Origin of the sequence: Massilia luteola (assembly GCF_034420155.1) — a bacterium.
Classification (GTDB): Bacteria; Pseudomonadota; Gammaproteobacteria; order Burkholderiales; family Burkholderiaceae_D; genus Telluria; species Telluria luteola.
Genome location: NZ_JAXOFN010000007.1, coordinates 1 through 220,181, shown reverse-complemented (window position 1 = coordinate 220,181; position 220,181 = coordinate 1). Strand labels below are relative to the sequence as shown.

Below are 220,181 nucleotides of genomic sequence, written 5' to 3'. Positions count from 1 at the left end.
GCGATCAGCTTGACGGTGATCGACACGTTGTCGCCAGGCATGACCATTTCCTTGTCGGCCGGCAGCTCGATCGAACCGGTCACGTCAGTCGTACGGAAGTAGAACTGCGGACGGTAGTTGTTGAAGAACGGGGTGTGACGGCCGCCCTCATCCTTCGACAGCACGTAGATCTCGCCGGTGAAGTGGTTGTGCGGCTTGATCGAACCCGGCTTGGCCAGGACCTGACCACGCTGGACATCTTCACGCTTGGTGCCGCGCAGCAGCAGACCGACGTTGTCGCCGGCTTGACCCTGGTCCAGCAGCTTGCGGAACATTTCCACGCCGGTGCAGGTGGTCTTGACAGTGTCGGTGATGCCGACGATTTCGATCTCTTCGCCGACCTTGATGATGCCGCGCTCGACACGACCGGTCACCACGGTACCGCGACCCGAGATCGAGAACACGTCTTCAACCGGCATCAGGAAGGCGCCGTCGACGGCACGTTCCGGGGTCGGGATGTAGGTGTCCAGGGCTTCAGCCAGGCGGGCGATGCACTCTTCGCCCATCTCGCCCGGCTGGCCTTCCAGCGCCATACGAGCCGAACCCTTGATGATCGGCAGGTCGTCGCCCGGGAACTCGTACTTCGACAGGAGCTCGCGCACTTCCATTTCGACCAGTTCCAGCAGTTCCGCGTCGTCGACCAGGTCGCACTTGTTCAGGAACACGATGATGTACGGCACACCCACCTGGCGAGCCAGCAGGATGTGTTCGCGCGTCTGCGGCATCGGACCGTCAGCGGCCGAGCACACCAGGATCGCGCCGTCCATCTGGGCAGCACCGGTGATCATGTTCTTGATGTAGTCGGCGTGGCCCGGGCAGTCGACGTGAGCGTAGTGGCGGTTGGCCGTTTCGTACTCGACGTGCGCGGTGTTGATCGTGATGCCGCGCGCTTTTTCTTCCGGCGCCGCGTCGATCTGATCGTAGGCCTTGGCTTCGCCGCCGAATTTCTTCGACAGAACGGTTGCGATTGCAGCCGTCAGGGTGGTTTTGCCGTGGTCAACGTGGCCAATGGTGCCGACGTTCACGTGCGGCTTGGTCCGTTCGAATTTACCTTTTGCCATTCTAGACTCCTAAGATCCTAACGATATTGAAAATTACCAGGCACACCTGACAGTCGAGACAGCCGACAGCCGTTTAAATTCTGGTGCCCTTGACGTGGATTGAACACGTGGCCTCTCCCTTACCAAGGGAGTGCTCTACCACTGAGCTACAAGGGCTTATTTGAAACTGGAGCGGGTGAAGGGAATCGAACCCTCGTCATAAGCTTGGAAGGCTTCAGCTCTACCATTGAGCTACACCCGCGCGAGGTTACTTCTTAGCTTCAACATTCGATTCACAACACGATCAACGCATTTGGTGGTGGGGGCTGGATTCGAACCAGCGTACTCAGAGAGGGCAGATTTACAGTCTGCTGCCTTTAACCACTCGGCCACCCCACCGCGAAGAACCGCAGAGTATGAAGCAACATATAAACTTCGTCAACTGTTTTTGCCTGAACTGATCAAACTCAAACAGTGTCGCTGCTTCGGGGCGTGATTGTAACGGCCGAAGTTCAAGTCCGCAAGGGCTGTTTGCAATAAACAATCTGGACCAATCCATGCAGACGTTTGGCGTACACTGTATTTACGCCAGGGAGCCTCCCCATGGACCTGAATCGCAGCGGCAATCACGAACGGCACGGGCTCCGCCTGTGGCTGGCCAACCTGACGACCATTGCCGTCTACCTCGGCACCGGCCTGCTCAGTCACGCGCTGGCCCTGCCGGCCGGCTATGCCACCCCCGTCTACCTGCCGGCCGGCGTCGGCTTCGCACTGACGGTCGTGTTCGGCTGGCGCGCCCTCCCCGGCATCGCCGTCGGCGCGGTCCTGATGCACCTGCCCGACGGCTGGATGGCGCCCGACACCGCGCCGTGGATCGCCGCGGCCGCGACGGCGGTCACCGCACTCGGCGCGCTGGCCCAGGCCTGGCTCGGCGCGCAATGGTTCGGCCGCCTCGTCGATCCCGCGCTCGGCACGTCGCGCGACGTCGCCCGCTTCCTGGCGCTCGCACCGGTGTTCTGCCTGATCAACGCGACGGCCAGCGTGGCCGTCCTGTACCGGCTGGGCGTGGTGACGGCGGCCGAACGGGCGCCGATCTGGATCAACTGGTGGGCCGGCGACACCGTCGGCGTCCTGCTCGCCGCACCGCTCGTGTGGATCGTGTGCGGCCGGCCGCGCCGGCTGTGGCGCAGGCGCGCCCGCATCGTCGCCCTGCCGCTGCTGCTGGCGGCCGGCGTCGTCATCGTCGCCTACGAACAGACCGTGCACTGGGAACACCAGCAATACCTGCAGGCCTACCGCCTCAAGGCGCAGCAGGTGGCCGACGAGCTGCAGGCCGAGCTGCGCGAGCACGAGCGCTTCGTCGACACGTTCGCGCGCGCGCTCGGCGCGGAAGACCGGTACATGGAACGCGACCGCTTCCTGCGCACGGCCAGCGGCTACGTCGGCGGCAGGCCGGAAATCACCGGCGTCGACTGGCTGGTGCCGGTCACGAACGACGAGCGTGCCGCCTTCGAGGCCTGGGTTCGCATCAACGTCGACGCCGATTTCGCCGGCCTGCGCGACCTGACCCCGGGACAGCAACTCCAGCCGGCCGGCACGCGCGAGCACTACCTGCCCCTGCTGTACACATGGCCCCCGGCCAATACGCTGGTACGCGGCATGGACTTCCTGACGGCGCCCGGGCGCGCCGAGGCGGCCGCGCGGGCCCAGGCGGCGGCCGTCCCCGTGGCCAGCGGCCCGATCAGGCTGGTGGCCAGGGCCTCCGACGGCATCGTCCTGTTCCGCGCGGTCAGGGAACCCGGCCGGCCCCTGCTGGGCATGCTGGCCCTGATCCTCGACACGCACACCTTCGTCGCGCAGGCGGTGCGGCACGCCGGCTTTCCCGGCTTCGACGTCAGCCTGGCCGATACGACCGCGGGCGCCGCGCCGCGCACGCTGGCGGGCGATCCCGGACGGCGCGCGGTGAGCGGCGACTATACCGTCCTGCTGGGGTTCGGCGGCCGCACGCTGCAGCTGCGCTTTTCGCCGACGGCGGCGTACATGGAAGGCGAGCGCGGGCTGGCCAGCTGGATCGTGATCACGACGGGGCTGCTGCTGGCCGCGCTGCTGGGCGCACTGATGCTGATCGTCAGCGGCGAGCGCGCCCAGATCGAGGCGCAGGTGGCGGACCGGGCGGCGCGCCTGCAGGCCATCCTCGACAATGCCGCCGACGCCATCATCACCGTCGACGCGCATGGCCAGGTGCTGTCCGCCAACCGCGCCACGGCGGCACTGTTCGGCTACCCGCCCGCCCACCTGCCCGGTCTCGCGTTCACGGCGCTGGTGCCGGGCCACGACGACGAGAACGGCCCCGACCTGCTGGCGCGCCTGGCCGGCAACAGCCCCGACGACCGCCAGCTGGACGGCCTGGACGCGCGCGGCGAGCCGCTGCCGCTGGCCGTGTCCGTGTCCCTCGTCGACCTCGCCGGCGAGCGCCTGTTCGTGTGCATCCTGCGCGACCTGACCGAGCAGCAGCGCGCCCAGGCGCGCATCCACCGCCTGGCCCACCACGATCCGCTGACGGGCCTGGAGAACCGCCATGCGCTCGGCATGCGCCTCGAGCGGCAACTGGCGCAGGCACGCCGCACCGGGCAGCCGCTGGCCGTGCTGTTCATCGACCTCGACCACTTCAAGAAGATCAACGATTCGCTCGGCCACCAGGCCGGCGACGAGCTGTTGACGGGCGCCGCGGCGCGCATGAAGGACCTGCTGCGCGACGTCGACACCCTCGCCCGGCTCGGCGGCGACGAATTCATCATCGTGCTGGGCGGCCCCCTGTCTCCGGACAGCGTGAGCGCGGTGGCGGTGCGCCTCGTGGAGTCGCTGCAGCAGCCCTACCGCTTGGCCGGCACCACGGCGCACAGCGGCGCCAGCGTGGGCGTGGCCCTGTTCCCGGACGACGGCGCCGACCCGGACACGCTGCTGCGCCACGCCGACATGGCGATGTACGCCGCCAAGCGCGAGGGCCGCGGCAATTTCCAGTTCTTCTCGTCCGCCATGAACGCGGCCACGCACGAGCACCTGGTGCTGGAGAACCGCATGTGGGCGACGCTGGAAAGCGGCGGCTTCGACGTGCACCTGCAGGCCCAGGTCGAACTCGCGACGGGGCGCGTGATCGGCGCCGAGGTGCTGCTGCGCTGGGACGATTCGGAACTGGGCAGCATCGATCCCGGCCGCTTCATTCCCATCGCCGAGGAATCGGGCCTGATCCTGCCGCTGGGCGACTGGGTGCTGGCGCGCGCCATGGCCTTGCTGGCCGAGTGGCAGGAAGACGGCATGGGCCAGCTGCGCCTGGCCGTGAACCTGTCGGCGCGCCAGTTCAACGGCGGGGCGCTGCTGTCACGCCTGGACCAGCTGCTCGACGAGCACGCGATCGATCCGGCGCGGCTGGAACTGGAGATCACGGAAACGGCCGCGATGCGCGACCCGGAGAACACGCGCAAGGTGCTGCTGCAACTGCGCGCGCGCGGCTTCAAGCTGGCGATCGACGACTTCGGCACGGGCTACTCGTCGCTGGCCTACCTGAAGCTGTTCGCGATCGACCGCATCAAGATCGACCGCGGCTTCGTGCGCGATATCGAGACGAATCCGAACGACGCCGCCATCGTCGGCGCGACCATCGGCCTCGCCCACGCGCTCGGGCTGGGCGTGATCGCGGAAGGTGTCGAAACCCAGGCGCAGCGGGGGTTCCTGCGCGACCGGCACAGCGACGAGGCGCAGGGTTTCCTGTTCGGGCGGCCGATGCCGGTGCGCGAATTCCGCGACTTCGTCAGGGCGCAAGCGCAGCCAGTACCTGGCCCTTGAGCGCCTTGATGAGGGCCGTCTCGTCGGGCGGCACGCCTTCCGGCGCCGTCGCCGTGCGGTCGGCGTAGAACAGGCCCAGCTGGGCCTTGCCGACCACCAGCGGGAGCACGATGAAGCTCTGCGCATCCGGCAGCAGCGCCTTGTGCCAGGCCGGCAGCAGGTCGCGGATCTTGGCGCCGCGCGCGTCCGAGATCATCAGGTCGGCATCGTTTTCCATCGCCAGGTAAAACAGGTCGCGCGCGCCCTTTTCGCCGCTCGCCGCCAGCGGAAACGTGAAGCCTTGCTGCACGCCCGCCTGCGTGAGCCCGAACGAGACGCGGGCCCGGTACTGCCCGGCGCGCACGTCCTTGAGCACGACCGTCGCGAAACGGAAGCCCAGCGCGGTGTACAGCGTCTCCAGCACCGCGAGCACCACGTCGTTGACCTTGTGCTGGCCCGAGGCGCGCATCTGGGTCACGTCCTGCACGCCGGCCAGCAGCAGGTCGCGCGCGTTTTTCGGCTTGCCGCTCGGGTAGGTGCCCTGCTCTTCCTTCTCGCCCGCGCCCAGGGTCGCCAGCACCAGCACGTTGGGCAGGCCGCCCACGTCTTCCGGCGCACGGCGCGGCACCGGCTGCAGGTTCATGCTCTCCAGGAGGCTCTTCATCTCGAACGCCACCGCCTCGAACAACTCGTCCAGTTCGGCCGCGCCGATGTTCAGCGCGGTGCCGTAGCGCGCCAGCATGGCTTGCGCTTCCGGTGCGTCGGACGGCGTCGCGGTTTTTCCCATCAGGCGCGCGACGTCCAGGCTGAACGACGCCACCTGGCGCATCCACTCGCCGCGGTTCACGGCCAGCTTGAGCGTGCCGGGCTCCAGCGGGCGCTGGGCGCGCATGATCACGTCCGGAATCTTCCACTCGCCCAGCACGGCCTCGGACAGCGCATCGAAGCTGCAGCCGAGGATCATCTGCGCGGCCTGCGCAAGCGCGTGCTTGCCGGTCCCGATGAGGGCCTGGATCTCGAGGTAGCGGTCGTGCTCGTGCGACGCCACCAGCAGCGCGCCGAGATTCTTGAACAACGCGCCGATCGACGCTTCCTCCGCGCCCTGGTAAAAGCTGTGGCGCGCCATCTCGCGTCCGACGAGGCTCGCGCACAGCGACGCTTCCAGTTCCACGCGCACGCTGTACGCATGGTCGCTGCTGGCCAGCGCGTCGACGAGCAGCATCGCCAGCGCGACCGTGCGCACGTTGTCGAAGCCCAGCAGGGAGATCGCGCGCGAGACCGTCGTGACGGCCGTGCCGGCCGCGGTGCGGTAGCGGACCGTGTTCGCCAGGCGCAGGATGCGCTGGGTGAGCGCGACGTCGGACAACACGAAGTGCGCGAGGTCGTGCGTGCCCTTGTCGTCCGAGGTGGCCATCTGCACGACGCGCGCGATGGCGCTGCCGAGCGCGAACATGTCCTCGTCGCCGCCGACTTTCTGCAGCAGCGCGGCGCGCACGCGGCGGCCGTCCGGCGGCGGACCGGGGTTCGGGTTCGGATTCGTCATGTTGCTCAGCCGGCCTTCTTCAGGCGCGGGCCCTTGTCGTATTTCGTGAGGATCTGCTGGTGCATCCCGGCCAGCGCGGGCAGCTTGGGGTTGACCGGATCGAGGCGGCGCACGCCGGCGATGTAGCCGAGGGCCTGCTGGCCGAGGCGCTCGTCCCAGCCGTCGTGGTCCAGGCATTTCAGGGTTGCCAGCGCGGCGTTGAACACGACCTGCGGATTGGTTGGCAGCTTGGTCGCCGCTTCCTGCATCAGCACGAGGGCGCCCTTATAGTCGCCGCCCTTGGCCTTGGCGGCGCCGGTGGCGACGAGGTCGACGACCTGCTGGCGGCTTTCCAGCGCCAGCTTCTGCGCCGTCTCGGCCTGGCCCGCGTTCTCGAACACGGCCATCGCGCGCGCCACCGCGGCGCCGTTCTGGGCATTGCGCATCACCTCGCGCACGACGTCGGCGGCGCCTTCTTCCATGCCGTTCTCGATGCAGGTGCGGGCCAGTTCCAGCTTGAGCTCGGGACGCAGGTCGGGCGCCTCCTTGTTGGCCGCGAGGGCGGCCGCCAGCGCTTCCGCCAGGCGCGCCTCGTTGCCCGTGTATTCGTGCACGAGGCTCGATGCGATGGCGCTGCACAGCGGCGTGTGCTTCTGGAAGGCCATCGATTTATCCAGGTCGCGGACGACGGCCGCGGCCTGCACGGGGTCGCCCTTGCGCACGAGCGTCTGCACGAGGAGCACGTGGTCCTGCGGGTCCTTGAACTCGGAATACTTGGCCTTGCTGACGACCTGCTTCAAGGTCTTCTCGGCCGTATCGTGGTCGCCCGCCTCGAGCGCGGTCTCGCCCAGCTTGCGCAGCCGGCGCACGGCGTGCGGCGACACGGCCACCGCTTCCATCAGCACGGCCTGGGCGTCGTCCAGCGCGCCGCTCGCCTCGTGGGTGCGCGCCAGCCAGTCGTAGGCGTCGACGAAGTTCTTGTTGCTGTCGACGAGGTCCTCGAGCATCTCGCGGGCCTCGTCGTAGCGCTCGCGCAGGAACAGGGTCTTGGCCAGGCCCAGGCGCGCCCAGGCGATGGCCTTGGTCTCGACGAGCTGGCGATAGACCGGTTCGGCCTCGTGCGGCTCGCCGAGGAACATGTGCAGTTCGGCGCGCAGGCGCAGGAAATCGACGAGGTAGCGCGGATGGCGGGTCTCGCCGTCGACGCAGGCGGCGATTGCTTCGCGCTGGTTGCCCGCCTCCATCAACTCGTACACCGGCAGCAGCGCGTTGCGCCGCTCCAGGCCGCGCGCGATGCGCTCGAGCAGGCGGTCGGCCGTGAACGGCTTCAGCACGTAATCGGTGGGCCCGAGTTCGGCGGCGCTGACGACCTTGCCGTAATCGCCTTCGGCCGTGACCATGAAGAACATGGTCGACAGGGGCATGAGCTTGTGGTGGCGCACGTCCTCGAGCAGTTGCTGGCCGTCCTGCCCCCCTTCCAGCGCGTATTCGCACAGGATCAGGTCGTAATGCTTCAGGCCGAGGTGCTTGACGGCCTGGTTCGAGCCGCCGACGTGGTCGATCTTGCTCAGGCCGCACATGTTCAGCATGTTGTGGATCGTCGACCGCATGCCGGCATGCGGCTCGATGATCAGGGCGGTGAGGCCGTCAAGTTCGTTCATATCCCGGTTTTCCGTGTGTGCCTGCGCTGGGCAGTGGGCTGCAAGGGCCTCTTGGTCTACCGAGTATATTACGTCCGGGGAATAGAATTCTTGAATTTCACCCTCGCCCGACCGGGCAAAATGTCGCAAAAAACCACACTCAGGCGCCGGGCTGGCGCGCGGCGGCCTGGCGCAGCGGCGCGCGGTGGCCGTTGACGCATTCCGGACGGGCCCCGCCGATCATGATGTTCTGGTAACGGACTTCGTACTTGCCGGCCGACAGTTTCTCGATCAAGAACTTGGCCCGGCCCAGCACATACGCGTGGCGCACGTTCGAGCGGCGGTCCAGGTCGTAGATCTTGACCAGCACGGGCGATGGATTATTGCTGTTGTCGACCAGCACCTGCATCTCGTCACCCTGGTTGCCGAGCGGATAACCGTCGACGTAACCGGACTGCGCGGGCCACGGATCGCCCGTCGGTGCCACCTGGGCCTGCAGGTCGGTATCGCAATCGGGGGCGCGGGCCGGCACGACGAGCTGGGTCACGGCGAGCGCCTTGATGTCGGGCGGCGCATCGGCCTGCCCGGCCGGACGTGCCCAGCCGTCGGCGCTGGCGTCGGTGCCGAGCGGGTCGGGCGGCGTGTTCGGCACCGGCGCGGACGCGGTGGCGGATGCCGCTGCGGACGCCGCCGCGGATGCCGGTGCCGCGGCCACCGCGGCAGGCTGGGCCTTGCCAGGCCAGGTCAGCGCGCTCGGCAGATATCGGGGCGGATCGAGCAGCACGAGGGTCAATGCGCCGCCGCCCGCGAAGGCGGCCAGCATCACACCCCACCAGCGCGGGTCGCGCAGCACGCGCCAGCGCGACGGCGCCGCCACCTGGCGCGGTTCCCAGTGCGGGTCGCCCCTGGGCCGCTCGCGCCCGTCGTCGCCGTGGGAGCTTTCCAGCCACTCCACTTCCCACTCTTCGGACGCGATCCATTCGTCGTGCTCCTTGCGGCGCCCGGGATCGGACAGGATGTTGTAGGCCGTATTGACGATCGCCATGATGCGGGCGGCGCGCTCGTCGCCCGGATTCTTGTCGGGATGGTATTTCTGACTCAGCGCCTTGTAGGCCGCGCGAATGACTTCCTGCGGTGCGTGGCGCGACACCTTGAGGTTGTCATAATGGGTGTGGATCTTGGCCATGGTCGGGAGTCAGGTTGCACGGGCGCCACGCATGACGCCCGCGCTTGCCGGTGCGGGCATCGTGCTGCATCAATATTAGCCGATTCGTTCAGTAACGGCAGAGGCAAGGGGCGGCCTGCCGTACGGGCGGAAGTACAGGATAGCCGGGTTTGTATCCGCGACGCAAGATGTCAGTATCACAACTTATGGCTGCGGTCGGCGCGTTCGATGGCCGGATCGGCGTCCACGCCGCTGCCGACGATGAGTACCTTGAACAATTCCCCCATCTCGGCCGGCGACACGAGCTTTTGCACGGCCTTCGACTGCGGCAGGTAGCGCAGCGCATCTTCCGGATCCGTCCGCAGCAACAGTTCGCCGATGCCCGCCGCCAGCAGGAACGCGGCCTGGCTCATGTAGCCAAGCACGTCGAGCCCGGCGCCGTGGGCCGCCAGCGCCATCGCCGTGAAGTCGACGTGCGCCGTGATGTCCTGCAGGCCCGGCAAATAAAACGGGTCGGGGTGCGCGTGGTGGCGGTAATGGCACATCAGCGTGCCGCTCGTGCGCTCGTCGAAATAATATTCGTGGGCGGGAAAACCGTAGTCGATCAGGATCGCGGCGCCCTTGCCCCCCTTGAACATCTGCGCCAGCGAGCGCATGAAACCGCAGCCGATAGGGTGGATTTCGGTCAGATAACCGTCTTGCAGCGTGTCGGCGTCCGGGATCTGGCGCGCGACCTGATCCAGCAGCGCCGCATCGGGCGCGCCCGGCGCGAAGGCGAAGCGGCCGGCGTCGACCGTCACCATCTGGCGCTGCCAGCTGCCGCCGTCGCGCTGGACGAGCTCGACCGGCATCGCATCCAGCACCTCGTTGGCGAGGACCACGCCGCGGAACGCGTCCGGGAAATCGTGCGTCCAGCGCACCTGCGGAAAATCCTTCAGCGCCTCCTGCTGGCGCGCGCGCAATTCTCCCGACAGTTCGATGATCGTATAGCTGTCGATGCGCACGCCCAGTTCGCCCAGCGTCGTCAGGACGTCATGGGCCAGTTTGCCCGTGCCGGCGCCGAATTCGATGATGTTGGGGCCACTTTGGGCCATAATAGCGGCGGCCGCGCGCGCCAGCGTGGCGCCGAACAGCGGGCTGATCTCGGGCGAGGTGGTGAAATCGCCGTCGCGGCCCAGCTTGGCCGCCCCGCCGCTGTAATAGCCGAGATTCGGCGCGTACAGCGCCAGCTCCATGAAGCGCGAGAACGGGATGGCGCCGCCCTGGTCGGCGATCTCGGCAGCGATCATGCGCTGCAGGGCTTGGGACGCGGCCAGCGCGTCGCTGGAGGGGAGAGGTAAGGACATCCGGCCATTGTAGCGAGAATCGGCAGGGACCAACAAACGGCCGCCATCACGATGACACAGACATATACGAACGACGAGCAGGCCCATACCGATCCCGGCCCCGAGACCCAGGCCGCCAACGACGACGCCGCGCCGCACGCCCGGCGCGCCCGGGTGGCGCTCGTCACGGGCGCCGGCCGGCGCATCGGGCGCGCCATCGCGCTCGGCATGGCCGAGGCCGGCTGGGACATCGCCGTGCACTACCGCCAGTCCGCCGCCGACGCCGACGACGTCGTGACGGCGATCCGCGCGCTGGGCCGGCGCGCCGTCGCGCTGCACGCCGACCTGGCGCTCGACGCCGCCGTGCGCGCCCTGCCGCGCCAGGTCGTGCATTTGCTGGGTGGACTGGATTGCATCGTCAACAACGCTTCGTTGTTCGAATACGACAAGCCGGACGCGTTTTCTCCAGCCCTGCTGGCCACCCACATGCAGTGCAATGTGGCGGCCCCGCTGCTGCTCGCGCAGGAACTCCACGCGCTGGTGCCGGACGGTGGCCAGGCCGTCGTGATCAACTTGCTCGACCAGAAACTGTACAATCTCAACCCGGATTTTTTGTCGTACACGTTGTCAAAGGCCGCATTGCAGACGGCCACCACCGTGCTGGCCCAGGCGCTGGCGCCGAAACTGCGCGTCGTCGGCGTCGCGCCCGGCATCACGCTCGTGTCCGGCGACCAGAGCGCGGACGGCTTCGGGCGCGCACACCGGGTCACGCCGCTGGGGCGCTCGTCGACGCCGCAGGACATCGTCGACGCCGTGTGCTACGCGGCGCACGCGAAGGCACTGACCGGCACCACCCTGCTCGTCGACGGCGGCCAGCATCTGATGCCGCTGGCGCGCGACGTGATGTTTTTGACTGAATAATTTTTACATTGCCCCTTACCTCGAAGGTTTCCTATGTTGTCCGCCCTGTTCTACCCGCAGCTGCGCGATTGCCGCAGGCTGTTCCTGCGCAATTACGAAGTCATGATCAACATCGGTGTCCATGAGTTCGAAAAGAAGGGCGAGCAACGCGTCCTGATCAATGTCGACCTGTACATTCCGCTCGGCCTGTCGACACCGAAGGACGACCAGCTGCACGAAGTGGTCGACTACGACTTCATGCGCGAGACCATCGCCAGGCGCATGGCGCAAGGCCACGTGCAGTTGCAGGAAACCCTGTGCGACGACGTCGTGAAGGCGATGCTGGCCCACCCCAACGTGCGCGCGGCCCGCGTCTCGACGATGAAGCCCGACGTGTATCCCGACTGCGAAGGCGTCGGCGTCGAAGTGTTCCAGATCAAGGATGAAGCATGAATGAAGTGACGATGGCGCGTCCGGCGGACGTGTCCGCCCCTGCCGTGCCCGACGCCGCCGACAAGAAGGTGGACAAACAGGCCTACGAGAACAACAAGCTGCACAAGCGCCTGTGCCGCCTCGTCGGCCAGGCGATCGGCGACTTCAACATGATCGAGGACGGCGACAAGATCATGGTCTGCCTGTCCGGCGGCAAGGACAGCTATGCCCTGCTGGACATTCTGATGACCCTGCGCGAGCGCGCGCCGATCCACTTCGACATCGTCGCCGTCAACCTCGACCAGAAACAGCCGAATTTCCCGCCCGAGGTGCTGCCGGCCTACCTGACGAAGCTCAATATTCCGTTCCACATCGAGAACCAGGACACCTACAGCATCGTCAAGCGCCTGATCCCGGAAGGCAAGACCACGTGCTCGCTGTGCTCGCGCCTGCGCCGCGGCATCCTGTACCGCGTCGCGGACGAGCTGGGCTGCACGAAGATCGCCCTGGGTCACCATCGCGACGACATCCTCGAAACCTTCTTCCTGAACATGTTCTTTGGCGCGAAGATCAAGGGCATGCCGGCCAAGCTCGTGTCGGACGACGGCAAGCACGTCGTGATCCGCCCGCTCGCGTACGTGAAGGAAGCGGACACCGAGCGCTACGCGGAAGTGAAACAGTTCCCGATCATCCCGTGCGACCTGTGCGGCTCGCAGGAAAACCTGCAGAGAAAACAGATCAAGGCCATGCTGCGCGACTGGGAAAAGAAACACCCGGGCCGCGTGGAAAACATCTTCTCGTCGCTGTCGACCGTCGTGCCGTCGCACCTGATGGACCGCGACATGTTCGGCTTCGCGGACCTGAAGGCCGACGGCGTGGCGAATCCGGCCGGCGACATCGCCTTCGACGCAGAGCCGTGCGGGGTGCCGGCGACGGGCACCATTCCGTTGCAGCCGCTCTGAGCCGTTTTGCGCCGCGCTGCCGGCGCCGCCCTGTCCGACCAGGCATGGCGGCGCCGGCATGCACGCTGCGTTTTTAACGTTGTCTATGTAATACAGTTTCGTCGCGATGACCGACCCGGCCTTCGTGAGATCGATTTCACTCTGAGGATAGCCCGGCAAGGACCACAACAGGCCGGCAAGGCGATGTAATATTCCTACCTCGCCTGCGACGTCGTTTGGCGTCCGCATCGTCCAACCCACCTGGATTCCTCATGCAAATCGGCCAACCCGCCAGCGCCGCCCAGACGAGCGGCGCTTCTGCCAACGCCAACACCCAAGTCGCGAGCCTGCGCATCTTCGTGTTCGCCCTGTTCTTCACGTTCGGCGGCATCACGAGCCTGAACGACGTCATCATTCCGAAACTGAAAGACCTGTTCACGCTGTCGTACGCGCAGGCGATGCTCGTGCAATCGGCCTTCTTTGCCGCCTATTTCATCGTGTCGCTGCCGGCCGCCGCGATCGTGCAGCGCATCGGCTACATGCGGACCGCCGTCGTCGGCCTGCTCACGATGACGGCCGGCTGCCTGCTGTTCATCCCCGCGTCCTCATCCGGCATGTTCATCACCTTCCTGCTGGCGCTGTTCGTCCTGGCGGCCGGCATCACCATCGTGCAGGTCGTGGCGAATCCGCTGATCTCGATGCTGGGCGCCCCCGCCACGGCATCCAGCCGCCTGACCTTCGCGCAGGCCTTCAATTCGCTCGGCACGACCGTCTTTCCCTACGTCGGCGCGATCCTGATCCTCGGCTCGCTGGCCCGCGTCGACCAGGCCACGCTGTCGGCCGACGCCCTCGCCGCCTACCGCGCCGCCGAAAGCCAGGTCGTGGTGCACACCTACCTCGGCCTGGCCGTCGCACTGGCCATCGTCGCCTTCCTCGTCTGGACCAACCGCGGGAAGCTCGTCGAACATCCCCATCCCGACAGCAGCATGTGGGGCGCCTTCGACCTGCTGAAACAGCCGCGCTTCGCGTTCGGCGCCTTATGCATCTTCCTGTACGTCGGCGCCGAGGTGGCGGTCGGTTCGCTGATCGTGAACTACCTGATGCAAAACGACGTGCTGGGCCTGGGCGCGGAAGCGGCCGGCAAGCACGTGCCGCTGTACTGGGGCGGCGCCATGGTCGGCCGTTTCCTCGGCGCTTACGTCCTGCGCATCTGCTCTCCCGGCAAGGTGCTGGCCGGCGCCGGCGCCATCGCCGCGCTGCTGCTGCTCGTCTCCGCCGCCACGCATGGCGCGGCGTCCGGCTGGGCGCTGCTGGCGATCGGCCTCGTCAACTCGATCATGTTCCCCACCATCTTCACCCTGGCGTCCGAAGGCCTGGGCGAGCGCGCGGCCGAAGGCTCGGGCCTGATCTGCGTGGCCATCGTCGGCGGCGCCGTCGTGCCCCTGATCACCGGTTACGCGGCCGACGCCGCCGGTCTGCGCCTCGCACTGGCCGTGCCCGCGCTGTGCTACCTGCTGATCCTCGCCTTCGGCTGGTACGCGCGCCGGCCGCTGGCGCGCGGTTGACCCGTCATCGTTCGCCTCGCTCACCCGGCCACGTCGGTCCCGGCCGGGCTCACGCCGTCCAGCCGCCGGCGCGCCGGCCCGAGCTGGCGCAGGACGCGGCCATTGATGCGGTCGCGCTCGGCATCGCGCAGCCAGCCCCATTTGTTGAAGTAGCGGCAGGCCGACACGCACCGCCGCCAGCACCACGCCACCCGCATGCACCCGCCGCGCGCACCGGCGCGGGCGGGATCGCGCACGGCATCACGCACGACATCGCGCACGACCGTCACGTGCGGCAGGAATACGGTGCGCGCGATGCGTGACGTGCGGCGCGCCAGGTCGACCGTGTCGAAGCGCAGCAGGAAGCGCTCGTCGAACATGCCGACGCGCAGCACGGTCTCGACCCGCATCAGCAGGCAGCACGCGGGCGGCACCGGCACGTCCATCACCCGGCTGTAGCCGCTCGCATGCAGCTGGTAGCGCGCCAGCCTGCCGCTGGACCGGTGCAGCAGCGGAAAGCAGCGCCCCAGCACCAGTTCCACCGGCCCCGGCAGCAGGCTGCACAACGGTTGCAGACGTCCGTCCGGGCCCTGCACCCGTGGCGTCAGCAGGCCCACGTCGGGATGCTGCTCCATGTAGGCGATCATCCGGGCCACCGCGTCGAGCGGCAAGCCGATGTCCGGGCCAAGCAGCAGGTGATAGGCGCTTCCTGCGCCGGCCGCCTCGCTCAGGACCCGGTTATGGACGCGCGCGTGGCCCGGCGAGTCGGACTGCGGGCGGTAGTGCGCGCCGTAGCGCCCCGCCAGCGCGGCCAGGCCGGGCTGCCGCGCATCGTCGGCCAGGTACACCAGCAGGTGCGGGCACGCGGTCGTGAGACTCAGCAGCAGGCGCGCGATCCGGTCCTGCGGCGCGGCGCCGCAGACGATGCAGCAGCTGGCCCGCGCGGCCGTGGCGCCCATGTCAGCCTCCGCCGCGCGTGCGTGTTCGCCGGTGTCCGCGCGCAAAATAAAAAGCCTTGTCCATGACGTACGCCTCCAATCGAATCCACATGGAGTGAGAGTGGGGCCGTGCGCGGCGGTTGCAGCGGAATCGACGGCGATTGCGCGGGATCAGGCTGCGTGCATGTGCTACCGTCGAATGGATACGGACGAGGTCCAACGATGCAGGGCCCGCATGCGCATGCGGACCTTATAAACGGCCGCGGTGTTACAGCGCCACGTCGGTGCGCAACACCGGGTACAGGTTCAGCCGCTCATCCCAGGACGGGTGGCGGCGCGTGAAAAATTCGAGGCGTGCATGGGGGTTCTGCGCGAACGCGGGGGCGGTAACGCCCGCGTTACCGTGACCGTGGCGGATAAATCGCGATCTCTTTCATCTGCGACCGCGCCAGGTGCATCGGCACCGCGCGCGCACGGGCCGTCGATGCCGCCGGACAGGCATTGGTGGCGCGGTACGACAGCGCCGCAGCCAGCATGCCCTCGGCCGGGTCGCCCAGCGCGTGCGCCATGTCGTCGGAGACGGTGCAGGTCGGTGCGAAGCCGTCCGCGAAATCGCCGAAGCCTTTCGCGTTCACACCCTGGAACTGGATCGTGAAGTACGTCGTGCCGCAGTTGTCCGTCGGGAAAAAGCCGTAGGGCTTGCCGCAGGTCGTGCCGCCGATGAGGTCGACCTGGACGTCCACGCCGCGCAGGCCGTTGATCACCGCTTCGCTGGCCGAGCACGTGTCGGGCGTCGTCAGCACGGTCACGCGCCTGAGGCCCAGGGACGGCAAGGTGCTGCCGGCCGGGGCGGAGAAGCCGTAGGCCGTGCCGCGGAACGGGATCGGCGCGTCGGACGCCGTCTTGTCGTTGTACACGGCGCGTTCGAACGTCTTGCCGGCCGCGACCGGTCCCGCAACCATATAGGCCAGCTCGCTGGCGATGTACAGCAGGCCGCCGCCGTTGTAGCGCATGTCGAGCACGAGGTCCGTCGCGCCCTGGTTCTTGAGGGTCGTGAACGCGTTGACCAGCTGCAGTTCGGAGACGGCGTTATGGTCCTCGAAGCTCAGATAACCCACCTTGCCGGTCGGGGTGTCGATCACCTTGACGTTTTTCACGGGCGTCGTGGTGACGACGGCCGACGTCAGCGCAATGTCGAACGTCTTGTCGCCGCGCCGCATCGTGAGCGTGTGGTGTTCGCCCGCGGTGTCCGGCGACAGGCCGGCATTCAGCTTGGCGATTTGATCCTTGTCGGTGGTGTCGATGAAGTCGATGCCGTCGACGGCCGCCAGCAGGTCGCCGCGCTGGATGCCGGCCGTCGCGGCGGGCGAACCCGGCTCGACGATCGCGGCCAGCCAGGTGCGCGGCGCCGTCGTGGAATTGATCGACCAGGTCAGGCCGTAGCCGGTGTCCTGGCTCGCATTGCTGAGTGCGGCCCATTCCGCCGTCGTGTAGGTGAAATGGAAACGGTCCTTGAGCCGGCCCGAGGCGGTGAGCGCGGGGGTCTTCAGGGCGTCGAAATAGTCGAGCGCATTCGTGTAGTCCGCCATGTGGACGGTGCTCGGGATTTCCTTGTACCAGAGATAAGTCGCGTCGGTCCAGCCGCGCAGGAACTTCATTTCGTCCTGCAGCGTGCCCTGGCGGTCCGGGAAGGAAAGGCCCACGGCATCGAGGCCCGTGCGCGGTGCGGCGCACAGGTTCTGGTAACTCATGTAGTCGGCCAGGATCGGGTCCGGGGCGTCGGCGGGCGTCGGCGTCGGGGGCGGCGTCGTCGGAGGTGTCGGCACGGTGGACGTGCCGGGATCGCTGGCGACCGGCGTCGAGGCGCCGATGGACGGATTCCCGCCGCCGCCACCGCAGCCGGCCAGGGCGACGAGCGCCGCGCAAGCGCAGGCAAACAGGCGGGAAAAGGCGGCGGCGGCGGAATGCGAATTCATGCGTCCGATTATAGACGCGGCCATCTCGCAGATTGCATCCAACTGTAACAGTCGGCAGAAAAAGACGATGCCGCCTGCCGGGTGTGAATCCGGCAGGCGGCATCGTGCGGGAATGCCGTCGTTCAGGCGGCGCGCGTGGTGGTGCCGCCCGCGTGGAAGGCGGACACCAGGTCCGCTTCCTTGCGCCTGGCCGCCGCGAGGTGGCGCTCCTTGACGTGGCCGAAACCGCGGATGTCTTCCGGAATGCTCGCGATCGCGACCGCCTGCGCCAGGTTCTCGGCCGTCAGCCTGGGCAACACGCCTTCGACGGTCGCACGGTACGCCTGGATCAGGGCGCGCTCCATCTTGCGCTCGGCCGTGTGGCCGAACGGATCGAGCGCGGTGCCGCGCAAGCCTTTCAGCTTCGCCAGCACGCCGAACGCTGTCATCATCCACGGGCCGAATTCCTGTTTCACGAGGTGGCCGTCCTTGTCCTTCTTCGCGAACAGCGGCGGCGCCAGGTGGAACTTCAGTTTGACGTCGCCCTCGAACATGCCGTCGATCTTGGCCATGAACGCCGGATCCGTGTACAGGCGCGCCACTTCGTACTCGTCCTTGTACGCCATCAGCTTGTACAGGTAGCGCGCCACGGCTTCCGTCAGGCGCGTGCCCTTGCCCAACTTGTCTTCGGCCGCGCGGACCCGGTCCACGAATGCCTTGTACGCCGCGGCATAGTCGGCGTTCTGGTACGCGGTCAGCAACTCGACGCGGCGCTTGACCAAATCGTCGAGCGATTGCGTACGCTTGAATTCGATCACCTTCGCGGGCGTCACGAGCTTTTGCACCGACGGCAGGTCGTGGGCGGCCGTGCGGCCCCAGTTGAACGCGGCCTTGTTGAAGGCGACGGACACGCCGTTCAATTCGATCGCCTTCATGATCGACGCTTCCTGCAGCGGCACGTGGCCCTTCTGGAACGCATAGCCCAGCATGAACATATTGGTGGCGATGGCGTCGCCCATCAAGGTCGTCGCGATGTGGCCGGCGTCGATGAAGTCGACGTTGCCTTCGCCGCAAGCCTGCACGATGGCGCCGCGCGAGCCCTCGGCCGGGAATTGCCAGTCCGGGTTCTTGATGAACGCCGCCGTGGTGGCGCCGCTGCCGTTCACGGCGGCCCACGTGCGGCCCTCGCCCATGCGCGACAGGGCGTCGCGGCTGGCGGTGACGATCTGGTCGCAGCCGATCACGAGATCCGCGTTACCCGTGCCGACGCGCGTCGAATGCAGGTCGGCCTGGCGGTCGGCGAGGCGCACGTGCGACATCACCGGACCGCCCTTCTGCGCGAGGCCGCTCATGTCCAGCACCAGCGCGCCCTTGCCTTCCACGTGCGCGGCCACCGCGAGGATCTGGCCGACCGTCACGACGCCCGTGCCGCCGATGCCGGTGACGAGGATGCCGAACGGGTTCGTCGTCGCCGGGATGCGCGGCAGCGGCAAGGCCGGCGGCGCGGCCTCGCTGGAAGCCGCCTTCTTCGGCTTTTTCAGGGCGCCGCCTTCGACCGTGACGAAGCTCGGGCAGAAGCCGGTGACGCACGAAAAATCCTTGTTGCACGAGGACTGGTTGATCTGGCGCTTGCGGCCCAGCTCCGTCTCCAGCGGTTCGACGGACAGGCAGTTCGACTGCTTCGAGCAATCGCCGCAGCCTTCGCACACGGCCTCGTTGATCACGGCGCGCTTGGCCGGGTCCGGATACGCACCCTTCTTGCGGCGGCGGCGCTTTTCCGACGCACAGGTCTGGTCGTAGATCATGGCCGACACGCCCGGCATCTCGCGCAGTTCGCGCTGCACGTCCATCAGTTCCGCGCGGTGGCGCACGGTGACGCCTTCGGCCCACGGATAATCGTCCGGATATTTTTCCGGTTCGTCGGTGACGACGATGATGGGCGTGACACCCTCGGCCGCGAGCTGGCGGCTGATCCTGGCCGGATCGAGCGGACCGTCGACGACCTGGCCGCCCGTCATCGCGACGGCGTCGTTGTACAGTATTTTATAGGTGACGTTGACCTTGGCCGCGACCGACGCGCGGATCGCCAGCACGCCCGAGTGGTAATAGGTGCCGTCGCCGAGGTTCGCGAACACGTGTTTTTCGCCCGTGAACGGCGCCTGGCCGATCCACGTGGCGCCTTCTCCGCCCATCTGCGTGAACGTGGACGTCTCGCGGTCCATCCACAGCACCATGTAGTGGCAGCCGATGCCGGCCATCGCGCGCGAGCCTTCCGGCACCTTCGTCGAGCTGTTGTGCGGGCAGCCGGAGCAGAAATAGGGGATACGGTCCGTTTCCGGATTCGCCTTCGGGATGTTCTTGAGGATCAGCTCTTTCGCTTCGAGGAAGGCGATGCGCTCCTTCACGCGCTGCTCGACCGGATGGCCGGCGCAGTAGTGCGAGATGCGCGACGCGATCGCGCGCGCGATCTGGGCCGGATTCAGCTCGTAGTTCGCCGACAGCAGCCAGTCGCCCTGGCCGGAGCGGCTCTTGACGCTCCACTCGCCCGTGTCGTCGAACTTGCCGACGACGCGCGGCCGGTCGCCGTCCGGCAGGTTGTACAGCTCTTCCTTCAACGCGTATTCCAGCACCTGCCGCTTTTCCTCGACGACGAGGATCTCGTCCAGGCCGCGCGCGAATTCGTTCACGCCGATGGAATCCAGCGGCCACGTCATGCCGACTTTATACACGCGCAGGCCGATGTCGCGCGCCGCCTGCTCGTCGATGCCGAGGTCGGCCAGCGCCTGGCGGGTGTCGAGGTAGGATTTGCCGGCCGTGATGATGCCGATCTTCGGGGTCGGGCTGTCCCACACGATCTGGTTGAGCTTATTGGCGCGCGCGTAGGCCAGCGCGGCATACCACTTGTAGTGGTTCATGCGCACTTCCTGGTCCAGCACGGCGTCCGGCCAGCGGATGTTCAGGCCACCCGCCGGCATCTCGAAGTCGGTCGGCAGGACGGTCTGCACGCGGTCCGGATCGAGGTCGACGACGGCGCCCGATTCGATGATGTCGGTCACGCATTTCATCGATACCCACAGGCCGCTGTAGCGGCTCATCGCCCACGCGTGCAGGCCGTAGTCGATGTATTCCTGCACGGACGACGGGTACAGCACCGGGATGCCGCAGTGGTGCAGGATGTGGTCGGACTGGTGCGCCGTCGACGACGATTTCGCCGCGTGATCGTCGCCGGCCAGCACGAGCACGCCGCCGTTTTTCGCGCTGCCCGCGTTGTTACCGTGTTTAAAAACGTCGCCGCAGCGGTCGACGCCCGGCCCCTTGCCGTACCACATGGCGAACACGCCGTCGTACTTCGCATCCTTGAACAGATTGGTCTGCTGCGTGCCCCAGACGGCCGTCGCGGCCAAGTCTTCGTTTATGCCGGGGTGGAAGTGGACCTGGTGCGCTTCCAGGTGTTTTTGCGCCTTCCACGCGGTCTGGTCGACCTGGGTGACGGGCGAGCCGCGGTAGCCGGTGATGTAGCCGGCCGTGTTCAGGCCGGCGGCGAGATCGCGTTCGCGCTGCAGCATCGGCAGGCGGATCAGGGCCTGGGTGCCGGTCATGAAGGCGCGGCCGCGTTCCAGCGTCCATTTGTCGTCGAGCGTGATCTCGTGGGGCGGTAGCGGTTCCAGCTGGCTGCGGTCCAGGGGAGCGTTCATGCGGGTCTCCGATTATGTTTGTCGTGTTTCGGTTGGGGCCAGTATAGACCTGCACCCCCAGCATTAAATTTCAATGAATTCCCCCCGTTAAACGATTTGCGCAATAAAATTGCGACGTACGCGACCGCCGTGGAGAATTCATGTCAAAAATAGAGCTGGATAAAACCGACCGTAAAATCCTCGCCATCCTCCAGTCGGATGGCCGCCTGTCCAACCAGGACGTGGCCGAGCGCGTCAGCCTGTCGCCGTCGCCCTGTTTACGGCGCATCAAACGCCTGGAAGAGGCCGGTGTCATTCGGCAATATGTCGCCCTGCTCGATCCCGACAAGCTGGGCCTGGGCCTGCTGGCCTATGTGAACGTCCGCCTGGAAAAGCACAGCGAAGGCGCGGCGAATGCGCGCGTGCCGGCCACGTCGCCGCGCTTCGACTTCGCCCAGGCCGTGTCGACCTGGCCGGAAGTGGTGGCCTGCTATGCGATGACGGGGGAGATGGATTTCCTGCTGCGCGTGCACGTGGAAGACATGGACCACTTCTCGCGCTTCATGATGGGCACCCTGCTGCGCCACCCGGCCGTGCTGGACGTGAAATCGAGCTTCGCCCTCCAGCGCATCAAGGAAACGACGGCGCTTCCCATCGTTTGACGGCAATTCTATCCCGATAGGGTGGACACCCCGTGTCCACGCGCGACGCCGGCACCACGCCGGCCTTCTGTTTAGTAACAAGCACGAAACACGCGGGCCGGCGCGCGCGCGCGTTTGACCCGTCGCATCGGTCCCGCTAATCTCGGTCTGTCTCGGCCCGGCCACCGCCACTCAGGGAGCGGCGGCCGGTTCGTCTCCAGCCGGGGTGGTCCGGCTCTTCTTTCCGATGCACCAGGCGCAGCCCGGTCCGTCGGTTTTTTTTGCCCCTACCAGCCGGCGATGCGCCGCAGTTGCGGCAGCAGTTCGGCCGCCATGGCCGCATGCTGGGCCGTCGTCGGGTGAGCGTTGACGGCGTCGCCGGTCTGGTACGCCACCGGTGCGAGCAGGTGCACGCGCCTGTCGCCGACCCGAGTCACCGCTTCCTTGAGATAGCCGATCAACGCCGTCTTCTTGTCGCCATTCAGCAGCACGCCTTCCGTCAGCGCGATCTGCGCGTGCGGATGGTCGCGCAGCACACGGCGCAGCAAGGCCGTGTACGCGTCGACATAGGGCGCGCGCTCCGGAGTGCCGGGGTTGAAGTCATTGGTGCCGATCGCGATGACAATCAGATCGGCATCGTAGCCGGCCTGGTTCCATTTGACCGGATGCGCGGCATCGGCGATGGCGAGATCGTAGAACGCAGGCAGCTGAAATTCGTCGGTACGGCCGTTCCAGCTGCGCACCAGGCCCCGGCCGCCGTAGCAGACCAGCTGCACCTGAGCATCCAGCGCGCGCGCCGCCACCATGCCGTACGACAGGCGCGGGTTCCACCAGTCCGGCGTGTCCTTGTTGCCGGCGCCCCGCTCCATGTCGGCACCGCACGTGACGGAGTCGCCCAGCACGAGCATGCGCCGCGTCGGCAGCGCGGGCGCGGCGAGGAATGCGCCATCGGCCGTGAAGCGGGCGATGGACGCCACGCCCAACCAGGTCTCGCTGCGGTGCACGAGTTCCACGCGGTGCGGGCCGGGCGCCGCATCCGTGAACACGTCGTAGCGTTTCGTTTGCGGCGCGAGATGCAGCGTGGTGGCGGGCTTGCCGTCCACGATGACGTCGACGAGGCTGCTGGCACTGCCGGCCGCATCGACGGCAAGGCGGGTGCCGTCGACGGCCAGCAGCAACGTGACGCCGGGATAGCCGAAGCGCACCGACCCATCGGCTTGCACGACCGTGCGGCCCATGCGGGCCACGTGGGCATCGCTGGCGGCGATCGTCTGTTCGGCGGCCGCCGGCGCCGCCGCGCACAAGGCCAGCAACGCAGCGACGAGCGGCCTGACCATCACGCGCCCTTCTTCAAACGCAGCAGCACGACGCCGTGCGCGGGCACGGTCGCATCGAGGCGGCGACTCGTGTCGCCCGTCTTGCCGGTCCACGCATCCGTCCAGTGCCACGTCGCCTGCTTAAAATCGGCTTCGCGCTTGCTCATGTCGTCGACGATGACGTTCTGTTTCCAGTCGTAGTGCAGCGGCAGCGCTGCTTCGCCGCGGTTCAGCACCATGAAGGCCCACTCGTCGTTGGCGAGCGGCTTGGCCCACAGTTCGACCTGGCCCTGCTTCCAGAAGCGCAGCGCCGGGACGCCGAGCGGGTCCTGGTTGAGCGCGATGACCTGCTTGTTCCCGATGATCTTCTTCACCGAATCCGGCATCGAACGCAGGTCGTTGCCGAGGATGAGCGGCGAATCCAGCATAGCCCAGATGGAGAAGTGGGCGCGGTCCTCGTCTTCCGTCATGCCCATGCCGACTTCCAGCATGTCCATGTCGTTCCAGTGACCGGGACCGGCGTACTTGCGCAGGCCGGCCTGCATGTCGAGGATGCGCATCACGCCCCACCCGGACCAGGAGCCGGCGCTCTTTTCGCAATCCCAGCACGGGTAGATGTCGCCCGTCGTGCGCCACGAGTGGCCGACGTCGGCCGCCCATTCCCACGGCTTGTTGTCGCCCCATTCGCATATGCTGAACAGGATCGGGCGGTTGGCCGCGCGGATCGCGTCGCGCATCGTCGTGTAGGCGCCGACGGCGTTCAGCCCCTTGCTCTCGCACCAGTCGTATTTCAGGTAGTCGATGCCCCAGGCGGCGTACGTCTTGGCATCCTGGTATTCGTGGCCGCGGCTGCCGGGACGGCCGCCGCAGGTCTTGTCGCCCACGTCCGAATAAATGCCCAGCTTGAGGCCGCGCGCATGCACGTAGTCGGCCAGCGCCTTCATCCCGGCCGGGAAGCGCTGCGGATCCGGCCGGATGTCGCCGTGTTCGTCGCGCGTGCCGTGCCAGCAATCGTCGATGTTGATGTACCGGTAGCCGGCATCCTTCAGGCCCAGCTTGACCATCGCATCGGCCGTCTCGCGGATCAGCTTTTCGTCGATGTTGCAGGCGAATTTGTTCCAGCTGTTCCAGCCCATCTGCGGCGTCGCCGCGAGGCCGTCGAATTTTTGTGCCCAGGCGGCCGCCGGCGCCGCTGCGATGGCCGCGGCCAGGATCAGGTTCGCGCTACGCTTCATTGCTTCGCTCCGATCGCCTTCAGGCGTCGATCGTGCTCGGCGATCAGCTCGAGCGAGCTGGCGTCGCTGTCGAACACGGAATACAGGCCCTGCTCTTCCTGCGGTGGATCGCCGACGAAATCGTTCCCCGGCTTCCACCAGTAATCCGCATTGGCCGCGCGGCCCGCGCCGCCCCACGCCCAGAAATTCCAGCCGGCGACCGGATCGCCGGCCGCGGCGCGCTTCTCCAGCGTCGTGAAGACCGCGTCATAAAAACGGTCGCGCACCTTGGTCGAGGCCTTGATGTCGAACGAGCCGCCGTCGCGATTCAGGCCGAACTCCTCCAGCACGATCGGCTTGCCCAGCTGCTTCGCGTAGTCGACGTGCACGTTCAGGTAGTGGCTGGCCTTCTCCATCATGCCGTCCCACGTGGCGTCCGGCTTCTTCGGATCGAACCAGCCCCAGTTCGTCGGCCACAAGTGGTACGTGAGGTAGGCGATGTCCGGCGTGCGGTGCGCGTCCAGGTACAGCTGCGCGTCCTGCGCGGAACCGGCCAGGCCTTCACTGCCCGTGCTGACCATATGGTTGCCGTCGAGCGAGCGGATGTAGTGGGCCGTGTCCGCGACCCATTTTATGTAGGTCGCCTTTTCCTGCGGCGTCGATTTGCTGTTGCCGGGACGCGGTTCGTTCGCCAGCTGCCACGACAGGATGGTCGGGTCGGCGCGGTACGGCTTCTTCGTCACCGTGTTCGTGCGCTGGACGATCTTTGCGATGACGTTGCGGTATTCGTCCTGGGCGCGCGCGTTCGTGTAGAACGTCGCGTTCTCCGCCATGTAGCGCTCGTAATCCTTGCTCACGTTCGGATCGTGCGCGGGCGAACCCGTGAACCAGTTCAGGTACTGCGTCATCCCGCCGGACCACTGCCAGAAATTATTCAGGTAGAGCACGGCCGTCATGTCGCGCTTCGCCAGTTCGGCCATCAGGAAGTCGAGGCCCTGCAGCAGCTGTTCGTCGTAGTGGCCGGGCGCGCTCGTCGTGGCGGGGCTGACGGCGCTCTTCATCGCCGTCTTTTCCGACACCGCCAGCACGCGCACGTTGTTGACGCCGAGCGCCTTCAGGCGGTCGAGTTCCTTCACGAGCCTGGCGCGCTGCCCGACGCCCGACGGCGCGCCGAGATAGCCGCCGTACCAGAAATTGGCGCCGGCGATCATGTAGCGCTGGCCGTTGCGTTCGAAATGGCTGTCCTTCACGGCCACGAAGCCATTCTTGTTCGCGTTCGCCGCGTGGGCGATGCCGACGGCACCCGCCGCCAACAGGGCGGCGGCCAAAGCGATCTTGCCTAACTTGCGTTGCATGTAGTCTCCTCGCGCCCCTCAAGAAGCGTCGTTGTGGTTGGTCATGCGCCGCCCGCCGGCCGGCGGGCGGCAAAGGTAAAACTCAGCGCTGCGGGCGGCCGCGCACGTCGAGCAGGGACGCCGGCAGGTCGACCGTCACGCTGGTCGCGTTCATGCCGGCGGCGTCGTCGGCCAGCACCAGCTTGTACTTGCCCTTGGCGATGCGCCAGGTCTTGCTCTTCTCGTCGAACATGCCGAGGATGCGCGGCTCGACGACGACGTCGACCTCTTTCGATTCGCCCGGCTGCAGCGCGACCTTGTCCCAGCCGGCCAGGCGTTTCGGCGCTTCCCACTTCGCGGCGAGCGGCGCCACGTACACCTGCGGCACATCCTTGCCGGCGACGTTGCCGGTGTTCGTGACCTTGAAGCGCACGTGCACGCGGCCATCCTTGACCTGGCTGGCCAGGCCCGAATAGCTGAACGTCGTGTACGACAGGCCGTGGCCGAACGGGAACAGCGGCGTCATGCCCTTCTGGTCGAACCATTTATAGCCGACCGCGGCGCCTTCCTTGTAGTCGACCGTGAAGCGCTGCTCCGGCCGTTTCGGATCGCCGTCCAGTTTCGGGCGCGGCAGTTGCTGCTCGGAGACCGGGAACGTGGCCGGCAGGTGGCCGGACGGATTGACGGCGCCGAACAGCACGCGCGCGATCGCTTCGCCGCCGCTGGTGCCCGGGTACCATGCTTCCAGCACGGCCGGCGCCTTGGCGACCCACGGCATGGCGACGGGACCGCCCGTCTCCAGCACGACGACGGTACGGGGATTGGAACCGGCGACGCTGTCGATCAGCGTGTCCTGGTTGTCCGGCAGGGACAACGACGCCGCATCGTTCGCCTCGCCGATCCACTGCGTCGCGAACACGAGCGCGACGTCCGCCTGCGCGGCCACGCGCGCGGCGCGCGCGGGGTCAAGGCCGTCGTCGTACACGACCTTCGCATTCGGCGCCAGCGCCTGGATGGCGCGCATTGGCGACGACGGGTGGTACACGACCGGTCCCGGCCAGACCTTCGGCTCCAGGCCCGGCACGGCATTGCCGCCGACCGGATACACCTGCGACGAACCGCCGCCCGACAGCACGCCGACGTCGGCATGGCCGCCGATGATGGCGATGGTCTTCACGTCCTTCGACAAAGGCAGGAGCTTGTTGTCGTTCTTCAGCAGGACGATGCCCTCTTCCGCCGTCGCGCGGCTGACGGCGCCGTTCTTCGCGAAGTCGATGGTGCCGCCCTGCGCCACCGGATTGTCGACGACGCCCTTGGCGAACATGGCGCGCACGATGCGCGTGGCCATGTCGGTAAGGCGCGCTTCCGACACGTGGCCGTTCTCGACGGCTTCCGCCAGCGCGCCGCCGAAGTACGGCGACTTGTCGAATTCCTGGCCCGACTGGCGATCCAGGCCGTGATTGGCCGCCTCCACGGTGCTGTGCGTCGCGCCCCAGTCGGACATCACATAACCTTTAAAGCCCCAGTCCTTCTTGAGGACCTCGTTCAGCAGGTAGTCGTTCTCGCACGCATAGGTGCCGTACACGCGGTTGTACGAGCACATGACGGAGCCGGCGCCGGACTGCTCCAGCGCGATCTGCATCGCGAGCAGGTCGGACATGCGCGACGCGGCCTTGTCGATGTGGACGTCCAGTTCGTTGCGGCCCGTTTCCTGGTCGTTCAGCGCGTAGTGCTTGACGGTCGAGATCACGTGGTTCGACTCGATGCCTTTCACCGCATGGCCGACCATCGTGCCGGCCAGCAGCGGGTCCTCGCCCGCGTATTCGAAGTTGCGGCCGTTGCGCGGATCGCGCATCAGGTTCACGCCGCCGGCCAGCATCACGTTGAAGCCGGATGCGCGCGCCTCGGAACCGATCATCGCGCCGCCGGCATAGGCCACCTGCGGGTCCCACGTCGACGCGGTGGCGAGGCCCGACGGCAGCTGCGTGCGCTCGCGCGGGGTCGGCGTGGCCTGGGTGGCGACGCCGAGGCCGGCGTCGGTTTCCAGCAGGTCCGGCAGGCCGAGGCGCGGGTTGCCCGGCACGAAACCGGCCGAGAACGGGATCGCGGCCTTGGGAGGCGTGGTGCCCTTGGGGGCGAACGAGGTGCCGAAATAGCCGAATACCCAGCGCAGTTTTTCTTCGCGGGTCATGGCCTTGACGGCCAGTTCGGCGCGCTGGTCGGCGCTCAGGGAACGGTTCATCCACGGCTGCTGCGCCGGCGTGTCGGCGGCGGTTGCGAACAGCGGGAAGGCGGCGGCGAGGGCCGCGACGAGGGTCAGGTGATTCAGGCGCATGGGACGAAACTCTCTTTGGGGTGAAGCGTTATAGGTATGCACTGCCGCCGCGGCGGAAACGCGCGGCGGCATCGGGTTCGGCGGTCAGACGGCCTTGACGTCCACGTACATGCGGGCGTATTTCGCGCCGAAGTACAGGATGAACGCATAGCACGCGGCCGGGATCAGGAACGACGTCTGCAGGCCGATGGCGTCCGCGGCCTGGGCCTGGATGACCGGCACGACGGCGCCGCCGGCGATCGCCATCACGAGCAGGCCGGAGCCCTGGCTCGTCAACGGGCCCAGTTCATGCACCGCCATGCTGAAGATGGTCGGGAACATGATCGAGTTGAACAGGCCGACGGCCAGCACGGCGAACAGCGCGACGTGGCCATGACCGAGGACGGTCGCCACCAGCAGGGCGATGCACGCGGCGGCGTTGAACGCGAGGACCTTGCCCGGGCTGATCGAGCGCATCACGGCCGAGCCGATGAAGCGGCCGACCATCGCGCCGCCCCAGTAGTAGGCCACGTATTTGGCGCCCGTTTCGGCCGTGAAGCCGGCGATGCTCGGGTCGCCCATGTAGTTGATCAGGAAGCTGCCGATGCTCACTTCGGCGCCGACATACAGGAAGATCGCCGTCACGCCCAGCATCAGGCGTTTCTGGCTGAAGATCGAACCGTGGGCGGGGCCGGCGTCCTCGTCGCGGATGATCGGCAGGCGGATCACGGCGAACAGGATGGCCAGGATCGCCAAGGTGGCGGCCAGGCCCAGGTACGGTCCCTGCACCGCCTGCGCCTGCGCGATGCGCTCCGCGGCCGACATGTGGGCCGGATCGGCCGCTTCCGTCATATGCGACAGGATCAGGATGCCGCCGATCGGCGGCCCGACGACGGTGCCCAGCGAGTTGAAGGCCTGGGTCAGGTTCAGGCGGCTCGACGCGGTGGCGGGCGCGCCCAGCACGGTGACGTACGGGTTCGCGGCGACCTGCAGGATCGTGATGCCGGCGGCCAGCACGAACAGCGCGAACAGGAACAGCGCGTACACGCTGGTGGCGGCCGGATAGAACAGCGCGGCGCCGACGGCGCACACGGCCAGGCCGACCACGGCGCCGGCCTTGTAGCCGATGCGGCGGATCAGCGCGCCGGCCGGGATCGACAGCAGGAAGTAACCGCTGAAGAAGGCCAGGTTCACCATCATCGCCTGCACGTACGTCAGGTTGTAGACCGACTTCAGGTGCGGGATCAGGATGTCGTTCAGCGACGTCAGGAGGCCCCACATGAAGAACAGTGCGGTGACGACCGTGAGGGGAAAGGTGTAGCTCGTGGGCTGGGCCCGATTGGCAGGCTCGAGTGCGGCCTGTGATGCGCGTTCCATGCAAGTCTCCTTGAGATGTTACCGCTAACTTATAAATCAGTAACTTTTTTGTAAAAAATATTCTGCATAAGCAGAACGGAAGGGTCAAACGCGACGACCGATTCGCGGCCGAGTTTAGTCAGTCGTCACTAAACAACTCCCTCCCTCTTATGAAATCGGTTTCTTAGATTGAGAATATACCGGGCAAACAGCTGTTTAGTAAAGCCGACTAAACTTGACTTGAAGTGAAGCTTCGTGTTTGACCAAGGCGAATTCGATATGCAAGACTCCATCCAGAAGAGCGACGCCCCAGGCGACCGCAGCAACGATTTCGGAGACAGTGTGAACCCCCTCACCTCACGCACCCCAGCGGGCGGCAGCCCGGCGCCGGTCACGATCCGCGACCTGGCCAAGTACGCCGGCGTCTCGGCCGGCACGATCTCGCGCGCCCTCAAGAACGAGCCCGGACTCACGGAGAGCACGCGCCAGATGGTGTTGTCGGCAGCCCACGAATTGGGTTATGACTTTTGCAAGCTGCGCCGCAAGCGCATCCGCCGCCTCACGTTCCTGCTGCACCGCCAGCACAACACGGCCGCCAGCAGCCCGTTCTATTCGCCCGTGCTGCACGGCGCCGAGGAAGCCTGCCGCAAGCAGGGCATCGTGCTGTCGTTCATGGCGGTCGGCCCGGCCGACGGCGTGACGGAACAGCTGCGCATGCACGCGCCGGACGCCATCGTGTGCGCGGGCTTCTTCGAGCCCGAGCTGCTGAACGCCCTGCGCGCCAGCGGCAAGCCCCTCGTCCTCATCGACATGAAGCTGCGCGGCTACAGCTCCGTCAATCCGGACAACCACATGGGCGGCTACCTCGCCACCAGGCACCTGATCTCGCTGGGCCGCGAACGCATCGGCATGATCTCCGGCTCGCTGGGCCACTACAGCATCCGCGAACGCAACCGCGGCTACCGCCAGGCCCTGTTCGAGGCGGGCATGCTGGCCGACCCGCGCCTCGAAACCTGCCTGCCCGACGGCGTCGACCTCGAGACCGGCGCCTACGAGGCGATGCAATCCCTGCTCGACCAGCCGCACCCGCCCGACGCGGTCTTCTGCTACAACGACGCCGCCGCCCTCGTCGCGATGCGCGCCTGCCTCGCGGCCGGGAAGACGGTGCCGCACGATATCTCGATCGTCGGCTTCGACGACATCCCCGGCGCCGTGCTGGGCCACCGTCCGCTGACGACGCTGCGCATCAACAAGAAGGAGCTGGGCGCACTCGGCGTCGAGCTGCTGCTGCGCGGCCCGCAGGACCCGCCGCTGGAACAGGTGGCGGCCGTGGAGCTGGTCGTGCGCGCCAGCACCGTGTGCGAGGACTTCCGCATGCGCAAATAATCCTCTCCGTTCCCCCAGGCGCCCGCGTTCGCACGACGCGGCGCGATTCACCGATTCACTCACCACGACCGACCCATGCTTCCCGATTTCCAATCCCGCGCGACGCTGCTGCAGCACATCCGCCACACCCGCCAGTTCTACGATCCCCGCTGCACCGACCCGAGCGGCGGCTTCTATCATTTCTACAAGGACGACGGCACGGTCTACGACGCGCACACGCGCCACCTGGTGAGCAGCACCCGCTTCGTCTTCAATTTCGCGATGGCGTTCCGCCAGTTCCAGGAACCGGCCGACCGCGAACGCGTGCTGCACGGCCTGCGCTTCCTGCGCGACGCGCACCGCAACCCGGCGACCGGCGGCTACGCCTGGCAGCTGGACTGGAACGATGGACAGAAGCGCGTCACCGACGACACCAATCACTGCTACGGCCTCGCCTTCGTGCTGCTGGCCTACGCCCACGCCGTGATGGCCGGCGTCGCCGAAGCGCGCCCCTGGCTGGACGAGACGTACGACCTGATGGAACGCCGCTTCTGGGAACCGGCGCATGGCCTGTATGCCGACGAGGCGAGCGGCGACTGGTCCACGCTGTTCCCGTACCGCGGCCAGAACGCCAACATGCACACGTGCGAAGCCATGCTGGCCGCGTTCGAGGCGACGGGCGACGCCAAATTCCTTCAGCGCGCCGAGACGCTCGCCCACAACATCACCGTGCGCCAGGCCGCCCTGTACGGCAACCTGGTGTGGGAACACTACAACAGCGACTGGTCGGTCGACCCGGACTACAACCGCGACGACAAGACGAACATCTTCCGCCCGTGGGGCTACCAGCCGGGCCACCTGACGGAATGGGCCAAGCTGCTGCTCATCATGGAACGCCACAAGGACCACATGGCCGGCCCGTCCGGCTGGCTGCTGCCGCGCGCGAAAGAACTGTTCGACGCGGCGCTGTCGAAGGCATGGGACCACGAGCACGGCGGCATCCATTACGGCTTCGGACCGGAGAACGAAATCTGCGACGCCGACAAATACTTCTGGGTGCAGGCCGAGAGCCTGGCCGCCGCCGCGCTGCTCGGCGCGCGCACCGGAGACGGCGCGTACTGGACCTGGTACGACCGCATCTGGGCCTACAGCTGGGAACATTTCGTCGACCACGAACACGGCGCCTGGTACCGCATCCTCGGCCCGGCCAACGAGAAGGTCACCGACGAAAAGAGCCCGGCCGGCAAGGTCGACTACCACACGATGGGTGCCTGCTACGAAGTGCTGACCGTTCTCGCGAAAGACTGACATGGCCGACTTTCCCGTATTCGTCGCGGCAGGCGAAGCCCTGACGGACATGATCGTCAGTGACGCCGGCGCCACGCGCTGGCACAGCGTGACGGGCGGCTCGACGTGGAACGTGGCGCGCGCGATGGCGAAGCTGGGCGCGCCCAGCGCCTTCGCCGGCGCCGTCAGCCGCGACGTGTTCGGCGACCAGCTGTGGCGCGCCACCTTGGACGCGGGCCTGGACGAGCGCTTCCTGCAGCGCCTGGACAAATCGCCGCTGCTCGCCATCGTGCACCGGCTCGACCCGCCCAGCTATTTCTTCGTCGGCGACGACAGCGCCGACCTGCACTTCGACGCCGCGCAGCTGCCGCAGGGCTGGACCGGCGGCTGCCGCTGGGCGCACTTCGGCGGCATCAGCCTCGCGCGCCAGCCGCTGGCCGGCAAGCTGGTCGCATTGGCGGAGAGCCTGAAGGCGCAGGGCGTACGCATCAGCTACGACCCGAACTTCCGCGCCCTGATGGACGAGGACTACGACCCGACCCTGCGCCGCATGACCGCGCTGGCCGACGTCGTCAAGGTGTCGGAAGAAGACCTCGTCGGCCTGCTGCGCACGAGCGACGCGGACGCCGCCTTCGCCACCTTGCGCGGCTGGAACCCGGACGCCAGCTACCTGTACACGAAGGGCGCCGCCGGTGCCTCGCTGCATACGCCGGACGGGTCCTGGGAAGTCGCGGCGCCGCGCATCACGCCCGTGGACACGGTCGGCGCGGGCGACGCCAGCATCGCGGCGCTGGCCTGGAGCATGCTGAACGCGCCCGGGCGCGACGGCCTCGCTCATGCGCGCTTCGCCGTCGCGGCGGGTGCCGCGGCCTGCCTGGCGGCCGGCGCCACGCCGCCCACGCTGGCCGCGATCGATACGCTGCTGGCGACGATGACCGCCTGAACATCCGTCACCAGCAGTTCTCGAACGTGAGGCCGACGGTATAGCCGGACAGCGTCGAGCCGAACATGCCGTTCGCGGCCAGCGGATCATTCGTCCGCGCGGCCGCGCGCGCCGCCTCGTTCCAGTGCGCGTGCGTAAAGAACAGGCGCAGTTCGGGACGGTCGAAGTAGCCCGGCGCGGACGTCAGCGCGACGGCGCCCGTGACCTTGGTCAGCCGGCGCACGTCGCCGTTCCGCGGCGCGACGCGGTCGTGCCCCACGTCCGCCAGCAGCTTCACGCGGTCCGTGAGCCCGTACGACATGCGCCCGCCCGCCGAGGCCCACGTCTTCGCCTTGGCGGCGTCGTGGGCCGTATCCCGCTGCCAGACGGCGACGAGCTCTCCGCCGAAGCGCCGCGTGACTTGCGCGGTCCAGCTGTCGACGACGCGCAGCCGGTGCACGTCGCTGCCGTTGCCGATGTCGCCCGTCGCGCCGTTGTCCGTGCCGGCGCCCGTCCCCCATTGCAGCGCGAGGCGGTTGGCGCCGGCGCCGGACAGGATGTGCTGGCGGTGCTGCACGGTGAGCATCGAACCGCCGTGGTGGCCGGGTTCGCCGTCGCTGCGGATCAGGGCCAGGCCCAGCTCCAGCGTGCCGCCCGGGTTCACGGGCACGCCACGCAGTTGAAAATCGTGGCGGTTCGCCGTGTCGCCGACGCGCATGATCGGCATCGTCTGCTGGTCGTCGTGCAAGTAGGCATAGCTGAACCGCATGGGGCCCAGCGGCACGTTCTCGATGCCGACGCCCATGCCGGACGGATTCCAGTACAGGAAGTCGTTGGCGTTCACGCCTTCGCGCTTGTAGTAGCGCCGCCCGATCCACAGCGCGGCGTCGCCCAGGCCGCTCACGCGTTCGATGGCGAGATAGGCCTGCGGCAGGCCGACGTTCCAGCCGCCCTCCGGCCGTTTCGCGTTGCTGGACGCGGCCTCGTTGGCCAGGTTGAGCATCGCGTAGGCTTTGACCTGTTCGCCGGCGTCGCCCTCCACCAGGCGTTGGCCCAGCATCATCTCGCCATACACGCCGCATTCATTGCCCAACCGGTATTTGGCCCCGGCGCCGGCCACGCCGAAGCAGGTCTGGCCGCCGCCTTCGCTGTTGACGGCCGCGTTGGCGCGCAGGTAGTTCTGGACGTCCACGGCGGACGCGGGCAAGCAATACGCGAGCGCGAGCAGCGCCGGCGCGATGACAGGCATGCGCATGTTGTCTCCTGAAATTTAGGCAAAACGGATCCCGTCCGGCCGCGGCGCGATGCCGCGGCAGGTCAATGGAACAGGATCGGATTACGGGTAGGGTGGTCACCCCGTGCCCACGCGCGCCGTTTGCGTATCGCCGGCGTTACGCGTGGGCGGGGCCGCCCACCCTACATCAAGGCGTCGACTTCTTGCGCAGTCGGCGCATACGGCCCGGCGTGCATGGCGGCCGTGGCGGCCACCGCCGCGATGCGCGCGAGCTGGCGCGCGGCCGGCATCTCCGGATGGAGCAGCATGCCGCTGATCCAACCCGCCATCGATGCGTCGCCGCAGCCGACGGTATCGGCCACGTCCACGCGGCGCGCCGGCGCGTGCAGGACGTGATCGCCGCGGATCAGCGACAGCCCGTCGGCCCCGCGCGTCAACAGGATCTCGGCGTCGGGGGCGAGTGCGCGCAGCGCGGCCAGGGCGTCGTGCGGCGCCAGGCCCGGAAAGAGGCTTTCCAGGTCTTCATCGGACACCTTGATGTGGCTGGCGAGGCCCGCGATCAGCTCGAACGTGGGCCGGTACGACGCGTCGCGCATCGCGTTGCGGAAGTTCGGATCGAAGGCGATGCGCTTGCCGGCCTGGCGCGCCATCAGCGCCTGCTCCACGAGCCGCCGTGCCAGCGGCCGGCGCGCCAGCGCCAGGCTGCCCACGTGGATCACGTCGGCCGCGTCGAGCCAGCCGGCGGGCAGCAGCTCGGGCCGGAAGTGCAGGTCCGCGCTGTTCTCGCCGAGGAAGACGTAACGGGGCGGATGGCGCGACGTGACCATCGCGATGAACGGCGGCGCCTCGACGCGCTGCAAAAAGCGCGCGTCCAGGCCGGCCGCGCCGCTGGCGTCCGCGATCTCGTCGCCGAAGGCATCCATGCTCACGGCGCCGGCATAGCCCGTGTGCAGGCCCAGGCGCGCGCCGACGCGCGCCACGTTCCAGCACGAGCCGCCGGGGAGCGAGCGCCAGGTGCCGTCGTCCTGGCGGATCATGTCGGTCAGCGCTTCGCCGAAGACGACGTAACGGGGGAGTCGTTGTTCTTGCATGGTATTAGTTCGCCTGTTGTTGATAACGCCATTTATCGAGCATCACGGCCAGCACGATGACCGTGCCCTTCGCCACGTACTGCCAGAACGACGACAGGCCGAGGATCGTGAGGCCGTTGTTCAGGAGGCCGATGATCAGCGCGCCGGTGACGGTGCCCCAGATCGTGCCCACGCCGCCCATCAGGCTCGTGCCGCCGAGGACCACCGCGGCGATCGCATCGAGTTCATAACCCGAACCCCAGTTGCCGTTCGCGCCGTACAGCCGGCTGGCCGACATCGCACCCGCCGTGCCCGCGCACAGGCCGGAGAACGCATACACGAAGACGAGGACGAGGCCGACCTTGATGCCCGTGAGCCGCGCCGCCTGCGGATTGCCGCCGACCGCGTACACGTGCATGCCGAGCACCGTGCGGCGCAGGATGAACCAGGCGGCCAGCACGAGCGCCGCGGCGACCCACACGAGCCACGGCAGGCCCGCGAACGCATCGTTGCCGATCCACTCGAAGGTCGGAATCTCGCGGTTCAGGATCGTGGTGCCGTCGGCCAGCAGGTAAGCCGTGCCGCGCAATGCGGTCATCGTGCCGAGCGTGACGACGAACGGATTGATCTTGAAGACGGCGACGAGCAGGCCGTTCAGCAGGCCCATGCCCAGGCCCGCCAGCAGGAAGACGGGCAGCGCCAGCGCCGGCGCGTGGCCGGGCAGCGACGCGATCATGCCGAGCACCGCCGACACCGCCAGCACCGAGCCGACCGACAGGTCGATGCCGCCGGTGAGGATCACGAACGTCATGCCCGTCGCGAGCACGAGATTGATCGAGCTTTGGCGCAGCACGTTCATCGTGTTGGCCAGCGTCGCGAAATTCGACACGCCGTCTTCGGCGAAATACCCGGTCAAACAATAGAACACGATGTACAGCGCGACGAGCACGGGCAGCATGCCCATCGTCGCGAACATGCGCGACAAGGCCTGCCTGGCGCCGCCGTGCGTGGCCGCGGGCCGCGCCGTGGGGAGGGAGGATTTCAGAGTTTGCATGATGGAGTCTCCTATGCGGCCTGGGCCTGGGTGGCCAGCGCCATGATGTTTTCCTGGGTGATGTGTGCGCCGGAGAGCTCTCCGGACAGACAGCCTTCGCGCATGACGAGCACGCGGTCGCACACGCCGATGATTTCCGCCAGCTCGCTCGAGATGCACAGCACGGCCACGCCGGCATCGGCCAGCTCGTGGATGATCCGGTAGATCTCGTGCTTGGCGCCGATGTCCACGCCGCGCGTCGGCTCGTCGAGGATCAGCACGCGCGGGCCGATCTCGAGCCAGCGCGCCAGCAGGAGCTTCTGCTGGTTGCCGCCCGAGAGGCCGCCGATGATCCCGTCCGGCCCCGCGCCGCGCGCGGACAGTTTTACGATCGCATCCCGCGTCACCTGCAGCAGCTCGCCGCGGCGCAGCACCCCGCAGCGCGCATGCTTGCCCAGCACGTTCATCGTCACGTTGGCGAGCAGCGACTGCTGCAGGAACAGGCCCTGTCCCTTGCGGTCTTCCGGCACGTAGGCGATGCCGAGGCGGATCGCGTCGCCCGGCGTACGGATGGCCGCCGCGCGGCCGTCGACTTCGACCGTGCCCCCGGCCATCCGGTCGGCGCCGAAGATCAGGCGCGCCAGCTCCGTGCGGCCCGCGCCGACGAGGCCCGCGAGTCCGACGATCTCGCCGGCGCGCACAGCCAGCGATGCCGGATGCACCCTGGCGCCGCACACGTCCGTGAGCTTGAGCCGCACGGGGCCGGGCGCGGTTCGCCGCGTGTGCTCATAAAAGCCGCCGAGTTCGCGGCCGACCATCATGCGCACGACCGTGTCCGGCGTCGCTTCGTCGCGCGCCAGCTCGCCGATCCACGTGCCGTCGCGCAGGACGGTCACGCGGTCGGCCAGCATGCGCACCTCGGCCATGCGGTGGCTGATGTAGATGATCGCGATGCCGCGCTCGCGCAAGGCCCGCATCACGTCGAACAGGCGCGCCGTCTCGCGCTCGGACAGCGCGGCCGTCGGCTCGTCCATGATCAGCACGCGGCTGTCGTGCACGAGGGCGCGGGCGATTTCGACCTGCTGCTGGTCGGCGATCGACAGGCCGCTCGCGATCCGCGTCGGTGCGAACGTCGCGCCGAGGCTGCGCAGCACGTCGGCCGCGCGCCGGTTCATCTGCGCCGTGTCGACGATGCCGAGGCGCCCGCGCGGCTCCGCGCCCATGAAGATGTTCTGCGCGACGGTCAGGTTGGCCGCGACGGACAGCTCCTGGTAGATCAGGTTGATGCCGCAGGCGCGCGCGTCGGCCGGACAGGTGATGCGCACCGGCTTGCCGCCCACGCGGATCTCGCCCGCATCCGGCTGGTACACGCCGGCCAGGATCTTCATCAGCGTGCTCTTGCCGGCGCCGTTTTCTCCCATCAGCGCGTGGATTTCGCCGGGGCGGACGGTGAGTCGAACCCCGTCGAGCACCGTGACGGCGCCGAACCGCTTGCGGATGCCGGATACCTCCAGCACGGGTGGTGGATTGATTGTTGCCATGTCTCCTCCTGTGAGGTTTAGTGGCTGGCCCAGCCCTTGTAGGCCGCCACGTTGTCTTTCGTGATCGCCGGCGTGGGAATCAGCACGACCGGATCGGCCGGCCGCTTGCCGTTCATGATTCCGTAGCCGATCTCGACGGCCAGCGTGGCCATCTTGTAGGGGTCTTGCGCGGTGGTGACGGCGAAGACGCTGTTCTTCGACCTGAGTGCCGCTTCCGCATCGGGCGCGCCGTCGACGGACGCGACCAACCGCACGTCGGCACGCCCCGCCTGCTTGACCGCGAGTTCGGCGCCGATCGCGGACGGATCGTTGATGGCGAACACGGCGTCGATGCGGCGGTGTGCGATCAACAGGTTCGTCATGACTTCCATGCCGCCGTCGAGGCTGCCCTTCGCGTCCTGGTTGTCCGAGACGATCCGGATGCCGGTGCCGGCGAACGCCCGCTTGCAGCCGGCCACGCGCGCGGTCACGGCGGTGACGGGCGGACCGTTGACGATCACCACATTGCCCTTGCCGTGCAACCGATCCACGATGCGTTTGCACGATTCGGTGCCGGCCATCGTGTTGTCGGACATGATCGTCGCATCCGCATTGTCGGCGCCGACGTCGACGGCCATCACGACGATGCCGGCGTCGCGCGCCTTTTGCAGCACGGGCGCGATGCCCTTGGGATCGGACGCGTTGACGATGAGGATGTCGACCTTGTTGGCGATGAAGTTTTCGATCTGGCCGACCTGGGTGTTGAGGTCGTATTTGCTGGAGACCGTCGTGACCCGGACCTTGTCCCCGCCGACCTTTTTGGCCGCGTCGGCGGCGCCCTTGCCGATGGCGACAAAATAGGGATTGGCGAGGTCGCTGACGGCGACGCCGACGGACCTCAAAGGGCGCGCTGCCTGGGCCTGGCCGGCCAGCGCGAGGGCGATCGCCGCGATGCAGGCGAACATGGCTTGTCGTTTCATGACGATGTCTCCGAGCTGTCTTATGTGTCTTGAGGCTGCGTTATGAAACAACTTTACACGTGTCGACTTTTTGTCGTCAACAGATTTTTTTAAAGATTTTTTAATAGTTGAGTGATCACAACGACATGTACGCCGCAGGGCCGGAACGGCGCCCGCACCGGGCGAATGCGCGCTCTTATTGCATGCAAGTATTTTTGCTATGATGGTGACGTGCCTGCCGGTGGCGAGCGAACTTTACACGAGTCAACAAACTGATGAAAACTGCGCAGAATGCCCATGTCTCCCGTGGCGGCCCGGTCACGATGCACGACGTCGCCGCGCGTGCCGGCGTATCGCGCGCGACGGTGTCGAAGTATTTCAACGACCGCGAAGGTTTGAAGGCCGACACGCTGGCCCGCATCGAACAGGCATGCCGCGAACTCGAATACGTGCCCGATCCGCACGCCGTCACACTCGTGCGCGGGCGCTCGCGCATGGTCGGCGTCATCCTGCCGGTCGTGAACGAGCCGTTCTTCGCCGAGGCCCTGCGCGCGATCGAGGAGAAGGCCAAGTCGCTCGGCATGGACGTGATCATCCAGTGCTCGTACAACGACCCGGCCGAGGAAGCGGCGGCGCTGATGACGATGCGCTCGATGAAGGTGGCGGGCGTGATCCTGACCGCCGTCGCGTCGAAGGCCAATCTCGGCCTGCTGCTGCGGCTGGAGCAGGAAATGCGCATCGTCTACATGGACAGCTATGTGCACGAAGACTGCAACTACGTGATGAACGACAACCGGCAAAGCATGGCGATGCTGACCCGCTACCTGCTCGGCCGCGGCCACCGCCCGGCCTATCTGGGAGCGCCGCCCGTCGCGCATCCGTCGCCGGAAGAACGGCTCGCCGGCTATCTGGAGGCGATGGCGGAAGCGGGCATGGCGCCGCACGTCGTGCCCGCCAGCACGCAGCCATCGTGGGATTTCGAAGCGTATGCGTTCCGCCACGTGCTCGACTGGCTGGCGAGCGGCGCCTGGAAACGCGCCGGCGTCACGGCCCTCGCCTGCGGCACCGACAGGCTCGCGATCGGCGCGATGTCCGCGTGCCGGCGGTTCGGCCTCGCGCCGGGCCAGGACCTGGCCATCGTCGGCCACGACGACCTGCCCATTTCCGCCTACCTGCATCCCCCGCTGACCACGTTCCGGCAGGACGTCGCCGCCATCGGCGTCGCCGCGATGGAATGTCTGCAGGCGCAGCTCGACGGCACCGGCGCGGCGCCGTACCGCAAGCGTTTTACGGGCGGGCTGGTGCCGCGCGAGTCGGCCTAGCGCGCGGCGGTGGCGGACGCGATGCCCGCCTCCTCCATGGCCGCGCGCACGGCCGCCTGGCCCGCCGGCGACAGGGTCGTCAGCGGCAGGCGGATGCCCTGGCCGATCGCCCCCATCTGCGCCAGCGCCCATTTGACGGGAATCGGATTCGACTCGACGAACAATTGCTGATGCAGGGGAAACAGGCGACGGTTGATCGCATTGGCATACGCGACGTCGCCGTCCAGTGCCGCCTGGTTCATCTCGCGCATCAACCGCGGCGCCACGTTGGCCGTCACGGAGAAAATGCCGTGGGCGCCCAGGAACATCAGGGCCAGGGCACTCGGGTCATCGGCGCCGTAGACGGCAAAGTCGGCGGGCGCCCGGCGCAGCAGGTCCGCGCCGTTGGGGATGTCGCCGCTGGCGTCCTTGATGCCGACGATGTTCGGGATGTCGGCGAGGCGCAGGATGGTGTCGTTCGACATGCCGGCGACCGTGCGGCCGGGCACGTTGTACAGGATGTGCGGCATGTCGACCGCCTCGGCGATCGCGCGGAAATGCCGGTACATGCCTTCCTGGGTCGGCTTGTTGTAGTAGGGGACCACCGTCAGGCTGTAATCGGCGCCCAGTTGCCGCGCGCGGCGCGCCAGTTCGATCGCTTCGGCGGTCGAATTGGCGCCGGTGCCGGCGATCACCGGCGCCCGGCCGGCGCAGCACCGTACGGCCGCGCCGATCAGGTCGCAATGCTCGGCCAGGTCGACGGTCGACGCCTCGCCCGTGGTGCCCACGATGCCGATGGCGTCGCTGCCCTCTTCCAGATGCCAATCGATCAAGCGCTCCAGCGATGCAAAATCGAGCGTGCCGTCGTCATGCATGGGTGTCACCAGCGCGACCAGACTGCCTGTTAACATGGGATGTCTCCAAAAAAAATATTCATGACTGCGTGGTGCACGAATAATCGCGCACCACCCGTGCCGGCACGCCCGCCACGGTGCAGCACGGCGGCACGGCCTGCAGCACCACGCTGCCGGCGGCCACCTGGCTCAGGGCGCCGATTTCGATGTTGCCGAGGATGATGGCGCCCGCGCCGACCTTGACGCCGCGCCGCAGCTTGGGATGGCGGTCGCCGCTCTGCTTGCCGGTGCCGCCCAATGTCACGCCTTGCAGGATCGACACGTGATCGTCGACCACCGCGGTTTCGCCGATCACGATGCCGCTGCCATGGTCCAGCATGACCCCGGCACCGATGCGGGCCGCCGGATGGATGTCGATGCCGAACACGGCAGCGGCCTGGTTGGCCAGCGCCAGCGCCAGCGGCTCGCGGCCGGCGCACCACAGCGCATGCGCGGCGCGATAGGTCTGCAAGGCATGGAATCCCTTCAAATGGAGAAACACGTGCAGGCTGCCGCGGCAGGCGGGATCGCCGCGCCGGACCGCCCGCAAGTCGGCGCCGATGCGCCGCATCACGGGCTCGCCGTCCAGCGCCGCGTTCAGCAGGTCGCACAGGCCGGCTTCGCTCAGCCCGCGGAACTGCAGCCGCTCCGCCAGCAGCGCCGCCAGCGCGCTGCGCAAGTCGGGCTGCGCCAGGACCAACCGCTCGATCCAGCCCTGCAGCAAGGGTTCCCGTGCCGCCACCCCGGCAGCCGCCTGCAGCAGGGCCGGCCAGTCATCCTCGCCGGTGCCGGCCGGCGCATCGGGCAGGTGCGCGGTGTCGGCCAGGCAAAGTGCGGGCGGCGTCACGGACCACCCAGCAACTCGTCCAGCAACGCGCGGCCCTGCGGCCACGCGCCATGCCCGCTGGCGGTGTTGATGTGGCCGGCGTTGCCCAGTTCGACCAGCCGGCCGCCCCAGGCCTCGGCGCAGCGGCGCGCGAAACCCGGCGCGGCATACGGATCGTCGCCGCTCGCCACCACCAGCGTCGCGAACGGCAGGCGCCGCAGCGGCAGTTCGGCGAAGCCGCTCACCTGCGGCGGAAAACCCGGCCGATGCGGGTCCGGCGGCGCCACCAGCAGCGCACCGCGTATCGTGAGCCCGGTCTGCGCCGCCCAGCGGTTCACCAGCAGGCAGCCGAGGCTGTGGGCTACCAGCACCGTGTCCGGGCCGCTGGCCGCCACCGCCGTCTCCAGCGCGGCGCGCCAGTCGTCGTACACGGGGCGCTCCCAGTCGCGCTGCACCACCCTGCGCCAGCGGGGGTTGGCGCGCTCCCACCGGCTTTGCCAATGCCCGGGATCGGAATCGCCCAGGCCCGGCAGGAGCAATATCTTGGTCGCGTCCATGGCGCTCCCGTTCAGGCCTGGCGCAGGCGGCTGGCGGCGGCGGCCAACGCCGTGATCGCATCCCAGTCGCCCGCCTCGATCGCGTCGCGCGGGGTCAGCCAGGAGCCGCCCACGCAAGCGACGTTGCGGCAGGCCAGGAAGCTGGCCGCGCTGTCCGGCGTGATGCCGCCGGTGGGGCAAAAGGTCACGTCCGGCAGCGGGCCGGCCAGCGCATTGAGCATCGCGACGCCGCCGGCTTGCATGGCGGGGAACAGTTTCAGCGTGCGCAAGCCGGCGGCGCGCGCGGCCATCACTTCGGAAGGCGTCATCACGCCGGCCAGCAGCGGCAAGCCGCTCTCTTTGGCGCCCTGGACCAGCGCCGCGGTCGTGCCGGGCGACGCGCCGAACACGGCACCGGCGTCGCGCGCCTCGAAGCACTCCGCGGCAGTGTTCAGCGTGCCGACCCCGACGATCGCGTCGGGCACCTGTTCGGCGATCGCCCGGATCGCCGCCATGCCGTGCTCCGAACGCAAGGTCACTTCCAGCACCCGCAAGCCGCCGGCCACCAGGGCGCGCGCCAGCGGGACGGCATCCTCGAGACGTTGGATGACGATCACCGGGATCACCGGCGCCACGTGCAGAATGTCGAGTAGTTGATTGCTCATGATTTTCTATCCTTAGTTGAACACCACGTCCGCGCCGTGCACCAGCTGCGCGAGCGCATCCGGCCCGATGGCCCGGACGTGGGGTTTGATGGCGCCCGTCACGCCATGCAGCGCCAGGTCTTCCTCGACGGCGTAGAACGGCACCTCCATCTCGACCAGGAAGCGTTCCTGGTCGGCGTATTTGATGTGCTTGTTGGTGTCGCGATAGTCCGCCGCCGCCAGCATCACGGCGCGCGCCGCCAGCACCACGACCGGCTTGGCATCGGCGGAAATGGCAAGCGCCATGCGCGCATATTGATAGTTCAGGTCGCTCGCCCCGGGCGATTGCGAGAGCACGAACAGCACGGTCTTCATGCCTGTCCTCCATGCTGGCCGCCGAACACCAGCACTTTTTCGCAACCCGTGATCAGCTCGCTGAACTCCAGCAGGCTGCCGAACCTGACGCCGGTGCGCGCCGCTTCCGGCGTCACGCCCTGGGCGCGCGCCATGTTGCTACAGACCGTCACTTGTGCCCCGTCCTGCATCAATTGCTGGAAGCCGAAGAAGTTACTCTTCACGGTGTCGCTGGGCAGCGCGTGATAGATGCCGTTCCCAAACAAAAATACGTGGACCTGGTAACCCAGTTCGATCGCCGACCTGGCCTGGCGCACGGCCAGAACCGCATCCGCTTCGGTCGGCCCTGAGCCGATGCACATGCCCAGCCGGCCGCTGGCCGCGGGCGCGCGTAACTCGCAAATCATGTGTGTCCTTCTCTTCTCGTCATGAAAAATTATCGTGCGCGGCCACGTGGGTGCGCGCCTGCACATGGCGCAGCAGCGCCTCCATGCCGCCGGTGAAGGCGACGGGTGTCGCCTGCCGCTCCAGCGCTTCCATGGCGCCGACGCCGAAGCTGACGCGATTCGGCCACGGCACCATCCGCAGCATGTCGCGGTCGCCGCTGGCGTCGCCGATCGCCCAGCACTGCGCGGCGTCCAGGCCATGGTGGGCCATCCAGCCGGCCACGTGCTCGCGCTTGCGCGACGGGGTGCACACCGTCTCCACGCCGGCGATGCGGCCGTCGGCGATGCGCAGCTCCGATCCCGCGACGCGCACGTGGGTCCAGCGATAGCGACGCAGCAGCAGTTCGGTGAACTGGCGCGGCACCGGTCCGCACAGCAGCACCGGCATATGCTCCCGGCCGCACCAATCGACGAGATCGGCGAAACCGGGCGTCAGTGCCAGTCCCCGCAGGATCGTGTCCGCCGCGTCCAGCGGGCAGCCGGCCATGGCGTCGATCTTGTCGAGCACGCCGGCCTCGACCCAGGCGTCGGCGTCGTCGCCGGCGCGCGCCGCCAGGCCGTCATAGATCACCTGCCGCGCCTGCGGCTGCCCCAGGTTGCGCAATACGAAATTCAGGATGCTTTCGCCGGTGATGACACGGCCGACGCCGCACACCAGCGCCCGCATCGGCGGATGCGGCGCCATTTATTGTTGCTGGCGGCCGGCAGCCAGCTTGCGCTCGGTGACGGTCACGCCGCCCAGGCCCCAGTTGTCGTCGTCGGTCTCGTCGATGACCACGACGATGTTGGCGCGGTTCTTGTTCAGCTCCGTTTCCAGCAGCGTGGTGACGCTGCGGATCAGCGTCGCCTTCTTTTCCTGGGTCAGTCCATCACGGATCAGTTTGATGTTCACGTACGGCATAGCGGTTCCTTGATTGAGTCGATGAGTGAAGCGAAATGAAATGACATCAGGCCGCCAGCGCCGCCGGTGCGATGCCCAGCAGCTGCGTCAGTTCCCGTTCGGGCGCGAAGCCGTTTTCCTGGGCGGCCATGAACGCCTTGTGCACGTACGTGCCGTCCGGCGCCACCGTGTAGCGGGCGCGGTAATGCGCGGCGTTCGTGGCCAGGTCGGTCAAGGCCTGCGCCAGGCGGTCGATGTCGGCGCGGCGCGTGTACAGGCCGAAGCTGGCGCGCACCATGCCGCGCTTGAGCCGGACCGACTGTTCGAGTTCCTCGTCGCTCAAGTCGCCCGCATCGAGGTTCCAGAGCGAATCGAGCAGCATTTCGCGCACGTACATGTGGGCGCAGAAGCATTCGTTGCGCACGGCGATGGCGAAGTAGTCGCTCAACACGGCGGCCACGAGGCCATGGTCGATGCCCTCCAGGTTGAAGGCGATCGAGCCCACGCGCGGCGCCGCGACCTGGTCCGTGTCGCCGTAGAGGGCGATCGTCGGCACGTCGCCCAGCACCTTCAAGGCGTGCGCCATCAGGTCGCGCTCCTTGTCGAACACCCGCGCCATGCCGACCCGCATCAGCGCATTCAGCACCCCGCCCAGCGCCACGGCGCCGCTCACGTCCGGCGTGCCGGCATGTTCGCGGTCCGCCAGGGCCGGCGCGACTTCATAGTCGTCCGGGTAGACATGGCTGACCATGCCCCCGCCCAGCTCCACCGGCGCGGCGCCGTCCAGGAGGCGCTTGCTGACCACGGCCACGCCGGGCGAGCCGGGCGCGTAGATCTTGTGGCCGGAAAACATGAACACGTCCAGCGCGCGCCCGCCCGGCTGGCTCATCCCGACCGGCACGTGGGCCGCCATCTGGGCGCCGTCGACCACCACGCAGGCGCCGTGGCGATGGGCCAGCTCGGCGATCCGGTGGATGGGATTGATGATGCCGGTGACGTTGCTCACGCCGGTCACGGTGACGTAATTGACGCGCTCGCCGTGTTCTTCCAGCAGGCGCTCCAGGTGCGCCAGCGACACCGTCCCGTGGCGGCCATCCTCGCACTCCAGGTCGACGTGCAGGAAGCGGGTGGATTCCCGGTGCGGCAAATCGTTGGAATGGTGCTCCATCGCGGAAATCAGCACGACGTCGCGCTCCGGACGGCTCTGGCGCAGCAGGCGCGCCAGGCGGTTCGACAGCGCGGTGACGCCGGCGCCGAAGAACAGCACCTCATACTCGGCCGGGTCGGCGCCCACGAACGCCAGCACCTGCTCGCGCGCCCATGCCAGCGCCGCGGTGGCGATCCGCGCCGGGTTGTGACTGCTGCTGTGCACGTTCGCGTAATGGCCCAGGAAGCGCCGGCGCAGCTCGAACGCGGGCGCGAACATCAGGGCGCTGGCGGCGGAATCGAGATAGACCTGCTGCACCTGGCGGCCATCGGCCAGGCGATAGTGCGTGTGCAGGCCCAGGAACTGGTCGCGGATGGCGGCGATCGTCGCGGCGCTCGGCCCCTGGCCGGCGTCGTTGGTTGGCATGGATGGCATCATGGTTTCAGCGGGCCGTTCGGGATACGCGGGATCAACGTCGCATGGCGGATGTCCTGCACGCCCATCAGCATCGCCACGAGCCGGTCGAACCCGACCGAGAAGCCGGCATGCGGCACGCAGCCGTAGCGGCGGATGTCGACGAACCAGTCGAATTCGTCGAGGTCGTGCTCGTAGTAATGCAGATTGGCGATCAGCTCCTCGAGGTCGTGCACGCGCTCGCCGCCGCCGATGATCTCGCCCTGGCCCGTGTGCGCGAACAGGTCGTTCGACGGCGTCAGGTCGGTGTCCTTGCCCAGTTGCGGGAACCAGAAATTCTTCAGTTGCTTGGGGAACTGGGTGATGAAGTAGGGACGATCGAAGCTGCGGCTCAAGGCGTCCGACTGCTGCTGCGTGTAATCCGAGCCGTACGGCAGGTCATGGCCCAACGCTTTCAGGCGCTGGAGCGATTCGTCGTAGCTGATGCGGATGAAGTCGCGGGTGAACGCGTCCAGGTGGCCGCTGGACAGTCCGGCCAGCTCGTACAGGTCCTGGTGCTGCGCGCGCAGGCGCGTCGCGATGTGCTGGACCAGGCCTTGCTCGAGCTCCATGATGTCGTCGTTGCTGGCCCAGGCGAGGTCGACCTGCAGCTGCCAGATCTCGACCAGGTGGATATTGGTTTCGTTGCGCTCGCGCCGGAACGACGGGTTCAGCGCGTACACCCGTTCCATGCCCGAGGTCAGCGCGTCGGCGTACATCCACGGGCTCTGGATCAGGGTCGCGATGCGCTTGCCGTAGTACGGAAAGGTGAACACGTCGCCGCTGCACACGCACGACGCTTCGGTCAGGATCGGCGTCTGCACGCTGTAGCAGCCGTGGCCGTCCAGGTAGTCGCGCGCGTATTTCTGGATGAAGTGGCGGAACTGGGCGACGGCGCGCAACGGCGCGCTGCGCAGATGCAGGTGGCGGTGCTTGAGGTCGAACAGGTCCGGCTCGGCGATGCTGGTCGGCAGCGGCAGGGCGCGGTTGATCAGCTCGAGGCCGGTGGCGACCGGGCGGCCGATGGCGGGATCGATCACGGCATCGAAGCGCACCACGCTCTGCGGCGTGAGGTCGAGCTCGCGCACCAGCGCGTCCGGCACCAGGCAATCGCGCGTGCGGCCGCCGCCGCGCACGGTCAGGCATTGCCATCCAGCCAGGTCGCTGGCGACAATCCGCTCCACCCAGCCTTGATAACGACCGGTCGCGGCCGGCTCCAGCTGCTCTTTCGACATCTTTGCATTCATAAACTGCTTCCTGTTTGGTTCGGTTAAAGGTTGAATCGGATCGGACGTCCGGCCGTCACGGCGCCAGGCGTGCCAGCACCTGCTCGCATTCCCGGCTCAGCAGCGCCACCAGCTCGGCGGCCGGCACGGCGCGCGACATCGCCGCGCCCTGCCCGGCCCAGAGCGACATGCAGTCGGCCCGGTCCTGGCGCGCCGCCGCCTGGCGCAGTGCCGCCGTCAGCGCGTTCTGGACCGGATAGGCCGGCACCAGCGCTTCGTACTCCGCCATGCGGTCCATGAAACCGTTGACCAGCCCGCGCGCGGGACGTCCGGAAAACAGCCGGGTGACGCGGGTGGCGTCGTCGCGTGCCGCCGCCAGCGCCTGCTTCCAGAGCGCATGGATCGGCGCTTCCGGACAGGACAGGAACGCCGTTCCCAGCTGCGCCGCGCCGGCGCCCAGCGCCAGGACGGCGGCCACGCCGCGTCCATCCATGATGCCGCCGGCCGCGATGACGGGCAGGTCGATGGCGTCGGCCACCTGCGGCACCAGGGCCAGCGTGCCGATCATCGACTGCTCGGCGCTGCCCAGGAACGTGCCGCGGTGGCCGCCGGCCTCGGCGCCCTGCACGCAGACCGCGTCGGCGCCGGCGTCGCGCCAGGCCTGCGCCTCGGCGACCGTGGTCGCGGTGCCGATCACCTGGGTTCCGGCGCGGTGGAAGCGTTCGATGCAAGCGTGGTCGACCATGCCGAAGGTAAAGCTGACGACCTGCGGACGCAGCGCCAGCACCGTCTCCAGCTGGGCAGCGCCGTCTTCGCACCAGCGCACGGGAGGCGCGGGCGGCACGCCCAATTCCTCGTACAGCGGCGCCAGCCATCCGAGCGCCTGCGCCACCACGTCCGGCGTGGGGTCGGCCGGCGGCAGCACGAACAGGTTGACGGCAAAGGCGCGGTCGGTGCGGGCACGGATCGCGGTCACGCCGGCCTCGATGTGTTGCGGGGCCAGCATGGCCGCGGCGAAGCAGCCCAGGCCGCCGGCGTTGGACACCGCGGCCACCAGGTCCGGCGACGTCGGGCCGCCGGCCATCGGCGCCTGGATGATCGGGCAGCGCATGCCCAGGGTCGTAGCGAAATAAGGGTGGAGCATCATGATGCGGCCATGTCGAACAGGTTGTCGTAGGCCGGCCGGGCCGCGAGGGCCGCCGGCGTCGTGAGGACGAGCGCGGGCCTTGGACTCCAGGACTCCAGCCACGCGGCGAGCGCGGCACCGACCTCGGCGCCGTACAGCGCGCCGTGGCGGAAGCGCACGTATTCCAGGGCGACGGCCAGCGTCAGGTCCGCCATGTCGGCGCGGCCGCCGGCCAGCGGTTCCGCCGCCACGCCGGGCTCGACCTGGCGCAACGCGCGCGCGAGTGCATCGGTCGCACGGCCGATCAGTAATCCGGCGGCCTGGTCGGACGGGCCGCGATGGCGCTCGAGTACGGTCTTCCTGACCGCGACATCCATCAGCATCCTGGCCGCCGCATACCGCCGCAGCCGTGCGGCGTCGGCCGCGGCGGTGCGCAGCGGTGCGGACGGCGCGCCCTGGCTCAGCAGGTAATCGCAAATCACACCGCTGTCCCACACCGCGCCGTCCTGGCGCGTCACCAGGGTCGGGACGGTGCAGAACGGATTGGCACGCACCAGCTCGGCGGGCGAGCGCCAGGGATCGGTCCAGCACAGGCGCAGGTCGGCCAGCCGGCATTCCAGCGCCGTGACCAGGACGATGCGCGCGAACGGCGACGTTGGAGTAAGGAAAAGCTGCATTCTTGAACAGGTTGGAAGTGAGGGGAGGCACCGGGGGGACGCCGCCATCGTGTCGACGGCGCCCGCCATGACGTCAGGCTTTCAGTTTTGCCGTGGCCGGCGTCAGGGTGGCGACCGGCGTGGCGCGCTTGCCGTGGGTCACCAGGAAAATGCCGAGGATGGACAGGCTGCCGCCCACGATCGATGCCGCGCCGCGCACTTCATGGAACAGCAGGAAGCCGAACAACATCGTGAACACCGGCACCAGGTAAAAGTAGGAAGCGACCAGCGTGGCCGACTGGCGGCGGATCAGCAGGAACAGCAGGGCCACCGCGCCCACCGACAGCACGATGGACAGCCAGGCCAGGCTGGCGATGAAACCGGTGCTCCATTGCACAGTGAGTCTTTCCGTCGCCAGGGCCGCCGTGCCGGTCACCACGAAGCACGTCAGGTACTGGATCAGCGCCGACGGCAGGATCGCGGCCTGGGAGCTGTAGCGCTTTTGATAGAGCGTGCCCAGCGTCAGCCCCAGCAGGCCGATCACGGCCGGCACCACCTGGCGTCCCACCGACTGCACGCCGGCGATCAGGTTCAGGCCGTTGGACAGCACGGCGATCGTGCCGGCCAGGCCGAGTCCAATGCCCAGCCATTGGCGGGACGACAGCGACTCGCGGCCCGTGGCGACGGAGATGACCGCGGTCAACACCGGCTGCAGGCCGATCACGAGCGCGGTCAAGCCGGCGGGCAGGCCGTTATGGATCGCGTAGAAGATACCGCCCTGGAAACACACGTGCAGCAGCAGGCCGCTGATACAGATATGCGCGTATTCGCTCGCCTTCCTGGGCATGCGCTGGCGAAATACCGGTATCAGGCAAGCCACCACGACCGCCGCGATCGCCATCCGGATCGCGATCAGCACGAAGGGATCAGCGTAGGGCAACGCCCCTTTCCCGGCGATGAACCCGGTACTCCACAACAGAACAAATAATAGGGCGGTAAAGGACATCGTTATTCTCCAAAGGATATGCAAATCGCATCGGCGCCAGCGGGCGCCAGAAAGCAGGGGACGACAAAACGGAAAAGCGCAAGAAAAGATCGATTGCTCGCGATGCCACATTGATGTACATCAAACATACTTGGCACAACAGGAACCAGCCTTAACGTCAAAAGTAAATATATCTATAATGACAACGCATTCGATAAAAACAAGAAAATGCCGCGCCCCCACTTGGGGCAGGCCAATTCGACTATCGTTCACGAGGCCTTTCTGTGTTTCCGCCGTTCGCCCTCTGAATCATTTCGAATATTTTAAACCCGGGGTTTCATCAAGGATAATGACAAGTTATGAACGATACATTCACTTTTAGAGAGGCGATCAAGCGTGGATTTACACATGCTCAGGATATTCAAGGCGGTAGCAGATGAAGGCGGAGTGGCGCGCGCGGCGGAACGCCTGCATTGCGTTCAATCGAATGTTTCGACCCGGTTGACGCAATTCGAAAAAAAGCTCGACATCAAGCTGTTTCACCGCGTGGGCAATCGCCTGGTCATTACGCAGGATGGGCTACGGCTCCTGGATTACGCGGAGCGCCTGCTGCAGCTGGCGGAAGAGGCCAAGGCGGCCGTGACCGGCAAAGGCGTGCCCAGCGGCCCGCTCCGGATCGGATCGATGGAAACGGCCGCAGCCTTGCGCCTGCCCCCGATCTTGACCAAGTTCCATGAGCAATATCCGCAGGTGGATTTGCAGATACAAACTGGGCCGACCAATCTCATGCTGGAGCAAGTTCTCAGCCACATGGCCGATATCGGCGTGGTGGCCGGTCCGATCAATTGCAACGAGGTGCACCAGCAGGACGTGTTCGAGGAAGAATTGGTGCTGGTGACCGAGGTGGGGCACGGACCGGTCACCACGGCTGCCGATGTCGGGGCGTCCACGATCCTGTCGTTCCGGGCTGGCTGCGCTTACCGCTATCGTCTGGAACAATGGTTTGCGGAAAGCGGTATGCAACCGAAAGTCGTCGAATTCGGCGCCTTCGAAACCATCCTGGCTTGCGTCGGCGCGGGCATGGGCGTGTCGTTGATGCCGGCCGCGCTGCTCATCAAACGCAATCTGCTGTCATCGGTGCGTATCCACACGCTGCCGCGCCGGCTGGCGCGGGTCAACACCACCCTGATCTGGCGCAAGGATATCTCCCGGCACGCCGCGCGCGATGCGTTCATCGCGCATTTCGCCGACGAGCCCGCCGTCCTGGAAAGCGTGAATTGAGCGGACCGGCGGACGTCAGGCGGCGATGAGGTTGGGCTGGCTCTGGTTGGACGCGGTCGGGTCGAGGCTGTGTCCCGGCGTCCCGATCTTGTCCAGCATCGCCAGCGCCACCTTGCCCGCGTCCTGGATGGCGCGCGAATTGACCTGCGGACGCGGCAGCACGTAGGTATAAAAGGTCGGTCCTTCTGCGATATTTCCCAACGCCCAGACGTTGTCGACCACGCATCCGGTGGCGTCGATCAGGTTGGCGGCAGGGCTGACCGCCAGTCCGCTGGGCTTGAAGGCGCCGTTCCGGAATGGCGCGGCCAGGCCGCTGGCCAGCAGGTCCTCGATCAGCGCCGATGTAGTCTGTTCGGGCTCGAAGACATCGATCTTGGCGCGCACGAAGACGTCGAACGCGGCGGCGTGCGCCTGCGCGAAGGCGGTCGACGACAGCGTGTAGCGGTGCGCCGCGCCGTCGTAGCCGATCGCCGGGTTCGGGCCCATGCCGAACTCGAGCAAGCCCGCTTCGCACAAGGCCAGCAGCTCCATATTGCGCTCCTTGGGCGGACCGACCGCAATCCGGTTCATGACTGCGCACCAGTGCGACAGGAAGCGCCGGTGCGACTCCGGCGTCAGGCCGCAGTGATCGACGGCGTAGCGGATGTTGTCGCGCACGTCCCGTATCACGTCGGCGGCCGCCTTGCGCGGATTCTCGACGTTGCCCTCGAGGGCGTCGGCGATGTCCTGCCGCAGATACGCCTGGACAAATTGCTGGTAGTCGGCGTACGTGGCAAACCGGATACCGTCCAGTGGAGCGACCAGCGTATCGATCGCCTGCAGGCTCGCCGGTGCCGGCCGGTAGTCGCGCGGGTCGAGCCATTGCTTGTCCTGCGTGCATTCATGCACATAGGCCATTTCCAACTTGAGGACCGGCCACACATCGCGATCGAAATCGAGCTGGGACGATCCGCTGTGCAGGCGCGTGCGGTGGCGTGCGGCGTCGATCGCTTCGCGCGTGAAGAAGCGGGTCTTGTACTGCCCGCCCACGCCCTTTTGATTGACGGCGCGGCCGCCGAATGGCACGCCCTGGCGCGAAAACATGTGCATGGCGGGTTCGCGGCCGCACGACAGATAGCGCAAGTGCCCGGGCGCGGCCGCTTCGAACCGCCCGCCCATGCCCGAGGTCAATGCCGACACCACATCGGTGGCGCTGAGACCGGCGCCGCAGATGGCGACCCGGTCCGCCGGCGATATCCGGCTGAGCGCGGCGATCGGATAGGGATTCCGGAAAAAGCGCAAGCGGCTGTTCTTCGACTCGCCCTGGTTCGTCATCGCCTCCAGCATGCGGTCGAATTCGTCCTGGCGCCCCTTGCAATGGCCCAGCGCGAGGCAGCAGAAGTCGGCTGCGATCAGGTAGTCGCCGTCGAGCCGCAGCGCCAGCTTGCCGTCGTCGAGGCGCGTCATCTGCTTCACTTCACGCCTGTGGTTGTGCAATGTGACGTTGGCGGGGAAGCCGGCGATCAGCCGGTCGTACACGGCCGTCAGGTACTCGCCCAGCAGGGAACGGGGCAGATAGTCGTTCTCGCCGATTTCCAGTCCGGCCGACGACACGATGTACTTGCCGTCGACGCAGCGATAGCCCCGGGCGCGGACCCAGTCCAGGAAGGACGGGCCGGGCGCGACGGGGCCGGCGCCCTCCACCGTGTCATCGCTGTACATCGTGATTTGCCCGGCGACCGTGTTGACCAGCAGATGTTGCGGCTGCGACCACTCATGCACGCCCTGGCCCGGAATGGCCGGATCGATCAGGTGCAGGGTCAAGGCGGGCGTGGCGTAGCCGGCGTTCAGCAGGGCGGACAGGCGCTCCAGAATATTCAGTCCCCGCGGCCCGAGGCCCACTATCGCAATGCTTGCTGATTTCATGCATTCCTCATTTGAATTACCGGATTGGTCACCCGTGGCGTGCGCCGGCTGCCGGCACCGCAGCATGTTTTCCATGCACGCTCAAGCGAGCGCTATGGTATGCAATTCAATTCGGAAAAGATAATTACTAATTTTGAACCGGCAATCTCTGGCAAAGAATATCGGCAATTCGCGGACATGCCTGCAAGCGGCAAAAAAAAGCCGGTGACGAATCACCGGCTTTTATGAAAATCTATTCTGCGATATGAAATTTCACCGAATATCACGCGACGCGCATCGGAATGACGGAGTATTTAAAGGAAAATAAATGTCCGTCTCGCGAACCAATGGGTTATTGCCGGATTGCGCCGCCGATTCCAGGCGGTGTTTATCACACATATACACATTAACGCCGCCACATCAGCCATTTGGCAGCGGCGCGCGCATTCGCCTTGACCGTGTAATCGATCTTGGCGATCTGCTCTTCCAGCGCCTCGGCCAGCACGCTGCCCGGGCTGGGCGGCGGCACGTGCAGGTGGGCGTCCGCCTCGCCGTACTCGCGGCGGATCTCCATGCCGGCCTTCTTTGCGATGTGCATCATCGTGCGGTTCGACGACAGGCATTGCATGTACAAGGTGTCGACGTCGGAATTGCGGCAATGGATGGCCGCCCGTTCGAACAGGCGCGTGCCGATGCCCTGCCCGCGCGCCGATGTCGACACGGAGACGCCGAACTCGGCCACTTTTTCCTTGTCCGTGTCATGGATGCTGTCCGGATGCGCCTCGCGCGACGTGAACGCGAGGTGGCCGACGCCGACCAGCTGGAACACGCGGCTGTAGACGCCGAACACGATGTCGTTCGTAAAATCGAGTGTCGCGACGTACGCCTCGACCTGCGCATCCGGCAACACGCTGCCGAAGCGCAGCAGGCGGTCGTCCCGGTCGAGGGCCATGAAGTGGCGCAGCACGCGCCGCCGGTCGCGCTCGCGCAGCGCCTTCACGAGCACGGCCTGGCCGTCCTTCTTGCCAAAGAAGGTTTTCAGCCAGTGGCGGAGGGGATGGTCCTGCATGATGATCGATTGTGCGCCGCAACAAAAACTCACCCATTGTAACGGATGAGCGCCGTATTCAACGCCCGCCGACGCCGTTCCAGTCCACCATGGTGTCGTCCGGCGCCAACAGGCGGCCGTCCTGGGCGTGCACCTCCAGGGGCCTTACTGGCTGCCCGCGTTCGCGGTCGACCAGCCGGACATGCGCCTCGCCGGGCGTGAAAAAATAATCTTCGCCCCACTGGCGCAGCGCGACGAGCAACGGGAACAAGGCCCTGCCCTTGTCGGTCAGCCGGTATTCCAGGTGGGCGCCGCCATCGGCGGCCGGCACGGTATCGAGAATCCCGTGATCGAGCAGGTTGCGCAGCCGTGCCGCCAGGATGTTCTTGGCCAGCCCCAGGCTGCGCTGGAATTCGCCGAACCGCGTCAAGCCGCCGAAGCAGTCGCGCACGATCAACAGCGACCAGCCGTCGCCGATCGCATCCAGCGGACGCGCCACGCCGCACGGCACGTCATGGTGACTGGTGCGCTTGACCATCGTCCCTCCTTGCTGTCTTGATGGTTGCATATTAAAACCACATGGCGTATAAAGCAAGTGGTTTCATTTTAAAACCAATTAACCTTGAACTGCGAGACAGCCATGATCCGATCAGACGACACCTTCGACGGCACGTTTTCCTACCGCCCCCATTTCATCGATACGCCGGGTTTCCGGATGCACTACGTCGACGAGGGGCCGCGCGACGGGGACATCATCCTGTGCCTGCACGGCGAACCGACCTGGAGCTATATGTTCCGCCACCTGATCGCCAGCCTGTCCGCGACGTACCGCGTCATCGCGCCGGACCACATGGGGTTCGGCAAGAGCGATACGCCACCGGATCGCAGCTACTGGCTGCAAGACCATATCGACAATCTCGAACGATTCGTGCTGGCGCTGGACCTGCGCGGCATCACGCTGCTCATGCACGATTTCGGCGGGCCGGTGGGCATGGGTCTGGCGGCACGGCATCCGGAACGGATCGCACGCATCGTGTCGGCCAACGGCCCCACGCCGTTCGGCCAGGAAAGCCTGGCGGCGAGGCTGGCGGCGAATGCCCGGGAATCCCCGTGGTTCCGATGGATCCTGAAAGCGCATGAAGAAAAGCGGCTGGAGACGGTGCTCGGCGAACTCGGCTTCAATATCCTCAGCACGCTCAAGCTCAACGGTTTCGAGAACCACGCCTTGATCGACGACACCTGGCTGCGCGCGTACGCGGCGCATTACGCCACGCCGGCCGACTGCGCCGGCGCGATCGGCTGGGCCAAGGGATTCGCCACCGGCGCACACCGGTTCGAGACGCCCGACACGGCGGCCAGCCAGGCGATCCGGTCCAGGCCCGCTCTCGCGATCTGGGGACTGGCCGACCGCACGCTGCATGCGCAGCACTTCCTGCCGCTGTTCGGCGAACTGTTTCCGCAGGCGGAAGTACACACGCTGCCGGGTGTCGGACATTACTGCATCGAAGACGCACCCGATACGATCGGAACGCTCGTCGCACAATTCCTGCGCAACACCTGAGCGGCGGTATCGGTCCGGGGATCAGTCGCGCGCGTCGCGCAACGCTGCCTTGACGGCACTCACCCGCGCCGCGTGCACGGCTTCCGGAATCCTCGCGCGATTTTCCGCATGGCGCGCCGCCACCTCGCCCGCGTTCACGGCACGCGCCGCGTCCAGCGCACGCAGCAGATACGGCGCCTGCGGATAGTCGCGGCTGCGCATCTCGTGGTGTTCGTCCCCGCGCCCGCGCGCGTCGCATTCGGACGCCAGCAGCATCTGCGCGAAGCGGTCCGGCTTGCGGAAGGCGTCGCAACGTTCGAACAAGGTGACGATCGTGTTCGGGCGCAGGTCGAGTGCGCGGCTGACGTTGCCGTGCTCGCGCGCCGTCATGACGGCCAGGTCGCGGCATTCCGTCGGCACGCGCAGACGCCTGGACAGTTCGGTGATCAGCTGCGGCCCCATGCCTTCGTGGCCATGGTGCTTGGGCCGGTGTTCGGACGGCGTCGCGCCCTTGCCCAGGTCGTGCATCAACGCGGCGAAGCGCACGGGCAGGTCGTGGCCCCGTTCGGCCGCGACATCGATCACGAGCATCATGTGCACGCCCGTGTCGACTTCGGGATGATGCAGCGGCGGTTGCGGCACACCCCACAGCGCGTCCAGTTCGGGCAGGATGCGCGCCAGCGCGCCGCAATCGCGCAGCACGGCCAGCATGCGCGACGGCTTTTGCTCCATCAGCCCGCGCGACAATTCCTGCCACACGCGCTCCGGCACGAGGGCGTCCACTTCGCCCGCGTCGACCATCTGCCGCATCAGCGCGAGCGTCGTGTCGGCCACGGTGAAATCGGGGAAGCGCGCGGCGAAGCGCGCCAGGCGCAGGATGCGCACCGGGTCTTCGGCGAACGCCGCCGACACGTGGCGGAACACGCGGTCGCGCACGTCCTGCAAGCCGCCGTACGGATCGACGATGGTGCCGTCCTCGGCGCGGGCCATCGCGTTGATGGTGAGGTCGCGGCGGATCAGGTCATCTTCCAGCTTCACGTCGGGGGACGTATGGAACACGAAGCCGTGGTAGCCCGGCGCCGTCTTGCGCTCGGTGCGCGCGAGCGCGTACTCCTCGTGCGTCCGCGGGTGCAGGAATACGGGAAAATCCTTGCCGACCGGGCGGAAGCCCTTGGCGATCATGTCCTCGGGCGTGGCGCCGACGACGACCCAGTCGTGGTCCTGGACGGGCAGTCCCAGCAACGCATCGCGGACGGCGCCGCCGACCACATAGGCCCGCATCGTCAGTCCGGCAGTTCGTCTTCGTGGGCGCCGGCGATCTCGGTTTCCGCCATCGCTTCCTCGATCCAGCGCGCCACGGCCGGGTGCGCCAGCACGCGCTCGCAATACGCCTGCAGCGCCGGTGCGAGCGCCACGCCGTACGTCCGGAAGCGGGACACGACCGGCGCATAAAAGGCGTCGGCGATGGAAAAGTCGCCGAACAGGAACTGATGGTGGCCGAAGCGCGACAGGCACTCTTCCCAGATCTCGCAGATGCGGCCGATGTCGGCCTGGGCGCCCGGTGTGCGGCCGCGGCCCGGCAGGCGCGCCTTGATGTTCATCGTCATCGCGGTGCGCAGGTCGGCAAAGCCGGCGTGCATCTCGGCGACGACGGAACGCGCGAGCGCGCGCGCCGCCACGTCCTGCGGCCACAGATGCTTGTCGGGGAATTGCTCGGCCAGGTATTCGCAGATCGCCAGGCTGTCCCAGATCATCATCTCGCCGGCCATCAGCACGGGCACGCGGCCGGATGCCGAGTAGCGGGCGATGTTCGTGGCCGTGTCCGGCTGGTCGAGCAGGACGCGCACTTCGGTGAACGGGATGCCGGCGGCCGTGGCGGCCACCCAGGGGCGCATGGACCACGAGGAATAATTCTTGTTGCCGATGACCAGGGTCAGGCCGGCCTTGCGTGCGTTGTCGAGGGTCTGCGTCAAAGTCGGATCGAGTTCGATAGTCTGCATGGTGTGGCGTGATCGTTGAGGTCAGCGCCCGGCACGGGCGCGCAGGACGTCGAGTCCGCCAGTTGGCACCAGGTACTGCGGCGCGACGGCCTCGAGCGCCGTGAGCTTGATTCCCAGCGCCGCTGTTGTCAAGACTTTATTGTCCGCGGACGGGTGGAGGACGTTGTCGACCTTCATCGAATCGAGGTTGTCGCGCGTGATGACGGGCTCGCCGGGCAGCAATTCGAAGAACATCGCCTGCAGCCGCGCCAGCGCATCCGGCAAGGCGACGATCTTGCGCTCGTGGCCGGCAGAGCGGCCCGCCAGCCGCACCAGTTCGCCCAGTTCGTACACCTGCGGGCCGCCCAGTTCATACGTGAGGCCGGCCGTATGCGGGTCGAGCAGCGCGCGCACGAACGCTTCGGCCACGTCGCCCACGTACACGGGCTGGAAGCGCGCATGGCAGCCCGCGAGCGGGACGATGGGCAGGTGGCGCTGCAGCCGCGCGAACATATTGAGGAAGCGGTCTTCGGGACCGAACACGACGGACGGCCGGAAGATCGTCGCCGCGACGGCCGGCTGGCTCGCCGCGGCCGCTTCGCCATCGGCCTTCGATCGCTGGTACATCGACGGCCCCTGACGGTCGGCGCCCAGCGCGCTCATGTGCAGGTAGCGCGGCACGCCTTCGGCCGCGCAGGCGCAGGCGATACGATGCGGCAGATCGACGTGGACGCGGCGGAAGTCCGGGCCGTACGGATCGCCGCGGCGCGAATGCAGGATCCCGACCAGGTTGATGACGGCATCGCGCCCGGCCACCAGCCGGCGCAATGCCGCGTCGTCGTGGAGATCGGTCTGGACGATGTCGACGCCCAGCGGCATCAGGTGCATCGCGCGGCTTTCGTGCCGCGTGGGCACGACGATGGACACGGCGTGCTCGGCCAGCCTGGCCGCCAGGTGGCTGCCGATGAATCCGGTCCCGCCGAATACCACTACCGACTGCTCGTGCATGATGTCTCTCCGATGCGTGCCCGGCATGCCGCGGTCACGGCAGGCCGATGCCGCTGGTGCGCGGCGTGATCGTCCCCAGGCGCGCCTTGAGCGACTGCGGACGCTTCTCGAACAAGGCGGCGTAGTTCGTCGCGTTCGACATCACGTTGCGCACGTAGTTGCGCGTTTCGTCGAACGGGATGGTCTCGACGAACACGGCCCCCTCCATCGGCGCCGTCAGCAGGCCGCGCCACGTGCGCGCCCGTCCCGGACCGGCGTTGTAGGCGGCCGTCGCCAGCACCTGCGACCCGTCTGCATTGTTCAGCACCATGTTCAGGTAATTGGTGCCGAGTATGATATTCGTCCGGATATCGTTGAGCATGCCGTGGCCGTAGTCCGTCAGGCCGATCTTTTCCGCCACCCACTTGCCGGTCGACGGCATCACCTGCATCAGGCCGGCCGCGCCGACGCCGGACTGGGCGTCGCTGACGAAGCGCGATTCCTGGCGGATGAGTCCGTAGACCCAGGCCTGGTCCAGGCCGAGGCCCTGCGCCGTCGGATGCAGGATGTCGTTGTGCGGCGCCGGAAAGCGCTGGGTGTAGTCGAACTCGGTGCGCGTGCGCTCGGAGGTCGACAGCATGCGGTCGAGGATGTCGTTCTGGCGCGCGAACTCGGCGGCGGCCAGCAACTGGCGCTCCGTAAAGCCGTTCAGCGCCCAGTTCCATTCGCGCGTGCCCTCGAAGCGCATGCGCATCGAAAAGAATTTCAAGGCGCGCCTGAACCCGGGGTTGGCGGCCACCTGCGCCAGCTCGGCCGGCGTGGGCGGTACGGCACTCGGAGGGATGCTGATCTGCATGCCCAGCTCTTCCATCGCCAGCTGGCCATAAAAACTGTTCTGGTCGGCGATACGGCTGAACAGCGCCTGCGCATCCTCGCGCCGGCCTTCGGCCAGCAGCGCGCGGCCCAGCCAATAGGTCCAGACGGGCTCGTCGTGCTGCTGCGTGGGCATCGCCTCGATCGTCGTGCGCACGGTCTTCCAGTCGCCGCGGCGCAGCGCGATGCGGGTCTTCCACTCCAGCTGGTTCCACGTCAGCGGCGCCCGGGCCGCCCGCTTCCAATCGTCGTATGCCTCGGGCGCCAGGGCGAGCGAGGCGGCCAGCGCGATGTTCGCCCAGCCGATCGCGCTTTCCTCGGCCGACAGCCTGGACGCGTTCCTGTTCAGCGCCACCGTCGCCAGTTTCAGGCTCGTGCGCGCCATGCGGCCGATGGCGACGAGGTAGATCTCGTGCTCGGCGCGCGTCTTGCCGACGCCGCGCGCCATCGCCACGGCCGGCAGGTCGACGGCCTGGGCGGCGCGGGTGTCGGACGCGCCCAGCAACAAGGCCGTGCGGCGCGACGGTCCGGTCGCGTGCATTTCCCCGGCGAGGCGCAGCTGGGCCAGCAGGTCGTTGTTGGTAAACTGCCCGGACTGGACGAGCTGGTTGACGAGCGCGGCGCAGGCTTCGCCGTACATGGGCGGATTGTCGAGCAGCAGACGGGCCTCGGCCGCGACGTTCTGGTCCTTCGCGGCGCGCGACAGCAGCGCGTAGCATTTCACCTGGTAATCGTCGTTCTTGACGAACAGCGGCAGCTCGCGGTCGAAGTTGGTCCAGTCGCGCTTGCGGCCGAGCTCCAGCAGCCAGTCGTTGCGCAGGCGGTCGGCGATGGCGCTGCCGTCATAGCGCTTCAGGAAATCCTGGATTTCCTCGTTGGCAGCGTCGCGCAGGCGCGGTTTGAGCCGATAATAGTCGACGTAAGACGGAATCGCGTAGTTCGGCAGGCGCGCCGCCAGCGCCGCGGCCTTGTCGGCATCGTTCTTGCGGGCGGCGTCGCGCAGCTGCATGAAGATCTCGTCCTGCTCGCGACTTGCGTCCGACTGCGGTGCGGAAACGGGTGCGATGACGGGCGGGGTGGGCGCAGCTACGCCGGGCGCGGCGGCCACGGCGGGTGTGGGCTGTGTCGTGCCGGGCGAGGCGGCCTGGGCCGCGACGTCGGGCGACGCGAGGAAGAGCAGGCTGGAAGCGGCACATACGGCGCCGGCAAACAGTTTCTGCGACATCAACAATTCGATGTTCAATGTAGGCTTCATTTCATCCATGACCGGCGAATCAAGAATACCATGCCCCTCGAGCCCAAGCGTGGCGGACGAGAAACAGGCGGCGAAGACGGCATTGCGCAAGGCGCTCAGAACTACACGTGGGGCGCTTGACTCCGCAATCAAGGTCCAATGGGATGCGCATATCGGCGCCCAGGTCGTCGCGTGGTGGCGCCTGCGCCAGGTCGACACGATCGGCGTGTACTGGCCGCTGGTAGGCGAGCCCGACCTGCGGGCGGCCTATTCCGAGCTGCACCAGGCCGGCGTGCGCCTCGCCCTGCCCGTCGTGATGGAGCGCGACGCCCCGCTGACGTTCACCGAATGGACGCCCGGCGAACCCATGCTGCCGGACGAAGCGGGTGTGCAGGTGCCGGCCCAGCTGCGCTTCATCGAGCGTCCGCCGGCCCTGCTGATCCCCTGCCTCGGTTTCAATGCCGACGGATATCGCCTCGGCTATGGCGGCGGCTATTACGACCGCACCCTCGAACTGCCGCCGCGCCCGCACACCCTGGGCATTGCCTACAGTAACCAGGAAGCCGTGTTCTCGCACGCGCCGCACGACGTGCCGCTGGACGTGATCGTGACGGAAACCAGCAACGTCACCTGAGATCGACAATGCAGGCGTAGGACGGGCTCCCGAGCCCGCGCATGACGTTCGCGTAGCGCCGGCGTTGGCGTAACGCCGGCGTTCGCGTGGGCGGAGGCCGCCCACCCTACGGCAAAAACAAAATGCCCCGGACGAGCGCCGGATCAGGAAGCGGTGATACGCTGCCAGATCGCGGTCGTGGCCGCCGCCTGGTTCATGCTGTAGAAATGCAGGCCGGGCGCGCCGCCGGCGAGCAGGCGCTCGCACAGGCCGCTCACCACGTCCAGGCCGAACGCCTTGATCGACGCGGAATCGTCGCCGAAGCTGGCCAGCTTCAAACGGATCCAGCGCGGAATCTCGGCGCCGCACATGTCCGAAAAGCGCATCAACTGGGTGTAATTCGTGATCGGCATGATGCCGGCCACGATGGGCACGTCCACGCCCAGCTTGCGTGCATTGTCCACGAACTGGAAATACGCGTCCGGATTGTAGAAATACTGCGTGATCGCGGCATTCGCACCGGCCTGCACCTTGCGGGCGAACGCCTGCAGGTCGTCCTGCGGCGACCTGGCCTGCGGGTGCATTTCCGGATACGCGGCCACTTCGATGTGGAACCAGTCGCCCGTTTCCTGGCGGATGAACTCGACGAGATCGCTGGCATAGCGCAGTTCACCCGCGCCGCCATAGCCACTCGGCAAGTCACCGCGCAGGGCCACGAGGCGGCGGATGCCCTTGTCCTTGAATTCCCGCAGGATCGCGCGGATCGATTCGCGCGTGCCGCCCACGCACGACAGGTGCGGTGCGGCATCGTGACCCTCGGCCAGGATCTCGAGCACCGTGGACAGCGTGCCGTGCTGGGTGCTGCCGCCGGCGCCGAACGTCACGGAAAAATATTTCGGATTCAGCTCGGCCAGCTTCTGGCGAGCCACGCGCAGTTTATCCGCGCCCTCGGACGTCTTGGGCGGGAAAAACTCGATACTGATGTTAGGGGTTTCCATCTTTATTGAGAAGTAAGGTAGAAAGCGCCCACGAAATGACACTGTACAGGATCGCCGCCAGGAAGGCCGACCAGAACCCGGCTACATGGAAGCCCCCGACGAGGTGCGCGACCAGCCAGAACAACAGCGCATTGATCACCAGGATGAACAGGCCGAGCGACACGAACGTCACGGGCAAGGTGAGCACGACGAGCACGGGACGGATCACCGTGTTCACGAGTCCCAGGACGAGCGCGGCCACGAGGGCGGCGCCGAGATTGTCGACCGATACCGAATGCATCAGGTAAGGCAAGGCCATCAGGGCTGCCGCATTGATCAGCCAGGTCAGGAGCAAACGCATGTCTGTGTCTTTCGTGAGAGGTTGTCCGGCATGCCGGCGCCCTCGACGATGGAATCCGAGGGTGCGCGGCGTCAATTCACGGAAGAGCTTACCAGATCAATAACGGTAGTGTTCCGGCTTGTACGGGCCTTCCTTGCTCACCGTGATATAGGCGGCCTGCTCGTCCGTCAGCTCGGTCAGCTGGGCGTTGAGCTTCCTGAGCTGCAGGCGGGCGACTTTCTCGTCCAGCTTCTTCGGCAGCGTGTACACGCCGACCGGGTAGGCGGCGGTGTTGGAGAACAGTTCGATCTGGGCGATGGTCTGGTTCGCGAACGACGAGCTCATCACGTACGACGGGTGGCCGGTGCCGCAGCCCAGGTTCACGAGGCGGCCTTCGGCCAGCAGGATGATGCGCTTGCCATCCGGGAAGATGATGTGGTCGACCTGCGGCTTGATGTTTTCCCACTGATACTTGCGCAGCGCGGCGACTTCGATCTCGTTGTCGAAGTGGCCGATGTTGCAGACGATCGCCTGGTCCTTCATGCGCGCCATGTGCTGCTCGGTGATCACGTGGTAGTTGCCGGTGCAGGTGACGAAGATGTCGCCGTGCTCGGCGGCCATGTCCATCGTCACGACGCGATAGCCTTCCATCGCGGCCTGCAGGGCGCAGATCGGGTCGATCTCGGTGACCCAGACCTGGGCCGACAGCGCGCGCATGGCCTGGGCCGAGCCCTTGCCCACGTCGCCATAGCCGGCGATGACGGCGATCTTGCCGGCGATCATGACGTCGGTCGCGCGCTTGATGCCGTCGACCAGCGATTCGCGGCAGCCGTACAGGTTGTCGAACTTCGACTTGGTCACGGAGTCGTTGACGTTGATCGCCGGGAACGCCAGCTTGCCTTCCGCATGCATCTGGTACAGGCGGTGCACGCCGGTCGTGGTTTCTTCCGTCACGCCCTTGATTTCCGGCAGGCGCTTCGAGTACCACTGCGGATCGACGGCCAGGCGGCCCTTGATCGCGTTGAACAGGCAGATCTCTTCTTCCGAACCCGGCTTGTCCAGCACCGAGATGTCCTTCTCGGCGCGCACGCCCAGGTGCAGCAGCAGCGTGGCGTCGCCGCCGTCGTCGAGGATCATGTTGGCGTGGTTGTCACCCGGCCATTCGAAGATGCGATGGGTGTATTCCCAGTACTCGTCCAGGGTTTCGCCCTTGACGGCGAACACCGGCGTGCCGACCGAGGCGATGGCGGCGGCGGCGTGGTCCTGCGTCGAGTAGATGTTGCACGACGCCCAGCGCACTTGCGCGCCGAGGGCTTCCAGCGTGCGGATCAGCACGGCGGTCTGGATGGTCATGTGCAGCGAACCGGCGATGCGCGCGCCCTTCAGGGGCTGGCTGGCCGCGTATTCCTCGCGGATGGCCATCAGGCCCGGCATTTCGGTTTCGGCGATGCGGATTTCCTTTTCGCCCCACGAGGCGAGGCCGATGTCGGCCACGAGGAAATCTTGGGAAGTGTTTTTGAGTACGGCGCTCATCACGCCCTCCTTTCAAGTTAAGAAAAAAGTAACGTGAGCGCGGTGTTGATGTCCGAGCCTGGCGAGATGGGAATCTCGTCGCAACGCTCCTCGGAATTCATAAGTCTATCACGGTACGGCGGGCTTGGGGGATGGTGCCGGGGGCGCCATCCCCCCTCCGCGGGGACGCCGTGCATAAAGCAACAGTGATGGAGCCATCACCCGCGATGCGGGCTGCCGCACGCGCGAATCCACCCGCCGCATGCGCGAATGCCGCCGCCGCCCCCGCGCAGGCGGGGGCCCAAGCTGACTACGAGTTACGCCAGGCCGGCTTCGGCGCGCAGCAGCGCGGCCATGTCGGTGCGCTCCCAGCTGAATTCCGGCTCTTCGCGGCCGAAGTGGCCGTAGGCGGCCGACTTGGTGTAGATCGGGCGCAGCAGGTCGAGCATCTGCACGATGCCTTTCGGGCGCAGGTCGAAGTGTTCCATCACCAGTTCGGCGATCTTGTCGTCCGAAATCACGCCGGTGCCTTCCGTGTAGACCGTGATGTTGATCGGACGGGCGACGCCGATCGCGTAGCTGACCTGCACCTGGCACTGGCGCGCCAGGCCGGCGGCGACGACGTTCTTGGCGACGTAGCGCGCGGCGTAGGCGGCCGAGCGGTCGACCTTGGACGGGTCCTTGCCGGAGAACGCGCCGCCGCCGTGCGGTGCCGCGCCGCCGTACGTGTCGACGATGATCTTGCGGCCGGTCAGGCCGCAGTCGCCCTGCGGCCCGCCGATGACGAAGCGGCCGGTCGGGTTGACCAGGTAGCGGGTATCCTGCAGCCACTCGCGCGGCAGCACCGGCTTGATGATCTCCTCGATCACCGCTTCCTCGATCTGGCTGTGGCTGACTTCCGGCGCGTGCTGGGTCGACAGCACGACGGTGTTCACGGACACGGGACGGCCGTTGACGTAACGCAGCGTGACCTGGGACTTGGCGTCCGGACGCAGCCACGGCAGGCGGCCATCCTTGCGCAGCTGCGACTGGCGCTCGACGAGGCGGTGTGCGTAATAAATCGCGGCCGGCATCAGTTCCGGCGTTTCGTCGCAGGCGTAGCCGAACATCAGGCCCTGGTCGCCGGCGCCCTGGTCGAGGTCGATGCCCGCGCCTTCATCGACGCCCTGCGCGATGTCCGGCGACTGCTTGTCGTAGGCGACCAGCACGGCGCAACCCTTGTAGTCGATGCCGAAATCGGTGTTGTCGTAACCGATGCGTTTGATGGTGTTGCGCGCAACTTGAATATAATCGACGTTTGCGTGCGTCGTGATTTCCCCGGCCAGGACCACCAGACCCGTATTGCACAGGGTTTCCGCGGCAACGCGCGCGCGCGGGTCCTGCTCCAGGATGGCGTCGAGGATGGCGTCGGAAATCTGGTCGGCGACTTTGTCCGGATGGCCCTCCGAAACGGATTCGGAAGTGAAGAGGTAGTCGTTGGAAGACATTGAGGCTCCTGATACTGTTATGAAAATTGCCGCAGCACCAAGGCCTGCGACGCTTTAGCGATATTTATATTCCGCTTCGCAAGTTGTCATTAACTCCGCGGATGCTACAAATGGTATTTTACGCTCCTCCAAAAATTCTGGCACAGCAACTCGTCGGTTCTCTACCCTAAATCAATAAATGCTTGTTCTTTTGTTTCGGATCCTGTCGTTTTTGCCGCTCCGTGCCCTCCACGCTCTCGGTGCGGCGCTCGGCTGGATCGTCTATCTCCTATCGCCGTCGCACCGCCGGCGCCTGCGCGACAACCTCGGGCAGGCCGGCTATGGCGGCCACTTGCACGCGGCGATCGCCGAATCCGGCAAGGCCATCGCCGAGCTGCCCTTCGTCTGGTGCGCACCGCAGGAACGCGTCACCCGTCACGTCACGATGGAAAACTGGGAACTGGTCCAGCGCCAGCTCGACGCCGGCCGCGGCATCGTTTTCCTCACGCCGCACCTGGGCTGCTTCGAGCTGACCGCCCAGCAGGTCTCGCTGCGCGTCGAACTCACGGTCATGTACCGCCCGCCGCGCCAGAGCGCCCTGAAACCCCTCGTCGAGGGCGCGCGCGCGCGCCAGCACATGCACCTGGCGCCGGCCAACCTGTCCGGCGTGCGCATGCTCGTCAAGGCCCTGCGCGGCGGCCAGCCGGTGGGCGTCCTGCCGGACCAGGTGCCGCAGGAAGGCGAAGGCGTGTGGGCCCCCTTCTTCGGGCGTGACGCCTATACGATGACGCTGCCCGCCAAGCTGGCCCAGCTGGGCAAGGCCGACATCCTGACCGTGTACGCGGAACGCCTGCCGCGCGGCCGCGGTTTCGCGATCCGCTTCGTGCCGTTCGACGGGTCGCTGGAGAGCGACGCCGCCCAGCAGGCCGCCGGCATCAACCGCCAGATGGAAAAACTCATCGCCTTCTGCCCCGCCCAGTATTTCTGGAGTTACAACCGCTACAAGAAGCCGCAAGGCGTTGCAGCACCGCAAGCCGAGACCGTCGCATGAGGTTCCTGATTTTCCTGTTGTGGCTGCTGCACTTCCTGCCGCTGCCTGTCCTCGGCCGCATCGGCAACACCATCGGCTGGCTGATGTATTACGCGATCCCCAAGCGCCGCAAGATCGCCCTGATCAACCTGCGCCTGTGCATGCCGGAACGGAGCGAGGCGGAGCGGGTCGACATCGCCAAGCGCCACTTCATGGCGTATTCGCGCAGCATCCTGGAGCGCTCGCTGATCTGGTGGGCGCCGCTCGAGCGCGTCCATGGCCTGATCGACATCGTCCCGGCCGTGCCGAAAGCCCGGCTGGAGACCGAACCGGTGATCCTGTTCTGCCCCCATTTCGTCTGCCTGGACGTGGCCGGCGTGGCGTCGCGCGTCGTGCCGCTGTCGAGCATGTACGCGCCGCAAAAGAACAAGGCGTTCGACGATCTGTTGCGCTACGGCCGTGAACGCTACGGCCCGGTGCGCTTGTTTACCCGCACCGACGGCATCAAGCCGATCATCCGCGCACTGCGCGAAAATATGCCGTATTTCATGCTGCCGGACATGGATTTCGGCGAGAAGGACGCCGCCTTCGTCCCCTTCTTCGGCGTTCCGGCCGCGACCTTGACGGCACTCGGCCGACTGGCGGGCGCGACCGGCGCAAAGGTCATCCCGGTCGTGGCCACATTCTTGCCCAACTATAAAGGCTATCGGGTAGAGTTCTATCCAGCATGGGACGATTTCCCGGGCGACGACATCATCGCCGCCACCCGCCGCATGAACGCCTTCATCGAGGACCGCGTGCGCGAACATCCGGCCGAGTATTTCTGGACGCACAAACGCTTCAAGACCCGGCCGCCCGGCGAGCCTTCGTTCTACGATTAATACCGCTTGCAACATCAGGAATACCATGAAACTCAAGTTCACCAAGATGCACGGCGCCGGCAACGATTTCGTCGTGATCGATGCGATCAACCAGCAACTCGACCTCGGCCCTGAACAATGGCGCCGCCTGGCCGACCGCCGCTTCGGCATCGGCGCCGACCAGATCCTGATCGTCGAGCGCCCGGCCGCGGCGGACAGCGATTTCCGCTACCGCATCTACAACAACGACGGCGGCGAGGTCGAGCAGTGCGGCAACGGTTCGCGTGCCTTCGTGCGCTTCGTCAGGGACAAGGGGCTGACGAATAAACGCAGCATCCGCGTCGAAACGATGAGCGGCATCATCACCCCGCGCCTGGAAGACGACGGCAGCATCACGGTGGACATGGGCGCCCCGATCCTGGAACCGGCCCGCGTGCCGTTCGATGCCGCCGGCCTGGAAGGCGTCGCCGAAGGACGCGACACGCTGTGGCCGATCACCGTCTCGCACAAGGGACAGGACCAGACCGTGCTCGTGTCGACGGTGTCGATGGGCAATCCGCACGCGGTGCAAGTCGTCGACGACGTCGACGCGGTGCCCGTCCTCGAGACCGGCCCGCAGATCGAGCACCACCCGCGCTTTCCGCGGCGCGTGAATGCCGGCTTCCTGCAGATCGTGGACCGCGGCCACGTCAAGCTGCGTGTCTACGAACGCGGCGCCGGCGAAACGCTGGCCTGCGGCACCGGCGCCTGCGCCGCCGTCGTGGCCGGCATCCGGCGTGGCCTGCTGGATTCGCCCGTGCAGGTGCAGGCGCGGGGCGGCCGGCTGACCATCCGCTGGGCCGGCGAAGGCCAGCCCGTCTATATGAGTGGTCCGGCCGAGACCGTGTTCGAAGGCGAGATCGACATCTGACGCAGGGCTGGCCGCTTGCCCTCAGGCGGCCAGTGAGTAATTTCCATCGTCGGCGCCCGGGCCGACGCCATCCGTGTCGGGCAACAGGCTGCGCAGCCGGTACAGGCGCTGGCGATAATTCCCTTCCGGGCCGCCCGGGCCGCAATCAATGCTTTCGAACACGAGCGCCACGCGGTCGAGCAGTTGGCGCTCCGGCGCGGTTTCCACCGAGATCAAACGACGCCGGCTGCGCCCGTAGCTGGCGCGGATGTCGATCACCAGGCAGTGGCCGCGGTCGGCATTGCGGATATCCAGCAGCAGCGCCTCGGCCCGACTGAGGCCGAAGGCCACGGCCAGCTCCAGCCGCGCGGCCAGCAGCGGATGGGGCGCAAGGTCCCGTCCCGCCATCAGCGCGTCGAGGTCCGCCCAGGCGCCGGGCTGGCGCGGCGCCAGCTTGCGCAAGGCGGCCGCGGCCTTGGGGCAACCCTGTGCCGCCGCCTTTTGCAGCCAGAACAGGGCACGCACATCATTGTTCTCGTTCTCGCGCCGCGCGCGCCACGCCGCGTTCCCGCATTCGAGCTGGGCATCGCGATAGCCCATTTCCGCCGCACGCTCCAGGTATTTCTGCGCTTCCAGGACATTACGCTGCGAAAATTCCGGTTTTATATAGATGCGAGACAAGGCGTACCAGGCCTCGGCCAGGCCCTGCTCGCCGGCCTGCGTCAGCCAGCGCACGGCCTTCTTGAAATTGGCCGCGCCGTGGCTGCCGGGAATGCGCTTGCCGTCGACCCGCATCCGGGCGCACCACAAGCCGAGCGCGAACTGGGCATGGCGGTCCTGCTCGGCGGCAGCGATTTCCCAAAACCTGAGCAATTCGTCCTGGCTGACGTCGTGCGGCGCCTCGTTCGCTTCGGCCAGCTGGGCGCAACGCGACAGCAGCAGCACCTCGTCCGGCGCCAGCCGGGCCGCCGCGTGGTCCTGGGCGGCGTCGGAACCGGCCAGGGCACGCGCCAGCGGGAGCGCACGCGCCAGCCACGCGGACCAGCGGCATGCGGTCCAGTCCTGCTCCAGCAGCGCGAACTGCGCGGCGCCGACGCCGCTGTCGGCCGCCTGGCGCAGCCAGCGCTGGCCCACGGGGCTGGCCGCGGGCGCGCGGACCGCCGGCTCGTCGGTCTCGGGCGGCGCGGCGCCATGTTCGCGCGCGAGCAGCCACTGCGCTTCCGGGAAGCCGGCACGGGCGGCGTCTTCCAGGGCCCGCAGGGCCTTGGTGCGCTCGGCCGGCGCGCACCGGCCGGCGCGCGCCGCGCCCAGCACCAGTTGGGCATAGGCGAGCCCGGCGCGCACGAGCCCGCCGTCGTACGCCCGTTCATACCAGCCGGCGACCGGCTGTGAATTGTTACGCGCGAGATCGACCGGAATATGGTTCCCGATCAAATTCCACGCTTCTGCACAACCTTGCTGCGCGGCACGGTCGAGCCAATGGAGGGCTGTGGGCAGGCTCCTGGGCAGGCCGGCGCTGCCGAACAGATAGAGCCGGCCCAGGGCCAGTTGGGCTTCGGCGCGTCCGGCGCGTGCGCCGCGGATGACCGCCAGTTCTTCACGATTTGCCATCGTTCTCTTCTGATATTTGAGACGCCTAGGAAATGTACGCAACATAATGCACGCAGATACGCGCAAGATAGCTTACGATACGCCACCGATGAGCTCATGTGGCACGCACTGCGGTAGCACTGGGCGTCGGATGGGCCAGAGTCTAAAGCCGCGTCGGCACGATTCGTCTGCGATTCCAAAGGCCTTTGAGCCCGCACAAACCCTGCCGTGGTACGGGGACCGAATGATGGTGTTTGGAAACTTAAACGAGGCTTAAGGTGCGCCCCTCCCGCCGTCACGGCCGTTTCGAAAATACAACAGCACGATTGGATTTATTGGCTTTCGACCAAGTGCAACAGTCATAATTGACAAATCAAACAATCTTGACGCATTAAGCATTTAAGGTTCACACATCCGAGTGTTCAGCAACTAATAAAAATCTCAATGCTCTCTGGATTCCTTCGATTCACTTTTTAGGACAAAAATAGATGAAAAAAACCCTCGTCGCAGCCGCTCTGCTGGGCGCATTCGCTAGCGTGGCGCAAGCTCAAACCGCTGTGCAAATCTACGGCACCATCGACGTCGGCATGGTCAAGCGCACCGACCAGACCCTGAACATCGGCAAGCGCGCCTCCAACACCCTGGGCTTCAAAGGCACCGAAGACCTGGGCAACGGCCTGAAAGCGCTGTTCCAGGTCGAAATGCGTTACGACCCGGACACCGGCACCAACGAAAACAACGGCCGTCCGCTGTTCCAGGGCCAGACCCGCGTCGGCCTGCAGGGCGACTTCGGTATGGTCCGCCTGGGCCGTGGCCTGACCCCGTTCCAGGAAATCGTCGGTTCGTTCGAACCGTGGCACGGTCTGGCAAGCCCGGCCGGCTTCTACACCGACATCAGCGTCGCCGGCTTCAACTCGGCTCCGCTGGACGTCAACTCCGGCGGCGGCTCGCCGAACAGCAACCGTATCTCGAACGCGATCTTCTATAACTCGCCGGTCTCGAACGGCTTCCAGGTGAACGCTTCGTGGGCCTCGAAAGAAGCCAACGGCGGCAGCCTGACCGGCGTCGGCGCCGGTGCTACCAGCTACGCTACGGGCGCACAGGCTTCGGCCAACCCGTTCTCGATCGCTGGCACCTACAACAACGGTCCGGCCGCCGCGATGCTGGCTTACGAGCGCAACGCCGTCGAATCGAAAGTCTGGTCGATCGCAGGTTCGTTCTCGGTGACCCCGGAACTGAAACTGATGGGTACCTACTCCCACCAGAACATGGAACACACCAACACCCAGCGTCCGACCATCAAGGGCGCCGAGATCGGTGCAACCTACGCTGTGGGCCCGGGCAAATTGCTGGCCGGCTTCGGTCTCAAGAAGCAGGACGAGAACTTCCGCCTGCACGACCTGATCACCCGCCAGTACTCGCTGGGCTATGAATACAGCCTGTCGAAGCGTACGTACCTGTACGTCGATGCTTCGCGCAAGACGAACATCTTCAGCCAGTCGACCGGCGCGGCTTCGGCCACCCCGACCGTCAACCACTACGACGTCGGCCTGAACCACTCGTTCTAAGCTGACGACGCGGGGGCAACCCCGCTGCTTCGCACCGCAAGGGCGGACCCGGGCAACCTGGTCCGCCCTTGTTACATCCGGCATCCGTTTCGATGATGCGGCAGCGGTACAGTGCCAACAGGAAATCTGTGCCGACCCATTGCTGTCGGTTAAAATGAATGGTCTACCCATCTCGCAAGCCGCACATGACCGCATCACTGGATTCCACCGCCATCGCCCAATACCTGGTCGACCATCCGCAGTTTTTCGTCGAGCACGCCGCCCTGCTGGGCGAAGTAAAACTGTCGAGCCCGCTTACGGGCCGTGCGGTATCGCTGCAGGAGCGCCAGATGGAAGTCATGCGCGACAAGTACCGGGTTCTGGAACTGCGCATGTCCGAGCTGGCGCGCCACGCCGAGGAAAACGTAGCCATCGCCAACCGTTTTCATGGCTGGACCCAGCAATTGCTGCGCACCCGCGCACACGATGCGATCCCGAGCGCCGTGGCCGACGGCCTGGTCAAGCATTTCATCGTGCCGCAAGCCACCCTGCGCCTGTGGAAACTGACGCCCGAACACGCCGACACCTGGTATACGAACGGCGTGTCCGAGGACGTGCGCCTGTTCGCCAGCAGCCTGCGCGCGCCCTACTGCGGTCCGAACAAGGAATTCGAAGCGGTGGGCTGGCTGGCCGGCGCCGAACCGGCCGAGGCGGACACGGTGCGCTCGACCGTGCTGCTGCCGCTGCGCACCGGCGGCAACGCCTTCGGCCTGCTCGTGCTCGGCTCTCCGGATCCGGAGCGCTTCAGCGCCTCGATGGCGACGGATTTCCTCGTCCACATCGGCGAGACGGCCAGCACCGCCCTCGCCCCACTGCTCGCCTGACATGGACGCGCCGGCCGACGACTGGACCGGCCGCTACCTGGCGGAGCTGAAAACGCAGCGCCAGTTGTCCGGGCACACGATCGCCGCCTACGGCCGCGACCTGGCCGAACTGGCCCGCCTCGCCAACCTGCCAAGCCAGGCCGGGTGGCCGACATTGACCCATTTCGACATCCGCCGCTTCGCCGCGAAACTGCATGCCGAGGGACAGAGCGCCGCGTCGATCGCGCGCAAGCTGTCCGGCTGGCGCGGCTTCTTCGACTGGCTGTCGCGCCAGCTGCCGTTGGCGGCCAACCCGGCCGACGGCGTGCGCGCGCCGCGCCGCCCCAAGCGGCTTCCCAAGGCACTGGCCGTCGACGATGCCGTACAACTCATGGAAAAGACGACGCCTGGCCATGCGGAACCGGCGCAGCTGTGCGACCGCGCCATGTTCGAGCTGCTGTACTCGAGCGGCCTGCGGGTGTCCGAACTGACTGGACTCGACGTCCACCACGTCCCCGCCAGGGATGGCCAGCCCGCCTCGCTCGGCTGGCTGGAACTCGACGCGCAGGAAGTGGTCGTGACCGGCAAGGGCAACAAGATGCGCCGCGTGCCCGTCGGCGGTCCGGCCCGCGCGGCGCTGGCAGCGTGGCTGGCCGTGCGCCCACCGGCACGCGACGGCAGCGCCGCCCTGTTCCTGTCGACGCGCGATACCCGCGTCAGCCCGCGCGTCGTGCAAAACCGCCTGAAGATCCATGCGCAAAAGGCCGGCATGCCCGTCCACGTGCACCCGCACGTGCTGCGCCATTCGTTCGCCTCGCACCTGCTGCAATCCTCGGGCGACCTGCGCGCCGTGCAGGAATTGCTGGGCCACGCCAGCATCACCTCGACCCAGATCTACACGTCGCTCGACTTCCAGCACCTGGCCGCCGTCTACGACAAGGCCCATCCGCGCGCCAAGCGCAAGTAAGCCGTACCCCGCCAGGCAGGCGCGGCATGGCGGGTGGTGACGATTCGCAAATTCCGGCATAATCTTCCGATTCTCCGCAGCCGGAACGGCTCACACCATTGGACAGCGACATATGGAATTGATCCCCAGCACCATCCTGACCGGCTTCCTCGGCGCCGGCAAAACCACGTTGCTCAATCGTATCCTGCAGGAAGAGCACGGCCTGCGCATCGCCGTCATCGAAAACGAATTTGGCCAGGAAAACATCGACAACGAAATCCTCGTGCAGGATTCGAGCGAGCAGATCGTCGAGATGAACAACGGCTGCATCTGCTGCACCGTGCGCGGCGACCTGATCGTGGCGCTGACCAATCTGGCGCGCAAGCGCGACGCCGGCGAGATCAGCTTCGACCGCATCGTCATCGAAACCACGGGCCTCGCCAATCCGGGCCCGGTGGCGCAGACGTTCTTCGTCGACGAGGAAGTGGGCGCCTACTATCTGCTCGACGCCGTCGTGACCGTCGTCGACGCGCGCCACGCCATGGACCAGCTGGACCGCCACGAGGAAGCGCAGCGCCAGGTCGGGTTCGCCGACAAGATCCTGCTGTCCAAGACCGACCTCGTGGATGCCGCCGCCGTCGACGCGCTCAAGGCGCGCATCCGCCGCATCAATCCGCGTGCACCGATCAGCACGTCGGATTTCGGCCGCGCCCCGATCGGCGACGTGCTCGACCTGCGCGGTTTCAACCTGAACGACAAGCTCGAACTGGACCCGGCCTTCCTCACGTCGGACGAAGCGCACGACCACGGCCACGATCACGATCACGATCATGACCACGTGCACACGGAAGCCTGCGACCACAGCCACGACCACAGCCACGACCACCATCACGGCCACCACAGCGACGACATCGCGGCCTTCGTATTCAAGAGCGAACGCGCCTTCGACCCCGAGCGGCTGGATCAATTCCTCGGCAGCATGGTCCAAGTGTTCGGCCCCAATATGCTGCGTTATAAAGGCGTGCTGTCGATGGCCGGCGCGGACCGCAAGGTCGTCTTCCAAGGCGTGCATCAAATCATGGGCAGCGACCTCGGTGCAAAGTGGGCGGATGGCGAAGCGCGCGGGAGTAAGATGGTCTTTATTGGTAAAAATTTACCGAAAGATGTCTTTATTCGCGGATTGGAACAGTGTTTGGTATAAACTACTCCGGTTCTATGGTGCTCTTTGCGCGGTCCGCCCTTCGCTCGGTATAGTTGACCTGCATGCACCCTGTGGTGAACGACTGGACAGCCCCTCCCGCACGGCCAGGCATGGGGCAGGCCCGGGAAACCGGGCCGTTACGGCAGCCGGCCGGCGCGCACCGTAACAACGGTAAGCGCTGAGTTAGCTGATAAAATGGAAACTCTGTCGTATCAAAGGTAAGTGAAGTCATGACTAAAACAACGAAACCGAATACCGTTGCGCAGCCCGAAGAACGCCTCCTGACGGAAGAAGAAATTCGGGCCATGAGCGACGACGACTACATGAACCCGGCCCAGCTGGCGTTCTTCAAGAACCGCCTGCAGGAACTCGAAAAGGAACTCCTGAAAAACGCAGGCGAAACGACGGAACACCTGCGCGAAACGGTGCTCGTTCCCGACCCGGCCGACCGCGCCACCATCGAGGAAGAGCATGCGCTGGAACTGCGCACCCGCGACCGCGAGCGCAAGCTGCTCAAGAAGGTCCAGCAATCGCTGGCATCGATCGACTCCGGTGAATACGGCTGGTGCGAAGAAACCGGTGAACCGATCGGTATCCCGCGCCTGATCGCCCGCCCGACGGCGACGCTGTCGCTGGAAGCCCAGCAGCGCCGCGAGCTGAAGCAGAAACTGTACGGTGACTGATCGCCGTGCACGCCAATGAAAAAGCATGCGCTCGCCGCATGCTTTTTTGTTTTTGGGGCCCGTGCCGGGCACGGGTTTGTGCGCACGAGTTATTTCCTATCAGATACACTGGCAAGATCGCCGACGACTTGACACAGCTCAGGCGTGCGCACGGTGTCATCCGCGCCGCCATGCTAATGTCTCGACCGGCAAATGACCGGGCGCCGCTGCGCGGCAGACAAGGACGTGATGGGGCTCTTCGATTTCCTGAAGAAAAAAGGCGACGCGCCGCTCGCGGGCGCGGGTGCGCGTCCGCGCCAGGACAATCCGCTCGCGGCCGGTCCCGTCACCCGGCTGGCGCTCGACACGGAAGCGGAACGCGAACGCCAGCGTGAAATCGCCCGCGCGACCGCCGCCAAGATCGACGAGATCGAACTGGAGATGACCTCCGCCATCTTCGACGACGACGCCTGGAGCGGCAACCGGCGTCCCCCGGCCGCCGCCGTATCGAGTACCGTCGGCGCCGCCGGCATGCCCCAGACCGACCAGAACACGGACATGCTGCTGGGCCCCGACGATTTACCGGACGCGGCCGCCGCGCCGTCCAGCGCCCACGTCGTCGAGGAAGCCGCGATCCTGTACGCCAACGACCAGCTCGACGCCGCCGCCCTGCTCCTGCGCACGAGTGTCCACGACAGCAACGGCGGCGCGGGCGAACGCCTGCCATGGTGGATGCTGTTCGACCTGTACCAGATCATGGGCCTGGACAGCGAGTTCGAAAGCATCGCGATCGACTACGCCAGCCATTTCGAGACGTCGCCGCCCACGTATCACCCGTTCGCGGAAACGTCGCGTGCGCTCGCCGGCCCCGCGCTGGACGGCCAGTTTTCCGGCGCGATTCCGACCGCGAGCCTGTCCGGCCGCCTGGACGACGGCGATGACGCCCGCGCACAGCTCGCGCGCGCGCAGGCGGCCTCGCCCAGTCCGCTGGTCCGGTTCGAATTCCAGGCGATTACCCAGGTGACGCCGCCGGGCTGCGCCCTGCTGCTGGAGGCGCTGCAGGCCCTGCGCAAGGCGGGACGCGAGCTGGTGCTGGCGGGCGCCGACCACCTCGTCGCCGTGCTGCGCCCGATGCTGGCCATCGGCGACCGCGGCGCCGGCGAAGCGCCCTGGTTGCTGCTGCTGGAATTGCTGCTGCTGACGAACCGCGAAAAGGATTTCGAGGAGACCGCAATGGATTACTGCGTCACCTTCGAAGTGTCGCCGCCCTCGTTCGAGGCGCCACCGCACCTGGCCGTCAGCCTGGCGGCCGCGAGTCTACCCCGGCACGTCGCGCAAGGCCCGGCGGCGGCAAGCGACCGCTTCCTGCTGCCGGCCGTGATCCGGGGCTCCAGCGCCGCGCTGCTGGCCGCCATCGCCGACCACGTGGCGGACCGCCCGGCCCTCGTGCTGGACGGCTCCCGGCTGGCCCGCATCGATTACGCGGCCGCGAACGCCCTCGCCGTGCATTTGCGCGCCCTGGCCCAGGATGGGCGCGACATCGTGCTGCGCGACCTGAACCACCTCGCCGCCGCCTTGCTGCGCTTGCTCGGCGTCGGCGAGCAGGTGCGCCTGTACGCGCACAAGTACTGACACCACCGGCGCGTATGCCGGATGTCAATTGATCGTTGGATATGATCCAGTCTTGCAATTTGATCTGACATCCCCACTTGCGGTGAGCAGATCAACCACGAGGCAAATATGGAACAATTTCACGGCACGACGATCGTCAGCGTACGGCGCGGCAATCAGGTCGCGCTCGGCGGCGATGGACAAGTCACCCTGGGCAACGTCGTCATGAAGGGCTCCGCGCGCAAGGTGCGCAAGCTCTACCAGAACAAGGTGCTGTGCGGCTTTGCCGGCGGCACGGCCGACGCCTTTACGCTGCTCGACCGCTTCGAAGCGAAACTGGAAAAACACCAAGGCAATCTGCTGCGCGCCTCGGTCGAACTGGCCAAGGACTGGCGCACCGACCGCGTGCTGCGCCGCCTGGAGGCGATGCTGCTCGTGGCCGACCGCGAAAAAACCCTGATTATCACCGGCAATGGCGACGTGCTCGAACCCGAGGATGGCATCGGCGCGATCGGCTCGGGCGGCGTCTACGCCCAATCGGCCGCCAAGGCCCTGCAGGAAAACACGGATTTCGCGCCGGCGGACGTGGTCAAGAAAGCGCTGACCATCGCAGGCGAACTGTGCATCTATACGAACATGTCGCACATCATCGAGACGCTGGACTGACCGGTCTCTCCCGCAAGCAAGCATTCATGAGCACACATATGAACATGACTCCGTCCGAAATCGTCTCGGAACTCGACAAGCACGTCGTCGGCCAGGCCAAGGCCAAGCGCGCGGTATCGATCGCGCTGCGCAATCGCTGGCGCCGCCAGCAGGTCGAGGAACCGCTGCGCCACGAGATCACCCCGAAAAACATCCTCATGATCGGCCCGACCGGCGTCGGCAAGACCGAGATCGCACGCCGCCTGGCCAAGCTGGCCGATGCGCCGTTCATCAAGGTCGAAGCGACCAAGTTCACCGAAGTCGGCTATGTCGGCCGCGACGTCGACACCATCATCCGCGACCTGATCGACATCGGCATCAAGCAGACCCGCGCCAGCGAAATGAAGAAGGTACGCCAGCGCGCCGAGGACGCGGCCGAAGACCGCATCATCGACATCCTCGTGCCGCCGGCGCGCGACTTCGGTTTCAACGTCAGCGGCGACAACAAGGAAGGCGGCGACGTCACGCGCCAGACCTTCCGCAAGCGCCTGCGCGAAGGCGCCCTGGACGACAAGGAAGTCGAGATCGACGTCACGGATGCCGCGCCGCAGATGGAAATCATGGCGCCGCCGGGCATGGAGGAAATGACGGAGCAGATCAAGTCGATGTTCGCCGGCGTCGGGGCGGGACGCAAGAAGCCCCGCAAGATGAAGGTGCAGGAGGCCATGAAACTGCTCGTCGACGAGGAAGCCGCCAAGCTCATCAACGAAGACGAGATGAAGCAGAAGGCGATCACCAACGTCGAGCAGAACGGCATCGTGTTCCTGGACGAGGTCGACAAGATCGCGTCGCGCTCGGAACACGGCGGCGCCGACGTCTCGCGCGCGGGCGTGCAGCGCGACCTGCTGCCGCTCGTCGAAGGCACGACGGTGAACACGAAGTACGGCATGATCAAGACGGACCACATCCTGTTCATCGCCTCGGGCGCGTTCCACCTGTCCAAGCCGTCGGACCTGATCCCCGAGCTGCAGGGCCGCTTCCCGATCCGCGTCGAACTGGAATCGCTGTCGATCGAGGATTTCAAGAGCATCCTGACCTCGACGGACGCCAGCCTGACCAAGCAGTACGAAGCCCTGCTGGCGACGGAAGGCGTCACGCTGGAATTCGCCGACGAAGGCATCCTGCGGCTGGCGGAGATCGCCTATTCCGTTAACGAGCGCACCGAGAACATCGGCGCGCGCCGCCTGTACACGGTGATGGAAAAGCTGCTGGAAGAGATCTCGTACTCGGCCACCGACAAGTCGGGCCAGGCGCTCGTCATCGATGCGGCCTATGTCAACGAACGGCTCGATGCGCTGGCGGTCAACGAAGACCTGTCGCGCTACGTGCTGTAAGGTCGGCACGGACCGGAAAGGAGGCGGCGATGGCAAACAAGGCATTGGCAACCCGGCAGAAGATGCGGCTGCGCATCGAGCCGACGCCGCCGATCAAACCCCGCAACCCGTTCGCCGGCTTCGCCAAGGCGCGCGCGGCCGGGTCGCACGACAAGCCCACGGCCAGCGAACGGCTGGCCGCCAAGCGTGCGCTCAAGAAGGCCAGGCTGGAGCCGGACGAGGATTGACCGGCTCCAGCGCCGGCGGTTCAGCGGTTCAGCGGTTCAGCGGTTCAGCGGTTCAGCGGTTCAGCGGTTCAGCGGCCGCTATTTTGCCGGCGCGATCAGCGGCTTGCCTTTTTCGACGAGATAGGTGGCGATGCCCGCCCAGCAGCGCCAGCGCAAAGACCGGCGTCGTTGTCATGCTCATTCCCGCCTCCCGCGTCACGCATCGGTGTCTGTCGATTAGACAGTGGCGTGGCGACGGCGCTGCATGGATTCCGGCATGTGTTGATGCGCATCAGGACGCTAAGCGGCCCCATCAAGCGGTCCCGCTCCGCGCGGGCGATGGTTGCCGCCTGGACTCGACATTTCTTGAACTGGCCTGCCTTCTTCTGTACATTCGTTAGCGCCGAGTTGACGAACAAAAGAGAGAAACGACAAACCCCATGAGCTCCCCCGACATGCTGCTGGACGTCCTGCGCGCCGAACTGCGCGCAGCCGGAATCACGTACAAGATGCTGGCCGACCGCATCGCGATGAGCGAATCGAGTATCAAGCGCATGTTCGGCCAGAAGGATATGACCCTGTCGCGCCTTGCCCAGATCTGCCAGGCGGCCGGCATTGCGATGGAGGATGTGCTGCGGCGCGCGGCCGATGCCAGGCCGCAGGCCGACACGCTGACCCTCGTCCAGGAAAACGCGCTGGTGGCCAATCCGCGCCTGCTGCTCGTCGCGATCTGTTGCCTGGGGCACTGGAGCCTGGAGCAAGTGGTCGAAACCTATCGTTTGACCGAACCCGAATGCATCGGCTTACTGGTGGAACTCGACCGGCTCGGCGTGATCGAACTCAAGCCGCTGAACCGCTACACGCTGCGGGTCTCGAACGCCTTCCGCTGGCTGCCGGACGGGCCGGTGCAGCGCTTCTTCCGCACGCACGTCGTCGAGGATTATTTCGCCGGCCGCTTCGACGGCGCCGGAGAAACCCTGATGTGCCTGCCGGCACGCCTGTCGCTGGCGAGCGCTGCCGAGCTGGCGGAAAAAATCCATCAGCTGGCCGGCGAGCTGGCGCGCATGCACCGCAACGACCGCCGCCTGTCGCCGCAGGAACGCGACGGTTTTACGTTACTGGTGGGATTTCGTTCGTGGGAATTTTCCGCGTTCACTGCACTCAGGCGTTGAACGCGGGCGCCGCTCACTGCGTGTTCGTCTGGCCGGCCGGATTGCCGGTCGCGCGGGTCTGCGGCGGCATCTGGACCGGGTTCGGCGGCGGATTGATCGGATTCGGATTCGCGGGCGGCGGATTGTCGTGCGCGCCGACGTCGCCCGGATTCGTCATCGACGGCTGAGCCTGATTCTGGGGCTGCACGGCGCCCGGCGCCATCGGCGGTTCGGGCACGGCCGGTTCAGGCACGGCCGCGCCGTTGCCCTGCGTCGGCTGCTCGGCCGGTGCGACCGTGATCTGCTGGGGCTGCGGGAAATTCGGCTGGGCATTCGCCTGCGGTGCGCCGGCCCCCGGCCCGCCCATCGACGCCGCGGGCTTCGTATCCGTGGCGAGGTCGACGCGCTTCATCACGCCGCCATCGGACAGCATCACGTAGCGCGGATGGACTTCCGCCAAGATGATGCCCGGCGCCACTTCCTTGCCCACCTTCAGCGCCTTCGGCGGCGAACCCTCGGCCACGATGATCGCCACGCTGCTGCGCCCGTCCGCCACGACACCCGTCAGCTGGTAATTGGTCGCGCTGGCCACGGCGACCTGGCCGCCGAACAGCGTGGCGGCCGCATCGATCGTCGGGTCCGGCAGCCCAGCCTGCGGCACCGCCGCGAGCGGGCGCTGGGGCGGCTGGTACAGCTGCAGGATCCAGTACGCGAGCGACGCCGCCAGCAGGATCATGCCCAACAGGCTCAGGAGTAAGGGCAAGCGCTTGTTCATCAGTTTCCTTGTCACTGCACCAACTGGTTGATTTCGATAATCGGCATCAGCACGGCCAGCACGATCAACAGCACGACGAGGCCCATGGCCAGGATCAGCACCGGTTCCAGCAAGCCGGCGATGGTCAGCGCGCGCCGCTCGAGGTCGGCCTGCTGCGAATTCGATGCCCGTTCGAGCATGGCCGGCAGCTCGCCCGTGATCTCGCCCGCGCGGATCATGTGCACCAGCATGGGCGGAAACAGCTTTTGCGCCGACAGCGCGCGCGCCAGGCCGACACCTTCGCGCACGCTGGCCGTCGCCTGCTCCACCAGTTCCTTCATCGCCACGTTCGACAACGTGTCGCGGCTCGTTTCGAGCGCGCGCAGGATGGGCACGCCCGATCCGGTCGTGATCGCCAGCGTACTGGCGAAACGGGTCGTGTTCAGGCTGCGCTCGAACTTGCCGTACACGGGCGCGTTCAGCAGCCACGTATGCCAGCGACGCTTGAGCACCGGGTTCTGCAGCGCGCGGCGCCACGCGAACCAGGCGGCGATGACGATCAATGCGACATAGATCCCGTAAGCGCGCGTAAAGTTCGACACGCCGAGCATGAGGATGGTCAGGAACGGCAGCTTCTGCTTGGTGTTGGCGAACACCGAGACGATCTGCGGCACGACATACGTCAGCAGGAAGATGACGATCGCGAACGCGACGACGGTGACGATGGCCGGATAGGTGAAGGCCAGGCGCACCCGCTGCACGAGGGCGTTGCGGCGTTCGATGTAGTCGGCCAGGCGCGACAGCACGCGCGACAACTGGCCGATCTGTTCGCCCGACGCGACGAGCGCGCGGTAGATCTCGGCGAAGTCGCGCGGATGGCGCGTCAGCGCGCTGGAGAACGATGCGCCGCCCATCACTTCCGAGCGGATCGACGCGATCAGGTCGCGCACGTAGGCACGCTCGGCCTGTTCCAGCAACGCCGTGAACGCCTGTTCGAGCGGCAGGCCGGCTTCCAGCAAGCTGGCGAGCTGGCGCGTAAACAGCGCGAGCTCGATCTGGGACAGGCGCTCGCCGAAGCCGCGCGCGCGCGCCGTCCCGCTCTCGTCGAGCTGAGACGCGATGGCCTCGACGGTGAGCGGCGTCAATCCCTGCAGGCGCAGGTCGGCGCGCGCGGCACGGGGGCTGTCGGCGTTCAGGACGCCCTTGCGGGTGACGCCGCCGGCGTCGACGGCTTCATAGCGAAATGCTGGCATCGATCAACCCGCCTTGGTCACGCGGACCAGTTCAGCTTCGGTCGTGATGCCTTCGTGCACCCAGCGCTCGCCGTCCTCGCGCATCGTCTTCATGCCGACTTTCAGCGCGGTGTCGCGGATCTCGGCCTCGGCGGCCTGGTTGTGGATCTGCGAACGGATGTGTTCGTTGGTCTCGAGCAGCTCGTACACGCCCACGCGGCCGTGGAAGCCCGTATGGCCGCAGCGATCGCAGCCGACCGCCACCCACTGCCCGCCTTCCTGGCGCTTGCAGTGGGAGCACAGCTTGCGCACCAGGCGCTGCGCCATTACACCCAGCAGCGACGACGACAGCAGGAACGGCTCGATGCCCATGTCCAGCAGGCGGGTCACGGCCGAGGCGGCGTCGTTCGTGTGCAGGGTCGCCAGCACCAGGTGGCCGGTCAGCGAGGCCTGCACGGCGATCTGGGCCGTTTCGAGGTCGCGGATCTCGCCGATCATGATGACGTCCGGGTCCTGGCGCAGGATCGCGCGCAAGGCTTTACCGAAGGTCATGTCGATGCGGGCATTGACCTGCGTCTGGCCGATGCCGGGCAGGTCGTATTCGATCGGGTCCTCCACCGTCATGATGTTGGTGGTCGTCGAGTTCAGGCGCGACAGCGACGCGTACAGGGTCGTCGTTTTACCGGAACCGGTCGGGCCCGTGACGAGCACGATGCCGTGCGGCTGGTTGATCAGCTTGTCGAACTGCGGCAGCATCTGCTCGCTCATGCCCAGGTGGCTCAGGTCGAGGCGGCCCGCTTCCTTGTCGAGCAGACGCAGCACGGCGCGCTCGCCGTGACCGGTGGGCAGGGTCGAGACGCGCACGTCGACGGGCTTGCCGCCGATGCGCAGCGTGATGCGGCCGTCCTGCGGCAGGCGCTTTTCGGCGATGTCGAGCTGCGACATGATCTTGATACGCGAGATCAGCGAGGCGTGGATGGCCTTGCGCGGCCGCACGATGTCGCGCAGCGCGCCGTCGATGCGGAAGCGCACGACGGACGTCTGCTCGAACGGTTCGATGTGGATGTCCGACGCGCCTTCGCGCAGCGCTTGCGTGAGCAGCGCGTTGATCATGCGGATGACCGGTGCGTCGTCGGACGATTCCAGCAGGTCCTCGATCGCGGGCACGTCCTGCAGCAGCTTGGTCAAGTCGAGGTCGGCGTCGAACTCGTCCGCGACCTGCGAGGCGTCGCCGCCGGCCGACTGGTACGCGGCGGCGATCGCCGATTCCAGTTCGGCGCGTTCCATCCGCCGCAACGTGACGCGCCCGAAGCGGCGCGAGATCTCGGCGATCGCCGCCGGCTTGGTCGCGTTCGAGACCAGCACTTCGACGGCTTGCGCCGGGTCGCCGTTGGAACGCGCCAGCACGCCGTAATCTCGTGCGAATGCGAAGGGCAGCAAGTTGTTCATCGTCTATCAGTTCGTTGGGGTCGGTGTCACCGGCCGATACTCGGGTTGCGCTGGCTGCACCGGACGGAATTCCGGTACGGCCGGCTGGACGCCCGGCTGGGCCGGAGCCTTGGGCTGGAGCGTGTCCGGTCCCGTGGCGGCGCCCGGACGCGCGGCGACGGGCGCCGGCGGCGGCATCGCGGCCATCGCGCCGCCCCTCGGCGGCTGGCCATTGGTCAGCTTGGGCAGCATCGGTGCGCCGAGGTTCTTCAGCAGCACGGTGTCATCGGCCGGTTGCAACATCTCGCCGGCGGCGTGCATGTATTCGTAGCGGTCCATCGAGATGCTGTCGTTCTGCTCCTTGCTGCGCACCACGACCGGGCGCAGGAACACCATCAGGTTGCGCTTGGCGCGGGTCCGCGTGCGGTACTTGAACAGGTTGCCGATGATCGGAATATCGCCCAGTCCACGCGTCTTTTCGTTGTTCTCGGATTCGTCGTCCGAGATCAGGCCGCCCAGCACGATGATCTGGCCATTGTCTGCCAGCACATTGCTTTCGATCGCGCGAACGGTGGTCACGATGCCCGACGCCGAGCTGACGGAATTGTCGATCCCCGAATTCTCATGGTAGATCGACAGCTTGATGGTACCGCCTTCGGAAATCTGCGGGCGCACCTTCAGCAGCAGGCCCACGTCCTTGCGGTCGACCGTCTGGAACGGATTGCTTGCCCCGCTCGCGCCCGTCGTGAAGGAACCGGTGATGATCGGTATGTTCTGCCCGACCTTGATCGTTGCCAGCTCGTTGTCCAGGGTGATCATGTTCGGTGTGGACAAGATGTTGGCGTGTCCCGTGCTTTCGAGGGCATGCGCGATCGCGCCCAGGCCCAGCTCGCCGTTCACCTGCTTGAAGAGGCCGATCGACAGGCCGGTCGGCGTCGGGATCGAACTGCCGGTCGTGCTGCCGGACGAGCCGCTGATGCCCGTCGCCGCGGCCAGCGCCAGGTTGACGATGTTGTTGCTGCTGCCGCCGAGGCTGAACGACTGCAGGCCGCCCACGCGGTAGCTGCTGTTGTTGTTGCCGGTCAGGCCTACCCACTGCACGCCGAACTCGGACGCATCGGTCGACGTGACCTCGACCACCAGCGCCTCGATGTAGACCTGGGCGCGGCGCACGTCGAGCTGGTCGATGACGGCGCGCAGGTTGCGGTACACGGCGTCCGACGCTGTGATGATGAGGCTGTTGGTCGACGCATCGGCCTGGATGAAGCCGGAACCCTGGCCGCCGCCGGCACCGCCGGCCGTCGCCTGGCCCTGCTGGGCGAAGCTGCCGCCCGTGCCGCCCATACCGGTGCTGCTTTGCTGCCCTTGCTGGCCGCCGAGCGCACCGGCGCCGGTGCCCGTGCCGCCCGTGGTGCTGGACTGGATCGAGCCGCCCGACGTGCCCTGCTGCTGCACCGGCACGGCCGACGCATCCTGCGACACGACGGCGCGCAGCGTCTGCGCGACCTTGCTGGCATCGGCGTTCTTGAGGTAGACCACGTGGATGTTGCCGAGTTCGGCCGTCGGCTGGTCGAGCTTGGCGATCAGGTTCTTGGCCATGTTCGCGCGGGCCGGGGACGGCGCGCGCACGATGACGGAATTGGTGCGCGGATCGGCCAGTACGGTGACGCGGCCCGCATCGCCGCCGGCGGCCGGCTCCATCAGGCGCGTGACGAGCGTGGCGACGTCGCTGGCGATGCCGTTGCGGATCGGGATCACGTCGAGGTCGCCGGTGGCCGGGCCATCGAGCGCGGCGATGATCTTCGACAGGCGGCGCAGGTTGTCGGCGTAATCCGTGATCACGAGGCTGTTGTTGCCCGGATCGGCCATGATCGAGTTGTTCGGCGAGATCAGCGGGCGCAGCACGGCCGTCAGGTTCGCGGCCGATTCGTGCTGCAGGCGGTAGACCTGCGTGGCGATCTGGTCGCCCTTGGCCTTCGAGCCGCCGATGCCGACCTGCGTGGGCGACGATTGCAGCTTCGCTTCCGCTTCCGGCACCACCTTGGCATAGCCGTCGCCGGTGACGACCGCATAGCCCTGCAGGCGCAGCGCCGAGGTCAGCAGGCCAAAGGCCTGGGCCTTGGTCAATGTTTTTTCCGACACCAGGGTCAACGTGCCCTTGACGCGGGGGTCGATGATGAAGGTCGTTCCCGTGTAATGGCCGACCGCCTTGATGACGGATTCCATGTCGGCGTTGACGAAGTTGAGCGCGGCGCCGCCGCCGTCCTGGGCGAAAGCGGGCACGACAGTGACGCTTGTTCCGACGAGGCAGCACACCATGGCGGCGGCCACGATGCGGCGCAGGGCTGGAGGTTGCTTGGTGCTACGGAGGTTTGTTTTCATCATCTGAACTCTAACGCGATTATGTTCTTGCCGTTCACCATACGCCGTTGACCCAGCAGGTTGAGCAGGTTGCCCAGCGTGTCTTCGTATTTGTCGGCCGCCGCTGCCTGTCCCGAGAAGTGCAGGCGACCATTTTCTAATGCTCCACTACCAGACAGCAAAAGTGCCCCGCTCACGGTACGCAGTATCACGTCGGCCCGCTGGCCGTGCCAGTCCATGGCCATCTCGTAGGTGCCGAGCGGTTTGATCGGACTCATGCGCGATCCCATGTCGGTCATCGCGAGCACCGTGCGTCCGCTCACCGCGACCGTATTGCCCTGGCGCGCAATGTCCAGCAGGTTCCACGACAGCCTGATCGTGCCCGACAGCGCGAGCGTGTTCAGGGGCGCGCCCAGGCCGGCCAATCCCGCGGCCGGCAACAGCAGCTGGCCCGCGCTGACCTGCCATTGCGACCAGCTGCCGCTGACGTGCACCGGCTGCGCCAGCGCCTGGCCGTTGGCCAGGTCCATGCTGACATCCCCGAACAGCACGAGCGGCGACAGGCGCCACGTAAAGCGTCCGGGCAGCAGCGGCGTGACGGATCCGCCCTCGCCCGGCGCGCCGCCCACAAAGGCTGAGCCGCGCCAAAGCGTACCCTGCGCATCCCCCAGAGTCAAACGGCCGCCGGTCTGGCGTTCGACCATCGGACCGAGCCAGGCCGCCGGCAGGAACGCCAGCACGGTGACGAGCACCGTCAACACCGTCAGCGCGATCCAGACGAGCGCGCGCCTCATTGACCGCTGCCGGTGTTCTGGCGCAGCGTCAGGCTGGCGTCGACCTGGCCGGCGGCGGGCAATGCGGTAACGGTGGCGTCCTGCACCAGCAAGCGGTTGGCACGGCGCTGCTCGTCCAGCCAGGTGACCAGGTTGGCGAACGCCACGTTGTTCAGCTGCAGCTTGATGTATTCGCCGTTCATCGACAGCGATTGCGGCGTCAGGCCGCGGCCCGACAGGCCGCTGTTGACGGCTTCGCGCGTGAGCGGCACGACGTGCGTTTCGGGCGCCTGCGCGAGTGCGGTCGCTTCCTGGGCCATGGCCTGCAGTTCGGCGGCCTGCTGGCGCAGTTGCGGCAGCGCGCGGCGCAGCTGGGCGCGGCCTTCGATGGCCGGATCGACCAGCAGCAGATACAGCAGCGCGGCCAGCACGACGGCGCCGCCGACCGCCAGGAAACGGCGTTCCTGCTCGGTGCGCGCGAGCCAGAGCGCCGTGGCGCGCTCGCGGTACTGGGCGATGGTGGTGGCGATGCTCATGGTTTGGCTCCCGTGCTGCGGATGACCCAGTTGCCCGGCGTGCCTTCTTCCAGCGTGAGCCGGCGCGTGGCCAGGGCCGTGCGCAACTGCCCGGTCAAACCGGGGTCGACCGTTTCCGGTTTGACTTTGACGATCAACGCGCGTTCGCGGTACTCCATTGATGTAATTCCAACCGGGCGGCCGAGCGAGCGCGTCGCTTCGCCCAGCGCCGACGCCAGGTAAGTGAATTCGTCGGGCGCGACGTCGCCCGTGTTGGCGCGCGCCCGCGCGACGTTCTGGCGCATCTGCAGCACCGGATCGAGGATCGTCGTCTCGCGCGGATAGGCGTTGCGGAAGGTCAGCGTCATCGACTGGCGGATCGTGTTGGCTTCGCGGCGCAGGCGCAGCCAGTCGACGTTCAGGCCGATCAGGTTGACGGCAATGGCCAGCGCCGCCAGGGCGATCGGCCAGCGCCAGCGGCGCCAGTCGCGTGTCGGGCTGCCTGCCGCACCGAGGCCGCTCACGAGGTCCAGCGCGGTGGTCTTGGAGCCGGCGATCCAGTGCGTCCAGTCGTCGGTTTCCAGCGTGATGCCGGGACCGGCGTCCTGCGCCAAGGCCTGGTATTCGCCGAGCTGGGCGAGCGGCACGTACAGCACGAGCGGGGCGTCGCCGCTGAAGGCGCGCGCCGTCTGCAGCACGACGGCCGGGGTGGCGTCGAGCGCGAGGCCGAAGCCGTGGAACAGGCTCTGGCGCAATGTGAGTTCGACACCGGAAATCGCGGCCGCGACACTGCCCGGCTGCAAAGGCAGGCACAGTTGCGCGGGCACGGCGGTGACTGAACGCGCGCCCTGGGCCAGCAGGCTCTTGACGATGGCTTCCAGCCAGTCGCGCTCGACGACGGCGATCGAGCGCGTGCCGTCGGGCTGCTCGGGCGCGGCCACGAGCACGGCATCGAGCGGATCGCCCAGGATGTGTTCCTCGACGAGGCCAGGCAGCGCGGCTTTCAGGCGCGCGCCGGACAGCGGCGGCGCCTGCACCGACAGCAGGCTGACGTCGGCGGCGGCCAGCAGCAGCACGATGCGGCGGCTCGTGCCGACCAGGTCGCCCAGGTTGCGCAACGCTCCTTCGCCGTGCTGGTCGATCGCGCCGCCATCGGTGATGAGGGCGAAGCGGCACAACGCATGTTCACCTTCGGCACGCGCGGGATGCCGGATATAAAGTGTGCTCAAACTGTCTCGCTTTCTCGATCTCTTGTTGGTCTTTTTAACATGCCCTGCGCTGTCCCTCGAGACTTCCTTAACCTTTTTTAATACTGGCGAATCCACACCACCTTCGGCCCGCCACCCGCCACCAGCGCCGGCGACCGGTGGATCAGCGCCTGCGCGTCCAGTGCGGCCCGGTCCAGGCGGATGCGCGTGTCGACCAGGAACCAGTCGCTTTTCACGGCATACGAACCTTCCGTCAGCGGGCGGCTTTCGCTATTGACCTGCGACGCAAAATACGTCGTCTCACGCCACGCCGCCTGCTTGCGCCGCACGATCAGCGTGTTCGCCTCCGACACCGACATGTTCGGCACGAGGGCCGCCAGCACTTCCGCGGGCGCCGTGTTCACGTTGACCGGCGTGGTCTCCGGCAGCACGGTCACGAACGGCCGCAGGCGTTCGACGACCGCGAGGGTCACGCCCTTTACGGTCAGCAAATCCTCCACCTCCAGGATCTTCACCGGCGCCCCGATCACCGGGGTGGCCTGCACCTGCTTCGCCGGATCGTCATTGTCCTCGCCGGCCGTGACCGGCAACCCGGCCGCCACGAACGTCGCGATGCGCCGCGCCAATCCCGTATCCAGCTGCAGATTGCGCAGCAGGCGCTCGAAAATGTCGATCTGCGAATCGCTCAGCTGCCCCTTGCCCAATCCGAGGTTGCGCAAATTGTAACGCGAGCATGCGTCGGTAATGCTACCGGACAGGCTAGCATCGAAAGTTTCTCCTTCGACCCGCTCGCGCTCGACGTACTGGTCGAGGCGGGTGTCCGCCAGCGGCGTCGCCCACACCTGGTCGAGCGACGTGTACTGGCGGTGGTCGACGCCGTCCTGGAACAGGACGAGCGTCGCCCAGTCGAGTGCGCCGCGCAGGATCCACTTGGTCTGCAGGTGCAATCTCTGGTTTTCCATCGAGCGCACCTGCACCTGCTGCTGCCAGAACAGGCTGGCGACGATGGAAATGGCCAGCGTGGTCAGGAGCAGCGCGGTGATCACGGCCACGCCGCGTTCGCGCCCGGGACGTTGCCGCCGCAATCTCATGGCTCCCCCAGCAGGAAGGATTTGACCAGCGGCGCCTGCAGGCCCTGGGCCAGCAAGGCCACCTGCATGCCGGTCGGTTCGTTGGTCGGCTGCTGCGGCGCCACCTGGCCGGGCTGTTGCGGCGGCGCGGCCGGGGCCTGCGCCGTGCCCGCCGCATTCGCGCCGGGATCGACGCCGCCCTGGCGCCACGAATTATTCAGCCAGGTCGCGACCTGCATCCCCGTCACGCCGGCCTGCAAGGCCACGGCCGCGTTGCTGTCGGTATCGCTGGTGACGGCCTGCCACAGGGCGTCGAGCTGGATCAGGTCGCGCGTCGGCGGCGATTCGCGCCGGATCAGCGTGCCGTTGACGATGCGGTAGGCCACCACCTGCAGGCGCGACGGCTGGTTTTCCGTGAACACTTCGCGCACGAGCGTAAAACGGTCGGCGCCGATGAGGAGATAGGGCCGCTGGTCGACGACGTCGCGCTGGGCGATGTGCTCGCAGTCGCTCTGCATCTGCGCGAACGCCAATTGCATGCCGCGCGTCGTTTCCATCTGCTGGGTGAGGGCCACGCGCGCACGCACGATGCTGTCCAGGCCGCGCCAGCCGAGCACGGCCACGATGGCCAGGATGCTGATCGCCACCAGCAGCTCCACGAGGGTGAAGCCGCGCGCACGGTTGACACGTCGCGTCAAGGTCATCATCGCCACGGTTTCAATACGAGTTGCACCAGCTTGACGATACGCCGGTTGGGGTTTTCGATGTCGAACACGGAGACCTCGACCCGGCGCAGGCGCGGGTTCGGGCTGGCGATGACTTCTTCCTGGCACACGAGGTGCAGGTCGCCCTGCGGGCAATCGAAGCCGTGCTTGCCGATGTCCGGGAATTCCTTGCCGAGGCGGATCTGCACGAGGCGGTTCTCGGCCGACCACGTCGCCATCATCGAGGCGCGCAGGCCGCTGCTGTTCGCGGTCAGGCTGCCGACGGCGCGCAGGCCCGCGCCCAGCGCCGTGCCGACGATGACGAGGGCCACGAGCACTTCCAGCAGCGTGAAGCCGCGTTGCCGGTCCGGGAATCGCATGCGCATCCTGTCGCTCATCGGCTGGCTCATTCCACGGTGAAGTGTCCGACCCCGTCGGCGCGGATGGCGACGCGGTCGTTGCCGCTGGCGAGGGTAAGCACGAACGGCTTGTCGACCGGTTCGTTGCCGAACGTGATGCGCAGCGGATTGAGGGTCCCGGCACTGGTGGGATCCAGCAGCAGGGTCAGCGGGGCATTCTTGAAGTCGCGCTCGCGCAGCAGGTCGTCTTTCACGATCGGTTCCCAGCGCGTTTCGGTGCGCACGAGGAAGTGGTAGCGCTCGGGCGTGGCCTCGAAGGCGACGAGGCGGTTGCGCACGATGGCCTCGTCGCGCGCCAGCTGGAGCAACAGTGCGAGGCGCTGCGCCTCCTTCTGCAGGTCCTGGTGCGGACTCGGAATGGCGTTGAGGCTGGCCAGCCCGAGCGTGATGCCGATGATGACCATCACGACCATGATCTCCACCAGGGTGAAGCCGCGGTGGTCCGGCAATCCGGGCCGGCGCGGCAGGCTGCGCGCGCGCTTGGTCATCGACGTATCGGGATTATTTGTTGTCCCACGAGCCGATGTCGGCATCCTCGCCGGTGCCGCCCGGCTGGCCGTCCGCGCCCAGCGAGAATATGTCGACCTCGCCATGCAGGCCAGGCGACAGGTACTGGTAAGGCGTACCCCACGGATCCTTGGGCAGCTTGTCGAGGTAGCCGCCTTCCTTCCAGCCGTTGGCGGCCGGGCCGCTGGTCGGCTTCTGGACGAGCGCCTGCAGGCCCTGCTCGGTGGTCGGATAGCGCTGGTTGTCGAGCTTGTACAGCTTGAGCGCCGACATCAGCGTGGCGATGTCGACCCGGGCCGCGGCCACGCGCGATTCGCCGGTGCGCCCCAGCAGCTTGGGCACGACGAGCGCACCCAGGATGCCGATGATGACCACGACGACCATGATTTCGACGAGGGTGAAACCACCCTGGCGGCGCTGCCGTGCGAAACGATGCTTTAAGTTCTGCATAGATGTGAAGGTTGTGGTCGAAAAAGCAGTATAAGGCCGAACAAGGCCGAATGCCGTCAAAACAATCTTGGAAAATTTTCCAACTCGTTCGGAAAATTGTCCAATTGTAAGATACCCGACACGGAATGGACACCTTCGACGCGTGCACGACCGGGCGGGGGCGGTCTATTCTACGCCAGGGCGTCCCGCGCATACGGGGCAGCACGGGTTGCGCGCCACGCCGATCTCGGTCCATTCCATGGCGCGCGCGTCCAGCATCTGCAACCGGCCCGCCAGCGAACGGCCGCTCCCGGCCAGCACCTTGAGCGCTTCGGCCGCCTGCATGGCGCCGATGATGCCCACCAGCGGCGCGAACACGCCCATGGTGCTGCACGCGATTTCCTCGAACTTGCCGTCCTCCGGGAACAGGCAGGCATAGCAGGGCGACGCCGGGTCGCGCACGTCGTACACCGAGATCTGCCCGTCGAAACGGATCGCCGCGCCCGCGACGAGCGGGACGCCGGCGGCAACGCAGGCACGGTTGACGGCATGGCGGGTGGCGAAGTTGTCGCTGCAGTCGAGTACGACATCGGCAGCGCGCACGAGTTCCCCTAAACGCGCGGCATCGGCGCGCTCGCGCAAGGCGACGACCTCGACGTCGGGATTGATCTGATGCAGGGCTTCACGGCCGGACTCGACCTTGGGCTGGCCCACGCGCGCCGTCGTGTGCATCACCTGGCGCTGCAGGTTCGTCAGGTCGACGGTGTCGTCGTCGACGAGGGTCAGGCGCCCGACGCCGCTCGCGGCAAGGTATAGCGCGGCCGGCGAACCGAGGCCGCCGGCGCCGATCACGAGCGCGCGCGCGCGCAGCAGGCGGTCCTGGCCTTCGATGCCGATCTCGTCGAGCAGGATATGGCGCGAATAGCGCAGCAGCTGCTGGTCGTTCATCGCCAGCCTCTTTCCATCGTCGCGGCGCGCATCATTTCTTCGGCACGGGCGTCTTGAGCTCCAGGGCCGGCGGCTTCGCGCCGTCCTTGATGTCGGCCGGCTTCGGTTCCTGCCCCGGCAGCCTGGCCGGCGCCGGCTTGTCCTCGTCCGGATCGGCCTTGGCCAGTTCCACCTTCAGGCCCTTGAAGTGATTGAGGGCCTGCGCCAGCTGGAAATCGTCCTTGGCGCCGAATTCGAGCGGCTTGGCGTTCTTCATCGCGGCCACGGTGAACTGCTCTTCCTCGAGCTCGTCGCGGCGCGACTTGGCGCTGGCGCTCTTGCTGCCGGCCGCCTCGTTGGTCAGGTGGTGATCCAGGTCGGCCTCGCGCACGCGCACGGCGTTCAGGCCGTCGCCGTCCGGCGTCTCGTCGACCTTGAGGTCGGGCACGATGCCCAGCGCCTGGATCGAGCGGCCCTTGGGCGTGTAGTAGCGCGCCGTCGTCAGCTTGACGGCCGTGTCGGGTGTCAGCTGGCGCAAGGTCTGCACGGACCCCTTGCCGAAAGTCTGGCTGCCCATCACGATGGCGCGCTTGTAATCCTGCAGGGCGCCGGCGACGATTTCCGAGGCCGACGCCGAGCCCGTGTTGACCAGCACCACCATCGGCACGGTTTTCAGTGCGGCCGGCAGCTTGGCGAGCGGATCGGCGCCCGGCTTGACGGCATAGAATTCGCGCCGCCCGTAAAACGTGGCGTTCGAATCGGACAGCTGGCCCTTCGTCGAGACGATCACGTCGTTCGCCGGCAGGAACGCGGCCGAGACGCCGATCGCACTCGGCAGCAGGCCGCCCGGATCGTTGCGCAGATCGAGCACGAGTCCCTTGATGTTCGGGTTGCGCGCGTATAAATCCTTCAGCTTGTCGGCGACCTCGTCGAGGGTCTCTTCCTGGAACTGGTTGATGCGCAGCCAGGCATAGCCCGGCTCGATCATCTTCGCCTTGACGCTGGCCACGTGGATTTCCTCGCGCACGATGGGCACGACCCAGGGCGCGTCGGCGCCGCGGCGGGCGATGGTCAGCATCACCTTGCTGTGCGGCTCGCCGCGCATGCGCTTGATGGCGTCGTCCAGCGACAGGCCTTTCACCGGCACGTTGTCGATGCGGGTGATCAGGTCGCCGGCCTTGATGCCGGCGCGGTAGGCGGGCGAATCGTCGATGGGCGATACGATCTTGACGTAGCCGTCCTCCATCGCGATCTCGATGCCGAGGCCGACGAAGCGGCCCTGCACCTCTTCGCGCATCTCGGCGAAGTCCTTCTGGTCGAGGTAGACGGAGTGCGGATCGAGCGAGTTCACCATGCCGGCGATGGCGTCGGACAGCAGCTTCTTGTCGTCGACCTTCTCGACATAATCGCTCTTGATCAGGGCATACACGTCGGCCAGCTGGCGCAGCTGGTCCAGGGGCAGCGGGGCGTCGCCGCCCTTTTGCGCCAGCGCCGAGTACTGGACCGAGGCGGCCACCCCGGCCACCATGCCGAGGCCGATCAGACCGAGGTTCTTGAGTTTCTTGCCCATGCTTGTTCCTGGATTATGCTTCCGGAAATTAGAACCTGACCCAGCTCGACGGATCGAACGCTTTTCCGAGATGCCTGAGCTCAAAGTATAGCCCCGATTCCTCGTTGCCGCCGGTATTGCCCGCACTGGCGATGACGTCGCCCGGCTTGACCGCGTCGCCGGCCTGTTTCATCAGCGTCTGGTTGTTTCCATAGATCGACAGGTACTCGCCGCCATGGTTGATGATGATCAAATTACCGTAGCCGCGCATCCAGTTGGCGAACACGACACGCCCGGCCGCGATGGCGCGCACGTCGGTGCCTTCCGGCGCCTTGATGAACATGCCGCGCCACGTCGGCCCGTCGCCGCGCTTGGCGCCGAAGCGGGCGGCGATCTTGCCGGAGATCGGGGCCGGCAGGCGGCCGCGCAGGCTCTCGAACGCGCCGCTCGGCAAGTCGGCGGCGAGCGCGGTGTCGGCGCTGCGCTGCGGCGCTTCCTGTTTCGGCGGCTCCTCGGCCACCCGCGTCTCGTCGGGTTCCGGTTTCGGTGGCGGCAACGGCTTGACGGGCCTGCCGGTCTTGGCCGCTTCCCTGGCCGCTTCACGCGCCAGGCGTTCGCGCTCTTCACGCTGCGCCCTGGCCCGCGCCAGCGCGCGTGCCTTCGCTTCGGCGGCCGCTTTCGCGCGCGCGGCGGCGAGCGCCTGCTGGCGCTTGCGCTCGGCCGCGGCCGCGATTTCCTGTTCACGGATCAGGCGCGTCAGGCGATCGACGAGGCCGCTCATGCGCTGCTCGTCCTGCGCGAGGCGGCTCGCCTGCTTGCGCTGGTCCGTCAGCTTGCTCGACAAATTCGCCAGCAGGGTGGCGCGCTTGCCCTTTTCTTTTTCGAGCAGCGCCTTCTGCGCCTTCTGCTCTTGTGCAATTTCTTCCAGCTCGTCCTGGGCGTTCTGCGCCTGGGCGTGATTCGCCTCGACGGCCGCCAGGTTGGCACGCAGGGAATTCAATAATCTGGCTTGCGCCTGCGACACATAGGCCATCATCTGCAGGTCGCGGTTGATACGGTTCGGGTTATCGCCCGACAGCAGCAGCTTGATGCGGTCCTCGTTGCCGGCGACATAGTGCTCACGCAACAGCTTAGCCAGTTGGCGCTTCTGGGCCGCGATGGTATTGCCGAGACGCTCCTCTTCCGTCGCGAGATCCTTGAGCTTGGCATTGGTGGCCGCCTGCTCGTCGGCCAGTTCGTGCAGCGAGCGGTTGGCGTCGGAAATCGCTCCTTCCGACTCGGCCAGCTCGTCGGCCGCGTCTTCCTTTGCGCTCTCGGTGCGGGTGATGTCCTTCTTGAGGGCACTGAGCTTTTGCTGGATACCGGCGCGCGCCGCCTCGGCGGCGGCTTTCTGCTTGCTGCGCTCGGTCTGGCGCGGCGCCGCCTGCGCGCTGCCAAAGGCGAACGCGCATGCGAGCAGGCCACACAACAGCTTGCCGCGGACGGACAGGCCCGCGGACGTCGACTTCACGAAGGAAAGCAAGACTTACTTCGCCTTCCCTTGGTTGGCCACGGCGGCCATGGCGGCCGCGATCGCGTCCTGGTCGCCCAGGTAGTAATGGCGGATCGGCTTCAGGTCCGCGTCCAGCTCATACACGAGCGGGGTGCCGTTCGGGATGTTCAGGCCGACGATGTCGCTGTCGCTGATGTTGTCCAGCATCTTGATCACGGCGCGCAGGCTGTTGCCGTGGGCCGAGATCAGGATCTGCTTGCCGGCGCGGATGGCCGGGGCGATTTCCTCGTCCCAGGCCGGCATCACGCGGGCGACCGTGTCTTTCAGGCATTCGGTCAGCGGGATCTGCGCCTTGTCCAGGCCGGCGTAGCGCGGGTCGTTGAACGACGTGCGCGGATCATTGGCTTCCAGCGCGGGCGGCGGCGTGTCGTAGCTGCGGCGCCACACCAGCACCTGCTCGTCGCCGAACTTGGCGGCGGTCTCGCCCTTGTCCAGGCCCTGCAGGGCGCCGTAGTGGCGCTCGTTCAGGCGCCAGTCGTTCTTGACCGGCAGCCACATCATGTCCATCTCGTCCATCGCCAGCCACAGCGTGCGGATCGCACGTTTCAGGACCGAGGTATAGGCCAGGTCGAAGGTGAAGCCGGCTTCCTTCAGCAGGCGGCCGGCGGTCTTGGCTTCGTTGACGCCTTTTTCGGTCAGGTCGACATCGGTCCAGCCGGTGAAACGGTTCTCGAGGTTCCAGGTGGACTCGCCGTGGCGCATGAATACGATTTTGTACATAGGTGCTTTATAGAAAAAAGTGAGCAGGAAATACCGATCCGACTTCTATTTTATAATGCGATGATTCAGTTCAACCAACGGAACCTTCGTGAAATTCATCATCGACCATTTCATCACTGTTGCGATCGCCGTCCTGTCGGGTGGCGCGCTGCTGTGGTTATCGCTGGCGCCCCGCGGCCGCCAGGCCTCGCCGCTGCAGGCCACCCAGATGATCAACCGCGGCAAATCCACCGCCGTGATCGATGTGCGCAGCGCCGACGAGTTTGCCGCAGGGCACCTGCGCGACGCCAAACACATTCCGCTGTCAGACTTGGGCAATCGTACCGGCGAGCTGGACAAATCGAAAGTCAAGACCATCATTGTCGTCGATCAAGACGGCAAACACGCCAATAAAGCGGCGCGCCTGTTGAAAGCGGCAGGGTTCGAAGATATCTATGGTCTGGAAGGCGGCACTGCGGCCTGGACGGCTGCCGGCCTGCCCCTGATCAAATAATTGGAAAGGATACTGCCATGACAGCCCATGTCGTTCTCTATCACACTGCCAGCTGCCCCTACTGCGTACGCGCCGAGCGCCTGCTGGAAGCCAAGGGCGTGACCGACATCGAACGCATTCGCGTCGACCTTGATCCGGAACAACGTGCGATCATGATGCAGCGCACCGGCCGTCGCACCGTGCCCCAGATTTACGTGGGCAATACCCATGTGGGCGGCTTCGACGATCTGTACGCCCTCGACCAGGCGGGCCGGCTGGACCCACTGCTCAACGGCGCTGCCGCCTGAGAATGCGCAGGGGCGCCAGCCCCGCTTCTATTGAAACCGAATTGGTTTTGATACAATTGCCGGCGCCTTGACAAGTCAAAGCACCTCGAATGGCAGGATGATGCCGTTCTTCTTAAAAATTACACGAAAGCGTTCCATGGCTGACGAAAACCTGCAACCCGTATTCCAAATCCAGCGTATCTACCTGAAAGACCTGTCGCTGGAACAACCGAATTCCCCGGCAATCTTCCTGGAGCAGGAAGCCCCGACCATCGAGGTCTCGCTGGACGTCGGCGCCGAAGGCATCGCCGATGGCATCTACGAATCGACCGTCACCATCACCGTGACCGCCAAGGTCAAGGACAAAGTTGCTTTCCTGGCCGAAGGCAAGCAGGCAGGCATCTTCGAAGCCCGCAACATCCCGGCCGACCAGATGGATCCGCTGCTCGGCATCGGTTGCCCGAACATCATCTATCCTTACCTGCGCGCCAACATCGCCGACGTGATCACCCGTGCCGGTTTCCCGCCGGTCCACCTGGCCGAGATCAACTTCGAAGTGTTCTACCAGCAGCGTCGCCAGGCGCTGGCCGAGCAGGCTGCCGCAGCAGGCACGCCGGCTGGCAACCAGTAATATCCCGGGCGTCCCGCGCCGCCCCTTCCGGGCGGGGCCGGACGCCTCGTTTCATTGACGCGCTTTTGCCGACACGCTTCGTGCCGGTCGATCCAGCCCGGCCTCAGCGTGCATCGTCTTCAAAGGCCCACATGCGCCCCATCCGTTTCCGCCATCGACTCATCGCAGGCAGCCTGCTGCTGCTGATATCGTGCGCGGCCGCCGCGTTCGATTTCAAGACAGTCGGCGCGCATTCCGTGATCCTGTACGAGGCGCCGTCCACCCGCAGCGGCAAGTTGTTCATCGCTCCCAGCGGCATGCCGGTCGAGGTCGTCCTCAGCTATGGCGACTGGGTCAAGGTACGTGACGCCACCGGCGACATGGCCTGGACCGAAGCGAGAAACCTGTCGGCCAGGCGCAACGTCATCGTGCGCGTGGCCTCCGCCAAGGTGCGCGCCGCGCCCGAAGACAATGCGCCCGTCGTGATGACGGCCGAAAAGAACGTCCTGCTCGAGCTCGTCGATCCGGAAGCCGGCAACTGGGTGCGCGTGCGCCACCGCGACGGCATCAGCGGCTACGTCAAGGCATCCGACATCTGGGGCATCTAGCCCGTCCTCCCATGCACGAACCGAAATCACCCCAAAAGATCACCGTCCTCGGTGCCGGCGCCTGGGGCACGGCGGTGGCGATCGCGCTCGCCGCGCGCCACGACGTCCTGCTGTGGGGACGCAACCCCGCGCAGATGGCGCAGGCTGCCGGCGCGCGCGAAAACACCCATTACCTGCCCGGCTTTCCGCTGCCGGCCGGCCTGGACGTCACGGCCGACTTCGGCGCGGCCGTCGCGCACGTTGTCGACACCGTGGCCCAGCCCGGCGCCGAGCCGCTGCTGATCGCGGCCTGCCCGGTGGCCGGCCTGCGTCCGCTGCTCCAGCAGCTCAAGGGCCGCGCCATTCCCAACATCGTCTGGCTGTGCAAGGGGTTCGAGTACGAGACCGGCCTGCTGCCGCACCAGGTCGTGCGCGACGTGCTGGGCGCTTCCGTGCCGGGCGCCGCGCTGTCCGGCCCGTCGTTCGCCCAGGAAGTGGCGCGCGGCCTGCCCTGCGCGCTGACGGTCGCTTCGACCGACAAGACGCTGCGCGAGCGCGTCGTCGCGCTCGTACATGGCGGCAATATCCGCGTGTATTCCTGCGATGACATGGTCGGCGTGGAAGTGGGCGGCGCCGTCAAGAACATCCTCGCCATCGCCACCGGCACGGCCGACGGCCTGGGACTCGGATTGAATGCGCGCGCCGCGCTGATCACGCGCGGCCTCGCGGAAATCACCCGCCTCGGCACGGCGCTGGGCGGCCATACCGCGACCTTCATGGGCCTGACGGGGATGGGCGACCTGATCCTGACGTGCACGGGCGACCTGTCGCGCAACCGCCGTGTCGGCCTGGCACTGGCCCAGGGCAAGCCGCTCGACACCATCGTCCGTGAACTCGGCCACGTGGCCGAAGGCGTGCCCTGCGCCAAGGCCGTGCGTGAGCTGGCGGCCAGGGTGGGCGTCGACATGCCGATCACCAATGCGGTGGCCGGGGTGTTGTTCGATGGCGATTCCGCCAGCGACATGGTGGCGAGATTATTGGCGCGGGATCCGCGCGACGAGCTGGCCTGATTACAGGACGCGATTACGCAACGTGATGGCGGGCTCGGGGAGCCCAACCTACAGTACGATGCGCTTGGATGCGTATCCCGGACCACGATACGATACGATGCGGTTGGGTGAGCATCCCGTTCAACGATACGATGCCGTAGGGTGGGCGTTTGAGGCCGGGGGCCTCAAATGAAACGTGCCCACCAATCCGTTGCCGGGATCAGGCGCTCGGCGCGTTCCGCGTCGGCCCACCCGAGTTATCGCCCGGATGCAGCAAAATGGTCAGCAACGCGACCGCGTCCTGGTTGGCATGGATCGCATGCGGCTCGCCGCCGGCCAGGTACACCATCTCGTTCGGCTGCAGGATGGTCGTGCGGCCGTGGGCCTGGAACGCGATCTCGCCCTCCAGGCACAGCAAGGTCATCTCGCCTTCGACCCAATGTTCCGGCAGCGGCTTTTCCTTGGGTATCACGAGCCTGATCAATTCCATGTGATCCGTCTTGATCAATGCGATCGACGTGAAATTCGCGATGTCGTCTTCGCCCCGCTGGAGTGCGATCCGCTCACCCGATACTGCGTGGTGCAACGCCATGTGTGACTCCCTTTACTCTTCGAATGTCTGCGGCACCGCGCGCAACCAGTTGACGAGCGCGGTGGCGTCCTTGAATCCCTGCGCAAGCTGCGGCACGAGCTTGTCCGGGGCGTTGATGTCCAGCTTCTTTTCGTTCCAGACAAAATAACTCTTGAGCTTCAGGTATTCGACCAGCGGATGGTTCGGATCGAATCCCTTCGGCGGGCGCTGCAACTTGTCTTCCGGCTGCAGGTCGCCATATGCCTCGCGCAGATGTTTATTCTTCAACATTTTGGCGAACCCTGTCGCATCGTTGACGACATGCTCGCGGATCGCCTTCAGGCGCGCCGCCGGCGGCAGGTATTCGCCGGCGCCGTACAGCAACGTACCGTCGGCTTCGATGTGGAAGTAATACGTCGGTCCGCCGCCTTCGCTGGGTCGGCGCTTGTTGCCGGGCGCGATGCCGCCCGAGAAATGCGTTTTATAGGGCGTCTTGTCGTGCGAAAAGCGGGTATCGCGCTGGAACCGGAACATCGCCTTCTTCGGATCGCAGGCGATGATCTGCTTGTCGAACCGGCCGATCTCCCTGATGAGTTCCGTCAGCACCTCCAGAAATTCGACCCGCAGGATGTCGTAGCGGGGCTTGTTCATGATGAACCAGGGCCGGGTGTTGTTCTCTTTGAGCTCGGAAAGGAATTGCGTAAGGTCGCGCAGGTGCATGGAAGGTCCGGATAATCAGGGGGTCTGGCGCGGACGGCGGCCGACGGTGACGTCGATGGTCGTCTCGCGGTTCTTGCGCATCACCGTCATCGCCGCCCTGCCACCGGGCGGCAGCGCGGCGATGAGGTTCATCATGTCGTTGGTGCTGCTGACTTTTTTGCCTTGCACGGCCAGCAGGATGTCGCCCGGGCGCATGCCGGCGCGGTCCGCCGGGCCGCCGCGCACGACCCCGGCGATGATGGCGCCGCGGTCGCGCGCGAGGCCGAAGCTGTCGGCGATTTCGGGCGTGATGTCCTGCGATTCGACGCCGATCCAGCCGCGCACAACCTGACCGTGCTTGATGATGGAATCGAGCACGGTCTTCGCAGTCGACACGGGAATCGCGAAGCCGATGCCGACCGAACCGCCCGTCTGCGAATAAATGGCCGAATTGATGCCCAGCAGATTACCGCGCGTATCGACGAGCGCGCCGCCCGAGTTGCCGAAGTTGATGGCGGCGTCCGTCTGGATGAAATTTTCGAAATGGTTGATGTGCAGGTTGTTGCGGCCCAGCGCGGAGATGATGCCGAGCGTGACCGTCTGGCCAACGCCGAACGGATTTCCGATCGCCAGCACGACGTCGCCCACACGCGCCTGCTCCGGGTCGCCCAGCACGATCACGGGCAATTTGTCTGCCTTGATGCGGATCACAGCCAGGTCCGTTTCCGGATCGGTGCCGACGATGCTGGCGGCGGCCTTGCGTCCGTCGGCCAGGCCGACCTCGATCTCGTCGGCGCCTTCGACGACGTGGTAATTGGTCAGGATGTAGCCGTCGCCGCTGACGATCACGCCCGAGCCCAGGCTGGCCATCTGTTCCTGCGGCGGCGTCTTGTCGCCGAAGAAGCGGCGAAAGAACGGGTCCTTCAGCAGCGGATGGGTTTCGCGCAACGCCTTGCTGGTGAGAATGTTGACGACGGCGGGCATGGCGCGGCCGGCGGCATCACGGTAGCTGGCCGGGGCGGGACCGCCGCCCGGCGCCTGCAGCACCGGCACCGCCCGCCCCGGCCCGCCGATGCCCATCTGCGTGGGCGCGCGTCCGATCCACGCCGGCTGCAGCGCCGCGATCACGACATAGATGCCGAGGGCGATCGTGACGGTTTGTGCGAACAGCAGCCAGTAGCGGCGCATCGGGCGGCTCCGCGGCTATCGCTTCAGCGTCAGCGCGTCGCGGATTTCACGCAGCAGAACGACTTCCTCGGACGTTGCCACCGCAGCGGCCGCCTGCTGCTCTTCCTCGGCCTTGGCAAACGGCGCGCGCATGCGATTCATCAGCCTGACCATTTGAAAAATGACGAACGCCAGGATCAGGAAGTTCAGCAGGATCGTGAAGAAATTCCCGTAAGCCAGCACGGCGCCGGCCTTCTTGGCTTCCGCCAGCGGCAGGCCGTATGGCTGGCCGTTGAGCGGGAGGTAGTAACTGGCGAAATCGAGGCCGCCGAACAGCTTGCCGATCGGCGGCATGATGACGTCCTGCACGAGAGAATCCACGATCCGCCCGAACGCGCCGCCGATGATCACGCCGACCGCCAGGTCGACGACATTGCCCTTCAGCGCGAATTTTTTGAACTCTTCCATCATAGCCATCCCAGGACCTCCTTTGTGTTTTTAAAAACCTTGCCAGGTTCACAGCGATGATACAGGAAACGTGCAGTGCAGCCGGTGGCCGAGATGAGTGTGTGGTCGAGGACGCGAACACAAAAATGCGCATTTGGAAAGGGGCGCGACAACGCAAACGTTTTTTCTTTAATTTGCAAAACTGTTCACATATAATCGACCGTTGCATAAAAGGTTAATACCGTATTGCAACGTATTGCATTGCAACATTTCGCATTTGACGAATGGAGTTGGTATGAGTAATGAGAAGCAGGTCGATTCAGGCCGGCGAGGCTTGCTCGTGGCTACATGCGCGGCGGGTGGCGTTGTCGGTGTTTCAACGGCCGGGGTGCTGGTCAGTACGTTGCAGCCCTCCGAACGAGCGAAGGCGGCCGGTGCACCGGTCGAGGCGGATATTTCCGACATCAAACCGGGCGACTTGAAAGTCGTGGAGTGGCGCGGCAAGCCCGTGTGGCTCCTCCGCCGCACTCCCGAAATGCTGGCCAGCCTGCCGAAGAACGACAGCCTGGTCGCCGATCCGAATTCCGATAAATCGTATCAAATGCCGGTGCCGGTCTATGCGAAGAACGAGTTCCGCGCATACGAGAAACACAAGGAACTCCTTGTCGTCGTCGGCATCTGCTCCCACCTGGGCTGTTCTCCATCCGCCCGCTTCACCGAAGGACCCCAGCCGAACCTGCCGGACGACTGGCACGGCGGCTTCCTTTGTCCCTGCCATGGATCGACGTTCGACCTGTCGGGCCGCGTCTTCAAGAACAAGCCGGCTCCGGCCAACCTTGACGTGCCTCCGTACATGTACCTGTCCGACAACAGGATCCTGATCGGCAAAGACGAGAAAGGCGAGGCATAAGATGGGCGCAGCGTTCAAGGAAACCAAACTCCCGGCCGACGCGCCGAAAAGCCACCGGGCCCTGGCCTGGGTCGACGACCGCTTCCCGCTGTCGAAGCTGTGGAACGACCAGTGGGGCCGCTACTACGCCCCGAAGAACTTCAATATCTGGTATCTGTTCGGCTCGCTGGCCATGCTGATCCTGGTGATGCAGATCGTCACCGGCATCTTCCTGACCATGCACTACAAGCCGGACGCCGGCCTCGCATTCGGCTCCGTCGAATACATCATGCGCGAAGTCCCGTGGGGCTGGCTCGTGCGCTACCTGCACTCGACGGGCGCCTCGGCGTTCTTCATCGTCGTGTACCTGCACATGACCCGTGGCCTGCTGTACGGCTCGTACCGCAAGCCGCGCGAGCTGATCTGGCTGTTCGGCTTCGCGATCTTCCTGTGCCTGATGGCCGAGGCGTTCTTCGGCTACCTGCTGCCGTGGGGCCAGATGTCGTACTGGGGCGCCCAGGTGATCGTCAACCTGTTCAGCGCCATCCCGCTCATCGGCCAGGACCTGTCGCTGTGGATCCGCGGCGACTATGTCGTGTCGGACGCTACGCTGAACCGCTTCTTCGCCTTCCACGTGATCGCGATCCCACTGGTGCTGCTGGGCCTCGTCGCGGCGCACCTGATCGCCCTGCACGAAGTAGGTTCGAACAACCCGGACGGCATCGAGGTCAAGGAAAACCTCGGCCCGGACGGCCACGGCGTCGACGCCATCCCTTCGCACCCGTACTACACGACCAAGGACTTGTTCGGCGTATCGATGTTCCTGCTGATCTTCAGCAGCGTCGTGTTCTTTGCGCCGGAAATGGGCGGCTACTTCCTGGAATACAACAACTTCCTGCCGGCCGACTCGCTCAAGACCCCGCCGCACATCGCCCCGACCTGGTACTTCACGCCGTTCTACTCGGTGCTGCGCGCCACGACGTCGGACTTCATGTGGGTCGTGATGGCCGGCCTGGCCGCCTACGTCGTGTTCATCTGGCTCCGTTCGCGCCTGTCGTACAAGACGAAGATCGCGGTGACCGCGGTCGCCATCCTGGCCGAGATCGGCATGCTGCCGCAGGTGCTGGACGCGAAATTCTGGGGCGTCGTGCTGTTCGGCTCGGCCGTCGTGATCCTGGCGCTGCTGCCGTGGCTGGATCATTCGCCGGTGAAATCGATCCGCTACCGTCCAAGCTGGCACAAATACGTGTATGCCGTGTTCTTCCTGGCGTTCCTGGTACTCGGCTACCTGGGCACCCAGCTGCCGACCCCGGCCTACACGCTGGTCGCCCAGGCCTGCACCCTGCTGTACTTTAGCTTCTTCCTGCTGATGCCGTGGTGGAGCTCGATGGGACGGTTCAAGCCGGTGCCCAATCGCGTCACGTTCACCCCGCATTGATCTTCGGAACACTGCCCCCCGGCAGTGTTCCGCCCAAGCCAAAGGACACCAAGATGCTATTTTCAAAAAAACTGCTCGCGGTCCTGGCGCTGCTGCCGGGATTCGTGTTCGCGAACGAAGGGACGTTCCCGCTCGACCGGGCGCCCGAACGCACCGATATGGCCTCGCTGCAAAACGGCGCCAAGCTGTTCGTCAACTACTGCCTGAACTGTCATTCCGCATCGTCGATGCGCTACAATCGCCTGCGTGACCTGGGCTTGACCGAAGACCAGATCAAGAACAACCTGCTGTTCTCGGGTGAGAAGGTGGGCGACATGATGACGATCGCGATGCGTCCCGCGGATGCGAAAGCCTGGTTCGGCGCCGTGCCGCCGGACCTGTCGGTGATCACGCGCGCGCGCGCCTCGGGCGCCGGCTCCGGCCCCGACTACATCTACACCTACCTGCGCACTTTCTACAAGGACGACACCCGTCCGACCGGCTGGAACAACATGGTCGTGCCGAACGTCGCCATGCCGCACGTGTTGTGGCAGTTGCAGGGCGTGCGTACGGCCAAGATGGTCGAGGAAGAGGATCCCCACGAGCACGGAAAAACCGTGCACCGCTTCGCCGGCTTCGAGCAAGTGACGCCGGGCACGCTGAGCCAGCAGGAGTTCGATTCCCAGGTGGCCGACCTGGTCGCGTACATGGACTGGATGGCCGAACCGGCGCGCGACTTTCGCAAACGTCTGGGTGCGATCGTCGTGATTTTCCTCGCTTTCTTCGCCTTCCTCGCCTGGTCTTTGAATGCTTCTTATTGGAAAGACGTAAAGTGAGTTGATTGCCCGGTTATAATGCGGGCAATGTCTATTCGGGGTGAGCCGCCTGGCGCTTCACCCCTTTGTTTCTTGAAGGAACTATAAACCATGATGGTTCTCTACTCCGGCACCACGTGCCCGTTCTCCCAGCGCTGCCGTCTGGTCCTGTTCGAAAAGGGCATGGACTTCGAAGTGCGCGACGTGGACCTGTTTAACAAGCCCGAGGACATCTCGACGATGAATCCGTACGGCCAGGTGCCGATCCTGGTCGAGCGCGAACTGATTCTGTACGAATCGAACATCATCAACGAATACATCGACGAGCGTTTCCCGCATCCGCAGCTGATGCCGGCGGACCCGCTCATGCGCGCCCGTGCCCGCCTGATGCTGTTCAATTTCGAGAAGGAACTGTTCGTCCACGTCAACACGCTCGAAAACGAGCGCAACAAGGTGGGCGACAAGAGCCACGACAAGGCCCGCGCCGAAATCCGCGACCGCCTGACGACGCTGGCCCCGCTGTTCCTGAAGAACAAGTACATGCTGGGCGACGAGTTCTCGATGCTCGACGTGGCCATCGCCCCGCTGCTGTGGCGTCTGGATCACTACGGCATCGAACTGTCGAAGACGGCGGCGCCGCTGATGAAGTATGCCGAGCGCATCTTCTCGCGTCCGGCCTACATCGAAGCCCTGACCCCGTCCGAAAAGGTGATGCGCCGCTAAAGCGCCACCTCCGTTGCACGCCAGTTTACGACGCCACAGGCGAATCGAAGTACACTGGCGTGTAACATCTCGCATCATTTCGATCACACCATGCCAGACATCTCCACCAAGCCGTACCTGTTGCGCGCCATTTACGAATGGTGCACGGACAGCGGCTATACGCCTTACCTGGCCGTCAAGGTCGACGCCGCCACCACGGTTCCGATGGAATACGTGAAAAAGGGCGAAATCATCCTCAACATCAGCTACGGCGCAACCTCCGGGCTGAAAATGGACAACGACGCGATCACGTTCCGGGCGCGTTTCAACGGCGTCTCGCGCGAGCTGTACATCCCGGTGCACAATGTGCTGGCGATCTACGCCAACGAAAACGGCCAGGGCATGGCCTTCGACGTCACGACGATGGCCGCCGATCTGCCCCCGCCGTCACCGGAGCCGGCCGCAAGCCCGGCCCCCGGCTTGGCCGCGGTCCCGGCCAAGACCGCATCCGAAGTGTCGCATGTACCCGACGACGACAACGAACCACCCAAAAAAGGTGGCCGCCCGACGTTGACCCGGATCAAATAAGGGTATAATTCTGGCCACATTGCCGGCTTAGCTCATCAGGTAGAGCAGTTGATTTGTAATCATCAGGTGGCGGGTTCGAGTCCTGCAGCCGGCACCAAAATTTAGCTTTGAAAACAGTGCCTTAGGTTTAATCGACCTAAGGCATTTGTCTTTGTGGAACGCAAAAAGTACACTTTCAGTACACTCAGCAGTCACAGAGGCTCATGGCAACCATCGTTCTTACCCCTTCCGGCCAAAGCACTCGTCCGTATACGAGGCTGGCCCACTACCTCCAACTCCTTCATACGGGCCATCAGGGACGCGTCCATGCCGCCGAACTTGGTGCGCCACTTGTAGAACGTGGCGTTGCTGATGCCGTGTTCGCGGCACAGCTCCGGGACCGGGCTGCCGGCTTCGGCTTGCTTGAGAATGGCGATGATCTGGCTGTCGGTAAAGCGGGATGTCTTCATGTAGAGTTTTCTTCAGTCTTAAGTAGAAAATTCTACTTCTAAACGCGCTCTTTTTGCGGGGGGATTACCGACGTGTGGCGTTGTCTCGATCTAGCGAATCTTCGGTGAAGCCAAGCAATTTTTCCGCGTCTGGACAGCGCGGGACGCGAACGACACTTCGACCGTTTTGCTTCAGAAAACACAAGGAAGAACGATTGCGTTAGACTGTAGAGAGTCAACACCATGCTATAATGAAAGGTTAACTGCCTTCTCAGCTTCAAGAGTGCCGAGAAGACAACCACAGCATCCCTCGGCACGACCAATCTCGATTTTTTCAAAATGGCAACTATGAGAACGACTGAAAGCCCGCAACTTGCGGCTGCCGCAAGGATGTTCTCGTCCGTAGTTGTCCAAGAGTTAGCTAAGCTAGGAAAGTCGCGGACCTTCGCGAGGCTACTCGCCGAATCATTGTTATACAAAGCCTTTGATGAGACCGACCCAATAAGCGAACTATTTGAGTCCGCTTTTTCTATGTTGGCGAGGAAGGATTTTCGTTACGAGTATGCTTATCGAGCAGCGGTCACGCATAAAATCTTGCTAGGGAAGCATTCTCTCAACACTGCATCGATGTTGTCGGAATTTCGAATTGGCACATCCAAGGCTGACCTAGTCATACTGAATGGCCGATCTACCGTGTACGAAATCAAATCCGAGCGTGATAACCTCGATAGGCTTGCCACACAACTCGAGTCATACTTCAAGGTGTTTTCCCGCGTAAATATAATTACGAGTGAAAATCATGTAGATGCAGTTCTTAGTAAAGTTCCGACTTATGTCGGTGTAATGTTGCTTAATAATAGACTTCAGATATCAACTATTCGCGAAGCGCAAGACTACCTGAATGACTTATGTCCCTTGACCGTTCTTGACTCGCTTCACCGTGCAGAGGCCTTCGAGGTCTTGCGCGCGTTTGGAATCCCGATACCCGAGGTACCGAATACTCGCCTCCACGCTGAGCTGCAGAAAATATTTGCAAAATTATCACCACTCGAACTACATGAGTGTATGATATGTGTTCTAAAAGAAACTCGCAGTTTGCTTCCAGTGTCGGAGTTGGCAGGGGCGTTGCCCAAGTCTTTGAAGCCATTAGTGTTCTCAACTTCTGTTCACCAAAGAGATCACGGTAGACTTATTGCATCGCTTGCAACCCCGGTATCGGAAGCCCTTACTTGGGCCTAATTGAATGTATTACCCATACTTCCGTGGTAAACAATTTGATCTGCTAACTATCCGCGAGTGCGCTGGCCTGATGGCCAATGCTGGCTTTACACCGATTGTCGAACCCGTTAAAGAAGGGTTAAATGGCCTTAAGCGGGCAATTGAGGCAGTAAACTTGGCCGGCGGGGAGCTTGTTCTCATAATCAATCCCGCCAATGGGGAGCATACCGACGACCCTGCAGCCTTAGCAGCGTTTATGCAAAATGAGCTCAACGGCCATCGAAACATTCACCCCGGCATCCTCTTAAGAGAAGGCATGGAGGTGGCCGACATCATAGCTTTTTGTAACAATTATGCCGACCGCCCTATCACCCTTATTCACAGCGGCTTCACTGAAGCCCGAGCGTTGGCAGATCAGCTAGAACGATTGGAACTGCAGGTCCGTCATGTTTTTGTTGGCGATAATCGTTTATACAGAAGGCATTTCAAAGGCGAACAACGCGTTCTCATTCGAGACGGATTCGAAAAGCGAGCCAACCGGAAACACCCAGAATATGAACGCTTTTCCGATCTGCACGTGACTTTCGAAGAAGAAGGCATGACGGGATTTGGCGACTTCTTAATTGTGGGCGACGATTATAGCGAAACAGGGGGCCCAGCTTACTCCGTCGCGATACACTTGACGTGCATCGATCCGTCAAAAGACGACGAGATGTTTATTCATCACTTTAAGTCGATTCGCTACGATACTCCAGCTGACCCAGCGGGTAAGTTCGCTGAAGCACTTGAGAAGCTTTCTGTCGAAGTTAATTCACAGCACACAAATATCCGTCGTACACGAGCTGTGGAAGAGTTCTTAGACTTACGTGCTAATGGACACTTTCCTGGTTTAGGATACGCCAAGAAGCTTTCAATGAACCATCACATTGAAACTCTCGCAGCATTTTTCCAAGAAAAAGCATGACCGCATCGCGTTATTGCTGCCCCGAATGCTTCGATGACCGGCACCTACGACGAGAGTTAATACCTACGTTATCTCATGCCACCGGAGCCTGCTCTTATTGCGGTGCTTCCGCTCAACCGTTAGTTGATCCCATTGAGTTGCGCGAACAGTTTGAGCTAATTGTCGGAGCGTACAAACGAGATCCTGCCGGAAAGACACTTATAGAATTTTTAAAGGCGGATTGGATGCTCTTCGAGCGCCTAGATTCAGCTCATGCAAAGGAACTCCTGAGCGACATCTTAGATGATGGCGAAATCGTACGCGCTAAATTCAAGGCCGTAGAAGACAGAAAGGCGGAGGGTCTAACAGACTGGCAAAATCTCCGCGTCGAGCTGATGCACTCGAATCGCTTTTTCCCAAACACAAGCGTAGACCTTGAAGTTCTGCGTGAGTTGTTGCCGTATCTTCTTATTGATCAGGCCGATGTCCCTGAGCGATGGTATCGGGCAAGAATTCAGGCCTCTGAAGTAGCATTTGGAACGGCAGAGATGGGGGCACCACCACCGAAACTGGCATCTCATGGGCGCGCAAATCCTGCAGGAATACCTTATCTTTACATCGCCTCTAGTCCGAACACTGCAATTTCTGAAGTCAGACCTCACGGAGGAGATTTTATTTCGGTTGCAGAAGTTACCTTGGCTCCCGGGCTTAAAATCGCAGACCTTCGACATCCAAGAAAAACCGTTTCCCCATTTATTTTACCGGATAGTCAAGCTGTTGCGAAAATGTGTGAAGACGTTCAATTCTTGGAACGACTGGGCGAAGAACTGACACGTCCAATTCTTCCGAAATCGGCAGCCTACGACTATATCCCAAGCCAATATCTTTGTGAATTTGCGAAGAAATGCGGCTTTGACGGAGTTATGTATCGAAGCTCGGTTGATGGAGGCGTAAACCTAGCTTTATTTGATCCATCAAAAGGAAAAATAGAGAATGTTTCCGTTCATTCTGTTTCCCGAGTCACGGTCCAGTTCCAAGCTGCTTAGCGCGGCAAAACACCGCGCTAAGTTTTGCAGCTAAAGTTCCATCAGCCGGCCCATATTCAATATATGGTATTAGCCGTCATATTGCCCCAGAGTATTTTCCGGTCGAGCTTTTTTCCTTTGTAAATCACCTCGCCGAACGTTTCATCGACGACACGACGAACCCCTTCCCCTTCATAGATGTGAACATGAATACCGAGGGCTTGTGGCCTATCGGCAGTCCACAATACAGCCGGCGTTGACGACCAAATATCGAAATGATGATTAGGATAATCGTCAAGATTTAGCTGAGTATCAGGCTTAATGTAAGTGTTGCTGTTATTAAACTGATCGTGCAGTGGCTTTAGAGGAGTTGATACGATTTTCTCTTCACTCCAAACACTATCGTTTCCGCAATTTCCGCAAAAATGCTTTGCATGAGGTATCCTGGCGAAGCTACCAAGATCAAGATGCGGATATTTGCACTTTTTACAGGTTACACAATGCATTAGGTTTTCCTGCTCCAAGGATCGAACAAACTCGAACGCAGCAGGGGGAGTAACCTGAATTTGAGTAATCTCCGTACTGTCGAATAACCCCGCCGCTTGGTTATAAGAGCATACGATGGCATCAAAGTCGCGGTCGAGAGTTTTTCTTTCACTTCCCGAAAACCTTTTATGAACATGTATTTTCGGAGCTCTTTTTAAAATTGGGCGACTGGATAAGGCCGGTGGCAACGAACACCAAATCCCAATTTCTTCGTAATCATTGAAGCTCACTTCAAGAGGATTCACCACGTAGCTCATCTGCATTGCGTGGTTACTACACCTCACCTCGCCAGATTCCGGCAGCGCCGCTATATCAGCGTTGGTTCCCCAATGCATCTGGTGCGTTTTACAATACCAACGGGCAGCGCCATTCCTGAATTTTCCGCAAGGAACGATATGGCAGGGCAGGATGGCGTCAGTACCGGAATTTCCTTCAAAATGACCGAATACTTCCTCGGAACTAACTGCAATGTTCCCGATTGTTCTTCCTGGAGCCCAACACACAGCTGAGGCAGCGGAATACTCGTCATGCTCAAACTGAACATTTTCTTCATCGCCGAATTTACGGATGAATTCTTTCCGGGCCATGCCAGTGCCGAGATTGGACCATTCGCATTCCCATACCTCTACACGGCCAGTTTCCCTATTAAGTCTACGAGAATAAAACATTTTCTAACATCCAAAAATAGTGATGAAACGGCTCAAACGTTTTCCCATCAATTTGTTCGTGGGCTCCCGTCAATGGCTGACTTTAAATACCGAAATTGCTTTTAAACCATCAGGTATTTTCTGCGCGAAACGTTTCCATTGCGGCAGCCAAAAATTTCGCCTGATCAGGCCGCAAGACACAACGGTTTAGATCGACTACAACATTGAAGGAATTGAAATTCCCGTCGTACTGGGCCGCTACATTATGATTTGCAAAAAATTGTGTGTACTCGCCGATAACAGAATCATGCAACCGTTGACGGCCGGTTCCTGCTTTCACCTCGCCCGCTGTAATGCGATAGGAATAAACCATGTCTCCTGAATGAGCGACACGGTGGATAGATGACTCGATAAACGCCGAGAAGGCGTTCTCTAAATAGTTAAGATCTTGGATCTGCACTTTGATGGCTCTCTGATTGGTCTCGCCCATGTAAGGACAACGCAAGACCATTATATCTTGTTCGCAAGAACGTTGCAACGAACTCACAAGGATCGCACAAGAATTCCGCAAGCTAGCTGCAGGAGAGATGCAATAGGAACAAGGTCTGAAAGGGTGGACAGCTGCTAGAGTAGTGCGATGATCGGTTAGCGGTACATAAACGGCACATCGATCAGTTCTTGCCGATTTCGCAAAATTACGGTAAATTACTGATTCTAAAATACTTTTAAGTTCGCTAAATTACGGTACAATTCCATTAATAATCAAAGACATACTGTTTTCTTTGCTAATTTGTAATTATCAGGTGGCGGGTTCGAGTCCTGCAGCCGGCACCAAAGAATCAAGCACTTAGCCCAGCCTTTATGGTTGGGCTTTTTGTTTTCTGAGTCTCGTGTAACCGCTGTGTAACCCGTGCGTAGGCGGAACTGTGCAAGCTTGACTTAACAAAGCCACTCCGGCGGTCCGCTATCGACGGTAGATTCAACTGATGAACGCGACACTCTAAGACGTATAGAGGAGTGTTCCGTATTTGTGCAGGGCAGATGCTGGAACTAACGAGCGCACCAAACACCGTCAGTCCGACCATTCTCTGTCCTACGTTCTCAGTCGATCTAAGAGAGCGATATAGAGGGTGCGAAACTGACGTAGCAACATAGCACGTGTGGCAGCAATCGGCGATAAGGAAAAGGAGGCGCTGCCTCCCTTTTGTTCGTGCGCAGACACGACGGTCAAATCGACGGGCTGTCCTCGGGCGGGGGTGGCGCTGGCAATGCAGGAATCTTGGGTTCCTTCAGCAGCTTTGCCTTATAGGCCATCAGCTGCTCGGGCGCTACGTCGAAACGTCTCAGCCACTTCTCGGCCGCCAGGCCTATCAGCCGCGGCTCACTCTCGGACGAAGCATAGTGCAATCGAACGGCGAGCGCACGCACGGGCTGCAGAAGCATATCGGGAAGCACCAGTCGTGCCGGAAGGTCTTCATCGTCGGGCGCGGGCTCCGGCCGCGGGCCGGCTTGGATGACGAGCCCTCCGCTGTAGTCGAAGAGACCGAACCAGTCCATCGGCAACTCCGACCGAACCGCTGGCTCACCACCGATTTTCTCCAGGTACGCGCTGTCGATGGCCGTGAGCCAGCTCACGGTCTTGATACCCAGGTGCGCGGTGGCGGCGCCGGCGACCAGATTGCCGGCGTCGAAGCCCCGCAGCTTGGTCGCCAAGAACGTCTCGAACGCTTGGTTCTCGTCATAGCGCAGGGCGGACAACACCAAGCTATGCCCCGCGTAGCCATGCGCCACGCACAGGCGCCGTGCACAGTTGATGAACAGGTCCCGGAACGTGTCCGGGTACTCTTCGACGAACAACAACGGAACGCTGAACCGCATGGCGCAAAGTCCCCAGCCGCCCATGTTCGCACGCCAGGCCGGCAGGCCGACTACGTGAAACTCCCATGGGCCGGCGTCGTGCGCTAGCTTGCCGCTGGTGTAATGGAAGCTCACTGCGTCGTTCGCATCCATCTTGTCCAGCATCGTCTTGAGCGGCTTCGCCTTGTCGATAGCCATCTTGCTTGGCCCCTCTGGCGGTTCCTCACGGAAAAGCCAAGTCAGTTGGGGATTCGCGGTCGTCTGGTAGTCGTCAAAGCACTCGACGATGGCGGCGCGCACGTCCGGCAGGTGTGCATCCACGAAGAAAAGCGTGCCCGCGATAGCCGGCACGCAGCCAACGTACTTCTGCGGCCCTTGCTTGGTGAGCACGCCGCCGGGCACGTTCATGGCCTCGGGGTTGGTACGCATCAGCTCGAGCGGGTCGAAGGGTAATTCCGTCATGTCCTGTCCTTAATACGCGGGCACTGGTGGCGGCCGCTTCGTCACTACCATGTAGATTATGCCAAGAATCGCGGCGGCCGGGCCCAACTGCTCAACCGGTACCTTGGACTTATCGGGCTCGCGCTGGTTGCAGTCGCAGTCCTTGAGTTCAAGAGGCACCATCTTCGATTCGTCGCCAGCGATGACGATGTAGTCCTCGCGCTGGCGCGGGCGGTATTCGTCGTCCGGGAACTTCATCTCGACCACCTGCTTGATGTTGTCCTGGGTGGGCGGCTTCATCGGGTCCTTGACGATGACCACATCCGGCCGGCGCGTATAGCCGCGGCCGGCTTTGTACGGCGGCCGGGACGGGTCCTTCGGCCAGAGCGTATTCGTCCAGCCGGGCCAGAGCGTGCGCGCCTTCGTGTCGACTTCCTTGTCGAGGAAGGGCTCTGGCGGGCGCTTCGTCATGTCATAGGTGAACTCGGCCTTGTACGGACTCGTGTGCTGGAGCGTCGCATCGAGTGCCTTGAGCCGGCCTGAAACACACTCCTGCTTGAGCCGGCGCCCGTCCACGCCAATGTTCGGCTGAGTCTGACACTGGCACATCGCGGAGCACAGGACTTTCTTGTCGGAGTAGTCGAGCTTCGGCTTGTTGATGGGCACGACAGTGGTCGAGCCTTCCGGAGACATATCGCCGGTGGCCAGCGGCGGTTTTCCGTCTGGTGGAGTGTTCGCTGGTCCAGTCATGCCTTACCGTCCTCGATAAGGTCGAACGCCAACGCTTCGCGCGCATCGCGCTCCACCCATGTCGTGAAGCCATTTCCGTCCGTGCGGCCGGTGAGATAGTGGCCTCCCGTGGAGCGCACGCGTACGGCCTGGTCGCGAACCGGTTCGCCTGTGGTTGCGTCGACCAGTTGGAACCGACCGCGGAACTGCGCGCCACTCGCTACGGCCGACTCCTCTTCGTACGCGCTGGCGAATCCCGCGCCAACATGACCAAATCCATGCATCAACGAATCGTTCACTGTGGCGGGAATAGCGCCCTGCCCTGCCCCACTCGAGGGCTCGGTGAACGAAAACATCTGGCTGGCGATGAGTGTGGCGCCGCAGGCAGTTTTGCAGCCGGCGTACGCGACGGCCTTTCCGTCGTCGACCAAGCTCTGGTCCCCCTCGGCAATAGGAAAGACGCCGCGACAACGGGGGCAGGACACCATGTCGCCGACCCGGGCCCACCCTTTACCGTGTGTATTGGAAAACGGCGAACATGTGATGACGGTGCCGCCATGGCTCGTTTTGTCCCCGATGACTATGAGCGGTTTCAAGGAGGCCTCCCAAAAATAATTATAAATAAGTTAATTTTATCATTTGATTGAGTATGGAATCCTGCGGAAAATCTTGTGTCTGGGCATCCAGGGCAATGCCCTCGCGGTGACGCAAAATGGATTTTGTTAGGGACGCCGTGGCCGTACTTATGTGACTCGTGTCGGGCCGTCTGTACCGCGAAGTGGTCCGGAAGAAACCCATAACTGAAGCAAAGTAGCGCGGGCAGCTGCCGACGGCCTTGCCGTTTGCGGTTAGCAAGGCTCTGCCGCAGCGCCCGACAAGCTGAAGACCAGTAGCCCTATTTTTACCGCTACTCAAGTTTCAGCTTCGACTATCGTAGCAGCCGCAGCGGTTTGGGTAGACTTGACTTCATCAAGTTCGCTGAGGCCCCTTGCTGCAAATCGGCTGCACTGACAGCGGTAAGGCGTGGTAAGATGCGGTACAGCCGGGTAAGCTAAGCTTTTGATTTTATTTAAAAATCCTGTTGATTACGGGAGTTTGTAGTTGATTTATGATCATCAGGTGGCGGGTTCGAGTCCTGCAGCCGGCACCAAGAATATGCAGCAAGAACAAAGGGTTACGAGCCCACGCTCGTAACCCTTTTGTTTTATCTACTCAGCTCTGTTTACGGACGCTTGCGACGCCCCGCCACCGCCAGCGCGCCAATGCCCAGCAGCATCAGCGACGCAGGCTCCGGCACATCCGCCGGCGGCGTCACGACCGCCGTGTCGACGTTCAGAATATCGAATGCCCAGTGCGCATCGCGTTTGTCGCTGGCCGCATCCACGAAGCCGTTGCGGAAGTTCTGGTTGGCCACGCCGTCGAAATCGAAGCCGTCGGACAGGTTGGCGCCGTGGGCGAAGTTGTCGAATTGCTGGATCGTTACCGTATACGTGCCTGCCGCCAGAGCGTTCGTGTAGTTGACGTCATAGCAGCGCCCCGTCACCGCATCACTCGCGACGTCCGGGCAGTGGGCGTCGTCCTGCTCGTCCAGCTTGGCGCCCGTCGAGTCGAACAACGCCAGGATCGGATCGAAGCCGCCACGCGCGATCGTGTCGCCATGGGCATTGACGCCGCCGGCATACGACCAGCTGCGCAACCTCACCGTCGACGCGCCGCTCACCGTGAAGATGAAGCTTTGCACGTCATTGTCATGATTGAAGTGACCCGTAAACGACAGGTCGGTCGCTTGTGCGCCCGTTGCAAAAACAGCCAGTGCCAGCATGGCGGCAGTGGTTTTGAATTTCATTCTCGGTTCCTGGTTAATCTGAAACGTTTATCAAAAGTACCCGAGGCCGATAAAAGCAAAACCTATGCCAGTAACAAAATGCATTTGATTTATATAGAGAATTTCGCCTATGCAATATAAATGTAAAATTATTCGACGCTAATGTGCATATCTGCAAATTACCTGGACCAATATAATTGTTTGAGAAGAAATAAATACGGCATCAGCGCAACGTCACCGTGCAGCGATCCACACCATCGTGCCGTTCGACACCGAAACGTACGGAGAGGAGGTCTCGATCACCTGTGCATTGGTGCGCGCACGCATCGACACCTCGTCCAGCGTGAAGCCGCCACAGCCCGCGAGCGCGACCATCATCTTGACCAATGTACAACTGCCGGCCGTGCCGATGGCGAAGGCGTAGTCGCCGCCCTCGCCGGCCGCGCCGTCCAGTTCGATCATCCCCGCTCCCTCACCCTTTCACACAGACGATCTGCTTCAGGGTGTGCACGACTTCGACGAGGTCGCTCTGCGCCCGCATCACCGCGTCGATGTCCTTGTAGGCCATCGGGATCTCGTCGATGACGGCGGCATCCTTGCGGCATTCGACGCCCTCGGTGGCGCGCACCTGGTCCTCGACCGAGTAGCGGCGCTTGGCCTCGGTGCGGCTCATCGTGCGGCCGGCGCCGTGGCTGCAGCTGTGGAAGCTCTCCGGATTGCCCTTGCCGCGCACGATGTAGCTCTTCGCCCCCATCGACCCCGGAATGATGCCCAGTTCGCCCTCGCGCGCCGACACGGCGCCTTTGCGCGTGACCAGCACGTCCCTGCCGAAGTGGTGTTCCTTCTGCACGTAGTTGTGATGGCAGTTCACGGCTTCCACATGCGTTTCGAACGGTTTTTTGATGACCGTGCGCACGGCCGCGATCAGGTTTTGCATCATCACTTCGCGGTTCACCCGTGCGAATTTCTGGGCCCAGCCGACGGCCTCGACGTAATCGTCGTAGTGTTGCGTGCCTTCCTTGAGATAGGCCAGATCCTGGTCCGGTAAATTGGCGAGGTGCGTGCGCATGTCCTGCTTGGCCAGTTCGATGAAGTGCGTGCCGATCGCATTGCCGACGCCGCGCGAGCCGGAGTGCAGCATGAACCAGACGAAACCCTGTTCGTCGAGGCAGATCTCGATGAAGTGGTTGCCGCTGCCCAGCGTGCCCAGGTGCTTGTAATTGTTCGTGTGCTTCAGCCTGGGCGTCTTTTGGCAGATGACGTCGAACTCGTCCTTCAGCGCCATCCAGGCCTGGTCGACGGCTTGCGGCGGCGTATCCCACGATCCCTGGTCGCGTCCTTTGACACCGCGCGTCCTGGGCGAGATCCCGTGCGGCACCGAGCGCTCGATGGCGCTGCGGAGCAGGCCCAGATTGTCGGGCAGGTCGTTCGCGCTCAGGGTCGTCTTGGCCGCCATCATGCCGCAGCCGATATCGACGCCGACCGCGGCCGGGATCACCGCACCCAACGTGGGAATCACGCTGCCGATCGTCGAGCCCTTGCCCAGGTGGACGTCGGGCATTGCCGCCATGTGTTTATAAATGAACGGCATGCGCGCCGTGTTGGCCAGCTGGCGTTTCGCTTCCTCTTCCACCGGGACGCCGCGCGTCCACATCTTGACGGGACGGCCGCCGTTCACGTCCAGCACATCGTAGTGTTCGTCTTTCATCATTGCGCTCTCATCGTCCGGCATGCGCCTCGCTGTCGACAGAACATGGCGGCGGGATGGGAGAATCCAAGTGCGATCGGATGATTTGCGGGGAAATGCGGCGATTTCGCGGCCTGTACCGCCAATGCTGCCATCCGTCGCAATCGCCGGGTTCCAGCCAGCGCGATTGCCTATAGTGCTTTCAACAGCAAACCAACGGAGACCCGACATGAACAAACTGATCAAGAGCGCCATCCTCGCCACCACCCTGGCAATCGGCGCGCATGCCGCCGTGGCCGACGACCTCGTCCGCGAAAACCGTAATGTCGATGCCAGCGTGTCAAAAGTGCACCTGGGCGGCGTGATCCGCCTGAACCTGCACCAGGGACCGACGCCGTCGCTCGTGGTGTCCGGCGACCGCCGGTACGTGGCGAAGGTGACGACCACGCAGCGCGGCGATACGCTCGTGATCGACATGGAAAACAATACCCGTTTCGACGGCAACAGCAAGAACGAGTTGCGCGCCGACCTGACCGTGCCGAACCTGCAGGAATTCGTGTCGCAGGGCGTCGGCTCGAGCGATGTCTCCGGCTTCAGCGGCGACAAGCTGAAACTCGCGCTGGACGGCGCCGGCGCCGTGCGGTTCACGGGACAATATCGCGACGTCGACGCGCGCCTCGGCGGCGTCGGCGGTCTGACGCTGAATCCCGGCCGGGCCGAGCGCATCGAACTGCACCTGGGCGGTGCCGGACATATCACCGTGGCCGGCCAGACGAAATTACTCCGCGCGCAACTGGGCGGCGTCGGTGGCCTGGACGCTCAACAACTGCGCGCCGAAACGGTCGACCTGGACATGACCGGTCTCGGCGGGGCCAGCGTGTACGCGAAAACGGCAGCCAACGTCAATCTGAGCGGCATGGGTTCGGCCACCGTCTACGGCAAGCCGGCCACGCGCAATGCCACGACGAACGGCTTCGGCAAAGTCAGCTGGCAATAAGCGTGCGCATACGGCACGCAACGTCCCGCATGCCGGTGCGGCGTAACGTCACTCAGCGGATGACGGTGTCGTTCTTGACGGACTTCACGCCTTTTACGCTACGCGCGAGTTCGACCGCCTTCGCGGCGGATTCGCGTGAATCGACAAAGCCGCTCAGCTGCACCGTCCCCTTGAATGTTTCCACGTTGACCTGGGTTGCCTTGACCATCGGATCGGCGGCAAAGGCAGCCTTCACCTTGCTGGTAATCAAGGAGTCGTCGACGTATTCGCCCGTGCCTTCGCGGGTCGGCGTCGGGGCACAGGCCGCGAGCGAGACCAGCAGCGACGTCGCAAGCACAGACTGAGCAATAGCGGACTGGAAACGAGTGAGCTTCATGGCGGTTCTCCCGAATGGTCAAGTCGCCATTATTCCGAATTTCGGGACAGCCTGTCGCCCGCTACTGTTGTGGAATCGACACTGGCCGCTCAGGGTGCGTCGGTCCGGCCCGCCTGCGCCACAAACGGACCCGACGGCGACCGTGCGGTGATGCGTTGCAGCGGCAGGTCGTGACCGATGACGAGGCGCACGTCAGCATGCCCGGCCATGCCGACCTCGACCGGTTCGCCGCTGCCGACATGCCGGGCCAGGCGTTCCGCCGTCGTCCGGAAGGCCGCCTGGTACTCGACACGCGTCTGCCGCACACCGAACCCTTTTTCATTGGTCAAACGCACGACCTTGAGCCCGGGATCGCGCAACTGGTGCGACACGAAGCGTGCCAGGCCCTCGCGGCCGTCGCCATTGGTGATCTCCAGCCGGGCGACCACGTCCGGCACGAGCGGCTGCCAGGACGTGATGTCGACGGGTTCGCCGCGCAGCGCCGCGGCCTTTGCCGGCATACGCCGCAACTCGAGCAGGCCGTCATCCCTGTGGATCACTTCGACGGACGCCCATTCCTCGTCGTCGGGGTGCTGGTCGGTCTTGATCGCCTGCTCGATGGCCGGCAGCCGCGTGCCGCCGTTCGCCGTCGCATAGTCGGCGCGGAAATCGTGTTCGCGCAAGGCCTCGGCCTGGCGCAGCATCTGCCGGCCGCGCGCTTCCTGGCCCAGCTTGAGCAGCGTCTCGCCCAGGTATTGCCAGGCGCGCTGGCTGAGTGGATCGAGCAGGCAGGCTTTTTCCAGTGCGACCTGAGCCGCATCAAAATCACCGCTGAGCAGATAGGCATAGCCCAGGTTGGCAAACAGGAAGCCGGACGCCGGGCCGGACGCCATGGTGACGTTGCGGGTCAGCTCGCGCCAGATCGGGATCGCGCGGGCGAAATCGCGCTGCTCGGCGTAGGCGATCGCCAGCCCGTTGCGCGCATTGACGTGCGTGGCGTCGATGCGCAGCGCGGCCTGGTAGGCTGCGATCGCTTCGTCGTAGCGGCGCGCGAGGTACAGGTTGCGGCCGCGCAGATAGCTGTCGTCCGCCGTCGACGACACGGTCGTGCCGACTTCCGGCAGCGGCGACGGCGTGCTGCAGGCCAACAGCAGCACGCCGCTGCACAACAAAGGCATGGTATAGAGCCGGATACGCGTGCGCATGACAATCTCCGTCGAATCAATTGGAACTGCCCAGGGCAGTTCCGAAGAGCTTGGTGATCTGGATGCCGGCAGGGCCGAGCAACACCATCAACAAGGTCGGGAAGATGCAGAAGATCAGGGGGAACAACAGTTTCAGGCCGATCTTGGCGGCAGCCTCTTCCGCCACGATGCGGCGCTTGCAGCGCAGCGTTTCCGAATACACGCGCAAGGCGTCGCCGATGCTGGTGCCGAAGCGCTCGGACTGGATCAGCATCGCAACGAGCGAATCGATGTCTTCCAGCCCGATGCGCAGCGCGAAATTGCGCAGCGCCTTTTCCTTGCTGAAGCCGGCGCGCATCTCCATCAGCACCAGCTGCAATTCCTGGCCCAGCGTCACGCTCTTGATGTGGATCTCGGCGGCGACCTTGACCAGCGCGCGCTCGAGGCTCAGGCCGGCCTCCACGCATACCGTGAGCAGGTCGAGCGCATCCGGAATGTTTTCGAAGATGTCGCGCTTGCGGCGCCTGATCACGCGCTCGAGAATCACGTTCGGACAATAGTAGCCGCACGTCGCCGCGAACAGCAGCAAGAACACCGTCCCGAAACCGGCGATGGTGGCGGGCACGAAGGCCAGCACGAGGCCGACGAGCGCGGGCAGGCCCAGCGCCAGAGATGTTTTGGAGGCGAAGTACAGCGTCGGCGCCGCCGGATTGCGCCAGCCGGCGTTCATGAAACGGGTACGCAGCGCCGACTTTTCCCAGCCCTCGTCCGGCACCGACAGCCTGGTCAGCGGCTTGGCGGCGCGCGCGACGCGTTCGACCCACCCGTTGCGCTCCACCGGACCATCGTCCCTGCGGCCCATGAAGCTCGCCAGCCGGGCGCGCAGCGCGGGGGGCGCGAACAGCACCGCCGCGATCCACGCGAGGCAGCAGACGATCGCAAAGACGATCAACAGGAACAGCAGCTGTGCGCTAGACATCGACGTCTCCTCAGATGCGGATGCGGATCACCTTCTTCAGCCAGATCACGCCGATGATGATCATCACCAGCGCGGTCCAGAGCAGCTTGACGCCGAACGGATCGGTCCACAGAACCATGACGTAAGTGGGGTTCACCAGCACCAGCATCGTGCCCACGGCGAACGGCAGCAGGCCGAGGATCCAGGCCGACATGCGTCCTTCGGCCGACAGCACGCGAACCTGCGCCGCCAGCCGCAGCCGGCCGCGGATGATGTGGCCGATGTTGCCGAGGATCTCGGCCAGGTTGCCGCCGGTCTCGCGCTGGATCAGGATCGCGATCACGAGGTAGCGCAGGTCGGTCAGCGGAACGCGCGACGCCATGTTGTGCAGCGCTTCGCCCAGCGGCACGCCATAATTGATTTCCTCGCGCGCGATGCGGAATTCGCCGCTGAGCGGTTCCGGCAGTTCGTTGCCGACGATTTGCAGCACGTTCGAAAACGAGTGGCCGGCGCGCAGCGCGCGCGCGATGAAGTCGGCCGCGTCGGGCAGCTGCTCCTCGATGTGCACGAGGCGGCGCACGCGCGCGCGCCGCACCAGCAGCAACGGCACGTGGGCACACAGCACGACGATCCCGACGCGCACCGGCAGCGGCATCGGCCACTGCATCACGGCATACACGGCCACCAGCAAGACCGCGCCGGAGCACAGCAGGAAGCGCTCGACCGACCACGCCATCCCGGACTGCACGAGCAGCCGGTCGATGCGGTGCGCGAAGCGCCAGCGCTGCAGCAACCGGTCGGTCAGTTCGTGCCGGCCGAAGCGGCGCAGCTTGAGGATCGAGATGCGTTCGGCATTCCGGCCCTGGTTCCCCGACATCAGCTGCAGCCGGCGCGCGATCCGTTGGGCGCTGGCGCCGTGCGTGCCCACCCACCATAGATAAGCGCCCTCGATGCCGAGGATGACGGCGGCGAACAGAAAGACGATGAATCCGTAGAACAGGATGTCCATGCGAAGCTCCGCGGCTGTGCGGTTCAGGTGAACACGCGGTCGGGATCGAACGTGTCCTCGGGTACCGCCGTGCCGAACATCCGCAGGCGGTCGGAGAAGCGCGGCCGCACGCCGGTGGCGCAGAAATGTCCCTGCACCTTGCCGTCGGCGTCGATCCCGGTCTGCTCGAAGCGGAAGATTTCCTGCATCGATATGATCTCGCCTTCCATGCCCGTGATCTCCTGCATGCTGACGACCTTGCGCGTGCCGTCGGCCAGGCGCGACGCCTGCAGGACGACGGTGATCGCGGCGGCGATCTGCTGGCGGATGGCGCGCGGCGTCAGGCTTACGCCGGCCATGCCGACCATGTTCTCCAGGCGCGCGAGCGCGTCGCGCGGCGTGTTCGCGTGGATGGTCGCGAGCGAACCTTCGTGACCCGTGTTCATGGCCTGCAGCATGTCCAGCGCTTCCGGTCCGCGCACCTCGCCCAGGATGATGCGGTCCGGGCGCATGCGCAGCGAGTTGCGCACGAGCGCGCGCTGCGTCACTTCGCCCTTGCCTTCGATGTTCGGCGGGCGCGTCTCGAGGCGCACGACGTGCGGCTGGCGCAGCTGCAGTTCAGCCGCGTCCTCGATCGTCACGATGCGCTCGTTGCCGGGGATGAAGCCGGAGATCAGGTTCAGCATCGTCGTCTTGCCGCTGCCGGTGCCGCCCGAGATCAGGATGTTCACCTTGGCGAGACCGAGGCTCTCGAGCACCTTGATCATCGGCGGCGTGACGCTTTTGTAGTCGAGCAGGTTCTGCACCGTGAGCGGCGTCGCGCCGAAGCGCCGGATCGACACCAGCGGTCCGTCGACCGCGAGCGGTGGGATGATCGCGTTGACGCGCGAACCGTCCGGCAGGCGCGCGTCGACCATCGGGCTCGACTCGTCCACGCGGCGGCCGACGCGCGAGACGATCTTCTCGATGATCTTCATGAGGTGCGCGTTGTCGTGGAAGCTGACGTCGGTCAGTTCCAGGCGGCCGCGCCGTTCGACGTAGATCTTGTCGTAGGTGTTGACCAGGATGTCCGAGATGGTCGGATCGTTCAACAGCGGCTCGAGCGGGCCGAAGCCGAGCATTTCGTGCTGGATGTCGAGCACCAGGTGATGGCGCTCCTGCTGGTTCAGCACGATCCGCTCTTCTTCGATGATGCGCTGGACCAGCAGTGCCAGCTCGTGTTTGAACTGTTCGCTCGTCAGGCGTTTCAGGCGCTCCAGGTCGATCCGGTCGAGGATCATCTGGTGCATCGTCTTCTTCAACTCCTGATAGGCTTGTTGCGCCGCTGCCGGTACCGGCTGGGATTGGCGCTCCTCGTCCGTCACGGACAGGCGTTCGCGCAGGGACATGGGACGGCTCCTCGAAAAAATCAATCGTCTTCGTTGCGCCCGAACAGGCGGTCGAACAGGCCCTTGGCCTCGGGAATGCGGCGCGCGGTCACCATTTCGACCAGGTCGGCCAGGCTGCGCGCGGCGGCGCTGCCGCGCGCGAGCTGCAGCACCGGAATGCCCTGGTTGACGGAATCGGTGACGGCGATGTAATCGTTGGGGACGGTGTGCAGCACTTCCGCGCCCAGCGCCGCGTGCAAATCCGAAAGACGCAGCTTGCCGCCCTTTTCGTAGCGGTTGACGATCAGGCGGATGTGGTCGGTGACATAACCGAGCGAGCGGAAGATGTCGAGCAGGCGGCGCGCGTCGCGGATGTCCGGCAGCGCCAGCTGCAGGACCGGATAAATCGCATCGGTGCTGTCGAGCGCGCGCAGCGACACCGCGTCGATCTGGCGCCCGACGTCGAGCAGGATGTAATCGTAGTGCTGGCGCGCGACGCGCAGGATCGTGTCGATGTGTTCGGGCTTGGCCTCGGTGGTCTGGCCCGGATCGTCGGCCGCCGCCAGCACGCCGAATCCGGGCGCCACGTGCACGAGGCACGATTCCAGGAACGGTCCGTCGATGCGGGCGATCTGCTGGCACACGTCCGACAGCGTCATGGCCGGCTTCTGGTCCGACACGTATAGCGTGGCGTCGCCGAACTGGCGATGCAGATCGATCAACAGCACCTTCTTGTCCGCCAGCGTGGCCAGCGCGTAGCCGAAATTGGTGGAGATGAAGGTCGCGCCGCTGCCGCCCTTGCAGGCGATGAACGCGAGTATCTTCCCGTCGCGCATCGCGGCCACGCCGGCACTGGCCGCGATGCGGTCGATCGCCTCGTGCAGCGCGCGGTGCACCAGCGGCAGTTGCAGGACTTCGCGCACGCCGGCGCGCATGGCGCGGATCAGGAGATCGGGATGATGATTGTCGGTCAACAGCATGAAATGCGCAGCCGAGTAGTGGCGGGTCAGGCGCTCCAGCAGGTCACCGTCGGCGGCATCGGCGTCGCTGATGTCGACGATGATCAGGCTCGGACTATCGGACAGCGGACGATCGAGCGCATCGCGAAGGCTGGCGCGGCTGGCGGCGACGTTCAATGGCGGCACGCGCGCCGCGCCTTGTGAGGCGATCTCCGCGTAAAGCTGGGTGTCGCGGCTGATCAGCAGGGCTTTCATCGGGCTCCTCGGAACGGCTTCTGGTCATCGGGATTAGTGGGCGCAAATTGTTCAGTTCAAACCCGGGCGTCGCATCATTTGCCGCCCGCCCCGTTGATGATCAACGGCCTGATGGGGGGCTCCGTCGCCTTGAACGAATCCTGGTAGCGTCCCTGCGCGATGATGGCGGTGGAGCCCTCCATGCCGGCAGCGGGATTCGTGTTGGCCACGGCGGCCGGATCGAGCACCTGCGCCGCCACGTTGGCACGCACGGAAGTGCCGAAGTTTTCATTGAAGCGCGGGGTCGTGCCGCATCCGTACAGCAGCATGCCTGACAACGCCGCGCACGCCATGCGCTTGTATCCGATGACCATCGCTCTCTCCTATTTCAGTTCGAAGCCGCCCGCGCTTTGCGCCGGCGGTGCCGTCGGCGCCGGGGTCGACATGGCCGCCGTCGTCGCCGGCGGCGGCCCTTCCAGGCGCCCACCCAACATCAGTCCGGCACGCGACGGCTCGCCCACCTTGTCGGTCGGGAGCGTGTAGGCATTGCCGGACAAGGGCTTGACGAGGTGGGCGGTGATCACGAATACCAGTTCCGTGCGGTCCTGTTGATAGTCCGTGCTGCGGAACAGGGCGCCCAGCACGGGCAATTCGCCCAGCACGGGCAACCCTTTCAGGTTCGCGACCAGATTGCTCTTGATCAGGCCGCCGATCGCGAAGCTCTGGCCGTCGTACAGCTGGACCGTGGTGGTGGCGCGGCGCGTCGTCACGACCGGCATGATGGCGGTCCCGGAAAAACCGGTGGCCGACACGCCGATGCCTTCGCGCGACAATTCCGAAACTTCGGGCGCGACGCGCAGGTTGATGCGTCCGCCACTCAGCACCGTCGGCGTGAAGCGCAGGCCGACGCCGAACTCCTTCTCTTCCAGCGTGACCCGATTGTTGTCCTGCGCGACCGGGATATAAAACTTGCCGCCGACGAGGAACGTGCCTTCCTGGCCGCTGATCGCCATCACGTTCGGTTCGGCCAGCACGCGCACGAAGCCGTCCTGCTTCTCGGCCGCGCCTGTCAGGCTGCGGCCGGTGCCCTTGCTCGCCTGGAGCGACGCGTTGGCCGTGCCGCTGATGAAGTTCGACAGCAGCGTGGCGCCCCAGCTGCCGGAACCGAAGCGCCAGGTGACGCCGGCTTCCAGGCGGTCGAGCAGGGTTTTCGACACTTCGGCGATCTTGACTTCGAGCTGGACCTGCTGGGGCGCGCGGACCGACAGCATGTTGACCACCCGCGCCGCGGCAACCGCCGCGCCGCCCTGGTTCTGGTTTTCTCTCTGGCTCTGGCTGGCGGCGTCTTCCTTGTCGGGCACCGTCAGCCCGCGCAACGGTCGCCGGACATAAGCGGCCGCCAGTTCGACGGCGCGCGCCGCCGCGGTGGCATCGCTCACGGTGCCCGTCAGCACGAGCGCATCGGCCGCGGCCAGCACCTTGATGTCGTGCTCGTCCGGCAAGGCGGCGGCCAGCGTGGCCTGTACGGCCGACGGGTCCATGGCGACGGTGATGTCGAGCACGCTGCACAGGCCGCTTTTACCCTGAATGATCATATTGGTCGTACCGACGTCGACGCCCGCGATATACAGCGTATCGGGCGCCACCATCAGGGCCTGCACGACGAGCGGATTGCCGACGCTGCGATGCTGGACCGGCTCCGGCAGGCGCATCAGGCTGGACTTGCCGATCTGCAGCGCCAGCTGGGCCGGCCGCGCGGCCTCGCCCTTGCAGTTGGGGCCGATTTCAGCGCGCGGCGGTGCGGCCCCGGCCGGGCTCTCCGCGGACTGGGCTTTCGATCGGGCGGCCGCGCCTGCGGATCCGGTGGCGGCCAGCGCCAGGCCGGCGGCGAACAGGCAGCGAAGCATCGGTGATGGCGTCAAGCATCCGTTCATGGCTTTACCCTGAATGAAGTTCAGAAGCACTCCTGCGACGCGCGCAGGCCGTTGAGCACGCTGACGCAATCGCGTCGCACCGGGGCCGCCACCTTGACCACCACCGGCGCGGGACGCACCACCGGTGCCGGCCTGGGCGCGGGCTTGCGCGGTGCCGGCGGCGGCGCCTCGGGCAGCAGGGTCAGCTTGGTCGCACCTTCGGTGCTGGCCGACTGCGGATCGACCTGGTTGCGCAGGGCCAGCGACAGCGTGCCGACGCTGCGCGCCAGGTCGAGCTTTTCGGCCTGCTCCGGCGTCACTTCCAGCGTGACCGCATTGACGACCTTGGGCTTAGTCTCGTCGCGGTTGACTTCTTGGGCGACGGCCAGCACGAGGATCCTTTCCAGCACGATCTTCGAGATGTTCTGCTGGCGGGCGCCGGTGCCGGCCGGCACGTCCTTCTGGGTACTGACGATGATGTCGACGTAGTTGCCGGGCAGCGCGAAGCCCGCCACGCCGATCACGTCGTTCACGCGCACCGTGATCGCGCGCTTGCCTTCCGTGATCAGGGCCGACAATCCGCCGAGCGTACCGGCCGGCGCCAGCTTGGCTTCGCTGACCGGCTCGCCCATCAGCAGATTGGTCCTGAGGACGCGGCCACCCAGTTTCTGCGGATCCGTGAAAGCGCCTTTCGGCACGCTGTCGGCCGGCCAGTCGGCCAGCTTGAACATCTCGGGAGTCAGGCGCTGGCCGAGGTTGACGTCGGTCGCCGCCACGACGATGCGGCCGCTGCTCGGCTGCTTCAGCAACCAGCGCGACGCGAACACGACGGCCGCGAATCCGAACAGGATCGCGACAGCCATGACGACGATGGCACGCTTGTTCTTCATGTCAGGCCTCCGTCGCACAAGCGATGAACATGCTGCGCCAGGCCTGCTCGACCGCCGCGACGGTGAGGCGCGGTTCGGTCCCGGCAAACCCGGCGAAATCGGTGACCCGGTCGAGCAACTCGCCCGGATAGCAGGCCAGCAGCGCGCGTCCGGATTGCGGGTGCAGCCGGTCGACCAGGTGATCGACCGCGGCATCGTCGTAATCGATGCGGCGCAGCCGGCACTGGCGGCGCAGCAGGGCGCGGTATGCATTCGGCGGCCACGCGCCGATGTCGGCCTTGTAGCCGATGCGGCGCAGCGCGGCATCGTCGAACACGCCGCCCGGAACCAGGTTGGTCGCAAACACCACGGCGGCGTCGAACGGCACCAGTTCGGCCTGGCCGCCCTGCAGCGACAGCTGGTCGCACCCGGCATCCAGCGGACCGATGAAGCGGTTCAGCAGCTCGGCGGCGGCGATGCGCTGGCGGCCGACGTCGTCGAGCACCAGCATGCCGTTGTTCGCCTGCAGGTGCGGCGGCGCGTGGTACACGCCTTCTTCCGCGTCGAAGCGCAGATCGAGCATGTCGCGTCCCAGTTCGGCGCCGACGTGGACGAGCGGGCGCTGGCACACGGTCCAGCGCGCATCGCAGCTGCGCCGTTCTTCCTGCTGGCGCGCAGTCGGAGGCGGTGCCACGTGTACGGCCGGATCGTGCAGGCGGATCACCTGGCGCCCGGCCATCAGCGCATACGGCACGGCGATGGGACCGGGCAACAGCCGTCCGAGCTTGCGCGCCAGCGTCGTCTTGCCGCCGCCGGAGGGTCCGTACAGCAGCAGCGAACGGCGCGCGTACAATGCCGCGCCCAGCACGTCGCGCGCGCCTGGCGTCAGGCCGTCCTCGCCGAGCGCGCCGGCCAGCTGCGCGGGTGTGATGCGTTCGGCGTCCGCGTGGCGCAGCGCCTGGCGTTCGACCACGGCGCGATACGACGCGAGCGTGACGGGCGCCGGGCCGACGTAGCGGCAACGCGCCAGGGCGTCGGCGGCGCCGCGCTGGCCGAGCGCCGTCAGCTGGTATTGCATGTCGATGTCGGACTCGCCGCACCAGGCCACTTCCACCTGCTGTTCCGCGATCAGCGGATTGAGGACGTCGCGCAGCACGCTGATCGACAGCCGCAGCTTGCCGGCCAGATGCGTCAACGGCGTCTTGCCGCCGGTCTGGATCGCCTTGAGCACCAGGTCCGTCAGGAAGCGCGGTTCGAGACCGGTGTCGCGCACGGTCTTCGCCTGGCGCGGCAGCACCGGCGCGATCTCCGGACCACCCGCTGGCGCCGCCTGCGCGGCGCGCGGCGGCGTCGCGGTACTGCCTGTCGATAGCGTGTCAAACATCGGAACCCCCTTGCCTTGCATGTTTTCCGAAACAGGTCAGAATCATTCTAACGACCGGTCTTTTGGCCACCCTTGAGCTTCGCCAAGAGCGGGCTCATCCATAATGAGTGACCAAAACGACGATCGTGCCAAACGCAATCGCCAGTCCGTAAGGCATGGAACCGACACTCTGCGCGGGCGCCGTGTCGGATAATTTCGTGCCAGGAACGAAAAGTCCGAACAACACGTGACCGATGTTGACGAGAGCCGCCCGCACCCGGCTCCGCAGCACCACGAGCAGCAACGCCATCACGCCGCCGGCGCACCACGTGAGGACGACGATCTGGAACGCATCGGCGGGACCGGTGAAGAAGCCGACGACGGCCATCATCTTGACGTCGCCCGCGGCCATGCCGCGCACCAGGTAAAACGGCAGGAAGATAGCCAGGCCCAGCAGCATGCCGCCAAGCGCGGACAACAACGCGGCGCCCGGATCGACGGACAGCCCGTGCAGGGTCAATGCGCCGGCCAGGCCGGCGCACAGAAGACGGTTCGGGATACGCCGCGTCGCCAGGTCGTTGACGGCGGCAATGCTCACCATGAGCAGCAGCAGCGAATCGCGGTATTGTTCGATTTGCATCACAGCCCCCAAAAAAAAGCCCTCCGGGCCCTGGGGGGCCCGGAGGGCTGCTCCGCTACATTACGACGTTGCGGCGGTCAACTTGCCAGAGATGGACGTGAATACGCCTGACAGGTCGGTACCGAGCGTTTTCGCCGTGGCAGCCACCGCCACGCCGATCAAGGCAGCGATCAAGCCATACTCGATGGCTGTCACACCGTTCTCGTCGGCAGCGAAGGTTTTGACTGCGGAGATGAAGTTGCTCATGACTAACTCCCATATGGTGGGTTAATAAGAACTGCTACTAGCCGGAGGGCGCTGTCAAGTCACTTTCTAGCTGGCTTGCTGCGTTCCGTGCCAGTAATTTCACTATAAGACTTGATGCCGCATGGCAACTTGACGACACACAACTTTGCTACGTGGAATTATTTTTTGTTTCGAGGAATCGAAATGCCCTTCTTCCGAGCGAACACGGTGCCATATGAGTTTGAGAAAATTCACTCAGGCTAAAAAAATTGCATTTGCATAATTGCTTAGAATACAAAAACGCTATATCCTGTTTCGCTTGCTCTTTGTGAAACACCTGATACCTGCGAACGCGACGGCGGCTGTGCCCAGCCTGCAGGTCGGTTGATTACATTGCTGAGAACGACATGGACTCGCTTCTGAAACACATGGTGGACATGACCGGCCATCGCGATCACGCGATGCTGGATATCTCCGTCATCTCGGCAGTGCAGGAGCTGGCTGGTGCGGCGCAGACGCGCATATTGGCCATCACGACCGTCTCGGGACAGCAATATCTGCGCGCACGCGCCAGCGTCGCGAAAGGTGGCGCGGCACAGTTGGAAGAAGGGACCGACGGCGCGCTGGGCGATCCCGTGGCCGCCCTCCCCGAACTGAAACGCTGCCTGGCCGAACACCAGGCCAGCGCGGAAGCCATCGCCGCCGACGGCATGCGCGTGCTGTGGCTGCCGATCTGGTTCGGCGACAAGGCCACGACCTGCCTGGAAATCCGCGACGACAAGGCGTTTTCGCACGACACCGTCTATGTGATCGGCGGCATCGTCGGCGTGTATCGGAATTTCCAGAATCTGCTCGACTACAGCGAGCGCGATTCCCTCACCGGCCTGCTCAACCGCAAGACCTTCGACGACCAGCTCGCGCGCATGCTGCAGCATTCCCACGACCAGGACCTGCGCCTGCCGGGCATACCCGAGCGGCGCCAGCACCAGGGAGAAGAAAAGCAGTGGCTGGCCGTCGTCGACGTCGACCACTTCAAGGCCGTGAACGACAAGTTCGGCCACCTGTACGGCGACGAAGTGCTGATCCTGATCGCGAACCTGCTGCAATCGTCGTTCCGCGCCCAGGACCGCGTGTTCCGCTTCGGCGGCGAGGAATTCGTCGTGCTGTTGCGCTCGACCACGCTGGACAATGCCTGGAAGATCATCGAACGCTTCCGTACCAATGTCGAAAGCCATGACTTCCCGCAGGTGGGACGCGTTACGGTCAGCGTCGGTTTCGTCAGCATCAGCGCCTACGAATCGCCGGTGGTCACGCTGGGCCACGCCGACCAGGCGCTGTATTACGCGAAAAGCAACGGGCGCAACCGCGCCTGCCACTACGACGACCTCGTCGCACACGGCCTGTTGCAGACCGTCGCCTCCAACGACACCGCCGAATTCTTTTGAACGCCGCCGGACGGCTCAGGCCAACTGCATGAAACGCAGCGGGTCGACCTGCCATTTCTCGGGCGATTCGTGGCGCACGATCTTGTCGCCGCCGCCGAAGCCCACGCCGCGCGCCAGATCCACCGTCTGCGGCTTGATATAGGTCTGGCTCCTCGTGCTGTAGAACACGTTGACCTTGGGCGTGAGCAAACTCGTTTCGTGCGGCTCGACGACCACGGCCAGCCGGCCCGATTCCAGCAGGACGAGGGTCCCGACCGGGTAGATGCCGACGCAACGCATGAACTCCTGGGTCAACGCCGGATTGAAATGGAATTTGCTCCACTCATACATCTTGCGCAGGGCCTCGGCCGCCGGCATGCCCTTGTGGTAGCAGCGGTCGGCCGTGATGGCGTCGTAAACGTCCACGATCGCAGCCATCTGCGCCAGCTCGCTGATGTCCCGTTCGCCCTGGCGGTCCGGATACCCCGTGCCGTCGCGGCGTTCGTGGTGGTGCAGCGTGATGTCGAGCGGAATGGCGCCGATCTCGGGCGAGCGGCGCAGGATGTCGTAGCCGTCTTTCGGGTGGCGGCGGACGATCTCGAATTCCGCGTCGGTCAGGCGTCCCGGCTTGTTCAGGATCTCGTCCGGGACCAGGGCCTTGCCGGTGTCGTGCAGCAGGCCGCCGATGCCCGCCTGGTAAATGGTCTCCGCATCCATCTGACGCGAACGGCAGAAGGCGACCAGCAGGGTGCAGACGCTGACCGAATGCAGGAACGTGTAGTCGTCCTTGTTCTTGATGACGGACAGGCCGAGCAACGCGGACGCATTGCGCAGGATCGACGCCGTGATGTTCTCGACCACCGGCGACACCTTGTCCATTTCCACCGCCTTGCCCAGGCGCGCATCCTGCATCACGGTCTTGACGAGGCCGGCGGCCTGGCGCCGGATCGCCATGGCACGGTCGAATTCCTCGGCCAGCGTCGTGCGCAGCGGCGCCACCGGCCGGGAAGCGATCGCAGCGACCTCGGCCTCCGTCGCGGCCTCGGCTTCGGCGATCGTGGGGGCATCGGTCACGTCCAGCCCGCGTGCGCAGTCGATCGTCACGCCGCGGATACCGGCCGTCAGGATCTTGTGGATCTCGTCCTCGCTCGCGATGACGAAGCGGTTGCGGACGAACGGATGTTCCATCCAGCCGCAATCGAGGTCGTGGATGAACATCCCTACGCGCAACTGCGAAGAATCGACTTTCTTGAGCATGAACGGGTCTTGGGGTGTGTTAATCTCGCCGCACTTTGACGGTCCTCAGGCGACTTCGAGTATAACAACTTGATGACAAGATAGTTTCCATAAATAAACTTCTGGTTTATTTTTTGTAGCCATAAAGATACAAGTATTTACAAAATGGAACTCCGCCAGCTGCGCTACTTCGTCGCCATCGTGGACCACGGCTCGCTGTCGCGCGCGGCCCTGGTCCTGCATGTGGCGCAACCCGCGCTGACCCAGCAACTGCGCCAGCTGGAAGAAGAGCTGGGCGTGCAATTGCTGCACCGCTCGGCCCAGGGCGTGCTGAGCACCGACGCCGGCAAGCTGTTCTACGAACATGCCCTGGCCATCCTCAAGCAGGTCGCGGATGCGCAGGCGGCCGTCGTGCAATCGGCCGAGCGGCCGTCGGGCAGCGTCACGCTCGGCCTGCCGCACAGTATTTCGGACGCCCTCGCGCTGCCGTTGCTGACCGCCATCCGCCAGCGTTATCCGGAAATCACGCTGCAGCTGACCGAGGAAATCACCGGCAGCCTGGCTGAACAATTGCGCGCCGGCCGCATCAACCTGGCCGTGCTGTTCGACGACGGCCAGCTCGGCGCCTTCGTCGCCACCCCGCTCGTCGAGGAAGAACTGCGCTTCATCTGCCGCGCCGACGCCCCCGCCGCCGCCGGCCGCGACAGCCTGACCTTGCGCGCCGCCCTGGACACGATCCTGATCCTGCCGGGCCTGCAGCACGGCGTGCGGCCACGCATCGAAAGCACGGCACGGGCCGCGGGCCTGGCCACGCACGATGTCATCGAGATCAATTCGATCGCGATCCTGAAGTCGGCCATCCTCGCCGGCATGGGCGCCACCATCCTGCCGGTGGCGCCGGTCCAGGCCGAGCTCGAACGCGGCGCCATGCGCGCCCTCGCCATCCGCGATCCGGCCATCGCGCGCACCGTTGTCCTCTGCACCTCGCGCAATATCCCGCTCACCAATGCGGCGGCCGCCGTCAGCCGCCTCGTCGTCCAGGTGGCGCACGGGCTGTGCGCCGAGGGTCTCTGGGTCGGCGCGCGTTCCCTCGACGGCTGATCCGGGCGCGGCCGGGCTGGGCCATCATTTTTTCTTATGGCGCTATCCCCAATCCGTATTTCCGTATACGTCAACTTGTCACTACACTTGCTGTAACAGCCGCCAAAGCGGCATCCGGGCCCGATCCGGCCAGCGCCTACCCGGCGCACCACCGGCACGGGTCCATCTGAAAACACAAAGTTTGGAGACTCCATGCCTGACACCGTCCTGGGCCAGGGCGCATCCGCGTCCATGCCTGCCGCGCCCGCCGTTCCCGTTCCCCTCAAAGACGTCAGCCTCGACGACAAGTACACCGCCACCTCCGGCAAGATCTTCCTGTCCGGCATCCAGGCCCTCGTGCGCCTGCCGATGATCCAGAAGCTGCGCGATGAACAGGCGGGCCTGAACACGGCCGGCTTCGTGTCGGGCTACCGCGGTTCGCCGCTGGGCGGCCTGGACGAGAACCTGTGGAAGGCCAAGGGCCACCTGGAAGCGAAGCGCATCCAGTTCGTGCCGGGTGTGAACGAGGATCTCGCGGCGACCGCCGTCTGGGGCACGCAGACCGTGGACCTGATCGGCCCCGCCAAATACGACGGCGTGTTCGCGATGTGGTACGCGAAGGGTCCGGGCGTGGACCGCTGCGGCGACGTCTTCAAGCACATGAACCACGCCGGCACGGCGAAGAACGGCGGCGTGCTCCTCATCGCCGGCGACGACCATGGCGCCTATTCGTCGACCCTGCCGCACCAGTCCGACCACATCTTCGCCGCCTGCATGATCCCCGTGCTGTACCCGTCGAGCGTGCAGGAATACCTGGACCTGGGCGTGCACGGCTGGGCGATGTCGCGCTTTTCCGGCCTGGCCGTCGCGTTCAAGGCGCTGGCCGACACGGTGGAGTCGAGCGCGTCGGTCGACGCCGATCCGTTCCGCGTGGAGGTGAAGATTCCGCAGGACTTCGCGATGCCGGAAGGCGGCCTGAATACACGGCTCTCGTCCATCCCGCTGGGCCAGCAGGCGCGCAATCAGGAAGCTCTGATGCAGGACTACAAGATCTACGCGGCGCTCGCGTATGCGCGCGAGAACAAGCTGAATCGCACGACGATCGACAGCGCGGATGCGAAGCTCGGCATCATCGCGTCGGGCAAATCGTACGTGGACGTGCTGGAAGCGCTGGAGGAACTGGGCATCGACGAAGCGATGGCTGCAAGAGTCGGCCTGCGCCTGTTCAAGGTGACGATGATCTGGCCGCTGGAGCCGGAAGGCGTGCGCGAATTCGCCCAGGGCCTGGACGAGATCCTGGTGGTCGAAGAGAAGCGCCAGGTCGTCGAATACCAGCTCAAGGAACAGCTGTACAACTGGCGCGACGACGTGCGCCCGCGCGTGATCGGCAAGTTCGACGAAAAGGGAGAATGGGTCGCGCCGCGCGGCGAATGGCTGCTGCCGCCGAAGGCCGACTTCTCCGTCGCCCAGGTGGCGCGCGTGATCGCCGGCCGCATCACCCGCCTGAATCTCGATGACCGCACGCGCGACCTGATCAAGGCGAGACTGGCCTTCCTGGAAGCGAAGGATGCGGTGCTCATGAAAGCCGTGACGACGCCGTTCCGTCCCGCGTTCTACTGCTCCGGCTGCCCGCACAACACGTCGACCAAGGTCCCCGACGGCTCGTTCGCGCTGGCCGGCATCGGCTGCCACGTGATGGCCACGTCGATCTACCCGGAGATGAACAAGCTGACGACACATATGGGCGGCGAAGGCGCGCCGTGGATCGGCCAGGCCGCGTTCTCCGACGTGCCGCACGTGTTCCAGAACCTGGGCGACGGCACCTATTTCCACTCCGGCTACCTGGCCGTGCGCGCCGCCATCGCGGCCAAGGTCAACATCACCTATAAAATCCTGTACAACGACGCGGTCGCGATGACGGGCGGCCAGCCGGTCGACGGCACGACGTCCGTGCCGCTGATCGCGCGCCAGATGGCGGCCGAGGGCGTAACACGCATCGCACTCGTCACCGAAGACCTGTCGCGTTATGAAGACCGCTCGGCATTGCCGGCCGAAGTCACGCTGTACGACCGCAGCAAGATGGACGACGTGCAGCGCGAACTGCGCGACATCGCCGGCGTCACGGTCCTGATCTACGACCAGACCTGCGCGGCCGAGAAGCGCCGCCGCCGCAAGAAGGGCGAGTTCCCGGACGTGGCGAAGCGCATGGTGATCAACGAAGCCGTGTGCGAAGGCTGCGGCGATTGCGGCGTGCAGTCGAACTGCGTGGCTATCCTGCCGAAGGAAACGGAATTCGGCCGCAAACGCGCCATCGACCAGTCGGCGTGCAACAAGGATTATTCGTGCGCGAAGGGCTTCTGCCCGAGCTTCGCCACCGTCGAAGGCGGCACGCTCAAGAAGAACAAGGCCGGCGCCAGCAAGAAGGACGGCGACGACGGCTGGGGCGCGCTGCCGGCGCCATCGCTACCGTCGATCGCGGCGCCATACAACATCCTGATCAACGGTATCGGCGGCACGGGCGTCATCACCGTCGGCGCGCTGATGGGCATGGCGGCCCACCTCGAAGGCAAGGGCGCGTCCGTGCTGGACATGACGGGCATGAGCCAGAAGAACGGCTCCGTCACGTCGCACGTGAAGATCGCCGCAACGCCGGAACGCCTGCGCGCCCAGCGCATCGCCACCGGCGAGGCGGACCTCGTGCTGGGCTGCGACATGCTGACGGCCGGCGCGGCCGACGCCATCTCGAAGATGCGTCCGGGCCGCTCGATGGTCATCGTGAACCTGCACGAGCAGCCGACCGGCACCTTCGCGCAACAGAGAGACTGGGAATTCCCGGCCGACCAGGTCCGTTCGCTGATCGTGGAAGCCGTCGGCGGCGAGGCCGGCGCCGACTTCCTCGACGCGACCAGGCTGGCCACGGCGCTGATGGGCGATTCGATCGCCGCCAACCTGTTCATGCTGGGCTACGCATGGCAGAAGGGCCTCGTGCCGCTGTCGGAAGCGTCGCTGCTGCGCGCCATCGAATTGAATGGCGTGGCCGTCGCGTCGAACCAGCGCAGCTTCCTGTGGGGCCGCCGCGCCGCCGTCGACTTCAAGCGCGTCGAACGCACGGCGATGCCGGCGCAGCCCGTTCTGATCCAGATGCCGCAAAGCCTCGACTCGGTCGTCACGAAGCGCATCGAGTTCCTGACCGGTTATCAGGACGCGGCTTACGCGGCGCAGTACGAAACGCTGGTCGCGCGCGTGCGCGAACGCGAGGCGACGCTCAAGCTGGGCAGCAAGCTCTCGATGGCCGTGGCGAAGTCGTATGCCAAGCTGCTGGCCTACAAGGACGAGTACGAAGTCGCACGGCTGTACACGGACGGCCGCTTCGTCGAGCAGTTGCAAAGCCAGTTCGACGGCAAGTTCAGCGTGAAATTCAACCTGGCGCCGCCGCTGTTCGCGAAGAAGGACGCCAAGGGCCACCTGGTGAAAGCAGAATTCGGGTCGTGGATGTGGCGTGCGTTCAAGCTGCTGGCCAAGCTGAAAGGCCTGCGCGGCACGGCGCTCGACGTGTTCGGCTACACGGCCGAGCGCAAGATGGAGCGCGCCCTCATCACCGAATACCGTGACATGATCGAAGCGCTGCTGCCGTCGCTGGATGCGGCAAACCATGCCGTCGCCGTCGAGCTGGCGGCGCTGCCGGAGCAGATCCGCGGCTTCGGGCACGTCAAGGAGAAGGCCGTGGCCGAGTATCGCGTGCGCAGGCAGGAGCTGCTGTCCGGCGCCGTGAAGAAACGCGCGGCCTGACGATGTGCTGCCCGCCTTTGCCGTAGGGTGGGCTCCCGAGCCCACCATGCGTTTCGATGCGCCGGCATTTGGTGGGTGTTTGATGCCGGGGGCATCAAACACGGGTGCCCACCCTACGGCTTCGACACGATCCCGATCCCATTCTTGACGTTTACGTTAACGTCATATACCGTACAAAGAACCAAAAGTTCGCTTCCGTTTTCCAGGGAACACCATGAACGACATCACGCCCGCCGCCAAGCTCGACCTGCCGGAACACGCCAAACTGTCCAACAAAGTCCGCTTCGTCACCGCCGCCTCGCTGTTCGACGGCCACGACGCCTCGATCAACATCATGCGCCGCATCCTGCAGACGAATGGCGCCGAAGTCGTGCACCTGGGCCATAACCGCTCGGTCGACGACGTCGTCACCGCGGCGCTCGCCGAGGACGTGCAGGGCATCGCCATCTCCAGCTACCAGGGCGGCCACGTCGAATATTTCAAGTACATGATCGACCTGCTGCGCCAGCGCGGCGGCGCCCACATCAAGGTGTTCGGCGGCGGCGGGGGCGTCATCGTCCCGCACGAGATCGAAGAGCTGCATGCCTATGGCGTCACGCGCATCTTTTCGCCGGAAGACGGCCAGCGCATGGGCCTCGTCGGCATGATCCGGGCTATGCTGGAAGCGTGCGACGTCGACCTGTCGACCTATGCCCCGACCACCCTCGAACCGTTGCAGACGGGATCGATCGAGCAGCGCCACCGCCCGCTCGCGCAGCTGATCACGGCGCTGGAAAACGGTAAAGCAAGCACCGAGCTGCGCAAGCGCATCATGGATACGGCCGAAGGCCTGCAAGTGCCCGTGCTGGGCATCACGGGAACGGGCGGCGCCGGTAAATCGTCGCTGACGGATGAGCTCATCCGCCGCATCCGCCTCGACCAGGGCGACCGCCTGAACATCGCCGTGATCTCGATCGACCCGTCGCGCCGCAAATCCGGCGGCGCCTTGCTGGGCGACCGCATCCGCATGAACGCGATCAACCCGTGGAACAAGGATGGGGAACTGCGGGCGCGCGTGTTCATGCGCTCGCTCGCCACGCGCGAAGCGGGTTCGGAGATTTCGCAGGCGCTGCCTGGCGTGATCGCCGCGTGCAAGGTCGCGGGCTTCGATCTCGTCATCGTCGAGACGTCGGGCATCGGCCAGGGCGACGCCGCCATCGTGCCGCACGTCGACGTGTCGATGTACGTGATGACGCCGGAATTCGGCGCCGCATCGCAGCTCGAAAAGATCGACATGCTGGACTTCGCCGACTTCATCGCCATCAACAAGTTCGACCGCAAGGGCGCCCAGGACGCGCTGCGCGACGTGGCCAAGCAGGTCCAGCGCAACAAGGAAGCGTGGAGCAAGTCGCCGGACGAGATGCCGGTCTACGGCACGCAGGCGTCGCGCTTCAACGACGACGGCGTGACGGCCTTGTACCTCGGCCTGCTGCCGGCGCTGGCCGGCTTCGGCCTGAAAACCGAAGCATCCAGGCTGCCCCGCCCCGCCGCCAAATACTCGAGCGGCAAGAACGTGATCGTGCCGCCCGCGCGCACGCGCTACCTGGCCGAAATCGCGGACACCGTGCGCGGCTACCACCGCAACGTCGGCAAGCAAGTCAAACTCGCGCGCGAGCGCCAGCAGCTGACGGAAACGAAGCGCATGCTGGCCGCCGCCAACCGCGAAGTGGTCCTCGACGACCTGATCACGGAACGCGACAACGCGATGGAAGGCGACGCGAAAAAACTGCTCGCGTCCTGGCCGCAGCTGCAGGCGACGTATGCCGGCGACGAGCACGTCGTCAAAATCCGCGACAAGGAAATCCGCACGAATCTCACCTACACCACGCTGTCCGGCAACAAGGTGCGCAAGGTCGCCCTGCCCCGCTTCGAGGACCACGGCGAGATCCTGCGCTTCCTGATGCTGGAAAACGTGCCGGGCGCGTTCCCGTACACGGCGGGCGTGTTCCCATTCAAGCGCGAGGGCGAGGACCCGACCCGCATGTTCGCCGGCGAAGGCGACGCGTTCCGCACCAACCGCCGTTTCAAACTGGTCTCGCAAGGAATGGACGCGAAGCGCCTGTCGACAGCGTTCGACTCCGTCACCCTGTATGGCGCCGACCCGGCACTGCGGCCGGACATCTATGGCAAGGTCGGCAACTCCGGCGTGTCGATCGCGACCTTGGACGACATGAAAGTGCTGTACGACGGTTTTGATTTGTGCAGTCCGAATACGTCCGTCTCGATGACGATCAACGGCCCGGCGCCGACCATCCTCGCGATGTTCATGAACACCGCGATCGACCAGCAGTTGGACAGGTTCGAGCGCGACAACGGCCGCAAGCCGGATGCGGACGAAGCGGCCAGGATCCGTGCGTGGGTGCTGGCGAACGTGCGCGGCACGGTGCAAGCCGACATCCTGAAGGAAGACCAGGGCCAGAACACCTGTATCTTCTCGACGGAGTTCTCGCTGAAAGTGATGGGCGACATCCAGGAATACTTCGTCCAGAACCAGGTGCGCAATTTTTATTCCGTGTCGATCTCGGGCTACCACATCGCGGAAGCGGGCGCGAACCCGATCTCGCAGCTGGCCTTCACGCTGTCGAACGGTTTTACCTTTGTCGAAGCCTATCTCGCACGCGGCATGCACATCGACGACTTCGCGCCGAACCTGTCGTTCTTCTTCTCGAACGGGATGGACCCGGAATACACGGTGCTGGGCCGCGTGGCGCGCCGCATCTGGGCCGTCGCCATGCGCGACAAATACGGCGCCAACGACCGCTCGCAAAAACTGAAATACCACATCCAGACATCGGGCCGTTCGCTGCACGCGCAGGAGATCGACTTCAACGACATCCGCACGACCTTGCAGGCACTCATCGCGATCTACGACAATTGCAACTCGCTGCACACGAATGCGTACGACGAGGCGATCACGACGCCGACCGACGAATCCGTGCGCCGCGCGTTGGCCATTCAATTGATCATCAACCGAGAATGGGGCCTGGCCAAGAACGAGAATCCGAACCAGGGCTCGTTCATCCTCGAGGAATTGACGGACCTCGTCGAGGAGACCGTGCTGCAGGAATTCGAGCGCATCGCCGAGCGCGGCGGCGTGCTGGGCGCGATGGAGACGGGCTATCAGCGCGGCAAGATCCAGGAAGAGTCGATGCTGTACGAGCACCGCAAGCACGATGGCTCGCTGCCCATCGTCGGCGTCAACACCTTCCGCAATCCCAAGGGCGCCCAGGCACCGGCGACGATCGAACTGGCGCGCTCCACGGACGACGAAAAGCAGTCGCAGCTCACGCGTTTGGAAGACTTCCACCAGCGCCACGCGGACGCGGCACCGGCCGCCCTTGCCGCACTGCAGCAAGCCGCCATCGACAACGAGAACGTGTTTGCGCGCCTGATGGACGCCGTGCGCGTGTGTTCCTTGGGCCAGATCACGACGGCGCTGTTCGAGGTCGGCGGACAATATCGTCGCAATATGTGAGCCCCCCGGTAGAATGGTTCCGGGACCACCACGGAGCCATTCATGCCGATCCAGCCGGAACAACTCGCCGCCCTCATGCGCGAAGTCGAACAGGAAGATCCGATCGACTTCGCGGACCTGCCCTTCCCCGACGACGACCTGCGCCAGCTGGTCGCCAGCCACCTGTGCGAGATGGCTGCCTCCATGGAAAATTTCAGTACCGAAGATCGCCTGATGACCCTGCTGGCCGTGTCGGCCAAGCTCGTGCTCGAGAATCTGGTATTGCACGTGCAATTGTTACGTCGCCATGGCTTGCCCGTCGGGGACAATGTCGAAGCCCTGCTGAGCCGCCTGCGCAAGGGCGGCAGCGGCCCGGAAAAGTAAGATGAGCGTCATATCCACGAGATATCGCGTCAAAAGGGGGCGACTTCTACCACTTTGATGGGGGGATTTGCAACAAGACGTCCAACTTGTACGGCTTTGTTACTATTCCTTCAGGTATTATTGTTGAAGAGGAATCCGCACACCAATGCGGACATGATCCATATCTCGAGGAATCCAGATGCCGCGTCACCCGAACAAGCTCAAACTCACTGCTGCCATCCTGTCCGGCGCTTTCATAGTAGCAGGGCTGTCCGCCTGCGGTCGCTCCACGCAGTCGACCGAACAGCTGCTGACAGATGCCAAACAGTACCAGCAGAAGGGCGACCTGAAGTCGGCAATGATTCAGCTCAAGAATGCCGTCGAAAAGAGCCCGGAAAACGGCGAAGCGCGCATCGAGCTGGGCACCCTGGAACTCGGCATGGGCGATTTCCCCTCGGCCGAAAAGGAATTCCGTAAAGCCCGCTCGGTCGGTATCGCGGCCGACCGCGTGCTGCCCCTGCTGAGCAAGGCGATGTCGCAGCAAGGCAAATTCAAGGAAATCCTCGACGACGTCACGCCAGAGGCGGCCGCCAAGTCGGCGCCGCTGCTGGCGCTGCGCGGCGAAGCCCTGCTGGCAACCGGCAAGCTCGACGAGGCAAAACAGGCGTTCGACCAGGCCCTGGCGCTGAACGCCAATTCGGGCGATGCGTTGCTCGGCCTGGCGCGCTATGCCGTCGCCAAGCACGACAGGGATGCCGCCACCCACTATATCGATGAGGCGGTGGCCAAGGATCCGAAGAATCCGGATGTCTTCATGGCGCGCGGCACCATGCTGCGCACGCAGGGCAAGGCCGACGAGGCGATCGCCGCCTTCGATCAGGCGCTGGCGTTGAATCCGCACCATCGTACCGCGCATATCGAAAAAGCGTACATCGACATCACCCGCGGCAAGTTCCCGGATGCAAAGAAGGAAATCGATGCCGCTGAGAAGAATGCTCCGGGCAATCTACTCGTCACTTATACCCGTGCGCTGTACGAATTCTCGCAAGGTAAATACCAGGCGGCCCAGGACGCCCTGCAACGCGTACTGAAAGTCGCACCCGACCACATGCCCAGCATCCTGCTGACCGGCGCATCCGAACTGAATCTCGGCTCCCTGCAACAGGCCGACCAGCACCTGCGTAAATATCTGGAAAGCAATCCGGACGACGTCTATGCCCGCAAGCTGCTGGCACAAGTCCAGCTCAGGAGCGCCCAGCCGGCCGATGCGGCCGTCACGCTGGCACCGGCCCTCAAGAGCGCGGCGGACGATCCGCAGGTCCTGGCGCTGGCCGGCGAAACCTATATGCAGGTACATGACTTCAACAAAGCCAGTGCCTACCTGGAAAAAGCCGCCGTGCTGGCGCCCAAGGCGGCCGGCCTGCGCACCTCGCTCGGCCTGTCCAAGCTGGCCCAGGGCGACCAGGCACGCGGCCTGTCCGAACTGGAAATGGCCACGGAGCTCGATCCGAAGTCGGCGCACGCCACAATGGCCCTGGTCCAGACGGAAGTCAGCCTCAAGCATTACGACAAGGCCCTGGCCGCCATCGATGCCCTCGAGAAGCAGCAGCCCGACAATCCCCAGGTGCTGACGCTGAAAGGTGCGGTCAACATGGTGAGGGGCGATATTCCCGCCGCCCGCGCCGCGCTGGACAAGGCCGTGGCCATTCAGCCGACCTTCATTCCGGCCGTGCAGAACCTGGCACGCCTGGACCTCGTCGAAAAGAAACCCGACGCCGCCAAGCAGCGCTACGAAAAAGTCCTGCAGAAGGAACCGAACAACGCCGATGCGATGCGCGCCCTGGGTGAACTGGCAATGATGCAGAATCATGCCGACGAGGCGACGACGTGGTTCGAGAAAGCCAGCAATTCGAATCCGAATTCGGTGGTCCCCGCGATCACGCTCGGCCGGCACTACCTGCGTACGGGACAGCCACAGAAAGCCCTGACCCTGGCACGCAAGTTCCAGACCGCCAACCCGACCAATCCCGAACTGGTCGAACTGCTGGGCCAGGCCCAGATCGCCAACAAGGACACGTCCGGCGCGCTGGAAACCTACAGCAAGCTGGTGAACCTGGTGCCGAAATCGGCCGCGCCGCACCTGCGCCTGGCCGGTGTGCACATGCTGATGCAGAACAATAATGCCGCCGCCGATGACCTCAAGCGCGCCATCGAGCTGCAGCCGGACCTGATCGCCGCCCGCCTCGCCCAGGTCGAGCTGTCCATGCGCATGGGCCACGCGGACGAGGCGCTTGCCATGGCCCGCGAGATCCAGAAGACCAACGCCAAGTCGCCCGTCGGCTATGCGACGGAAGGCGACGTGCTGATGGCGCAGAAGAAGCCGGCGCAAGCGTTGCCGGCCTACGACAAGGCCCTGGCGCTCGACAAGGCACCGCAAATCTTCGTGAAATCCCTGCAAGCCATGACGCTGGCCGGCAAAGGCAAGGAAGCGCAGGCACGCGCGGCGCAGTGGCTCAAGGACCACCCGGATGACGTCCTGACCGGCATGTACGTGTCCGAGAACAGCCTGGCCGCCAAGGATTACAAGGCGGCGATCGCGCGCCTGGAAGACATCGTCAAGCGCCTCCCGAACAACGCCGCCGCGCTGAACAACCTGGCCTACGCTTACCAACAAGAAAAAGATCCGCGTGCCCTCGCGACTGCCGAGCAGGCATTCAAGCTGGCGGACAACAACCCCGGCATCATGGACACGCTGGGCTGGCTGCTGGTCGAGCAGGGCAATACGGCCCGCGGCGTACCGTTGCTGCAGAAGGCCAGCGGCATGGCGCCGAACTCGTCGGAAGTGCGCTACCACCTGGCGGTGGGCCTGAGCAAATCCGGGGACAAGGCGGGCGCGCGCAAGGAGCTCGACAAGCTTCTGGCGACCGATAAATCGTTCGCCCAGGCGGATGACGCGCGCGCATTGCTAAAGGCTTTGTAAGAAGCTAATATACATTAATAATTAAATAATAATCCGTGCCCGGCAGCGCCAGGGCCGGGGTCCGGAACTTCCGTCCGCCGTACGCGGGCGTTTTTAAACAATTGGGGAATCCTGCGATGACGACTTTCGACGATTTCAAGGATCCAGAGGGTAGTTCTGCCGCATCCCTATCGGACGCTCATGATTTCAGCGATCGCGATAATATGACGCCCTCGCAATATGAGGATGTCATCGTGAACCACGATTCGTATGGAATCCGGCTTACCGATACTGCGGACGGGCGAAATTCGGCAAGTATGCTGATCAACAAGATGTATGCCTGGCGTGGTTACTCCGGGACGCACCAATTCAGCGACGACCCGAATCGCATTACCCTCACCGCCACCGACAAGGGCGACGTGGTCGGTACGCTCACGATCGGTATCGACTCGCCGATCGGCCTGATGGCAGACCAGATCTTCAAGGAGGAGCTGGACGCACACCGCAACTATGGCGCGCGCCTGTGCGAGTTCACGAAGCTGGCGTTCGACCCGTCGGTACGTTCGAAGACTTCGCTGGCCAACCTGTTTCACCTGGCCGTGATCTACGCCCGCGACATCCACCAATGTACGGATATCGTCATCGAAGTGAATCCGCGCCATCGCCGTTTTTACGAACGCATGCTCGGTTTCCAGCAGGAGGGCGAACTGAAAATCAACCCGCGCGTCGAGGCACCGGCCTACCTGTTGCGGGTAAATCTGGAATTTGTAACGGAACAGATCCAGAAATTCGGCGGCACTTTCAGCGCCGATAACAACGTGTCCGAACGTTCGTTTTATCCCTATTTCTTCTCGCCGCGCGAAGAACGAGGCATCATCAATCGCCTCCTGCGCATGGACGAACAGCACGCATAAAAAGGGCTGTGCGTTGCAGATCTCGTCGCTGCGGCCCTTTTATCGATAAAACCGTTTTTCCTCATCAATGACAAATCCGTTCCGCTATGAACAGGCGTTTTCGCGCAATATCGGCTGGGTGACGCCGGCAGAACAGCAGACCCTGCGCGGCAAGCGTGTCGCCATCGCCGGCGGCGGCGGGGTCGGCGGCGTACACCTGCTGACCCTCGCGCGCCTGGGCGTGACAAAATTTCATATCGCCGATTTCGATACCTTCGACATCGTCAACTTCAACCGCCAGGTCGGCGCCATGATGTCGACGGTCGGCCAGCCCAAGGCCGAGGTCCTGGCCCGCATGGCCAAGGACATCAATCCCGAAATCGACATCAAGATCTTTCCTGACGGCGTCAACCAGGGCAATCTCGATCAATTCCTGGACGGCGTCGACCTGTACGTCGACGCGCTCGACTTCTTTGCGTTCGACGCCCGCCAGCAGACGTTCGCCGCCTGCGCCCGCCTCGGCATCCCGGCCACGACGGCCGCGCCGCTGGGCATGGGAGCCGCCCTGCTGAACTTCATGCCGGGGCAGATGACGTTCGAAGAATATTTCCAGTGGGGCGACCTGCCGGAACTGGACAAGGCGATCCGCTTCGTCGTCGGCCTCGCGCCGGCCGGCCTGCATCGTCCCTATCTCGTGGTGCCGGAGGCCGTCAACTTCGTGGAACGCCGCGGTCCGTCGACCTTCATGGCCTGCCAGTTGTGCGCCGGCATCGTCGCCACCGAGGCGCTCAAGATCCTGCTCGGACGCGGCAAGGTATTGGCGGCACCGCACGGCGTGCAGTTCGACGCCTATCGCAACAAGCTGGCCCATACCTGGCGCCCGGGCGGCAACGGCAATCCGCTGCACCGCCTGATGATCGCCGTGGGCAAGCGCCAGATGACGCGCCAGCTGGCAGGGAAAGCGGTACAGGCATGAACCTCCCGCAGACGATCCACGACATCCTCGACCTGGCGCGCTGGGCGCCGAGCGGCGACAACACCCAGGTCTGGCGTTTCGAAGTGCTCGGCCCCGACCACGTCGCCGTGCACTTTTACGACACGCGTGAGGATACCGTGTACGACTTCCGCGGCCGCCCGAGCCAGCTGTCGCACGGCACCTTGCTGGAAACGATGGCGATCGCCGCCACCGCCCACGGCCTGCGGACCGAGATCACCCGGCGTCCCGACGACCAGGATCACCTGCCCGTGTTCGACGTGCGCTTCGTGCAGGATCCGACGGTGACGCCGAGTCCGCTCATCGGCGCGATCACGACCCGCAGCGTGCAGCGCCGCGCGATGAGCACGCGCGCCCTGCTGCCCGAGGAAAAACGCGCCCTCGAGGATGCCGTCGGCGACGGCTACGACGTGCGCTGGATCGAAGGCTTCGGCGGCAAGATGGCCGCCGCGCGCCTGATGTTTTCGAACGCCAAGCTGCGCCTGACGATGCCGGAAGCCTACGAGGTGCACCGCCGCATCATCCACTGGAACGCGCGCCACAGCCCCGACCGCGTGCCCGACCAGGCCCTGGGCGTCGACGCCGCCACCCTGCGCCTGATGAAATGGGCGATGGTCAGCTGGGGTCGCCTGTCCATGATGAACCGCCTGATGGGCACCTGGGCGCCGCGCCTGCAGATGGACCTCGTGCCGGGTCTGCGCTGCGCCGCGCACTTCGTCATCATGGCCAGACACGCGCCGGAAACCGTCGAGGATCATGTCGCCGCCGGCCGCGCCGTGCAGCGCTTCTGGCTCACGCTCACCCACCTGGGCCTGGCCATGCAGCCCGAGATGACGCCCCTGATCTTTTCGGCCTACGTGCAGCACGGCGAATCGTTCTCGACCGTCGAGAAACTGCATGGCGCGGCGCGGCAATTGCAGCAGCGCCTGCACAAGCTGATCGGCACCGGCAACGGGCATCCGGTCTTCATGGGCCGCCTCGGCGCCGGTCCCGCACCCCAGGCCCGTTCGCTGCGCAAGCCGCTCGAAGAACTGATGAAGTAACCGGTGGCGCGGGCATCCCGCGCCGCCGGCGTCGTTTGCCTGGCACGTTCCCGCAACCCTTTCACGATCAACGCCCCTATGGAACGTATCAAAATCCTGTTCTTTGCGGAAGCCGTGACGCTGGCCCACGTCGGACGTCCCATCGCGCTCGCGCAATCCCTCGATCCCGCGCGCTTCGACGTGCATTTCGCCTGCGCCGAAGGCTATGACTTCTGTTTCAACGGGACGCAGTTCACCCGCTGGACCATCCACAGCATTCCCAGCCAGCAATTCCTCGATGCGCTCGCGGGCGGCAAGCCGGTGTACAACACGGCGACCCTCACCGGCTACGTGGAAGACGACCTGCGCGTCCTGGACGCCGTCCGTCCCGACATCGTCGTCGGCGACTTCCGCCTGTCGCTGTCCGTCAGCGCGCGGCTGCGCCGGATTCCCTACGTGTCGCTGATGAATGCGTACTGGAGCCCGTACGTCGTGCAGCATTACGCGGTGCCGCACATCCCGCTGACGCGCCTGCTGCCGATCCGCATCGCGAATGCGATCTTCCGCATGGCGCGTCCGGTCGCATTCGCCTCGCATTCCGTCCCGCTCAACCGCGTGCGCCGCAACTACGGCCTGCCCTCGCTGGGCACCGACCTGCGCAAGGTCTATACGGATGCGGACTACAGCATGTACGCCGACGTTCCCGACCTGTTCCCGCCGAAAAGCCTGCCGCAGCAGCATGCGTATATCGGTCCCATCATCTGGGCACCGCCGCTGGCCAAGCCCGAGTGGTGGGACCGAGTGCCGCAAGACAAACCCATCGTCTACGTCACGCTCGGCAGTTCCGGCCAGGGCCGCCTGCTGCCGCTCGTGCTGGAAGCACTGGCGCCGCTGCCGGTGACCGTCATCGCGGCCACCGCCGGGACGATCGACGTGGCCAGTGCGCCGGCGAACGCCTTCGTCGCGCCCTACCTGCCGGGCGACCTGGCGGCGCAGCGCGCCAGCTTGGTCGTGTGCAACGGCGGCAGTCCGACCAGCCAGCAGGCCCTGGCCGCCGGCGTGCCGGTGCTGGGCGTCGCCAGCAATCTCGACCAGTTCCTGAACATGAGCGGCGTCATCAAGGCGGGCGCCGGTGCGCTGCTGCGCGCCGATCGCTTCCGCGCGAAGAAACTGGCACGCCAGGTGCGCGCGATGCTCGACGATCCGGCCTTGACGGCCGCGGCGCGGCGGGTGGCCGATGCGTTCGCCAGTTATCCGGCGCCGCAACGCATGGCCGCCTTTTTGGAAGGGGTGCGTGCTTTCCACCGCTTTGCGCCGGCGCACAGGGTGGACGACGACGACACCGTGCTTTCCGACGTCGATTAATTGACTGTCGGAATTTTTTACATCACGCATCCGGCAGTTTACGATTTCTCTTGTTTTATTGTTTAAGTCCTTGATTCTAAACAGGGTAGCACAGGCTGGCATGGGGCTTGCTTTAGCTTGGGTATAAGCCCGCGATCAAAACGGGCTACTCCCCCGACAAATTTAACCAGCAGATTACTTGGAGCCAATATGAAGAAGTCGTTTCGCAAGCTGATCCCGGTCGCAGCCGCCCTTGGTTTCGCACTCGCCGCATCGTCGGCACAAGCTTTCACCCTGAAGGATGGCACCAACGTCCTGGCATCGGATGCCACGACCCTGGACTGGAACACGACCGGTAGCGGTGTTGCGAAAGGCGTCGGCCCGTTCGGCTCGCCGCTGAGCGTCGGCCAGAACTTCCAATTCCTGTACCAGTCGAACCTGGCCAGCATCGACGGCAACACGACGAACGCGTTCGACTCGGGCCTGGACTTCAACGCCAACGGCACCAAAGGCGCCGGCAAGGCTTTCGAATTCACGATCGTCGCCAAGCTGACCGAAAAAGTCACGAGCCTGGCAGGCACGACCGCAACGTTCGGTCTGGCCGGCACGGCTGCCGACAACAAAGTCGCGATCTACTACGACACCGCCGCCAACGCCTCGACCACCGGCGGCACCGGTTTCGACGACGGCCAGCTGATCGCCCTGCTGACCATCGTGCCGAACAACACCCAGTCGACCTTCACGATCGCTGGCGCCGGCGGCCAGGGTTCGACCAAGCTGAACGCAGACATCGTCGAGACTGGCGACTTCATCGACCCGGCCTACCTGCAAGGCGTGACCCACCTGCTGTTCGGCGTGAACTTCGAATCGAACCTGAACTTCCCGGCTGGCAACTCGGCTACGCTGAACTTCCAGAAAGGCGGCAGCGCCCTGTTCCCGGATTACACCGTGGACACCGCGCACGACATCGTCTTCAAGGTCGACGGCTCGAACACCTTCGCCCTGCCGGAACCGGGCACCATGATGCTGCTGGGCATGGGCATGCTGGGTCTGGTCGGCGCACAGCGTCGTCGTCGCGCTCCGAAGGCCTAATCCGCCTGCCGGACCGGCTTCATGAAAAAACCGCGGTTTCGACCGCGGTTTTTTTATTGCCGTTTCACTTGCCTTCGGGCGGCTTGAACATCTTGCCGACTTCGCGGATGACCATCGCGTGCGGCGCCAGCCCGGCAAACACGCGCTGCTTGTAGGTTCCCCTGGCCGCGTTCACGACCGGCACGTCGCGCTCCAGTCCCGCCAGCGATGCCCGCACGACGTCGGCCGGCGCATCGCGCTCGACGAGGGCACTCTCGTAGGCGCCGGCCTTGGCGTCGAACTCCGTGGCCGTCGGGCCCGGAACGAGGGTCTGCACGAGGATCCCGCGCGCCTTCCACTCGCCATGCAGCGCCTGGCTGAAGCTCTGCACGAAGGCTTTGCTCGCCGCGTACACGGCCATATACGGCACCGGCTGGTAGGCCGCGGCCGACGATACATTGATCACGGCACTGCTCGGGAACGAGGCCAGATGGTCGAAGAAGCGGCGGCACGTCGCGACGAGCGCGGTCGTGTTGAGCGTGTTGAGTTCGTCGTAGACGCTCGCATCGGTCGCCTCGAACCGCCCCCAGCGCCCTGCCCCCGCGTTATTGCACAGCAGGCGCACGCGGATGCCCGCGCCGTCGAGTTCCGCGCGGATGCGCGCCACGGCGGCGAGATCGGCCAGGTCGGCCACGATGGCCCGCGCCTCGACGCCGTACTCCGTGCGCAACGCCTGGACGACGGCCAGCAGCCGCTCTTCACGCCGCGCCACGAGCACCAGCCGCATGCCGGCCTGCGCCAGCTGGCGGGCGAATTCCTCGCCGATGCCGGACGACGCGCCGGTGACCAGCGCCCAATGGCCTTTTAAGTCGGAAAGCCGCATGGGCGATCTCCTTGTCGATGGATGATGAATAAATAAAGCCGCGTCAGGCCTGCGCCAGCAGATAATCCGCCACGCGCAGGGCGTTCGCCGCGATCGTCAGGCTCGGGTTGGTGCCGCCGGACGACGGGAAGAACGAACTGTCGACGACGTACAGGTTGGCGAGCCCGTGCGCGCGGTTATTGCGGTCGAGCACGCTCTGTGCGGGATCGTCGCCGAACCGGCATGTGCCGCACACGTGGGCGATGCGCTGGTTGTTCTCGGCCTGCTTGATCAGTTTCACGCTGTAGCCCGCGAGCACCGCGCGCATCCGCGCGCGAAACGCCGCGATGCGCGCGCGGTCGGCGTCGCGCACGCGGTATTCGATGGCCAGGCGGGCGTTCTCCGCGTCGTCGCGCGCCGGTTCGACGCGGTTGTCGGCATACGGGAAATCCTCGAGCGTCGCCGCGAGGATCATGCGCCGATGCACGAACCCGTCGAGCACCGGCGTGACGAACGGCTTGGCCAGCTTGAACAACGGCGCCACCCACGGCAGCGGTCCCTGGCGCAGGTCGTCGGCCACCGAGGCCGCCAGGGTGGCCGGCGGCGGCAGGCGGCCGAAGGATTGCACGGAGCCGAGTTTCTGTCCGTCCAACAAATAAAAATCGTTGAAGGCGAGCTCTTTTTGACGATTGTCGAACTCACCCTTGAGCTTCGGCGCGATCAGGTACAGGTCGATGTGGTGGCGCATCAGGTATTTGCCGACGAGGCCGGACGCGTTCGCGACGCCTTGTGGCCACGTGCCGGATGCCGAGCCGAGCAGGATGCGCGGCGTCTCGAGGGCGCCGGCGGCCAGCACCACGATGGGAGCGCGCACGGTGAAGCGGGCGCCGCGTCGTTCGCACACGACGCCCGTCACGCGGCTGCGGTCGGCTTCCAGCGCCACGACCTCGCAATCGTCGAGCAGGCGGGCGCCGTGGTCGCGCAAGGCCGGTTCCAGGCAGATCCGGCCGGCGTCGTTCTTGCAGGCGCGGCCGCACAGATAACCCTGGCAACCGCTGCAGCCGGCCACGAACTCGCAGGCCAGCGGCAACCGGTACGGATGCAGGCCGCGGCCTTCGAAAAAGCCGAACAGTTCCGCGGACGCCGGCGTCAACGGCGGAGACTGCAGCAAGTGCTCGCGCTGCCCGTCCGCACGCAACGGGTCCGCCGTGCCGCGCACGCGGAACAATTGCTCGGCCTTGTCGTAGTACGGTGCCAGCTCGTCGTAGGCGACGGGCCAGCGCGGCGGCAGATCGGCCCCGGGCGGTGCCTGGTAGTGGTCGGCCGCGGCGAAATCGGAGGGAAAGAAACGCTCCAGCGCCATGCCGTACAGCGCGCTCGAACCGCCCGCCCCGGAACCGATGAAGGGCACGAAGCGCTGGGTACGCGGACCGGAGCGGTCGACGATCTGGTCCGGATAGCGGCCGGCGCGCGCGAGGATGTCGCGGTGCGCCGGCTGCGGCGCTTCCGGCCGCGGGAAGTCGTCTTCGGCGTAGCGGCCGACGAGGTCCGGGTGGGCGGCGCCCTTTTCGAGGAACAGCACGCGGCGGCCGGCGCGCGCCAGCGCGTAACCGAGCGTGGCGCCACCCATGCCGGTGCCGACGACGACGGCGTCCCAGTCCTGGTCGATATCAAACGGTTCCGACATATTCCCCCGGCAGTGGCCGCTCCTGTTGGGGTCGCCGGGCGCGCCTAAAAGGTTCAGGCCGCCTGCGACTCGTCATGCTTCGTGATAAACGCTTTATGAAACAGATGCCGCGCCAGCAGCAGCGGCGGCATGCGCAGCCAGTTCCCGCGCACGTACAGCGCAAAGCGCGCCAGGCTGCTGGATATACCCTCGCAGCTCACATGCAGCGGCAGCAGCGCGCGTCCGAACAACCGGTCCATCAGCCACAACAGGACCGGATTCGGCCCTGCCGGGGCCACGGCCGCCTGCACCGCCGGCGGGACGACCGTGCCGAGCAGGCGCGGGCAATAGCGTAACGCATAGTACAGCGGCCGTCCCAGCTCGAGTTCGCGCGCGCGCGCCGGCAGCGCGTCCCAGAACCCGGGTTGCGCGCCGAATTCGCCCAGCAGCCGGTGCATGTCGACGAGGTCGCGCAAGCCCTTGTCGAATTCGCCGTCGAAGAACAGGTGCACGGCGCTGTGCAGCACCATGTCGGCCGGGGCCAGCGTGGCCAGGCCGGGCGCGCCGGCGATCGGGATGGCCGCGGCGCGCAGCTTGTCCGGGTCGGGGCGCACCGGCGCCGTCTCCGGCAGGATCGCGTGGTGCACGTCGATCGAGTTGCCGCGCCGGGCGTGCTGCATCGGCGGCAGCTCGTGCATCCATTCCCGGTAGTAACGCTGGTCGTAGGTATCGTGGTGGGTGGTGATCCAGCCGTGCATCATGAGGGCCGCCTCGACCTCGGGCAGGCGCGTCTTGGGCACGAGGATGTCGATGTCGGAAAACAGCCGTCCGCGGCCGGCATCCAGGCCGGCCATCGCATACGCGGCACCCTTGAGCAGGATCAGCGGCAATCCCAGACCCGCCAGCGCCCGGCCGATCTGGCGGACTTCGTAGCGCGCGGCGCGGGCATGGCCGGCCGCGCCCGCGCGCGTCCACTCCAGGTGCGCGCGCGGCGCGGCGGGGACCGTGTCCAGCAGGCCGGCATCTTCCAGCAGCACGAGCAGGAACGCATCGAGGTTGGCGGCGTCGGCCTGGCGCAGCAGCAAGTCCCAGCCCGCGGCGTCCAGGCCGTGCGCGACGGCCGGATCGCGCAGCACGCGCACCAGTACGGGCAGGCGCATCATGCCTCTCCCTGCGCCAGGCGGTCGAACAGTGTCATCGCGTCAGGCAGGCTGCTGTAGCGGAACGTGTACGCATCGCTGGCGTCGATCAGCCGGCCGAGCGCCATGAAACCGCGTGCGCCCAGCACCTGGTAATTGAAGCTGTTGTCGGCCACCTGCATGAAGGCGCGCGCTTTCGGCAACGGTTCCAATGCGATGGCGGCGCCGGCCTCCCAGCGCGGGAACACGATGCAGGCCGGCCGGGCCGGCTCAAGGGCGCGGGCGATGCTGTCCGGCGGCGCCTTCAGATGGGCGATCGTCCCCTTGGTGGTTTCTTCCACGGGGCGGCTCAGCACGGCGTCGGGACGGAAGGTGCGGATGATGTCGATCGAGGCATTCTTGAGGCTGACGGGGCGCGGCAGCGGCACGAGCACGCCGTCGTCGAGGTGCACGAGGGTCATCTCGTCCGAAAGCAGGCGCCAGCCGTGTCCCAGCAGGGCGGCCGTCAGGGTGCTCTTGCCGGAACCGGGCGGCGCCGGCAGGATGATCGCGCGGCCATGTTTTTCGAGCACGGCCGCGTGGATGATCAGATAGCCGTGGGCGCGGTGCGAGACGCACCAGTTCATCGTCCATTCCAGCATCGGATACGCTTGCCCCAGCGGCAGCGGCTGGAACGGCGTCGTGCCGTCGTACGCAAAATGAACCTGGGAACGGTACCAGCGGCGCAGGCCGCCCGAGCGCCGCAAATCGAGGTGGAAGTCGACGAAGCCGCCGTCCGGCTCGACCGGATAATCGGCATACATCAGCGCAAGGCTGTCGATCAATGGCGGGACGTCGCTGCGGATGCGGTTGGCGAAGGGCCCCGTGCGCAACACGAGGCCGGCGCCGGACAGGCGCGCCCGCAGTTCGGCGCGCGACAGCGAACCGACCGTCAGCATGGTTCGATCAGGTCCAGCCCGGCCAGCGCGGCCAGCATCTCGTCGATCAGGGAAACGAGGTCATCGTCGCCGGCATCGAAGCGTTCGGCCAGGCGGCCGGCCAGCGTGGCGGCATCGGCGGGTTCGTCGCGCAGGGCGAGCAACAGGTCGAGCGCGGCGCCATCCAGCAGGTGGGTACTGCCCGACAAGTCGTTGTACAGCACGGCTTCCCCATCCCATTCCCGGCAGGCCAGCGCCTGGCCAGGCGTCAAACGCCACATGCGTGTCGCCGCCCGTCAGTCGTGAATCGAGCTGAGGTAGTTAGCGACCTGGGCATTATCCCAGTACACGCCGGCGGTCGGGCTGTAGCGGCCCGTGGTCTGCAACTCGCTCCACATGGTCTGCAGGTCGGTGAGTTCGATGAAGTCGATGTACTTCGCCTGCAGGTTGAGGTAAGCCGCCACCAGGTGCATGCCGACATTGTTGTTGTCGAAGTCCTGCGGGTTCAGCATGTCATCCAGCTTGGCGCAGAAGTACGACCCCGGCTTGTAGTAGTCGCCGTTGCTGTACGACGCAGCCCGGACCGGGCAGGCCGAGCCGTTGCCGACCGCGTAGAACACGCTCGTGAACATCAGGTCGCGCGACACCGGCCATGCATGTTGCGGCTGCTTCCAGTAGCCCGGCGATAATCCGTTACAGGCAGGCGCCTTCCCGTTCGCGTAATGGCTGGCGGCCAGGCCGTTCGACAGCGAACCCGACGGCGCTCGGCAGACCATCGATGCCATCGCCGACTTGCTTTCCAGCGTCGCCAGAACCCCGGCGCCCATGCCGATTTTGGCCAGGCGACGGCGGGCCGCGCCCCGTTGAGTCAAGGACGGCGCCGTTTCAATCTTGTCGTTATTTTGATTTTCGGTAGCCACGTGCGTTCCCCAAAATGTTGTCGCTCTCACTGAGGGCGACCAGTACCTGAACAAGCAAGTTCTGCGCCAGCATGCTGCCAGCAAGAAAAACTTACATTAAAATCAGGCGCTTATTTTGGTGCCGTACCACCCAGCAACTACTATTGTATGTTGGAACCCTGGGTGATGTAAAAAATATCGACGGACGTTGTTGTCAGAAGAAACTTTCTGGAATGACCAGAACGTCACCCGGACGCATCGGCACGTTGGCCGAAATGTCACCCTCTTTGATCAGGTCGTCGAGGCGAACGTTGAACCGTTGTTGTTTGCCGTCCACGTTCCGGATCAGGCTGGCGCGATTACCCGCCGCGAATTCCGTGGTGCCGCCGACGGCGATCATCACGTCCATCAAACTCATGTTCCGGCGGTAAGGCAGCGCCTGCGGCTTCGTGGCCTGGCCGATCACGCGGATCTGCTCGTCGTAATTGCCGACGAAGGTCGTCACGACGACGGTGACGACGGGCTGCTGGATGTACTTGGACAGGGCTTTTTCGATGTCGCGCGCGAGCGCGGTCGAGGTTTTGCCCGCGGCCGGCAGGTCTTCGACGAGCGGCGTCGTGATCTTGCCGTCCGGACGCACCGGCACCGACATCGACACTTCCGGATTACGCCAGACGATGATGTTGACGGCATCTCCCGGCCCGATCAGGTATTGGCTGTCGGTCACCTGCGTCTCGATCGGCTGTTGGCCGCGCGTTGCGCAACCACCCAGCGCCAGCGCGCATGCGGCGGCGAACAAGATCGCCGAATGTTTCACCAGGTTCGCCTTGTACTTGCCCACGTCAGATCCCTTTCGGTAAAGCCGTTGTTATAAAGCCATTAACAGCTTCGTATTGTATAACATAGTGCCCAACGAAAAGACTGCGCACAATAGAAATTGTGTTTGATCATGACGCGCGCGCCGCTTTTCTGCCTACTTCTTCTGCAGCAGCGCCCGCACATAGTTGGCGGGGATGGCATACGTGATCCCGCTCGGCGCCGTGATCGCCGTCTCCTTGAGCCCTTTCACGAACACGGCATTGATCACGCCCAGCACCTTGCCGGTGGCGGGATCGTACACCGGGCTGCCGCTGTTGCCGGGATAGGCCGTCCCGTCGAGCTGGAAGATATTGAAGGGCGCGCGTTGCAGGGCCGCGATCTGGCGCGGATCGAGGCTGCGTGCGCCGAGCGAAGGCCGGACGATGGGCGTGATGGCCGCCAGCAGGGCCCGGTGCGTGGCCGCGTGCAGCCCGAGCGCCATCGCGAGCGGGAAACCCGTCAACGCCAGTTCCTGCCCCTCCTGGGCCGTGTCCGAATCGCCCAGTTCGAGCGCGGGCAGGGGCGTGCCGCTGAGGCGCAGGTGGGCCAGGTCGTGTTCGTTGTCGCGCGCCACCAGCTCGGCCGGCCGGAAGCGCACGCCTTCGCCATCCGGCAGCACGATGCCGAGCTGTTCGACGTTGCCGTCGGCCGGCCTGACCGGGACGACGTGGGCGTTGGTGATGACGTCCAGGCCGTCGCCGACGACGAAACCGGTACCGACGAAGACCGTCGACGGGCTGCGGGTCCGCTCGAACGTGCCGACACCCACGACGGAACGTTTGATGGTCGGGACGATCGCCCGCAGGTCGGTTGCCGCGGCCAGCCCCGGCAGGACGCAGGCGGACAGCGCGAGTACGCCCAGCACGGCCGCTATCCGGCGCCGCCGGGGATGGAAAGACGGGTTGACGGGAGCACGCTCCCTATTTCGAAGCGGCATCAACCGTGCACCCCTTTTTGCATTTTAGACATTACAATAAAGCGCTTGAACTTGAGCAATTGCTGCGCCGCTAGTCTACGCGATGAGATCGCTCAACGCACTGCGCTGGCGTTGAAGGCATACAACGGTTTAACGGATTTTTATTAAATCCGTGCTAATAATTCATGGATGTTAAGCAAAAACCCGCTTGGTCCTCAGATTGCTTGGTGGCATTAGTGTTGCAGATGAGGCACTTCCGAATGAGCTCACCATATTTTTCTCGCGTGTAATTGCAATTGCTCGGGGTACAAGCGATCATGCGAGGTATTTGATTATTTTTTTGGCCCCTCCCGAAAAGGTAGCGGGCCGTTCATGGCGAGACTGACGAGATGGCAGAGATCACAGCCGTACTTCTTAACTTCCTCAAGGCGATTGGCAAATACCGTTGGCATGCCGTCGTCATTACCTGGGTTGTCGCACTGATCGGCTGGGCGGTGGTGTTGCGCCTGCCCAATCAGTACGAAGCATCGGCACGCGTCTATGTCGACACGCAGAGCATCCTGAAACCATTGCTGTCGAGCATGACGACCGTGCCCAACCTGGAGCAGCAAGTCATGTTCATGCGCCGTACGCTGATCAGTCGTCCGAACGTCGAACGCCTGATGCGCATGGTCGACCTCGACGTCAAGGCCAAGGACACCAAGGAACACGACAAGATCGTCGATGAACTGATGTCGCAGATCAAGGTCACCGGCACGGAGCGCGACGACATCTACACGTTGACCTATGTCGCCGACAATCCCAAGCTGGGCAAGGACGTCGTCCAGTCCCTGCTGACGATCTTCGTCGAAGGCAGCTTCAGCGGCAAGAAGCAGGATTCGGAAAAGGCGGTCCAGTTCATCGACGACCAGATCAAGACCTATGAAGAAAAACTGGCCGCGGCCGAGAATTCGCTGAAGGAATTCAAGCTCAAGAACCTGGGCATGCTCCCGCGCGAAGGCGGCGGCAGCGGCGACTTCGGCGGCCAGTTGCTGCAGGCGAACGACCAGCTGAGCCAGGCCAAGCTCGAACTGGCCGAAGCGGAACAGGCACGCAACGCGATCCGCCACCAGATCGACGGCGAACCGGCCAAGCCGGGCACCGTGACGGTCGACCCGGCCCTCGTGGACCCGGAACTGGAAGCCCGCATCGCGACCGCGCAAAAGAACCTGGACATGCTGCGCCTGCAGTACACGGAACAGCATCCGGACGTGATCGCCAACCGCCGCCTGCTCGACCAGTTGCTGGCGCAGAAGGCCGACCTGGCCAAGAACAAGAAGCGCAGCCTCGACCCGGGCGCCAGCTACAGCCCGATGCTGCAGCAGCTGAACGTGGCGCTGTCGCAGGCCGAGGCGCGCGTGGCGTCGATGCGGGCCCGCGTCGCCGAATACGAGAACCGCGCGGCACGCCTGCGCAGCCAGAGCACGACGGCGCCGGAAATCGAGGCCCAGTTCGCCCAGCTGAACCGCGACTATACGGTCAACCGCGAAAACTATCAGAAGCTGGTCGAACGCCGCGAATCGGCGCGCCTGTCGGGTGACCTGTCGTCCGCCACCGACATGCTGACGTTCCGCGTGATCGATCCGCCGACCGTGCCGAACCATCCGAGCGGCCCGAACCGCCTGCGCCTGTTCTCGCTGGTGTTCGCCGGCGCCCTCATCGCCGGCCTGGCCGTCGCGTTCCTGATGAGCCAACTGCGTCCGACGTTCCTGAGCCAGAGCACGCTGCGCGAAGTGACCGGCCTGCCGGTGCTCGGCTCGATCGGCATGAACTGGACGCCGGAGCAGACCGTCAAGCGCAAGCGCCGCCTGGTCGCGCTCGGGGGATCCGTGCTGCTGCTGTTCAGTGCCTATGGCATCGGGATGGCCGCAATCCTGGTCCGCCCCACGCTTTAAGATTAAGGAGTACACCGTGAGCATCATCGAAAAAGCGGCAAGCCGGATCGACCTGCAGCGCAACGCGCCCGCCGTCGCCAAGTCGGCGGAAACGGCCGCGGTCGACGCCATCGAAGCGGCCGGCGCAGCCGCGCCGAACGCCCCCGTGGCCCTGGCGCCTGTCGCGCCGCCGGAATCGGCCAAACCCGCGGCCGCGCCCGCAGCGGCGCCCGCAGCGGCCGATGCCGATCCGCGCCCCGCGCAGAAATTTTCGACCCGCCGCGTCGAGCTGGACCTGAACCGCATGCGCGACCTGGGCATGGTCACGGCGGCCGGCGGCCGCACGCGCCTGCTGGAAGACTTCCGCGTCATCAAGCGCCCGCTGCTGCAGCGCGCGTTCGCCGAACGCGCCACCGGCGAAAAGCCGGGCAACCTGATCATGGTGACCAGCTCGCTGCCGGGCGAAGGCAAGACCTATTGCGCGATCAACCTGGCGATGAGCATCGCGATGGAACTCGACCACACCGTGCTGCTCGTCGACGCCGACGTCGCGCGCCCGTCGGTGCTGCGTTCGCTCGGCCTGCCCGCGCACCGCGGCCTGATGGACATCCTGCTGGACGACAAGATCGACATGGCCGACGTCATGCTGCGCACGAACGTCGATACGCTGTCGATCCTGCCGGCCGGCACCAGCACGCCGCGCGCGACCGAACTGCTGGCCAGCTCGGCCATGAGCACGCTGGTGAACGAGATCGCCAACCGTTATCCGGACCGCATCGTGATCTTCGATTCGCCGCCGCTGCTGCTGACGAGCGAATCGCGCGTGCTGGCCTCGCACATGGGACAGATCGTGATGGTGGTCGAAGCCCAGACGACGACCCAGCACGCGGTCAAGGAAGCCCTGCACCAGCTGGAAGGCTACCCGAACGTCAATCTCATCTATAACAAGACCAGGGACTTCCCCGGCATCGAAGAAACGTATGACTATCACTACGGCTAATTTGTCCGCTCACCGGTTGGTCAAATGGCCTGGCAGTGCCGCGCTCCGGCTCACGCCGCTTGCGCTGGCGGCGCTGCTGCTGTCGAACGACTGCCGGGCGGAATGGACAGTCACGCCCGTCGTCCAGCTGCGTGAATCGTATTCCGACAACATCGGCAACCTGGCCGACGAACAGGCGCACGGCAGCTTCGTCAGCGAAGCGGCGCCCAGCCTGAGCGTCGCAAGCATCGGCCCTCGCCTCAAGTTCAACGCCAGCGCGGAATGGCGCAAATACGCGTACAGCAACACCGATACGCCCAATGTGCGCAACAGCGACCGCCGCTACCAGATGACGGCCGAGGCCATCGCCGTCAAGGAACTGCTGTACGTGGACGCCAGCGCCAGCGGGTCGCGCCAGGCGGTGTCGGCGTTCGGCCCGGTGCCGAACAATTCGTACACGGCCAACAACGGCGCGGACATCCGCACCTGGAGCATCAGCCCCTACCTGCGCCACCGGTTCGGCGCGACGGCCACGATGACGGCGCGCCTGGCGCGCGATTCGGTCGAGGGAGGCGGCAGCGCCGGCTTCGGCAACAGCCTGGCCAGCACGCGCGCGATCGACCTGGTCAGCGGCCCCGCATTCACCGATCTCGGCTGGAACGTGCACTATTCGCACCAGGACATGAGCGCCCAGCGCACCGGCGATACGACGACCGAGAACAGCCTGGCGGGCCTGCAGTACCTCGTCGCGTCGCACCTGAGCCTGACCTCCACCGTCGGCTACGACAAGTACGAATACCGCGCGCTGTCCGAAAACACGAGCGGCCCCAGCTGGTCGGGCGGCTTCATCTGGCAACCGTCGACGCGCACCAAGGTCCAGGCCTCGTTCGGCCACCGCTACTTCGGCAAGACCGGATCGTTCGACGCCAGCTACCGCACCCAGCGCAGCATCTGGGCGCTGACCTATGCCGACATCGTCACCACGACGCGCTCGCAATTCCTGCTGCCGGCCGCGCTCGACACGGCCGCGATGCTGAGCCGCCTGTTCGCCGGGGCGTATCCCGACCCGGTCGTGCGCGCGCAGGTCGTGCAGGCCTATATGGCGCAGACGGGCCTGCCGCCCACGCTGGTCGACAGCATCAACTACCTGAGCAACCGCTACATGCGCAACAAGCGCTTGCAGGGCTCGGTCACGTTCAAGGGCGCGCGCAGCAGCCTGCTGCTGTCCGTGTTCAAGGAACGGACCGCCGCCCTGTCGCTGCAGCAGGAAGACAGCACGCTGTTGCCGACGCAGCTGAGCTCCCTGAACGAAGACACGGACCAGCGCGGCGCCAACGTGAATGCCGACTACAAGCTGTCCACGCGGACCTCGGCGCACGCCAGCCTGTACGGCGCGAAGGTGAAATCGCTGCGGACCGGCATCACCAACGACATCCGCCAGCTGAACGTGGGCCTGAGCAACCGCTTCAACACCAAGATCAACGGATCGCTCGACCTGCGCCACTCCAAGGGCCGCATCGGCGTGTTCGACAACCGCGACTACCACGAGAATGCCATCGTGGCGACGCTTTCCGTCCAGTATTGAGCCCGCGGAGGCATACGATGTACGAGTCTTTCTACGGATTTTCCGCCAAACCTTTCCAGCTGCGTCCGGACCCGCATTTCTTCTTCGGCAGCAAAGGCCACAAGCGCGCCATGGCCTACCTCGAGTACGGCCTGTCGCAGGGCGAGGGCTTCATCGTCATCACCGGCGAAGTCGGTGCGGGCAAGACCACGCTCGTGCGCAACCTGTTCAACCGGCTGCCGTCCGACCAGATCGTGGCCGCCCACATCGTCAACACGCACCTCGACCCGGACGACACGCTGCGCATGGTCGTGTCGGCGTTCGGCCTGCCGTACGAAGGCGCCAGCAAGACGGACCTGCTCACGCGCCTGGAAAAATTCCTGTGCGACGTCGACCACCAGGGCAGGCGCGCGCTGCTCGTGATCGACGAAGCGCAGAACCTGTCCGCGCGCACGGTCGAAGAACTGCGCATGCTGTCGAACTTCCAGACCGACGACAAATCGCTGCTGCAGACCTTCTTGCTCGGCCAGCCGGAATTCCGCGCCACCCTGCACAGCCCGGGCATGCAGCAGCTGCGCCAGCGCGTGATCGCCAGCTACCACCTGGGCCCGATGGATGCGCAGGAAACCCGCGCCTACGTCGAACACCGCCTGGCGACGGTCGGCTGGAAGGGTGACCCGTCCTTCGACGAGGGCGCCCACGCCGCGATCTACGCCTACAGCGGCGGCATCCCGCGCAAGGTCAACACGCTGATGGACCGCGTGCTGCTGATGGGCTATCTGGAAGAGATGCACGCGTTCGGCGAGCAGGACATCAACACCGTCGTGAAGGACATCAGCGAGGAATTCGACGTCCCCGATCCGATCGGCACGCCGGCGCCGGACACGCTGCCCGACGCGGCGCCCGGCACCGACCTGGACGCGGGCTACCGGACCGACCTGCATCCGGCCGGCCTGCGCACCATCGACCAGCGCAACGGCGAACGCCGCGCCAGCAGCGTCGAAGTGCTCGACGAACGCATGATGCGCCTGGAGAAGTCGATCGTATCCGTACTGTCGATCCTGAAGAAGATCGTCGCCACGCCCCAGGGGGCGGTAACCCAGCCTATGGACAACCAAGAATGAACATGGTCGAACTCGCCCCGCGGCCCGTGCCGGGCCCGGGACAACGCATCCGCAATGCGATGACCTGCGACGTCGAGGATTACTTCCAGGTCTCCGCGTTCGCGCCCTACATCGATCGCGCCAGCTGGCCGAGCCGCGAATGCCGCGTCGAAGCCAACATGGAGCGCATCCTCGCGCTGTTCGAGCGCCACGACGTACGCGCTACCTTTTTCACGCTGGGCTGGATCGCCGAGCGCTATCCGCAACTCGTGAAGCGCATCGTCGCTTGCGGCCACGAACTGGCCAGCCACGGCTACGGCCACCTGCGCGCGTCGGACCAGACCCGCACCGAATTCGCCAACGACATCCGCTCCGCGAAAGCGCTGCTGGAAGACATCGGCGGCCGGGCCGTGCTGGGCTACCGCGCGCCGAGCTTCTCGATCGGACGCGACAACCTGTGGGCGCTCGACGAACTCCTGGACGCCGGCTACCGCTACAGCTCGAGCATCTACCCGGTCGTGCACGACCACTACGGCATGCCGGAAGCGCCGCGCTTCGCGTTCTACCCGAACGGCACGGACGGCCTGCTGGAAATCCCGATCACGACCGTGCAGATGATGGGCCGTAACCTGCCGGCCGGCGGCGGCGGCTATTTCCGCCTGCTGCCGTATGCGCTGTCGCGCTGGATGATGGCCAAGGTCAACCGCGAAGACGGCCAGCCCGCCCTGTTCTACTTCCACCCGTGGGAAGTCGACCCAGGCCAGCCGCGGCCCGAAGGCCTCGGCGCCAAGGCGCGCTTCCGCCACTACATCAACATCGACCGGATGGAACGCCGCATCGAATCCCTCGCGCGCGACTTCGCGTGGGATCGCATGGACAACATCTTCCTGAACCGCCCATGAACTCGATCATCGAAGCCGCCGCCGCCAAACGGGCCGCGCCCGTCCTGGCCACCTCTCCCATGACGCTGCACGCGCTGCAGCCGCATGAATACGGCCGCTGGGACGCCTTCGTGCGCGCCTGCCCGGACGCCACCTTCTTCCACCTGTCCGGCTGGCAGAAGGTGATCGAAGGCTCGTTCGGCATCAAGACCTGGTTTTATTACGTGCAGCAGGACGGCCAGATCCTCGGCGTCCTCCCCCTCGCGGAAATCAGGAGCCGCCTGTTCGGCCACTCGCTCGGCGCGATGCCGTTCTGCGTGTACGGCGGCCCGGCCGCGACGAACGACGCGGCGCGCAGGATGCTCGACGACGCCGCGCACGAACTCGCGCAACGGCTCGGCGTCGGCCACCTCGAATACCGCGGCATGCAGCGCTTCCACCCGGACGACCCGGGCTGGCACACGAAGGAACTGTACGTCACCTTCAGAAAAGAGATCTCGGGCGACGACGAAGCCAATATGAACGCCATCCCGCGCAAGCAGCGCGCGATGGTCCGCAAGGGCATCAAGCTGGGCCTGCGCGGCGAGGTCGATACGAACGTCGACCGCATGTTCGAAGCGTACGCGCGCAGCGTGCATCGCCTGGGCACGCCCGTGTTCCCGAAAAAATACTTCGCCATGCTGCAGGAAGTCTTCGGCAACGAATGCGAAGTGCGGTCCATCGTCACGGAAGACAACCGCCTCGTGGCCGCCGTGCTGTCGTTCTACTGGCGCGACGAAGTCGTGCCCTACTACGGCGGCGGCACCGACCTCGCGCGCGAAGTGGCCGGCAACGACTTCATGTACTGGAATTTGATGCAGGCGGCGGCCGCGCGCGGCTGCCGGCTGTTCGACTTCGGCCGCAGCAAGCTGGGCACCGGCGCCTACGACTTCAAGAAGAACTGGGGCTTCACGGCGCAGCACCTGCCCTACGAGTACAAGCTGTATGGCGCGAGCGCGCTGCCGGACAACAATCCGCTGAACCCGAAATACCAGCTGTTCATCAAGATGTGGAAGAAGCTGCCGCTGCCGGTGGCGAACTTCATGGGCCCCTACATCGTCCGTAATCTGGGGTGATAAGGAAGACATCGTGCAAGACCTGCTGCTGCTGATCCACCGGATCCCGTACCCGCCCAACAAGGGCGACAAGATCCGCTCGTACCACCTGCTCAAGCACCTGGCGCGGCACTATCGCGTGCACCTGGGCACCTTCGTGGACGATCCCGACGACTGGCAACACGTGCCGCACGTCGAGGCCTTGTGCGCCAGCAGCCATTTCGCCGGCATGAAGCCCCTGCTGGCGCGCGTGCGCAGCCTGCAGGCGCTGGTGAAGAACCGCTCGCTCTCGCTCGAATACTACCGCGACGCCTCGCTCGCGCGCTGGGTCGACGAGACCGTGGCGAAACATAAGATCGAGCGCGTGCTCGTGTTCTCGTCGGCGATGGCGCAATACGCCGACCCGTACCGCTCGGCGCGCCGCGTCGTCGACTTCTGCGACGTCGACTCGGACAAGTGGCGACAGTACGCCGACCAGAAATCGTGGCCGATGAACTGGCTGTACCGCTACGAGGCGCGCCAGCTGCTCGCGTACGAACGCCGCGTGGCGCGCGACTACGACGCGTCGCTGTTCGTCTCCGCGCCCGAGGCGGAACTGTTCCGCCAGCTGGCGCCGGAAAGCACGGCCAAGATCGGCCACTTCAACAACGGCGTCGACACCGATTACTTCTCGCCCGACCAGCCGCATGCGAATCCGTACGCGGCCGGCGAGCGCGCCCTCGTGTTCACGGGCGCGATGGATTACTGGCCCAACGTGGATGCCGTGCAGTGGTTCGCGGCCGACATCTTCCCGACGCTGCGCGAACGCTGCGCCGACGTGACGTTCTACATCGTGGGCGCCCGACCGGCCCAGGCCGTGCAGGAACTCGCCAAGCTGCCGGGCGTCGTCGTGACGGGCACCGTGCCCGACGTGCGGCCGTACATCGCGCACGCCGCCGTCTCCGTCGCGCCGCTGCGCATCGCGCGCGGCATCCAGAACAAGGTGCTGGAAGCGATGGCGATGGCGACGCCGGTCGTCGTGTCGCCGCAGGCGCTGGAAGGCATCGATGCCATTCCGGGCAGCGAACTGGTACTGGCCGAGGATGCCGCGGCCTTCGTCGACGTCGTAACCGCGCTGCTGGCCGGCCAGGACAGCGCCGCGGCCGCGATCGGCGCGGCCGCCCGCGCCAAGGTCCAGCGCCGCTACAGCTGGTCCAGCAACCTGGCCTGCATAGGGGAGAGTCTCGAATGTTCCTGAAACCGCCGCCCGGTGTGATGAACGCCACCGCCACCCCAATCTCGCGCCAGGGCACCGTGCTGATCGTGCTCGCGCTGCTCGCACCGTTCCTGCTGTACCTCGGCACGGTGCGCTCGATCATCTCGGTGTGGAACAGTTCCGAAACGTTCGCGCACGGCTACGTGATCCTGCCGATCAGCCTCTGGCTCGTGTGGCGCCGGCGCGAGAATTTCAGCCTGTATCCGCCCAGGCCGTGGCCGCCCGCGCTGCTGCTGCTGGCGGTGCTCGGCGCCGGCTGGCTGGCCGCGCAGCTGGGCGAGGTGCAGGTCGTGTCGCAATACACGTTCGTCGCGATGTTTCCCGTCGCCGCGCTGGCCCTGTTCGGCCCGCGCCTGGCCGGCTCGCTCGCCTTCCCCCTGCTGTTCCTGCTGTTCGCGGTGCCGTTCGGCGAGATCTTCGTCGCCCCGCTGATCCAGTTCACCGCCGACTTCACCGTGTGGGCGGTGCGCGCCACCGGCATCCCCGTGCTGCGCAGCGGCACCCGCTTCGAACTGCCGACCGGGAGCTGGTCCGTCGTCGAGGCCTGCAGCGGCGTGCGCTACCTGATTTCCTCGATCACGCTGGGCAGCCTGTACGCCTACCTCACCTATCGCTCCACGATGCGGCGCGTGCTGTTCGTCGCCCTGTCGATGGTCGTCCCGGTCATCGCCAACGGCCTGCGCGCGTACATGATCGTGATGATCGGCCACCTGTCCGGCATGGCGCTGGCGACGGGCGTCGACCACATCATCTACGGCTGGCTGTTCTTCGGCCTCGTCATGTTCATCATGTTCTGGATCGGCAGCTTCTGGCGCGAGGACGTCGCCGAGCCATCCACCTCCGTGCCCGCGCCGACGACCATGCCCGCATCGGTCGCGCAAGGCGCCGGCACGCCGTTCCGCGTGCCGGCGATGGTGGTCGGCGTCGTGCTCGTGTGCGCGTTCTGGCCGGCGCTCGCGCTGCTGGGCGAGCGCGCCAACCACAACCCGGCGCCGGTGCGCCTGGCCGATGTCGCCGTCACCGCACCGCGGACCGCCGACTTCGCGGACTGGAAGCCCTTCTACATGGCACCGGACGCGCGCTTCCACCAGGCCTACCAGGCAGGCAGCCTGCCCGTCAGCCTGACCGTCCTGTACTACCGCAACCAGGACCCGGAAAAGAACCTGATCAGTTCCATGAACCGCCTGAGCGGCTACGAAGATGTCTGGCACGAAGTCGAAAGCGCGGCGCGCAGCGAGACCGTGGCCGGCACGCCGCTCACGCTGCACGAGGGCATCCTGCGCACGCCGCAGGGCGCGATCATGGTCTGGGCCTTCAAATGGGTCGGCGGGCACTACACGGGCAGCGATTACGTCGGCAAGTTGTGGCAGGCCGCGAACAAGGCCATGCTGCGCGGCGACGACGGCGCCGCCGTGATGCTCGCGGTCCCGTACGACAACGACAAGGAACGCGCGCGCGCCGCACTGCACCGCTTCCTGGCCGATCAGGGCTCCGCGCTGGACCAGGCGCTGAACGCGACCCGAACTCACCAATAACGCGACAACAAAAACGGAAATCCAGACCATGCGAGTCCTGCACGTCCTCGACCATTCGATCCCGCTGCACAGCGGTTACACCTTCCGCACCCGTTCGATCCTGCGCGAGCAACGCGCGCTCGGCTGGGACACCTTCCACGTCACCGGCGCCAAGCAGAACGCCGGCGACATGCTGGAAGAAACCGTCGACGGCCTGCACTTCTACCGCACGCCGGAATCGAAGGGCGCGCTGGCGAAGATGCCGGTGCTGAACCAGGTGAACGTGATCGATGGCCTGGCCAAGCGCCTGGCCGAGATCATCCCGCTCGTGAAACCGGACGTCCTGCACGCGCACTCGCCATCGCTGAACGCGATCGCCGCGCTGCGCGCCGGCAAGCGCTTCAACATCCCAGTCGTGTACGAAGTGCGCGCGTTCTGGGAAGACGCCGCCGTCGACCACGGCACGAGCACGGAGAATGGCCTGCGCTACCGCCTCACGCGCGCGCTCGAGACCTATGCGCTGAAGCAGGCCGACGCCGTCACGACGATCTGCGAAGGCCTGCGCAAGGATATCGTCGCGCGCGGCGTCCCGGCCGACAAGGTCACGGTGATCCCGAACGCGGTCGACATCGAAAAATTCTCGATGGGCGGCACGCCCGACCTCGCACTGAAACAACAACTGGGCCTGGGCGACGCGCGCCTGGTCGGCTTCATCGGTTCGTTTTATGCCTACGAAGGCCTGGACGTGCTGCTGCGCGCCGTGCCCAAGCTCATCGCGCGCATGCCGGACCTGCGCGTGCTGCTCGTCGGCGGCGGCCCGCAGGACGCGCCATTGCGCCAGCTGGCAAAAGACCTAAACATCGCCGACAAGGTCGTGTTCACCGGCCGCGTGCCGCACGACCAGGTCAACAAGTACTACGACCTGCTCGACGTGCTCGTGTACCCGCGGCTGTCGATGCGCCTGACCGACCTCGTCACCCCGCTCAAGCCGCTGGAAGCGATGGCGCAGGGCCGCATCCTCGCCGCCTCCAACGTCGGCGGCCACCTCGAACTGATCGAGGACGGCAAGACCGGCGTGCTGTTCGGCGCCGACGATCCGGATTCGCTGGCCGACAAGGTCGGCGCCCTGCTGGCCGCGCACGAGACCTGGCCGCAGCTGCGCCAGGCCGGCCGCCGCTACGTCGAGACGGAGCGCAACTGGAAGGTCAGCGTCGGACGCTATCCGGCCATCTACGGCCGCCTGACGCAAAAGGCCCTGGCGGCATGATGGACCGTCGACGATGAACGCGCCCGCACCTGCGCTCACGCCCGCCGGCGTCGACACGCGGCCGCTGGTCGTGCACCTCGTGTATTCGCTCGGCGTGGGCGGCCTGGAGACGCTGCTCGTCGACTGCATCAACCGCATGCCGGCCTGGCGCCACGCCGTCGTCTGCCTGACGGCCTACACGTCGTTCGCCGACCGCATCGCCCGGCACGACGTCGAGCTGCATGCACTCGGCAAGCCGCCCGGCCTCGGCCTCGGCACGCACCTGACGTTCTGGCGCCTGATGCGGCGCCTGCGCCCGACCGTGCTGCACACGTATAACCTGGCCGCGCTGGAATATGCCTTCACCGCCACGCTGGCGGGCGTTCCCGTGCGCGTCCACGCGGAGCACGGCCGCGACGCCAGCGATCCGCACGGCCTGAACCCGAAACACAACTTCCTGCGCCGCCGCCTGGTCCCGTTCGTCGACCGCTTCATTCCCGTGTCCGAAGACCTGAACCGCTGGCTCGGCGACGTCGTGCGCATCCCGGCCGACAAGACCCTGTTCATCAAGAACGGCGTCGACACGGACAATTACGCGCCCGGCGGCACGCCCGCCGCGGACGCGCCGTTTCAAACGGACGACATCGTGATCGGCACCGTCGCGCGCATCCAGGACGTCAAGAACCACCGCGCCCTTATCGACGCGTTCGCGCAGCTGCGCGCCCGCCTGCCGGCGCTGGCGCCGCGCCTGAAACTCGCCATCGTCGGCGACGGCCCGCTGCTGCCGGCGGTGCGCGAACAGGTGGCGAGCCTCGGCCTCCTTGATGCCGTGTGGCTGCCAGGCAGCCGCGCCGACATCGCCGCCATCCTGCACACGTTCTCGGTCTTTGCGCTGCCCTCGCTGGCCGAAGGCACGCCCGTCTCGATGCTGGAAGCGATGGCGTGCGGCCTGCCCGTCGTCGCCTCGCGCGTCGGCGGCATCCCGGAGGTCGTGGACGAGGGCGTCCAGGGCCTGCTGGTCCCGGTCGGCGACGTCGGCGCGCTGACCGACGCGCTGGCCCGCTACGCGCAGGACGCGGCGCTGGCAAGCGCGCACGGCAGCGCGGCGCGCGCGCGCGTGCTGGACCGTTTCAGCCTGCGCGCCATGGTGGCCGCGTACGGCGTCCTGTACGACGGACTGTGCCGAAACAAGGCACACTGACGCGTTACCGTTTCACCCAATCGACAAGCAAGAAAGCAAATCATGTGCGGAATAGTCGGAATCTTTGACACCCAGGGCAACCGGGAGATCGACCGCGAAGCGCTGCGGCGCATGAACGAAAGCCAGCACCACCGCGGTCCCGACGAAGGCGAGCTGTATCTGGAAAAAGCGCTGGGCATGGGCCACCGCCGCCTGTCCGTGATCGACGTGGCCACCGGCCAGCAGCCGTTCCTGAACGCCGCGCGCGACGTGGCCCTCGTGTTCAACGGCGAGATCTACAACTACCGCATCCTGCGCGACGAGTTGATCGCGCTGGGCCACGTGTTCCGCACCAGATCCGACACGGAAGTCGTCATGAATGCCTGGATCGCGTGGGGCGAGGACTGCGTGCGCCGGCTGCGCGGCATGTTCGCGTTCGGCGTGTGGGACCGCAAGAAGCAGACGCTGTTCCTCGCGCGCGACCACGTGGGCGTGAAGCCGATGTTCTATTCGCTGCTGCCCAGCGGCCTGTTCGTGTTCGGCTCGGAACTCAAGTCGATCATGACCTTCCCCGAACTGTCGCGCAAGCTGAACCCGCGCGCCGTCGAGGATTACTTCGCCTACGGCTACGTACCGGAGCCGAACACGATCTTCCACAACGCCTATAAACTCAGCCCCGGCCATTCGATCCTGCTGAAAGTCGGCGACCGCGCGGTACAGCCGAAACGCTGGTGGGACCTCGCCTTCAACGTCGCGCCGGCACGGCCGGAAGCGGACGTCGAGGCCGAGCTGATCGACCGCGTGCGCGAAGCGGTGAAGAGCCAGATGGAAGCCGAGGTGCCGCTGGGCGCCTTCCTGTCCGGCGGCGTCGATTCCAGCGCCGTCGTCGCGATGATGGCCGGTGCCGGGGACGGCACGGTCAGCGAAGGCGTCACCACGTGCTCGATCGGCTTCGACGATCCCGAGTTCGACGAGACGCAATACGCCATGCAGGTGGCGCAGCGCTACCGCACGCACCACCACGCCCAGATCGTCGACAAGGACGACTATGGCCTGATCGACACGCTCGCGCACCTGTACGACGAACCCTTTGCCGACAGCTCCGCGATCCCGACCTACCGCGTGTGCCAGCTGGCGCGCCGCCACGTGACGGTGGCGCTGTCGGGCGACGGCGGCGACGAGAACTTCGCCGGCTACCGCCGCTACCGTTTTTCGATGGCCGAGCACAGCGTGCGCTCGAAGGTGCCGGAAGCGATCCGCAAACCGCTGTTCGGCACCCTGGGCAGCCTGTATCCGAAGGCCGACTGGGCGCCGCGCGTGTTCCGCGCCAAGACGACGTTCGAGGCCATCGCGCGCGACCTCGTCGAGGGCTACTTCCACGGCGTGTCGCGCCTGACCGACCGCCAGCGCAACCTGCTGTTCTCGGATACGTTCAAGAGCGACCTGCAGGGCTACCGCGCGATCGACGTGATGCGCGCGCACGCCGCACAGGCGCCGACGGACGATCCGCTGTCGCTGATCCAGTACCTCGATTTCAAGACCTGGCTGCCGGGCGACATCCTGACGAAGGTCGACCGCGCCAGCATGGCCCACTCGCTGGAAGTGCGCGTGCCGCTGCTGGATCACGAATTCTGCGAATACGCCGCCACCCTGCCCCCGAGCCTGAAACTGCGCGGCGGCGAAGGCAAGTACATCCTCAAGAAGTCGCTGGAGCCGCATCTGCCGCACGACATCATGTACCGGTCCAAGAAGGGCTTTTCGATCCCGCTGGCGGCGTGGCTGCGCGGCCCGCTGCGCACGGCCGTGCGCGAGGCCGTGCTGGGCGCGCGCCTGGTCGATACCGGCATCTTCAACCGCCGCTACCTGGAACAGCTGGTGTCCCAGCACCACGCGGGCACGGCCGACCACAGCGTCGCACTGTGGTCGCTGATGATGTTCGACGCGTTCCTGCGCGTCAGCGCCGGCGCTTAGAACCTGCCCAGGTGGGGTGGGCTCATCGAGCCCACGCGTGACGCCAACACACCGCATGCGTTGCGCGTGGGCTCAGGGGTGCCCACCCTACACCAGCACTTCGAGCGCCGCCGGGTGCCCCAGGAAGGCGCCCGGGCTGGCGGACGGGCCGTAGGCGCCCGACTGGAACACGACGATCAGGTCGCCGACCTGCGCATGCGCCAGCTCCATCCGGTCGGCCAGGATGTCGAGCGGGGTGCACAACGGACCCGTCACGCTGGCCGGGCCACTGTCGACCGGCGCCACGCGGTTGCCCACGGCGACCGGATAATTCTTGCGGATGACCTGCCCCAGATTGCCCGACGCGGCCAGGTGGTGGTGCATGCCGCCGTCCGTCACGAGGAAGACTTCGCCGCGCGAGACCTTGCGGTCGACGACGCGCGTCACGTAGATGCCGCATTCGCCCACGAGGTAGCGGCCCAGCTCCAGCGCCAGTCGCGCCTGCGGCAGCGCCGCGGTCAACTTCTCCAGTTCGGGCGCCAGGCGCGCGGCGATCGGTGCCACGGCTAGGCGTTCTTCGCCCGGAAAATACGGAATGCCGAAGCCGCCGCCGATGTTCACCTGGCGCACCGCGACGGGCGCCGCGTCGGCCAGGCGCAGCGCGAGCCCGATGCTGCGGGCCTGCGCATCGATGATGGCGTCCGCGCGCAGGCTCTGCGAACCGGCGAAGATGTGGAAGCCCTGGAAGTCGACGGCCAGCCCGGCCGCGACGCGCAGCAGGCGCGGCACCTCCTCGGCGTCGATGCCGAAGGGCTTGGCGCCGCCGCCCATCTTCATGCCGGACGATTTCAGTTCGAAGTCCGGATTCACGCGCAAGGCGATGCGCGGCGCGATGCCGAGCAGATCGCCGATGCGCGCGAGGGACACGAGCTCGCGCTCCGATTCGACGTTCACGCACACGCCGGCGGCCACCGCCTGCGTCAGTTCGGCGTCCTGCTTGGCCGGGCCGGCGAAGCTGATGCGCTCGGGCGCCATGCCGGCATCGAGCGCCGTTTTCAGTTCGCCGCCGGACGCGACGTCCAGGCCGTCGACGAGGCCGGCCATGTGCTGCACGAGCGCCGGCATCGGATTCGCCTTGATCGAGTAATGCAGCAGCACGCCTTGCGGCAGCTGGGCGCGCAGGTTGCGCACGCGCTGCGTGCACAGGGCGCGGTCGACCGCGAAGAACGGCGTGCGGCCCACGCGCTGCGCGAGCCGGGTCAGCGGGATGCCGCCGACCTGCAACACGTCGTCGACGACGGAAAAAAGGATCTGCGGCGCGTGGCGCGCGCGGTTACTTGCTGTCATGATGCGTCGTTCGTTTGCAGGGTAAGCCGCAACAGGTTGCGGTCGATCTTGCCGTTCGGGTTGCGCGGCAGCGGGCCGGCGCGCAGATCGATGTGGGCCGGCACCATATAGGCCGGCAGGCGGCGCTTGCATTCGGCCAGCAGCGCGGCGCCGTCGATGACGCCGTCCTCGACGGGCACGGCGATCACGGCGATCGCCTGGCCCAGTTGCGGATGATCGATGCCGAAGGCGGCCACCTCGGCGACGAGACCGGTCGCGTGCAGCACGGATTCGATCTCGGTGGGACTGATGCGGTAGCCGGACACCTTGATCATGTCGTCGCTGCGGCCGATGAAGTACAAATAGCCGTCGGCGTCGCGGCGCACCGTATCGCCCGACCACACCGCCAGTTCCGGCGTGGGCAGGCCGGGGTCCCGGCCGGGCGCGGGACGGAACCGCTGCGCCGTGCGCGCCGGGTCGTTCCAGTAGCCGAGCGCCACGAGCGCGCCGCGGTGCACGAGCTCTCCCGGTTCGTCGGCATCGCACGGGGTACCGTCCGGACGTACGACCAGGATCTCGGCGTTCGGGATCGCGCGGCCGATCGAATCGGGACGGCGCGCCACTTCCGCCGGCGGCAGGTACGTGGAACGGAACGCTTCCGTCAGGCCGTACATCAGGAAGATCCGCGTGTCCGGCAAGACCTCGCGCAGCGCCTGCACCGTCGGCACCGGCATCGCGCCGCCGGAATTCGTGATGAAGCGCAGCGTGCAACCGGCCGGCCACGCCAGGCGCGCCAGCGCGGTCCACAGCGGCGGCACGGCGGCCAGGCCCGTGATGCGCTCGCGCGCGACCATCGCCACGATATCCTTCGGGAACAGGTAGTTCATCAGCACGACGCTGGCGCCGCGCATAAAGGCCGTCGTCAGCTGGGACAGGCCGTAGTCGAAGCTGAGCGGCAGCACGGCGAGCAGGCGGTCGTCGGCGCGCAGGTCCAGGTAGCTCGCGACGCTCTGCGCACCCGCGACCATGTTCCGGTGCGACAGGACGACGCCCTTCGGCTGCCCCGTGCTGCCCGACGTGTACAGGATCGCGGCGACGTCGGTGTCGATGCGGCGGTGCGGCGCCACGTCCACGTCCACGTCCACGCGCGCGGGCCAGGCCAGCACCGGCGGCGTGGCGGATGCGGGCGATACATCGCCGTCGGCCAGCAGCACGGCGCGCACATCGGGGCAGCGTTCGAGCACGGGTGCCAGCTGCGCGAGGCGCTCGGCCGTCGTGGCCAGCAGGCGCACATTGCAGTCGGCGAGAATGTAGGCGACCTGCTCGGGCTTGAGCAGCGGATTGACGGGCACGAACACGCAGCCGGCGGCGGCCGCGCCGAACATGGCGGCCACGTTCTCGATGCGTTTTTCCATGTACACGGCCACGCGCGCGCCGGGCTCCAGTTTCGCATCCAGCAGCAGCGCGGCGACGGCGCGCACCTGCGCGGCGAGCTGCGCATAGCTGCAGCGCTTGTCGCCATAGGCGAGGGCTTCGGCGGCGGGCGTGCGCGCCGCGCTGTCGAACAGGGAGTCGTGGATCAGGTGGTTCATCAATGCCATGGGTTCTGCCGGCGGGCGTGGTCGGGCAAACGCCAATCTTACCAGTTCGTATCCGTCAAGTTGTAGAGGAAGCGCTCGCGTCGTCCCGCTGCGGGCGACAGTGGCCGCGCATCGGACGTAATCGCAACGGATGGCGCCGACGACACGGCGGCTCGTGTTGACTTGGCATGGGAAAGATGCTCTCATTCGTCGTTCAGCTCATCGAGCCATCGACCAAAGAACGACAGCATGAACAAACCCCGCGCGAACGAAATCGATCTGCTGCGTTTCCTGGCGGCGCTTGCGGTCGTCATTTTTCACTATGCGTTTCGCGGTTATGCCGCGCACAGTTCCAGCATGCCCTATCCTCTGCTGGCACCGGTCGCCAAATACGGGTGCTACGGGGTCGAACTGTTTTTCCTGATCAGCGGATTCGTGATCCTGATGAGCGCCTCGAGCGGAAGCCTGAAGCATTTCGTCATCTCGCGCATCGTGCGCCTGTATCCCGCCTTCTGGGTCTGCTGCACCCTGACTTTCCTGATCCTGCTGTTCTTTGGCAGGAACGCGCCCACGCTGGTCCAGTATGCCTCCAACATGACGATGCTGAGCGGTTTCGGCGTCATGCAGAAGATCGCCCCGGTCACGCCGATCGACGGCTCGTATTGGTCGCTGGTCGTCGAGATGCGCTTCTATGCCCTCGTGGCGGTGCTGCTCCTGCTGCGCCAGATCCATCGTGCGGAACTCTTCCTCACCGGCTGGCTGGTCGCGGTCGTCCTGTTCGAGCTGACCGGGATGGACCACCTGCGCGACATCCTGATCGTCGACTATGCCGCTTATTTCATCGCCGGCGCGATGATGTATCAGGTCTGGTCGCATGGAATGTCGTGGTTGCGCCTGGGTGTGATCCTCGGGAGCTGGGCACTGGCCCTGTATGAAAGCTGGATCGGCGTGCCGAAAATCGAAGCGGGCTCGCACACGACGATCGACCGCGGCCTCGTCCTGTTGCTGATCACCCTGTTCTTCGTACTGATGCTGGTGGTGGCGCTCAAGAAGTCCGGCTGGTTCGGCCGCCGCAACTGGATGGTGGTCGGCGCTCTCACCTATCCCCTCTATCTGGTGCACCAGGCCATCGGCTACGTCGTCTTCAACCACTTCTATCCGGGATTAAATCCGCATGGGCTGCTCTGGGGGACGGTGGCCTTGATGATCGCCGTCGCCTACGTGATCAACGTCCACGTCGAGCAGCCCGTCGCGGGCGCATTCAAGTGGCGGTTGAACCGCTGGTGGGATGCCTCGCGCGCCTTGTTCGTGTCGGTCGCCCGTCCCTCACTGGATTGACACCGGCGTTCGCATGCCGCCAAACAGCGGAGCAAGCAACGCCCGGTACCACTTCGTGCGCCGCTCCGTCAGCTCGCCCATGCCCACGACGCCGAGCAACAGCAGGCCAAGGAACGGTAACGCCGCATGCACGCCCAGGCCATTCCAGATCAGGACCGCCAGCGGCACGTGGAACACGTACATCGAGAACGTGAAACTGGACAGGTAGCGTATCGCCGCTTCGCATTTCAGCAGCAGGCCCATGCCGAGCGAACCGGCCGCCAGGAAGTTCAACGCGACGATCAGGCCGAGCAGGAAATCGCCGACGAACTGGTTCGATCCACGCGTGAGGTCCATCGCCTCGGGCCAGATGCCGCGCATGACTTCGCGGATGCGGGCACCCGCGTCGATCCAGAAGAACGCGAGCCCGGCGACGAGCGTGAGCAGGAAAATCCGCAGGGCCGTCTTGCGATCGAGGACCGTCATCTTGCGGTGCAGGTAAACGCCGAGGAGCCAGACCGGCATCATCAAGAGGATCTTGGGGCCCGCGATCACGCCGGCGACCAGCAGCAGCAGGCGGCTGGGGTGATAGCACCAGATGCCAAACAGGATGTAGTACCAGACTTCGTAGTTCAGCGACCAGAACGGACCGTTGTACGGCAGCGCGACATTGGCCCACGTCTGCGCGAGGAAGGTCACGTTCAGGCCGACGTCGAGCAGGTCCGACCCGCGCGTGCCCGCGTACTGCATCGTGTGCACGCCGAATGCGGCCAACGCGATCGAAAGCACGGCCGCACCCAGTACGACGGGATAGATGCGCGCGGTGCGATGGTGCAGGTAGCCGCGCAGTCCGAGCTCGGGACGAGACGCATGCGAAATGACGAAGCCGGACAGCACGAAGAAGATGACGACGGCGGAATGACCGGGCCACGGTAAAGGATACCTGGGGAATACGAGTACCCACAGGTGCGACAGCACGACGATGGAGGCGGCCCCGAAGCGGACCAGATCCAGGTAGACCGACAGGCCGTGGGGGATTTCGCGTTTCATAACAGACATTGCCTCGGACGTGGTTTGACGGCATTGCTACGTGGTAGCCAATCGGGTCAATCATATGTGAAGGACTGGGCCGACGTAAATCATCTATGCATACCAACAAGTTTCGTTGTTTATATGTCACAATCCTATTATCAACACTTATAGGATTTCGACTTAGCGAACTGTAGGAATAGACTTACAGAAATTAAAATTTTTGTAGGCAAATATGCGTACCCAAGTGTGCATCACCGTCGATACCGAATTCAGCATTGCTGGCGCTTTTCGTGATCATGAGGCATTTCCAGTTGCCGAACAGCGAGTCTGGTGCGTAACCGACGGTCAATCGCACGGCCTTGGCTTCATGCTCAACTGCTTTAAGCAATATGGGATCACGGCGACGTTTTTCGTCGAAGTGCTGAATAAGCATTATTTCAAGCACGATCCTATGCGGAAAATTGCCGAGCGACTGCATACTGCGGGGCATGATGTGCAATTGCACCTACACCCGTGCTGGGCCATATTCGGGCACGACGACTGGCGCACGCGTGCGCGCGTGCGCACGACACCGGGACTCGACGCGTTTTTTGGACGCTCGGAAAGCGATTCCCTCCACCTGATCGAGTACGGACTGGAGGCTTTCCATACGTGGCAGCTTCCGGCGCCGACCGTGTTCCGCAGCGGTGGCCTGCAGCATGATGATGTCTTGTACCGGGCACAAGCGCGCGCCGGCATTCCTTACAGTTCTCATGTCGGCGTGGCCGTGTTCGACAGCGGCGATGCGAACTATCGTCTTTACAGCGGTCGGCACGAGCGCCATGGCGTGATCGAGTGCCCGACCCTGTCCTTCCGTGACTGGAAAATTCCCGGAAAAGCGCACCTCAAAACCCTGACCATCACCGGCAGCAGTTTTGCCGAGACACGGATGTTGCTGGAGCAGGCGCATCGCGAAGGCATGGAGCAGGTGGTGATACTGACCCATCCATTCGAGTACGTCCATTCGGTCGACCGGCCCGTGCCCAAGATGCGCCGCCATCATGTGAACCAGCGGCGTCTTGCGAAACTCTGCAAATTCCTGAACGAGAACAGCGATCGGTTTTCGACTTGCGGCATGGCGGCGGCCGCTGCCATGCCGATGCGGACCGAGTCTTCGCGCAACGTGTTACTCGAGGGGAGTTTGCTGAAGGCCCTGCCGCGAATGGTCGAGCAGACCGTCTACGACAAATACGGTACCTGGCGCCTCGACAACCAGGACGGCAACGTTGAAATCGATCCAGGCGTCGAATCCGAGGAACCGTGGATCACCGAGAAATGAACTTCGGATTTTCGCAGGGCGCCCGCTTATGCTTTGGTCTGAAGCAGATACGCGGAGTTGCCGATCACGTCGGTAAGCCGGAAGACCTCGTCGCGATGCAGCAAAAACGCCTTTGCGAGTCCGCCGAATGCCTTGCCATCGCGCTTGCCGGGATAATCCAGCCTGGATGGCTTCTGCCGCAATAAGGACAAGCCATAACGAACCGCCGCGATGCGGCTGATCGACGGCTTGCGTGGACCGCCGAGCTCGACGCGATGCGAGCCGGTGTCCAGGTAAGCGGCAGCAAGCATCGCAGGCTCATCGTACCCAGCTGCATATACCTTGCCTGTCGTACCTCCCAGGCGCGGGTTAACTTCCAGGAAAAACGCGTCACCACTTATTTCGTCAAGGATGAAGTCGTAGTGGAATACGCCGCGCAGACCGATCTCCTGCTCGAATCGCCGGCAGGCTTCGAGCAGGCCTGCCGGCAGCGGGTAAGGACGCAACGCGACGGCCAGCCCGCCCGACTTGATGTCGGTATAAAACGCCTCATGATGGTCCCATGACCCATCCTTGGCCCTGGCCGCATGGACGACCAGGTTGGGACCGGCTACGAAGGATTGGGCAACGATCCTTCCTTCGGGCGATGTCATCCCATGGGCAACCGACAATGCCTGTCCGGCATTGTCGACGAGTTTGGCCTTGAAGGCCGGACGCACCGTACGTGCGATGTCGGGCCGGAGTACGAGCGGTCCCGCTGCGTCGAGCTGTTCGCTGTGCGCGTCGAGCACATGGGTCGGCATCAAAGGCAGGCCTGCCCGGGTTGCGAGCTCCACCTGGCGCACTTTCGATTCGAGTATGCCGTAGACCTCGGGGCTATTGAGCAATAACTCAGTCGCTGCGAAGCTGCCGGCCCGGTGCCGCTCATGCAGTTTCAATGCCAGCGCCTCCGACAGCGTCGTCAAGGCAGTGAGCTTGATCTGCGCGCATTCCTCGGATACCTGACGCAGGACCTCTTCCAGCGGCATGGTCGCCGGATAGAAATAGTATTCGTCAACCAATGCTCTCAGGCTGGGTGGAACGCGCCGTCCGCCCAACTGGAAGAAGACGGTCCGGTAACCAGCCCGCCGCCAGCTGCGCAGACATGCGAGTTGTGCGGGACCGAAAGAACCGAGGACGCCAAACATGCGGGACGATGACATAGCACGACAAGTCGAAGAGGTAAGCAGGAGGGGGCGCCAGTTACTCAGGCAAAAAGATTTTATCACCCATCAATATTAGTGTATATTTTTTTAATGATGGGCCAAGAAAAATAACGGTATCGGACGAACGCCCTGCCCGCCAATGTGACTTGGGTTACACAGCAGGAACTGGAAACCAGAGCGCATGTTATATTAAATGCATGCCGTCAACAACCGCTCCACCATCCGCCCGCCGCGCCATTCCTCCCGTGCCCGTGCTGTCGCTTGCCGCATTCATGGGCGGACGGCGTGCCGCGCTGCCGTCGCTGCTGGACGGCGCGGACGTGCGCCTGGTCACGAGCGGCCGGATCGCGATCGGCCTCGCGCTGCGCGCGCTCGGCGTGGGCGCGGGTGACGTCGTGCTGGTGCCGGCTTACCACAGCCCGTCGATGGTCCCGCCCGCGCACTGGTGCGGCGCCGACGTCGCGTTTTACCGCATCCTTCCGGACACGGCGCCCGACCTGGCCGACATCCAAGCGCACCTTGCCAAAGGCCGCGTCAAGGCGATCCTCGCCACCCACTTCTTCGGCATTCCGCACGACCTCGCGCCGCTGCGTGCACTGTGCGACCGCCACGGCGTCGGCCTCATCGAGGATTGCGCGCACGCCTTCTTCGGTGCGCGCGACGGCGCCGCGGTCGGCAGCGTGGGCGATTATGCGATCGGCAGCACGATGAAATTCTTCCCGATCTATGAAGGCGGCTGCCTGGTGTCGCACCGGCACCGGCTGGACGTCACGTTGCACGGCGCCGGTGCCGGCTTCGAGATGAAAGCGGCGTTGAACGCGCTCGAAGCGGCGTTCGCCTACGGCCGCCTGCCCGTGCTGCGGCTGCTGCTCGCGCTGCCGCTGCGCCTGAAAAGCGCGCTGTGGAACGCGCGCAAATCGCGCGCCGCGAACGGCACTGCCGCGGCATCGCCGGCGCCCGCGCTGGCGCCGTCGTCATCGGACAGCAGCTTCGAGTTCGATGCGCGCTGGACCGACAAGCGTTCCTCATGGTTGTCGCGCGCGGTACTGCGCTGCGTGTCGCCCGCGCGCATCGTCGCGCGGCGCCGGCGCAACTACCAGGAGCTGCAGCGCGCGCTGGACGGCGCGCCCGGCTGCCGCCCCCTGATTGCTCGCCTGCCCGACGGCGCCTGTCCGTGGATGTTCCCGCTGCTCGTCGACCGCCCGCAACCCGTCTTCGAGGCGCTGCAGCGCGCCGGCGTGCCGATGACGCGCTTCGGCGCGAGCTTGTGGCCCGGCGTGGACGCAAGCGTGTGCGCCAACAGCGTGGACCTCGGCCGGCGCCTGATCGCCTTTCCCTGCCACCAGGCGCTGGACGACGCGGAACGGGCCTGGCTGCACGCGCAGGTGCGGCAGGCGCTCGACGCCTGCGCGGCGGTGCCGGCATGAGCGCGACCGGCGCGCGTTGGACCGTCGTCCCTGCGCGCGACTTCGCGCAGCACGCCGCACGCTGGCAGCGCCTGCACGCGGCCGGTCCGGCATCGCCGCTGCTGGCCGTCGACTTCGTGCAGGCGCTGCTCGACGTGTTCGGCACGGGCCGCGAATTGCTGGCCTGGCACGGCGACGACCCGGACGCGATGACGATCGTGACGCCCGGCCGCTGCGGCGTCTGGAACACGTTCCAGCCGGCCCAGGCACCCATCGGCCTGTGGCTGCAGGTCGACACCCGTCCCGCCGACGGGCTGCTGGCGGGTCTGCTGCAAGCCCTGCCCGGTCCCGCGCTGATGGTCGGCCTCACGCAGTGCGACCCGGTACTCATGACGCGTCCCGGCGGCGCGCGCAGCTTCGATTACATCGAGACGGCGCGCATCACGGTGCAGGGCAGCTTCGACGACTACTGGCATGCGCGCGGCAAGAACCTGCGCAGCAACCTGAAAAAGCAGCGCAACCGCCTGCGCCAGGACGGCATCGCCACGCGCCTGGAAATCGTGCGCTCGCCGGAAGACATGGCGGGCGCCGTGGCTGACTACGGCAAGCTGGAGACGAGCGGCTGGAAGGCCACCGAAGGCACGGCCGTCGATGCGGCCAACGCCCAGGGCCGCTTTTATCGCACGATGCTGGAAGCGTTGGCGCGCCGCGGCGCGGCCAGCGTCTATCGCTACTGGTTCGACGGCCCCGCCGGTCCGCACCTGGCCGCGATGGATTTATGCGTCGAAGGCGGCGGCTGCATCGTGATCCTCAAGACGGCCTACGATGAAGCGCTCGGGCCGCAGCTGTCGCCGGCCCTGTTGATGCGCGAGGAAGCGACGCGCGGCCTGTTCGACGAAGGGCGTTTCGGGCGCATCGAATTCTATGGACGGGTGATGGAGTGGCACACCCGCTGGACCGACGAGATCCGCACGATGTACCACCTGAACGGCTACCGCTGGCCGCTGCTGGGCCGCTTGCACGCGCTGGTCGCGCGCACGAAGGGAGCCAGCGCGAGCGTCAGCGCTGCGCCGCCAGCGCCTGCCGCAGCTGCGACAGGCTCATGAATTCTCCGCCGATCTCTTCGCGGAACCACGCGCAGTAATCGTGCACGGTGGCGACCAGGCGTTCCAGGTCCGCCTCGCTGCGCACGTACGGCGTATGGCCCGGCATCAGCGACGGGCTGTGATACGTCAGCGAAAACACCTGGCAGCCGCCGGCGAGCAAGGCATCCGTCAGGCGGCGCATCTCGGCGCCGCTCGCCACTTCGGGGCTCAGGCGCACGCGCTCGAGCGCGCGCGCGCGCGCCAGCACGCCGCCGAGACGCGCGCGCCGCGCCCAGGGGCGCTGGACGACGTCGTATAAACGCTGCCCGAAACGGCGCAGCCAGCCGCAATACCCCGTCGTCACGGGCAGTTCGAGCAGTTCGCGCTTCCCCGCCTGGAACCAGTACGGATGTTCGTCGAAGGCGCGGAAATCCGGCCCGCCGTCGGCGGTGAAGGCGCTGTACGGGACGACGCTCGCATCGACGTCGTAGCCGAGCGAGGCGATCGACTCCGCGGTGTGCGGACCGAGGCCGTAGCGGCCCGCCTTGAACGCGAGCGGCTGCTTGCCGAACGCGTCGACGATGGTCTCGGTGAGGAGGCGCAGCTTGTCGTATTCGAGCTGGCGCGGCAGGTTGCCGCCATACGAATTGAAGTCCGACAGCGTCTCTTCGTAAGGGGGCGATACCCACGGATGCAGGTGGGCGCCGATCTCGCAGCGGCCCGCATCGAGCAGGCGGCGCAAGGTGGCCACGGCGGCCGGCGTCGTCGCGACGGGCCAGTCGACCATGTAGGTGGGGATGATGCCGAATTCGTCGAACACGCGCGCATGCATCAGCGGCTGGCTGGCGATGGACGTGGTCCCGATGGCGCTGCGATTGAACGGCTGATCCCAGGCGAATTCGCCCTCGGTGTCGACGATTACGAGCAGGACCGGACGCTGTCCGGGTGCCAGTTGCGCCGGCACGTGCTGAGCTTTTTTCAACATTACTTGGATCATGCAGCCCGTATCGATGGCACCGTGCGCGCATGGTCGATAACGTTCCACATGAGGCTGCTGCGCACTGAGTTGTTGCCGTTAAAAGTATTGCAATACTAGCACAATGTGTTTGTCGCTCGGAAATCAATCGTGTGGCAAACCGGCCCGTCTTTTCCCGACGGCAGGTTGTGCCGATCCGACAAACGGCGGCAGCGGGCGCGCACGATCACGCTGCACTGCAACATGCGGAATTAATTGATGAGCTATAATTTTGTGCTAAATATTGCAACTTCGCACCAAAACCGGAGTACAGGGTGACAACAGCGGAAAAGCCAGGAGTCGTGTTCACCATGCGCTATCCCGACGATACGGGTTACGTATGGAATTTCACCGCCGCCGTGCGCGATCGGGCAAGTGCCGACCTGCTCGACCGGGCGAACGTATACATGGCGTTTCCCAAGCTGACGGGCAATCCCAGCTACCCGCCGAAAAACCTGCAGCCCGTGCAGCTGGACTGCTACGACACCACGCCGGCCGGCCGGGACGCGATCGAACAATTCGTGCGGGCCCATAACGTGAAAGTCATGGTGTTCATGAGCGCCCTGTCGAACACCGTGTGCCTGGATCTGCTGCGCCGCCTGGGCGTGCGCACGATCAATACGGAAAACGACAGCTTCGACCCGCGCCAGCGCGACGGTGCGGCCAAAAAGATCGCGAAATACCTCATGCGGCGCGTACTGCGCATGCAGCAGCACGACCTGCACCTGGCCAATTCCGTCGCCCAGGAACAGTTCCTGCTGAATTACCAGAAGCTGCCGCGCGACAAGGTGATCCTGATGCGCAATTCGGTCGATTCCGTCAAGTTCCACCCCGGCGACCGGGCTGCGGCGCGCGCCCGGCTGGGCCTCGACCCGGACCGCTTCTGGATCCTGGCGGTCTCGCAGGCGCGCCCGGAAAAGCGCGTCGACCGGCTGCTGCAGGTCGTACGCGACGTGGTCGCCGCGCGTCCAGACCGGCGCGTCGGTTTTATCTACGTGGGCGACGGCCCGCCGGCCGTGGAATGGAAACGGCTGGCGACGGAACTCGGCCTCGGGGATATCTGCGTGTTCGCCGGCCGCCAGGACGACCTCGTGCCGTACTACCGCGCCGCCGACCTGCTCGTGCACGCGGCCGAGCGCGAAAGCTTCGGCAATGCCATCGTCGAGGCCATGGCCTGCGGCATTCCGGTCGTCGCCAGCGCAGCGCTGGGACCGCAGGAAACCATCCTCGACGGCAAGACCGGCGCGGTCATCGGCCTGGACGACTTCGCCGGCTTCACGCAGGCAGTTCTGCGCTATATCGACAGTCCGGAAATAGCAAAAATGCATGGAAACAACGCGCGTGCGCACGTCGATACCGCATATAATGTTGTGCGTCAAAGCAAGGAATTCGCCGCACACATCGCGCGGTTTCTGTGAACGATGCTTTGAATTTGAACAGCGGAAAAGGGAGTCCTGAGGAATGTCTTTAGTCGAGAGGGTGGTCCAGCGCGCAAGGCGAGACTATTTCCGATGGCAGTACCAGAAAGTCGCACGCCAGATCCTGGACACCCGTCCCGTGCAGCGCGGCGAACTGCCCTTCACGCTGCTGTCGATGGTGCACCAGCGCGACGTCCATTCCTACCTGGTCGCGGTCAAGTCGTTTACGCATTTCCTGAATCCGTCCCGCATCGTCGTCGTGTGCGATCCGTCGATCGACGAGAACGACCGCGCCGTACTGAAACATCACCTGCCGCACGTGATCCTGCGCGAGGCGCACGAATTCACCCATGCGGACATCCCGCGCGGCGGCACCTGGGAGCGCCTGTTCGCGATCTCCGGCTATGCGCTGGACAGCTACGTCATCCAGCTGGATGCCGACACGCTGACCGTACAGCCGATCCCGGAAGTGCTGCAAGCCGTCCAGGCCGGGGCCGGCTTCGTGCTGGGCGAAATCCCGGACACGCCGATCCGCCCGCTGGACGCCGTGCGCGCCCACGCGCTGCCGAAAATGAAACCGGGCGCGCACATCCAGACGCTGTCGGAAGCCGAGATGGCCAACGTCGGCCTGCCGGGCGACGCCCGCTACGTGCGCGGCTGCTCCGGCTTCACGGGTTTTCCGCCGTCGACGACGATGCGCGACAACCTGCTCGACTTCTCGCGCCGCATGACCGGCAAACTGGGCGAGGACTGGAAACGCTGGGGCACCGAACAGGTGACGTCGAACTACCTGGTGGCGAACGCGTTCGCCACGAAATCGCTGCCGTTCCCGAAATACGGCACGCCCGACTGCGCCACGGCGGAGACGGCGTTCTTCCACTTCATCGGGCCGATGCGCTTCATCAACAACAAGTACAAGACGACGTCGCGCCAGGCCATCCACCTGATCTCCAACGCGCCGGCCTGATTCTCGGCGCGTTTTTCTCCCCGGTTGCCCTGTCATGGCAGATTTGCGTCGTTCGCTCGTCATCAACTTCTTCGCGACTTCGGGCACCAAGGTCCTGCAGTTCATCGTCAGCATCCTGCTGGCGCGGATCCTGAGCGCGAGCGAGATCGGCATCTATTCGATGACCGTCGTGTTCGTGAACTTCGCGCAGGTGTTCCGCGACTTCGGCGTCAGCTATTACCTGCAGCGCGAACCGGACCTCGACAACGACAAGATCCGCTCGGCCACCGGCGTCGTGTTCACGACGTCGTGGATCATCGCGGCCGCCCTGTTCGCGGCCAGCGGCTGGCTCGGCATGTGGTTCAAGGAACCAGGCATCGTGCCGGTGATGCGCGTGCTGGCCATCGGCTTCGTCTTCATCCCGTTTGGCACCGTCACGGGCGCCCTGCTGGCGCGCGGCTACGAGGCCGAGAAGCAGGCCGTCGTCCACGTCGTCGGCACCGTGTGCTTCTGCGCCAGCACGCTGATCCTCGGCGAGATGGGCTACGGCGCGATGTCCATGGCGTGGGGTAACCTGATCAACATCCTCGCCTGCGGCATCGCCTACATCCCCCTGCGTCCGAAGGGCATGCCGTGGCTGCCGGGCTTCCGCCACTGGAAGAGCGTCGCCCACTTCGGCGTCGGCTCCCTCGTGACGAACTGCGCGACCACGTTGAACAACTCGATCCCCGACATCCTGCTGGGCAAGCTGGGGTCCGCGCGCCATGTCGGCCTGTTGAGCCGCGCGAATTCCACCGTGTCGATCTTCAGCTACGTGGCCGGTTCGACGATGAACTACGGCGCCGTCCCCTACATGGCGCAGACGTACCACCGCGGCGAATCGCTGGCGCCGATCCTGGCCCGCTCCACGCTGCTGCTGACCGGCGTCGGCTGGACCGCGCTGGCGCTGACGGCCGTGCTGGGCCAGGACGTCGTCGTCGCGCTATACGGCGCCAAATGGCTCGAATGCGTGCCCGCGATCCTGCCGCTCGTGCTGGCGGCCTTCGTGACCCTGGCCTTCAACTACATCCCGATGGCGGTGACGGCGATCGGCCGTCCCTACCTGAGCGCCGTCCCGGTCGTCGTTACGCTGGCGACCCGCATCCTGTTCGGCGTGCTGCTGTACGACGGCAGCCTGAATGGATTTGCCTGGGCGCTGTTCTTCGCGACCGTCGCCAGCGCGCCCGTCACCGCGATCCAGCAGAGCCGCTATTTCGGCTTCACGACCGCGATGATGATCCGCGCCCTGCTGCCCAGCGCCGTCGTGGCGGTGGGCACCGGCGCCGTCGCGTGGCTGCTGGCGATGCTGCTGCCGGCCTCCCTCCCGGCGATGGCGCGCCTGCTCGTGATGCTGCTGCCGCTGGCCGCCGCCTGGTATGTGCTGCTGCGCGCCACGCGCCACGAACTCGTGGGCGAAGTGCACCGCCTGGCCGCACCGTTGAAGGCCCGCCTGGCGCTGCTGCTCCCGAATGTATAATCGACCGCTCGCTTGCCAAGCGGGCGCTCACCGAACCGAATGACCATCATGACGTATCTCGACGAAGTCAAAGCGACCCTGATCGACGTGCTGAGCCTGGGCGACGCCGGCCAGCGCCTGAATGCCGATTCCCCCCTGCTGGGCAGCCTGCCCGAACTCGACTCGATGGCCGTCGTCAGCCTGATCGGCGCGCTCGAAGAACGGTTCGGCATCGCCATCGACGACGACGACATCAGCGCCAGCACCTTCGAAACCCTGGGCAGCCTGGCCGATTTCGTGGCCGCGAAACGCGCCGAATGACACCACAGCGGGCCGAGGTGGACACGGAACCGTTCTTCCTCGGCAGCGGCGCCGACCAGCGCTTCTGCCTGTTCCACCGGCCCGCGGGCACCTGCCGCGGCGCCGTCCTGTACGTGCCGCCGTTCGCCGAAGAACTCAACCGCACCCGCCGCATGGCCGCCCTCGGCGCGCGCCGCCTGGCCGCGCACGGCTATGGCGTGCTGCAGATCGACCTGCTCGGCACCGGCGACAGCGCCGGCGACTTCGCCGATGCCCGCTGGGATGCATGGAAGCAGGACCTCGACCTGGGCGCCGCCTGGCTGCGCGCCCGCATCGACGCGCCGCTGACGCTGTGGGGCCTGCGCCTGGGCGCTTTGCTCGCGCTCGACTACGCGCGCACAGCAGGAAACACCTCGTACCGGCTCGCGCCGCTGCTGCTGTGGCAACCGGTCGCCAGCGGCGCCACGTATCTGACCCAGTTCCTGCGCCTGCGCACGGCGGGCGCGATGCTGGGCGACGACGCCGCTGCGCAGACGGGAACGAAAGCCTTGCGCGCCGCGTTGCAGGCCGGAGAGACGCTGGAAATCGCCGGCTACGATTTATCTCCCGAACTGGCGCGCGCGATCGACGCCCTGCCCGCGCCCGATGCCATGATGCCGCCCGCCCCGGCGCACTGGTTCGAGGTGCTCGGCGCGCCCGGGCAAGCGCCGGGACCGGCCGCCGCGCGCGTCAAGGCGGCGTGGGAAAGCCAGGGCACGCCGCTCCACCTGCACACGGTGACGGGGTCGCCTTTCTGGGCCACGACGGCGGTGTCGACCTGCCCCGCGCTGCTCGACGCCACCGCCCGCGTCGTCGGGGAGCGCGCTCATGTCGTATGAAGAACGCGCCCTTGCTTTCCGCTGCGACGGCGATACGCTGGTCGGCATCGCGAGCGTGCCGGCGGCGCCGTGCGCGCGCGGCGTGCTGATCGTCGTCGGCGGTCCGCAATACCGTGTCGGCAGCCATCGCCAGTTCGCCCTGCTGGCGCGCCACCTGGCCGCGCACGGCATCGCCGCCATGCGCTTCGATTACCGCGGCATGGGCGACAGCGCCGGCGAGGAACGCGATTTTGAAATCGTCCAGGACGACATCCGCGCCGCGCTCGATGCCTTCGTCGACGCCGTCCCGGGCCTCACCGACGTCGTGCTGTGGGGCCTGTGCGACGGCGCCTCGGCGGCCGCGATGTATGCGCCGGGCGACGCGCGCGTGCGCGGCCTCGTGCTGCTCAATCCCTGGGTGCGCACGGACGACGGCGTCGCCCGCACGACCTTGAAACACCACTACCGCGACCGCCTGCGCGACCCCGCGTTCTGGCGCAAGCTGGCACGCGGAAAATTCGACTACGCGGGCTCGCTGGCATCGATGCTGAAACTCGTGCGCACCGCGTTCGCGGGCCGCGCATCGTCGTCGGAAGACGCCCCCGCTGCGCTGCCCGAGCGCATGCGCCAGGGCCTGCACGCATTCGGCGGCCACACGCTGCTCGTGATCGGCGGCGCCGACCTGACGGGGCGCGAATTCTGCGACGTGGCCGGATCGACGCCGGCCTGGAAACGCCTCGCGAGCGCGCCGCGCGTTACCTGGCGCCGTCTCGACGGCGCCGACCACACGTTCTCGCGCCGCGCCTGGCGCGACCAGGTCGCCGAATGGACCCGCGAGTGGGTCGTGTCGTGGTGACGTTCAGGAAGCCGGCCGGCAATCCGTAAAGCGCGCAAACGCGCCATACGCGACGGGCGCGGCGCGCCGTTTGCCGCACAGGTCGAGCGCGTCCGCCGGCCGCCCGTCGCTATCCGTCCCGTCGCGCAACGGCGGCTCGCCGCGCCAGGAAAAATCACCGGTCTCCGGTGCCCGGAACAGGCTGCGCACGGGATGGCTGCCGACGTACGCGCGCCACAGCGGCGTCGCGCGATTGTCGCCCAGGTGCACGATGCCGCCGTCGCGGGCGCGGATCGGGCCGTCGACGAGATTCCCGTCCACCACCGCGCTGCTCGTCGGATAACGCACGTCGATGCCGCTCGTGTCGACGAGCGTGTTGTCGACGATCTTGCTGGCCGCCGCGCCGTTCAGGTAGATGCCCACGTCCGAACAGCCGACGATCAGGTTGGCGCGCACGACACTCCCTTCCTGCTCGGTGATGCAGCGGCCGTCGCGGCAGAATTCCCGGCCCGTGCCGCCGCCGCCCAGCGACAGCCCGATGCGCTGTCCCGGCTGGTCGCGCAAGGTCTGCTCGCACCAGACGACGTTGCGTTCGAAGACGTTGTCCTTGCCGCCGCCCTTGGCGAACGCGCCGTAGCTGACCTCGTTGCCGTCGCGCTTGACGAAGTCGGTGATGAGGTTCGCGCGCACGGTCCAGCCGCTGGCGGTGACGAGATCGATGGGCGTCACCGGCTTTGTCGTCGCGCGCACGTGCGTGGCGGCCAGGGTCGTGTGGTCGATCAGGCCGTCGTCGGGGTAGCGGCCGTTTTGGCCATTGATCTTGATGTGCGCGTTGAAGTCGCGGATCGTGTTGTTGACGCTCGCGAAGTGATGGCCGTCGCCGATGACGTGGAAGGCGTGCTCGCAGTCGCCGTCCGCCCGGCACACGCCGCGGATATCGAGGTTCTCGAAGCGCCAGTACGGCGCACCGACGACGAAGCCCTCGAGCGTCTCGAGTTCGATGTGCACGGTACCCGGCTGCGCCGCGCGCACGACGATGCGCGCGTCGGCCCGGCCCGCGCGCGCGATGCCGATGCCCTTGCCCTGGAAGCGGTAGGTGCCCGGCGCCAGCGTGATGACGTCGCCCGGTGCCGCCTCCTTGAGCGCGGCGCGCAGGGCGTCGGGCGTCGCGACCTGGACGCCGCCCGCATCCTGTCCGGCGGCCCGCGGCTGCGCGCCGACGTTCAGGGCCAGCCGGGGCGGCGCCGCGCCGGCGGGGCCGCGGTCGAGCGTCGTCAGGATGGCGGCGACGCGGCGGCCGCTGCCGACGATGAACGGGTTATGGCCGCTGGTGCGCTTTTCGATGTACGGCGCGAGCGTGCGCGGCGCGACGCCCACGCGGTCGACGATGGCCGGCAGCGCGGCGGCAAGCAGCAAGGCCACGACGCCCGCCGCCAGCAGGCCGCGGCGCGCCAGCCGGCGCATCGTCACGCGCTGGCCTTGATGCCGTGGCGTCCCATCAGGTCATACAATGTGGGACGGCTGACGCCCAGCATCTCGGACGCCTTGACGATGTTGCCGTCGGTGCGCGCCAGCGCGCGGGCGATGGCTTTATATTCGGCCTCGTCGCGCACCTGGCGCAGGTTCAGCGGTTCCTCTTCGGCGCCCGTGTCGGGCAGGCCCAGGTCGTCGGCGACGATGGTGTTCGCGTCAGCCATGATGACGGCGCGCTTGATGCAGTTTTCCATCTCGCGCACGTTGCCGGGCCATTGATACGCTTCGATCGCGGCCAGCGCGTCCGGCGCGAAGTGCAGCGACGCGCGCGACTCCTGCGCGCAGAACTTGTTCTTGAAGTGATGGGCCAGCAGCGCGGCGTCGCCTTCGCGCTGGCGCAGCGGCGGGATCGTCACGACGATTTCCGACAGGCGGTAATACAAGTCTTCGCGGAAGCGGCCCTGCGCGCACAAGTCCTTCAGCTTCTGGTGCGTCGCGCAGACGATGCGCACGTCGACCGGGATCTCCTCGTGGCCGCCGATGCGTTCGATCACGCGCTCCTGCAAAAAGCGCAGCAGCTTGGCCTGCAGCGCCATCGGCAGGTCCCCGACCTCGTCGAGGAAGAACGTGCCGCCGTGGGCGAGTTCCACTTTGCCCTTGGTCTGCTTGGCCGCGCCCGTGAAGGCGCCCTTTTCGTAGCCGAACAATTCGCTTTCCAGCAGGTTTTCCGGAATCGCCGCGCAGTTGATCGCCATGAAGCGCTCTTTCGCACGCGGCGACAGCGCGTGGATGGCGCGCGCCAGCACCTCCTTGCCGGTGCCCGATTCGCCCAGCAGCATGACGGAGGCGGACGTCGGCGCCACCTTCTCGATGGTGCGGCAGACCTTGAGCATGCCCGGGTCGCGCGAGATCACGCCGGCCAGCGGCGAGTCGGCCTGCGACTGCTGCATGCGACGGTTTTCCTGCTGCAGGTTGTGCAGGAAGAAGGCGCGCTGGATCACGAGGTTCAGCACTTCCGGGTCGACCGGCTTCTGGTGAAAATCGTAGGCGCCCATGGCGATCGCCTTGACGGCGTTGGCATGGTCCTGGTTGCCCGTCAGGACGATCACGCGCGTATCCGGCGCCAGCGCCAGGATCTGCTGCAGGGTCGCCAGGCCCTCGGTGGGGCCGTCCGGATCGGGTGGCAGGCCCAGGTCCATCGTGCACACGGGCGGTTCGTGGCGGCGGATCTGCGCCAGCGCCGCCTCGCGGTCGCCGGCCACCACGACGTCATACGCGTCCAGGCTCCAGCGCAGCTGCTTTTGCAGGCCCGGGTCGTCTTCGATGATCAACAGCTTGGGTTTTGCTTGGGTCATGGTGTCTTCTTTCAGGCGATCGTCGCGGCCGCGGCGACGCGATGCAGCGGCAGGACGACCTTGAACGTTGTGCCGAGCGCGGGTTGGCTGGTCACTTCCAGCGCCCCGCCCAGTTCAGTGATGTATTCCCGGCTCTCGAACACGCCGATACCCATGCCGGCCGACTTGGTCGAATCGAACGGCTTGAACAGGCGCTCGCGGATGAATTCCTCCGTCATGCCTTCGCCGGTATCCGTGATCTCGACCTCGACGGCTTCGCCGCGCCCGCCGGCCGCCGGGCCCACGCGGACCATCACGTGGCCGTCGCGCGGCGTCGCCTCGATCGCGTTCTGGATCAGGTGGCCGATCACGCGTTCGAGGCGCTCGCGGTCGGCCAGAACCAGCAGGCCGGCCTGCTCGACGAGCAGCTGCGGATGCGGCTCGAACGCGCTTTTCAGGGCCAGCGCCTGGCGCGCGACCTCATCGACGGCCAGCGGCTGCGGCTTCTCGGCATTCTCGCTGCGCGACAGCTTTTGCAGCAGCAGCTTCATCTTCTGCACGGAGTGGTTCAGCGTCTCCAGCATATCGCGCTGGAATTCCGGATTGTCCTTGTGCTTTTCCGCGTTGGCGTTCATCAGCGACAGCTGGGCGACGAGATTCTTGAGGTCGTGCACGACGAACGTCGACATGCGGTTGAACGACTCGAACTGGCGCGCCACCATCAGCGCATTGGCCGCGTCTTCCTGCGCGAGGTAGCTGGCGGCCTGGCTGCCGGCGATTTCGAGCAGGTCGATGATTTCCCAGTTCAGTTTCAACGCGCTGCGCGCGCGCTGCAGCACGACGAAGCCGAACAGTTTTTCCTGCAGCATCAGCGGCACGACGAGCCAGCGGCGCGGCATGTCCAGCAGCCACTCGGGCAGCGCCAGGCCTTCGTACTTGTCGGGGCGCTCGACGTATTCGTCGACGTCGATCACCCACTGCGTGCTTTCCAGGAAGCGGCAGAACGGCGCGTTGGCCGGCTCCGCCACGTGCATGTCGGGCGCCTGCCAGCCCGCCATCACCGTGAAGCGGCCGCCGGTATCGCGCTGCCACAACGTGCCGCCGGGACTTTCGACGAGCGTTGCCAGCGCCTGGATCGCGCGCTCGCCCAGGTTCGGGCCGCGCTCGGACAAGGTGCGCGTAAATCGCATCCACTCTTCGCGGTAATCGTAGTTGTAGCGATAAAAATGCTTGCTGATCGAAACCTTCAGCCAGGAGCGCGCGGTGCCGGAAAACAGGATCACGCCCAGCAGCGAGATGGCGCCGAACAGGAAGCCGGTCTGCATCACCGTGCCCCAGCTGCCGCCGACATAACGCAGGTAGTAGCCGACCGATCCCATGGCCAGCAGATAGATCGCGGAACCGACCAGCGCGGCCGAATGGAACACGACGCGGCGCGACACGGCGAACGACGTCGTCCACGATTTACGGCGCGTCATCGACACCGCCACCAGCGGCATGGTCAGCGCGTTGACGAAGCCGCGCGCCGTCCACAGGTCCGGGCTCAGTTTACGGAACAGCAGCGCATTGCTGTACATGTAGAAATCGTAGGCGAACATGCCGCCGATGCCGAGGCAGGCGAACTTGATCGCCCAGCGCTCCTCGATGGTCTTGTTGCGGTAGACCTGCTCGACGAGCAGCATCCCGTACACCGACAGGCCGACGTAACCGATCAGGAGGGGCAGGCCGAGTTCGGGCAACAGCTCGTTGTGCCAATGAGCGACGCCGACGCCGGCCAGCAACAGCAGATAGACGCATCCGGCCGCCAGCAACGACGGGCGCGGCGCGTGGAAGCGGCCGAGGATCAGGCGCGCAGGCAGGTCGTCCGATTCCTGTTGCCAGTGGCCGAGCAGGGCCACGAGAAACAGCGACCAGGCGCCGTCGCGCAGCAGTTCGAGCGCGGCGGTCGAGGTATTCCACAGGATTTCCTGCGCCGCGTCCCAGCCGAGCGCCGCGGCCCATGCGGCCGTGGCCAGGCACGCGGTACTGAGCGTGCCGCGCTGGACACGGCCGCGCCAGCCCGACAGGACCGACAGGCCCAGTGCGAGGAAGCCGATGGCGGCCAGTGCGTAGCTGGAAGCAGCGATATTGATCACATTACTGGGCAGGATTCGGTGGTCATCCGCGGCCGCCCGCCGGCCTTGTCGGCAGCCGCGGGCAGCATCAGCGTCCGCTGCGGAACAGGACGACCTTCAGGGTATCGATCAGGATCAGCACGTCCAGGAACAGGCTGTTGTTCTTGACGTAGTACAGATCGTACTGCAGCTTCTGCAGCGCGTCCTCGGCCGACGAGCCGTAGCCGTAGCGCACCTGGGCCCAGCCGGTGATGCCCGGCTTGACGCTGTGGCGCACGTTGTAATACGGGACCACTTCGATCAGCTGGTCGACGAAATACTGGCGCTCGGGACGCGGGCCGACGAACGACATGTCGCCCTTGAGCACATTGAGCACCTGCGGCAGCTCGTCGATACGCGTCTTGCGCATGAAATTGCCGGCGCGCGTGATGCGCGGATCGTTCTGCTGCGCCCATTGCGGCTTGCCGCCCTTTTCCGCGTCCGTGCGCATGCTGCGGAATTTGTGGACGAAGAACGTCGCGCCGTCCTTGCCGACCCGCTCCTGCGAATAGAACACGGGGCCGCCGTCTTCCACCTTGACGGCCAGCGCCGCCAGCAGCATCAGCGGGAGCGTCAGCACCATGATGATCAGGCTGCAGACGATGTCGAAGCTGCGCTTCATGAACGTGCGCGCGAAGCTCTGGTCGAAACCGCCGCCGAACACGAGCCAAGACGGCTGCAGCGAATCGACGCGGATCTGGCAGGTCTCGCGCTCGAAGAAGGTGGCGGCGTCCGTGACCTTGAACCCCTGCAGCTTGCACTCGAGGAGGTCCTTGATGGGGAAGCCACCGCGGCGGTTCTGCACGGAGACGACGATTTCCTCGACGTTGTACTGGCGTGCCAGCGCGACGAGCGATTCACCCTCGCGCGAATTCAGCAGGTTCGTCGACGGCACGCACAATTCTTCGGTCGGCGTCGGCACGAAGCCGGCGATGTTGTAGCGGTGATAGCTGGCGCTCTGCACGGCCAGGTCGCTGCATTCCTTGGCCAGCGGACCGCTGCCCAGGAACAGGATGCGGGTTTCCAGGAAGCGCAGTTCGGACGACTTGAAGAACACCATGCGCGCCAGGAAGATGCCGCTGGCGGCGATCCCGAACACGAGCGCCATGATGCCGCGTCCGAAGTACAGGTCCGGTGCGACATAGAACACCAGCGTCAGGATCAGGAAGCCCATCAGGAACGAGGGCATCAGCTTCATGAAGAACGGATGGCGCAGGCCTTCGTTGAAGTCGAGCTGGTACATCCCCATCGCGCTCATGCTGAAAATGATCGCTGCGGTAAAGGCGATGGCGGACGTGAAGAAATGATCGAGATGGCCGATGTTGGGCAGGCCGGCATTCTGGCCCACTTCCATGAATCGCACCGCTGCGCCGATGTAGACTGCGCCGAGCAGTACCAGCACTTCGACGAACAGCAGGACGAACACGATCTTCGACACATAGTGATTAGAAATCCTAAGCACAGTTGCCTCCGGAGTAGCTGTTATTGCTGACTTGCACAACCAATGGTCTAAGCGGGAGACGCACGGGCGTTCCCGAAAGCTTTTGACTCGAGGAAAGAAAATAAGGCCAAGAATAGCCAGGAACTGTCATTGTCATCATTACATGCGAAACGGCAAGGCTCGGGGACCAAGCGGCCTGCCCTCGGCACGACCTGTTGAATAGTCATGGCAGCCGCGACCGGAATCGCGGCTGCCCGCATTACATTACAAACGCCAGACGCAGTAGCCGGCCTCGCGGATCCCGTTCGGATCGAACTGGGCCTTCACGTCGACGAAACAGCCGCCGTCGTTCAGCTTGGCCTGGATGTCCGTCAGCGAACGCGCCAGCACTTCCTTGTGCGGGACCGCGACGATGAGGGCATCGGCCTTGGGCAGGTCTTCCCAGCTCTCCAGCTTGATGCCGTATTCGTGCTGCGCTTCGTCCGCCTCCGCCACCGGGTCGTACACGTGCACGTCGACACCGTAGGACTGTAGCTCGTACACGATGTCGGCGACCTTGGAATTGCGCAGATCGGGGCAATTTTCCTTGAACGTCAGGCCGATCACGTTGACTTTCGACCCCTTGACGTGGAAACCGGCCGAAATCATCGACTTGACGGTTTTCTCGGCAACGAACTTGGCCATGCCGTCGTTGATGCGGCGGCCTGCCAGGATCACTTGCGGGTGGTAGCCGATCATCTCGGCCTTGTGCGTCAGGTAGTACGGGTCGACGCCGATGCAGTGGCCGCCCACCAGGCCCGGGCGGAACGGCAGGAAGTTCCATTTCGTGCCGGCGGCCTTCAGCACTTCCAGCGTGTCGATGCCGATCTTGTCGAAGATGATCGCCAGTTCGTTCATCAGGGCGATGTTCAGGTCGCGCTGCGTGTTCTCGATGACCTTGGCCGCTTCCGCGACCTTGAGGCTGGACGCGCGGTGCACGCCGGCCTTGACGACGGTCTCGTACATGGACGCGACGCGGTCCAGGGTTTCCTGGTCGTCGCCGGAGACCACTTTCATCACATTGGTCAGCGTGTGTTCCTTGTCGCCCGGGTTGATGCGCTCGGGCGAGAAGCCGACGTGGAAGTCTTCCTTCCACTTCATGCCGGAGAATTTTTCCAGGACGGGGATGCAGACTTCCTCGGTGGCGCCCGGATAGACGGTCGATTCGAAGATGACGATCGCGCCGCGCTTCATGTGCTTGCCGACGGTCTCGCTGGCGCCGATCAGCGGCGCGAAGTCGGGAACGTGGGCGATGTCGACGGGCGTCGGGACGCCGATCAGGATGTAATCGGCCTGCGCCAGCGCGGCCGGGTCGGTCGTGACACTCAGGTGCCGTGCTGCACGCAATTGTTCAGTCGAAACCTCACCGGCGGGATCGACAAATTTCTTGTAGCTTTCGACCTTTGCCACCGATAAATCGAACCCGATCGTCGGGCCGAGCTTGCCGAACTCGACAGCCAGCGGCAAACCTACATAACCCAATCCAACTACTGCGATGACCTCGTCTGGCTTCATATTGATTCCGTTCCGCAAATTTGCTATTACGATAACTTTTGTTTAGCACGGAAACATCTGCATGCTCGACAAGTCGCCCCATCCTGCGGACGACGGCGACCCATGTCATCGACAGTGACAGAGCATCGCTCATGCCGCGGTAGCCAACCCAATGTTCACGAATCCTCACCGCCGTGCTGATGAGATAATAACATTTTATCGATTACAAGTTAGCAACAAGACATACCGTGCGCATGAAACGAACGCTCCAAGAACAGCAGAATAAGTGGGTGCAGTCAAAAGAGGCAAGCACTACCTTATACCGATGTCACGGAGTGTTGTAAGCATGGTTATTGAACGCTCGTAACTTGTCGTAATGTTATGCTTTCCGGGTAAATTGCCCATTACCCCATGCGTACCGCATAACCCGGACGACCACGGCGTTTGTCAGCCTGGCTGGTGTTCGACCGCCAGGCCGGACGCCGCGCTCGGGGTCGGGGCGCCGCCGCCGGCATCCAGGTCCAGGAATGCGCCGCGGCCCGCCTTGCTGCGCTCGCGGTTGGCGGCGATCGTCGCCTTGTCGATGCCGGCCAGCAGGCGGACCTTGGCCAGTTGCAGCTTGACGTCCTGTGTATTCAGGCGTGCCAGCGCATAGCCGAGGTGGGCGAACACGGACACCCATTCGCGGCCGAAGGAAAAATGCGTGTTCGGGTTCGAGCTGCGTGCGATGACTTCGCGCCGGAAGGTTTCGCCGGACTCGAAGAACTTGCTGGGCGGGCGCTGCTCGCGGTCATGATAGATGCGCGACGTGGGCAGGACGCCCAGCTTGAGCTTGTGGAATTGCAGGCGCTGCGTGTAATTGTCGTCTTCGCCGTAGTGGAAGAACGACGGGCTGAAGCCGCCCACGCGTTCCACGCATTCGCGCGTCATCGACCAGGCGGCGGCATTCACGAAGCCGACATCGTACACGTCCTTCACGCGGCCGAGGTAGATGTCCGAATACAGGCCCCGGCACTTGTTCGGTCCGATGTAATTGGAAAACCCGTAATCGAGACCGTCACCGGCGCCGTTCAGGTGCATCGGGCTGATGACGCCATAGCCCGGATGGCGCTGGTGCGCATCGACGAGCTTTTCGACGGCGTCCGGATCGATCCAGGCGTCCTGGTTGAGCAGGAAGACATAGTCCGCGCCGCGCTGGTACGCCAGTTCCATGCCGATGTTGTTGGCCTTGCCGAAACCGAGGTTCCGGCCCGTATTCACGATTTCGACCTCAGGATAGTCGGCGGCGATACGCGCCAGCGTGTCGTCCTGCGAACCGTTGTCGATCACGATCGTCTGCAGCGGCACGGTCGACTTGCGCAGGCTGGAAAAGCATGGCGTCACCCACTTGGATCCGTTGTAGGTCACTATGACCACAAAAACCTTGGCGCTCATCATCGTCCTCTGTGAAATGAAAATCGGCGCCGGACAGCGGTCGCGGCGCAGTGTCGAATGTTGACACATGTGCAGCCAATCCGAAAGGCAACGGACACTATCATATGCACCGGCGTTGCAGCGCACAAACTGTGGGGATGGCGACGGGATGGAAAGACATGCCGGGATCGGCGAAGGGGTGCTGGCGCGGCTGGCGGGGATCGAACCCACGACCCTTGGCTTCGGAGGCCAATACTCTATCCACTGAGCTACAGCCGCGCTGGTCGGAGTGATGCGAAGGATACAGACTTTCCCGACCGTCGTCTATGGGGAACCGGCCCTCATGGCCGGAAATTGCGTTTCCATTAAAAGTCTTTGCGTCTATAATCGGCCGGCGGCATTGCATTTAGATAAGCATTCCGTAGGGCAGAAGCAGGTTTTTTTAATTTGTATTAAGGAAATCATGAGCGACGCACATACCGAACACACATCTTTCATTCGGACCCCCAAGCAACTGATCATCGCAGTGGCTGGTTTTTTCCTGGTCATCGTCATCGGCATCATCCTGCTGGTGATCTTCGCCACCAACAAGCCCCTCGGTGGTGCCGGGTCCGAAGGCCAGAGCGCGCAGGCCATCGCCGCGCGCGTGCGCCCGGTGGCCGAGGAAGGGTTTGCGCTCAAGGATGCGAACGCGCCGAAGATTCTGCAATCGGGCCAGGCCGTGTATAACGCCGTGTGCATCGCCTGCCATGGCACGGGTGCGGCCGGCGCACCGAAAGCCGGCGACGCCGGCGCCTGGAGCGCCCGCATCGCCCAGGGCTACGACACCCTCGTCCAGCACGCCGTGCACGGCATCCGCGCCATGCCGGCCAAGGGCGGCAATGCCGATCTCGACAATATCGAAGTCGCCCGCGCGGTAGCCTTTATGGCGAACCAGGCGGGCGCCAAGTTCAAGGAACCGGAAGCGCCCGCGGCAAGCGCCGCACCGGCCCAGGCCAACGCGGCAGCCCCGGCGGCGAACACCGCACCGGCACCGGCGACGCCGGCAGCAACGCCCGGCACGCCACCCACCGCGGGCGCACTGGCAACCCCGGCCGTGGCCGGTAACAACGAAGCCGGCAAGGCCCTGTTCAATGCGACCTGCACGGCTTGCCACGGCGCCGGCATCGCCGGTGCGCCGAAATTCGGCGACAAGGAAGCGTGGGCGCCCCGTATCGCCCAAGGCACGAGCATGCTGTACCAGCATGCCATCAAGGGTTTCCAGGGCGAGGCCGGCATGATGCCGCCGCGAGGCGGCTCGACGGCATCCGATGCCGATGTGAAAGCAGCTGTGGACTACATGGTCGCGGCAGCGAAGTAAGCCGAAAAAGCCGTCCTGCGGGACGGTTTTTTTATGCTGATGAATCAAATGAGGAATTGACGTGTCACCGTTGTACATCCCCGTAACGCGCACACCGGTCCGCTTGCTGGCCGGCCTGTCGGTCGCATCCCTCCTGCTGGCCGTGGCCGGCACCGCGACCGGCGCCACGCTGTCGGTCGGCCCGGGCAAGACTTATGTTGCCCCCTGCGCCGCCATTACCGCCGCCAAGGATGGCGATACCATCGAGATCGTCGGCGACTGGACATACAGCGGCGACGTCTGTGCCATCGCCCGCAGCAACCTGACCATCCGCGGCGTGCAGGGCCGGCCCACCATCGACGCCGCCGGGCACCACCACGGCGGCAAGGGCATCTGGGTCGTCACCGGCAACAACATCACGGTCGAGAATGTCGAGATGCTGGGCGCAAAAGTGCCGGATGGGAATGGCGCGGCGCTGCGTCTGGAAGGCACGAATTTCACGCTGCGCCAGGCCTTTATCCACGATAACGAGAACGGCATTCTGAGCAATGCCAATAAAAACAGCAACATCGTGATCGAGCACAGCGAGTTTGGCCACAATGGCAGCGGCACCGGCCAGACGCATAATCTTTATATCGGTAACGCCAGGAGCCTGACCTTCCGCTACAACTATTCGCATGACGCCGTCATCGGCCACGACCTCAAGTCGCGCGCGATGTTCAACATGATCGCGTACAACCGCTTCTCGAGCACGCCCCCTGGCCGGCCCGGCAGTACGGCCAGCGGCAAGCCATCGTACGAGATCGACCTGCCGAGTGCAGGCACTTCCTATCTCATCGGCAATGTCATCGAGCAGCCGGCCGTGAACGACAATTCGACCCTCGTGGCCTATGGCGAAGAAGGCGCGACGAATCCGGGCCAGGATTTATATGTCATCAATAACACGTTCCTGAACGATTTCACCGGCGGTACGTTCGTGTTCGTCAGCGGCAAGGTGTCGACGCCGGCTCTGATCCAGAACAATCTTTTCGGCGGTCCGGGGACCTTGACCTCGCAGGCCAGTGCCATCCAGAAGGACAACCACCGCCTGGACAAGCCGGGGTTCGTCGACCGCGCCGGCTTCACGCTGCGGCCGCTCGTCAACGATATGGTCGTGAAAGCGGGGCCGGCGGCAGATCCGTGGTCGAGCGGTACCGATCCGAAAACTTCCGCATATAAAGGCCGCTGAGCCGGCTGCTGCCGCGCCTGCCGGACGGCGTCGACACGCTGCTGTCGCGCCGCCATCCCATCTCCCGTAGCGGCGGCGATGCAGCCGCGGCCGCGCGCAGCGACCTGCCATTGATGCTTCCGCACAACATCCCGCGATTCGTGGCGTTTTTTTCGCTGATTTTTCTCAAAAAAGCGAACTCAGCCGTTTCATGCCTAAACACTACGGCTCCTTGCATAAATTCAACTGTTAACTTCCTGTATTCGAAATCTCATGTTTCAGAGGGAGAATTTAAATTGGCTTGAGGAAACACAAACGGACAGTGCCCGAATATAATGTCCAAGAAATCATCAAGATGGAATTTTTGTTATGAAGAATCCTAAACAGAACGTCGATCCTCTTGATCCTAGTCTTTTTACTTAAACAATTGCTGTTACACGTTGTTACAAAGTGCGGGTCGCAAACCTCGTATTCTCCAACTTGCCCGTGGGAATTACTTCCCGCACAGAAACTCTACGAGGAATCTCCATGCACACTCTGCGTACCCACTCACTCCTGGCTGCCACCGTTCTGATGGCCTTCGCAGGTGTGACCTCAGCTTCCGCAGCCACGTTGTCGGTCGGGCCGGGCAAAGCCTATGCCAAACCGTGCGCGGCCATCGCCGTCGCCCAGGACGGCGACATCATCGAAATCACCGGCAACACCACCTACAGCGGTGACGTCTGCAGCATCAACCGCAACAACCTGACCATCCGCGGCGTCAACGGGCGTCCGAAAATCGATGCGGCCGGCAAGAACGCCGTTGAAAAAGGTATCTGGGTCGTCAACGGCAACAACCTGACCGTCGACAACGTCGAAATGTACGGCGCCAAGGTCATGGACGGCAACGGCGCCGCGTTCCGTCTGCAGGGTACCAATTTCACGCTGCGTAACGCGTTCCTGCACGATAACGAAAACGGCATCCTGGCCAATGCCAATACGAACAGCGACATCCTGATCGAGTACAGCGAGTTCGGCCACAATGGCGGCGGCACAGGCCAGACGCACAACCTGTACATCGGCCACGTGAAAAGCCTGACGTTCCGCTACAGCTACTCACACGACGCCAACGTCGGCCACAACCTCAAGTCGCGCGCCGATACGAACATGATCGCGTACAGCCGCTTCTCGAGCACGCCGCCGGGCCAGGTCGGCAGCACGGCCAGCGGCCAGCCGTCGTACGAGATCGACCTGCCGAACGCCGGTACGTCCTACATCATCGGCAACGTCATCGAACAGCCGGCCGCCAACCAGAACTCGACCATCGTCGCGTACGGCGAAGAAGGCGCGACCAACATCGGCAGCGACCTGTACGTCATCAACAATACGTTCCTGAACGATTTCGGCGACGGCACGTTCGTGTTCGTCAGCGGCAAGGTGCCGACCCCGGCGCTGATTCAGAACAATATTTTCGGTGGCATCGGTACCCTTACCACGCAGGCCAGCGCCATCCAGAAGAACAACTACCGTTCCGTTGCGCCGGGCTTCGTCGACCGTGCCAACTGGGACCTGCATCCGACCGCCAGCGCGCTCGTGATCAATGCCGCCACGGACCCGGGCAAATCCGCCAAGGGCGTGTCGCTGCTGACGGTCGCACAATATAAAGCCACCGCTTCCGGCGAAGGACGTCCGGTGGCCGGCCAGCTCGACATCGGTGCCTATGAAGCGACGGGCGACGTGGCGAACGCGGCGGCCGTCACCTGGACGGCCTGCGCCAACGAAGGCGCCGCCTGCACGTTCAGCGGCACCCGTGAAGTCCGCTTCGGCGCCAACGGTATCTATACGTCGAAAGTGATCTCCGGTTCGACGCCGTGCACGTCCGCCGTGTTCGGCGATCCGATCCACGGCGTCGCCAAGACCTGCAGCTACTCGAGCGCGACCAGCGTCGCGATCGCGGTCCCGGCGGCGAGCACGTCGTCGTGGATCGCCTGCGCCGGCGAAGGCGCCACCTGCGCGTTCAGCGGCACCCGCGAAGTCCGCTACGGCACCGACACGTCGTTCGTGACCAAGACCTATACCGGTCCCGTCGTCTGCTCGAACACCGCGTTCGGCGATCCGGCACACGGCCAGCTCAAGACCTGCAGCTACTCCAGCAACACGGTCGCGACCTCGGGTACGACCGGCACCACGACGACGGTCTCGACCGACGCCGGCTGGACGACGTGTGCGGCTGAAGGCGGTGTCTGCTCGTTCTCGGGCACGCATCAGGTCCGCTACGGCGCCAACGGCTTCTACGCGACCAAGACGGTCACCGGCTCGATCGCCTGCACGAATACGGCGTTCGGTGGCGACCCGGCGTACCGCGTCGTCAAGTCGTGCAGCTACTCGACCAACTGACGACCACGCAATCGTCCGGGTCTCCCCCATCGAAAACGCGGCCTTGTGCCGCGTTTTTTTTATTTGTGGCCGGCGCTGTGCCGCGCCCGCACGCCGGCCTGGCCGGGCGCGCCACAGGCAAAATATGCGGAGCAATCGAAGTTAATTGCCCGTAATTACCCTGAAAACAACGTTTTCTCTGAAAATAGTTTCCATGCCTGAACTTTTTCGGTAAATTCCTCGTAGGTGTTGGATGCTGGCACAAATCTTTTCCAAAAAAAATGCAGCGTGAACGCAACATCGACTTGATTTCGAAAAAATTTTTTGAAGTCATTCCGACAACCGTCGCGGCGCCGGTATTTACCAGACAGATATGTATGTTGTTACTCTGGCTCTGTCGACAAATTTTCCACCGGAAATTACATTCCATAGGGAAAGTCGGTATCTGGACCGTGTTTTCTTGCATCCGTTGCTAGAAACAGTGACCAGAAAATGTTCTTTAGCTCTACTAAATAAGGCTAAAAGGAACATTAATTACCCTTTTTTCAGGGTTATCGTTTAGCTATTTTCGGTTACACTTCGTTACAAACCGTCGATCTCAAACCTCGTATTCTGCAACTTTCCAGCAGGAACAACTGCTGACAGGCAATCGCTTACGAGGACATCGACATGCAACAACCGCGTCACATCGCATCGCGCAACACCCAATTTTCCGCATCGCGCCTGACTGCTGCCGTTCTGCTGGCATTCGCAGGCGTGACCGCGGCCTCCGCAGCCACGCTGTCGGTGGGTCCGGGCAAAACCTACGCCAAACCGTGCGCCGCGTTCGCTGTCGCCAAAGACGGCGACGTTGTCGAAATCACCGGTAACACCACGTATAGCGGCGACGTGTGCACCATCGTGCGCAGCAATCTGACGATCCGCGGCGTCAACGGCCGTGCGAAAATCGATGCGGCCGGCAAGAACGCCGGCGGCAAGGGTACCTGGGTCGTCGACGGCAACAACATCGTCGTCGATAACGTCGAGATGTACGGTGCCAAAGTGCCCGACGCGAACGGCGCCGCCTTGCGCCTCGAAGGTACCAATTTCACGCTGCGTAATTCGTTCCTGCACGATAACCAGAACGGTATCCTGGCCAACGCCAACACCAACAGCGACATCCTGGTCGAGTACAGCGAATTCGGCCACAACGGCGGTGGCGACGGCCAAACGCACAACCTGTACATCGGTCACGTGAAGAGCCTGACCTTCCGCTACAGCTTCTCGCACGACGCCAACGTCGGCCACAACCTGAAATCGCGCGCCAATACGAACATGATCGCGTACAGCCGCTTTTCGAGCCTGAACGCGGGCGAAACGGGCAGCACCGCCGCCGGCAAGCCGTCGTTCGAGATCGACCTGCCGAACGCCGGTACGTCCTACATCATCGGCAACGTCATCCAGCAGCCGGCATCGAACTCGAATTCGACCATGCTGGCCTACGGCGAAGAAGGCGCGACCAACATCGGCAGCGACCTGTACGTCGTCAACAATACGTTCCTGAACGACATGGGCAGCGGCGGTACGTTCCTGTTCGTCAGCGGCAAGGTCCCGACCGCGGCCCTGGCCCAGAACAACATCTTTGCCGGCGTCGGCACGTTCAGCACCCAGGCGACGACGATCGACAAGACCAACTACCGTTCGGCGTCGCCGAGCTTCGCGAACCGCGCCGCTTACGATCTGCATCCGACCGGCAGCGCGCTGGTGATCGATGCCGGTTCCGCGCCGGGCGTATCCGCCACCGGCGTATCGCTGACGCCGGTCGCGCAATACAAGGCCGTCGCCAACGGTGAAGCACGTCCGGTGGTGAGCCGGATCGACATCGGCGCGTACGAAGCGACCACCTCGGCCACGACCGACACCGCGACGACCTGGACGGCCTGCGCGACCGAAGGCGGCACCTGCACGTTCAGCGGCACCCGCGAAGTCCGCTTCGGCGCCAACGGTGTCTACACGTCGAAAACGATCTCGGCATCGACCCCGTGCACGACCGCCGTGTTCGGCGATCCGATCCACGGCGTCGTCAAGAGCTGCAGCTACGCCAGCACGACCGCGACGACCGTGGCCCCGGTTGCGGCCACGCCGACCTTCACGGCATGCGCCACCGAAGGGGGCACCTGCTCGTTCAGCGGCAAGCGTGAAGTCCGCTACGGCACCGCCACGATCTACACCTCGAAGGTCTTGACCGGCCCGGTCAAGTGCTCCAACACCGTGTTCGGCGACCCGGCGCACGGCCAGGTGAAGTCCTGCTCCTACTCGAGCGTGACGCAGTAATCGTCCCGCATGAAAAAAGGCCGCGAATCTCGCGGCCTTTTTTTCATTGGCGAATTTGTAGCGTGGGCACTCCCCTGCCCACGCGTTCAACCGGCGTTTGAATGGACGTGGTACATGTATCGTCCATTGACGCGCCGGTTGAACGCTACGCGCTTACCAGATGATCACGCGGTCCTGCGGCGCCAGATACATCTTGTCGCCCTGCTTGACCTTGAAGGCGTCGTAGAAGCCCGGCTGGTTGCGCAGCGTGCCGTTGGCGCGGAACTGGCCCGGCGAGTGCGGGTCGACCTTCACCTGGACGATCTGCTGCTGCTCGCGCATCTTCGTGCGCCACACCTGCGCCCACCCCATGTACAGGCGCTGCTCGCCGGAGAGGCCGTCGATCACCGGCGCCTTCTTGCCCTTCAACGAAATCTTGTAGGCCTTGTAGGCGATGGCGAGACCCGAGTTGTCGGCGATGTTCTCGCCCAGCGTCAGTTCGCCGTTCACGTGGTAGCCCTTGATCGGCTCGAACTGGTTGTACTGGTTGACCAGCATCTGCGTCTTGGCCTTGAAGTTCTTGTGGTCGGACTCGGTCCACCAGTCGCGCAGGTTGCCGTCGCCGTCGTACTGGGCGCCCTGGTCGTCGAAACCGTGGCTGATTTCGTGGCCGATCACGGCGCCGATGCCGCCGTAGTTGACCGCGTCATCCGCGTTGGCGTCGAAGAACGGCGGTTGCAGGATCGCGGCCGGGAACACGATCTCGTTCATCTCCGGGTTGTAGTAGGCGTTGATGGTCTGCGGCGTCATGCCCCACTCGTCGCGGTCGATCGGCTTGCCCAGCTTGTTCAGTTCGCGGTTGTATTCGACGTCGTGCGAACGCATCACGTTGCCCACCAGGTCGTCACGCGACACCATCAGGGCCGAGTAATCCTTCCACTTGTTCGGGTAGCCGATCTTGGGCATGAACTTGGCCAGCTTGGCCTGCGCTTCCTTCTTGGTGGCCGGCGACATCCAATCCAGCTTGTCGATGCTCTGCTTGTACGCGGCCAGCAGGTTCTTGACCAGCGCTTCCATGCGCGCCTTGCGCGCCGGCGGGAAGTATTCGGCGACGTACAGCTTGCCCAGCGACTCGCCCTGCGAGCGCTCGATCGCGCCCACGCCACGCTTCCAGCGCGGTTCCATCTCCTTCACGCCCGACAGGGTCTTGCCGTAGAAGTCGAAGCGCTCGTCGACGAAGGCCTTGTTCAGGTAGTTCGCGTAGCCGTCCACCAGGTGCATGGTCAGATAGGCCTTCCAGGTATCCAGCGGGGTCTTGTTCGAGATCTCGGCGAAGCCCTTCAGGTAGGTCGGCTGGCTGACGATCACATACGTCGTCTTGCCGGCGATGCCGGTGGCCTGCAGGTAGCTGTTCCAGTCGTAGTCCGGGGCCACCTTGGCCATGTCGGCCAGCGCCACCTTGTTGTAGGCCTTGATCGGGTCGCGCAGTTCGACCTTGGTCCACTGCGCCTTGGCCAGTTCCGTCTCGAAGTCGACGATCGCCTTCGCGCTGGCGGCGGCGTTCTTGTCGCCGGCCATGGCCAGGACCTTCTCGACGTGGGTCAGGTACTTGGCCTTGGCATCGGCCAGCTTGGCATCGTCAGGCTTCAGGTAGTAGTCGCGGTCGGGCATGCCCAGGCCGCTCTGGGAGATGTCGGCGACGTACTTCGTCGAATCCTTGTTGTCCTGATGGATGCCGAAATCGTAGGGCACGTTCACGCCGATCTTGCCCAGGTGCGCCAGCAGCGCGGGCAGCTCGGACTTGTCCTTCAGCGCGGCGATTTTCGCCAGCTCGCCGTTCAGTGGGGTGATGCCCAGCTGCTCCAGCTTCGCTTCGTCCATGAAGCTGGCGTAGTAGTCGCCGATGCGCTGGGCGTCGGTGCCCTTGGCCGGGTTGCCCGCGGCGGATTTCTCGATGATGCCGCGCAGCTGCGGCAGCGTGTCGTCGCGCAGCTTGGCGAACGAGCCCCAGCTCGACTTGTCGGCCGGGATCTCGACCGTCTTCATCCACTTGCCGTTCAGGTAATCGTAGAAATCGTCCTGCGGGCGCACCGCCGGATCGATGTACTCGGTGGCGACGCCTGCGGTCAAGGTCTGGCCCTTCTTGACGGCCGTGTTCTTCGCAGCGGCGCCTTCCGCCGCATGGCCGGCGTTGGCAAACAGCGCCAGGGTCAGGGCGCTCAACAAATAGTGCTTCTTCATCTCTTCATCTCCCTCGGGTTGTTATGGGTGGGATGGTGGGTCGGCGGGGATACCGCCGTCCCGGATTATCGCTGATGGCGATGCTTTTGTTACTGAATCGTTACCAGATCGTGACGCGCTGCTCCGGCGGCAGGTACATCTTGTCGCCTTCCTTCACGCCGAACGCCTCGTAGAACGCGGCCTGGTTGCGCAGCGTGCCGTTCGCGCGGAACCGCGCCGGCGAATGCGGATCGGTCTTGACCTGCACGATCTGCTGGGCCTCGCGCATCTTCGAGCGCCAGACCTGGCCGAAGCCCATGAAGAAGCGCTGGTCGCCGGTGAGGCCGTCGATGACGGGCGCCGGCTGGCCGTGCAGCGAGATCCGGTAGGCTTTATAGGCGATCGTCAGGCCGGCGTTGTCGCCGATGTTTTCGCCCAGCGTGAGGGCGCCGTTGACGTGGTAGCCCGGGATCGGCTCGAACGCGTCGTACTGCTTGACCAGCATGTCGGTCCTGGCCTTGAAGCGCGCCCTGTCCTCGGCCGTCCACCAGTCGCGCAGGTTGCCGTCGCCGTCGGACTGGCTGCCCTTGTCGTCGAAACCGTGGCCGATTTCGTGGCCGATCACGGCGCCGATCGCACCATAGTTCGCGGCGTCGTCCGCCTTCGCGTCGAAGAACGGCGGCTGCAGGATCGCGGCCGGGAACACGATCTCGTTCATGCGCGAGTTGTAGTAGGCGTTCACCGTCTGCGGCGTCATGCCCCACTCTTCGCGGTCGATCGGCTTGCCCAGCTTGTCGATGTTGCGGTTGTAGGCGAAGACCGCGGCGCGTTCGACGTTGCCGACCAGGTCGTCATGCTTGACCGCCAGGCGCGCATAGTCGCGCCACTTGTTCGGGTAGCCGATCTTGGGCGTGAACTTCGCCAGCTTGGCCTGCGCTTCCTGCTTCGTCTCCGGCCCCATCCAGTCGAGATGGTCGATCGATTCGCGGTAGGCGGCCAGCACGTTCTTGACCAGTTCCTCCATGCGCGCCTTGCGCTCCGGCGGGAAGTACCTGGCCACGTATTCGCGGCCCAGCGCTTCTCCGATCGCGCCTTCGACGACGGACACGCCGATCTTCCAGCGCGGACGGTTGACGTCCACGCCCGTCAGCGTCCTGCCGTAGAAATCGAAGTCCTCGTCGACGAACGCCTTCGACAGGTAAGGCGCGTATTCGCGCAGCAGCTGCCATTGGAAGTAGGCCTTGACGGTCTCGAGGTCCGTGTCCGCGAGGAGCTGGTCCAGGGCTTGCAGATAGCCCGGCTGGCCGACGATCACGTAATCGACCTTGTTGCCCACGCCGGCGGCGCCCAGCGCCGTCTTCCAGTCGTAGCCCGGCGTCAACGCGGTGAGCTGGGCCACGTCCATCCTGTTGTAGTTCTTGTTCGGGTCGCGCAGTTCGACCTTCGTCCACTGCGCCTTCGCCAGTCCGGTCTCGAACGCGACGATGGCCCGGGCCTTCGCTTCCGCGTCCTTGTCGCCGGCCAGCTGCAGGATCTTCGCGACGTGCGCTTGATACTTCGCCTTGGTGGCGGCCAGTTTGACGTCGTCGGCCTTCAGGTAGTAGTCGCGGTCCGGCATGCCGAGGCCGCCCTGGCGGATGTAGACGGCGTATCGGGTGGACGCTTTCGCGTCCTGCGACACGCCGATGCCGTACGGGGTCGCGACGCCGATCTTCGACAAGTGCGCGATCAGGCCCGGCACGCCCTTCTTGTCCTTCAGCGTGCGGATACGGGCGAGCTCGCCCGTCAGCGGCTTGTAGCCCAGCGTCTCCAGCTTCTTCTCGTCCATGAAGCTCGCGTACAGGTCGGCGATCTTCTGCGCGTCGGTGCCGGCCTTCTTGTGCGGATCCTTCTGGTCGGCTTCGATGATGCCGAGGAGCTGCGGTTGCGTGTCCTCGCGCAGCTTCATGAAGGCGCCCCAGCTCGCACGATCCGCGGGGATGTCGGTCGTCTTGAGCCACTTGCCGTTCAGGTAAGCGAAGAAATCGTCCTGCACGCGCACGCTCGGGTCGATGTATTGCGTGTCGATGCCGGAACGGTCCGTCGACGCGGCGCCCGCGGATGCGCAGGCGGCCAGCATGGACAGGGTCAGGGTACTCAACAGGTATCGTTTCACGGAATTCCTTGGTCAGGCGGGAACAGAGCGGCTTGTGGCCATCGGCGAATGTAACACAGCCGGGTTTGCCAAATCCGGGCCGGTTGGGCATCCGCTACATCTTCATGTCGCAGCGCGTGAAGGAGTCGGTGACTGGGGGAGGATTCTGGCCGGATCCGGCCGATGCGTGTCCCGCCGTGCCGGGCGAGGCCAGGCAGGCGGTCGGGATCGGTATGCTCATGGCTATCGTTGTGATCGGTTTCGGCGGCAGTGGTTGCTGCATTGCTGCCTAGATAAAACCAATTCTAGCGGGGAAGGATAGCCAAAATACAGATCGCTGAGGATTTTTACTTAACGATACATGGTATGCATGTCAGCCGCCGAAATTGATCGACGCGCCACCAGGACTGCCCATGCCGCCCATGCCGCCGCCACCCATGCCACCCTCCATGCCGCCGCGGCCACGGCCGTGGCCGCCCATACCGCCCGGACGTCCGCCGCTGCCCCGTTCGCCGCCGCGCTCCCCGCCCGGATGGCCGTCCGGCACGACGCGCATCAATTGTTCGCCGACGAAGGTCACCACTTGTGCGCGCTGCTTGTCGTCGAGCGCGTCGTTCACTTCCAGCCAGGCTTCGCGCAATTGCTTGTCCTCGGCAGTCGTCGCCGTCGCTTCCGCGTCGACGGCCCGGTTCAGGTCGCGCAATTCGACGTCCGGCCTCGCCAGCAGCGTCCTGGCCTGCTCCTGCAGCGCCTCGCGGCGGCGCTGGCGCTCGCGCAGGATGGAACGTGAACGGCCTTCCATCTGATTCCACAACGTCTGCTGGTTCGGCGTCAGGTTCAGGGATTTCTTGACGTCGGTGGACATGAACAGCAAGTCGTCGACGCGCATGTCCATCAGGGGCACGGCGAACGAAGGGGCGGCGCTGCCGATGGCAAGCGCAAACAGACAGGCGCGGGCAAACCGAGGCGTAATCATCGAGGCACTCCAGGCATAAAAAAGCCCACGGTGGGGACCGTGGGCGAAGACCACTTCAAGAGTGGAGAGAGAGAAAAACTGATAAGGACTATATGCCCCTCTCCCCACCCTGTCCGGGCACTTTACAAATACTTACCTGCTGTTTGGCGCGGGATACAAGGATTTACAGGAACCTTCAATTCGTATGTACGCACCCGGACCACGCCAATAAAAAAGGCTGCCGCAGCAGCCTTTCCAGGATCGATACCGTTCGAGGATCAGGTATTGAGCTGTTCCGCGTCGCCCAGCTTGTCCTTGTACGAATCGAAGATCTTGACGAGCGCGTCGCGCATCGTGACTTGCGGCTTCCAGCCCAGTTCGGAGACCGTGTTTTCGATCTTCGGCACGCGGTTCTGCACGTCCTGGTAGCCGACGCCGTAGTACGCACCCGAGCTCGTCTCGACCAGTTTCACCTGCTTGGCCGTGTCGCGGTATTCCGGATACTCGGCGGCCAGGTCCAGCATCATGCCGGCCAGTTCGCGGATCGAGTAGTTATTGGTCGGGTTGCCGACGTTGAAGATCTTGCCCGTCGCACGACCGTCCTTGTTCTCGATGATGCGCATCAGCGCGTCGATGCCGTCGTCGACATAGGTGAACGAACGCTTCTGCTGGCCGCCGTCGACCAGCTGGATCGGTTCGCCGCGCACGATGTGGCCCAGGAACTGGGTCAGCACGCGCGAAGAGCCTTCCTTCGGCGTGTGGATCGAATCCAGGCCGGCGCCGATCCAGTTGAACGGACGGAACAGCGTGAAATTCAGGCCTTCCATGCCGTAGCCCCAGATCACGCGGTCCATCAGCTGCTTGGCGCAGGCGTAGATCCAGCGCGGCTTGTTGATCGGGCCGTAGACCAGTTCCGAGTTCTCCGGATCGAATTCCGAGTCCGGGCTCATGCCGTAGACTTCCGACGTCGACGGGAAGATCAGGTGCTTTTTATATTTTGCGGCCGAGCGGACGATCGGCAGGTTCGCCTCGAAGTCCAGTTCGAAGACGCGCAGCGGCTCCTTCACATAGGTCGACGGCGTCGCGATCGCCACCAGGGGCAGGATCACGTCGCACTTCTTGACGTGGTACTCGACCCATTCCTTGTTGATGGTGATGTCGCCTTCGAAAAAGTGCATGCGCGGATTGCCGAGCAGATCGGTGATCCGCTCGGAATTCATATCCATGCCATACACTTCCCAATCGGTCGTCTCCAGGATGCGCTTGGAGAGATGGTGGCCGATAAAACCGTTGACGCCGAGGATGAGGACTTTTTTCATTTCAGATAGGAAACATTTTCACGTATCGCCCGATTATACCACCGCGCAAATTCACGCAAGCCCGCCTCCAATGACGTCGTGGGTTTGTAACCGACCCACGCCTGCAGCTTGCTGGTATCGGCGTGCGTCGCCGGCACGTCGCCCGGCTGCATCGGCTGGAAATCCAGCGTCGCCTTGACGTCGAGCGCCTCTTCCAGCGTGCGAATGAAATCCAGCACCTGCACCGGCGTCTGGTTGCCGATGTTGAAGATGGCGTGCGGCGGTTTGCCTGCCGGCGTGGTCGGCTTGAACAGCAACCGTACGACGCCTTCGACGATGTCGTCGATATAGGTGAAGTCGCGGTACAGCTTGCCTTCGGCGAAGACGGGAATCGCCTCGCCCGCCAGCATCTTGCGCGCGAAGCTGAAATACGCCATGTCCGGGCGGCCCCACGGACCGTACACCGTGAAGAAGCGCAGGCCGGTGGTCGGAATACCGTACAGGTGGCTGTACGAATGGGCCATCAGCTCGTTCGATTTCTTCGTCGCGGCGTACAGCGACACCGGCGCGTCGGTCACGTCGTCCTCGCTGAACGGCGTCTTGGCGTTGGCGCCGTAGACGCTGCTGCTGCTGGCGTACAGCAGGTGCTCCACCTTGTGGTTGCGGCAGGCTTCCAGCATGTGGCCGAAGGCGACGAGGTTCGCCTGGACGTAGGCGGCCGGGTTCTTCAGCGAATAGCGCACGCCGGCCTGGGCGGCCAGGTGCACGACGAGCGCCGGTTTGACGCGCTCGAACAGCGCGGCCACCTGGTCGCCATCGCTCAGCTCGACGGTCTCGCACGGCACGCCGGCCGGTTTCAACAGGGCCTCGACGCGATGATGCTTCAGCGCCGGATCGTAGTAATCATTGAAATTGTCGCAGCCGACCACGGTATGACCCATGGCGGTCAGGCGCACCGCCACCGCGCTGCCGATGAAGCCGGCGGCGCCGGTGACGAGGATCGTGCCTTTGTTACTGACCGCTGCCGTCATTGCTCGACTTTCCCGGAACGGCGACCGATGCCTTCGTAGACGAGGCCGGCGGCGCCGAAGGCTTCCGGATCATAGATGTTGCGGCCGTCGAACACGGCCTTCATTTTCAGGTTCTCGGCCAGGAACGGCAGGTCCGGCGCGCGGAATTCCTTCCATTCCGTGACCAGCACGAGCACGTCCGCGCCTTCGACGGCCTGGCGGGCCGACGGGACGATGCGCAGGCGGGCATTGCACACGCTCTCGCCATGCTCGGCCAGCAGCACGCGTCCGGCTTCCTCGCTGGCGACCGGATCGTAGGCGATCACGTTGGCGCCGGCGTCGAACAGCGACTTGATCAGGATGCGGCTCGGCGCCTCGCGCATGTCGTCCGTGTTCGGCTTGAACGACAGGCCCCACAGGGCGATCGTCTTGCCGTTCAAGCCTTGTTCGCCGCCGAAGAAACGCGCCAGCTTCGTGAACAGCACGTTTTTCTGGGCGTCGTTGACCTTCTCGGTCGCGGTCAGCATGTGCAGCGGCTGCGCGTGGTCGGATGCCGTCTTGATCAGCGCCTTGACGTCTTTCGGGAAGCAGGAACCGCCATAGCCCATGCCCGCGTACAGGAAATCCGGACCGATGCGCGGGTCCATGCCGATGCCCAGGCGCACGGCTTCGATGTCGGCGCCCAGCAGTTCGGACAGGTTCGCCAGCTCGTTCATGAAGCTGATGCGGGTGGCCAGCATCGCGTTCGCGGCATACTTGGTCAGCTCGGCGCTGCGGATGTCCATCTCGACGAATTTCTCGTGGTTGCGGCTGAACGGTGCGTACAGCTGGCGCATCTGCTTGCCCGCGTCGGCATCGTCGAAGCCGACCACGATGCGGTCCGGCTTCATGAAGTCGTCGATCGCGGCGCCTTCCTTCAGGAATTCGGGGTTGCTGACGACGTGGAACGCGACGTTCACGCCGCGCTTCTCGAGTTCGCCGGCAATGGCGCGCTTGACCTTTTCCGCGGTACCGACGGGCACGGTCGACTTGTCGACGATCACGGCCGGCTTCGTCAGGCGTTCGCCGATACTGCGCGCGGCCGACAGGATGTGGGTCAGGTCTGCGCTGCCGTCCTCGTCCGGCGGCGTGCCGACGGCCAGGAAGATGATGTCGGCGTGGCTGACGGCGTCGTCGTAGTTCGACGAGAACAGCAGGCGGCCGGCGGCGGCGTTGCGCTGGACGAGGTTGTCCAGGCCGGGTTCGTGGATCGGGATGATCCCGTCCTTCAACATCGTGATCTTGCGCGTATCGACGTCCAGGCACAGCACGGTGTTGCCGACGTCGGCGAAGCATGCGCCAGACACCAGTCCGACGTAACCAGTCCCGATAACTGAAATTTTCATAATCTCTACAGATTGAGGTGTTGGACCATGGGACGCCCGCGCTGCATGCCGGTTCGCCTCATGAGGGAGTGGGCCGGAGGACTTGCCGCCGGGCTAAAAACTAGACGAATTTATCATAGATTTCTGACGAGCACGCTACGCGAGTTACATTTTTGCCATTAAACTATGGCATGTTCCGCTAGAAAATACAGGTAATTGCAATCTATTACATAATAGATGCTACGCTCTGCCCTTCCGCTCCGCGAAGATCGTCGATGAAGCTCCTTACATTCAGTTCCCTGTTCCCGAATACGGTCAAACCCAGCCACGGCATCTTTGTCGAGACCCGCTTGCGCTACCTGCTCGCCAGCGGCCAGGTCGAATCGAAGGTCGTCGCGCCGGTGCCCTGGTTCCCGTCGCAGAATCCGCGCTTCGGCGACTACGCGGCCTTTTCCAAGGTGCCGGCGACGGAAACCCGCTACGGCATCGACGTCACGCACCCCCGCTACCTCGTCATTCCCAAGGTCGGGATGACGGCGGCGCCGTGGCTGATGGCCCAGGCCTGCAAGAAAGAGATCGGACGCATCATCGACGAGGGCTATGACTTCGACGTCATCGATGCGCACTACTTTTATCCGGACGGCGTCGCCGCAGTGATGCTGGGCAAGTATTTCAATAAGCCCGTCGTGATCACGGCCCGCGGTACCGACATTAACCTGATTCCGCAGTACGCGCTGCCCAGAAAGCAACTCATGTGGGCGGCAAACAACGCCACCGGCATGATCACGGTGTGCAACGCGCTGCGCGACGAAATGATCGGCCTCGGCATTTCCGGCGAGCGCATCGTCGCCCTGCGCAACGGCGTCGACCTGCAGCGATTCGTGCCCATGGACCGGGCCGCGGCGCGCACCCAGCTGGGGATGGACGGCTTTACCGTCATCTCCGTCGGCGTGCTCGACCCGCGCAAGGCGCACGACCTCACGATCGGCGCGCTGCCGATGTTGCCGGACGTAAAACTGCTGATCGCCGGCATCGGGCCGGAGCGCAAGAAGCTGGAAGCGCTCGCCGCCAGCCTGGGCGTCACCGACCGCGTGAAATTCCTCGGCGCGGTCCCCCAGACCGAGCTCAAGCATTATTACAACGCGGCCGACGCGATGGTCCTCGCCTCCAGCCGCGAAGGCTGGGCCAACGTGTTACTCGAATCGATGGCCTGCGGCACGCCGGTCGTCGCAAGCAACGTCTGGGGCACGCCGGAAGTGGTGGCCGCGCCGGAAGCGGGCGTGCTGATGAAGGAACGCACGGCCAAGGGCATCGCCGACGCGCTGACGGCACTGCGCCGCGATTACCCGGACCACGCCGCCACCCGCCGCTATGCCGAGGGTTTCAGCTGGGACGACACGACCAACGGCCAGTTGACGTTGTTTTCGCGCATCATCAATAGCCGCGGCGCCTTGCCGGCCGGCCAGCGCGCCGTCGCCTGACGGTCTTCCTGCGCACCTGGGCACCACGCCCGGGCCGCGGGACGGTTATACTGGTCCGCAGTTCCCTTCTCGCTCCATCCACATGCGCTCCAGCTTCAAGAACGTCGCCCTGGTCACCCTCGGCGTGGTCCTCGGGATCGGCGTCACGATGCAATACTCGGCCCTGGCGAACAAGCCGGTCGCCGGCATGCCCATCGAGGGCCTGCACCAGCTGGCCCATGCCTACAACACGATCAAGGCCGACTATGTCGAGCCGGTCGAGGACCGCAAGCTGCTCACGCAAGCCATTTCCGGCATGGTCGGCGCGCTCGACCCGCACTCGGCCTACCTGGACCGCAAGGCCTACCGCGAACTGCGCGAAGGGACCGAAGGCAAATTCGTCGGCCTCGGCATCGAGATCAACCAGAGCGAGGAAGGCTATGTGCGCATCGTCACCCCGATCGAGGACGCGCCGGCCGCCCGCGCCGGCATCCGGGCCGGCGATCTGATCACGCACGTCGACGGCGCGGCGGTCAAGGACATGGACCTGGACGAGGCCATCAAGCGCATGCGCGGCGAGCCGCACACGAAGGTCGTGCTGACGGTGCTGCGCAAGGACGCGCCGGCGCCGCTGTCGTTCACGATCGTGCGCGACGAGATCGTGCAGAAGAGCGTCAAGGGCAAGATCGTCGCGCCCGGCTACGCCTGGGTGCGCATCTCGCAGTTTCAGGAACCGACCGTCGACGACCTCGCCACCAAACTGGCCGCGCTGGCGCAGCAAGAACCGAACCTGAAAGGGGTCGTGCTCGACCTGCGCAACGACCCGGGCGGCCTGCTGCAGGGTGCGATCGGCGTGGCGGCCGCCTTCCTGCCGAAGAATGCCGAGATCGTCTCGACGAACGGCCAGCTGGAAGATTCGAAGGCGCGGTTCTACGGCAGCCCCGAGTACTACCTGCTCAGCCGCGGCAACGATCCGCTCGACAAGGTGCCGGACCTGTATAAAACCATTCCGATGGTCGTGCTGGTGAACACGGGGTCCGCCTCGGCGTCGGAAATCGTCGCCGGCGCCCTGCAGGACCATAAACGCGCCGCCATCGTCGGCAGCCAGACGTTCGGCAAGGGCTCGGTGCAGACGATCCGCCCGCTGGCCGGCGACACCGCGGTGAAACTCACGACGGCGCGCTATTACACGCCCAGCGGCCGCTCGATCCAGGCGCGCGGCATCGTGCCCGACATCCCCGTCGACGAGAACGCCGACGGCGACGGCCTGAACGCCCTGCGCATGCGCGAGGCCGACCTGCAGCACCACCTCAAGAACGACACCAGCCACGCGCCCGAGGATGCGACGAACCACGACGACATCGAAGAGCAGATGCGCATCCTGGCTGCCGAGCGCACCCGCAAGCCGCTCGAATTCGGCAGCGCCGACGATTTCCAGCTGACCCAGGCGCTGCATCACCTGCAGGGCTTGCCGGTGCAGTTGTCCAAGCGCGCATCGCCGCCCGCCTCGCTCGCACAACAAGCCCACTGATTTCCCACAACGCCTGTACTGACGGGCTTCCTGTCGAGTGGGCCCTCGGTTCCCACCGTCAGTACGATTGTGTAGAATCGCCTGATTCCCGGGGTGTTGCCTCCCGTTATTGTCTATGAAAGTCTGTCAATCATGAAACCTGTCGTCATCAGCGGCACCGGCCTGTTCACGCCACCGAATTCGATCTCCAACGATGAGCTGGTGACGGCCTTCAATGCCTACGTCGAGCTGTTCAACGCCGAGCACGCCGATAAGATCGCGGCCGGCGACGTGACCGCGCTGGAGCCGTCCAGCAGTGCCTTCATCGAAAAGGCGTCGGGCATCAAGTCGCGCTATGTGATGGACAAGGCCGGCATCCTCGATCCGATCCACATGACGCCGCGCATCAAGGAGCGTGCCGACGAGGAACTGTCGCTGCAGGCCGAGATCTGCATCGCCGCCGCGCGCCAGGCCCTCGCGCGCGCGGGCCGCACGCCGGCCGATATCGACATGGTCCTGGTCGCGGCCAGCAATATGCAGCGCGCCTACCCGGCGATGGCAGTCGAGGTGCAGGACGCGCTCGGCATCGACGGTTATGGCTTCGACATGAACGTGGCCTGCTCGTCCGCCACCTTCGCGATCCAGACCGCGGCGGCGGCCGTCCAGACGGGCCAGGCGCGCGCGGTGCTCGTGCTGGATCCGGAAATCACGAGCGCCCACCTGAACTTCCGCGACCGCGACAGCCATTTCATCTTCGGCGACGCGTGCACGGCCATGGTCATCGAGGCGGCGGAGACGGCCACGAGCGCGCACCAGTTCGAAATCCTCGACTCGAAACTCAAGACGAAGTTCTCGAACAATATCCGCAACAACTTCGGCTTCATGAACCGCTTTGACGAGGACGGCGTCGGCCAGGCCGACAAACTGTTCCGCCAGCAGGGCCGCAAGGTGTTCAAGGAAGTGTGCCCGATGGCGGCCGCGATGATCCGCACGACCGTCGAAGGCGCGGGCCTGCACATCGAGGACATCGCGCGCTTCTGGCTGCACCAGGCGAACCTGAGCATGAATCAGCTGATCACGCGCACCTTGCTGGGCCGCGACGCCACGCCCGAAGAGGCGCCGGTCATCCTCGACACGTACGCGAACACGTCGTCGGCCGGCTCGATCATCGCTTTCCACGCGTACCAGGACGACCTGACCAGCGGCAGCCATGGCGTCATCTGCTCGTTCGGCGCCGGCTATTCGATCGGCTGCGTCGTCGTGCGCAAATTGTAGGGTGGGCGGCCTCCGCCCACGCGTTGCGTCAGCACGGCGCGAACATCACGCCAACGCGGCGCAAACGTCACGCGTGGGCACGGCGTGCCCACCCTGTAAAGGCAAAGTTAAAATGTCCGCTTTGAGCAAAGTTGAAATGTCCGTCATGTGACATTTCAAATGCGCTTCTGAGCGGACGTTTTCCTTGCCGTCATCACCCCCTGCACGACGGCGGCGGCAACTCGATCTTCGCGGTAGTTGCGATTGCGTTTCTTCTTGTCGAGAGTTGCGTGCAGCGTTTTGCTATCCACGTCGACATCCTTCGCCCGCAGCGGTTGCTCCATACGGATATAGGCGAGCACGTTGCCGTTAGCGCGCATTTCAACTCGACCATCAGCATAGGTATGGATGTTGATGGACTGACCGATCAGCTTGCGAAGCTCAGGCTTATCGTCAAACCGATACGGTACGCCGCCGTGATGCAAGGTGAGTTTGGCGCTGAGTTTTCGGCTGTCGCAAATGGCCAGGATCAGATCCAGGTTGTAAGTTGAGTTAAGGGCGACATGCAGGTCAAGCGGATTGCCCGGCTCGACTGAAAAGCGTGCGTTGTAGTTCTGGATGAAATCACCGCACCAGGCGTTTGCGGTCTCGATGTCGTTGATGCCGTCCAGTCGCAAGGTTTTAACCAGACGGTCTTGCAACGTACGGTTAGCCCGCTCCACGCGGCCCTTCGCTTGAGGAGAGTTGGCACAGATTAGCTCGATGCCAAGTTCATCGAGCGCACGCTGGAACTGGGTCTTCGTCTGGTTCGTTGCTGATGGTGAGCGAAAGACCGCTGCACGGTCGGCATAGAACGCTTGCGGTCTGCCGTGCTGCTCGATGTATCGTCGAGTCGCCTCAAAATAGCTGGCCGTCGTTTCTGTCTCGGCAAAGTGCAGATGCTGAATCCTGCCCGTCGCATCGTCGATATACACTAGCAAGGTGCAAGCGTCGCCACGTTTCTCGAACCAGTGATGACGACTGCCGTCTATCTGGACCAACTCTCCGATGCACCGACGTCGTTCTCGCGGCTGATAAAGACGGCTCTTGTGGGCAGATTTCGTGACCCATAGCCCGGCCTTGATCATCAAGTTGCGCAGGGTTTCCTTCGACAGTTTCAAGCCATGCCGCTCGCGTAGTTGCTCGCAAGCCAGCGTCGGCCCAAAGTCGGCATAGTGATCACGTAGCAGTCCCAGCGCCTTCTGCGCCACCTCAGGCGCAAGCCGATTGTTGCTCGGCTTGCCCCGCTGCCTGGATATCATCCCGCTCTGGCCTTCTTGTTCAAAGCGTTTTTGAAGACGGCGTATTTGACGCGTCGTTATCCCCAGCCGCCTGGCCGCAATGACCGCCGTGATCTCGCCCTTGATACTGGCGCCGATGACCCCGGCGCGTTCCAACTCCTCCATCGTAATGCTCCCGATTTTTCCCACGCTCGACTCCAAACCGTTCGGAATCGACAGCATGAGCTATCTAGCAAAAGCGGACATTTCAACTTTGCTAAATGCGGACATTACAACTTTGCCCTAACA

191 protein-coding genes, 5 tRNA genes, 1 pseudogene and 1 riboswitch are annotated in these 220,181 nt (G+C 65.0%); of the genes and pseudogenes, 80 read left to right on the top strand and 117 right to left on the bottom strand.

Features of this window, described 5'->3' with window-relative positions; all coding sequences use genetic code 11:
- The 4 genes from tuf to U9J41_RS11000 all read right to left on the bottom strand — a co-directional run.
- Positions 1-1,100 (bottom strand): elongation factor Tu (tuf, locus tag U9J41_RS11015; protein ID WP_322402223.1); only part of this gene is annotated, 1,100 nt, incomplete at its 3' end.
- 81 nt (positions 1,101-1,181) lie between these two features.
- A tRNA-Thr gene (locus U9J41_RS11010) sits at positions 1,182-1,256 on the bottom strand.
- Positions 1,257-1,267: 11 nt separating this feature from the next.
- A tRNA-Gly gene (locus U9J41_RS11005) sits at positions 1,268-1,341 on the bottom strand.
- Positions 1,342-1,393: 52 nt separating this feature from the next.
- Positions 1,394-1,478, bottom strand: a tRNA-Tyr gene (locus U9J41_RS11000).
- A 204-nt stretch (positions 1,479-1,682) separates the two neighbouring features.
- Here U9J41_RS11000 and U9J41_RS10995 point away from each other — a divergent pair.
- Positions 1,683-4,922, top strand: a complete 3,240-nt coding sequence (locus U9J41_RS10995) for an EAL domain-containing protein (protein WP_322402222.1) — start codon at positions 1,683-1,685, stop codon at positions 4,920-4,922.
- Here the strand turns inward: U9J41_RS10995 and U9J41_RS10990 are convergent.
- The 4 genes from U9J41_RS10990 to U9J41_RS10975 form a co-directional block, all read right to left on the bottom strand.
- Positions 4,888-6,444 carry an HDOD domain-containing protein gene (locus U9J41_RS10990; RefSeq protein ID WP_322402221.1) on the bottom strand — a complete coding sequence of 519 codons (1,557 nt, stop codon included), beginning with the start codon at positions 6,442-6,444 and terminating at the stop codon, positions 4,888-4,890. The genes U9J41_RS10995 and U9J41_RS10990 overlap by 35 nt on opposite strands.
- A gap of 5 nt (positions 6,445-6,449) precedes the next feature.
- Positions 6,450-8,084, bottom strand: a complete 1,635-nt coding sequence (locus U9J41_RS10985) for a response regulator (RefSeq protein ID WP_322402220.1) — start codon at positions 8,082-8,084, stop codon at positions 6,450-6,452.
- 139 nt (positions 8,085-8,223) lie between these two features.
- The gene (locus tag U9J41_RS10980; protein WP_322402219.1) at positions 8,224-9,249 is read right to left on the bottom strand and encodes a J domain-containing protein; all 1,026 of its coding nucleotides are present in this window, start codon (positions 9,247-9,249) and stop codon (positions 8,224-8,226) included.
- A gap of 176 nt (positions 9,250-9,425) precedes the next feature.
- A complete protein-coding gene (locus U9J41_RS10975; protein WP_322402218.1) occupies positions 9,426-10,574 on the bottom strand; it encodes a class I SAM-dependent methyltransferase in 1,149 nt (382 codons plus the stop codon).
- A gap of 51 nt (positions 10,575-10,625) precedes the next feature.
- Here U9J41_RS10975 and U9J41_RS10970 point away from each other — a divergent pair, with 51 nt between their 5' ends.
- The 4 genes from U9J41_RS10970 (at position 10,626) to U9J41_RS10955 (ending at position 14,391) form a co-directional block, all read left to right on the top strand.
- On the top strand, positions 10,626-11,474 hold the full coding sequence (locus tag U9J41_RS10970) for an SDR family oxidoreductase (RefSeq protein WP_322402217.1): 849 nt from the start codon (positions 10,626-10,628) through the stop codon (positions 11,472-11,474).
- A gap of 33 nt (positions 11,475-11,507) precedes the next feature.
- Positions 11,508-11,906, top strand: coding sequence for a dihydroneopterin aldolase (locus U9J41_RS10965; protein WP_056442625.1), 399 nt, complete (start codon positions 11,508-11,510; stop codon positions 11,904-11,906).
- On the top strand, positions 11,903-12,847 hold the full coding sequence (ttcA, locus tag U9J41_RS10960; RefSeq protein WP_322402216.1) for a tRNA 2-thiocytidine(32) synthetase TtcA: 945 nt from the start codon (positions 11,903-11,905) through the stop codon (positions 12,845-12,847). The genes U9J41_RS10965 and ttcA overlap by 4 nt, the downstream gene beginning before the upstream one ends.
- Positions 12,848-13,098: 251 nt before the next feature.
- Entirely contained in the window at positions 13,099-14,391 is a 1,293-nt protein-coding gene (locus U9J41_RS10955; protein WP_322402215.1) for a sugar MFS transporter, read from the top strand.
- Between the two features lie 20 nt (positions 14,392-14,411).
- On the opposite strand, the gene U9J41_RS10950 is transcribed toward U9J41_RS10955, so the two are convergent.
- The 3 genes from U9J41_RS10950 to U9J41_RS10940 all read right to left on the bottom strand — a co-directional run bounded on the left by U9J41_RS10950 (position 14,412) and on the right by U9J41_RS10940 (position 20,958).
- Entirely contained in the window at positions 14,412-15,329 is a 918-nt protein-coding gene (locus U9J41_RS10950; protein WP_322402214.1) for a glycosyltransferase family protein, read from the bottom strand.
- 377 nt (positions 15,330-15,706) lie between these two features.
- The gene (locus U9J41_RS10945; protein ID WP_322402213.1) at positions 15,707-17,284 is read right to left on the bottom strand and encodes a S41 family peptidase; all 1,578 of its coding nucleotides are present in this window, start codon (positions 17,282-17,284) and stop codon (positions 15,707-15,709) included.
- 122 nt (positions 17,285-17,406) lie between these two features.
- Positions 17,407-20,958, bottom strand: a complete 3,552-nt coding sequence (locus U9J41_RS10940; protein WP_322402212.1) for an indolepyruvate ferredoxin oxidoreductase family protein — start codon at positions 20,956-20,958, stop codon at positions 17,407-17,409.
- A gap of 140 nt (positions 20,959-21,098) precedes the next feature.
- Here U9J41_RS10940 and U9J41_RS10935 point away from each other — a divergent pair, with 140 nt between their 5' ends.
- Positions 21,099-21,599, top strand: a complete 501-nt coding sequence (locus U9J41_RS10935) for an Lrp/AsnC family transcriptional regulator (protein WP_056442608.1) — start codon at positions 21,099-21,101, stop codon at positions 21,597-21,599.
- A 266-nt stretch (positions 21,600-21,865) separates the two neighbouring features.
- Here U9J41_RS10935 and axe2C read toward each other — a convergent pair whose 3' ends face one another.
- From axe2C to U9J41_RS10910, 5 genes are all read right to left on the bottom strand, one after another.
- Entirely contained in the window at positions 21,866-22,915 is a 1,050-nt protein-coding gene (axe2C, locus tag U9J41_RS10930; RefSeq protein WP_322402231.1) for a bifunctional acetylxylan esterase/glucomannan deacetylase AxeC2, read from the bottom strand.
- Positions 22,915-24,129, bottom strand: coding sequence for a glycoside hydrolase family 27 protein (locus U9J41_RS10925; RefSeq protein WP_322402211.1), 1,215 nt, complete (start codon positions 24,127-24,129; stop codon positions 22,915-22,917). The genes axe2C and U9J41_RS10925 overlap by 1 nt, the downstream gene beginning before the upstream one ends.
- Positions 24,126-25,463, bottom strand: a complete 1,338-nt coding sequence (locus tag U9J41_RS10920; protein WP_322402210.1) for a glycoside hydrolase 5 family protein — start codon at positions 25,461-25,463, stop codon at positions 24,126-24,128. The genes U9J41_RS10925 and U9J41_RS10920 overlap by 4 nt, the downstream gene beginning before the upstream one ends.
- A gap of 82 nt (positions 25,464-25,545) precedes the next feature.
- Positions 25,546-27,777 (bottom strand): glycoside hydrolase family 3 C-terminal domain-containing protein, encoded by a 2,232-nt coding sequence (locus U9J41_RS10915; RefSeq protein WP_322402209.1) that lies wholly within the window; start codon positions 27,775-27,777, stop codon positions 25,546-25,548.
- Between the two features lie 84 nt (positions 27,778-27,861).
- Positions 27,862-29,133 (bottom strand): sugar MFS transporter, encoded by a 1,272-nt coding sequence (locus tag U9J41_RS10910; RefSeq protein WP_322402208.1) that lies wholly within the window; start codon positions 29,131-29,133, stop codon positions 27,862-27,864.
- A gap of 321 nt (positions 29,134-29,454) precedes the next feature.
- On the opposite strand from U9J41_RS10910, the gene U9J41_RS10905 reads away from it, so the two are divergent.
- From U9J41_RS10905 to U9J41_RS10895, 3 genes are all read left to right on the top strand, one after another.
- Positions 29,455-30,498, top strand: a complete 1,044-nt coding sequence (locus U9J41_RS10905) for a LacI family DNA-binding transcriptional regulator (protein ID WP_056442663.1) — start codon at positions 29,455-29,457, stop codon at positions 30,496-30,498.
- 75 nt (positions 30,499-30,573) lie between these two features.
- The gene (locus U9J41_RS10900; RefSeq protein ID WP_322402207.1) at positions 30,574-31,785 is read left to right on the top strand and encodes an AGE family epimerase/isomerase; all 1,212 of its coding nucleotides are present in this window, start codon (positions 30,574-30,576) and stop codon (positions 31,783-31,785) included.
- Position 31,786: 1 nt separating this feature from the next.
- Positions 31,787-32,707, top strand: coding sequence for a carbohydrate kinase family protein (locus U9J41_RS10895; protein ID WP_322402206.1), 921 nt, complete (start codon positions 31,787-31,789; stop codon positions 32,705-32,707).
- A gap of 7 nt (positions 32,708-32,714) precedes the next feature.
- Here the strand turns inward: U9J41_RS10895 and U9J41_RS10890 are convergent, their stop codons facing one another.
- The 5 genes from U9J41_RS10890 to U9J41_RS10870 form a co-directional block, all read right to left on the bottom strand.
- Positions 32,715-33,941, bottom strand: a complete 1,227-nt coding sequence (locus tag U9J41_RS10890) for a maltoporin (RefSeq protein WP_322402205.1) — start codon at positions 33,939-33,941, stop codon at positions 32,715-32,717.
- Between the two features lie 161 nt (positions 33,942-34,102).
- A complete protein-coding gene (locus U9J41_RS10885) occupies positions 34,103-35,011 on the bottom strand; it encodes a carbohydrate kinase family protein (RefSeq protein ID WP_322402204.1) in 909 nt (302 codons plus the stop codon).
- A gap of 4 nt (positions 35,012-35,015) precedes the next feature.
- The gene (locus tag U9J41_RS10880) at positions 35,016-36,044 is read right to left on the bottom strand and encodes an ABC transporter permease subunit (protein ID WP_322402203.1); all 1,029 of its coding nucleotides are present in this window, start codon (positions 36,042-36,044) and stop codon (positions 35,016-35,018) included.
- An 11-nt stretch (positions 36,045-36,055) separates the two neighbouring features.
- On the bottom strand, positions 36,056-37,564 hold the full coding sequence (locus tag U9J41_RS10875) for a sugar ABC transporter ATP-binding protein (RefSeq protein WP_322402202.1): 1,509 nt from the start codon (positions 37,562-37,564) through the stop codon (positions 36,056-36,058).
- A 17-nt stretch (positions 37,565-37,581) separates the two neighbouring features.
- Positions 37,582-38,523: an ABC transporter substrate-binding protein gene (locus U9J41_RS10870; RefSeq protein ID WP_322402201.1), complete on the bottom strand. Its 942-nt coding sequence runs from the start codon at positions 38,521-38,523 to the stop codon at positions 37,582-37,584.
- Between the two features lie 254 nt (positions 38,524-38,777).
- Here U9J41_RS10870 and U9J41_RS10865 point away from each other — a divergent pair, with 254 nt between their 5' ends.
- Complete coding sequence (locus U9J41_RS10865) at positions 38,778-39,824, top strand: LacI family DNA-binding transcriptional regulator (protein ID WP_322402200.1); 1,047 nt, start codon at positions 38,778-38,780, stop codon at positions 39,822-39,824.
- Here the strand turns inward: U9J41_RS10865 and dapA are convergent.
- The 13 genes from dapA to U9J41_RS10800 all read right to left on the bottom strand — a co-directional run bounded on the left by dapA (position 39,821) and on the right by U9J41_RS10800 (position 49,996).
- Positions 39,821-40,714 carry a 4-hydroxy-tetrahydrodipicolinate synthase gene (dapA, locus tag U9J41_RS10860; protein ID WP_322402199.1) on the bottom strand — a complete coding sequence of 298 codons (894 nt, stop codon included), beginning with the start codon at positions 40,712-40,714 and terminating at the stop codon, positions 39,821-39,823. The genes U9J41_RS10865 and dapA overlap by 4 nt on opposite strands.
- Positions 40,715-40,736: 22 nt before the next feature.
- Positions 40,737-41,543, bottom strand: a complete 807-nt coding sequence (gene cysE, locus U9J41_RS10855; RefSeq protein ID WP_322402198.1) for a serine O-acetyltransferase — start codon at positions 41,541-41,543, stop codon at positions 40,737-40,739.
- Entirely contained in the window at positions 41,540-42,079 is a 540-nt protein-coding gene (locus U9J41_RS10850; RefSeq protein WP_322402197.1) for an RBBP9/YdeN family alpha/beta hydrolase, read from the bottom strand. Before U9J41_RS10850 ends, cysE begins: the two co-directional genes overlap by 4 nt.
- Before the next feature lie 11 nt (positions 42,080-42,090).
- Positions 42,091-42,723 carry a bifunctional 4-hydroxy-2-oxoglutarate aldolase/2-dehydro-3-deoxy-phosphogluconate aldolase gene (gene eda / locus U9J41_RS10845; protein WP_322402196.1) on the bottom strand — a complete coding sequence of 211 codons (633 nt, stop codon included), beginning with the start codon at positions 42,721-42,723 and terminating at the stop codon, positions 42,091-42,093.
- A gap of 12 nt (positions 42,724-42,735) precedes the next feature.
- Positions 42,736-43,077, bottom strand: a complete 342-nt coding sequence (locus tag U9J41_RS10840) for a DsrE family protein (RefSeq protein ID WP_322402195.1) — start codon at positions 43,075-43,077, stop codon at positions 42,736-42,738.
- Entirely contained in the window at positions 43,074-43,463 is a 390-nt protein-coding gene (locus tag U9J41_RS10835; protein WP_322402194.1) for a DsrE family protein, read from the bottom strand. The genes U9J41_RS10840 and U9J41_RS10835 overlap by 4 nt, the downstream gene beginning before the upstream one ends.
- 19 nt (positions 43,464-43,482) lie before the next feature.
- Positions 43,483-44,187: an HAD family hydrolase gene (locus U9J41_RS10830; RefSeq protein WP_322402193.1), complete on the bottom strand. Its 705-nt coding sequence runs from the start codon at positions 44,185-44,187 to the stop codon at positions 43,483-43,485.
- Entirely contained in the window at positions 44,188-44,394 is a 207-nt protein-coding gene (locus U9J41_RS10825) for a tautomerase family protein (RefSeq protein ID WP_425260289.1), read from the bottom strand.
- A 55-nt stretch (positions 44,395-44,449) separates the two neighbouring features.
- On the bottom strand, positions 44,450-45,955 hold the full coding sequence (locus U9J41_RS10820; protein ID WP_322402191.1) for an aminotransferase class V-fold PLP-dependent enzyme: 1,506 nt from the start codon (positions 45,953-45,955) through the stop codon (positions 44,450-44,452).
- 8 nt (positions 45,956-45,963) lie between these two features.
- Positions 45,964-47,229, bottom strand: a complete 1,266-nt coding sequence (locus tag U9J41_RS10815; RefSeq protein WP_322402190.1) for an amino acid--tRNA ligase-related protein — start codon at positions 47,227-47,229, stop codon at positions 45,964-45,966.
- Positions 47,230-47,284: 55 nt separating this feature from the next.
- Complete coding sequence (locus tag U9J41_RS10810) at positions 47,285-48,355, bottom strand: NAD(P)H-dependent flavin oxidoreductase (RefSeq protein ID WP_322402189.1); 1,071 nt, start codon at positions 48,353-48,355, stop codon at positions 47,285-47,287.
- The gene (locus U9J41_RS10805; RefSeq protein WP_322402188.1) at positions 48,352-49,011 is read right to left on the bottom strand and encodes a glutathione S-transferase family protein; all 660 of its coding nucleotides are present in this window, start codon (positions 49,009-49,011) and stop codon (positions 48,352-48,354) included. Before U9J41_RS10805 ends, U9J41_RS10810 begins: the two co-directional genes overlap by 4 nt.
- Positions 49,012-49,084: 73 nt before the next feature.
- Complete coding sequence (locus U9J41_RS10800; RefSeq protein ID WP_322402187.1) at positions 49,085-49,996, bottom strand: DMT family transporter; 912 nt, start codon at positions 49,994-49,996, stop codon at positions 49,085-49,087.
- A 387-nt stretch (positions 49,997-50,383) separates the two neighbouring features.
- Between U9J41_RS10800 and U9J41_RS10795 the strand changes: the two genes are divergently transcribed.
- Positions 50,384-51,256 (top strand): LysR family transcriptional regulator, encoded by an 873-nt coding sequence (locus U9J41_RS10795; protein ID WP_322402186.1) that lies wholly within the window; start codon positions 50,384-50,386, stop codon positions 51,254-51,256.
- Positions 51,257-51,271: 15 nt separating this feature from the next.
- Here the strand turns inward: U9J41_RS10795 and U9J41_RS10790 are convergent, their stop codons facing one another.
- From U9J41_RS10790 to U9J41_RS10780, 3 genes are all read right to left on the bottom strand, one after another.
- Positions 51,272-53,161, bottom strand: coding sequence for an FAD/NAD(P)-binding protein (locus U9J41_RS10790; protein WP_322402185.1), 1,890 nt, complete (start codon positions 53,159-53,161; stop codon positions 51,272-51,274).
- 385 nt (positions 53,162-53,546) lie between these two features.
- Complete coding sequence (locus U9J41_RS10785; protein WP_322402184.1) at positions 53,547-54,209, bottom strand: GNAT family N-acetyltransferase; 663 nt, start codon at positions 54,207-54,209, stop codon at positions 53,547-53,549.
- Positions 54,210-54,267: 58 nt separating this feature from the next.
- The gene (locus U9J41_RS10780) at positions 54,268-54,726 is read right to left on the bottom strand and encodes a winged helix-turn-helix transcriptional regulator (protein ID WP_322402183.1); all 459 of its coding nucleotides are present in this window, start codon (positions 54,724-54,726) and stop codon (positions 54,268-54,270) included.
- 102 nt (positions 54,727-54,828) lie between these two features.
- Between U9J41_RS10780 and U9J41_RS10775 the strand changes: the two genes are divergently transcribed.
- Positions 54,829-55,749 (top strand): alpha/beta fold hydrolase, encoded by a 921-nt coding sequence (locus U9J41_RS10775; protein WP_322402182.1) that lies wholly within the window; start codon positions 54,829-54,831, stop codon positions 55,747-55,749.
- Positions 55,750-55,770: 21 nt separating this feature from the next.
- Here the strand turns inward: U9J41_RS10775 and U9J41_RS10770 are convergent, their stop codons facing one another.
- The 4 genes from U9J41_RS10770 to U9J41_RS10755 are packed head-to-tail and all read right to left on the bottom strand — an operon-like array spanning position 55,771 to position 60,822.
- Positions 55,771-57,009 (bottom strand): multifunctional CCA addition/repair protein, encoded by a 1,239-nt coding sequence (locus tag U9J41_RS10770; protein ID WP_322402181.1) that lies wholly within the window; start codon positions 57,007-57,009, stop codon positions 55,771-55,773.
- Positions 57,010-57,011: 2 nt separating this feature from the next.
- Entirely contained in the window at positions 57,012-57,728 is a 717-nt protein-coding gene (locus tag U9J41_RS10765; protein ID WP_322402180.1) for a glutathione S-transferase family protein, read from the bottom strand.
- Positions 57,729-57,749: 21 nt separating this feature from the next.
- Positions 57,750-58,715, bottom strand: coding sequence for a complex I NDUFA9 subunit family protein (locus U9J41_RS10760; RefSeq protein WP_322402179.1), 966 nt, complete (start codon positions 58,713-58,715; stop codon positions 57,750-57,752).
- A gap of 34 nt (positions 58,716-58,749) precedes the next feature.
- Complete coding sequence (locus U9J41_RS10755) at positions 58,750-60,822, bottom strand: lytic transglycosylase domain-containing protein (RefSeq protein ID WP_322402178.1); 2,073 nt, start codon at positions 60,820-60,822, stop codon at positions 58,750-58,752.
- A gap of 49 nt (positions 60,823-60,871) precedes the next feature.
- Here U9J41_RS10755 and U9J41_RS10750 point away from each other — a divergent pair, with 49 nt between their 5' ends.
- Entirely contained in the window at positions 60,872-61,435 is a 564-nt protein-coding gene (locus U9J41_RS10750) for a 5-formyltetrahydrofolate cyclo-ligase (RefSeq protein WP_322402177.1), read from the top strand.
- 143 nt (positions 61,436-61,578) lie between these two features.
- Here U9J41_RS10750 and metF read toward each other — a convergent pair whose 3' ends face one another.
- From metF to metK, 4 genes are all read right to left on the bottom strand, one after another.
- Complete coding sequence (gene metF, locus U9J41_RS10745) at positions 61,579-62,412, bottom strand: methylenetetrahydrofolate reductase [NAD(P)H] (RefSeq protein WP_322402176.1); 834 nt, start codon at positions 62,410-62,412, stop codon at positions 61,579-61,581.
- Positions 62,399-62,752: a phage holin family protein gene (locus U9J41_RS10740; RefSeq protein WP_322402175.1), complete on the bottom strand. Its 354-nt coding sequence runs from the start codon at positions 62,750-62,752 to the stop codon at positions 62,399-62,401. Before U9J41_RS10740 ends, metF begins: the two co-directional genes overlap by 14 nt.
- A gap of 96 nt (positions 62,753-62,848) precedes the next feature.
- Positions 62,849-64,264: an adenosylhomocysteinase gene (ahcY, locus tag U9J41_RS10735; RefSeq protein WP_322402174.1), complete on the bottom strand. Its 1,416-nt coding sequence runs from the start codon at positions 64,262-64,264 to the stop codon at positions 62,849-62,851.
- A 28-nt stretch (positions 64,265-64,292) separates the two neighbouring features.
- Positions 64,293-64,362: riboswitch (S-adenosyl-L-homocysteine riboswitch) on the bottom strand.
- Between the two features lie 198 nt (positions 64,363-64,560).
- Complete coding sequence (metK, locus tag U9J41_RS10730; protein WP_322402173.1) at positions 64,561-65,730, bottom strand: methionine adenosyltransferase; 1,170 nt, start codon at positions 65,728-65,730, stop codon at positions 64,561-64,563.
- Between the two features lie 178 nt (positions 65,731-65,908).
- Here metK and U9J41_RS10725 point away from each other — a divergent pair, with 178 nt between their 5' ends.
- The 3 genes from U9J41_RS10725 to dapF are packed head-to-tail and all read left to right on the top strand — an operon-like array spanning position 65,909 to position 68,509.
- Positions 65,909-66,760, top strand: a complete 852-nt coding sequence (locus tag U9J41_RS10725; protein WP_322402172.1) for a lysophospholipid acyltransferase family protein — start codon at positions 65,909-65,911, stop codon at positions 66,758-66,760.
- Positions 66,757-67,620 carry a lysophospholipid acyltransferase family protein gene (locus tag U9J41_RS10720; protein WP_322402171.1) on the top strand — a complete coding sequence of 288 codons (864 nt, stop codon included), beginning with the start codon at positions 66,757-66,759 and terminating at the stop codon, positions 67,618-67,620. Before U9J41_RS10725 ends, U9J41_RS10720 begins: the two co-directional genes overlap by 4 nt.
- Before the next feature lie 25 nt (positions 67,621-67,645).
- Positions 67,646-68,509 (top strand): diaminopimelate epimerase, encoded by an 864-nt coding sequence (dapF, locus tag U9J41_RS10715; RefSeq protein ID WP_322402170.1) that lies wholly within the window; start codon positions 67,646-67,648, stop codon positions 68,507-68,509.
- Positions 68,510-68,530: 21 nt separating this feature from the next.
- Here the strand turns inward: dapF and U9J41_RS10710 are convergent, their stop codons facing one another.
- Positions 68,531-70,099, bottom strand: a complete 1,569-nt coding sequence (locus tag U9J41_RS10710) for a tetratricopeptide repeat protein (RefSeq protein WP_322402169.1) — start codon at positions 70,097-70,099, stop codon at positions 68,531-68,533.
- 467 nt (positions 70,100-70,566) lie between these two features.
- On the opposite strand from U9J41_RS10710, the gene U9J41_RS10705 reads away from it, so the two are divergent.
- The 9 genes from U9J41_RS10705 (at position 70,567) to U9J41_RS10665 (ending at position 79,174) form a co-directional block, all read left to right on the top strand.
- Positions 70,567-71,646 (top strand): porin, encoded by a 1,080-nt coding sequence (locus U9J41_RS10705; RefSeq protein WP_322402168.1) that lies wholly within the window; start codon positions 70,567-70,569, stop codon positions 71,644-71,646.
- A gap of 185 nt (positions 71,647-71,831) precedes the next feature.
- Positions 71,832-72,509, top strand: coding sequence for a DUF484 family protein (locus U9J41_RS10700; RefSeq protein WP_322402167.1), 678 nt, complete (start codon positions 71,832-71,834; stop codon positions 72,507-72,509).
- Between the two features lies 1 nt (position 72,510).
- Positions 72,511-73,455, top strand: coding sequence for a tyrosine recombinase XerC (gene xerC, locus U9J41_RS10695; RefSeq protein WP_322402166.1), 945 nt, complete (start codon positions 72,511-72,513; stop codon positions 73,453-73,455).
- A 112-nt stretch (positions 73,456-73,567) separates the two neighbouring features.
- Positions 73,568-74,635 carry a CobW family GTP-binding protein gene (locus U9J41_RS10690; protein ID WP_322402165.1) on the top strand — a complete coding sequence of 356 codons (1,068 nt, stop codon included), beginning with the start codon at positions 73,568-73,570 and terminating at the stop codon, positions 74,633-74,635.
- A 230-nt stretch (positions 74,636-74,865) separates the two neighbouring features.
- A complete protein-coding gene (gene dksA / locus U9J41_RS10685) occupies positions 74,866-75,318 on the top strand; it encodes an RNA polymerase-binding protein DksA (RefSeq protein WP_056442508.1) in 453 nt (150 codons plus the stop codon).
- Between the two features lie 192 nt (positions 75,319-75,510).
- Positions 75,511-76,929, top strand: coding sequence for a hypothetical protein (locus U9J41_RS10680; RefSeq protein ID WP_322402164.1), 1,419 nt, complete (start codon positions 75,511-75,513; stop codon positions 76,927-76,929).
- 108 nt (positions 76,930-77,037) lie between these two features.
- Complete coding sequence (hslV, locus tag U9J41_RS10675; protein ID WP_056442500.1) at positions 77,038-77,574, top strand: ATP-dependent protease subunit HslV; 537 nt, start codon at positions 77,038-77,040, stop codon at positions 77,572-77,574.
- 38 nt (positions 77,575-77,612) lie between these two features.
- Positions 77,613-78,947 carry an ATP-dependent protease ATPase subunit HslU gene (gene hslU / locus U9J41_RS10670; RefSeq protein WP_322402163.1) on the top strand — a complete coding sequence of 445 codons (1,335 nt, stop codon included), beginning with the start codon at positions 77,613-77,615 and terminating at the stop codon, positions 78,945-78,947.
- 29 nt (positions 78,948-78,976) lie between these two features.
- On the top strand, positions 78,977-79,174 hold the full coding sequence (locus U9J41_RS10665; protein ID WP_322402162.1) for a hypothetical protein: 198 nt from the start codon (positions 78,977-78,979) through the stop codon (positions 79,172-79,174).
- A gap of 52 nt (positions 79,175-79,226) precedes the next feature.
- On the opposite strand, the gene U9J41_RS10660 is transcribed toward U9J41_RS10665, so the two are convergent.
- Positions 79,227-79,355: a hypothetical protein gene (locus U9J41_RS10660; RefSeq protein ID WP_322402161.1), complete on the bottom strand. Its 129-nt coding sequence runs from the start codon at positions 79,353-79,355 to the stop codon at positions 79,227-79,229.
- A 238-nt stretch (positions 79,356-79,593) separates the two neighbouring features.
- Between U9J41_RS10660 and U9J41_RS10655 the strand changes: the two genes are divergently transcribed.
- A complete protein-coding gene (locus U9J41_RS10655) occupies positions 79,594-80,325 on the top strand; it encodes a helix-turn-helix domain-containing protein (protein ID WP_322402160.1) in 732 nt (243 codons plus the stop codon).
- A gap of 13 nt (positions 80,326-80,338) precedes the next feature.
- Here U9J41_RS10655 and U9J41_RS10650 read toward each other — a convergent pair whose 3' ends face one another.
- From U9J41_RS10650 to gpmA, 16 genes are all read right to left on the bottom strand, one after another.
- Complete coding sequence (locus tag U9J41_RS10650; RefSeq protein ID WP_322402159.1) at positions 80,339-81,079, bottom strand: type II secretion system protein N; 741 nt, start codon at positions 81,077-81,079, stop codon at positions 80,339-80,341.
- Between the two features lie 11 nt (positions 81,080-81,090).
- Positions 81,091-82,311, bottom strand: coding sequence for a type II secretion system inner membrane protein GspF (gene gspF / locus U9J41_RS10645; RefSeq protein WP_322402158.1), 1,221 nt, complete (start codon positions 82,309-82,311; stop codon positions 81,091-81,093).
- 3 nt (positions 82,312-82,314) lie between these two features.
- Positions 82,315-83,739: a type II secretion system ATPase GspE gene (gene gspE, locus U9J41_RS10640; RefSeq protein WP_322402157.1), complete on the bottom strand. Its 1,425-nt coding sequence runs from the start codon at positions 83,737-83,739 to the stop codon at positions 82,315-82,317.
- A 6-nt stretch (positions 83,740-83,745) separates the two neighbouring features.
- On the bottom strand, positions 83,746-86,100 hold the full coding sequence (gene gspD / locus U9J41_RS10635) for a type II secretion system secretin GspD (RefSeq protein WP_425260302.1): 2,355 nt from the start codon (positions 86,098-86,100) through the stop codon (positions 83,746-83,748).
- A complete protein-coding gene (gene gspN, locus U9J41_RS10630) occupies positions 86,100-86,873 on the bottom strand; it encodes a type II secretion system protein N (RefSeq protein WP_322402155.1) in 774 nt (257 codons plus the stop codon). The genes gspD and gspN overlap by 1 nt, the downstream gene beginning before the upstream one ends.
- The gene (gene gspM, locus U9J41_RS10625; protein ID WP_322402154.1) at positions 86,870-87,388 is read right to left on the bottom strand and encodes a type II secretion system protein GspM; all 519 of its coding nucleotides are present in this window, start codon (positions 87,386-87,388) and stop codon (positions 86,870-86,872) included. Before gspM ends, gspN begins: the two co-directional genes overlap by 4 nt.
- Positions 87,385-88,596 (bottom strand): type II secretion system protein GspL, encoded by a 1,212-nt coding sequence (gene gspL, locus U9J41_RS10620; RefSeq protein ID WP_322402153.1) that lies wholly within the window; start codon positions 88,594-88,596, stop codon positions 87,385-87,387. Before gspL ends, gspM begins: the two co-directional genes overlap by 4 nt.
- Positions 88,597-88,673: 77 nt before the next feature.
- Positions 88,674-89,666, bottom strand: coding sequence for a type II secretion system minor pseudopilin GspK (gene gspK, locus U9J41_RS10615; RefSeq protein ID WP_322402152.1), 993 nt, complete (start codon positions 89,664-89,666; stop codon positions 88,674-88,676).
- Entirely contained in the window at positions 89,663-90,349 is a 687-nt protein-coding gene (locus U9J41_RS10610; RefSeq protein WP_425260300.1) for a PulJ/GspJ family protein, read from the bottom strand. The genes gspK and U9J41_RS10610 overlap by 4 nt, the downstream gene beginning before the upstream one ends.
- Complete coding sequence (gene gspI, locus U9J41_RS10605) at positions 90,349-90,747, bottom strand: type II secretion system minor pseudopilin GspI (protein WP_322402150.1); 399 nt, start codon at positions 90,745-90,747, stop codon at positions 90,349-90,351. The genes U9J41_RS10610 and gspI overlap by 1 nt, the downstream gene beginning before the upstream one ends.
- An 8-nt stretch (positions 90,748-90,755) precedes the next feature.
- Positions 90,756-91,256, bottom strand: a complete 501-nt coding sequence (gspH, locus tag U9J41_RS10600; RefSeq protein WP_056442460.1) for a type II secretion system minor pseudopilin GspH — start codon at positions 91,254-91,256, stop codon at positions 90,756-90,758.
- Positions 91,257-91,269: 13 nt separating this feature from the next.
- Positions 91,270-91,725 (bottom strand): type II secretion system major pseudopilin GspG, encoded by a 456-nt coding sequence (gene gspG / locus U9J41_RS10595; protein WP_322402149.1) that lies wholly within the window; start codon positions 91,723-91,725, stop codon positions 91,270-91,272.
- 165 nt (positions 91,726-91,890) lie between these two features.
- Positions 91,891-92,652 carry a HesA/MoeB/ThiF family protein gene (locus U9J41_RS10590; RefSeq protein WP_322402148.1) on the bottom strand — a complete coding sequence of 254 codons (762 nt, stop codon included), beginning with the start codon at positions 92,650-92,652 and terminating at the stop codon, positions 91,891-91,893.
- Between the two features lie 31 nt (positions 92,653-92,683).
- Positions 92,684-94,201 carry a S41 family peptidase gene (locus tag U9J41_RS10585; RefSeq protein ID WP_322402147.1) on the bottom strand — a complete coding sequence of 506 codons (1,518 nt, stop codon included), beginning with the start codon at positions 94,199-94,201 and terminating at the stop codon, positions 92,684-92,686.
- A gap of 28 nt (positions 94,202-94,229) precedes the next feature.
- Positions 94,230-95,648, bottom strand: a complete 1,419-nt coding sequence (locus U9J41_RS10580; RefSeq protein ID WP_425260298.1) for a murein hydrolase activator EnvC family protein — start codon at positions 95,646-95,648, stop codon at positions 94,230-94,232.
- Positions 95,649-95,705: 57 nt separating this feature from the next.
- A complete protein-coding gene (gene gpmA / locus U9J41_RS10575; RefSeq protein WP_322402146.1) occupies positions 95,706-96,452 on the bottom strand; it encodes a 2,3-diphosphoglycerate-dependent phosphoglycerate mutase in 747 nt (248 codons plus the stop codon).
- A gap of 88 nt (positions 96,453-96,540) precedes the next feature.
- Here gpmA and U9J41_RS10570 point away from each other — a divergent pair, with 88 nt between their 5' ends.
- The 5 genes from U9J41_RS10570 (at position 96,541) to U9J41_RS10550 (ending at position 99,478) form a co-directional block, all read left to right on the top strand.
- Entirely contained in the window at positions 96,541-96,945 is a 405-nt protein-coding gene (locus U9J41_RS10570; RefSeq protein WP_322402145.1) for a rhodanese-like domain-containing protein, read from the top strand.
- A gap of 17 nt (positions 96,946-96,962) precedes the next feature.
- Positions 96,963-97,232, top strand: coding sequence for a glutaredoxin 3 (gene grxC / locus U9J41_RS10565; RefSeq protein WP_056442441.1), 270 nt, complete (start codon positions 96,963-96,965; stop codon positions 97,230-97,232).
- 136 nt (positions 97,233-97,368) lie between these two features.
- Positions 97,369-97,842 carry a protein-export chaperone SecB gene (secB, locus tag U9J41_RS10560; protein WP_056442439.1) on the top strand — a complete coding sequence of 158 codons (474 nt, stop codon included), beginning with the start codon at positions 97,369-97,371 and terminating at the stop codon, positions 97,840-97,842.
- 131 nt (positions 97,843-97,973) lie between these two features.
- Complete coding sequence (locus U9J41_RS10555; protein ID WP_322402144.1) at positions 97,974-98,429, top strand: SH3 domain-containing protein; 456 nt, start codon at positions 97,974-97,976, stop codon at positions 98,427-98,429.
- An 11-nt stretch (positions 98,430-98,440) separates the two neighbouring features.
- The gene (locus U9J41_RS10550; protein WP_322402143.1) at positions 98,441-99,478 is read left to right on the top strand and encodes an NAD(P)H-dependent glycerol-3-phosphate dehydrogenase; all 1,038 of its coding nucleotides are present in this window, start codon (positions 98,441-98,443) and stop codon (positions 99,476-99,478) included.
- A gap of 199 nt (positions 99,479-99,677) precedes the next feature.
- Here the strand turns inward: U9J41_RS10550 and U9J41_RS10545 are convergent, their stop codons facing one another.
- The 4 genes from U9J41_RS10545 to mscL are packed head-to-tail and all read right to left on the bottom strand — an operon-like array spanning position 99,678 to position 102,371.
- The gene (locus tag U9J41_RS10545) at positions 99,678-100,049 is read right to left on the bottom strand and encodes a cupin domain-containing protein (RefSeq protein ID WP_056444892.1); all 372 of its coding nucleotides are present in this window, start codon (positions 100,047-100,049) and stop codon (positions 99,678-99,680) included.
- A 12-nt stretch (positions 100,050-100,061) separates the two neighbouring features.
- Positions 100,062-100,748 (bottom strand): DUF2461 domain-containing protein, encoded by a 687-nt coding sequence (locus U9J41_RS10540; RefSeq protein WP_322402142.1) that lies wholly within the window; start codon positions 100,746-100,748, stop codon positions 100,062-100,064.
- A gap of 15 nt (positions 100,749-100,763) precedes the next feature.
- On the bottom strand, positions 100,764-101,915 hold the full coding sequence (locus U9J41_RS10535; protein WP_322402141.1) for a Do family serine endopeptidase: 1,152 nt from the start codon (positions 101,913-101,915) through the stop codon (positions 100,764-100,766).
- 15 nt (positions 101,916-101,930) lie between these two features.
- A complete protein-coding gene (gene mscL / locus U9J41_RS10530; RefSeq protein ID WP_322402140.1) occupies positions 101,931-102,371 on the bottom strand; it encodes a large conductance mechanosensitive channel protein MscL in 441 nt (146 codons plus the stop codon).
- 265 nt (positions 102,372-102,636) lie between these two features.
- On the opposite strand from mscL, the gene petA reads away from it, so the two are divergent.
- The 6 genes from petA (at position 102,637) to U9J41_RS10500 (ending at position 106,849) form a co-directional block, all read left to right on the top strand.
- Positions 102,637-103,251: a ubiquinol-cytochrome c reductase iron-sulfur subunit gene (gene petA / locus U9J41_RS10525; RefSeq protein WP_322402139.1), complete on the top strand. Its 615-nt coding sequence runs from the start codon at positions 102,637-102,639 to the stop codon at positions 103,249-103,251.
- A 1-nt stretch (position 103,252) separates the two neighbouring features.
- A complete protein-coding gene (locus U9J41_RS10520; protein WP_322402138.1) occupies positions 103,253-104,668 on the top strand; it encodes a cytochrome b in 1,416 nt (471 codons plus the stop codon).
- A gap of 53 nt (positions 104,669-104,721) precedes the next feature.
- The gene (locus U9J41_RS10515; RefSeq protein ID WP_322402137.1) at positions 104,722-105,483 is read left to right on the top strand and encodes a cytochrome c1; all 762 of its coding nucleotides are present in this window, start codon (positions 104,722-104,724) and stop codon (positions 105,481-105,483) included.
- A gap of 90 nt (positions 105,484-105,573) precedes the next feature.
- Positions 105,574-106,185, top strand: coding sequence for a glutathione S-transferase N-terminal domain-containing protein (locus U9J41_RS10510; protein ID WP_036231132.1), 612 nt, complete (start codon positions 105,574-105,576; stop codon positions 106,183-106,185).
- A 90-nt stretch (positions 106,186-106,275) separates the two neighbouring features.
- The gene (locus tag U9J41_RS10505; RefSeq protein ID WP_322402136.1) at positions 106,276-106,752 is read left to right on the top strand and encodes a ClpXP protease specificity-enhancing factor; all 477 of its coding nucleotides are present in this window, start codon (positions 106,276-106,278) and stop codon (positions 106,750-106,752) included.
- A 21-nt stretch (positions 106,753-106,773) separates the two neighbouring features.
- A tRNA-Thr gene (locus tag U9J41_RS10500) sits at positions 106,774-106,849 on the top strand.
- A gap of 172 nt (positions 106,850-107,021) precedes the next feature.
- Here U9J41_RS10500 and U9J41_RS10495 read toward each other — a convergent pair.
- Positions 107,022-107,201, bottom strand: a pseudogene (locus tag U9J41_RS10495) (transposase); the annotation flags it as partial.
- Positions 107,202-107,519: 318 nt separating this feature from the next.
- Between U9J41_RS10495 and U9J41_RS29335 the strand changes: the two are divergent.
- The 3 genes from U9J41_RS29335 to U9J41_RS10485 are packed head-to-tail and all read left to right on the top strand — an operon-like array spanning position 107,520 to position 110,387.
- Complete coding sequence (locus U9J41_RS29335; RefSeq protein WP_425260273.1) at positions 107,520-108,419, top strand: sce7726 family protein; 900 nt, start codon at positions 107,520-107,522, stop codon at positions 108,417-108,419.
- Positions 108,420-108,423: 4 nt separating this feature from the next.
- Positions 108,424-109,362 carry a sce7725 family protein gene (locus U9J41_RS10490; RefSeq protein ID WP_322402135.1) on the top strand — a complete coding sequence of 313 codons (939 nt, stop codon included), beginning with the start codon at positions 108,424-108,426 and terminating at the stop codon, positions 109,360-109,362.
- A complete protein-coding gene (locus tag U9J41_RS10485; protein ID WP_322402134.1) occupies positions 109,359-110,387 on the top strand; it encodes an RES family NAD+ phosphorylase in 1,029 nt (342 codons plus the stop codon). The genes U9J41_RS10490 and U9J41_RS10485 overlap by 4 nt, the downstream gene beginning before the upstream one ends.
- A gap of 56 nt (positions 110,388-110,443) precedes the next feature.
- Here the strand turns inward: U9J41_RS10485 and U9J41_RS10480 are convergent, their stop codons facing one another.
- From U9J41_RS10480 to U9J41_RS10445, 8 genes are all read right to left on the bottom strand, one after another.
- Positions 110,444-111,499, bottom strand: coding sequence for a hypothetical protein (locus U9J41_RS10480; protein WP_322402133.1), 1,056 nt, complete (start codon positions 111,497-111,499; stop codon positions 110,444-110,446).
- A gap of 190 nt (positions 111,500-111,689) precedes the next feature.
- A complete protein-coding gene (locus tag U9J41_RS10475) occupies positions 111,690-112,049 on the bottom strand; it encodes a hypothetical protein (RefSeq protein ID WP_322402132.1) in 360 nt (119 codons plus the stop codon).
- 737 nt (positions 112,050-112,786) lie between these two features.
- Entirely contained in the window at positions 112,787-113,878 is a 1,092-nt protein-coding gene (locus U9J41_RS10470; protein ID WP_322402131.1) for a type VI immunity family protein, read from the bottom strand.
- A 9-nt stretch (positions 113,879-113,887) separates the two neighbouring features.
- Complete coding sequence (locus U9J41_RS10465; RefSeq protein ID WP_322402130.1) at positions 113,888-114,607, bottom strand: VRR-NUC domain-containing protein; 720 nt, start codon at positions 114,605-114,607, stop codon at positions 113,888-113,890.
- Positions 114,604-115,182 carry a PAAR domain-containing protein gene (locus tag U9J41_RS10460; RefSeq protein WP_322402129.1) on the bottom strand — a complete coding sequence of 193 codons (579 nt, stop codon included), beginning with the start codon at positions 115,180-115,182 and terminating at the stop codon, positions 114,604-114,606. The genes U9J41_RS10465 and U9J41_RS10460 overlap by 4 nt, the downstream gene beginning before the upstream one ends.
- Positions 115,183-115,808: 626 nt before the next feature.
- Positions 115,809-116,432, bottom strand: a complete 624-nt coding sequence (locus U9J41_RS10455; protein WP_322402128.1) for a DVUA0089 family protein — start codon at positions 116,430-116,432, stop codon at positions 115,809-115,811.
- Between the two features lie 213 nt (positions 116,433-116,645).
- Positions 116,646-116,873, bottom strand: a complete 228-nt coding sequence (locus U9J41_RS10450) for a hypothetical protein (RefSeq protein ID WP_322402127.1) — start codon at positions 116,871-116,873, stop codon at positions 116,646-116,648.
- Between the two features lie 10 nt (positions 116,874-116,883).
- Positions 116,884-118,119 carry an RtcB family protein gene (locus U9J41_RS10445; RefSeq protein ID WP_322402229.1) on the bottom strand — a complete coding sequence of 412 codons (1,236 nt, stop codon included), beginning with the start codon at positions 118,117-118,119 and terminating at the stop codon, positions 116,884-116,886.
- Positions 118,120-118,327: 208 nt separating this feature from the next.
- On the opposite strand from U9J41_RS10445, the gene U9J41_RS10440 reads away from it, so the two are divergent.
- Positions 118,328-119,095 (top strand): GIN domain-containing protein, encoded by a 768-nt coding sequence (locus U9J41_RS10440; RefSeq protein ID WP_322402126.1) that lies wholly within the window; start codon positions 118,328-118,330, stop codon positions 119,093-119,095.
- Between the two features lie 52 nt (positions 119,096-119,147).
- Here U9J41_RS10440 and U9J41_RS10435 read toward each other — a convergent pair whose 3' ends face one another.
- The 12 genes from U9J41_RS10435 to U9J41_RS10380 form a co-directional block, all read right to left on the bottom strand.
- On the bottom strand, positions 119,148-119,471 hold the full coding sequence (locus U9J41_RS10435) for a BON domain-containing protein (protein ID WP_056444944.1): 324 nt from the start codon (positions 119,469-119,471) through the stop codon (positions 119,148-119,150).
- Between the two features lie 89 nt (positions 119,472-119,560).
- Positions 119,561-120,655, bottom strand: coding sequence for a LytR C-terminal domain-containing protein (locus tag U9J41_RS10430; protein WP_322402125.1), 1,095 nt, complete (start codon positions 120,653-120,655; stop codon positions 119,561-119,563).
- 16 nt (positions 120,656-120,671) lie between these two features.
- Positions 120,672-121,613, bottom strand: coding sequence for a type II secretion system F family protein (locus U9J41_RS10425; RefSeq protein WP_322402124.1), 942 nt, complete (start codon positions 121,611-121,613; stop codon positions 120,672-120,674).
- 10 nt (positions 121,614-121,623) lie between these two features.
- A complete protein-coding gene (locus tag U9J41_RS10420) occupies positions 121,624-122,601 on the bottom strand; it encodes a type II secretion system F family protein (protein WP_322402123.1) in 978 nt (325 codons plus the stop codon).
- A gap of 23 nt (positions 122,602-122,624) precedes the next feature.
- A complete protein-coding gene (locus U9J41_RS10415; protein ID WP_322402122.1) occupies positions 122,625-123,968 on the bottom strand; it encodes a TadA family conjugal transfer-associated ATPase in 1,344 nt (447 codons plus the stop codon).
- A 20-nt stretch (positions 123,969-123,988) separates the two neighbouring features.
- Positions 123,989-125,161 (bottom strand): CpaE/TadZ family protein, encoded by a 1,173-nt coding sequence (locus U9J41_RS10410; RefSeq protein ID WP_322402121.1) that lies wholly within the window; start codon positions 125,159-125,161, stop codon positions 123,989-123,991.
- A gap of 74 nt (positions 125,162-125,235) precedes the next feature.
- Positions 125,236-125,514: a hypothetical protein gene (locus tag U9J41_RS10405; RefSeq protein WP_322402120.1), complete on the bottom strand. Its 279-nt coding sequence runs from the start codon at positions 125,512-125,514 to the stop codon at positions 125,236-125,238.
- Positions 125,515-125,523: 9 nt separating this feature from the next.
- Positions 125,524-127,074: a type II and III secretion system protein family protein gene (locus tag U9J41_RS10400; RefSeq protein ID WP_322402119.1), complete on the bottom strand. Its 1,551-nt coding sequence runs from the start codon at positions 127,072-127,074 to the stop codon at positions 125,524-125,526.
- A 20-nt stretch (positions 127,075-127,094) separates the two neighbouring features.
- Entirely contained in the window at positions 127,095-127,943 is an 849-nt protein-coding gene (gene cpaB / locus U9J41_RS10395; RefSeq protein WP_322402118.1) for a Flp pilus assembly protein CpaB, read from the bottom strand.
- A 1-nt stretch (position 127,944) separates the two neighbouring features.
- Positions 127,945-129,306, bottom strand: coding sequence for a P-loop NTPase family protein (locus U9J41_RS10390; RefSeq protein WP_322402117.1), 1,362 nt, complete (start codon positions 129,304-129,306; stop codon positions 127,945-127,947).
- Between the two features lie 94 nt (positions 129,307-129,400).
- Complete coding sequence (locus U9J41_RS10385) at positions 129,401-129,925, bottom strand: A24 family peptidase (RefSeq protein ID WP_322402116.1); 525 nt, start codon at positions 129,923-129,925, stop codon at positions 129,401-129,403.
- Positions 129,926-129,985: 60 nt separating this feature from the next.
- Positions 129,986-130,171, bottom strand: coding sequence for a Flp family type IVb pilin (locus U9J41_RS10380; protein ID WP_322402115.1), 186 nt, complete (start codon positions 130,169-130,171; stop codon positions 129,986-129,988).
- A gap of 386 nt (positions 130,172-130,557) precedes the next feature.
- Between U9J41_RS10380 and U9J41_RS10375 the strand changes: the two genes are divergently transcribed.
- Entirely contained in the window at positions 130,558-131,595 is a 1,038-nt protein-coding gene (locus tag U9J41_RS10375; RefSeq protein ID WP_322402114.1) for a GGDEF domain-containing protein, read from the top strand.
- A gap of 15 nt (positions 131,596-131,610) precedes the next feature.
- On the opposite strand, the gene U9J41_RS10370 is transcribed toward U9J41_RS10375, so the two are convergent.
- Positions 131,611-132,831, bottom strand: a complete 1,221-nt coding sequence (locus tag U9J41_RS10370) for an HD-GYP domain-containing protein (RefSeq protein ID WP_322402113.1) — start codon at positions 132,829-132,831, stop codon at positions 131,611-131,613.
- Positions 132,832-132,975: 144 nt separating this feature from the next.
- Between U9J41_RS10370 and U9J41_RS10365 the strand changes: the two genes are divergently transcribed.
- The 10 genes from U9J41_RS10365 to U9J41_RS10320 all read left to right on the top strand — a co-directional run bounded on the left by U9J41_RS10365 (position 132,976) and on the right by U9J41_RS10320 (position 149,839).
- Complete coding sequence (locus U9J41_RS10365) at positions 132,976-133,911, top strand: LysR substrate-binding domain-containing protein (RefSeq protein ID WP_322402112.1); 936 nt, start codon at positions 132,976-132,978, stop codon at positions 133,909-133,911.
- A gap of 192 nt (positions 133,912-134,103) precedes the next feature.
- Complete coding sequence (locus U9J41_RS10360; protein ID WP_425260266.1) at positions 134,104-137,679, top strand: indolepyruvate ferredoxin oxidoreductase family protein; 3,576 nt, start codon at positions 134,104-134,106, stop codon at positions 137,677-137,679.
- 214 nt (positions 137,680-137,893) lie between these two features.
- Positions 137,894-141,193, top strand: a complete 3,300-nt coding sequence (gene icmF, locus U9J41_RS10355) for a fused isobutyryl-CoA mutase/GTPase IcmF (RefSeq protein WP_322402111.1) — start codon at positions 137,894-137,896, stop codon at positions 141,191-141,193.
- A 42-nt stretch (positions 141,194-141,235) separates the two neighbouring features.
- Complete coding sequence (locus tag U9J41_RS10350) at positions 141,236-141,556, top strand: hypothetical protein (RefSeq protein WP_322402110.1); 321 nt, start codon at positions 141,236-141,238, stop codon at positions 141,554-141,556.
- 178 nt (positions 141,557-141,734) lie between these two features.
- A complete protein-coding gene (gene prsT / locus U9J41_RS10345; RefSeq protein ID WP_322402109.1) occupies positions 141,735-144,515 on the top strand; it encodes an XrtA/PEP-CTERM system TPR-repeat protein PrsT in 2,781 nt (926 codons plus the stop codon).
- Positions 144,516-144,631: 116 nt separating this feature from the next.
- On the top strand, positions 144,632-145,408 hold the full coding sequence (locus tag U9J41_RS10340; RefSeq protein WP_229412768.1) for an N-acyl amino acid synthase FeeM domain-containing protein: 777 nt from the start codon (positions 144,632-144,634) through the stop codon (positions 145,406-145,408).
- Between the two features lie 67 nt (positions 145,409-145,475).
- Complete coding sequence (locus U9J41_RS10335; RefSeq protein ID WP_322402108.1) at positions 145,476-146,363, top strand: ThiF family adenylyltransferase; 888 nt, start codon at positions 145,476-145,478, stop codon at positions 146,361-146,363.
- On the top strand, positions 146,360-147,424 hold the full coding sequence (locus U9J41_RS10330; protein WP_322402107.1) for a nitroreductase family protein: 1,065 nt from the start codon (positions 146,360-146,362) through the stop codon (positions 147,422-147,424). Before U9J41_RS10335 ends, U9J41_RS10330 begins: the two co-directional genes overlap by 4 nt.
- A gap of 78 nt (positions 147,425-147,502) precedes the next feature.
- Positions 147,503-148,768, top strand: coding sequence for a glycosyltransferase (locus U9J41_RS10325; protein WP_322402106.1), 1,266 nt, complete (start codon positions 147,503-147,505; stop codon positions 148,766-148,768).
- A 189-nt stretch (positions 148,769-148,957) separates the two neighbouring features.
- The gene (locus U9J41_RS10320; protein WP_322402105.1) at positions 148,958-149,839 is read left to right on the top strand and encodes a PEP-CTERM sorting domain-containing protein; all 882 of its coding nucleotides are present in this window, start codon (positions 148,958-148,960) and stop codon (positions 149,837-149,839) included.
- Positions 149,840-149,903: 64 nt separating this feature from the next.
- On the opposite strand, the gene U9J41_RS10315 is transcribed toward U9J41_RS10320, so the two are convergent.
- From U9J41_RS10315 to U9J41_RS10280, 8 genes are all read right to left on the bottom strand, one after another.
- Complete coding sequence (locus tag U9J41_RS10315; RefSeq protein ID WP_322402104.1) at positions 149,904-150,701, bottom strand: SDR family NAD(P)-dependent oxidoreductase; 798 nt, start codon at positions 150,699-150,701, stop codon at positions 149,904-149,906.
- A 43-nt stretch (positions 150,702-150,744) separates the two neighbouring features.
- Positions 150,745-152,367: a GMC family oxidoreductase gene (locus U9J41_RS10310; protein WP_322402103.1), complete on the bottom strand. Its 1,623-nt coding sequence runs from the start codon at positions 152,365-152,367 to the stop codon at positions 150,745-150,747.
- A 53-nt stretch (positions 152,368-152,420) separates the two neighbouring features.
- Positions 152,421-153,509 (bottom strand): nucleotidyltransferase domain-containing protein, encoded by a 1,089-nt coding sequence (locus U9J41_RS10305; RefSeq protein WP_322402102.1) that lies wholly within the window; start codon positions 153,507-153,509, stop codon positions 152,421-152,423.
- Positions 153,506-154,423 (bottom strand): HprK-related kinase A, encoded by a 918-nt coding sequence (locus U9J41_RS10300; protein WP_322402101.1) that lies wholly within the window; start codon positions 154,421-154,423, stop codon positions 153,506-153,508. Before U9J41_RS10300 ends, U9J41_RS10305 begins: the two co-directional genes overlap by 4 nt.
- Positions 154,417-154,683, bottom strand: a complete 267-nt coding sequence (locus tag U9J41_RS10295; RefSeq protein WP_322402100.1) for an HPr-rel-A system PqqD family peptide chaperone — start codon at positions 154,681-154,683, stop codon at positions 154,417-154,419. The genes U9J41_RS10300 and U9J41_RS10295 overlap by 7 nt, the downstream gene beginning before the upstream one ends.
- 15 nt (positions 154,684-154,698) lie before the next feature.
- Positions 154,699-155,229 (bottom strand): hypothetical protein, encoded by a 531-nt coding sequence (locus tag U9J41_RS10290; protein WP_322402099.1) that lies wholly within the window; start codon positions 155,227-155,229, stop codon positions 154,699-154,701.
- Between the two features lie 286 nt (positions 155,230-155,515).
- Positions 155,516-156,142, bottom strand: a complete 627-nt coding sequence (locus tag U9J41_RS10285) for an XrtA/PEP-CTERM system exopolysaccharide export protein (protein ID WP_425260261.1) — start codon at positions 156,140-156,142, stop codon at positions 155,516-155,518.
- Positions 156,143-156,274: 132 nt separating this feature from the next.
- Complete coding sequence (locus U9J41_RS10280; protein ID WP_322402098.1) at positions 156,275-157,024, bottom strand: S1C family serine protease; 750 nt, start codon at positions 157,022-157,024, stop codon at positions 156,275-156,277.
- Between the two features lie 440 nt (positions 157,025-157,464).
- Between U9J41_RS10280 and U9J41_RS10275 the strand changes: the two genes are divergently transcribed.
- The 11 genes from U9J41_RS10275 to U9J41_RS10225 are packed head-to-tail and all read left to right on the top strand — an operon-like array spanning position 157,465 to position 171,775.
- Positions 157,465-159,009: an XrtA system polysaccharide chain length determinant gene (locus tag U9J41_RS10275; protein WP_322402097.1), complete on the top strand. Its 1,545-nt coding sequence runs from the start codon at positions 157,465-157,467 to the stop codon at positions 159,007-159,009.
- A gap of 16 nt (positions 159,010-159,025) precedes the next feature.
- The gene (locus U9J41_RS10270) at positions 159,026-159,988 is read left to right on the top strand and encodes an XrtA-associated tyrosine autokinase (RefSeq protein WP_322402096.1); all 963 of its coding nucleotides are present in this window, start codon (positions 159,026-159,028) and stop codon (positions 159,986-159,988) included.
- Positions 159,969-161,552 carry a TIGR03016 family PEP-CTERM system-associated outer membrane protein gene (locus U9J41_RS10265; RefSeq protein ID WP_322402095.1) on the top strand — a complete coding sequence of 528 codons (1,584 nt, stop codon included), beginning with the start codon at positions 159,969-159,971 and terminating at the stop codon, positions 161,550-161,552. Before U9J41_RS10270 ends, U9J41_RS10265 begins: the two co-directional genes overlap by 20 nt.
- A 17-nt stretch (positions 161,553-161,569) precedes the next feature.
- Entirely contained in the window at positions 161,570-162,655 is a 1,086-nt protein-coding gene (locus U9J41_RS10260; RefSeq protein ID WP_322402094.1) for an XrtA/PEP-CTERM system-associated ATPase, read from the top strand.
- Entirely contained in the window at positions 162,652-163,536 is an 885-nt protein-coding gene (locus U9J41_RS10255; RefSeq protein ID WP_322402093.1) for an XrtA system polysaccharide deacetylase, read from the top strand. Before U9J41_RS10260 ends, U9J41_RS10255 begins: the two co-directional genes overlap by 4 nt.
- On the top strand, positions 163,533-164,630 hold the full coding sequence (locus tag U9J41_RS10250; RefSeq protein WP_322402092.1) for a FemAB family XrtA/PEP-CTERM system-associated protein: 1,098 nt from the start codon (positions 163,533-163,535) through the stop codon (positions 164,628-164,630). Before U9J41_RS10255 ends, U9J41_RS10250 begins: the two co-directional genes overlap by 4 nt.
- A gap of 13 nt (positions 164,631-164,643) precedes the next feature.
- Positions 164,644-165,846 (top strand): TIGR03087 family PEP-CTERM/XrtA system glycosyltransferase, encoded by a 1,203-nt coding sequence (locus tag U9J41_RS10245; RefSeq protein WP_322402091.1) that lies wholly within the window; start codon positions 164,644-164,646, stop codon positions 165,844-165,846.
- Positions 165,837-167,399: an exosortase A gene (gene xrtA / locus U9J41_RS10240; protein ID WP_322402090.1), complete on the top strand. Its 1,563-nt coding sequence runs from the start codon at positions 165,837-165,839 to the stop codon at positions 167,397-167,399. The genes U9J41_RS10245 and xrtA overlap by 10 nt, the downstream gene beginning before the upstream one ends.
- Positions 167,400-167,427: 28 nt before the next feature.
- Entirely contained in the window at positions 167,428-168,645 is a 1,218-nt protein-coding gene (locus U9J41_RS10235; protein WP_322402089.1) for a TIGR04063 family PEP-CTERM/XrtA system glycosyltransferase, read from the top strand.
- Between the two features lie 13 nt (positions 168,646-168,658).
- On the top strand, positions 168,659-169,825 hold the full coding sequence (locus U9J41_RS10230) for a TIGR03088 family PEP-CTERM/XrtA system glycosyltransferase (protein WP_322402088.1): 1,167 nt from the start codon (positions 168,659-168,661) through the stop codon (positions 169,823-169,825).
- A gap of 42 nt (positions 169,826-169,867) precedes the next feature.
- Positions 169,868-171,775, top strand: coding sequence for an XrtA/PEP-CTERM system amidotransferase (locus U9J41_RS10225; protein WP_322402087.1), 1,908 nt, complete (start codon positions 169,868-169,870; stop codon positions 171,773-171,775).
- Between the two features lie 87 nt (positions 171,776-171,862).
- Here the strand turns inward: U9J41_RS10225 and U9J41_RS10220 are convergent, their stop codons facing one another.
- Entirely contained in the window at positions 171,863-173,101 is a 1,239-nt protein-coding gene (locus tag U9J41_RS10220; protein WP_322402086.1) for a pyridoxal-dependent decarboxylase, exosortase A system-associated, read from the bottom strand.
- The gene (locus U9J41_RS10215) at positions 173,098-174,672 is read right to left on the bottom strand and encodes an acyl-CoA ligase (AMP-forming), exosortase A system-associated (RefSeq protein ID WP_322402226.1); all 1,575 of its coding nucleotides are present in this window, start codon (positions 174,670-174,672) and stop codon (positions 173,098-173,100) included. The genes U9J41_RS10220 and U9J41_RS10215 overlap by 4 nt, the downstream gene beginning before the upstream one ends.
- Before the next feature lie 237 nt (positions 174,673-174,909).
- Here U9J41_RS10215 and U9J41_RS10210 point away from each other — a divergent pair, with 237 nt between their 5' ends.
- Positions 174,910-175,998, top strand: coding sequence for an acyltransferase family protein (locus tag U9J41_RS10210; protein ID WP_322402085.1), 1,089 nt, complete (start codon positions 174,910-174,912; stop codon positions 175,996-175,998).
- On the opposite strand, the gene U9J41_RS10205 is transcribed toward U9J41_RS10210, so the two are convergent.
- A complete protein-coding gene (locus U9J41_RS10205; protein ID WP_322402084.1) occupies positions 175,987-177,027 on the bottom strand; it encodes an acyltransferase family protein in 1,041 nt (346 codons plus the stop codon). The genes U9J41_RS10210 and U9J41_RS10205 overlap by 12 nt on opposite strands.
- 214 nt (positions 177,028-177,241) lie before the next feature.
- Between U9J41_RS10205 and U9J41_RS10200 the strand changes: the two genes are divergently transcribed.
- Positions 177,242-178,327, top strand: a complete 1,086-nt coding sequence (locus U9J41_RS10200) for a polysaccharide deacetylase family protein (protein WP_322402083.1) — start codon at positions 177,242-177,244, stop codon at positions 178,325-178,327.
- Between the two features lie 26 nt (positions 178,328-178,353).
- On the opposite strand, the gene U9J41_RS10195 is transcribed toward U9J41_RS10200, so the two are convergent.
- Complete coding sequence (locus tag U9J41_RS10195; protein ID WP_322402082.1) at positions 178,354-179,367, bottom strand: hypothetical protein; 1,014 nt, start codon at positions 179,365-179,367, stop codon at positions 178,354-178,356.
- Positions 179,368-179,708: 341 nt separating this feature from the next.
- On the opposite strand from U9J41_RS10195, the gene U9J41_RS10190 reads away from it, so the two are divergent.
- A complete protein-coding gene (locus U9J41_RS10190; protein ID WP_322402081.1) occupies positions 179,709-180,938 on the top strand; it encodes an aminotransferase class I/II-fold pyridoxal phosphate-dependent enzyme in 1,230 nt (409 codons plus the stop codon).
- Positions 180,935-182,023, top strand: coding sequence for a GNAT family N-acetyltransferase (locus tag U9J41_RS10185; protein ID WP_322402080.1), 1,089 nt, complete (start codon positions 180,935-180,937; stop codon positions 182,021-182,023). The genes U9J41_RS10190 and U9J41_RS10185 overlap by 4 nt, the downstream gene beginning before the upstream one ends.
- Here the strand turns inward: U9J41_RS10185 and U9J41_RS10180 are convergent.
- The gene (locus tag U9J41_RS10180) at positions 181,977-182,987 is read right to left on the bottom strand and encodes a polysaccharide deacetylase family protein (protein ID WP_322402079.1); all 1,011 of its coding nucleotides are present in this window, start codon (positions 182,985-182,987) and stop codon (positions 181,977-181,979) included. The two genes, U9J41_RS10185 and U9J41_RS10180, sit on opposite strands and share 47 nt — an antisense overlap.
- A gap of 341 nt (positions 182,988-183,328) precedes the next feature.
- On the opposite strand from U9J41_RS10180, the gene U9J41_RS10175 reads away from it, so the two are divergent.
- The 6 genes from U9J41_RS10175 to U9J41_RS10150 are packed head-to-tail and all read left to right on the top strand — an operon-like array spanning position 183,329 to position 188,889.
- A complete protein-coding gene (locus U9J41_RS10175; RefSeq protein ID WP_322402078.1) occupies positions 183,329-184,435 on the top strand; it encodes a glycosyltransferase family 4 protein in 1,107 nt (368 codons plus the stop codon).
- A 43-nt stretch (positions 184,436-184,478) separates the two neighbouring features.
- Positions 184,479-185,402 (top strand): hypothetical protein, encoded by a 924-nt coding sequence (locus U9J41_RS10170; RefSeq protein ID WP_322402077.1) that lies wholly within the window; start codon positions 184,479-184,481, stop codon positions 185,400-185,402.
- Between the two features lie 34 nt (positions 185,403-185,436).
- Positions 185,437-186,897 carry an oligosaccharide flippase family protein gene (locus U9J41_RS10165; protein ID WP_322402076.1) on the top strand — a complete coding sequence of 487 codons (1,461 nt, stop codon included), beginning with the start codon at positions 185,437-185,439 and terminating at the stop codon, positions 186,895-186,897.
- A 48-nt stretch (positions 186,898-186,945) separates the two neighbouring features.
- Positions 186,946-187,197: an acyl carrier protein gene (locus U9J41_RS10160; protein WP_075796479.1), complete on the top strand. Its 252-nt coding sequence runs from the start codon at positions 186,946-186,948 to the stop codon at positions 187,195-187,197.
- Positions 187,194-188,054: a hydrolase 2, exosortase A system-associated gene (locus U9J41_RS10155; RefSeq protein WP_322402075.1), complete on the top strand. Its 861-nt coding sequence runs from the start codon at positions 187,194-187,196 to the stop codon at positions 188,052-188,054. The genes U9J41_RS10160 and U9J41_RS10155 overlap by 4 nt, the downstream gene beginning before the upstream one ends.
- On the top strand, positions 188,044-188,889 hold the full coding sequence (locus tag U9J41_RS10150; protein WP_322402074.1) for a hydrolase 1, exosortase A system-associated: 846 nt from the start codon (positions 188,044-188,046) through the stop codon (positions 188,887-188,889). Before U9J41_RS10155 ends, U9J41_RS10150 begins: the two co-directional genes overlap by 11 nt.
- Positions 188,890-188,892: 3 nt before the next feature.
- Here U9J41_RS10150 and U9J41_RS10145 read toward each other — a convergent pair whose 3' ends face one another.
- The 7 genes from U9J41_RS10145 to U9J41_RS10115 form a co-directional block, all read right to left on the bottom strand.
- A complete protein-coding gene (locus tag U9J41_RS10145; protein WP_322402225.1) occupies positions 188,893-190,332 on the bottom strand; it encodes a right-handed parallel beta-helix repeat-containing protein in 1,440 nt (479 codons plus the stop codon).
- A gap of 2 nt (positions 190,333-190,334) precedes the next feature.
- Positions 190,335-191,696 carry a PEP-CTERM-box response regulator transcription factor gene (prsR, locus tag U9J41_RS10140; RefSeq protein WP_322402073.1) on the bottom strand — a complete coding sequence of 454 codons (1,362 nt, stop codon included), beginning with the start codon at positions 191,694-191,696 and terminating at the stop codon, positions 190,335-190,337.
- Positions 191,697-191,707: 11 nt separating this feature from the next.
- Entirely contained in the window at positions 191,708-193,810 is a 2,103-nt protein-coding gene (prsK, locus tag U9J41_RS10135; protein WP_322402072.1) for an XrtA/PEP-CTERM system histidine kinase PrsK, read from the bottom strand.
- Positions 193,811-193,877: 67 nt separating this feature from the next.
- A complete protein-coding gene (locus U9J41_RS10130; protein WP_322402071.1) occupies positions 193,878-195,290 on the bottom strand; it encodes a TIGR03013 family XrtA/PEP-CTERM system glycosyltransferase in 1,413 nt (470 codons plus the stop codon).
- A 243-nt stretch (positions 195,291-195,533) separates the two neighbouring features.
- Entirely contained in the window at positions 195,534-196,823 is a 1,290-nt protein-coding gene (locus tag U9J41_RS10125) for a nucleotide sugar dehydrogenase (RefSeq protein ID WP_322402070.1), read from the bottom strand.
- A gap of 426 nt (positions 196,824-197,249) precedes the next feature.
- On the bottom strand, positions 197,250-198,236 hold the full coding sequence (locus tag U9J41_RS10120) for a glycosyltransferase family 2 protein (RefSeq protein WP_322402069.1): 987 nt from the start codon (positions 198,234-198,236) through the stop codon (positions 197,250-197,252).
- A 182-nt stretch (positions 198,237-198,418) separates the two neighbouring features.
- Positions 198,419-198,494: transfer RNA gene (locus U9J41_RS10115), tRNA-Arg, on the bottom strand.
- A 184-nt stretch (positions 198,495-198,678) separates the two neighbouring features.
- Here U9J41_RS10115 and U9J41_RS10110 point away from each other — a divergent pair.
- The 4 genes from U9J41_RS10110 (at position 198,679) to U9J41_RS10095 (ending at position 205,429) form a co-directional block, all read left to right on the top strand.
- Positions 198,679-199,575, top strand: coding sequence for a c-type cytochrome (locus U9J41_RS10110; protein WP_322402068.1), 897 nt, complete (start codon positions 198,679-198,681; stop codon positions 199,573-199,575).
- A 61-nt stretch (positions 199,576-199,636) separates the two neighbouring features.
- The gene (locus U9J41_RS10105; RefSeq protein WP_322402067.1) at positions 199,637-200,782 is read left to right on the top strand and encodes a right-handed parallel beta-helix repeat-containing protein; all 1,146 of its coding nucleotides are present in this window, start codon (positions 199,637-199,639) and stop codon (positions 200,780-200,782) included.
- Positions 200,783-201,289: 507 nt separating this feature from the next.
- Positions 201,290-203,137, top strand: a complete 1,848-nt coding sequence (locus U9J41_RS10100) for a right-handed parallel beta-helix repeat-containing protein (RefSeq protein ID WP_322402066.1) — start codon at positions 201,290-201,292, stop codon at positions 203,135-203,137.
- A 648-nt stretch (positions 203,138-203,785) separates the two neighbouring features.
- Complete coding sequence (locus U9J41_RS10095) at positions 203,786-205,429, top strand: right-handed parallel beta-helix repeat-containing protein (RefSeq protein ID WP_322402065.1); 1,644 nt, start codon at positions 203,786-203,788, stop codon at positions 205,427-205,429.
- A 153-nt stretch (positions 205,430-205,582) separates the two neighbouring features.
- On the opposite strand, the gene U9J41_RS10090 is transcribed toward U9J41_RS10095, so the two are convergent.
- The 7 genes from U9J41_RS10090 to U9J41_RS10060 form a co-directional block, all read right to left on the bottom strand.
- On the bottom strand, positions 205,583-207,649 hold the full coding sequence (locus U9J41_RS10090) for a M13 family metallopeptidase (protein ID WP_322402064.1): 2,067 nt from the start codon (positions 207,647-207,649) through the stop codon (positions 205,583-205,585).
- 100 nt (positions 207,650-207,749) lie between these two features.
- Positions 207,750-209,747 (bottom strand): M13 family metallopeptidase, encoded by a 1,998-nt coding sequence (locus U9J41_RS10085; RefSeq protein WP_322402224.1) that lies wholly within the window; start codon positions 209,745-209,747, stop codon positions 207,750-207,752.
- A gap of 130 nt (positions 209,748-209,877) precedes the next feature.
- Entirely contained in the window at positions 209,878-210,003 is a 126-nt protein-coding gene (locus U9J41_RS10080) for a hypothetical protein (RefSeq protein WP_322402063.1), read from the bottom strand.
- A gap of 132 nt (positions 210,004-210,135) precedes the next feature.
- The gene (locus tag U9J41_RS10075) at positions 210,136-210,738 is read right to left on the bottom strand and encodes a Spy/CpxP family protein refolding chaperone (protein ID WP_322402062.1); all 603 of its coding nucleotides are present in this window, start codon (positions 210,736-210,738) and stop codon (positions 210,136-210,138) included.
- 257 nt (positions 210,739-210,995) lie between these two features.
- Entirely contained in the window at positions 210,996-212,036 is a 1,041-nt protein-coding gene (locus U9J41_RS10070) for a bifunctional UDP-4-keto-pentose/UDP-xylose synthase (RefSeq protein ID WP_322402061.1), read from the bottom strand.
- Positions 212,033-213,046 carry an NAD-dependent epimerase/dehydratase family protein gene (locus tag U9J41_RS10065; protein WP_322402060.1) on the bottom strand — a complete coding sequence of 338 codons (1,014 nt, stop codon included), beginning with the start codon at positions 213,044-213,046 and terminating at the stop codon, positions 212,033-212,035. The genes U9J41_RS10070 and U9J41_RS10065 overlap by 4 nt, the downstream gene beginning before the upstream one ends.
- Positions 213,043-214,410, bottom strand: coding sequence for a UDP-glucose dehydrogenase family protein (locus U9J41_RS10060; RefSeq protein WP_322402059.1), 1,368 nt, complete (start codon positions 214,408-214,410; stop codon positions 213,043-213,045). Before U9J41_RS10060 ends, U9J41_RS10065 begins: the two co-directional genes overlap by 4 nt.
- Before the next feature lie 254 nt (positions 214,411-214,664).
- Between U9J41_RS10060 and U9J41_RS10055 the strand changes: the two genes are divergently transcribed.
- The 3 genes from U9J41_RS10055 (at position 214,665) to U9J41_RS10045 (ending at position 218,634) form a co-directional block, all read left to right on the top strand.
- Positions 214,665-215,870 carry a glycosyltransferase family 4 protein gene (locus U9J41_RS10055; RefSeq protein ID WP_322402058.1) on the top strand — a complete coding sequence of 402 codons (1,206 nt, stop codon included), beginning with the start codon at positions 214,665-214,667 and terminating at the stop codon, positions 215,868-215,870.
- Between the two features lie 82 nt (positions 215,871-215,952).
- Positions 215,953-217,380 (top strand): S41 family peptidase, encoded by a 1,428-nt coding sequence (locus tag U9J41_RS10050; protein ID WP_322402057.1) that lies wholly within the window; start codon positions 215,953-215,955, stop codon positions 217,378-217,380.
- Between the two features lie 132 nt (positions 217,381-217,512).
- The gene (locus U9J41_RS10045; protein ID WP_322402056.1) at positions 217,513-218,634 is read left to right on the top strand and encodes a beta-ketoacyl-ACP synthase III; all 1,122 of its coding nucleotides are present in this window, start codon (positions 217,513-217,515) and stop codon (positions 218,632-218,634) included.
- A 155-nt stretch (positions 218,635-218,789) separates the two neighbouring features.
- On the opposite strand, the gene U9J41_RS10040 is transcribed toward U9J41_RS10045, so the two are convergent.
- Positions 218,790-220,115 carry an ISNCY family transposase gene (locus U9J41_RS10040; RefSeq protein ID WP_322402055.1) on the bottom strand — a complete coding sequence of 442 codons (1,326 nt, stop codon included), beginning with the start codon at positions 220,113-220,115 and terminating at the stop codon, positions 218,790-218,792.
- Positions 220,116-220,181: the final 66 nt, after the last annotated feature.

Coding starts and splice junctions, on each gene's coding strand:
- U9J41_RS10995 (WP_322402222.1), top strand. CDS start 1,683: ATGGACCTGAATCGCAGCGGCAATCACGAACGGCACGGGCTCCGCCTG.
- U9J41_RS10990 (WP_322402221.1), bottom strand. CDS start 6,444: ATGACGAATCCGAACCCGAACCCCGGTCCGCCGCCGGACGGCCGCCGC.
- U9J41_RS10985 (WP_322402220.1), bottom strand. CDS start 8,084: ATGAACGAACTTGACGGCCTCACCGCCCTGATCATCGAGCCGCATGCC.
- U9J41_RS10980 (WP_322402219.1), bottom strand. CDS start 9,249: ATGGCCAAGATCCACACCCATTATGACAACCTCAAGGTGTCGCGCCAC.
- U9J41_RS10975 (WP_322402218.1), bottom strand. CDS start 10,574: ATGTCCTTACCTCTCCCCTCCAGCGACGCGCTGGCCGCGTCCCAAGCC.
- U9J41_RS10970 (WP_322402217.1), top strand. CDS start 10,626: ATGACACAGACATATACGAACGACGAGCAGGCCCATACCGATCCCGGC.
- U9J41_RS10965 (WP_056442625.1), top strand. CDS start 11,508: ATGTTGTCCGCCCTGTTCTACCCGCAGCTGCGCGATTGCCGCAGGCTG.
- ttcA (WP_322402216.1), top strand. CDS start 11,903: ATGAATGAAGTGACGATGGCGCGTCCGGCGGACGTGTCCGCCCCTGCC.
- U9J41_RS10955 (WP_322402215.1), top strand. CDS start 13,099: ATGCAAATCGGCCAACCCGCCAGCGCCGCCCAGACGAGCGGCGCTTCT.
- U9J41_RS10950 (WP_322402214.1), bottom strand. CDS start 15,329: ATGGGCGCCACGGCCGCGCGGGCCAGCTGCTGCATCGTCTGCGGCGCC.
- U9J41_RS10945 (WP_322402213.1), bottom strand. CDS start 17,284: ATGAATTCGCATTCCGCCGCCGCCGCCTTTTCCCGCCTGTTTGCCTGC.
- U9J41_RS10940 (WP_322402212.1), bottom strand. CDS start 20,958: ATGAACGCTCCCCTGGACCGCAGCCAGCTGGAACCGCTACCGCCCCAC.
- U9J41_RS10935 (WP_056442608.1), top strand. CDS start 21,099: ATGTCAAAAATAGAGCTGGATAAAACCGACCGTAAAATCCTCGCCATC.
- axe2C (WP_322402231.1), bottom strand. CDS start 22,915: ATGGTCAGGCCGCTCGTCGCTGCGTTGCTGGCCTTGTGCGCGGCGGCG.
- U9J41_RS10925 (WP_322402211.1), bottom strand. CDS start 24,129: ATGAAGCGTAGCGCGAACCTGATCCTGGCCGCGGCCATCGCAGCGGCG.
- U9J41_RS10920 (WP_322402210.1), bottom strand. CDS start 25,463: ATGCAACGCAAGTTAGGCAAGATCGCTTTGGCCGCCGCCCTGTTGGCG.
- U9J41_RS10915 (WP_322402209.1), bottom strand. CDS start 27,777: ATGCGCCTGAATCACCTGACCCTCGTCGCGGCCCTCGCCGCCGCCTTC.
- U9J41_RS10910 (WP_322402208.1), bottom strand. CDS start 29,133: ATGGAACGCGCATCACAGGCCGCACTCGAGCCTGCCAATCGGGCCCAG.
- U9J41_RS10900 (WP_322402207.1), top strand. CDS start 30,574: ATGCTTCCCGATTTCCAATCCCGCGCGACGCTGCTGCAGCACATCCGC.
- U9J41_RS10895 (WP_322402206.1), top strand. CDS start 31,787: ATGGCCGACTTTCCCGTATTCGTCGCGGCAGGCGAAGCCCTGACGGAC.
- U9J41_RS10890 (WP_322402205.1), bottom strand. CDS start 33,941: ATGCGCATGCCTGTCATCGCGCCGGCGCTGCTCGCGCTCGCGTATTGC.
- U9J41_RS10885 (WP_322402204.1), bottom strand. CDS start 35,011: ATGCAAGAACAACGACTCCCCCGTTACGTCGTCTTCGGCGAAGCGCTG.
- U9J41_RS10880 (WP_322402203.1), bottom strand. CDS start 36,044: ATGCAAACTCTGAAATCCTCCCTCCCCACGGCGCGGCCCGCGGCCACG.
- U9J41_RS10875 (WP_322402202.1), bottom strand. CDS start 37,564: ATGGCAACAATCAATCCACCACCCGTGCTGGAGGTATCCGGCATCCGC.
- U9J41_RS10870 (WP_322402201.1), bottom strand. CDS start 38,523: ATGAAACGACAAGCCATGTTCGCCTGCATCGCGGCGATCGCCCTCGCG.
- U9J41_RS10865 (WP_322402200.1), top strand. CDS start 38,778: ATGAAAACTGCGCAGAATGCCCATGTCTCCCGTGGCGGCCCGGTCACG.
- dapA (WP_322402199.1), bottom strand. CDS start 40,714: ATGTTAACAGGCAGTCTGGTCGCGCTGGTGACACCCATGCATGACGAC.
- U9J41_RS10850 (WP_322402197.1), bottom strand. CDS start 42,079: ATGGACGCGACCAAGATATTGCTCCTGCCGGGCCTGGGCGATTCCGAT.
- eda (WP_322402196.1), bottom strand. CDS start 42,723: ATGAGCAATCAACTACTCGACATTCTGCACGTGGCGCCGGTGATCCCG.
- U9J41_RS10840 (WP_322402195.1), bottom strand. CDS start 43,077: ATGAAGACCGTGCTGTTCGTGCTCTCGCAATCGCCCGGGGCGAGCGAC.
- U9J41_RS10835 (WP_322402194.1), bottom strand. CDS start 43,463: ATGATTTGCGAGTTACGCGCGCCCGCGGCCAGCGGCCGGCTGGGCATG.
- U9J41_RS10830 (WP_322402193.1), bottom strand. CDS start 44,187: ATGGCGCCGCATCCGCCGATGCGGGCGCTGGTGTGCGGCGTCGGCCGT.
- U9J41_RS10820 (WP_322402191.1), bottom strand. CDS start 45,955: ATGCCAACCAACGACGCCGGCCAGGGGCCGAGCGCCGCGACGATCGCC.
- U9J41_RS10815 (WP_322402190.1), bottom strand. CDS start 47,229: ATGAATGCAAAGATGTCGAAAGAGCAGCTGGAGCCGGCCGCGACCGGT.
- U9J41_RS10810 (WP_322402189.1), bottom strand. CDS start 48,355: ATGATGCTCCACCCTTATTTCGCTACGACCCTGGGCATGCGCTGCCCG.
- U9J41_RS10805 (WP_322402188.1), bottom strand. CDS start 49,011: ATGCAGCTTTTCCTTACTCCAACGTCGCCGTTCGCGCGCATCGTCCTG.
- U9J41_RS10800 (WP_322402187.1), bottom strand. CDS start 49,996: ATGTCCTTTACCGCCCTATTATTTGTTCTGTTGTGGAGTACCGGGTTC.
- U9J41_RS10795 (WP_322402186.1), top strand. CDS start 50,384: ATGCTCAGGATATTCAAGGCGGTAGCAGATGAAGGCGGAGTGGCGCGC.
- U9J41_RS10790 (WP_322402185.1), bottom strand. CDS start 53,161: ATGAAATCAGCAAGCATTGCGATAGTGGGCCTCGGGCCGCGGGGACTG.
- U9J41_RS10785 (WP_322402184.1), bottom strand. CDS start 54,209: ATGCAGGACCATCCCCTCCGCCACTGGCTGAAAACCTTCTTTGGCAAG.
- U9J41_RS10780 (WP_322402183.1), bottom strand. CDS start 54,726: ATGGTCAAGCGCACCAGTCACCATGACGTGCCGTGCGGCGTGGCGCGT.
- U9J41_RS10775 (WP_322402182.1), top strand. CDS start 54,829: ATGATCCGATCAGACGACACCTTCGACGGCACGTTTTCCTACCGCCCC.
- U9J41_RS10770 (WP_322402181.1), bottom strand. CDS start 57,009: ATGCGGGCCTATGTGGTCGGCGGCGCCGTCCGCGATGCGTTGCTGGGA.
- U9J41_RS10765 (WP_322402180.1), bottom strand. CDS start 57,728: ATGCAGACTATCGAACTCGATCCGACTTTGACGCAGACCCTCGACAAC.
- U9J41_RS10760 (WP_322402179.1), bottom strand. CDS start 58,715: ATGCACGAGCAGTCGGTAGTGGTATTCGGCGGGACCGGATTCATCGGC.
- U9J41_RS10755 (WP_322402178.1), bottom strand. CDS start 60,822: ATGAAGCCTACATTGAACATCGAATTGTTGATGTCGCAGAAACTGTTT.
- metF (WP_322402176.1), bottom strand. CDS start 62,412: ATGGAAACCCCTAACATCAGTATCGAGTTTTTCCCGCCCAAGACGTCC.
- U9J41_RS10740 (WP_322402175.1), bottom strand. CDS start 62,752: ATGCGTTTGCTCCTGACCTGGCTGATCAATGCGGCAGCCCTGATGGCC.
- ahcY (WP_322402174.1), bottom strand. CDS start 64,264: ATGAGCGCCGTACTCAAAAACACTTCCCAAGATTTCCTCGTGGCCGAC.
- metK (WP_322402173.1), bottom strand. CDS start 65,730: ATGTCTTCCAACGACTACCTCTTCACTTCCGAATCCGTTTCGGAGGGC.
- U9J41_RS10725 (WP_322402172.1), top strand. CDS start 65,909: ATGCTTGTTCTTTTGTTTCGGATCCTGTCGTTTTTGCCGCTCCGTGCC.
- U9J41_RS10720 (WP_322402171.1), top strand. CDS start 66,757: ATGAGGTTCCTGATTTTCCTGTTGTGGCTGCTGCACTTCCTGCCGCTG.
- dapF (WP_322402170.1), top strand. CDS start 67,646: ATGAAACTCAAGTTCACCAAGATGCACGGCGCCGGCAACGATTTCGTC.
- U9J41_RS10710 (WP_322402169.1), bottom strand. CDS start 70,099: ATGGCAAATCGTGAAGAACTGGCGGTCATCCGCGGCGCACGCGCCGGA.
- U9J41_RS10705 (WP_322402168.1), top strand. CDS start 70,567: ATGAAAAAAACCCTCGTCGCAGCCGCTCTGCTGGGCGCATTCGCTAGC.
- U9J41_RS10700 (WP_322402167.1), top strand. CDS start 71,832: ATGACCGCATCACTGGATTCCACCGCCATCGCCCAATACCTGGTCGAC.
- xerC (WP_322402166.1), top strand. CDS start 72,511: ATGGACGCGCCGGCCGACGACTGGACCGGCCGCTACCTGGCGGAGCTG.
- U9J41_RS10690 (WP_322402165.1), top strand. CDS start 73,568: ATGGAATTGATCCCCAGCACCATCCTGACCGGCTTCCTCGGCGCCGGC.
- dksA (WP_056442508.1), top strand. CDS start 74,866: ATGACTAAAACAACGAAACCGAATACCGTTGCGCAGCCCGAAGAACGC.
- U9J41_RS10680 (WP_322402164.1), top strand. CDS start 75,511: ATGACCGGGCGCCGCTGCGCGGCAGACAAGGACGTGATGGGGCTCTTC.
- hslV (WP_056442500.1), top strand. CDS start 77,038: ATGGAACAATTTCACGGCACGACGATCGTCAGCGTACGGCGCGGCAAT.
- hslU (WP_322402163.1), top strand. CDS start 77,613: ATGAACATGACTCCGTCCGAAATCGTCTCGGAACTCGACAAGCACGTC.
- U9J41_RS10665 (WP_322402162.1), top strand. CDS start 78,977: ATGGCAAACAAGGCATTGGCAACCCGGCAGAAGATGCGGCTGCGCATC.
- U9J41_RS10660 (WP_322402161.1), bottom strand. CDS start 79,355: ATGAGCATGACAACGACGCCGGTCTTTGCGCTGGCGCTGCTGGGCGGG.
- U9J41_RS10655 (WP_322402160.1), top strand. CDS start 79,594: ATGAGCTCCCCCGACATGCTGCTGGACGTCCTGCGCGCCGAACTGCGC.
- U9J41_RS10650 (WP_322402159.1), bottom strand. CDS start 81,079: ATGAACAAGCGCTTGCCCTTACTCCTGAGCCTGTTGGGCATGATCCTG.
- gspF (WP_322402158.1), bottom strand. CDS start 82,311: ATGCCAGCATTTCGCTATGAAGCCGTCGACGCCGGCGGCGTCACCCGC.
- gspE (WP_322402157.1), bottom strand. CDS start 83,739: ATGAACAACTTGCTGCCCTTCGCATTCGCACGAGATTACGGCGTGCTG.
- gspD (WP_425260302.1), bottom strand. CDS start 86,100: ATGAAAACAAACCTCCGTAGCACCAAGCAACCTCCAGCCCTGCGCCGC.
- gspN (WP_322402155.1), bottom strand. CDS start 86,873: ATGAGGCGCGCGCTCGTCTGGATCGCGCTGACGGTGTTGACGGTGCTC.
- gspM (WP_322402154.1), bottom strand. CDS start 87,388: ATGAGCATCGCCACCACCATCGCCCAGTACCGCGAGCGCGCCACGGCG.
- gspK (WP_322402152.1), bottom strand. CDS start 89,666: ATGAGATTGCGGCGGCAACGTCCCGGGCGCGAACGCGGCGTGGCCGTG.
- U9J41_RS10610 (WP_425260300.1), bottom strand. CDS start 90,349: ATGACCTTGACGCGACGTGTCAACCGTGCGCGCGGCTTCACCCTCGTG.
- gspI (WP_322402150.1), bottom strand. CDS start 90,747: ATGAGCGACAGGATGCGCATGCGATTCCCGGACCGGCAACGCGGCTTC.
- gspH (WP_056442460.1), bottom strand. CDS start 91,256: ATGACCAAGCGCGCGCGCAGCCTGCCGCGCCGGCCCGGATTGCCGGAC.
- gspG (WP_322402149.1), bottom strand. CDS start 91,725: ATGCAGAACTTAAAGCATCGTTTCGCACGGCAGCGCCGCCAGGGTGGT.
- U9J41_RS10590 (WP_322402148.1), bottom strand. CDS start 92,652: ATGAACGACCAGCAGCTGCTGCGCTATTCGCGCCATATCCTGCTCGAC.
- U9J41_RS10585 (WP_322402147.1), bottom strand. CDS start 94,201: ATGGGCAAGAAACTCAAGAACCTCGGTCTGATCGGCCTCGGCATGGTG.
- gpmA (WP_322402146.1), bottom strand. CDS start 96,452: ATGTACAAAATCGTATTCATGCGCCACGGCGAGTCCACCTGGAACCTC.
- grxC (WP_056442441.1), top strand. CDS start 96,963: ATGACAGCCCATGTCGTTCTCTATCACACTGCCAGCTGCCCCTACTGC.
- secB (WP_056442439.1), top strand. CDS start 97,369: ATGGCTGACGAAAACCTGCAACCCGTATTCCAAATCCAGCGTATCTAC.
- U9J41_RS10555 (WP_322402144.1), top strand. CDS start 97,974: ATGCGCCCCATCCGTTTCCGCCATCGACTCATCGCAGGCAGCCTGCTG.
- U9J41_RS10550 (WP_322402143.1), top strand. CDS start 98,441: ATGCACGAACCGAAATCACCCCAAAAGATCACCGTCCTCGGTGCCGGC.
- U9J41_RS10545 (WP_056444892.1), bottom strand. CDS start 100,049: ATGGCGTTGCACCACGCAGTATCGGGTGAGCGGATCGCACTCCAGCGG.
- U9J41_RS10540 (WP_322402142.1), bottom strand. CDS start 100,748: ATGCACCTGCGCGACCTTACGCAATTCCTTTCCGAGCTCAAAGAGAAC.
- U9J41_RS10535 (WP_322402141.1), bottom strand. CDS start 101,915: ATGCGCCGCTACTGGCTGCTGTTCGCACAAACCGTCACGATCGCCCTC.
- mscL (WP_322402140.1), bottom strand. CDS start 102,371: ATGGCTATGATGGAAGAGTTCAAAAAATTCGCGCTGAAGGGCAATGTC.
- petA (WP_322402139.1), top strand. CDS start 102,637: ATGAGTAATGAGAAGCAGGTCGATTCAGGCCGGCGAGGCTTGCTCGTG.
- U9J41_RS10520 (WP_322402138.1), top strand. CDS start 103,253: ATGGGCGCAGCGTTCAAGGAAACCAAACTCCCGGCCGACGCGCCGAAA.
- U9J41_RS10515 (WP_322402137.1), top strand. CDS start 104,722: ATGCTATTTTCAAAAAAACTGCTCGCGGTCCTGGCGCTGCTGCCGGGA.
- U9J41_RS10510 (WP_036231132.1), top strand. CDS start 105,574: ATGATGGTTCTCTACTCCGGCACCACGTGCCCGTTCTCCCAGCGCTGC.
- U9J41_RS10505 (WP_322402136.1), top strand. CDS start 106,276: ATGCCAGACATCTCCACCAAGCCGTACCTGTTGCGCGCCATTTACGAA.
- U9J41_RS29335 (WP_425260273.1), top strand. CDS start 107,520: ATGGCAACTATGAGAACGACTGAAAGCCCGCAACTTGCGGCTGCCGCA.
- U9J41_RS10490 (WP_322402135.1), top strand. CDS start 108,424: ATGTATTACCCATACTTCCGTGGTAAACAATTTGATCTGCTAACTATC.
- U9J41_RS10485 (WP_322402134.1), top strand. CDS start 109,359: ATGACCGCATCGCGTTATTGCTGCCCCGAATGCTTCGATGACCGGCAC.
- U9J41_RS10480 (WP_322402133.1), bottom strand. CDS start 111,499: ATGGCCCGGAAAGAATTCATCCGTAAATTCGGCGATGAAGAAAATGTT.
- U9J41_RS10475 (WP_322402132.1), bottom strand. CDS start 112,049: ATGGGCGAGACCAATCAGAGAGCCATCAAAGTGCAGATCCAAGATCTT.
- U9J41_RS10470 (WP_322402131.1), bottom strand. CDS start 113,878: ATGACGGAATTACCCTTCGACCCGCTCGAGCTGATGCGTACCAACCCC.
- U9J41_RS10465 (WP_322402130.1), bottom strand. CDS start 114,607: ATGACTGGACCAGCGAACACTCCACCAGACGGAAAACCGCCGCTGGCC.
- U9J41_RS10455 (WP_322402128.1), bottom strand. CDS start 116,432: ATGAAATTCAAAACCACTGCCGCCATGCTGGCACTGGCTGTTTTTGCA.
- U9J41_RS10450 (WP_322402127.1), bottom strand. CDS start 116,873: ATGATCGAACTGGACGGCGCGGCCGGCGAGGGCGGCGACTACGCCTTC.
- U9J41_RS10445 (WP_322402229.1), bottom strand. CDS start 118,119: ATGAAAGACGAACACTACGATGTGCTGGACGTGAACGGCGGCCGTCCC.
- U9J41_RS10440 (WP_322402126.1), top strand. CDS start 118,328: ATGAACAAACTGATCAAGAGCGCCATCCTCGCCACCACCCTGGCAATC.
- U9J41_RS10435 (WP_056444944.1), bottom strand. CDS start 119,471: ATGAAGCTCACTCGTTTCCAGTCCGCTATTGCTCAGTCTGTGCTTGCG.
- U9J41_RS10430 (WP_322402125.1), bottom strand. CDS start 120,655: ATGCGCACGCGTATCCGGCTCTATACCATGCCTTTGTTGTGCAGCGGC.
- U9J41_RS10425 (WP_322402124.1), bottom strand. CDS start 121,613: ATGTCTAGCGCACAGCTGCTGTTCCTGTTGATCGTCTTTGCGATCGTC.
- U9J41_RS10420 (WP_322402123.1), bottom strand. CDS start 122,601: ATGGACATCCTGTTCTACGGATTCATCGTCTTTCTGTTCGCCGCCGTC.
- U9J41_RS10415 (WP_322402122.1), bottom strand. CDS start 123,968: ATGTCCCTGCGCGAACGCCTGTCCGTGACGGACGAGGAGCGCCAATCC.
- U9J41_RS10410 (WP_322402121.1), bottom strand. CDS start 125,161: ATGAAAGCCCTGCTGATCAGCCGCGACACCCAGCTTTACGCGGAGATC.
- U9J41_RS10405 (WP_322402120.1), bottom strand. CDS start 125,514: ATGGTCATCGGATACAAGCGCATGGCGTGCGCGGCGTTGTCAGGCATG.
- U9J41_RS10400 (WP_322402119.1), bottom strand. CDS start 127,074: ATGAACGGATGCTTGACGCCATCACCGATGCTTCGCTGCCTGTTCGCC.
- cpaB (WP_322402118.1), bottom strand. CDS start 127,943: ATGAAGAACAAGCGTGCCATCGTCGTCATGGCTGTCGCGATCCTGTTC.
- U9J41_RS10390 (WP_322402117.1), bottom strand. CDS start 129,306: ATGTTTGACACGCTATCGACAGGCAGTACCGCGACGCCGCCGCGCGCC.
- U9J41_RS10385 (WP_322402116.1), bottom strand. CDS start 129,925: ATGCAAATCGAACAATACCGCGATTCGCTGCTGCTGCTCATGGTGAGC.
- U9J41_RS10380 (WP_322402115.1), bottom strand. CDS start 130,171: ATGAGCAACTTCATCTCCGCAGTCAAAACCTTCGCTGCCGACGAGAAC.
- U9J41_RS10375 (WP_322402114.1), top strand. CDS start 130,558: ATGGACTCGCTTCTGAAACACATGGTGGACATGACCGGCCATCGCGAT.
- U9J41_RS10370 (WP_322402113.1), bottom strand. CDS start 132,831: ATGCTCAAGAAAGTCGATTCTTCGCAGTTGCGCGTAGGGATGTTCATC.
- U9J41_RS10365 (WP_322402112.1), top strand. CDS start 132,976: ATGGAACTCCGCCAGCTGCGCTACTTCGTCGCCATCGTGGACCACGGC.
- U9J41_RS10360 (WP_425260266.1), top strand. CDS start 134,104: ATGCCTGACACCGTCCTGGGCCAGGGCGCATCCGCGTCCATGCCTGCC.
- icmF (WP_322402111.1), top strand. CDS start 137,894: ATGAACGACATCACGCCCGCCGCCAAGCTCGACCTGCCGGAACACGCC.
- U9J41_RS10350 (WP_322402110.1), top strand. CDS start 141,236: ATGCCGATCCAGCCGGAACAACTCGCCGCCCTCATGCGCGAAGTCGAA.
- prsT (WP_322402109.1), top strand. CDS start 141,735: ATGCCGCGTCACCCGAACAAGCTCAAACTCACTGCTGCCATCCTGTCC.
- U9J41_RS10340 (WP_229412768.1), top strand. CDS start 144,632: ATGACGACTTTCGACGATTTCAAGGATCCAGAGGGTAGTTCTGCCGCA.
- U9J41_RS10335 (WP_322402108.1), top strand. CDS start 145,476: ATGACAAATCCGTTCCGCTATGAACAGGCGTTTTCGCGCAATATCGGC.
- U9J41_RS10330 (WP_322402107.1), top strand. CDS start 146,360: ATGAACCTCCCGCAGACGATCCACGACATCCTCGACCTGGCGCGCTGG.
- U9J41_RS10325 (WP_322402106.1), top strand. CDS start 147,503: ATGGAACGTATCAAAATCCTGTTCTTTGCGGAAGCCGTGACGCTGGCC.
- U9J41_RS10320 (WP_322402105.1), top strand. CDS start 148,958: ATGAAGAAGTCGTTTCGCAAGCTGATCCCGGTCGCAGCCGCCCTTGGT.
- U9J41_RS10315 (WP_322402104.1), bottom strand. CDS start 150,701: ATGCGGCTTTCCGACTTAAAAGGCCATTGGGCGCTGGTCACCGGCGCG.
- U9J41_RS10310 (WP_322402103.1), bottom strand. CDS start 152,367: ATGTCGGAACCGTTTGATATCGACCAGGACTGGGACGCCGTCGTCGTC.
- U9J41_RS10305 (WP_322402102.1), bottom strand. CDS start 153,509: ATGATGCGCCTGCCCGTACTGGTGCGCGTGCTGCGCGATCCGGCCGTC.
- U9J41_RS10300 (WP_322402101.1), bottom strand. CDS start 154,423: ATGCTGACGGTCGGTTCGCTGTCGCGCGCCGAACTGCGGGCGCGCCTG.
- U9J41_RS10295 (WP_322402100.1), bottom strand. CDS start 154,683: ATGTGGCGTTTGACGCCTGGCCAGGCGCTGGCCTGCCGGGAATGGGAT.
- U9J41_RS10290 (WP_322402099.1), bottom strand. CDS start 155,229: ATGGGCGCCGGGGTTCTGGCGACGCTGGAAAGCAAGTCGGCGATGGCA.
- U9J41_RS10275 (WP_322402097.1), top strand. CDS start 157,465: ATGGCAGAGATCACAGCCGTACTTCTTAACTTCCTCAAGGCGATTGGC.
- U9J41_RS10265 (WP_322402095.1), top strand. CDS start 159,969: ATGACTATCACTACGGCTAATTTGTCCGCTCACCGGTTGGTCAAATGG.
- U9J41_RS10260 (WP_322402094.1), top strand. CDS start 161,570: ATGTACGAGTCTTTCTACGGATTTTCCGCCAAACCTTTCCAGCTGCGT.
- U9J41_RS10255 (WP_322402093.1), top strand. CDS start 162,652: ATGAACATGGTCGAACTCGCCCCGCGGCCCGTGCCGGGCCCGGGACAA.
- U9J41_RS10250 (WP_322402092.1), top strand. CDS start 163,533: ATGAACTCGATCATCGAAGCCGCCGCCGCCAAACGGGCCGCGCCCGTC.
- xrtA (WP_322402090.1), top strand. CDS start 165,837: ATGTTCCTGAAACCGCCGCCCGGTGTGATGAACGCCACCGCCACCCCA.
- U9J41_RS10235 (WP_322402089.1), top strand. CDS start 167,428: ATGCGAGTCCTGCACGTCCTCGACCATTCGATCCCGCTGCACAGCGGT.
- U9J41_RS10230 (WP_322402088.1), top strand. CDS start 168,659: ATGAACGCGCCCGCACCTGCGCTCACGCCCGCCGGCGTCGACACGCGG.
- U9J41_RS10225 (WP_322402087.1), top strand. CDS start 169,868: ATGTGCGGAATAGTCGGAATCTTTGACACCCAGGGCAACCGGGAGATC.
- U9J41_RS10220 (WP_322402086.1), bottom strand. CDS start 173,101: ATGACAGCAAGTAACCGCGCGCGCCACGCGCCGCAGATCCTTTTTTCC.
- U9J41_RS10215 (WP_322402226.1), bottom strand. CDS start 174,672: ATGAACCACCTGATCCACGACTCCCTGTTCGACAGCGCGGCGCGCACG.
- U9J41_RS10210 (WP_322402085.1), top strand. CDS start 174,910: ATGAACAAACCCCGCGCGAACGAAATCGATCTGCTGCGTTTCCTGGCG.
- U9J41_RS10205 (WP_322402084.1), bottom strand. CDS start 177,027: ATGAAACGCGAAATCCCCCACGGCCTGTCGGTCTACCTGGATCTGGTC.
- U9J41_RS10200 (WP_322402083.1), top strand. CDS start 177,242: ATGCGTACCCAAGTGTGCATCACCGTCGATACCGAATTCAGCATTGCT.
- U9J41_RS10190 (WP_322402081.1), top strand. CDS start 179,709: ATGCCGTCAACAACCGCTCCACCATCCGCCCGCCGCGCCATTCCTCCC.
- U9J41_RS10185 (WP_322402080.1), top strand. CDS start 180,935: ATGAGCGCGACCGGCGCGCGTTGGACCGTCGTCCCTGCGCGCGACTTC.
- U9J41_RS10180 (WP_322402079.1), bottom strand. CDS start 182,987: ATGTTGAAAAAAGCTCAGCACGTGCCGGCGCAACTGGCACCCGGACAG.
- U9J41_RS10175 (WP_322402078.1), top strand. CDS start 183,329: ATGCGCTATCCCGACGATACGGGTTACGTATGGAATTTCACCGCCGCC.
- U9J41_RS10170 (WP_322402077.1), top strand. CDS start 184,479: ATGTCTTTAGTCGAGAGGGTGGTCCAGCGCGCAAGGCGAGACTATTTC.
- U9J41_RS10165 (WP_322402076.1), top strand. CDS start 185,437: ATGGCAGATTTGCGTCGTTCGCTCGTCATCAACTTCTTCGCGACTTCG.
- U9J41_RS10160 (WP_075796479.1), top strand. CDS start 186,946: ATGACGTATCTCGACGAAGTCAAAGCGACCCTGATCGACGTGCTGAGC.
- U9J41_RS10155 (WP_322402075.1), top strand. CDS start 187,194: ATGACACCACAGCGGGCCGAGGTGGACACGGAACCGTTCTTCCTCGGC.
- U9J41_RS10150 (WP_322402074.1), top strand. CDS start 188,044: ATGTCGTATGAAGAACGCGCCCTTGCTTTCCGCTGCGACGGCGATACG.
- U9J41_RS10145 (WP_322402225.1), bottom strand. CDS start 190,332: ATGCGCCGGCTGGCGCGCCGCGGCCTGCTGGCGGCGGGCGTCGTGGCC.
- prsR (WP_322402073.1), bottom strand. CDS start 191,696: ATGACCCAAGCAAAACCCAAGCTGTTGATCATCGAAGACGACCCGGGC.
- U9J41_RS10125 (WP_322402070.1), bottom strand. CDS start 196,823: ATGAAGCCAGACGAGGTCATCGCAGTAGTTGGATTGGGTTATGTAGGT.
- U9J41_RS10120 (WP_322402069.1), bottom strand. CDS start 198,236: ATGAGCGCCAAGGTTTTTGTGGTCATAGTGACCTACAACGGATCCAAG.
- U9J41_RS10110 (WP_322402068.1), top strand. CDS start 198,679: ATGAGCGACGCACATACCGAACACACATCTTTCATTCGGACCCCCAAG.
- U9J41_RS10100 (WP_322402066.1), top strand. CDS start 201,290: ATGCACACTCTGCGTACCCACTCACTCCTGGCTGCCACCGTTCTGATG.
- U9J41_RS10095 (WP_322402065.1), top strand. CDS start 203,786: ATGCAACAACCGCGTCACATCGCATCGCGCAACACCCAATTTTCCGCA.
- U9J41_RS10090 (WP_322402064.1), bottom strand. CDS start 207,649: ATGAAGAAGCACTATTTGTTGAGCGCCCTGACCCTGGCGCTGTTTGCC.
- U9J41_RS10085 (WP_322402224.1), bottom strand. CDS start 209,747: ATGCTGGCCGCCTGCGCATCCGCGGGCGCCGCGTCGACGGACCGTTCC.
- U9J41_RS10080 (WP_322402063.1), bottom strand. CDS start 210,003: ATGAGCATACCGATCCCGACCGCCTGCCTGGCCTCGCCCGGCACGGCG.
- U9J41_RS10075 (WP_322402062.1), bottom strand. CDS start 210,738: ATGATTACGCCTCGGTTTGCCCGCGCCTGTCTGTTTGCGCTTGCCATC.
- U9J41_RS10070 (WP_322402061.1), bottom strand. CDS start 212,036: ATGAAAAAAGTCCTCATCCTCGGCGTCAACGGTTTTATCGGCCACCAT.
- U9J41_RS10065 (WP_322402060.1), bottom strand. CDS start 213,046: ATGACGGCAGCGGTCAGTAACAAAGGCACGATCCTCGTCACCGGCGCC.
- U9J41_RS10060 (WP_322402059.1), bottom strand. CDS start 214,410: ATGAAAATTTCAGTTATCGGGACTGGTTACGTCGGACTGGTGTCTGGC.
- U9J41_RS10055 (WP_322402058.1), top strand. CDS start 214,665: ATGAAGCTCCTTACATTCAGTTCCCTGTTCCCGAATACGGTCAAACCC.
- U9J41_RS10050 (WP_322402057.1), top strand. CDS start 215,953: ATGCGCTCCAGCTTCAAGAACGTCGCCCTGGTCACCCTCGGCGTGGTC.
- U9J41_RS10045 (WP_322402056.1), top strand. CDS start 217,513: ATGAAACCTGTCGTCATCAGCGGCACCGGCCTGTTCACGCCACCGAAT.
- U9J41_RS10040 (WP_322402055.1), bottom strand. CDS start 220,115: ATGCTGTCGATTCCGAACGGTTTGGAGTCGAGCGTGGGAAAAATCGGG.